202 protein-coding genes and 8 tRNA genes (2 of these 210 cut by a window edge) are annotated in these 229,157 nt (G+C 69.5%); 159 read left to right on the top strand and 51 right to left on the bottom strand.

All coding sequences use genetic code 11. From position 1 onward, the window contains the following. Nucleotides 1-417: the 5' portion of an SDR family oxidoreductase gene (locus ESP57_RS02950; RefSeq protein ID WP_129230493.1), read on the bottom strand. The gene continues 1,068 nt to the left of window position 1, outside the view; 417 of the gene's 1,485 nt are visible here — the first part of the coding sequence; its start codon is at nucleotides 415-417; its stop codon lies off the left edge, out of view. Nucleotides 418-530: 113 nt separating this feature from the next. On the opposite strand from ESP57_RS02950, the gene ESP57_RS02945 reads away from it, so the two are divergent. The 9 genes from ESP57_RS02945 to ESP57_RS02905 all read left to right on the top strand — a co-directional run bounded on the left by ESP57_RS02945 (nucleotide 531) and on the right by ESP57_RS02905 (nucleotide 10,374). Next, a complete protein-coding gene (locus ESP57_RS02945) occupies nucleotides 531-1,538 on the top strand; it encodes a DUF2332 domain-containing protein (RefSeq protein ID WP_243648377.1) in 1,008 nt (335 codons plus the stop codon). A 9-nt stretch (nucleotides 1,539-1,547) separates the two neighbouring features. Continuing rightward, nucleotides 1,548-2,051 carry a ribose-5-phosphate isomerase gene (locus ESP57_RS02940; protein WP_129230491.1) on the top strand — a complete coding sequence of 168 codons (504 nt, stop codon included), beginning with the start codon at nucleotides 1,548-1,550 and terminating at the stop codon, nucleotides 2,049-2,051. Between the two features lie 4 nt (nucleotides 2,052-2,055). Then, nucleotides 2,056-3,066 carry an Fpg/Nei family DNA glycosylase gene (locus ESP57_RS02935; RefSeq protein ID WP_129230490.1) on the top strand — a complete coding sequence of 337 codons (1,011 nt, stop codon included), beginning with the start codon at nucleotides 2,056-2,058 and terminating at the stop codon, nucleotides 3,064-3,066. A gap of 50 nt (nucleotides 3,067-3,116) precedes the next feature. Beyond that, nucleotides 3,117-3,761, top strand: a complete 645-nt coding sequence (locus ESP57_RS02930) for an FMN-binding negative transcriptional regulator (protein WP_129230489.1) — start codon at nucleotides 3,117-3,119, stop codon at nucleotides 3,759-3,761. Continuing rightward, nucleotides 3,758-5,317 carry an amidohydrolase gene (locus tag ESP57_RS02925; protein WP_129230488.1) on the top strand — a complete coding sequence of 520 codons (1,560 nt, stop codon included), beginning with the start codon at nucleotides 3,758-3,760 and terminating at the stop codon, nucleotides 5,315-5,317. Before ESP57_RS02930 ends, ESP57_RS02925 begins: the two co-directional genes overlap by 4 nt. 80 nt (nucleotides 5,318-5,397) lie before the next feature. After that, nucleotides 5,398-6,585: a Fic family protein gene (locus tag ESP57_RS02920; RefSeq protein WP_129230487.1), complete on the top strand. Its 1,188-nt coding sequence runs from the start codon at nucleotides 5,398-5,400 to the stop codon at nucleotides 6,583-6,585. Nucleotides 6,586-6,681: 96 nt separating this feature from the next. Further along, on the top strand, nucleotides 6,682-8,229 hold the full coding sequence (locus ESP57_RS02915; RefSeq protein ID WP_129230486.1) for a multicopper oxidase family protein: 1,548 nt from the start codon (nucleotides 6,682-6,684) through the stop codon (nucleotides 8,227-8,229). Further along, nucleotides 8,219-9,646 carry a sensor histidine kinase gene (locus ESP57_RS02910; RefSeq protein ID WP_129230485.1) on the top strand — a complete coding sequence of 476 codons (1,428 nt, stop codon included), beginning with the start codon at nucleotides 8,219-8,221 and terminating at the stop codon, nucleotides 9,644-9,646. The genes ESP57_RS02915 and ESP57_RS02910 overlap by 11 nt, the downstream gene beginning before the upstream one ends. A gap of 71 nt (nucleotides 9,647-9,717) precedes the next feature. Beyond that, nucleotides 9,718-10,374: a response regulator transcription factor gene (locus ESP57_RS02905; RefSeq protein ID WP_129230484.1), complete on the top strand. Its 657-nt coding sequence runs from the start codon at nucleotides 9,718-9,720 to the stop codon at nucleotides 10,372-10,374. A 10-nt stretch (nucleotides 10,375-10,384) separates the two neighbouring features. Here ESP57_RS02905 and ESP57_RS02900 read toward each other — a convergent pair whose 3' ends face one another. The 4 genes from ESP57_RS02900 to ESP57_RS02885 form a co-directional block, all read right to left on the bottom strand. Beyond that, nucleotides 10,385-11,113, bottom strand: a complete 729-nt coding sequence (locus ESP57_RS02900) for a hypothetical protein (RefSeq protein WP_129230483.1) — start codon at nucleotides 11,111-11,113, stop codon at nucleotides 10,385-10,387. Between the two features lie 42 nt (nucleotides 11,114-11,155). Then, nucleotides 11,156-11,653: a Dps family protein gene (locus ESP57_RS02895; RefSeq protein WP_056009419.1), complete on the bottom strand. Its 498-nt coding sequence runs from the start codon at nucleotides 11,651-11,653 to the stop codon at nucleotides 11,156-11,158. A gap of 213 nt (nucleotides 11,654-11,866) precedes the next feature. After that, a tRNA-Gly gene (locus tag ESP57_RS02890) sits at nucleotides 11,867-11,940 on the bottom strand. A 76-nt stretch (nucleotides 11,941-12,016) separates the two neighbouring features. Next, nucleotides 12,017-15,799 (bottom strand): SCO7613 C-terminal domain-containing membrane protein, encoded by a 3,783-nt coding sequence (locus tag ESP57_RS02885; protein WP_129230482.1) that lies wholly within the window; start codon nucleotides 15,797-15,799, stop codon nucleotides 12,017-12,019. A 181-nt stretch (nucleotides 15,800-15,980) separates the two neighbouring features. Between ESP57_RS02885 and ESP57_RS02880 the strand changes: the two genes are divergently transcribed. From ESP57_RS02880 to ESP57_RS02845, 8 genes are all read left to right on the top strand, one after another. Further along, nucleotides 15,981-16,054, top strand: a tRNA-Pro gene (locus ESP57_RS02880). A 49-nt stretch (nucleotides 16,055-16,103) separates the two neighbouring features. Further along, nucleotides 16,104-17,573, top strand: a complete 1,470-nt coding sequence (gene tig / locus ESP57_RS02875; RefSeq protein ID WP_129230481.1) for a trigger factor — start codon at nucleotides 16,104-16,106, stop codon at nucleotides 17,571-17,573. Nucleotides 17,574-17,729: 156 nt separating this feature from the next. After that, entirely contained in the window at nucleotides 17,730-18,221 is a 492-nt protein-coding gene (locus ESP57_RS02870) for a tetratricopeptide repeat protein (RefSeq protein WP_129230480.1), read from the top strand. A 73-nt stretch (nucleotides 18,222-18,294) separates the two neighbouring features. Further along, entirely contained in the window at nucleotides 18,295-18,879 is a 585-nt protein-coding gene (locus ESP57_RS02865) for an ATP-dependent Clp protease proteolytic subunit (RefSeq protein WP_056009411.1), read from the top strand. Nucleotides 18,880-18,906: 27 nt separating this feature from the next. After that, entirely contained in the window at nucleotides 18,907-19,575 is a 669-nt protein-coding gene (locus ESP57_RS02860; protein ID WP_056009407.1) for an ATP-dependent Clp protease proteolytic subunit, read from the top strand. 11 nt (nucleotides 19,576-19,586) lie between these two features. Next, nucleotides 19,587-20,342: an AAA family ATPase gene (locus tag ESP57_RS02855; RefSeq protein ID WP_115957719.1), complete on the top strand. Its 756-nt coding sequence runs from the start codon at nucleotides 19,587-19,589 to the stop codon at nucleotides 20,340-20,342. A gap of 114 nt (nucleotides 20,343-20,456) precedes the next feature. Continuing rightward, nucleotides 20,457-21,734 (top strand): ATP-dependent Clp protease ATP-binding subunit ClpX, encoded by a 1,278-nt coding sequence (gene clpX, locus ESP57_RS02850; protein WP_056009405.1) that lies wholly within the window; start codon nucleotides 20,457-20,459, stop codon nucleotides 21,732-21,734. A 90-nt stretch (nucleotides 21,735-21,824) separates the two neighbouring features. Further along, the gene (locus tag ESP57_RS02845; protein ID WP_243648376.1) at nucleotides 21,825-23,012 is read left to right on the top strand and encodes a benzoate/H(+) symporter BenE family transporter; all 1,188 of its coding nucleotides are present in this window, start codon (nucleotides 21,825-21,827) and stop codon (nucleotides 23,010-23,012) included. Here the strand turns inward: ESP57_RS02845 and ESP57_RS02840 are convergent, their stop codons facing one another. Both ESP57_RS02840 and sepH read right to left on the bottom strand, forming a co-directional pair. Continuing rightward, complete coding sequence (locus tag ESP57_RS02840) at nucleotides 23,013-23,300, bottom strand: hypothetical protein (RefSeq protein WP_056009403.1); 288 nt, start codon at nucleotides 23,298-23,300, stop codon at nucleotides 23,013-23,015. A 118-nt stretch (nucleotides 23,301-23,418) separates the two neighbouring features. Beyond that, complete coding sequence (gene sepH, locus ESP57_RS02835; RefSeq protein ID WP_056009401.1) at nucleotides 23,419-24,483, bottom strand: septation protein SepH; 1,065 nt, start codon at nucleotides 24,481-24,483, stop codon at nucleotides 23,419-23,421. Nucleotides 24,484-24,678: 195 nt separating this feature from the next. Between sepH and ESP57_RS02830 the strand changes: the two genes are divergently transcribed. After that, nucleotides 24,679-24,972, top strand: coding sequence for a DUF4193 domain-containing protein (locus ESP57_RS02830; RefSeq protein WP_056009399.1), 294 nt, complete (start codon nucleotides 24,679-24,681; stop codon nucleotides 24,970-24,972). On the opposite strand, the gene ESP57_RS02825 is transcribed toward ESP57_RS02830, so the two are convergent. Next, entirely contained in the window at nucleotides 24,969-25,433 is a 465-nt protein-coding gene (locus ESP57_RS02825; protein WP_056009397.1) for a DUF3093 domain-containing protein, read from the bottom strand. The genes ESP57_RS02830 and ESP57_RS02825 overlap by 4 nt on opposite strands. Nucleotides 25,434-25,471: 38 nt before the next feature. Between ESP57_RS02825 and dut the strand changes: the two genes are divergently transcribed. From dut to dxs, 5 genes are all read left to right on the top strand, one after another. Continuing rightward, on the top strand, nucleotides 25,472-25,930 hold the full coding sequence (dut, locus tag ESP57_RS02820; RefSeq protein WP_056009395.1) for a dUTP diphosphatase: 459 nt from the start codon (nucleotides 25,472-25,474) through the stop codon (nucleotides 25,928-25,930). Nucleotides 25,931-25,953: 23 nt separating this feature from the next. Then, the gene (locus ESP57_RS02815) at nucleotides 25,954-26,547 is read left to right on the top strand and encodes a DUF3710 domain-containing protein (RefSeq protein ID WP_056012805.1); all 594 of its coding nucleotides are present in this window, start codon (nucleotides 25,954-25,956) and stop codon (nucleotides 26,545-26,547) included. Between the two features lie 5 nt (nucleotides 26,548-26,552). Further along, nucleotides 26,553-27,392 carry a DUF3159 domain-containing protein gene (locus ESP57_RS02810; protein WP_129230478.1) on the top strand — a complete coding sequence of 280 codons (840 nt, stop codon included), beginning with the start codon at nucleotides 26,553-26,555 and terminating at the stop codon, nucleotides 27,390-27,392. Nucleotides 27,393-27,548: 156 nt separating this feature from the next. Next, entirely contained in the window at nucleotides 27,549-30,359 is a 2,811-nt protein-coding gene (gene acnA, locus ESP57_RS02805) for an aconitate hydratase AcnA (RefSeq protein WP_129230477.1), read from the top strand. Nucleotides 30,360-30,488: 129 nt separating this feature from the next. Continuing rightward, on the top strand, nucleotides 30,489-32,438 hold the full coding sequence (gene dxs, locus ESP57_RS02800) for a 1-deoxy-D-xylulose-5-phosphate synthase (protein WP_129230476.1): 1,950 nt from the start codon (nucleotides 30,489-30,491) through the stop codon (nucleotides 32,436-32,438). 127 nt (nucleotides 32,439-32,565) lie between these two features. Here dxs and ESP57_RS02795 read toward each other — a convergent pair whose 3' ends face one another. From ESP57_RS02795 to ESP57_RS02780, 4 genes are all read right to left on the bottom strand, one after another. Next, a complete protein-coding gene (locus ESP57_RS02795) occupies nucleotides 32,566-34,704 on the bottom strand; it encodes a 3-hydroxyacyl-CoA dehydrogenase NAD-binding domain-containing protein (protein ID WP_129230475.1) in 2,139 nt (712 codons plus the stop codon). After that, a complete protein-coding gene (locus ESP57_RS02790; protein WP_056009388.1) occupies nucleotides 34,704-35,909 on the bottom strand; it encodes a thiolase family protein in 1,206 nt (401 codons plus the stop codon). The genes ESP57_RS02795 and ESP57_RS02790 overlap by 1 nt, the downstream gene beginning before the upstream one ends. Nucleotides 35,910-35,985: 76 nt before the next feature. Further along, complete coding sequence (locus ESP57_RS02785) at nucleotides 35,986-37,182, bottom strand: ribonuclease D (RefSeq protein WP_129230474.1); 1,197 nt, start codon at nucleotides 37,180-37,182, stop codon at nucleotides 35,986-35,988. Then, nucleotides 37,175-37,762 (bottom strand): DUF3000 domain-containing protein, encoded by a 588-nt coding sequence (locus ESP57_RS02780; RefSeq protein WP_056009383.1) that lies wholly within the window; start codon nucleotides 37,760-37,762, stop codon nucleotides 37,175-37,177. The genes ESP57_RS02785 and ESP57_RS02780 overlap by 8 nt, the downstream gene beginning before the upstream one ends. An 84-nt stretch (nucleotides 37,763-37,846) precedes the next feature. Here ESP57_RS02780 and ESP57_RS02775 point away from each other — a divergent pair, with 84 nt between their 5' ends. Then, nucleotides 37,847-39,064 carry an alpha/beta hydrolase family protein gene (locus ESP57_RS02775; RefSeq protein WP_129230473.1) on the top strand — a complete coding sequence of 406 codons (1,218 nt, stop codon included), beginning with the start codon at nucleotides 37,847-37,849 and terminating at the stop codon, nucleotides 39,062-39,064. A 25-nt stretch (nucleotides 39,065-39,089) separates the two neighbouring features. Here ESP57_RS02775 and ESP57_RS02770 read toward each other — a convergent pair whose 3' ends face one another. Both ESP57_RS02770 and ESP57_RS02765 read right to left on the bottom strand, forming a co-directional pair. Next, complete coding sequence (locus tag ESP57_RS02770; protein ID WP_115957738.1) at nucleotides 39,090-39,530, bottom strand: SufE family protein; 441 nt, start codon at nucleotides 39,528-39,530, stop codon at nucleotides 39,090-39,092. Nucleotides 39,531-39,576: 46 nt separating this feature from the next. Continuing rightward, nucleotides 39,577-40,476 carry a sulfurtransferase gene (locus tag ESP57_RS02765; protein ID WP_129230472.1) on the bottom strand — a complete coding sequence of 300 codons (900 nt, stop codon included), beginning with the start codon at nucleotides 40,474-40,476 and terminating at the stop codon, nucleotides 39,577-39,579. Nucleotides 40,477-40,628: 152 nt separating this feature from the next. On the opposite strand from ESP57_RS02765, the gene zapE reads away from it, so the two are divergent. From zapE to ESP57_RS02750, 3 genes are all read left to right on the top strand, one after another. After that, nucleotides 40,629-41,684, top strand: coding sequence for a cell division protein ZapE (zapE, locus tag ESP57_RS02760; RefSeq protein ID WP_056009374.1), 1,056 nt, complete (start codon nucleotides 40,629-40,631; stop codon nucleotides 41,682-41,684). Nucleotides 41,685-41,867: 183 nt separating this feature from the next. Then, nucleotides 41,868-43,130: an ammonium transporter gene (locus ESP57_RS02755; RefSeq protein ID WP_056009372.1), complete on the top strand. Its 1,263-nt coding sequence runs from the start codon at nucleotides 41,868-41,870 to the stop codon at nucleotides 43,128-43,130. Between the two features lie 43 nt (nucleotides 43,131-43,173). Continuing rightward, nucleotides 43,174-43,770, top strand: coding sequence for a type II toxin-antitoxin system PemK/MazF family toxin (locus ESP57_RS02750; protein ID WP_235507687.1), 597 nt, complete (start codon nucleotides 43,174-43,176; stop codon nucleotides 43,768-43,770). 39 nt (nucleotides 43,771-43,809) lie between these two features. On the opposite strand, the gene ESP57_RS02745 is transcribed toward ESP57_RS02750, so the two are convergent. Then, entirely contained in the window at nucleotides 43,810-44,163 is a 354-nt protein-coding gene (locus ESP57_RS02745; protein ID WP_056009370.1) for a VOC family protein, read from the bottom strand. Nucleotides 44,164-44,323: 160 nt separating this feature from the next. Next, nucleotides 44,324-44,396 (bottom strand) — tRNA-Val (locus ESP57_RS02740). A gap of 249 nt (nucleotides 44,397-44,645) precedes the next feature. Between ESP57_RS02740 and ESP57_RS02735 the strand changes: the two genes are divergently transcribed. From ESP57_RS02735 to ESP57_RS02725, 3 genes are all read left to right on the top strand, one after another. After that, nucleotides 44,646-44,717 (top strand) — tRNA-Gly (locus ESP57_RS02735). A 57-nt stretch (nucleotides 44,718-44,774) separates the two neighbouring features. After that, nucleotides 44,775-44,848: transfer RNA gene (locus ESP57_RS02730), tRNA-Cys, on the top strand. A 25-nt stretch (nucleotides 44,849-44,873) separates the two neighbouring features. Then, nucleotides 44,874-44,948 (top strand) — tRNA-Val (locus tag ESP57_RS02725). Between the two features lie 66 nt (nucleotides 44,949-45,014). Here the strand turns inward: ESP57_RS02725 and ESP57_RS02720 are convergent. Then, a complete protein-coding gene (locus ESP57_RS02720; protein WP_129230471.1) occupies nucleotides 45,015-45,608 on the bottom strand; it encodes a hypothetical protein in 594 nt (197 codons plus the stop codon). A 169-nt stretch (nucleotides 45,609-45,777) separates the two neighbouring features. Here ESP57_RS02720 and thrS point away from each other — a divergent pair, with 169 nt between their 5' ends. Together thrS and ESP57_RS02710 are read left to right on the top strand one after the other, a co-directional pair. Then, on the top strand, nucleotides 45,778-47,712 hold the full coding sequence (thrS, locus tag ESP57_RS02715; protein ID WP_243648420.1) for a threonine--tRNA ligase: 1,935 nt from the start codon (nucleotides 45,778-45,780) through the stop codon (nucleotides 47,710-47,712). Continuing rightward, nucleotides 47,709-48,272, top strand: a complete 564-nt coding sequence (locus tag ESP57_RS02710) for an HIT family protein (protein ID WP_056009364.1) — start codon at nucleotides 47,709-47,711, stop codon at nucleotides 48,270-48,272. Before thrS ends, ESP57_RS02710 begins: the two co-directional genes overlap by 4 nt. A 46-nt stretch (nucleotides 48,273-48,318) precedes the next feature. Here ESP57_RS02710 and pdxY read toward each other — a convergent pair whose 3' ends face one another. Together pdxY and ESP57_RS02700 are read right to left on the bottom strand one after the other, a co-directional pair. After that, nucleotides 48,319-49,170 (bottom strand): pyridoxal kinase PdxY, encoded by an 852-nt coding sequence (gene pdxY, locus ESP57_RS02705; RefSeq protein ID WP_129230469.1) that lies wholly within the window; start codon nucleotides 49,168-49,170, stop codon nucleotides 48,319-48,321. 50 nt (nucleotides 49,171-49,220) lie between these two features. Then, entirely contained in the window at nucleotides 49,221-50,570 is a 1,350-nt protein-coding gene (locus tag ESP57_RS02700; RefSeq protein WP_129230468.1) for an aminotransferase class I/II-fold pyridoxal phosphate-dependent enzyme, read from the bottom strand. Nucleotides 50,571-50,653: 83 nt separating this feature from the next. Between ESP57_RS02700 and pdxS the strand changes: the two genes are divergently transcribed. The 12 genes from pdxS to ESP57_RS02640 all read left to right on the top strand — a co-directional run bounded on the left by pdxS (nucleotide 50,654) and on the right by ESP57_RS02640 (nucleotide 62,326). After that, nucleotides 50,654-51,544, top strand: a complete 891-nt coding sequence (pdxS, locus tag ESP57_RS02695) for a pyridoxal 5'-phosphate synthase lyase subunit PdxS (protein ID WP_056009358.1) — start codon at nucleotides 50,654-50,656, stop codon at nucleotides 51,542-51,544. Further along, nucleotides 51,541-52,182, top strand: a complete 642-nt coding sequence (gene pdxT / locus ESP57_RS02690) for a pyridoxal 5'-phosphate synthase glutaminase subunit PdxT (RefSeq protein WP_243648375.1) — start codon at nucleotides 51,541-51,543, stop codon at nucleotides 52,180-52,182. The genes pdxS and pdxT overlap by 4 nt, the downstream gene beginning before the upstream one ends. Before the next feature lie 59 nt (nucleotides 52,183-52,241). Next, on the top strand, nucleotides 52,242-52,772 hold the full coding sequence (locus ESP57_RS02685) for a DUF1697 domain-containing protein (protein ID WP_129230466.1): 531 nt from the start codon (nucleotides 52,242-52,244) through the stop codon (nucleotides 52,770-52,772). A 108-nt stretch (nucleotides 52,773-52,880) separates the two neighbouring features. Further along, on the top strand, nucleotides 52,881-53,612 hold the full coding sequence (locus ESP57_RS02680; protein ID WP_165877357.1) for a hemerythrin domain-containing protein: 732 nt from the start codon (nucleotides 52,881-52,883) through the stop codon (nucleotides 53,610-53,612). A 60-nt stretch (nucleotides 53,613-53,672) separates the two neighbouring features. Continuing rightward, nucleotides 53,673-54,431, top strand: a complete 759-nt coding sequence (locus ESP57_RS02675) for a YebC/PmpR family DNA-binding transcriptional regulator (RefSeq protein ID WP_056009349.1) — start codon at nucleotides 53,673-53,675, stop codon at nucleotides 54,429-54,431. 9 nt (nucleotides 54,432-54,440) lie between these two features. Further along, complete coding sequence (gene ruvC / locus ESP57_RS02670; RefSeq protein WP_207904463.1) at nucleotides 54,441-55,049, top strand: crossover junction endodeoxyribonuclease RuvC; 609 nt, start codon at nucleotides 54,441-54,443, stop codon at nucleotides 55,047-55,049. Beyond that, nucleotides 55,046-55,666 (top strand): Holliday junction branch migration protein RuvA, encoded by a 621-nt coding sequence (ruvA, locus tag ESP57_RS02665; RefSeq protein WP_056009345.1) that lies wholly within the window; start codon nucleotides 55,046-55,048, stop codon nucleotides 55,664-55,666. The genes ruvC and ruvA overlap by 4 nt, the downstream gene beginning before the upstream one ends. After that, the gene (ruvB, locus tag ESP57_RS02660) at nucleotides 55,663-56,703 is read left to right on the top strand and encodes a Holliday junction branch migration DNA helicase RuvB (protein WP_056009343.1); all 1,041 of its coding nucleotides are present in this window, start codon (nucleotides 55,663-55,665) and stop codon (nucleotides 56,701-56,703) included. The genes ruvA and ruvB overlap by 4 nt, the downstream gene beginning before the upstream one ends. Before the next feature lie 71 nt (nucleotides 56,704-56,774). Continuing rightward, entirely contained in the window at nucleotides 56,775-57,173 is a 399-nt protein-coding gene (gene yajC / locus ESP57_RS02655) for a preprotein translocase subunit YajC (RefSeq protein ID WP_115957754.1), read from the top strand. A gap of 102 nt (nucleotides 57,174-57,275) precedes the next feature. Continuing rightward, the gene (gene secD, locus ESP57_RS02650; protein WP_082571312.1) at nucleotides 57,276-58,979 is read left to right on the top strand and encodes a protein translocase subunit SecD; all 1,704 of its coding nucleotides are present in this window, start codon (nucleotides 57,276-57,278) and stop codon (nucleotides 58,977-58,979) included. Continuing rightward, the gene (gene secF, locus ESP57_RS02645) at nucleotides 58,979-59,998 is read left to right on the top strand and encodes a protein translocase subunit SecF (RefSeq protein ID WP_056009337.1); all 1,020 of its coding nucleotides are present in this window, start codon (nucleotides 58,979-58,981) and stop codon (nucleotides 59,996-59,998) included. The genes secD and secF overlap by 1 nt, the downstream gene beginning before the upstream one ends. Nucleotides 59,999-60,073: 75 nt before the next feature. Next, nucleotides 60,074-62,326, top strand: coding sequence for a RelA/SpoT family protein (locus tag ESP57_RS02640; RefSeq protein WP_056009335.1), 2,253 nt, complete (start codon nucleotides 60,074-60,076; stop codon nucleotides 62,324-62,326). Here ESP57_RS02640 and ESP57_RS02635 read toward each other — a convergent pair. From ESP57_RS02635 to ESP57_RS02625, 3 genes are all read right to left on the bottom strand, one after another. Continuing rightward, nucleotides 62,313-62,921 (bottom strand): hypothetical protein, encoded by a 609-nt coding sequence (locus ESP57_RS02635; protein ID WP_056009333.1) that lies wholly within the window; start codon nucleotides 62,919-62,921, stop codon nucleotides 62,313-62,315. The two genes, ESP57_RS02640 and ESP57_RS02635, sit on opposite strands and share 14 nt — an antisense overlap. 111 nt (nucleotides 62,922-63,032) lie before the next feature. Beyond that, entirely contained in the window at nucleotides 63,033-64,265 is a 1,233-nt protein-coding gene (locus ESP57_RS02630) for a DUF349 domain-containing protein (RefSeq protein ID WP_129230463.1), read from the bottom strand. A gap of 88 nt (nucleotides 64,266-64,353) precedes the next feature. Beyond that, nucleotides 64,354-65,133, bottom strand: coding sequence for a peptidylprolyl isomerase (locus tag ESP57_RS02625; protein WP_056009328.1), 780 nt, complete (start codon nucleotides 65,131-65,133; stop codon nucleotides 64,354-64,356). A 229-nt stretch (nucleotides 65,134-65,362) separates the two neighbouring features. On the opposite strand from ESP57_RS02625, the gene ESP57_RS02620 reads away from it, so the two are divergent. The 10 genes from ESP57_RS02620 to aroB all read left to right on the top strand — a co-directional run bounded on the left by ESP57_RS02620 (nucleotide 65,363) and on the right by aroB (nucleotide 76,349). Continuing rightward, nucleotides 65,363-66,799 carry a replication-associated recombination protein A gene (locus ESP57_RS02620; RefSeq protein ID WP_129230462.1) on the top strand — a complete coding sequence of 479 codons (1,437 nt, stop codon included), beginning with the start codon at nucleotides 65,363-65,365 and terminating at the stop codon, nucleotides 66,797-66,799. Nucleotides 66,800-66,990: 191 nt separating this feature from the next. Then, complete coding sequence (gene rpsD, locus ESP57_RS02615) at nucleotides 66,991-67,614, top strand: 30S ribosomal protein S4 (RefSeq protein WP_056009326.1); 624 nt, start codon at nucleotides 66,991-66,993, stop codon at nucleotides 67,612-67,614. Between the two features lie 147 nt (nucleotides 67,615-67,761). Beyond that, on the top strand, nucleotides 67,762-67,965 hold the full coding sequence (locus tag ESP57_RS02610) for a hypothetical protein (RefSeq protein WP_056009324.1): 204 nt from the start codon (nucleotides 67,762-67,764) through the stop codon (nucleotides 67,963-67,965). Nucleotides 67,966-68,062: 97 nt separating this feature from the next. Further along, nucleotides 68,063-70,720 carry an alanine--tRNA ligase gene (gene alaS / locus ESP57_RS02605; RefSeq protein ID WP_129230461.1) on the top strand — a complete coding sequence of 886 codons (2,658 nt, stop codon included), beginning with the start codon at nucleotides 68,063-68,065 and terminating at the stop codon, nucleotides 70,718-70,720. A 5-nt stretch (nucleotides 70,721-70,725) separates the two neighbouring features. Continuing rightward, a complete protein-coding gene (gene ruvX / locus ESP57_RS02600; protein ID WP_129230460.1) occupies nucleotides 70,726-71,202 on the top strand; it encodes a Holliday junction resolvase RuvX in 477 nt (158 codons plus the stop codon). After that, nucleotides 71,199-72,662, top strand: a complete 1,464-nt coding sequence (gene mltG / locus ESP57_RS02595; RefSeq protein WP_056009318.1) for an endolytic transglycosylase MltG — start codon at nucleotides 71,199-71,201, stop codon at nucleotides 72,660-72,662. Before ruvX ends, mltG begins: the two co-directional genes overlap by 4 nt. Next, a complete protein-coding gene (locus ESP57_RS02590; protein WP_129230459.1) occupies nucleotides 72,655-73,485 on the top strand; it encodes a shikimate dehydrogenase in 831 nt (276 codons plus the stop codon). Before mltG ends, ESP57_RS02590 begins: the two co-directional genes overlap by 8 nt. Before the next feature lie 50 nt (nucleotides 73,486-73,535). After that, nucleotides 73,536-74,756: a chorismate synthase gene (aroC, locus tag ESP57_RS02585; RefSeq protein ID WP_056009313.1), complete on the top strand. Its 1,221-nt coding sequence runs from the start codon at nucleotides 73,536-73,538 to the stop codon at nucleotides 74,754-74,756. After that, the gene (locus ESP57_RS02580) at nucleotides 74,749-75,267 is read left to right on the top strand and encodes a shikimate kinase (protein WP_243648374.1); all 519 of its coding nucleotides are present in this window, start codon (nucleotides 74,749-74,751) and stop codon (nucleotides 75,265-75,267) included. The genes aroC and ESP57_RS02580 overlap by 8 nt, the downstream gene beginning before the upstream one ends. After that, nucleotides 75,264-76,349, top strand: a complete 1,086-nt coding sequence (gene aroB, locus ESP57_RS02575; protein ID WP_056009311.1) for a 3-dehydroquinate synthase — start codon at nucleotides 75,264-75,266, stop codon at nucleotides 76,347-76,349. The genes ESP57_RS02580 and aroB overlap by 4 nt, the downstream gene beginning before the upstream one ends. 62 nt (nucleotides 76,350-76,411) lie before the next feature. Here aroB and ESP57_RS02570 read toward each other — a convergent pair whose 3' ends face one another. Then, nucleotides 76,412-78,673 (bottom strand): esterase-like activity of phytase family protein, encoded by a 2,262-nt coding sequence (locus ESP57_RS02570; RefSeq protein ID WP_129230458.1) that lies wholly within the window; start codon nucleotides 78,671-78,673, stop codon nucleotides 76,412-76,414. A 197-nt stretch (nucleotides 78,674-78,870) separates the two neighbouring features. Here ESP57_RS02570 and ESP57_RS02565 point away from each other — a divergent pair, with 197 nt between their 5' ends. The 35 genes from ESP57_RS02565 to ESP57_RS02395 all read left to right on the top strand — a co-directional run bounded on the left by ESP57_RS02565 (nucleotide 78,871) and on the right by ESP57_RS02395 (nucleotide 116,928). Further along, nucleotides 78,871-79,308: a type II 3-dehydroquinate dehydratase gene (locus ESP57_RS02565; RefSeq protein WP_056009307.1), complete on the top strand. Its 438-nt coding sequence runs from the start codon at nucleotides 78,871-78,873 to the stop codon at nucleotides 79,306-79,308. Nucleotides 79,309-79,436: 128 nt separating this feature from the next. After that, a complete protein-coding gene (efp, locus tag ESP57_RS02560) occupies nucleotides 79,437-80,000 on the top strand; it encodes an elongation factor P (RefSeq protein WP_056009305.1) in 564 nt (187 codons plus the stop codon). Continuing rightward, on the top strand, nucleotides 80,000-80,413 hold the full coding sequence (gene nusB, locus ESP57_RS02555) for a transcription antitermination factor NusB (protein ID WP_056009303.1): 414 nt from the start codon (nucleotides 80,000-80,002) through the stop codon (nucleotides 80,411-80,413). Before efp ends, nusB begins: the two co-directional genes overlap by 1 nt. Nucleotides 80,414-80,635: 222 nt before the next feature. Next, a complete protein-coding gene (locus ESP57_RS02550) occupies nucleotides 80,636-81,145 on the top strand; it encodes a DoxX family membrane protein (RefSeq protein ID WP_115957766.1) in 510 nt (169 codons plus the stop codon). 128 nt (nucleotides 81,146-81,273) lie between these two features. Next, nucleotides 81,274-81,837, top strand: coding sequence for a bifunctional pyr operon transcriptional regulator/uracil phosphoribosyltransferase PyrR (pyrR, locus tag ESP57_RS02545; RefSeq protein ID WP_056009299.1), 564 nt, complete (start codon nucleotides 81,274-81,276; stop codon nucleotides 81,835-81,837). Continuing rightward, the gene (locus tag ESP57_RS02540) at nucleotides 81,837-82,787 is read left to right on the top strand and encodes an aspartate carbamoyltransferase catalytic subunit (RefSeq protein ID WP_056009297.1); all 951 of its coding nucleotides are present in this window, start codon (nucleotides 81,837-81,839) and stop codon (nucleotides 82,785-82,787) included. The genes pyrR and ESP57_RS02540 overlap by 1 nt, the downstream gene beginning before the upstream one ends. After that, nucleotides 82,787-84,130, top strand: coding sequence for a dihydroorotase (locus ESP57_RS02535; protein ID WP_115957768.1), 1,344 nt, complete (start codon nucleotides 82,787-82,789; stop codon nucleotides 84,128-84,130). Before ESP57_RS02540 ends, ESP57_RS02535 begins: the two co-directional genes overlap by 1 nt. Beyond that, a complete protein-coding gene (locus tag ESP57_RS02530) occupies nucleotides 84,123-84,752 on the top strand; it encodes a PH-like domain-containing protein (RefSeq protein WP_129230457.1) in 630 nt (209 codons plus the stop codon). Before ESP57_RS02535 ends, ESP57_RS02530 begins: the two co-directional genes overlap by 8 nt. Next, nucleotides 84,745-85,923, top strand: coding sequence for a glutamine-hydrolyzing carbamoyl-phosphate synthase small subunit (gene carA / locus ESP57_RS02525; RefSeq protein ID WP_199470562.1), 1,179 nt, complete (start codon nucleotides 84,745-84,747; stop codon nucleotides 85,921-85,923). The genes ESP57_RS02530 and carA overlap by 8 nt, the downstream gene beginning before the upstream one ends. Beyond that, nucleotides 85,923-89,210 (top strand): carbamoyl-phosphate synthase large subunit, encoded by a 3,288-nt coding sequence (gene carB, locus ESP57_RS02520; protein WP_129230456.1) that lies wholly within the window; start codon nucleotides 85,923-85,925, stop codon nucleotides 89,208-89,210. The genes carA and carB overlap by 1 nt, the downstream gene beginning before the upstream one ends. Next, complete coding sequence (gene pyrF, locus ESP57_RS02515) at nucleotides 89,207-90,085, top strand: orotidine-5'-phosphate decarboxylase (RefSeq protein ID WP_129230455.1); 879 nt, start codon at nucleotides 89,207-89,209, stop codon at nucleotides 90,083-90,085. The genes carB and pyrF overlap by 4 nt, the downstream gene beginning before the upstream one ends. Beyond that, on the top strand, nucleotides 90,078-91,010 hold the full coding sequence (gene gmk / locus ESP57_RS02510; RefSeq protein WP_243648373.1) for a guanylate kinase: 933 nt from the start codon (nucleotides 90,078-90,080) through the stop codon (nucleotides 91,008-91,010). The genes pyrF and gmk overlap by 8 nt, the downstream gene beginning before the upstream one ends. 63 nt (nucleotides 91,011-91,073) lie before the next feature. After that, nucleotides 91,074-91,331, top strand: a complete 258-nt coding sequence (rpoZ, locus tag ESP57_RS02505) for a DNA-directed RNA polymerase subunit omega (RefSeq protein ID WP_056009287.1) — start codon at nucleotides 91,074-91,076, stop codon at nucleotides 91,329-91,331. A gap of 13 nt (nucleotides 91,332-91,344) precedes the next feature. Then, nucleotides 91,345-92,619: a bifunctional phosphopantothenoylcysteine decarboxylase/phosphopantothenate--cysteine ligase CoaBC gene (gene coaBC, locus ESP57_RS02500; protein WP_129230453.1), complete on the top strand. Its 1,275-nt coding sequence runs from the start codon at nucleotides 91,345-91,347 to the stop codon at nucleotides 92,617-92,619. Continuing rightward, nucleotides 92,616-93,809, top strand: coding sequence for a methionine adenosyltransferase (metK, locus tag ESP57_RS02495; RefSeq protein WP_056009284.1), 1,194 nt, complete (start codon nucleotides 92,616-92,618; stop codon nucleotides 93,807-93,809). Before coaBC ends, metK begins: the two co-directional genes overlap by 4 nt. Before the next feature lies 1 nt (nucleotide 93,810). Then, complete coding sequence (locus ESP57_RS02490) at nucleotides 93,811-95,769, top strand: primosomal protein N' family DNA-binding protein (protein WP_129230452.1); 1,959 nt, start codon at nucleotides 93,811-93,813, stop codon at nucleotides 95,767-95,769. 26 nt (nucleotides 95,770-95,795) lie between these two features. Next, nucleotides 95,796-96,728, top strand: a complete 933-nt coding sequence (fmt, locus tag ESP57_RS02485) for a methionyl-tRNA formyltransferase (RefSeq protein ID WP_129230451.1) — start codon at nucleotides 95,796-95,798, stop codon at nucleotides 96,726-96,728. Then, nucleotides 96,725-98,212 (top strand): RsmB/NOP family class I SAM-dependent RNA methyltransferase, encoded by a 1,488-nt coding sequence (locus ESP57_RS02480; RefSeq protein WP_129230450.1) that lies wholly within the window; start codon nucleotides 96,725-96,727, stop codon nucleotides 98,210-98,212. The genes fmt and ESP57_RS02480 overlap by 4 nt, the downstream gene beginning before the upstream one ends. A 32-nt stretch (nucleotides 98,213-98,244) precedes the next feature. Further along, on the top strand, nucleotides 98,245-98,907 hold the full coding sequence (rpe, locus tag ESP57_RS02475; protein ID WP_115957780.1) for a ribulose-phosphate 3-epimerase: 663 nt from the start codon (nucleotides 98,245-98,247) through the stop codon (nucleotides 98,905-98,907). A gap of 29 nt (nucleotides 98,908-98,936) precedes the next feature. Further along, a complete protein-coding gene (locus tag ESP57_RS02470; RefSeq protein WP_056650691.1) occupies nucleotides 98,937-99,200 on the top strand; it encodes a phosphoribosyl-ATP diphosphatase in 264 nt (87 codons plus the stop codon). Between the two features lie 44 nt (nucleotides 99,201-99,244). Next, nucleotides 99,245-100,087, top strand: coding sequence for an ATP phosphoribosyltransferase (gene hisG, locus ESP57_RS02465; protein WP_056009274.1), 843 nt, complete (start codon nucleotides 99,245-99,247; stop codon nucleotides 100,085-100,087). 9 nt (nucleotides 100,088-100,096) lie between these two features. Next, nucleotides 100,097-100,858 carry an imidazole glycerol phosphate synthase subunit HisF gene (gene hisF, locus ESP57_RS02460; RefSeq protein WP_129230449.1) on the top strand — a complete coding sequence of 254 codons (762 nt, stop codon included), beginning with the start codon at nucleotides 100,097-100,099 and terminating at the stop codon, nucleotides 100,856-100,858. Next, complete coding sequence (hisI, locus tag ESP57_RS02455) at nucleotides 100,855-101,226, top strand: phosphoribosyl-AMP cyclohydrolase (protein WP_056009270.1); 372 nt, start codon at nucleotides 100,855-100,857, stop codon at nucleotides 101,224-101,226. Before hisF ends, hisI begins: the two co-directional genes overlap by 4 nt. A 23-nt stretch (nucleotides 101,227-101,249) precedes the next feature. Further along, complete coding sequence (locus ESP57_RS02450; protein ID WP_129230448.1) at nucleotides 101,250-102,776, top strand: anthranilate synthase component I; 1,527 nt, start codon at nucleotides 101,250-101,252, stop codon at nucleotides 102,774-102,776. 11 nt (nucleotides 102,777-102,787) lie between these two features. Next, nucleotides 102,788-103,420, top strand: coding sequence for a Trp biosynthesis-associated membrane protein (locus ESP57_RS02445; protein ID WP_129230447.1), 633 nt, complete (start codon nucleotides 102,788-102,790; stop codon nucleotides 103,418-103,420). 35 nt (nucleotides 103,421-103,455) lie between these two features. Then, on the top strand, nucleotides 103,456-103,686 hold the full coding sequence (locus tag ESP57_RS02440) for a DUF6704 family protein (RefSeq protein ID WP_056009264.1): 231 nt from the start codon (nucleotides 103,456-103,458) through the stop codon (nucleotides 103,684-103,686). After that, nucleotides 103,686-104,459, top strand: a complete 774-nt coding sequence (trpC, locus tag ESP57_RS02435; RefSeq protein WP_129230446.1) for an indole-3-glycerol phosphate synthase TrpC — start codon at nucleotides 103,686-103,688, stop codon at nucleotides 104,457-104,459. Before ESP57_RS02440 ends, trpC begins: the two co-directional genes overlap by 1 nt. A 1-nt stretch (nucleotide 104,460) precedes the next feature. After that, nucleotides 104,461-105,669, top strand: a complete 1,209-nt coding sequence (gene trpB / locus ESP57_RS02430) for a tryptophan synthase subunit beta (RefSeq protein ID WP_129230445.1) — start codon at nucleotides 104,461-104,463, stop codon at nucleotides 105,667-105,669. Further along, on the top strand, nucleotides 105,666-106,448 hold the full coding sequence (trpA, locus tag ESP57_RS02425; protein WP_129230444.1) for a tryptophan synthase subunit alpha: 783 nt from the start codon (nucleotides 105,666-105,668) through the stop codon (nucleotides 106,446-106,448). Before trpB ends, trpA begins: the two co-directional genes overlap by 4 nt. Before the next feature lie 61 nt (nucleotides 106,449-106,509). Further along, nucleotides 106,510-107,523 carry a prolipoprotein diacylglyceryl transferase gene (gene lgt / locus ESP57_RS02420; RefSeq protein ID WP_424219112.1) on the top strand — a complete coding sequence of 338 codons (1,014 nt, stop codon included), beginning with the start codon at nucleotides 106,510-106,512 and terminating at the stop codon, nucleotides 107,521-107,523. A gap of 97 nt (nucleotides 107,524-107,620) precedes the next feature. Then, complete coding sequence (gltB, locus tag ESP57_RS02415; protein WP_129230443.1) at nucleotides 107,621-112,213, top strand: glutamate synthase large subunit; 4,593 nt, start codon at nucleotides 107,621-107,623, stop codon at nucleotides 112,211-112,213. Next, entirely contained in the window at nucleotides 112,206-113,663 is a 1,458-nt protein-coding gene (locus tag ESP57_RS02410; RefSeq protein ID WP_129230442.1) for a glutamate synthase subunit beta, read from the top strand. Before gltB ends, ESP57_RS02410 begins: the two co-directional genes overlap by 8 nt. A 71-nt stretch (nucleotides 113,664-113,734) precedes the next feature. After that, nucleotides 113,735-115,150 (top strand): pyruvate kinase, encoded by a 1,416-nt coding sequence (pyk, locus tag ESP57_RS02405; RefSeq protein WP_056009252.1) that lies wholly within the window; start codon nucleotides 113,735-113,737, stop codon nucleotides 115,148-115,150. Between the two features lie 132 nt (nucleotides 115,151-115,282). Next, entirely contained in the window at nucleotides 115,283-115,744 is a 462-nt protein-coding gene (locus tag ESP57_RS02400) for an SRPBCC family protein (protein ID WP_056009250.1), read from the top strand. An 8-nt stretch (nucleotides 115,745-115,752) separates the two neighbouring features. After that, nucleotides 115,753-116,928: an NAD(P)-dependent oxidoreductase gene (locus ESP57_RS02395; protein ID WP_129230441.1), complete on the top strand. Its 1,176-nt coding sequence runs from the start codon at nucleotides 115,753-115,755 to the stop codon at nucleotides 116,926-116,928. A gap of 21 nt (nucleotides 116,929-116,949) precedes the next feature. Here ESP57_RS02395 and ESP57_RS02390 read toward each other — a convergent pair. Next, nucleotides 116,950-117,035: transfer RNA gene (locus ESP57_RS02390), tRNA-Leu, on the bottom strand. Nucleotides 117,036-117,071: 36 nt separating this feature from the next. On the opposite strand from ESP57_RS02390, the gene ESP57_RS02385 reads away from it, so the two are divergent. From ESP57_RS02385 to ESP57_RS02305, 17 genes are all read left to right on the top strand, one after another. Beyond that, entirely contained in the window at nucleotides 117,072-117,677 is a 606-nt protein-coding gene (locus ESP57_RS02385; protein ID WP_056009246.1) for an ANTAR domain-containing response regulator, read from the top strand. A gap of 140 nt (nucleotides 117,678-117,817) precedes the next feature. Beyond that, nucleotides 117,818-120,556 (top strand): DNA polymerase I, encoded by a 2,739-nt coding sequence (gene polA / locus ESP57_RS02380; protein ID WP_129230440.1) that lies wholly within the window; start codon nucleotides 117,818-117,820, stop codon nucleotides 120,554-120,556. A gap of 55 nt (nucleotides 120,557-120,611) precedes the next feature. Then, nucleotides 120,612-122,288 (top strand): DUF885 domain-containing protein, encoded by a 1,677-nt coding sequence (locus tag ESP57_RS02375; RefSeq protein WP_129230439.1) that lies wholly within the window; start codon nucleotides 120,612-120,614, stop codon nucleotides 122,286-122,288. A 37-nt stretch (nucleotides 122,289-122,325) separates the two neighbouring features. Next, complete coding sequence (locus ESP57_RS02370) at nucleotides 122,326-123,324, top strand: epimerase (RefSeq protein ID WP_129230438.1); 999 nt, start codon at nucleotides 122,326-122,328, stop codon at nucleotides 123,322-123,324. Nucleotides 123,325-123,469: 145 nt separating this feature from the next. Continuing rightward, nucleotides 123,470-124,921 carry a 30S ribosomal protein S1 gene (rpsA, locus tag ESP57_RS02365; protein WP_056009238.1) on the top strand — a complete coding sequence of 484 codons (1,452 nt, stop codon included), beginning with the start codon at nucleotides 123,470-123,472 and terminating at the stop codon, nucleotides 124,919-124,921. Between the two features lie 170 nt (nucleotides 124,922-125,091). Further along, nucleotides 125,092-125,706, top strand: coding sequence for a dephospho-CoA kinase (gene coaE / locus ESP57_RS02360; RefSeq protein WP_129230437.1), 615 nt, complete (start codon nucleotides 125,092-125,094; stop codon nucleotides 125,704-125,706). A gap of 69 nt (nucleotides 125,707-125,775) precedes the next feature. After that, nucleotides 125,776-127,842 (top strand): excinuclease ABC subunit UvrB, encoded by a 2,067-nt coding sequence (gene uvrB / locus ESP57_RS02355; protein ID WP_056009233.1) that lies wholly within the window; start codon nucleotides 125,776-125,778, stop codon nucleotides 127,840-127,842. A gap of 84 nt (nucleotides 127,843-127,926) precedes the next feature. Then, a complete protein-coding gene (gene uvrA, locus ESP57_RS02350) occupies nucleotides 127,927-130,818 on the top strand; it encodes an excinuclease ABC subunit UvrA (RefSeq protein ID WP_115957804.1) in 2,892 nt (963 codons plus the stop codon). 4 nt (nucleotides 130,819-130,822) lie between these two features. After that, nucleotides 130,823-132,778 (top strand): excinuclease ABC subunit UvrC, encoded by a 1,956-nt coding sequence (uvrC, locus tag ESP57_RS02345; protein WP_115957806.1) that lies wholly within the window; start codon nucleotides 130,823-130,825, stop codon nucleotides 132,776-132,778. A gap of 37 nt (nucleotides 132,779-132,815) precedes the next feature. Continuing rightward, complete coding sequence (gene rapZ, locus ESP57_RS02340) at nucleotides 132,816-133,691, top strand: RNase adapter RapZ (RefSeq protein WP_056009227.1); 876 nt, start codon at nucleotides 132,816-132,818, stop codon at nucleotides 133,689-133,691. Between the two features lie 37 nt (nucleotides 133,692-133,728). Beyond that, complete coding sequence (gene whiA, locus ESP57_RS02335) at nucleotides 133,729-134,709, top strand: DNA-binding protein WhiA (protein WP_056009225.1); 981 nt, start codon at nucleotides 133,729-133,731, stop codon at nucleotides 134,707-134,709. 311 nt (nucleotides 134,710-135,020) lie between these two features. Next, nucleotides 135,021-135,647, top strand: coding sequence for a superoxide dismutase (locus ESP57_RS02330; RefSeq protein ID WP_056009223.1), 627 nt, complete (start codon nucleotides 135,021-135,023; stop codon nucleotides 135,645-135,647). Nucleotides 135,648-135,743: 96 nt separating this feature from the next. Next, nucleotides 135,744-136,748, top strand: coding sequence for a type I glyceraldehyde-3-phosphate dehydrogenase (gene gap, locus ESP57_RS02325; RefSeq protein WP_129230436.1), 1,005 nt, complete (start codon nucleotides 135,744-135,746; stop codon nucleotides 136,746-136,748). A gap of 11 nt (nucleotides 136,749-136,759) precedes the next feature. Then, entirely contained in the window at nucleotides 136,760-137,974 is a 1,215-nt protein-coding gene (locus ESP57_RS02320; RefSeq protein ID WP_129230435.1) for a phosphoglycerate kinase, read from the top strand. Further along, on the top strand, nucleotides 137,965-138,753 hold the full coding sequence (gene tpiA, locus ESP57_RS02315; RefSeq protein ID WP_129230434.1) for a triose-phosphate isomerase: 789 nt from the start codon (nucleotides 137,965-137,967) through the stop codon (nucleotides 138,751-138,753). The genes ESP57_RS02320 and tpiA overlap by 10 nt, the downstream gene beginning before the upstream one ends. A gap of 104 nt (nucleotides 138,754-138,857) precedes the next feature. After that, on the top strand, nucleotides 138,858-139,109 hold the full coding sequence (gene secG / locus ESP57_RS02310) for a preprotein translocase subunit SecG (protein ID WP_056009215.1): 252 nt from the start codon (nucleotides 138,858-138,860) through the stop codon (nucleotides 139,107-139,109). Nucleotides 139,110-139,120: 11 nt separating this feature from the next. Continuing rightward, complete coding sequence (locus tag ESP57_RS02305; protein ID WP_056009211.1) at nucleotides 139,121-139,486, top strand: RNA polymerase-binding protein RbpA; 366 nt, start codon at nucleotides 139,121-139,123, stop codon at nucleotides 139,484-139,486. 74 nt (nucleotides 139,487-139,560) lie between these two features. On the opposite strand, the gene pgl is transcribed toward ESP57_RS02305, so the two are convergent. Genes pgl through tkt form a run of 6 tightly spaced genes read right to left on the bottom strand, consistent with a single transcriptional unit; the run spans nucleotide 139,561 to nucleotide 147,670 of the window. After that, nucleotides 139,561-140,331 (bottom strand): 6-phosphogluconolactonase, encoded by a 771-nt coding sequence (gene pgl, locus ESP57_RS02300; RefSeq protein WP_056009210.1) that lies wholly within the window; start codon nucleotides 140,329-140,331, stop codon nucleotides 139,561-139,563. Beyond that, nucleotides 140,328-141,287 (bottom strand): glucose-6-phosphate dehydrogenase assembly protein OpcA, encoded by a 960-nt coding sequence (locus ESP57_RS02295; protein WP_056009208.1) that lies wholly within the window; start codon nucleotides 141,285-141,287, stop codon nucleotides 140,328-140,330. The genes pgl and ESP57_RS02295 overlap by 4 nt, the downstream gene beginning before the upstream one ends. Continuing rightward, on the bottom strand, nucleotides 141,284-142,825 hold the full coding sequence (zwf, locus tag ESP57_RS02290; RefSeq protein WP_115957812.1) for a glucose-6-phosphate dehydrogenase: 1,542 nt from the start codon (nucleotides 142,823-142,825) through the stop codon (nucleotides 141,284-141,286). The genes ESP57_RS02295 and zwf overlap by 4 nt, the downstream gene beginning before the upstream one ends. 14 nt (nucleotides 142,826-142,839) lie before the next feature. Continuing rightward, nucleotides 142,840-144,444 carry a glucose-6-phosphate isomerase gene (locus tag ESP57_RS02285; protein ID WP_129230433.1) on the bottom strand — a complete coding sequence of 535 codons (1,605 nt, stop codon included), beginning with the start codon at nucleotides 144,442-144,444 and terminating at the stop codon, nucleotides 142,840-142,842. Then, complete coding sequence (gene tal / locus ESP57_RS02280) at nucleotides 144,441-145,550, bottom strand: transaldolase (protein ID WP_129230432.1); 1,110 nt, start codon at nucleotides 145,548-145,550, stop codon at nucleotides 144,441-144,443. Before tal ends, ESP57_RS02285 begins: the two co-directional genes overlap by 4 nt. A gap of 26 nt (nucleotides 145,551-145,576) precedes the next feature. After that, the gene (gene tkt, locus ESP57_RS02275) at nucleotides 145,577-147,670 is read right to left on the bottom strand and encodes a transketolase (protein WP_129230431.1); all 2,094 of its coding nucleotides are present in this window, start codon (nucleotides 147,668-147,670) and stop codon (nucleotides 145,577-145,579) included. Nucleotides 147,671-147,998: 328 nt separating this feature from the next. On the opposite strand from tkt, the gene ESP57_RS02270 reads away from it, so the two are divergent. Both ESP57_RS02270 and ESP57_RS02265 read left to right on the top strand, forming a co-directional pair. Further along, nucleotides 147,999-148,919, top strand: a complete 921-nt coding sequence (locus ESP57_RS02270; RefSeq protein ID WP_129230430.1) for a heme o synthase — start codon at nucleotides 147,999-148,001, stop codon at nucleotides 148,917-148,919. A 298-nt stretch (nucleotides 148,920-149,217) separates the two neighbouring features. Beyond that, the gene (locus ESP57_RS02265) at nucleotides 149,218-150,045 is read left to right on the top strand and encodes an endonuclease domain-containing protein (protein ID WP_129230429.1); all 828 of its coding nucleotides are present in this window, start codon (nucleotides 149,218-149,220) and stop codon (nucleotides 150,043-150,045) included. Between the two features lie 79 nt (nucleotides 150,046-150,124). Here ESP57_RS02265 and ESP57_RS02260 read toward each other — a convergent pair whose 3' ends face one another. Further along, nucleotides 150,125-151,030, bottom strand: a complete 906-nt coding sequence (locus tag ESP57_RS02260) for a COX15/CtaA family protein (RefSeq protein WP_243648372.1) — start codon at nucleotides 151,028-151,030, stop codon at nucleotides 150,125-150,127. A gap of 251 nt (nucleotides 151,031-151,281) precedes the next feature. Between ESP57_RS02260 and sufB the strand changes: the two genes are divergently transcribed. Genes sufB through ESP57_RS02235 form a run of 5 tightly spaced genes read left to right on the top strand, consistent with a single transcriptional unit; the run spans nucleotide 151,282 to nucleotide 155,397 of the window. Next, on the top strand, nucleotides 151,282-152,700 hold the full coding sequence (gene sufB, locus ESP57_RS02255) for a Fe-S cluster assembly protein SufB (protein WP_056009191.1): 1,419 nt from the start codon (nucleotides 151,282-151,284) through the stop codon (nucleotides 152,698-152,700). 14 nt (nucleotides 152,701-152,714) lie between these two features. Then, entirely contained in the window at nucleotides 152,715-153,884 is a 1,170-nt protein-coding gene (gene sufD / locus ESP57_RS02250) for a Fe-S cluster assembly protein SufD (protein ID WP_243648371.1), read from the top strand. Nucleotide 153,885: 1 nt separating this feature from the next. Continuing rightward, nucleotides 153,886-154,212 (top strand): non-heme iron oxygenase ferredoxin subunit, encoded by a 327-nt coding sequence (locus tag ESP57_RS02245; RefSeq protein WP_056009190.1) that lies wholly within the window; start codon nucleotides 153,886-153,888, stop codon nucleotides 154,210-154,212. A 52-nt stretch (nucleotides 154,213-154,264) separates the two neighbouring features. Continuing rightward, nucleotides 154,265-155,047 (top strand): Fe-S cluster assembly ATPase SufC, encoded by a 783-nt coding sequence (sufC, locus tag ESP57_RS02240; RefSeq protein ID WP_056009188.1) that lies wholly within the window; start codon nucleotides 154,265-154,267, stop codon nucleotides 155,045-155,047. A gap of 20 nt (nucleotides 155,048-155,067) precedes the next feature. Beyond that, nucleotides 155,068-155,397, top strand: a complete 330-nt coding sequence (locus tag ESP57_RS02235; RefSeq protein WP_056009186.1) for a metal-sulfur cluster assembly factor — start codon at nucleotides 155,068-155,070, stop codon at nucleotides 155,395-155,397. Between the two features lie 74 nt (nucleotides 155,398-155,471). Here the strand turns inward: ESP57_RS02235 and ESP57_RS02230 are convergent, their stop codons facing one another. Then, the gene (locus ESP57_RS02230) at nucleotides 155,472-157,520 is read right to left on the bottom strand and encodes a M3 family metallopeptidase (protein WP_129230427.1); all 2,049 of its coding nucleotides are present in this window, start codon (nucleotides 157,518-157,520) and stop codon (nucleotides 155,472-155,474) included. A 53-nt stretch (nucleotides 157,521-157,573) separates the two neighbouring features. On the opposite strand from ESP57_RS02230, the gene ESP57_RS02225 reads away from it, so the two are divergent. Then, a complete protein-coding gene (locus tag ESP57_RS02225; protein ID WP_129230426.1) occupies nucleotides 157,574-158,401 on the top strand; it encodes a methyltransferase domain-containing protein in 828 nt (275 codons plus the stop codon). 27 nt (nucleotides 158,402-158,428) lie between these two features. Here the strand turns inward: ESP57_RS02225 and ESP57_RS02220 are convergent, their stop codons facing one another. The 7 genes from ESP57_RS02220 to ESP57_RS02190 all read right to left on the bottom strand — a co-directional run bounded on the left by ESP57_RS02220 (nucleotide 158,429) and on the right by ESP57_RS02190 (nucleotide 166,966). After that, nucleotides 158,429-158,653 carry a hypothetical protein gene (locus ESP57_RS02220; RefSeq protein ID WP_056009180.1) on the bottom strand — a complete coding sequence of 75 codons (225 nt, stop codon included), beginning with the start codon at nucleotides 158,651-158,653 and terminating at the stop codon, nucleotides 158,429-158,431. After that, nucleotides 158,653-159,099: a GNAT family N-acetyltransferase gene (locus ESP57_RS02215; RefSeq protein ID WP_129230425.1), complete on the bottom strand. Its 447-nt coding sequence runs from the start codon at nucleotides 159,097-159,099 to the stop codon at nucleotides 158,653-158,655. Before ESP57_RS02215 ends, ESP57_RS02220 begins: the two co-directional genes overlap by 1 nt. 8 nt (nucleotides 159,100-159,107) lie before the next feature. Next, nucleotides 159,108-161,690 carry a valine--tRNA ligase gene (valS, locus tag ESP57_RS02210; RefSeq protein WP_129230424.1) on the bottom strand — a complete coding sequence of 861 codons (2,583 nt, stop codon included), beginning with the start codon at nucleotides 161,688-161,690 and terminating at the stop codon, nucleotides 159,108-159,110. Nucleotides 161,691-161,816: 126 nt separating this feature from the next. Continuing rightward, nucleotides 161,817-163,475, bottom strand: a complete 1,659-nt coding sequence (locus ESP57_RS02205; protein ID WP_129230423.1) for a dipeptide ABC transporter ATP-binding protein — start codon at nucleotides 163,473-163,475, stop codon at nucleotides 161,817-161,819. After that, nucleotides 163,472-164,347 carry an ABC transporter permease gene (locus ESP57_RS02200; protein WP_129230422.1) on the bottom strand — a complete coding sequence of 292 codons (876 nt, stop codon included), beginning with the start codon at nucleotides 164,345-164,347 and terminating at the stop codon, nucleotides 163,472-163,474. The genes ESP57_RS02205 and ESP57_RS02200 overlap by 4 nt, the downstream gene beginning before the upstream one ends. Then, nucleotides 164,344-165,327: an ABC transporter permease gene (locus tag ESP57_RS02195; RefSeq protein WP_129230421.1), complete on the bottom strand. Its 984-nt coding sequence runs from the start codon at nucleotides 165,325-165,327 to the stop codon at nucleotides 164,344-164,346. Before ESP57_RS02195 ends, ESP57_RS02200 begins: the two co-directional genes overlap by 4 nt. Next, a complete protein-coding gene (locus ESP57_RS02190) occupies nucleotides 165,305-166,966 on the bottom strand; it encodes an ABC transporter substrate-binding protein (RefSeq protein ID WP_129230420.1) in 1,662 nt (553 codons plus the stop codon). The genes ESP57_RS02195 and ESP57_RS02190 overlap by 23 nt, the downstream gene beginning before the upstream one ends. 124 nt (nucleotides 166,967-167,090) lie before the next feature. Between ESP57_RS02190 and ESP57_RS02185 the strand changes: the two genes are divergently transcribed. The 5 genes from ESP57_RS02185 (at nucleotide 167,091) to ndk (ending at nucleotide 173,298) form a co-directional block, all read left to right on the top strand. Next, complete coding sequence (locus ESP57_RS02185) at nucleotides 167,091-167,486, top strand: GntR family transcriptional regulator (protein WP_056009166.1); 396 nt, start codon at nucleotides 167,091-167,093, stop codon at nucleotides 167,484-167,486. Nucleotides 167,487-167,763: 277 nt separating this feature from the next. Continuing rightward, nucleotides 167,764-171,081 (top strand): isoleucine--tRNA ligase, encoded by a 3,318-nt coding sequence (ileS, locus tag ESP57_RS02180; protein ID WP_129230419.1) that lies wholly within the window; start codon nucleotides 167,764-167,766, stop codon nucleotides 171,079-171,081. Beyond that, on the top strand, nucleotides 171,078-172,448 hold the full coding sequence (locus tag ESP57_RS02175; RefSeq protein WP_129230418.1) for a bifunctional folylpolyglutamate synthase/dihydrofolate synthase: 1,371 nt from the start codon (nucleotides 171,078-171,080) through the stop codon (nucleotides 172,446-172,448). The genes ileS and ESP57_RS02175 overlap by 4 nt, the downstream gene beginning before the upstream one ends. Next, a complete protein-coding gene (locus ESP57_RS02170) occupies nucleotides 172,445-172,882 on the top strand; it encodes a DUF4233 domain-containing protein (protein ID WP_235507683.1) in 438 nt (145 codons plus the stop codon). Before ESP57_RS02175 ends, ESP57_RS02170 begins: the two co-directional genes overlap by 4 nt. After that, nucleotides 172,879-173,298 (top strand): nucleoside-diphosphate kinase, encoded by a 420-nt coding sequence (ndk, locus tag ESP57_RS02165; RefSeq protein WP_056009153.1) that lies wholly within the window; start codon nucleotides 172,879-172,881, stop codon nucleotides 173,296-173,298. The genes ESP57_RS02170 and ndk overlap by 4 nt, the downstream gene beginning before the upstream one ends. 86 nt (nucleotides 173,299-173,384) lie before the next feature. On the opposite strand, the gene ESP57_RS02160 is transcribed toward ndk, so the two are convergent. After that, on the bottom strand, nucleotides 173,385-174,011 hold the full coding sequence (locus ESP57_RS02160) for a vitamin K epoxide reductase family protein (protein ID WP_129230417.1): 627 nt from the start codon (nucleotides 174,009-174,011) through the stop codon (nucleotides 173,385-173,387). A 274-nt stretch (nucleotides 174,012-174,285) separates the two neighbouring features. Between ESP57_RS02160 and ESP57_RS02155 the strand changes: the two genes are divergently transcribed. Then, the gene (locus tag ESP57_RS02155) at nucleotides 174,286-177,033 is read left to right on the top strand and encodes an Rne/Rng family ribonuclease (protein ID WP_129230416.1); all 2,748 of its coding nucleotides are present in this window, start codon (nucleotides 174,286-174,288) and stop codon (nucleotides 177,031-177,033) included. Here ESP57_RS02155 and ESP57_RS02150 read toward each other — a convergent pair. Beyond that, nucleotides 177,022-177,315: a DUF4031 domain-containing protein gene (locus ESP57_RS02150; RefSeq protein ID WP_056009144.1), complete on the bottom strand. Its 294-nt coding sequence runs from the start codon at nucleotides 177,313-177,315 to the stop codon at nucleotides 177,022-177,024. The genes ESP57_RS02155 and ESP57_RS02150 overlap by 12 nt on opposite strands. Before the next feature lie 267 nt (nucleotides 177,316-177,582). Between ESP57_RS02150 and rplU the strand changes: the two genes are divergently transcribed. The 12 genes from rplU to ESP57_RS18895 all read left to right on the top strand — a co-directional run bounded on the left by rplU (nucleotide 177,583) and on the right by ESP57_RS18895 (nucleotide 185,195). Beyond that, nucleotides 177,583-177,891 carry a 50S ribosomal protein L21 gene (rplU, locus tag ESP57_RS02145; protein WP_074258992.1) on the top strand — a complete coding sequence of 103 codons (309 nt, stop codon included), beginning with the start codon at nucleotides 177,583-177,585 and terminating at the stop codon, nucleotides 177,889-177,891. A 19-nt stretch (nucleotides 177,892-177,910) separates the two neighbouring features. Beyond that, entirely contained in the window at nucleotides 177,911-178,168 is a 258-nt protein-coding gene (rpmA, locus tag ESP57_RS02140; RefSeq protein ID WP_056009138.1) for a 50S ribosomal protein L27, read from the top strand. 72 nt (nucleotides 178,169-178,240) lie between these two features. Next, nucleotides 178,241-179,818, top strand: a complete 1,578-nt coding sequence (gene obgE / locus ESP57_RS02135; protein ID WP_129230415.1) for a GTPase ObgE — start codon at nucleotides 178,241-178,243, stop codon at nucleotides 179,816-179,818. Next, a complete protein-coding gene (gene proB, locus ESP57_RS02130; RefSeq protein ID WP_129230414.1) occupies nucleotides 179,815-180,633 on the top strand; it encodes a glutamate 5-kinase in 819 nt (272 codons plus the stop codon). The genes obgE and proB overlap by 4 nt, the downstream gene beginning before the upstream one ends. Before the next feature lie 10 nt (nucleotides 180,634-180,643). After that, complete coding sequence (locus ESP57_RS02125) at nucleotides 180,644-181,912, top strand: glutamate-5-semialdehyde dehydrogenase (RefSeq protein WP_115957847.1); 1,269 nt, start codon at nucleotides 180,644-180,646, stop codon at nucleotides 181,910-181,912. Nucleotides 181,913-181,963: 51 nt separating this feature from the next. After that, nucleotides 181,964-182,185 (top strand): hypothetical protein, encoded by a 222-nt coding sequence (locus tag ESP57_RS02120; protein ID WP_056009123.1) that lies wholly within the window; start codon nucleotides 181,964-181,966, stop codon nucleotides 182,183-182,185. A gap of 16 nt (nucleotides 182,186-182,201) precedes the next feature. Next, nucleotides 182,202-182,801, top strand: a complete 600-nt coding sequence (gene nadD, locus ESP57_RS02115) for a nicotinate-nucleotide adenylyltransferase (protein WP_056009119.1) — start codon at nucleotides 182,202-182,204, stop codon at nucleotides 182,799-182,801. Next, entirely contained in the window at nucleotides 182,798-183,919 is a 1,122-nt protein-coding gene (locus tag ESP57_RS02110; RefSeq protein WP_129230413.1) for a hypothetical protein, read from the top strand. Before nadD ends, ESP57_RS02110 begins: the two co-directional genes overlap by 4 nt. Nucleotides 183,920-183,953: 34 nt before the next feature. Beyond that, nucleotides 183,954-184,328: a ribosome silencing factor gene (rsfS, locus tag ESP57_RS02105; protein WP_056009113.1), complete on the top strand. Its 375-nt coding sequence runs from the start codon at nucleotides 183,954-183,956 to the stop codon at nucleotides 184,326-184,328. A gap of 93 nt (nucleotides 184,329-184,421) precedes the next feature. Then, nucleotides 184,422-184,497 (top strand) — tRNA-Ala (locus tag ESP57_RS02100). A gap of 165 nt (nucleotides 184,498-184,662) precedes the next feature. Beyond that, entirely contained in the window at nucleotides 184,663-185,037 is a 375-nt protein-coding gene (locus ESP57_RS02095; protein WP_129230412.1) for a helix-turn-helix domain-containing protein, read from the top strand. A 23-nt stretch (nucleotides 185,038-185,060) separates the two neighbouring features. Beyond that, nucleotides 185,061-185,195: a hypothetical protein gene (locus ESP57_RS18895; protein WP_424219088.1), complete on the top strand. Its 135-nt coding sequence runs from the start codon at nucleotides 185,061-185,063 to the stop codon at nucleotides 185,193-185,195. On the opposite strand, the gene ESP57_RS18670 is transcribed toward ESP57_RS18895, so the two are convergent. Together ESP57_RS18670 and ESP57_RS02085 are read right to left on the bottom strand one after the other, a co-directional pair. After that, nucleotides 185,167-185,520, bottom strand: coding sequence for a hypothetical protein (locus tag ESP57_RS18670; protein ID WP_082571308.1), 354 nt, complete (start codon nucleotides 185,518-185,520; stop codon nucleotides 185,167-185,169). The genes ESP57_RS18895 and ESP57_RS18670 overlap by 29 nt on opposite strands. Nucleotides 185,521-185,871: 351 nt before the next feature. Next, complete coding sequence (locus ESP57_RS02085) at nucleotides 185,872-188,115, bottom strand: hypothetical protein (RefSeq protein WP_129230411.1); 2,244 nt, start codon at nucleotides 188,113-188,115, stop codon at nucleotides 185,872-185,874. A 458-nt stretch (nucleotides 188,116-188,573) separates the two neighbouring features. Between ESP57_RS02085 and ESP57_RS02080 the strand changes: the two genes are divergently transcribed. Beyond that, a complete protein-coding gene (locus tag ESP57_RS02080; RefSeq protein ID WP_129230410.1) occupies nucleotides 188,574-188,963 on the top strand; it encodes a phosphoheptose isomerase family protein in 390 nt (129 codons plus the stop codon). A 513-nt stretch (nucleotides 188,964-189,476) separates the two neighbouring features. Here the strand turns inward: ESP57_RS02080 and ESP57_RS02075 are convergent. Further along, nucleotides 189,477-190,397, bottom strand: a complete 921-nt coding sequence (locus tag ESP57_RS02075) for a LysR family transcriptional regulator (RefSeq protein WP_165877356.1) — start codon at nucleotides 190,395-190,397, stop codon at nucleotides 189,477-189,479. An 89-nt stretch (nucleotides 190,398-190,486) separates the two neighbouring features. After that, on the bottom strand, nucleotides 190,487-191,554 hold the full coding sequence (locus ESP57_RS02070; protein ID WP_243648370.1) for a LacI family DNA-binding transcriptional regulator: 1,068 nt from the start codon (nucleotides 191,552-191,554) through the stop codon (nucleotides 190,487-190,489). 190 nt (nucleotides 191,555-191,744) lie between these two features. Between ESP57_RS02070 and ESP57_RS02065 the strand changes: the two genes are divergently transcribed. The 5 genes from ESP57_RS02065 (at nucleotide 191,745) to ESP57_RS02045 (ending at nucleotide 199,798) form a co-directional block, all read left to right on the top strand. Continuing rightward, on the top strand, nucleotides 191,745-193,049 hold the full coding sequence (locus tag ESP57_RS02065) for an ABC transporter substrate-binding protein (protein WP_129230408.1): 1,305 nt from the start codon (nucleotides 191,745-191,747) through the stop codon (nucleotides 193,047-193,049). Between the two features lie 73 nt (nucleotides 193,050-193,122). Further along, complete coding sequence (locus ESP57_RS02060; protein ID WP_056009097.1) at nucleotides 193,123-194,007, top strand: carbohydrate ABC transporter permease; 885 nt, start codon at nucleotides 193,123-193,125, stop codon at nucleotides 194,005-194,007. Nucleotides 194,008-194,010: 3 nt separating this feature from the next. Continuing rightward, nucleotides 194,011-194,877, top strand: coding sequence for a carbohydrate ABC transporter permease (locus ESP57_RS02055; RefSeq protein ID WP_129230407.1), 867 nt, complete (start codon nucleotides 194,011-194,013; stop codon nucleotides 194,875-194,877). Continuing rightward, entirely contained in the window at nucleotides 194,874-197,525 is a 2,652-nt protein-coding gene (locus ESP57_RS02050; RefSeq protein WP_129230406.1) for a family 78 glycoside hydrolase catalytic domain, read from the top strand. Before ESP57_RS02055 ends, ESP57_RS02050 begins: the two co-directional genes overlap by 4 nt. Continuing rightward, a complete protein-coding gene (locus tag ESP57_RS02045) occupies nucleotides 197,522-199,798 on the top strand; it encodes a glycoside hydrolase family 3 C-terminal domain-containing protein (RefSeq protein ID WP_129230405.1) in 2,277 nt (758 codons plus the stop codon). The genes ESP57_RS02050 and ESP57_RS02045 overlap by 4 nt, the downstream gene beginning before the upstream one ends. Here ESP57_RS02045 and ESP57_RS02040 read toward each other — a convergent pair. Next, complete coding sequence (locus tag ESP57_RS02040) at nucleotides 199,710-200,603, bottom strand: IclR family transcriptional regulator (protein WP_129230404.1); 894 nt, start codon at nucleotides 200,601-200,603, stop codon at nucleotides 199,710-199,712. The two genes, ESP57_RS02045 and ESP57_RS02040, sit on opposite strands and share 89 nt — an antisense overlap. 120 nt (nucleotides 200,604-200,723) lie before the next feature. Between ESP57_RS02040 and ESP57_RS02035 the strand changes: the two genes are divergently transcribed. Further along, complete coding sequence (locus ESP57_RS02035) at nucleotides 200,724-201,695, top strand: PDR/VanB family oxidoreductase (protein WP_129230403.1); 972 nt, start codon at nucleotides 200,724-200,726, stop codon at nucleotides 201,693-201,695. A gap of 70 nt (nucleotides 201,696-201,765) precedes the next feature. Next, on the top strand, nucleotides 201,766-202,980 hold the full coding sequence (locus tag ESP57_RS02030; protein WP_129230402.1) for a cytochrome P450: 1,215 nt from the start codon (nucleotides 201,766-201,768) through the stop codon (nucleotides 202,978-202,980). A 159-nt stretch (nucleotides 202,981-203,139) separates the two neighbouring features. On the opposite strand, the gene ESP57_RS02025 is transcribed toward ESP57_RS02030, so the two are convergent. Next, entirely contained in the window at nucleotides 203,140-204,174 is a 1,035-nt protein-coding gene (locus ESP57_RS02025; RefSeq protein ID WP_056009080.1) for a VOC family protein, read from the bottom strand. 263 nt (nucleotides 204,175-204,437) lie between these two features. Between ESP57_RS02025 and ESP57_RS02020 the strand changes: the two genes are divergently transcribed. The 16 genes from ESP57_RS02020 to ESP57_RS01945 all read left to right on the top strand — a co-directional run bounded on the left by ESP57_RS02020 (nucleotide 204,438) and on the right by ESP57_RS01945 (nucleotide 220,759). After that, entirely contained in the window at nucleotides 204,438-205,439 is a 1,002-nt protein-coding gene (locus tag ESP57_RS02020) for a fumarylacetoacetate hydrolase family protein (RefSeq protein ID WP_243648369.1), read from the top strand. Then, the gene (locus ESP57_RS02015; RefSeq protein ID WP_129230400.1) at nucleotides 205,436-206,467 is read left to right on the top strand and encodes a cyclase family protein; all 1,032 of its coding nucleotides are present in this window, start codon (nucleotides 205,436-205,438) and stop codon (nucleotides 206,465-206,467) included. The genes ESP57_RS02020 and ESP57_RS02015 overlap by 4 nt, the downstream gene beginning before the upstream one ends. Nucleotides 206,468-206,541: 74 nt before the next feature. Then, nucleotides 206,542-207,675, top strand: a complete 1,134-nt coding sequence (locus ESP57_RS02010; protein WP_129230399.1) for an FAD-dependent monooxygenase — start codon at nucleotides 206,542-206,544, stop codon at nucleotides 207,673-207,675. Then, nucleotides 207,672-208,712 (top strand): amidohydrolase family protein, encoded by a 1,041-nt coding sequence (locus ESP57_RS02005; RefSeq protein ID WP_115957873.1) that lies wholly within the window; start codon nucleotides 207,672-207,674, stop codon nucleotides 208,710-208,712. The genes ESP57_RS02010 and ESP57_RS02005 overlap by 4 nt, the downstream gene beginning before the upstream one ends. Further along, the gene (locus tag ESP57_RS02000; RefSeq protein ID WP_115957875.1) at nucleotides 208,709-209,746 is read left to right on the top strand and encodes a fumarylacetoacetate hydrolase family protein; all 1,038 of its coding nucleotides are present in this window, start codon (nucleotides 208,709-208,711) and stop codon (nucleotides 209,744-209,746) included. The genes ESP57_RS02005 and ESP57_RS02000 overlap by 4 nt, the downstream gene beginning before the upstream one ends. 83 nt (nucleotides 209,747-209,829) lie before the next feature. Next, entirely contained in the window at nucleotides 209,830-211,074 is a 1,245-nt protein-coding gene (locus ESP57_RS01995; RefSeq protein ID WP_129230398.1) for an MFS transporter, read from the top strand. Nucleotides 211,075-211,240: 166 nt separating this feature from the next. Continuing rightward, nucleotides 211,241-212,197, top strand: coding sequence for a LysR family transcriptional regulator (locus tag ESP57_RS01990; protein ID WP_129230397.1), 957 nt, complete (start codon nucleotides 211,241-211,243; stop codon nucleotides 212,195-212,197). Then, the gene (locus ESP57_RS01985; RefSeq protein WP_056009050.1) at nucleotides 212,184-212,936 is read left to right on the top strand and encodes an IclR family transcriptional regulator; all 753 of its coding nucleotides are present in this window, start codon (nucleotides 212,184-212,186) and stop codon (nucleotides 212,934-212,936) included. Before ESP57_RS01990 ends, ESP57_RS01985 begins: the two co-directional genes overlap by 14 nt. Before the next feature lie 139 nt (nucleotides 212,937-213,075). Next, a complete protein-coding gene (locus ESP57_RS01980; RefSeq protein ID WP_129230396.1) occupies nucleotides 213,076-214,257 on the top strand; it encodes a 4-hydroxybenzoate 3-monooxygenase in 1,182 nt (393 codons plus the stop codon). A 2-nt stretch (nucleotides 214,258-214,259) separates the two neighbouring features. Then, nucleotides 214,260-215,054 (top strand): protocatechuate 3,4-dioxygenase subunit beta, encoded by a 795-nt coding sequence (gene pcaH, locus ESP57_RS01975; protein WP_129230395.1) that lies wholly within the window; start codon nucleotides 214,260-214,262, stop codon nucleotides 215,052-215,054. Beyond that, nucleotides 215,047-215,622, top strand: coding sequence for a protocatechuate 3,4-dioxygenase subunit alpha (pcaG, locus tag ESP57_RS01970; protein WP_129230394.1), 576 nt, complete (start codon nucleotides 215,047-215,049; stop codon nucleotides 215,620-215,622). Before pcaH ends, pcaG begins: the two co-directional genes overlap by 8 nt. Before the next feature lie 13 nt (nucleotides 215,623-215,635). After that, on the top strand, nucleotides 215,636-216,817 hold the full coding sequence (locus ESP57_RS01965) for a lyase family protein (RefSeq protein ID WP_129230393.1): 1,182 nt from the start codon (nucleotides 215,636-215,638) through the stop codon (nucleotides 216,815-216,817). Next, nucleotides 216,814-218,031, top strand: coding sequence for a bifunctional 3-oxoadipate enol-lactonase/4-carboxymuconolactone decarboxylase PcaDC (gene pcaDC / locus ESP57_RS01960; protein WP_129230392.1), 1,218 nt, complete (start codon nucleotides 216,814-216,816; stop codon nucleotides 218,029-218,031). The genes ESP57_RS01965 and pcaDC overlap by 4 nt, the downstream gene beginning before the upstream one ends. Nucleotides 218,032-218,043: 12 nt before the next feature. Then, nucleotides 218,044-218,892, top strand: a complete 849-nt coding sequence (locus ESP57_RS01955; protein ID WP_129230391.1) for a CoA transferase subunit A — start codon at nucleotides 218,044-218,046, stop codon at nucleotides 218,890-218,892. After that, nucleotides 218,892-219,548: a CoA transferase subunit B gene (locus ESP57_RS01950; protein WP_129230390.1), complete on the top strand. Its 657-nt coding sequence runs from the start codon at nucleotides 218,892-218,894 to the stop codon at nucleotides 219,546-219,548. Before ESP57_RS01955 ends, ESP57_RS01950 begins: the two co-directional genes overlap by 1 nt. After that, entirely contained in the window at nucleotides 219,548-220,759 is a 1,212-nt protein-coding gene (locus ESP57_RS01945) for an acetyl-CoA C-acetyltransferase (protein ID WP_207904462.1), read from the top strand. The genes ESP57_RS01950 and ESP57_RS01945 overlap by 1 nt, the downstream gene beginning before the upstream one ends. 63 nt (nucleotides 220,760-220,822) lie before the next feature. On the opposite strand, the gene ESP57_RS01940 is transcribed toward ESP57_RS01945, so the two are convergent. The 3 genes from ESP57_RS01940 to rhaI are packed head-to-tail and all read right to left on the bottom strand — an operon-like array spanning nucleotide 220,823 to nucleotide 225,501. Then, complete coding sequence (locus tag ESP57_RS01940; protein ID WP_129230389.1) at nucleotides 220,823-222,259, bottom strand: rhamnulokinase; 1,437 nt, start codon at nucleotides 222,257-222,259, stop codon at nucleotides 220,823-220,825. Beyond that, on the bottom strand, nucleotides 222,256-224,292 hold the full coding sequence (locus ESP57_RS01935) for a bifunctional aldolase/short-chain dehydrogenase (RefSeq protein WP_129230388.1): 2,037 nt from the start codon (nucleotides 224,290-224,292) through the stop codon (nucleotides 222,256-222,258). The genes ESP57_RS01940 and ESP57_RS01935 overlap by 4 nt, the downstream gene beginning before the upstream one ends. 42 nt (nucleotides 224,293-224,334) lie before the next feature. Beyond that, nucleotides 224,335-225,501 carry an L-rhamnose isomerase gene (gene rhaI / locus ESP57_RS01930; RefSeq protein ID WP_129230387.1) on the bottom strand — a complete coding sequence of 389 codons (1,167 nt, stop codon included), beginning with the start codon at nucleotides 225,499-225,501 and terminating at the stop codon, nucleotides 224,335-224,337. Between the two features lie 103 nt (nucleotides 225,502-225,604). Here rhaI and ESP57_RS01925 point away from each other — a divergent pair, with 103 nt between their 5' ends. After that, nucleotides 225,605-226,612: a LacI family DNA-binding transcriptional regulator gene (locus ESP57_RS01925; protein ID WP_129230386.1), complete on the top strand. Its 1,008-nt coding sequence runs from the start codon at nucleotides 225,605-225,607 to the stop codon at nucleotides 226,610-226,612. 81 nt (nucleotides 226,613-226,693) lie between these two features. Here the strand turns inward: ESP57_RS01925 and ESP57_RS01920 are convergent, their stop codons facing one another. Beyond that, nucleotides 226,694-227,374, bottom strand: a complete 681-nt coding sequence (locus ESP57_RS01920) for a TetR/AcrR family transcriptional regulator (RefSeq protein ID WP_129230385.1) — start codon at nucleotides 227,372-227,374, stop codon at nucleotides 226,694-226,696. 181 nt (nucleotides 227,375-227,555) lie between these two features. Between ESP57_RS01920 and ESP57_RS01915 the strand changes: the two genes are divergently transcribed. Both ESP57_RS01915 and ESP57_RS01910 read left to right on the top strand, forming a co-directional pair. Further along, the gene (locus ESP57_RS01915) at nucleotides 227,556-228,935 is read left to right on the top strand and encodes an MFS transporter (protein ID WP_129230384.1); all 1,380 of its coding nucleotides are present in this window, start codon (nucleotides 227,556-227,558) and stop codon (nucleotides 228,933-228,935) included. A 58-nt stretch (nucleotides 228,936-228,993) separates the two neighbouring features. Then, nucleotides 228,994-229,157, top strand: the 5' portion of a protein-coding gene (locus ESP57_RS01910) for a family 78 glycoside hydrolase catalytic domain (RefSeq protein ID WP_129230383.1). It continues 2,530 nt past the right edge of the window; 164 of the gene's 2,694 nt are visible here — the first part of the coding sequence; it begins with the start codon at nucleotides 228,994-228,996; its stop codon lies off the right edge, out of view.

The following is a 229,157-nucleotide window of genomic DNA, read 5'->3' as shown; positions in this document are numbered from 1 at the left end:
CTTCGCGTGGCTCATGGCTGCGCAAGTCGGGCAGAGCTGGTGGTAGAACGCGTCGACGAGGGTGTAGCGCTGCTTGCAGATGTAGCAGGGGCGGGCGACCTGCAGTTCACCCGCGGTGCGTGCGTCGGTGCCGCTCACGAGGTCGGCGCCCCGGGTCTCGTCGTCGATGCGCGTCGGCGCACCGGTCGCGGTCGCCGCGATGACGGCGCGATCGGCGTCCTGGATGACGCGCCGCTTCGCGAGCCGGCGGGCGACCTTGACGGCCTTGAACATCTTCGCGGTCGCGTGGCGGACGGTCTCGAAGTCGGGGTCGTCCTGGTCGAGCTCGCTGAGCGTGGCGAGCACCCGCAGCGTCGTCTCGAGATCGCGCGCGTCGATCGTGGGCGCGCTGACGGAGGCGGAGTCGTCGGAGGGCATCCCCCGATTCTACGGGCGGGCACCCCGTGATCACCTGTGTGCCGCTTCCGTTCGTCGAGCAGCGATGCCAGGAGCGCGTCGAGACCACCGCGCGCCGGAGTAGCGTGACGGCCATGAGCACCAGCACCGATGCCTCCGCGTCGACCGCCGACCGGTATCGCGCGTTCGCCGAGGTCGAGGCGCGCGCCATGTCCGCCACCTATGAGGCCTGGGCGGCGGGCGTCGCGACGGATGCCGCGGTGCTCGCGCTCATCGACGAGTTGCCGCCGCAGAAGCGCCAGCCGAACCTCGTCTTCTCGGCAGCGCGCCTGCTCGGCGCACCGAGCGGGACGTACGCGGTCTTCGCCGAGTGGCTCTCAGCCCACTGGAGCGAGGTGCGGGGGGTCGCGCTGACCCACGCGACGCAGACCAACGAGGCGGCCCGGTGCGCCCTTCACCTGCCCGTGCTCGGCGGCATCGAGGGGCCGATCGCGCTGCTCGAGGTAGGGGCATCCGCGGGCCTCTGCCTCTACCCCGACCAGTACAGCTACCGGTACTCGGGCCACGCGTATACCGGCACCGCGCAACTGGACCCGGTCACCGGCCCGAGCCCGGTGGTGCTCGACTGCTCCCTGCGCGGCGACGTGCCGGCGCCCGTGCCGACTGCCATGCCAGACGTCGTCTGGCGCGCGGGCATCGACCTGCACCCGCTCGACGTGCGCTCGCAGGCCGACGTCGACTGGCTCGACGCGCTGGTGTGGCCCGAGCACGACGATCGACGGGCCCGGCTGCGTGCCGCCGCCGAGATCGCCGCCCGCACCCCGCCCACGCTCGTCAGCGGCGACCTCAACGAGCGACTCGCCGCGCTCGCCGCATCCGCTCCCTCCGATGCCACGCTCGTCGTCTTCCACACGGCCGTGCTGATGTACCTCGACGAGGCGGGCCGTGACGCCTTCGTGCGGCAGGTCGGCGCGCTGCCCGGGCACTGGCTCTCGGTCGAGGGGCGCAATGTCGTCCGAGGCATCCGCGTGCGCGACGATGTGCCGAACGAGAGCAGCGACCTCGTGCTCGCCGTCGACGGGGTGCAACGGGCCTGGGCGCAGCCGCACGGGCGTGCGCTCACGTGGGCGCCGAATCCCTAGACTTGGCGCATGCGCATCCACATCGCGACCGACCACGCCGGCCTCGAATTCAGCCGCACGCTCGTCGATCACCTGACCAACGGCGGTCACGAGGTCGTCGACCACGGCCCGGCGGAGTACGACGCCCTCGACGACTACCCGGCGTTCTGCATCAACGCGGCGCTCGGCGTCGCCCGCGACCAGGCCGCAGGCGTTCGCGCACTCGGCGTGGTGTTCGGCGGTTCCGGCAACGGCGAGCAGATCGCGGCCAACAAGGTGCGCGGCATCCGCGCCGCCCTCGTGTGGAGCATGGACACCGCGATGCTCGCGCGCGAGCACAACGACGCCAACGTCATCTCGATCGGCGCCCGCCAGCACACCGTGCAGGAGGCGATCCGCTACATCGACGCCTTCATCGCCGAGCCCTTCTCGGGTGACGAGCGCCACGTGCGCCGCATCGCCCAGCTCGCCGAGTACGAGACGACGGGCGACATCGCCGGCAAGGGCGTCGACGTCGAGGCACCGGCGGAGTAGTCGGGTGCCCGAGGGTCATTCCGTCCACCGCATCACCCGGCAGTTCGAGCGCAACTTCGTCGGGCACGTCGTGCGCGCCTCGAGCCCGCAGGGCCGGTTCGCCGCCGGGGCCGCCGAGATCGACGGTCGCCGCATGACCGATGCCCGGGCCGTGGGCAAGCAGATGTTCCTCGGCTTCGAGGGCGACGTCTGGCTGCGCGTGCACCTCGGCATGTACGGCGCGTGGGACTTCGCCGGCGAGATCCTGATGGACGCCACGATCGCCTCGGCGAACGGCCGTATGGGCCACACCAACCAGCGCGGCACCTTCCTCGATGCGCCGAACCCCGACGCCGTGGTCTTCGACTCGGCCGGTGAGAACTCGCTGCAGTCGATCGGCGCGCCGCGCAAGACGCGCCTTCGCATGTCGGAGTCCGAGAAGGAGAAGGACGGCAACGGCCTCGACACCTTCCCGCCCGAGCCCATCGGACAGGTGCGGGTGCGGCTCCTCACCGACACGATCTGCGCCGACCTGCGCGGCCCGACCGCCTGCGAGGTGCTCGACCCCGCCCAGGTCGAGGCCGTCGTCGGCCGCCTCGGCCCCGACCCGCTGCTCGATGTCGGCCCAGAGGCCGAAGAGCGCTTCACCCGCACGATCTTGAAGAAGGCCACCCCGATCGGCCTGCTGCTCATGGACCAGAACGTGGTCGCGGGCATCGGCAACGTGTATCGGGCGGAGCTCCTCTTCCGTGCCAAGCAGAACCCGCACACGCCGGGCAAGCTCGTGCCCGAGGAGCACGTGCGCCACCTGTGGCGCGACTGGGCGAAGCTCCTGCGCATCGGTGTCGAGACCGGGCAGATGGTGACCATGGACGACCTCGACCCCGAGGCCTACCGCGCCGCGATGGCCAGCCGCGACGACCGCCACTGGGTGTACAAGCGCGAGGGCCTGCCCTGCCGGGTCTGCGGCACCAACATCGCGCTTGAGGAGATGGGCGCCCGCAAGCTCTACTGGTGCCCCTACTGCCAGGCATGAACCGTCCGTCGCCGGTCGGGTAGCGGAGCGTATCGAGACCAAGGAGCCGCATGCGTCAGAATCCGAGCTTCACCCTCGCGAGCGAGGACGGCGTGAAGCGCCTCGTGCGAGAGCATCCGTGGATGACCATCGTGAGCATGACGGATGCCTCGGTCCTCGTCGCCTCGCACTACCCCGTGCTGCTCGACGAGACCGCAGACGGCATCGCACTGCTCACCCACGTCGGTCGCCCCGATGAGACGGTGCACGAACTCGGTCGACACGAGGTCATGGTCATCGCGCAGGGTCCGCACGGCTACATCTCGCCCGGCTGGTACGACGCGAAGCCCGCCGTGCCGACCTGGAACTTCGTCTCCGCCCACATGTACGGCACCCCCGAACTGCTCTCGGGCTCCGAGAACCTCCGGGTGCTCGAAGCGCTCGTCGATCACTTCGAAGACGAGATGCCCGAGCCCCGGCGCATGCGCGGCACCGCGGCGAACGCCGAGTACGCCGACCGCATCGCCGCGGGGACCGTCGGCCTCCGCATCCCGATCACGCGATTCGTCGCGAAGAACAAGATGAGTCAGAACAAGCCGGCGGAGACCGTCGAGCGCATCATCGGCGAGCTCGAGGGCGGCGGCCCGTACGCGAGCGCCGCGCTCGCCGCGGAGATGCGCCGTACGCACGACGAGATGCGAGCGGCCACGGCATGAGCGACGCGATCGTCGACGGCGCTTCGACCAGCCCAGTGGATGCCGCTGAGCCCCTCATCCTCGCCGGTGCGCGTCTGCCGGGCGCCGAGGGGCTCGTCGACCTGCACCTCGCCCATGGCCGCGTCGTCGCGGTGGTCCCGCACGGAGAGGCACCGGGAGGGATGCAGGGGGAGACATCGCCCAGCGTCATCCGTCGTCTCGAACTCGATGGCCGCTTCGTCGTGCCGGGGCTGTACGACCGCCATGTGCACTTCTCCCAGTGGGCCATGGTCTCGCGCCGCCTCGATCTCGCCGGTGCGGAATCGGCGGCGGCCGTGGCGTCGCTCGTCGCGGCATCCGTCGACCGCGGCGACCTCGAGGTGATCGGCTTCGGCTATCGCGACGGGCTCTGGGCCGAGGCCCCGACTCGCGCCGTGCTCGACGCCGTCTCCGGCGACGTGCCCGTCGTGCTCGTCGCAGCCGACCTGCATGCCTGCTGGCTGAACTCGGCTGCCCTGCGCCGACACGGCGTGGGCGACCTCGCGGGCACGAGCGGAGTGCTCCGCGAAGACGACTGCTTCCGGCTCGTGCGCGAGATCGACGACGTCGCCGATGACGTGCTCGACGGCTGGGTCGCCGATGCCGCGGGTCAGGCGTCCCGCCGGGGCGTGGTCGGGGTGACCGAGTACGAGATGCGCTGGAACCGCGACGACTGGGTGCGCCGGGTCACCGGGGGACTCGACGCCCTGCGCGTGACGTTCGGCATCTACACGCAGCACCTCGATCGCGCCATCGCCGAGGGGCTCCGCACGGGGGACGAAGTGCCGGGCACCTCGGGACTCCTCACGGTGGGTGGCTACAAGGTCATCACCGACGGTTCGCTCAACACTCGCACGGCGTGGTGCTTCGACCCGTACCCCGGGCTCGGGGCCGAAGAGCACCCCTACGGCCTCGCGACAGTGCCGTACGACGAGCTCGTGCCCCTCATGCGCCGCGCGCACGAGTCGGGCATCACTCCGGCCGTGCACGCCATCGGCGATCAGGCCAACGCCCGCGTGCTCGATGCGTTCGAAGCGGTCGGATGCACCGGCTCGATCGAGCATGCGCAACTCCTGCGCCGTGACGACATCGCCCGCTTCCCACGGCTCGGCATCGTCGCGAGCGTGCAGCCCGAGCATGCCATGGATGACCGCGACGTCGCCGACCGGTACTGGGCCGGGCGCACCGACCGGGCGTTCATGCTCGCCGACCTCGCGGCGGCCGGAGTCGAGCTCGCCCTCGGCTCCGACGCACCCGTGGCGCCGCTCGACCCGTGGGTGGCGATCGCCGCCGCAGTCGGTCGTGCCCGCGACGGGCGAGAGCCGTGGCATCCCGAGCAGGCGCTCGAGGTGCGCGTCGCGCTCACCGCGTCGACGGGCGGGCAGGGAGCCTCCGTGCGCACGGGGATGCGCGCCGACCTCGCCGTGATCGAACTCGACCCGTACGCGGCATCCGTCGACGAATTGCGAACCATGCCGGTCGCAGCGACCCTGCTCGCCGGGAGCTCCACCCACTCGTTCGACGCGGGCAGTTCATAAAACATTCGCTTGCTCTTATGAATTTCACCGTTTTCTCATAAAATGGGCGGAGCGGGTTGTGAAGCCGCTCGAGGAGAGCCATGAGTGCACGTGACGCCTGGCCGGCCATCGGTGCAGAGACGCTCGATTGGGAGAGCCGCTACGCCGAGGCATCCGCGCTCGATCGCTTCGACCCGAGACCACAGACCTACGACGCTGCGGTGCCGCCGCTCATCGCCGAGCGTGCACTGCAGCTGAGCCCTCGAACCGCCGCACTCGCGCGGGCGGCCGAGAACGAGCTGATTCGCTTCGACGCGTCCCTGAACGATGAGATGACGGGGTTCGCGCCGTTGCTGCTGCGCTCCGAAGCCGCTGCGTCGTCGCAGATCGAACACCTCTCCGCCAGCGCCCGTGCCATCCTGACCGCCGAGATCGGCGATACGAGCAAGCGAAATGCGACGGAGATCGTGGGCAACACGCGGGCGATGCAGTCCGCCCTCGCGCTCGCCGACGAGCTCACGCCCGCTTCCGTGCAGAAGATGCACGAAGTGCTCATGGACGGCACGAAGCACACGCCCGGACAGTGGCGCACCGAGCCCGTGTGGATCGGCACGAGTGCGCGCAGCCCCGTCGGCGCCGCGTTCGTCGCCCCACGATACGAACGAGTGAGCGCACTCATGGAGGACGTCATGGCGTTCGCGCGTCGGGACGACCTCCCGGTGCTCGCCCAGGTCGCCGTCGCGCACGCCCAGTTCGAGACCATCCACCCCTTCACCGACGGCAACGGTCGCACGGGCCGCGCGCTCGTGCAGTCCATGCTCCGAGGCAAGGACATCACCCGCTCCGTCACCGTCCCGGTCTCCGCCGGACTCCTCACTGACGTGAGCGCGTACCACGATGCGCTGACCGCCTATCGAGCCGGCGAGGTCCAACCCATCGTCGAGCAGATGGCCATCGCCAGCGACGACGCCATCAGGAACGCCCGAACGCTCATCGCCCAGCTGCGCGACACGACCACGGGGTGGCGAGAGACCGTGAGGCCGCGAACCGGGTCGCAACTCGAGAAGGTGCTCGACTACGCGGCCCGACAGCCGGTCTTCACCGCGGCCTCGGCGTCCGCGGATCTCGGCATCGGCACCACGAACATCTATCCGCATCTGCGACGGCTCACCGAGCTCGGTGTCCTGAAGCAGAAGGCCGAGTACAAGATGGGCCAGGTCTGGCGCGCCGACGAGGTGCTCGTTGCGCTCGACGAGTTCGCGGAGCGCGCAGGGCGCCGGCGGGGCTGACCACGCAGGACCGATGCGACACGGGGGGAAAACCCCCGCCCCGATTCGGCTGCGTACCGGCTGTGTCGGGTTCGCGACCGTCGCGAGGCTTGAACCATGCCAGGAACACGCCTTCGACCTCCACCACTCCGTCGCCCCCGCGCCGTGCTCGGCACCGCGCTCGCCGCGGTCGCCGCGGGCGGACTCGTGGCGATCGCCTTCGCCGGATGCGGCGTCGTCGGACCCGGACCGATCTCGACGGTCGGCAAGGTCGACTTCGAGACGCCGCTCGCGATCCCGCCGCTCGCCGAGTCCTCCGTCGACGCCGACGGCACGCGAGTGTTCGCGCTCGACGCCCAGGCGGGCACGACTGAGTTCACCGCGGGGGAGCCCAGCACCACTTGGGGCTTCAACGGCAGCTACCTCGGCCCGACGCTCGTCGCCGAGCGCGGCGAGCACGTACGTGTCGACGTCGCGAACTCCCTCGAGGAGCCGACGACCGTGCACTGGCACGGCATGCACCTGCCCGCCGAGATGGACGGCGGCCCGCACCAGATGGTGGCACCGGATGCCTCGTGGTCGCCCGAGTGGGACATCGACCAGCCGGCCGCGACCCTCTGGTACCACCCGCACCCGCATGGCGAGACCGAGGACCATGTCGCGAGGGGACTCGCGGGCATGTTCATCCTGCACGACGAGCGAGAGCGCTCCCTCGGCCTGCCGTCGGAGTACGGCGTCGACGACGTGCCCGTCATCGTGCAGGATACGGGCTTCTCGGCAGAAGGCGAGCAGGAGTCGAAGCAACGCGGCTACGCCGGCGGCCTCGGCGACGAACTCATCGTCAACGGCACCCGCGGCCCATACCTCGACGTCTCCGACGAGCTCGTGCGCCTGCGGTTGCTGAACGCCTCGACCGCGCGCACATACGCCTTCACGTGGAGCGATGCGCGCCCTGTGGAACTCATCGCGACCGACGGTGGGCTGCTCGAGGCATCCGTCTCGCTCGACCACGTGCGGCTGTCGCCCGGTGAACGCGCCGAGGTGCTGCTGCGGGTCTCGCCCGGTGAGCGCGTCGTGCTGCAGTCGAAGATGACCCCCGAGATCGCGGCACTCGTCGGGCCGGTCGCCGACACCAACGGCGGCAGCGACGCGTTCGACGTGCTCGAGGTGCGGGCCGCGGAGCAACTCGACCCGGCATCGCCGGTGCCCGCCGCCCTCAACACCATCGACGACTTCGACGTGGCCGACGTCGCGACCACCCGCACGTTCACGCTGAACGACAGCTTCGAGATCAACGGTGAGGCGATGGACATGGGTCGCATCGACGAGACCGTGACCGTCGACACCCTCGAACGATGGATCGTCGACAACGCGACGTCGCTGCCGCACAGCTTCCACGTGCATGACGTGCAGTTCCGCGTCGCGTCGATCGACGGCGCAGCGCCGCCGCCCGAGCTCGCGGGCTGGAAGGACACGATCTTCACCGAGCCCGAGAAGAAGTACGAACTGCTGATGCGCTTCGAGGACTACGCCGACTCCGACACGCCGTACATGTATCACTGCCACCTGCTCTGGCACGAGGATCAGGGGATGATGGGCCAGTTCGCCGTCGTCGAGCCCGGTCAGCATGCCACGATGACTGAAGGAACCCACCATGAGCACTGACACCACCATCGCAGCCACGCCGCCGACATCCGCGTCGGCCGCGAGCGCGGATGCCGCGCCGAAGCGCCGAAGCTACTGGTCGCTCTGGGCCAAGGTGCCTCGCGAGTTCGCCTTCCTCATCCTCACGATGCCGATCGCGATCACCGGTCTCGTCGTGCTCGCGACCACGTTCTTCACCGGTCTCGGCCTGATCGCACTGATCTTCGGCATCTTCATCGTCGTCGCGTCGCTCTTCATCGCCCGCGGCTTCGGCACGCTCGAGCTCGTGCGGCTGCGCTGGGCGGGCCGCCGCGAGATCACCCGCCCGATCTGGAACCGCGACAACCGCGAGCAGGGCTTCTGGCGCACGATGTTCGTGCCGTTCATCGACGGCCACTACTGGCTGTACCTGCTGCACGGCATGGTGATCAACCCGATCGTCAGCATCGTCTCGTGGAGTCTCACGGTCGCGTGGACGTCGGTCGCCCTCGGCGGCACGACCGGCTGGATCTGGCAGCGGTACATTCCCGACGGTCGCGGCGACCAGGACTTCTGGCTCTACGACGTCGTCGTCGACTGGCTGTTCCCGGGCAACACGCTGAGCGTCGACCCCCGCATCGGCGAAGCGGCCTTCGAGTTCGTCGTCGGCCTGATCTTCCTCGCCACCCTGCCGTTCGTGTTCCGGGGCCTCACCCTGCTGCACGACGTCATCGCGCGCGGCGTGCTCGGTTCCTGGCGCTCCGAGGCCCTCGAGCGCGAGGTCGCACAGCTCGACGCGTCACGCGGCGCCGCAGTGCAGGCCGAAGACGCGTCGCTCCGCCGCCTCGAGCGCGACATCCACGACGGCCCGCAGCAGCGGCTCGTGCGCCTGCAGATGGATCTCGCCGCGATCGAGCGCAAGCTCGAACGCGATCCCGATGCGGCACGCGAACTCCTCGGCGAGGCCCGTGAGCAGGCCCGCGAGACCCTCGAGGAGCTGCGCGCGCTCTCGCGCGGATTCGCCCCGCCGATCCTGCAGGACCGCGGTCTCGCCGTCGCCCTGCAGTCGGTCGCGGCGCGCAGCCCGATCCCGGTCACGGTCGAGATCGAACTGCCGGCGGATGCCACGTTGCCCGCCTCGATCGAGCGCAACGCCTACTTCGTCGCCGCCGAACTGCTCACCAACGCCGTGAAGCACGCCGAGGCGAGCGGCATCCGCCTGACGGTCTCGACGCGGGACACGGGCGCGACGGGGCACTGGATCGACCTCTGGGTGACCGACAACGGCCGCGGTGGCGCAGCGCTCACCGCCGGGCACGGCCTCGCCGGCCTCGAGGAGCGCGTGCAGGGCCTGCGCGGCATGCTCGTCGTCGACAGCCCCGTCGGCGGCCCGACGACGATCGGGGCGCATATCCCGTTCGTACCGCTCGCTGCGGGCGAGACGGCGCCCCTGAGCTGACATCGAGCCGCGGATGCCTCGTGGCCCACGCGGCCACGAGGCATCCGCTCGCCCGCCGATAGTGTGGGGGCATGACCGATCGCGCCCCGCTCCGCATCGTGCTCGCCGAAGATTCGGTGCTGCTCCGCGAGGGGCTCGTCCGGCTCTTCGACGAGGCCGGTTTCGAGACGGTCGCCGCCTACGGCGAGGCCGATTCGCTGCTCGCTGCGCTCGACGAGACCCTGCCCGACCTCGCGATCCTCGACGTGCGCATGCCGCCGACCTTCCGCGACGAGGGGGTGCGCGCGGCGATCGAGCTGCGGCGCCGCATGCCGAAGGTCGGGGTGCTCCTGCTCAGCCAGTACGTCGAGGGCACGTACGCCCACGAGCTGCTCTCCTCGGGCGAGGGCGGCATGGGCTACCTGCTGAAAGACCGCGTCGCCTCGCTCGACGAACTCGAAGACGCCGTCGAGCGGGTGAGCCAGGGCGGCACCGTGCTCGACCCGCAGGTCGTTCGCGAACTGCTCGCCCGCCGCAGCGACCCCCTCGAGACGTTGACGCCCCGCGAGCGCGAGGTCATGACGCTCATGGCAGAGGGCCGCACGAACGCCGGCATCGCGAAGGAGCTCTTCATCGGCGTCGGCGCCGTGGAGAAGAACGTCACGTCGATCTTCCAGAAGCTCGGCCTCGAGGACTCGGGCACCGACCACCGACGCGTGCTCGCGGTGCTCACCTGGTTGCAGCGCTGAGGAACCCGCGTCAATTCGTCGGGCTGCGCCGCAGCGGCACGTGTGTGCGCAGCACCTCCAGGTAGCTGCGGTAGCCGCGGAACATCCAGAAGAGGAACGAGACCACCGCGAGGATCGCGCCGGCGGCGACCGACCACCCCACCGACGCGGTGAATGCGTAGACCAGCGCACCGGTGAGGAGGCCGACGAGTGCGGTGTTCACGACGAGCATCACCATCGCCGAACTCGCGAAGACCTGCGTGCGGTCGCGCGCGGCGAACGGGTAGTAGGTCTGGCCGATACCGGCCTCGTCGTCGGTCGTGCCCATGAGGAAGTACCGTTCGATGCCCGGGTCGAGGTCGAGGTAGGCGCCGCGCAGCCGGTTCATCGCGAGCACGTAGGCGAGGTCTTTGGTCGCGGTGTTGAACACGCGGAACTGCGTGATGACCCCGAGCAGCACGAGCAGCACCAGCACGCCGAGCGCGGCGATCCCGAACCATCCGCGGAACTCCGTCGCGTTGCCGAGCACTCCGAGCGTCACGAGCCCCGCAGAGACGAGCGTGAGGAAGATCGCGATGCGGGTGAGCACCTCGCTCTGCGTCGTCGACCGCGACGCGAGCAGGCTCCAGTGCTCGGTGGCCAGCATCTGCGCGCGCAGCGACTTCTGGGCATCGGTCAAGGGCGGGTCGGATGCCGCGGCCGAACTGGCGCCCGCGGCATCCGCCGAAGACGAAACGGGCCCGGGTGCATCCGCCGTCATACCGGCATTCTGCACCCGGGCCCGTCAGCCCGCCATCGCGTGCTACTTCACGGCGACGTGGGAGAAGAGGAACCAGCGGTCCTTGTCGAGGCCGCGGCGGATCTCGATCACGACGTCCTGGCTCACCGGGTCGAGCTCGTCGAGACCCTCGATCGCCTCGGCGACCTTCTCGGCCGCGAGATCGATCTGGGCGACGACGTCGGCGATCGCCTCGTCGTACGGCTGGAACCCGAGCTTGGGGTTCGCGGCGCCGCTCTTGTCGGCGACCGACTTCAGGCGTCCGTCGACGGGCAGGCCCAGTGCGACGACTCGCTCGGCGGCGAGGTCGGCCCACTCCTGCGCGTGCGCCACGACCACGTCGAGCAGTTCGTGCACCGCGATGAAGTTCACGCCGCGCACGTGCCAGTGCGCCTGCTTGCCGTTGACGGCGAGGGCGACGAGCTCCTGCACGACGGGGGTGAGGAACTGGGCGACGCCCGATGCGACATCGGCGTTCGCGCCGGCCTTCGGGGTCTTGGGAGCAGTCTTCGTGTCGGTCATGTGGTCCACCTTCCCTGAACGTATGTCGGGTTCAACGCTACGCGGGTGCTCACATATTTCAAGGAAGGGAAGGCTGGGCTGAACTGGGGTTGACACGTGGCGCCGTGCACGTGTTCGCCGTCGCTGTCGATGGTCATCGGGTCTGTTCCGGAAGAAGTCCGGGCGGTGCGGTGCCGGTGATCGGGGTGCACCGCGGCGGGAGCGGTGGCTCTGTGGAGGGGATGACGGGAATCGAACCCGCGTGATCAGTTTGGAAGACTGAGGCTCTACCATTGAGCTACATCCCCGCGTACCCGCTCGCGGGCACTGGATCATCGTAGTACACGATGACCCCCGTCTTGTGACGCGCGCCGGGTCCTCGGCCTAACGTAGGGCCGCGATCGAGCGGATGGTGCCGCGAGCGAGCCGCAGCTGGCGCTCGTACGTCGCCGCGAGCACGACGAGCAGCACGCCGGCGATGCCGAGCCACAGCCACCACCACACGGCCTCGTAGAGGTCCGTGATCCACGGCCAGAGCTGCACGAGCGCGTGCACGAGCAGGACGGCACCGCCGAGCAGCAGCGGTGCCTGGAGCCGGCGCACGGCGCCGACGACGAGCACGACGACCGCGACGATGCCGAGCGTCACGATTCGCCAGAGCTGGGGATCGGTGAAGTCGGCGAAGAGCGGCGGAACGAGCAGCACGGCGAGGCCGGGGCCGAGCGCCGGCCAGCTGCCGAGCTCGGGGGAGCGGCGCATGCGGAACCACCCGGCGCCGATGAGGGCGATTCCGACGGCGGCGGTGACGAGGTCGAACGGGTCGACCTGGGCCGATGCGAGGGCGATCGTGCCGCCCATGACGAGTACGCCGAGCGTCGTCCATCCGAAGATCGGGCCCGCCGCCGGGCGCGCCGAGGTCGCGGCGGAGGCGATGTGCGCGAGTGCGAGCGCCGTGAAGAGCGCGGCCGCGCGCGCCAGGGCGGCCTCGCCGTCGACGATCTCGAGCAGGGTCGGCACGGCGGCGAGGGTGACGGATGCCGCGAGCAGCGCCTCTGCCAGCCAGAGCGGCCGAGACGTAGTGCGCGCCCACATCACCGCGATCGTCACGCCCGCCGCGAGAGCGATGAGCGGCCAGAACTCGACGATGAGCACGCTGTCGGCGACCTCGGTGGCGACGGCGGCCCCGCGAATGAGACCAGCACCGGTGAAGGCGACCCAGCCCGTGAGCACGCCGAGGAGTCGCACGGGCACCCCGCGTGCGAGTTCGGGGAGGAAGACCGCGGCGATCGCGACGACGATGCCGATCGAGACGAGCAGGAGTGCACGCAGCTCGGCGTCGCCGGCCGTGCCGATGCTCGGGAGCACCGCGATCGCCGCAGCGGTCGCGAACAGGGCGGTGCGTCCCTGCGCGGGGGCGCTCCCGCTGGTGCGCCGCCAGGTGATCAAGGCGCCCGCCAGGGCGAGGGCGGCGGCGAGCGGCAGCGTGTAGGCCTCGACGTCGACCGGGCCGCCGGCACGGTCTTCCGAGAGCCACGCCCAGACCGTCGCGACGCCGAGCGCGAGGCTCAGCCATCCGAGGTGGCGGCTGGGCGATTCGCCGCCGATGGGATCGCCCGCGAGCGCGGCGAGCACGATCGGCACCGGGGTCAGCAGGAGGAGCACGACCCAGACGTCGCCGGCGCCGAAAGAACCGGTGGCGCCGGCGACGAGTGCGAACGCGCCGACGACGCCGGCGGAGACGGCCCAGACGAGACGCGAGCGGCCCGTGCGCAGCGGCACGACATGGGCGAGCGCGGCGGCGAGCAACGCGGAGCCCGCGATGCCGATGCCGACGAACTCCGCGCCGAACGCCTCGTCGATGACGACCGCGGAGATGAATCCGAGTGCGAGCGGGGTCACCGCCGCGAACGCGATCCGCAGCCCCTCGGGCGCCCCGAGCCGCACCCACAGCACCCCGGCGATGACGAGGGCGGTCGCGGGCACCCAGCGCCACGAGGCATCCGTCTCGAAGGCGAGCGCCCAGATCGAGATGACGGATGCCGCGAACAGCGGTGTCACCGTGCACACCCGGTCGATCGTGCTGCCGAAGCGCACGACCGCGGCGAAGACGAGGACCACCGAGGAGACGACGGCGAGCCACATCCACGGCTCGACCAGTCGCACGTCGTCGGGCGCCAGCCAGAACGGGATGGAGAACACGGCGAAGACGAAGAGCGTCGAGGCGATCGCGAGATGCGCCGCGCCCACCACCGGCGCTGCGGCGGCGGGCCAGACCCGCGACGCGAGCATGCGACCGGCGACGGCGAGCACGATGACGAGTGCCGCGACCCACGGCCACACCATGGCGCTGGAGTACCCCACCCACCAGGCGAGCCCGGCGCTGGCGACGCCGCCCACAGCGAGGGTTGGGAGGAGGGCCGGAACTGCGAGGCGATGCCGGACGGCTGCGAGCGCGAGCGCCCCGCCGGCGAGCACGAGGAGCACAGCCACGGCGATCGCGGGGCCCGGTGCGACGCAGGCGAGGGCGATGCCGCTCGCGAACGCGGCGGCGGTCGGGATCGCGGCCAATGCCCGGCCGCGGCGCAGGAGCACGGAGACGACGAGCGCGCCGACGCCGACGACCACCGGCACGAGCACCGTGGTGAGGTCGTGATCGGGGACGGCGGGCGGCAGCGGCTCGCTGACCTCGAGGTTCCACGGCGGTACGCTTCCCGCCAGCCGCGTCCAGACGGTACCGAGGTACAGGACCACGCTGGACAGCACCGCGCACGCGGCGACCGCGAGTGCCGCAATGCACGCGGCGAACGAATCGCGTGCAGCAGCGGCTCCGAGGCGCGTGCCCGCGGCGAACGCGGCGGCCACGACACCCGCCGCCGCCGGCGCGAGCCAGAGTGCGACCTCGCTGTCGAGTTCGCGGAAGATCGCCAGAGTCGGGGCGAGGGCGAGGCTGAGCCCGAACACCGGGGCCGCGATCCGGCCCCAGATGGCCGACACGCCGGGTCGCAGGCGCACCGCGACGAGTGCGACCAGCCACGCGCCCGCCACTGCGAGGTACCACCACAGTTGACTCCACGGCACCTCGGGCAGCGCCCAGTAGGCGGGAAGCAGCGCGAGCGCCCCGGCGATGAAGCCCGCCGTCATCACGATCGTGCGCTCGACCATGGCGGGAAGGAGCACCGCGAGCGAGCCGAGGAGCGAGACGGCGAGGAACGCGACCCAGAACGGGGTGCTGAGTTGGCCGTCGGGTGCCGTGTCACTGGCGAGGAGGAACACGCCGACGGGTGCGAAGGCCGCCGCGGCGAATCCCGTGACGCGGATGCCGCTCGCCGCCCGCACACCCGCGAGCACCGCCGCGACGACGAGCAGGGCGCCGCCGAGGTACGCCGACGTGCTGACGGTCTCGGTGCCGAACAGCATGTTGGCACGCACGATCCACACGTCGAGCAGCAGCAGCACGATGGCGACGGATGCCACGCCCTCTGCCGTGCCCGGAAGGCGGCGGGCCCGGAGCAGCCAGGCGACGCCGAGCACGGCGACGCTCGCGACGGCGATGATGATCGAACGCACCTCGAGGGTCGCGACGAGGTAGGCGACGAAGAGGAAGACGATCGCCGTGATCGAGATGAGCACGACGCCGAGCGTCAGGAGCAGCACCTGCACGCCCGAGCGACCGGAGCGAGGGGCGGCCGCAGGCGCAGATGGGGCTGCAGGCGCACCCGCAGCCGGAGGTGCGGCCGAGGCCGCAGCGGCGGGAGCGGCGACGGGCAACGGCTGGGCGACCGGCGCCGGCACCGGAGCCGATGCGGGCACGGGCACGGAGAGAATCGGTGCGACCGCGACAGGGATCGCAGCGGGCGAGCCCGCCGTCGGGCCGGCCTGTGCCGCGGCATCCGTCGCACTCGACGCCGCCACCTGACGAACGCGTGCCGACTGCGCCGCACGCATAGCGGTGATGAGCGTCTGCCGTTCGATCTCCCGATCGTGCACGGCGCGACCCGCATTCAGCAGGTCGACCGCGGCGGGCACCGAGAGGTCGAGCCCGCAGGTGCCGCACACCGCTCCCTGCAGCGCCGTGAAGCACGAGGGGCAGAGCGTGGTGTCGATCAGTTGCAATGGGCCGGACGGCCAGCGTCGGACGTCGCGGGCATCGGCGGGGCGCTCAGGCATGGCCACACTCTGCCATGGTCGAGGGCGGCTGCGGGGGATCCTCCACAAGTCGTGTTCGGGGGTCGGAACCCGGGATGCACAACGGGCGCCTCACGCTGTGCAGTAGACTTTCCGGGGTCCATCCGTCTGACGCATGCTTTCGCATGCCCGCGCGGTTGAATCGACGAGTTGAGTCGCGACTCGGGGCGTAGCTCAGCTTGGTAGAGCGCCCGCTTTGGGAGCGGGAGGTCGCAGGTTCGAATCCTGTCGCCCCGACGAGTTCCACGACTCGACACGAACTTCCACACAACAGGAGAACTTCCACATGCCGACCACTTCGGTTGAGAAGCTGAGCCCCACTCGCGCCAAGCTCACCATCTCGGTGACGCCCGAGGAGCTGAAGCCCAGCATCGCCCACGCGTACGAGCACATCGCCGAGCAGATCAACGTGCCCGGTTTCCGCAAGGGCAAGGTGCCGCCGCCCATCGTCGACCAGCGCGTCGGCAAGGGCGCCGTGCTCGAGCACGCCGTCAACGAGGGCCTCGACGGCTTCTACCGCGCCGCCGTCGCCGAGCACGAACTGCGCCCCCTCGGCCGGCCCGAGGCCGACATCGTCGAGTGGCCCAGCGACAAGGACTTCACGGGCGACCTGCTGCTCGCGATCGAGGTCGACGTGCGCCCCGAGATCGAGCTGCCCGCCTACGACGGCCTCGAGCTCACGGTCGACTCCGTCGAGGTCGCCGATGACGAGGTCGCCGAAGAGCTCGACCGCCTGCGCAGCCGCTTCGGCACGCTCATCACGGTCGACCGCCCCGCCAAGACCGGCGACTTCGTGACCCTCGACCTCGTCGCCAAGATCGAGGACGCCGAGGTCGACACGGCCAGCGGCATCTCCTACGAGCTCGGCTCGGGCGACCTGATCGAGGGCATCGACGAGGCCCTCGACACGCTCTCCGCGGGCGAGACCACCACCTTCGCGTCGAAGCTCCTGGGCGGCGACCACGAGGGCGAGACCGCCGAGATCACCGTCACCGTCTCCGCGGTCAAGGAGCGCGAGCTCCCCGCAGCCGACGACGACTTCGCGCAGATCGCGAGCGAGTTCGACACGCTCGCCGAGCTGACCGACAGCCTCAATGAGCAGGTCGCTCGCAACAAGTCGTTCGGTCAAGGCAGCCAGGCCCGCGACCTCCTCGTCGACAAGCTCCTCGAGCTCGTCGAGGTTCCCGTCGCGCAGGCCGTCATCGACGACGAGGTGCACCGTCACCTCGAGAACGAGAACCGCCTCGAAGACGACGAGCACCGCGCAGAGGTCGCCGAGTCGAGCGAGAAGGCGTTCAAGACGCAGATCCTGCTCGACACGATCGCCGAGGCCGAGAAGGTGCAGGTCAGCCAGGACGAGTTGACCCAGTACCTCGTGCAGGGCGCAGCCCAGTACGGCATGGACCCCAACGAGTTCGTGCAGATCCTCAGCCAGAACGGCCAGATCCCCGCCATGGTCGGCGAGGTCGCGCGCAACAAGGCGCTCGCGATCGCGCTCGGCAAGGCGAAGGTGTCGGATGCCGCGGGCAAGCCCGTCGACCTCTCCGAGTTCACCGCCGTCGCCGGTGCTGAGGCTGAGGCCGAGGCAGAGGTCGTCGACGAGGCCGAAGAGATCGTCGAAGAGGCCGAAGCCGCCGAGAAGCCCGCGCCGAAGAAGCGCGCGCCGAAGAAGGCCGCCGCCGCCGACGAGGCAGCCGACGCCGCTGAGAAGCCCGCGCCGAAGAAGCGCGCGACCAAGAAGTCCGACGCCGAGTAATCGAGCAGGATTCGACAGGAGGGGCCGGGCGATTTCGCCCGGCCCTTTCCTGTATTGGAAACGTTCCGACGACGGTCTGCGCCGTGGAGGACGCGTGGCGCACGTCCTCCACGCCGCAGAACATCGCGGGACGAGACGGAGGCCAGAGAGATGCGAATGAGCTCGAACGAGGAATGGCAGCAGCGAGTCGACGCCGTCTGGGCGTCGGCCGACGAACTCGGCGACGCAGAGGTGATCCGCCGCATCGACGCCCTCGCGGGCGAGCGGCCGGCTGGGGACCCGCTCGCGCTGTTCGAGCGGGCTGGTGCACGCGACTCGGCAGGTCTCGAGGCCGAAGCGGAGCCGCTGTACCGGCAGGCCATCGCGGGCGGGCTCACGGGCTCCGAACGCGTGCAGGCTCACGTGCAGCTCGCTTCGACGATCCGCAACCTGGGGCGTCCGCTCGAGTCCGTCGCACTGCTCGACGAGATCGAGCCCGAGGCGGGCGAGCTGCGCGACGCCGTGGTCGCGTTCCGCGCCCTCGCGCGGGTCGATGCGGGCGACGCACGGCTCGCGGCATCCGAGGCCCTCGCAGCCCTCGCACCGCACCTGCCGCGGTACCGGGTGTCGCTCGCCGCATACGCTGCGGAGCTCGCGGCATCCGCCTAGGGCGAACAGCCCCGTTCACGCGCGTTGCACCGGATAGATTCGAGTGAACGCGACAACGGAAACGGAGCGACACATGGCCGAACCGACACCAGGCACCGGTGTTTTCGATCGACTGCTGAAGGACCGCATCATCTGGCTTGGCTCCGAGGTGCGCGACGACAACGCGAACGAGATCGCGGCGAAGCTGCTGCTGCTCGCCGCTGAAGATGCCAAGAAAGACATCTACCTCTACGTGAACTCGCCCGGTGGCTCGATCACGGCGGGCATGGCGATCTACGACACCATGCAGTTCGTGCCGAACGACATCGTCACCGTCGGCATCGGCATGGCCGCCTCCATGGGACAGCTGCTCCTGACGGCCGGCACCAAGGGCAAGCGGTACATCACGCCCAACGCCCGCGTGCTGCTGCACCAGCCGCACGGCGGCTTCGGCGGCACCGCGAGCGACATCCAGACGCAGGCGCAGCTCATCCTCGACATGAAGAAGCGGCTCGCCGAGATCACCGCGGCGCAGACCGGCAAGTCCGTCGAGCAGATCAACGCCGACGGAGACCGCGACCGCTGGTTCAACGCGCAGGAGGCCCTCGAGTACGGCTTCGTCGACCACATCCGCGAATCGGCGCTCGACGTCGCCGGTGGCGGCGGAACCCAGGCGTAGGCACTCGAGAGAAGAGAGAACGAGCGAATGAACATCCCTGCTTTCGGTGGCACCGCCTTCAACGGCGTCCAGGCACCGGGCTCGCGCTACATCCTGCCGAGCTTCGAGGAGCGCACGGCCTACGGCTACAAGCGCCAAGACCCCTACGCCAAGCTCTTCGAGGACCGCATCATCTTCCTCGGCGTGCAGGTCGACGACGCATCCGCCGACGACATCATGGCGCAGCTGCTCGTCTTGGAGTCGATGGACCCCGACCGCGACATCATCCTCTACATCAACTCGCCCGGTGGCTCCTTCACGGCCATGACCGCGATCTACGACACGATGCAGTACATCCGTCCGCAGATCCAGACGGTCGTGCTCGGCCAGGCCGCCTCGGCGGCCGCCGTGATCGCCGCCGCCGGCACGCCCGGCAAGCGCCTCGCGCTGCCGAACGCCCGCGTGCTGATCCACCAGCCCGCCATGGGCGAGGCGGGTCACGGCCAGGCGTCCGACATCGAGATCCAGGCCGCCGAGATCATGCGCATGCGCTCGTGGCTCGAAGAGACGCTCTCGCGTCACTCGAACCGCACGCCCGAGCAGGTGCACACCGACATCGACCGCGACAAGATCCTGTCGGCGGCCGAGGCGCTCGAGTACGGTCTCATCGACCAGGTGCTGAGCTCGCGCAAGAGCCTCCCGGCGATCACGCGATAGCTCGCGGCACCGTGAACGCGGCGGATGACCGGCTGAACGACAGCCGCGCCATCCGCCGCGTTTCGCTGTCTCCGGATGCCGCGATAGACCGTGTCGCATGGCCGGCGAGCATTCCCGCGATCGATCAGGTGATCGGCGACGGCGGTCTCGAGTTCGCTCCCGGGCTGACCTTCCTCGTGGGCGAGAACGGCAGCGGCAAGTCGACCCTGCTCGAGGGCATCGCGACGGCCTACGGGCTGCCGCCCGAGGGCGGCAGCACCAACGGCGGCACCACGACCCGACCGAGCGAGTCGCCGCTGGCGGAGTGGTTGCGCATCGAGCGCAGCCCGTCGGCCCCGCGATGGGGGTTCTTCCTCCGTTCCGAGACGATGCACGGCTACTACAGCTACCTCGAGGCGCTGCCCGACAGCCCCGATCGGCACCTGCACTCGCTCAGTCACGGCGAGTCCTTCAACGACCTGCTCGACAACAAGCTGAACCATCCCCGCTACCGCGCCGGACTCGTGTGCCTCGACGAGCCCGAAGCGGCGCTCTCGTTCTCCTCGATCCTCGGATGGATCGCCGGCCTCGACCGGATGGTCGCACGCGGCACCCAGATCATCTGCGCGACGCACTCGCCGGTGCTCGCCTCCGTGCCGGGAGCGACGATCCTCGAACTGGGGGAGTGGGGCATCCGCGAGACCACCTGGGAAGACCTCGAACTCGTCACGCACTGGCGCGGGTACCTCGACGATCCGCGGCGCTACCTTCGACATCTCCTCGACTGAGCGTCCCGGTTCGCGACCCGCGAACGGCCGAGCGTGTCGAATCCCGCGCGCTACCCTCGATCCGCCCGATCTCGGGCTAGGCTCGGAACAGATTCGTCGACAGGGAGGGTTTCGATGGCACGCATCGGAGAGAGCGCCGACCTGCTCAAGTGCTCGTTCTGCGGAAAGAGCCAGAAGCAGGTGCAGCAGCTCATCGCCGGACCCGGCGTCTACATCTGCGACGAGTGCGTGGAGCTCTGCAACGAGATCATCGAGGAACGGCTCGCCGAGGCCGGCGAGACCGAGGCCGGCGAGTTCGAACTGCCGAAGCCGAAGGAGATCTTCGGCTACCTCGAGGAGTACGTCATCGGCCAGGAGGCCGCGAAGAAGGCACTCGCCGTCGCGGTCTACAACCACTACAAGCGCGTGCGCGCCCGCACCGCCCTGACTTCGGCCGACGCCAGAGACGACGTCGAGCTCTCCAAGTCCAACATCCTGCTCATCGGCCCCACGGGTTGCGGCAAGACCTACCTCGCGCAGACGCTCGCGAAGCAGCTCAACGTGCCGTTCGCCGTCGCTGACGCGACTGCGCTGACCGAGGCCGGCTACGTCGGTGAAGACGTCGAGAACATCCTGCTGAAGCTCATCCAGGCTGCCGACTTCGACGTCAAGCGCGCCGAGACGGGCATCATCTACATCGACGAGATCGACAAGATCGCCCGCAAAGCGGAGAACCCCTCGATCACGAGGGACGTCTCGGGCGAGGGTGTGCAGCAGGCGCTGCTCAAGATCCTCGAGGGCACGGTCGCCTCGGTGCCGCCGCAGGGGGGCCGCAAGCACCCGCATCAGGAGTTCATCCAGATCGACACGACGAACGTGCTGTTCATCGTGGCCGGCGCGTTCGCCGGCCTCGAAGACATCATCTCCTCGCGTGCCGGCAAGCGTGGGATCGGGTTCGGCGCACCACTCCACAACAAGGAGGAGGAAGCCGACATCTTCAGCGAGGTGCTCCCCGAGGACCTCCACAAGTACGGTCTCATCCCCGAGTTCATCGGTCGTCTGCCGGTCGTCGCGACGGTCATGCCGCTCGACCGGGATGCCCTCATGGAGATCCTCACGGTGCCGCGCAACGCGCTCGTGCGCCAGTACCAGCGCATGTTCGAGCTCGACGGCGTCGAGCTCGACTTCGAAGAGGAGGCGCTGCAGGCGATCGCCGATCTCGCGGTGCTGCGTCAGACGGGCGCCCGTGGGCTCCGAGCCATCATGGAGGAGGTGCTCGGGCCGATCATGTTCGAGGTGCCGTCCTCCACCGGCGTCGCCCGCGTCGTCGTCACGAAGGCGGCGGTGCTCGACAACGCCGCGCCGACGATCGTGCCGCACGCCAAGCAGCGCCGCACCGAGAAGTCGGCGTAGCCCGGCCGAGAGCGAGCGCCGCCCATCTTCCACACCGTCGTCGCGGGCGTCATCGCGGCCATCACCGGATTCGCGAGCTCCTTCGCCCTGGTGATCGCGGGCCTCATCGCAGTGGGCGCCTCCGAGACGCAGGCGGCATCCGGTCTCTTCGCGCTCTGCATCGCGACGGGTCTGCTCTGCATCGTGCTGCCGCTCGCGACGCGCATGCCCGTCTCGTTCGCCTGGTCGACGCCCGGCGCGGCGCTCCTCGTCGCCGCGGCGGCGACGACGCAGCAGTTCGCCGCCGCGATCGGCGCGTTCATCGTCTGCGGCGTGCTCATCGTGCTCGCCGGGCTCTGGCCCGCCCTCGGACGAGCGATCACCAGTATCCCGAAGCCCATTGCGAGCGCGATGCTCGCAGGCATCCTCTTCCCGATCTGCGTGGCCCCCGTGTTCGCCGCCGTCGAGCAGCCGGCGATCGCCGTGCCGATGGTGCTCGTCTGGCTGCTCCTCGCACGCCTCGCACCGCGCTGGGCCGTGCCGGCCGCGATGCTCGTCGCGGTGATCGGCATCGCCGTGTTGGCGGGCCCCGCCGTGCTCGCGAGCGAGGCGGTCCGGCCGCAGCTCCAGTTCGTCGCTCCGGTCTTCGACCCGTTCGTGATCGTGAGCCTCGGCCTCCCGCTCTTCATCGTGACGATGGCCGGGCAGAACGTGCCCGGGTTCGCCGTGATGTCGACGTTCGGCTACCGGCTCGCGCCGAGGCCGGTGCTGGTCGCCTCGGGCGTGGCCTCGGTGGGCGCGGCGTTCGCCGGCGGACACGCGTTGAACCTCGCAGCGATCACGGCGGCGATCATGGCGAGCCCCGAGTCGAACCCCGATCCGCGTCGGCGCTGGGTGGCGACCTTCACCTCGGGCATCGTCTACCTCGTGCTGGGCGCCGGCGCCGGGCTCGCCGCCGCCGTCGTGCAGGCCTCGCCCCCGATCATCATCACGGCGGTCGCCGGGCTCGCCCTGCTCGGGGCGATGGTCACCGCGCTGACCGGCGCGCTCGAGGACCCGCGCCAACGCATCACCGCGATCGGCACCTTCCTCGTCACCGCGTCGGGCGTCGCCGTCGTCGGCATCGGCTCCGCATTCTGGGGTCTCGTCGTCGGCGGGGTGCTCATGCTGTGGCTCGGCAGGGGAGCGGCGGGTCCCGCTGCGCCGGCACAGTCGCCAGCTGCCGCAGCACCCTCTGCGGGGGCCGCAGCGACCGGCTCAGGCGACGACGAGCTGGATCGCGACCCAGAGCACGCCTGATCAGTCGAAGACGCGCACGAGCTCCCAGCGATCTTCGTCGCGTCGGCGGACATCGAAGACACGGGTCTCGCCGTCGTCGGCACTCGCCTGGAAGCGCCATCCGGTGATCTGCAACGGCGGACGCCCGGGAGACACATCGTGCCGGGCCACCGGCGCCCACCAGTCGCACGGGCCGACGAGGGTGGTCGGTGTATCGCTCACCCGGAACCGTCGGGCGCGCCAGACGAGTCGCACGGGGCGCCCGTCGTCGCTGGTCCACAGCTCGACGTACTCCTGGACGAGCGACATGGGCACCTCACCGATTCGAAGATATGTTCGAATGGTATCACCGGGTGCCGGCATGCGGAACGCCGCCGTGCAGAAGCACGACGGCGTTCGACGAGTGCGCTCGGTGGTGCCCCCGGTGTCAGGCCAGGTCGTCGTCGGTGCGAGCGCCGAAGACGATCTCGTCCCAGCTCGGCATGGAGGCGCGGCCCTTCTTGGAGCCTCCGCGGGCGCCGGGGCTTGCCGAGACGCCCTTGCCGCCCCAGATGCTGCGTGCGGCGGTGCCGGGCTTCTCCTCGGGCTGCTCGAGCTCGGGGGTCTCCTGCGCGGGTGCCGGGGCGGGAGCGGCCTGCGGGCGCTCGGGCTCGCTGCCTGCTGCCTCGCGTTCGCCGCGCCGCCGGCGCAGCGCCTCGAGCAGGTCGGCGGTCTCGCCGAGCGTCTGCTTCGGCTCATCCGCTCGCTTGATCGCGGCGCGGGCGACTGCGGGGCTCGATGTCTGTGGCGTACGTGCGTACGGAAGCGGCTCGAGGTGCGGCGCCGTGTCGAAGTCGCCGTGCTCGGGCTCCTCGAAGGTGAACGCACCGCTGTCGAAGCGCGACTCCTCGGACTCGGGGCCGACGGCGCGGAGCCGGGGGATGAGCCCGCCCTTCATCTCGCCCTGCTGCGAGAGCGTGACCGCCTCGGAGTTCAGCGGCTGCAGCGCCTGCTTGCGGGGCTCGAAACTCCAGCGGGCGTCGTGGTCGATGGTCTCGGCGGTGAACTCGAGCTTGATGATCCAGCCGCGCTCCTCGTCCTTCCAGCTCGCCCAGCGTTCACCGTGGGCTCCGAGCTGCGCGAGGCGTTCGCGGATGACGCCGCCGAACGACGGCGGCTCGTCGGCCGGGTCGGACTCGGTGGTGACGTGCACGGGCACGGCGAGGGCGGAGGTGACCATGTGCTCGCGCTCAGCGAGCACCGGCCCCTCGAATCGTCGGATGTAGTCGATGGCCGCGCCGGTGACCTGGGCGACCTCCTCGGCCGACATGCCGGCTCGGATGTGGGCCTGCACCTCGCGGGGCGAGGGTTTGGGTCCGACGTGCTGCTCGGGTTGCGCCTGACGGATGCGTGATTGCAGCACCTCGTCGATCTCGATTCGGAAGCGCGCTCCATCGTCGGAAGCGGCGAGCAACGCGCCGTTCTCGACTCCGATTACCTTGAGTTCTTGCATCGCGACAAGCCCTTCCGTGCTTTCGTCTCCGCCCAAGGATGCCACGTCCGGATGGGTGCTCGTGGGAATAGGGCGGGCGCGCCGGAAGTTGAGCACGTAGCAGCTGTGGAAACGCTGCGAAAGTGGTTTGCTAACGCCACCGATTTGATGCAGACTATGGCCGCCGAATCATCGGCGATGAAGAAATGGATGGGAATGGCAACGGATTACGACGCACCGAGGAAGACCGAAGACGACTCCGAGTCGATCGAGGCCCTCAAGGAGCGCGTCCCCGACAAGATGTCGGGCGTAGTGGATGTCGACGATGCCGATAACCCCGGTGGGTTCGACCTCGCTGGTGCCGATCTCTCCGACGTCGAACTCGACGTCGTGGTGCTTCCACCGCAAGCCGACGAGTTCACCTGCGTGAACTGCTTCCTCGTGAAGCACCGTTCGCAGATGGACCACGAGACGAAGCTCGGACCGATCTGCTTGGAGTGCGCGTCCTAGACGCCAGGCTCGGTACCTTCAGGCCGTCGCGATCCATTGATCGCGGCGGCCAGTTCTTTGGGATGACGCGTCGAGACCAGCCAGTAGGGCGTGGGGTCCGACGGGTCGGTGATCGGCACCCGCACGACGGGTTGCACCCAGCCGCGGATCACGAGGAACGCCCGTGCGTCGAGACCCGTTCCGCGTTCGACGCGAGCCGCGGCATCCGTCGCCCCGGTCGCGACGCCCGTGTCCGCCAGCGCGATCGACGCGCGCCCCGCGCGGAGTCGACCGTCGGCCACCTCGACGACGGGCGCGGTCACGCTGAGCGCTGCGACCGTCGCGCCGTAGAGGATCAGCCCGGTGGCGATGCCCGCGGGCATCGAGACGGGCGCCAGGACCAGGATGCTGGACGGGATCAGCAGCAGGCTGACGACGTAGATCCAGGGCGTCGGCCAGAGTTTCTCGCGGTAGTCGGGCATGGCTCTATTCGACCAGACTTCTGCACTACCCTCGAACAGTGACCGATTCCGTCGATGTGCTGATCACTGCAGACCGCGTGCCGAACTACGCCCATCCGGGCGACGCGGGCGCAGATCTCCACGCTTCCGAGTCCGTCGTGCTCGGCCCCGGCGAACGCGCCACGGTCGGCACCGGCGTCGCGATCGCCCTGCCCGACGGCTACGTCGCCTTCGTCGTGCCGCGCTCGGGCCTGGCCTTCAAGCACGGCATCACGATCGTCAACGCTCCCGGCACGGTCGATGCCGGCTACCGCGGCGAGATCAAGGTCGCACTGTTGAACACCGACGCCCGCGAGGCGCACACGATCGAGGTCGGCGACCGCATCGCCCAGATCGTCGTGATGCCGGTGAGCCGCGCTCGATTCGTCGAGGTCGAGCGGCTGCCCGGCAGTCTGCGCGGGGAAGCAGGATTCGGCTCCACCGGTTTCGGGGAGCACAAGTCAGGAGTGAACGCGTGAGCGACATCGAAACCGGCGGCGACATGCCTGCCGAACAGCCCAAGTCCGCACCCGAGGACCGCGCGGAAGCGGGCCCGTTCGACGAGGCCGAGGCGAACCCCGTTCGCCCGTACGTCGATCTCGGCGGAGTGAAGGTGCTGCCGCGCGACGGGCTCCACCTCCGCCTCGAGGTCGAGGAGGGCACGAAGCGCGTCGTCGCGATCGGCCTCGACTATGCGAACTCGACCCTGCAGGTGCAGCCGTTCGCGGCGCCGCGCTCGAGCGGACTGTGGCACGAGATCCGTGCGCAGATCGCCGACCAGATCGCGCGCCAGGGCGGTTCGACCACCGTGCGCGAGGGCTCGTTCGGGCCTGAGTTGCTCGCGCAGATCCCCGTCGCCGCAGGCGAGGGCCAGCAGGGTCAGATGCGCCTCGCCCGTTTCATCGGTGTCGACGGGCCCCGCTGGTTCCTCCGCGGCGTCATCGCCGGCGAGGCGGCCGTCGACCCCACGGCGGCCGCGAAGGTCGAAGACCTCTTCCGCTCGATCGTCGTGGTGCGCGGCAGCACGCCGATGCCGCCGCGCGACCTCATCCCGCTGCGCATGCCCGCGTCCTCCGCGGGTGCGCCCACGGTGTGACCACGATGGCGAACGCCGACGGGTCGCCGCGCCCCGACGAGGGCGAGCGAGCGGATGCCCCGGCGGAACGTCCGGCCGAGGCCGAGGCCGAGGCCGAAGCCGAAGCCGACGTCGATGCCGGAACCGGCAGTGCGGCCGGCGAGTTCGGCCGGCAGTTCGCCGCAGCCGCCGAGAAGAGCGGCCTCGGTGCGCTCGCGCGCGACGAGAAGCTGAGCGGGCGCGATCTCCTCACCGCAGTCGGCGGCGTGCGCGGCATCCTCGAGGCCCTGCTGCCCGGGCTCGTGTTCCTCATCGTCTACAGCGGGCTCACGAGCTTCGCCGGCCAAGACCCGCAGGCGGCGCTCGTGCCCGCCCTCGCAGCATCCGTCGGCCTCGCCGTCGTGTTCACCGTCGCGCGTCTCGTGACCAAGGGGCAGCCGACCCAGGCCATCGCCGGCCTCATCGGCGTGCTCGCCTCCGCAGCGCTCGCGCTCTGGTCGGGCGACGCCCGCGACAACTACGTGATCGGCTTCTACACGAACGCCGCCTACGCGCTCGCGCTGACCGTGTCCCTCTTCGTGGGCTGGCCCGCGATCGGCCTGATCGTCGGTTTCCTCATGGGCGACGGCGTCGCCTGGAAGCAGGACAAGCGCAAGTACCGCGCCGCCCAGTTCCTCACGCTCGTCTGGATCGGGCTGTTCGTCGCGCGTCTCGCGGTGCAGGTGCCCTTCTACCTCGTCGACAACGTGGAGGCCCTCGGGGCCACGCGACTGCTCATGGGCGTACCTCTCTACGCCTTGGTGCTGGTCTTCTCGTGGCTCGTCGTGCGGGCGATCTACCCGTCATCCGCCCGCTCCGCCGAGTGATAGAGTTATCTCGACGTCAAGATAAATCCGCACACCGTGCGAGGCCTGTCGGCGGGCGAGTGGCTTAGGTTACCCTTGCTGGAACAGCCCCATGTCTGACGGAGAAGATGGAGTGCCGCCTGCATGTCCGGCGGCATCCGCGAAGGAGAGGACATCGTGTCTGCAGTGAACAGTTTCGGGGCGAAGGACACGCTCCGCGTCGGTGATGAGTCCTACGAGATCTTCCGGCTCGACACCGTGCCAGGGCATGAGAAGCTTCCGTTCAGCCTGAAGGTGCTGCTCGAGAACCTCCTGCGCACCGAAGACGGTAAGAACGTCACCAAGGAGCAGATCGAGGCGCTCGGTTCGTGGGTCCCCACCGCCGAGCCCGACACCGAGATCCAGTTCACGCCGGCGCGCGTGGTCATGCAGGACTTCACCGGTGTTCCCTGCATCGTCGACCTCGCCACGATGCGCGAGGCGGTCGTCGCCCTCGGCGGCGACCCCAACAAGATCAACCCCCTCGCTCCCGCCGAGATGGTCATCGACCACTCCGTGATCGCCGACCTCTTCGGCACCGAGAACGCACTCGAGCGCAACGTCGAGATCGAGTACGAGCGCAACGGCGAGCGCTACCAGTTCCTCCGTTGGGGCCAGACGGCGTTCGACGACTTCAAGGTCGTGCCGCCCGGCACCGGCATCGTGCACCAGGTCAACATCGAGCACCTCGCGAAGGTCACCTTCACGCGCACCGTCGACGGCGTGCTCCGGGCCTACCCCGACACCTGCGTCGGCACCGACTCGCACACCACCATGGTCAACGGCCTCGGCGTGCTCGGCTGGGGCGTCGGCGGCATCGAGGCAGAGGCCGCGATGCTCGGCCAGCCCGTCTCGATGCTCATCCCCAAGGTCGTCGGCTTCAAGCTCTCGGGCGCGATCCCCACGGGCGTCACCGCGACCGACGTCGTGCTCACGATCACCGACATGCTCCGCAAGCACGGCGTGGTCGGCAAGTTCGTCGAGTTCTACGGTTCGGGCGTGGCATCCGTGCCGCTCGCCAACCGCGCCACCATCGGCAACATGAGCCCCGAGTTCGGCTCGACCGCCGCGATGTTCCCCATCGACGACGTCACCCTCGACTACCTGCGCCTCACGGGACGCAGCGACGAGCAGATCGCCCTGGTCGAGGCCTACTCCAAGACGCAGAAGCTCTGGCACGACGCCGACAGCGAGCCCGAGTTCAGCGAGTACATGGAGCTCGACCTCTCGACCGTCGTTCCGTCGATCGCCGGCCCGAAGCGTCCGCAGGACCGCATCGAGCTCTCCGAGTCCAAGAGCGCCTTCGAGAAGGACCTCCTGAACTACGCGACCGTCGACCACGACCTCGTCGACCTCGAGGGCGCCGAGTCGTTCCCGGCCTCCGACCCGCCCGGCAACTCGCCCGAAGACGAGTACAGCCAGCACGAGCACCACCACAAGAGCCACGCTCCGACGACGGCCTCGAAGCCGACGGATGTCACGCTCGGCACCGGTGAGCAGTTCGTGCTCGACCACGGTGCCGTCGCGATCGCGGCGATCACCTCGTGCACGAACACCTCGAACCCGTCGGTCATGCTCGCCGCGGGCCTTCTCGCCCGGAATGCGGCGAAGAAGGGCCTGAAGGCCAAGCCGTGGGTGAAGACCACCCTGGCTCCCGGCTCGAAGGTCGTCACCGACTACTACGAGAAGGCCGGCCTCACCGACGACCTCGAGGCCCTCGGCTTCTACACGGTCGGCTACGGCTGCACGACCTGCATCGGCAACTCGGGCCCGTTGCTCGACGAGATCTCGGCGGCGGTCAACGACTCCGACCTCGCCGTGACCGCGGTGCTCTCGGGCAACCGCAACTTCGAGGGTCGCATCAACCCCGACGTGAAGATGAACTACCTCGCGAGCCCGCCGCTCGTGATCGCGTACGCTCTCGCCGGTTCGATGAACTTCGACTTCGAGGTCGACTCGCTCGGCACGGACACCGACGGCAATGACGTCTTCCTGAAGGACATCTGGCCCGACGCCGCCGAGGTGCAGCACACGATCGACACCTCGATCAACAAGGACATGTTCGTCACGCAGTACGCAGGCGTGTTCGACGGCGACGAGCGGTGGCGTTCGCTCGAGACGCCGACCGGCGCGACGTTCGAATGGGACGCCGAGTCGACGTACGTGCGTAAGCCCCCGTACTTCGACGGCATGACCATGGAGACGACGCCCGTCAGCGACATCGCCGGCGCCCGCGTGCTCGCCAAGCTCGGTGACTCGGTCACGACCGACCACATCAGCCCGGCCGGTTCGATCAAGGCCGACAGCCCCGCCGGTCGATACCTGACCGAGCACGGCGTCGACCGTAAGGACTTCAACTCCTACGGCTCCCGTCGCGGCAACCACGAGATCATGATCCGCGGTACGTTCGCGAACATCCGCCTGAAGAACCAGCTCCTCGACGGCGTCGAGGGCGGCTACACGCGTGACTTCACGCAGGCCGACGCGCCGCAGTCGTTCATCTACGACGCGAGCCAGAACTACCAGGCGCAGGGCACCCCGCTCGTCATCTTCGGCGGCAAGGAGTACGGCTCCGGCTCGTCGCGCGACTGGGCGGCCAAGGGCACGAGCCTCCTCGGCGTGAAGGCCGTCATCACCGAGAGCTTCGAGCGCATCCACCGCTCGAACCTGATCGGTATGGGCGTCGTTCCGCTCCAGTTCCCCGTGGGCGAGAGCTGGGCGTCGCTCGGCCTCGACGGCACCGAGATCGTCTCGATCTCGGGGCTCGAGCAGCTGAACGAGGGCGTGACCCCGAAGACGGTGCACGTCGTCGCGGCGCCGAGCGAGCACTCGCCGGCCGGCAAGCAGACGGTCGAGTTCGACGCGGTCGTGCGCATCGACACTCCGGGTGAGGCCGACTACTACCGCAACGGCGGCATTCTGCAGTACGTGCTGCGTTCGCTCGTCTAGCACGCGCACAGAGATTCGGGGCGGTCGGCATCTTGCCGATCGCCCCCTTCTCTGCCCGGCTTCGCAGCCAGCCCGGCGTAGACTCGTCCCGTCCAGCGGCACCGCCCGCAACCCTTCGGAGGCAATTGCATGACCCTGCTCGAGACCATTTCGGGACCTCGTGATCTCGACGCGCTGAGTCCCGAACAGGTCGATCAGTTGGCGCGCGAGATCCGCGAGTACCTCGTCGAGTCCGTCTCGAAGACGGGTGGCCATCTCGGACCGAACCTCGGGGTCGTCGAGCTCACGATCGCGATCCACCGGGTGTTCGAGTCGCCGCGCGACGCCGTCGTCTTCGACACCGGGCACCAGTCGTACGTGCACAAGCTGCTGACGGGGCGGCGCGACCTCTCCACGATCCGCAAGACGGGCGGCCTCGCGGGCTACCCTCAGCGCTCCGAGTCCGAGCACGACATCGTCGAGAGCTCTCATGCTTCGAGCTCGCTGTCGTGGGCCGACGGCATCTCCAAGGCCTTCGAGATGACCGGCCAGCATGACCGGCACGTCATCGCGGTCGTCGGCGACGGCGCGCTCACGGGCGGCATGACGTGGGAGGCGCTCAACAACATCTCCGACGACAACACGCGCAAGCTCATCGTCGTCGTCAACGACAACGGTCGCTCCTACGCCCCGACGATCGGCGGCATGGCGCGCTTCCTGAACACCGTGCGCACGAAGCAGACCTACCGCAACCTGCACCTCTCGAGTCGCCGCGCGTTCGACCGCATGGGTGCACCGGCCAGGGCGCTCTATCGCGGTGTTCGCGGCGGTCTGCACGGGTTCCTGGCCCGCTTCACCAACAACGAGGCACTGTATTCGAACCTCGACATCAAGTACATCGGGCCCATCGACGGGCACGACGAACACGCCATGGAGGAGGCGCTCCGACAGGCGAGAGACTACGGGGCGCCGGTCATCGTGCACGCGATCACCGACAAGGGCCGTGGTTACGAACCGGCCCTGCGCGACGCGGCCGACCAGTTCCACGCCGTCGGCCAGATCGACCCCGAGACCGGGGAGTCCCTCGAGACGGCGTCGGCGCCGTCGTGGACGAGCGTCTTCGCCGACGAGCTCGTGCACCTCGCCGAGAGCAACGATCGCCTCGTGGGCATCACCGCGGCGATGCTGCGCCCGACCGGCCTGCACCGTATGGCCGAGCGGTTCCCGAGCCGCGTGTTCGACGTCGGCATCGCCGAACAGCACGCCGCGACATCCGCTGCGGGTCTCGCATTCGGTGGGCTGCACCCGGTCGTCGCCGTCTACGCGACCTTCATCAATCGGGCCTTCGACCAGGTGCTGATGGACGTCGCGCTGCACAAGGCGGGCGTCACCTTCGTGCTCGACCGCGCCGGCGTGACCGGTCCCGACGGGCCCAGCCACCACGGCGTCTGGGATCTCTCGATCCTGCAGGTGGTCCCCGGCATCCGCATCGCGGCGCCCCGTGATTCGGTCCGTCTCGTCGAAGAGCTCGGCGAGGCCGTCGCCGTCGACGACGCGCCCACCGTCATCCGCTTCCCGAAGGGCACCGTCGGCGTCGACTTCGACGCGGTGCGGCGCACCGACGACGGCGTCGACGTGCTCGCCGAGTCGGAGCGCAAGGACGTGCTCATCGTCACCGTCGGCCCGATGGCAGAGACCGGTCTCCAGGTCGCCGAGCGTCTCGAGGCGCAGGGCATCAGCGCCACCGTGGTCGACCCCCGCTGGGTCGTGCCGGTGCCCCGCAGCATCATGGAGCTCGCAGCGGAGCACCGCCTCGTCGTCAGCATCGAAGACGGCATCCGCGTCGGCGGCATCGGAACACGCATCCGCCAAGACCTGCGGGAGGCCGGAGTCGACACCGCGGTGACCGAGCTCGGCCTGCCCGACGAGTTCCTCGATCACGGCTCGCGCGGCGACATCCTCGAGCGCGTCGGCCTCACGCCGCAGCACATCGCGCGCGACGTCACCGCGATGGTGCTCGGCTCGAAGCTGCCGCATGCGCGCGGTGCCGGCGTCGATACGGGCGTCTCGACCGACACGCGCCCGCAGCCGCGCGTCTGACGCGAGCGCCCCTGTTCGCGCTCGCGCGACGCGAGCCGCAGTGAGCGGATGCCCCGGCGTGTGCAGCGCCCGGAACGAGGAACGGCCCCTGGCTCTCGCCAGGGGCCGTTCCTCGTCGAGCTGGTGGCTACGCGCCCACGCCCGTGATCGTCGGGTGGTGGAACGTGTCGCCGAAGACCCGCTCGGACGCGCCGACCCGGTCGAGGTACGGCGTCAGGCCGCCCATCTGGAACGGGAAGCCGGCGCCGAGCACCATGCAGAGGTCGATGTCCTCGGCAGCTGCCACGACCCCGCCGTCGAGCATGAGGCGAACCTCGCGGGCGAGACCGTCTTGCAGGGCCACGAGGATCTCGTCGGCCGAGCGCGGGTTCTTGCCGCCGGCGACGAGCTTCAGGGCGCCCTTGTCGAAGCCCTTGACCTTGCCCTTGTCGTCCTTGTCGAGCAGCTTGCCGTAGTCGGCGAGCTTGTGCAGGTTCTCGCTGCGGTAGAACCGCTCGGGGAACGCGGCGTGGTGGGTGTCGAGCACGTGCGCGCCGACCTTCAGGCCCACGAGGTCGAGCAGCGCCGACGGGGCCATTGGCAGGCCGAGCGGTGCGATCGCCTCGTCGACGGTCTGGAACGAGGTGCCCTCGTCGACCGCGCGCATCGCCTCGCCGAGCAGCACGGCCAGGAGCCGGTTGACGACGAAGCCGGGCGTGTCAGCCGTGATCACGGCGTTCTTCCGCAGGTTCTTCGCGGTCACCATGGCGGTCGACAGCGTCGCCTCATCGGTGTGCGGCGTCTTCACGACCTCGATCAGCGGCATGACCGCGACCGGGGTGAAGAAGTGGAAGCCCACGAGGCGCTCGGGGTGCGCGAGCTTCGCGCCGATCTGCTCGACCGACAGCGACGAGGTGTTCGTGGCGAGCACGGCCTCGGGCGAGATGAACTGCTCCACCTCGGCGAAGACGTTCTGCTTGATCTCGAGCTCTTCGAAGACGGCCTCGATGACCCAGTCGCAGTCGGCGAAGTCGGCCTTGTCGGTGGTGCCCGTGACGAGCGCCTTCAGGCGGTTGGCCTCGTCGGGGGAGATGCGGCCCTTCTCGAGGAGCTTGTCGATCTCTTCCGCGATGTAGGCCACGCCCTTGTCGACGCGTGCCTGGTCGATGTCGGTGATGACGACCGGCACGCGCAGGCGGCGCACGAAGAGCAGGGCGAGCTGGCTCGCCATGTAGCCGGCACCGAGCACGCCGACCTTCGTGACCTTCTTGGCGATCGCCTTGTCGGGCGCGCCCGCGGGGCGCTTGGCCCGCTTCTGCACGAGGTTGAAGGCGTAGATCGAGGCCTGGAGCTGGTCGCCGACGATGAGCTCGGAGAGCACCTCGTCTTCGCGTTCGAAGCCCTCGGCCTTCGTGCCGCTCTTGGCGGCCTTCATGAGCTCGAGCGCCGCGTACGGCGACTTCGGAACCGAGCCGATGCGGCTCTTCAGCATCTTCGTGGCGATCGCGATCGCGGCATCCCACTTGACGAGGCGCTCGACCTTGCCGGGCTCGTTCGGGCGCTTCACCTTGATGCGGCCGGAGACGACGCCGTCGGCCCACTTGATCGAGTCCTCGAGGAAGGCGACCGAGTCGAACTTCGCGTCGGCGATGCCGAGCTCCATCACGTCGTCGGCCTTCATCGTGCGGTTCTGCTTCAGCGGGTTCTCGATGACGACCTTGAGGGCGTTCTCGATGCCGATGAGGTTCGGCAGCAGGTACGCGCCGCCCCAACCGGGGATGAGGCCGAGGAACACCTCGGGGAGGGCCACGGCGGGCACCGAGGCATCCACAGTGCGGTAGTCGGCGTTCAGCGCGATCTCGAGGCCGCCGCCGAGAGCGAGGCCGTTGATGAACACGAACGACGGGACGCCGAGTTCCGATGCCTTGCCGAGCGCGAAGTGGCCGAGCTGGCCCATCTTCCGCGCGGTGTCGCGGTCGGGGATCTCGGCGACCTTCGACAGGTCGGCGCCCGCGGCGAGGATGAACGGCTTGCCCGTGATCGCCACGGCGTGGATCTCGCCGGCTGCGGCGCGCGCCTTCAGCTCGTCGAGGGTCTTCGCGTACTCGAGCAGCGAGACCGGGCCGAGGGTGTTCGGACGGGTGTGGTCACGGCCGTTGTCGAGCGTGACGAGGGCGAGCGTCTTGCCGCCCGAGATCGGCACGTCGCGCACGAAGGAGTGCGTGACGACCTCGTCGTCGGAGAGGGCGGCGAGCGAGTCGAAGTCGATCTTCGTGTAGTCGGTCATCAGGCCTTCTTCGCCTTCTTGTCGTAGTTCGGGTTCTCCCAGACCATGGTGCCGCCCTGGCCGAGGCCGACGCACATGCTGGTGATGCCGTAGCGGACGTCGGGACGCTCGGTGAACTGGCTCGCGAGCTGGTTCATGAGGCGCACGCCCGAGGAGGCGAGGGGGTGGCCGACCGCGATCGCGCCGCCCCACGGGTTGACGCGGGCGTCGTCGTCGGCGATGCCGTAGTGGTCCATGAAGGAGAGCACCTGCACCGCGAACGCCTCGTTCATCTCGAAGATGCCGATGTCCTCGATCGAGAGGCCCGCCTTGCGGAGCGCCTTCTCGGTGGCGGGGATCGGGCCGATGCCCATGATCTCGGGGTCGACGCCGGCGAAGGCGTAGCTGACGAGCTTCATCTTCGGCGAGAGGCCGAACTCCTTCGCTGCGGCGCCCGAGGCGAGGATCGCAGCGGTGGCACCGTCGTTCAGGCCCGAGGCGTTGCCGGCTGTGATGCGGCCGTGCGGGCGGAACGGCGTCTTCAGGGCTGCGAGGCCCTCGAGCGTCGTCTCGGGACGCATGACCTCGTCGCGCGTGGCGAGTCCCCAGCCCTCTTCGGTGCGGATCGCGACCGGCACGAGGTCCTGCTGGATCTTGCCCGCGGCGTAGGCCGCCGCCGTCTTCTGCTGGCTCGCGAGGGCGAAGCGGTCGCTGCGCTCCTTCGTGAGCTGCGGGAAGCGGTCGTGGATTCGCTCAGCCGTGGCCCCCATCACGAGGGCGTCCTCGCCGACGAGGCGCTCGCTGAGGAAACGGGGGTTCGGGTCGACACCTGAGCCCATGGGGTGGTGGCCCATGTGCTCGACGCCGCCGGCGATGGCGATGTCGTACATGCCGAAGCCGATCGAGCCCGACATCATGGCGGCGGCCGTCATGGCGCCTGCACACATGCGGTCGATGGAGAAGCCCGGCACGGTCTTGGGCAGGCCGGCGAGGATCGCGGCCGTGCGGCCGAGGGTGAGGCCCTGGTCGCCGGTCTGGGTCGTCGCGGCGATGGCGACGTCGTCGATGCGGTCCTTCGGGATGTTCGGGTTGCGCTCGAGGAGTCCGACGATCGCCTTCACGACGAGGTCATCGGCCCGGGTGTTCCAGTACATGCCCTTGTCGCCGGCCTTGCCGAACGGGGTGCGGACCCCGTCGACGAATACGACTTCAGCTTGATCAGCCACGCTGCAGCTCACTTTCGGTCAGGATGCTTCGATCCTACGAACGCCGCTGAGGAGGCGCTGAATCGCTTGACGGAACCTACGAACCCTCAGACGTGGCGTCCTCGACGGATTGTGCCGCCTCGACAAATGCATCGGCGATTCTCTGTGAGGTTGCGGCAACCTGCCAGTGGCGTGCGCCGAGGGCCAGCAAGGCCTCGCTCACGGCATCGGCGGTCGCGTCGGCGGGTGGCGTCCACGCCACCCTGCGCAGGTGGTCGGGGGTGAGCAGGTTCTCGACCGGCATGTTCATCTGCTCGGCGACCTCGGTCACGGCGGCCTTCGCGAGCCTCAGGCGCGCATCCGCTTCGGGATGCCGCGCGGCCCATGCGCGCGGCGGGGGAGGAGCGTCGCTCGGCACCCGCACCTGCGGCAGCTCGGTGGTCGCGAGTCCGCGCTCCACGGCGGCCCACCACCGATCGAGCTCGGTGCGGCTCGCGCGGCCGTTGAACTCGCGGAGATCGGCGAGGGCGCGCCGCGTCGACGGCAGGGTTCGGGCGACGGCGAGGAGCGAGGCATCCGGAACCAGGCGGCCGGGCGCGACGTCGAGCTCGGTCGCGAGCGCGTCGCGGGAGAGCCAGAGCTCGCGGGCCACCGCGAGGTTGCGTGGGCTGCGCATGGCGTGGATGCCGGAGAGGCGTCGCCAGGGCTCGGCGGCCGGCGGCTTCGCGGCTCGGTGCAGCACGGCATCGAACTCCTCGGCCGCGAGCTCCGCCTTGCCGTCCTCTTCGAGTCGGGCGCCGAGCCGTTCGCGCACGTCGACGAGGAGTTCGACGTCGAGCGCCGCGTACTTCAGCCACGACTGGGGCAGGGGGCGTGTCGACCAATCGGACGCCGAATGCTCCTTCGCGAGCTTGATGTCGAGCAGCTCCTCGACGACTGACGCAAGGCCGACGCGCGGCATGCCGAGCAGGCGCGCGCCGAGTTCGGTGTCGAAGATGCGCTCAGGGTCGAGGCCGACCTCACGGAGGCAGGCCAGGTCTTGGCTGGCGGCGTGCAGCACCCACTCCTCGGAGCGGATCGCGTCCTGGAGTGCCGAGAAGTCGGGGATCTGCGGAGGGTCGAAGAGGAAGGTGCCCGACCCCCGCCGGAACATCTGGATCAGGTAGGCCCGCTGCGAGTAGCGGAATCCGCTCGCCCGTTCGGCGTCGACCGCGATCGGCCCCTCGCCGTCGAGGAGCCGCTCCACCGCCTCATCGAAGGCGGCGGGGGTCTCGATCACCTGGAATTCATCCACGGTTCGTCCTCCGACGGGGCAGGGGCGTCACCCCTTCTGATCGGGGCGGCAGTCCTGCGAGCATGCACAACAACTCAGCCCAGCCTTCCACATGCGGGCCGATGGCCGAGTCGAGGGGCGTCCACGAAGCACGCAGCTCGATCTGCGCGCCGTCGCCCTGACGCGCGAGTTCGCCGAAGCCGGTGGAGAGGATCTTCGTCGCCGTGCCGGACGCGGCGATGTATCTGGCGCCCCTCGCATCGAGGGCGTCGACGAGCCACGACCACGCGACGTCGGCGAGGAACGGGTCGAGACCGATGTCGGTCTCGAGCGGGGCCTGTGCGAAGCAGACGATGCGGAAGCGCCCGCCCCAGGCCTCGGGCTCGCTCTCGTCGTAGAGCAGCACGAACCGGCCGGTGCCGAGCTCGGAGTCGTCGTGACGGCTCGGCGTGACGTCGGCCGAGAGGGCCACGGCGTTCGGCGCCAGCGAGCCCGGCGCCGGGATCTCAGAGATGCGCAGCTCGCTCCTGGGAGAGGCAGCCCTGAGCGACTCGAGGGCGGCCTCGAACTCGGGTGGAAGCGGAGGCGCTGAGTCGGGCACGAGTGCAGACTAGAGTCTCGGATACGGGGGGCGTCGGCGGCACGCCGCGCCACCGGCACACGGTTCTGCTTCGGGAGGAAACGAATGCCACGAAGGCGCGGTGCAGCGTCAGCGATCGGGATCGCGGCAGGCGCCGTCGGGCTCATCGCCCTGACGATCGGCGCCGCGACCGCCGCCACCGCGGTGTTCTTCGCCCGCAAGGTGGTGACGCCGCCCGAGAGGCGGGAAGAGGACGTCCGCATCGCGCGCGTCGACCTCGCGGCGGGCGAGATCACCCTGCTCGCCTCCGACGAGACGCGGATGCGCGGACGATACGGCCTCTGGTTCGATCGTGACACCGGGCACGCGCGCCTCGGTGACGTCATCGACGACGGCGAGCGCGAAGTGCGCCGCCCGATCGAGTCCGTCGACTTCGGCCGGCTCGATCGGGCCACACGCGGCCGCATGGACGGGTACTACCACCTCGGTCCGTGGGAACTCGATGCGCCGTACGAGAACGTCGTCGTCGACACCGAGCTCGGCCCGGCTCCCGCATGGCTCATCCCTGCAGCGGATGCCTCGGCGCGATGGGTGATCCAGGTGCACGGTCGCGGCGCGACACGACCCGAGACGCTTCGTGCGGTGCAGCCGGCCCGCGACGCGGGGTGGAACTCGCTGCTCATCACGTACCGCAACGACGGTGAGGCGCCCGAGAGCGAAGACCGCAAGTACGGTCTCGGCGGCACCGAGTGGGTCGATGTGGTCGCGGCGACGAGGTTCGCCGTCGAGCACGGCGCCGAGGAGATCGTGCTCATGGGCTGGTCGATGGGCGGCGCGATCGCGCTGCAGGCGGTGCTGCGATCGGCGGAGGTGCGAGAGCGGCTCGTGGGGGTCATGCTCGACTCGCCCGCGATCGACTGGACCGACATCCTGCGATTCCAGGGCACGCTGAACCGCATGCCGCCGGAACTCGGCGACCTCGTCGTCCGTGTGCTCGGCGGACCGCTCGGCGCCGGCCTCACCGGCATCGCGGCCCCGATCGACGTCCTGGAGCTCGACCCCGTTGCGCGAGCCGACGAGTTCGACGTGCCCATGCTCCTCATGCACAGCGTCGACGACGGGTTCGTGCCGATCGACGGGTCTCGCCGGTTCGCCGCGGCCCGGCCCGACCTGATCGAGTTCGAGGTGTTCGAGGGACCGCGGCACACGAAACTGTGGAACGCCGAGCCCGAGCGTTGGACGGGGCTCATCCGGTCCTGGCTGGAACGCCGCGATTCGCTCGCGCCGGCGACGTTCGGCGACGAGGCCGAGATCGTCGGCTGAGGCCGACGCGAGCGCGTGGCCGGGCCTATGCGGCGGCGACGCGCTCCCGCACCTGCCGCTTGATGCGGCCGAGCATGCCGGTCATGCCGCGCACGCGCAGCGGGGACACCGCCTCGCCGAGGCCGAGCGACTGCGGGTAGTCGGCGGGCACGTCGAGCACCTCGTCGGCCGTGAGCCCGTCGAGTCCCTGCACGAGGATCGAGGCGAACCCGCGTGTGGTCGGCGACTCGGCCGGCGCCGTGGCGAAGAGGTGCACGCGATCGTCGAGGACCTCGACGAAGATGAACACGGGCGACTGGCACTCCTCGACCCGCTCGAACAGGTCGGGGTGGTCGGCGTAGCGCTCGGGCAGCTCGGGCAGCTCGTTCGAGAACTCGAGCAGCAGTTGCAGGCGGTCGCGCACGCCGAGGGCGAGGAAGTCGTCGCGGGTCTCGGCGAGTCGTGCGGGCAGGGTCGTCGCGTTCATCGGGATCCATTCTCCCATGTCGTGCAGCGACCCGGCCCGCCGGGCGTCAGCGCTTCGGCGCCTCGCCGCGTGCGTCGCCGGTGACGATCGGCACGCGTACGGCGCTGCCCCACTCGGTCCACGAGCCGTCGTAGTTGCGCACCTTCTCGAAGCCGAGCAGGTGGTTCAGCACGAACCACGTGTGGCTCGAGCGTTCGCCGATGCGGCAGTAGGCGATGATGTCGTCGCCGTCGGCGAGACCGACCTCGTCGCGGTAGATCGCGTCGAGTTCGGCCCGCGACTTGAACGTGCCGTCGGATGCCGCGGCGCGCGCCCACGGCACGGATGCCGCAGTCGGGATGTGCCCGGCGCGAAGCGCGCCCTCTTCGGGGTAGGCGGGGGCGGTCGTGCGCTCACCGTTGTACTCCTCGGGGGAGCGCACGTCGATGAGCGGGTTGCCGAAGTGCGCGAGCACGTCGTCCTTGTAGGCGCGTACGGCGCTGTCGTCGCGCTCGACCACGGGGTACTCGACCGGAGTCACCTCGGGAGCCGCCGTCGTGATCTCGCGGCCCTCGGCGATCCAGAGGTCGCGGCCGCCGTCGAGGAGGCGCACGTCTTCGTGCCCGAAGAGGGTGAACACCCAGAGCGCGTAGGCGGCCCACCAGTTGTTCTTGTCGCCGTAGATGACGACGGTCGTGTCGCGGGCGATGCCCTTCGAACCGGCGAGGGCGGCGAACTGCTCGCCGTTCACGTAGTCGCGCACCACCGGGTCGTTGAGGTCGAGGTGCCAGTCGATCTTCACGGCGCCGGGGATGTGCCCGGTTTCGTAGAGCAGCACGTCTTCATCGGATTCGACGACGACCAACCCGGGTTCGCCGAAGTGCTCTGCGAGCCATTCGGTGGTGACGAGACGCTCGGGGTGCGCGTACTCGGCGAGCTTGCCTGCGGCATCGAACTCGGCGGACATGGGGTACCTCCTGGGATCGCCTGGTCGGCGGGGTGTTCGAGGGGAGCGGACTAGGCTGATCACCTGTCCACCACGAATCTACGCGGCGCACGGGGTGAAGTCACAGGCCCTGTCATCCGATGCAATAGATGCACACCGGGAGCTCCTCCAGTATGACCACGGCATCGAGCCAGTCACTCATCCGTCTCGTCGAGAGGAACCCGTCGATCTCGGGCGCCGAGATCGCCGCCGAACTCTCACCGCCGCCGCAGTTCGAGCACGCGTCGTTCGAGTCGTACCGGCCCGACCCCGATTTCCCGTCGCAGCAGGCCGCGCTCGATCGGCTGAAGGAGTTCGCCGGTGCGTGGCGCGCAGCGCAGCGACCGGGCGGGTTCTTCTCGCGCAAGCGCCCTGCGCGCATCGAGCTGCCGGGTGTCTACCTCGACGGCGGGTTCGGCGTCGGCAAGACGCACCTGCTCGCGGCGCTCTGGCACGTGGCGCACGGCCCGAAGTACTTCGGCACCTTCATCGAGTACACGGCGCTCGTCGGCGCGCTGGGCTACCAGCCGGCGGTCGAACTGCTGAGGGGCGCGAAACTCGTCTGCATCGACGAATTCGAGCTCGACGACCCGGGCGACACGATGCTCATGACGCGATTCCTCGGCGAGCTCATGGCCGGCGGCACGCGCGTCGCCGCGACGTCGAACACGCCGCCGAACGCGCTCGGCGAGGGACGATTCGCCGCCTCCGACTTCCTCCGCGAGATCCACGCCCTCTCATCGAACTTCGAGACGCTGCGCATCGACGGCCTCGACTACCGTCGCCGCGACACCGAGGGCCACGCCGAGTCGCTCTCGGGCGACGCCGACGTGGCACGCACGGCCGCAGCACTCGCCGAGCGGGGGCACCGCGTCTCGCTCGACGGGTTCGACGACCTCATCGCCCACCTCGCCACCGTGCACCCCTCCAAGTACGTCAAGCTCGTCACCGGGCTCGAGTTCATCGCCCTCGAGGGGGTGCACGAGCTCACCGACCAGAACGCGGCGCTGCGCCTCGTCGCCTTCATCGACCGCGTCTACGACGCCGAGGTGCCGATCATCGCGAGCGGACTGCCGCTCGACGAGGTCTTCGCCGCCGACATGATGGCGGGCGGCTACCGCAAGAAGTACCTCCGGGCGATGTCGCGCATGATCGCACTCACCACCGGCGAGCTGCCCCCGCACGACTGAATCCGGCTCGTGTTCCCGCTCGTGCTTGATTCACATGCCTTGAGCGGCGTCGCGAAACGTGCTGTTTACCTGCGGGCACCGCACGTAACAGACGCGAAACAGTAGACGGTCCCGCTCGAAACGTCCTCTCGTGAAACTTGGCGACACAGGTTCCCCCGCCTGTATTCCTGAGAGAGGTTCGAGATGGATCAAGGCAACACCGCGTTCCTGTTGATCATGGCGGCCCTGGTGCTGCTCATGACCCCCGGACTCGCATTCTTCTACGGCGGACTCGTCAAGGCGAAGAGCGTCATCAGCATGATGATGATGAGCTTCGGTGCGATCGGCCTCATCGGCGTCCTCTGGGTGCTGTACGGCTACGCGATCGCCTTCCCCGGTTCCGAGGGACTCGTCGCCCCGTGGTCCATCGACTGGTCGGCCATCGGCCTGACGAGCCTGCTCGAGACGCCGGAGGGCGCCGCCTACCCGCCGCTCGCCTTCGTGGCCTTCCAGGCGACGTTCGCGATCATCACGGTCGCGCTCATCTCGGGTGCCATCGCCGACCGCGCGAAGTTCGGCGCCTGGATGATCTTCGCCGCGGTCTGGGCCACGATCGTCTACTTCCCGGTCGCGAGCTGGGTGTTCAACTTCGGCCTCGCCGACGACGGATCGTTCGCCTACGGCGGCTGGACCACGTTCGGCATGCAGGAGGCGTTCGGCACGGGCGTCATCGACTTCGCCGGCGGCACCGCGGTGCACATCAACGCCGGTGCCGCAGCCCTCGCCCTGGCGCTCGTGCTCGGCAAGCGCGTCGGCTTCTCGAAGGGCGCCCACGTTCCCCACAACCCGCCCTTCGTGCTCCTCGGCGCCGGTCTCCTGTGGTTCGGCTGGTTCGGCTTCAACGCGGGCTCCGAGCTCGCCGCTGACGGCACCGCCGCCCTCGCCTGGATCAACACGCTGGCCGCACCGGCCGCGGCATTGCTCGCCTGGCTCCTCGTCGAGAAGATCAAGGACGGCAAGCCCACGTCGGTCGGCGCGGCATCCGGTGCCGTCGCAGGTCTCGTCGCGATCACCCCGGCATGCGCGTCGCTCACGCCTGGATGGGCGATCGTGCTCGGTCTCATCGCAGGTGCGGTCTGCGCCCTCGCGATCGACCTGAAGTTCAAGTTCGGCTTCGACGACTCGCTCGACGTCGTGGGCATCCACCTCGTCGGCGGCCTCATCGGCACGCTGTACCTCGGCTTCTTCGCGACCGACAAGGGCCTGTTCACCGGCGGCGACGGCACCCAGCTCATGGTGCAGGCGATCGCGGCGTTCACTGTTCTCATCTACTCGTTCGTGCTGGCGTACGTCATCGGCTTCATCATCCAGAAGACCATCGGCTTCCGAGTGACGAACGAAGACGAGATCGCAGGCGTCGACACCGTCGTCCACGGCGAGGACGCGTACAAGCTCGAGACCGTCTGAACCTGACGGAATCACCGCGAGGGCGGTGGGGTAGTGTGCCGGTGTGTCAGACACCAGCCGCTTCCTCACCGCCCTCGTCCGCGTCGTCGGGGCGCTCTTCGGCAGCGGGTCGTCTCGATCGTCGGTCGGCCAGGCGCAGGCGCCGTCACGCCCGCAGACGGCCGGCACGATGCGAACAGCGGATGCCCCTGAGCGGTCGTCATCGACCGACTCGCCGTCTCCGGGGCAGGCGGGGGACTCCGCCACGATCGAGATCGACCCGCGGCGTCTCCGCGGCGTGCAGCTGAGCTATGCGCCGTCGCGTGATGGCGAGCCCGATCCGGGCGAGGTCGTGTGGACGTGGGTGCCGTACGAGGAGAACGACGGGCGCGGCAAGGACCGGCCGGTCGTCGTCGTCGCGGCATCCGGCGCAGGCGATTACCTGGCGGTGCAACTGACCAGCAAGGCGCACGACGGCGATCGCGACTTCGTGTCCCTCGGCACCGGCGCATGGGACGGCGAGGGGCGCCCGAGCTGGGCGCGCATCGACCGGGTCTTCCGCGTGCGCGCCGGTGGCATGCGTCGTGAGGCGGCCTCGCTCGACGCCGAGCGCTACGGCCGCGTGGCTGCCGAGCTCGATGCGCGGTACGGCTGGCGCTGACGCCTCCGTGTCGTGGACGTCGGATGCTGCGTGGGCCGATCAGGCTCGTGGCGGTCGATGCAGCCCGAACGGCGATCCCTGGTCGTCACGGCACAGGCGGAACTCGCCGAACAGCGCCGTCGACGCATCGTCGCCTGGGAGGGCCTCGACCGTGCCGCCGAGACGTTCGACTGCCGCCGCGGCGGCATCGAGGTCGTCGACCCTGAAGAAGACGTACGGCGCGGCGCCCGGGTCGCTGCCGTGGACGCCCGCGGGCACGCCGGCCCCGGTCACCGCGTAACCGTCGCCGCCTGGCCCCGACTCGAACGTCCAGCCGAAGAGCTTGCCGTAGAAGGTGCGGGCCGTCATGGCATCCGCAGCCCCGAACTCGATGAATGAGACCTCGCCGGACATGGTTCCCCCTCGCTTCGACGCGTGGACAGGGCACACGGTAGTCGGCGGCGGGAGCGGCCACAACGGGTGGCGGCGGGCAGCGGTCGGTGGGCCGGGAGAGGCCCGGAGCCGGTGCACGCCCTGGAAATGAAGAAAGCCCCCTGTGGAGAGGGGGCTTTCGTGGGCGATGCCGGGCTCGAACCGACGACCTCTTCCGTGTGAAGGAAGCGCGCTACCAGCTGCGCCAATCGCCCATGTGGGATTCGCGAGTCACGCGAATGACCGCGGACTCGATACTAGCCGACCGTACGGGGTGAATGCACATCGAGCGGACGGTGCATCTTCGGAGCACGCCTGAACAGGTGCCGAACCCCCTCGACACGCCCGGGATGCGGGGTCGGATTCGTCGTGTGACCAGCGCGAATCCGCCGCTCGACCCCGTCAGTTTGTGAATCGTTCAGGGAATCAGTTAGAGTCTTCCTGCACGCAGAAATGCGAGCAACGCGGATGTGGCGCAGTGGTAGCGCATCACCTTGCCAAGGTGAGGGTCGCGAGTTCGAATCTCGTCATCCGCTCTGATCAGGATGGGGCGAAAGCCCCATTCCTGTTCTTTTGGTGGTGAACCCAGACACGGTGGATTGGCCGAGAGGCGAGGCAGCGGCCTGCAAAGCCGTATACACGGGTTCGAATCCCGTATCCACCTCCAAGCTGAGAACTTCCATTCTCGACTTGGGCGATTGGCGCAGCGGTAGCGCGCTTCCCTGACACGGAAGAGGTCACTGGTTCGATCCCAGTATCGCCCACCATGAGAAAGCCCCGGCATCGCCGGGGCTTTCGTCGTTTCCGACCGTTCGCCTCGCCGACCGGTTCGATCACCCGACCTGCTCGAACACGAGCGGGGGATAGCTGATGCGCGTCGTGTACCACGCCCACGACGCACCTGCGGTCTGCTCGATGGCGGCCCAGCCTCCGTATGCGGGCAGGTTCTTCAGGGTGAGGCTCACGGTCTGCTTGCCGTTCACGCTCCTGGGCCCGGCGCCGACGACGGTTCCGGATGCCGCGTAGCCGCTCGCGTTCAGCGTCACGGGGGCGCCGGACTCCACCGAGAAGGTGCAGACATAGGTGCCCACCCCCGTGATGCCGTAGGCGGCCGGTTCGAAGTGGATGGAGACTGCGGGGTTGCGGGTCGGCGATTCGCGGCGGTCGAAGCCGGCGTAGGGCGTCACGGCATCGGTCTGCATGATGGTCGGGCGGATGAGGGTGAGGTTCGTGCGTCCCTTGCCGATGGTGTGCACGGGGGAGAGGAAGTCGATCGGCGCCCAGAAGATCGGGCCGAGCACGAGCTCGCCGATCCGGTACTTCTCGGCCCATTCCTCGAGGCGGACATCCGGCTCGAAGTCGGCGAATTCGACGACGCGCTCGTCGAACTCGCTGCGGGAGCCCAGTTCTTTCGATGTGTCATACATGAGGGAAACTCTAAAACCGTGATGCGCGCACCGGGTCAGGGGCAGCACCGAGGTGCCGGGCGGCCACCCCTGCGGCGACTACAGTTGAAGGGTTCTGTAGACCGATTTCAAGGAGTGGATCCAGGTGGCCGACGGCTTCGAGCTCTTCACCGACCGTTCCGTTGTCGCAATGCGCGTCAACGGCGAGCTCAAGGACCTCGCCACGACGGTCACGGACTCCGACGTGGTCGAACCCGTCACGATCGACTCGCCCGACGGACTGAACATCCTCCGCCACTCCGCCGCGCACGTGCTCGCGCAGGCCGTGCAGTCGATCAACCCCGAGGCGAAGCTCGGCATCGGCCCGCCCGTCACCGACGGCTTCTACTACGACTTCGACGTCGCCGAGCCGTTCAACCCCGAAGACCTCAAGGCGCTCGACAAGGAGATGTCTCGAATCATCCGTGCCGGCCAGCGCTTCATGCGCCGCGTCGTCACCGACGACGAGGCGCGCGCGGAACTCGCGAACGAGCCGTACAAGCTCGAGCTGATCGGCCTCAAGGGTTCGGCGTCGACGGGCGGCGACAACGAGAACGTCGAGGTGGGGGCCGGTGAGCTCACGATCTACGACAACGTCGACCCGAAGACCGGCGAGACCGTCTGGAAGGACCTCTGCCGCGGTCCGCACCTGCCGAACACCCGCATGATCGGCAACGGCTGGGCGCTCACCCGCATCGCCGCGGCGTACTGGCGCGGTTCCGAGAAGAACCCCCAGCTCCAGCGCATCTACGGCACCGCGTGGCCGACGAAGGACGAGCTGCGCGCCTACCAGCACCGACTCGAAGAGGCCGCGCGTCGCGATCACCGCAAGCTCGGGCGCGACCTCGACCTCTTCAGCTTCCCCGAGGAGATCGGTTCGGGGCTCTCGGTCTGGCACCCGCGCGGCGGAGTCGTCCGCATGGAGATGGAGCAGCACGCCCGTCGCCGGCACATCGAGGGCGGGTACACCTACGTGTACACGCCGCACATCTCGAAGGAGGATCTCTTCCTCACCTCGAACCACCTCGTCACCTACAAAGACGGGATGTTCCCGCCGATCGTCATGGACGAGGAGCGCGACGCCGAGGGCAACATCACCAAGCAGGGCCAGGACTACTACCTGAAGCCCATGAACTGCCCGATGCACATCCTCATCTACAAGGAGCGCGGGCGCAGCTACCGCGACCTGCCGATGCGGCTCGCCGAGAACGGCACCGTCTACCGCAACGAGCTCTCCGGAGCCTTGCACGGGCTGACCCGTGTGCGCGGCTTCACCCAAGACGACTCGCACCTCTTCGTCACGCCCGACCAGCTCGAGGAGGAGGCGACCAAGGTCATCGAGTTCGTCATCTCGATGCTGCGCGACTTCGGCCTCGACGACTTCGAGCTCGAGCTGTCGATGCGCGACGACGAGAAGGAGAAGTGGATCGGCTCCGACGAGTTCTGGGAGTACTCGACGAACGCGCTCCGCAACGTCGCGCGCTCGAGCGGGCTGAAGCTCACCGAGATGCCCGGCGAGGCCGCGTTCTACGGCCCGAAGATCGACCTCAAGACCCGTGACGCCATCGGCCGCACCTGGCAGCTCTCGACCGTGCAGGTCGACCCGAACCTGCCCGAGCGCTTCGGCCTCGAGTTCACCGACAGCGACGGTCAGAAGAAGCGCCCCATCATGATCCACCGGGCGCTGTTCGGTTCGATCGAACGCTTCTTCGCGATCCTGCTCGAGCACTACGCGGGCGCGTTCCCGGTGTGGCTCGCTCCCGTGCAGGTCGTCGGCATCCCCGTGGCTGAAGACTTCGCACCGTATCTGGGTGCGATCATCGAGCAGCTGAAGGGCGCCGGTGTACGCGCCGAGCTCGACGTGAGCGACGACCGCATGCAGAAGAAGATCCGCACGCACACCACCCAGAAGGTGCCGATCCAGCTCATCGCGGGCGACAACGACCGCTCGGGTGAGACGGTCAGCTTCCGCTTCCGCGACGGCACTCAAGAGAACGGCGTCGCGATCGCCGAGGCGGTCGAGCGCATCAAACAGGTCATCGAGGAGCGTCGCCAGGTCGTCACTCGCGACGACCTGTTCTCATGAGCGCGTACCAGCCCGACGAGTTCGAGGGCGTGCCGACGGATGCCGCGGCCGACCTCGCCGGCGTACCCGACGCCTTCCAGCGCCTGTGGACGCCGCACCGACTGGTGTACATCCAGCACGGCCAGCAGCCCGACGAGCACTCGTGCCCGTTCTGCCGTGCACCCGAGATGAGCGATGAGCAGTCGCTCATCGTTGCGCGTGGCGAACACGCCTTCGTGCTCCTGAACCTCTACCCCTACAACAGTGGGCACCTGCTCGTCTGCCCGTACCGCCACGTCGCGACCTACGACGAGGCGACGCCCGAAGAGGTCGCCGAGATCGGCGAGCTCACGCAGATCGCGATGCGGGTCGTGAAGCAGGTCTCGAGGTGCGACGGGTTCAACATCGGCATGAACCAGGGCCGCATCGCGGGGGCGGGCATCGCCGAGCACCTGCACCAGCACATCGTGCCGCGCTGGGCGCTCGACTCGAACTTCTTCCCGATCATCGCCGGCACGAAGGCGCTGCCGCGCCTGCTCGGCGAAGTGCGTCAGGAGATCGCCGACGCGTGGCCCGCCTGAGCGTGGGCTCTCGACGCTCCTGCTTCGCTCCTCGACCGGCGTTCGCTCAGCGCACCTGGCGCACGGTGAACTGCAGGCTCGGGAACGCATAGAACTCCTGCGCCTCGACGAGCTGCAGCTCGCGCTCACCCGAGCTGTGCGTGAGCGAGAGCAGGTCGAAGACGCTCGACGCGGCGCGAGCGAGGGCGTCGGCCGCGTCGCCCGTGCGCCGGTAGTGCGCCGTGAAGAGCGCCGCGGTGACGTCGCCCGAACCGTTCGCCTTCATCGGCAGCAGCGGGGTCTGCACGATCCAGGCGCCCGAGTCGTCGACGGCGAGCATCTCGATGGTGCCGGCTTCGCGGTCGGGGCGCTCGACGCTCGTCACGAGGACGGTGCGCGGGCCGGTGGCGCGAACGAGGTCGACCGAGGCGAGCGTCGACTCGAGCGTGTCGGGCTCGGTCTCGGTGAGGAAGCCGAGCTCGAACTGGTTCGGCGTGATGATGTCGGCCGCCGGCACCACGCGGTCGCGCAGCAGGATCGGGATGGCGGGGGCCACGAAGCATCCGGACTTCGCATTGCCCATGACCGGATCGCAGGCGTAGACGGCGTCGGGGTTCGCGGCCTTCACCCGCGAGACGGCATCGAGGATGACGTCGGCGATGCCCTCGCCGCCCTGGTACCCCGAGAGCACGACATCGATCTGCGGGAACACGCCGCGATCCTCGATGCCCGTGATGACGTCGCGCACGTCGTCGGGGCTGATCATCGGCCCGCGCCACGCGCCGTAGCCGGTGTGGTTCGAGAAGTTGACGGTGTAGACCGGCAACACCTCGACGCCGATGCGCTGCAGGGGGAAGACGGCGGCCGAGTTGCCGACATGGCCGTAAGCGACCGCGGACTGGATCGAGAGAATCTTCACCGCTCGATCATCGCATCTCCGGCGTCGGCGCTCCGTCCGCGGTTCGGACGTCAGCGGCGAACGGCCCTGACGGAGGCGCCGAGATCGGCAGCGAGCTTCTGCAGGTCGTCGTCGTCGAGGTCGTGCACCGTCAGTCGCAGGTGATCGGATGCCTCGCCGCCGCCGAGCGCGAACTCGTCACCGGGCCTCGCGAGCCACCCGCGACGCATGAGCTGCTCCGAGACGGCACGGGCCGGCGCCGTGAGAGGCACCCAGACGTTCAGGCCGTCGCCGGCGCTGGTCGGAATGCCCTCGGTCGTGAGGAGCTCGGCGAACGCGGCGTTCCGGGCAGCGTAGTGCTGACCCGCCGCGCGGATGCCGGCCGTGATCTCGGGGTCGGTCGCGAGCGCACGGACGAGCCGCTGCAGCAGATGGCTCACCCAGGTGGTTCCCGGCGTCAGCCGCATCGCGAGGCGGTCGGCGGTCTCGGGGTCGGACGCCGTGACGGCGAGGCACATGTCAGGGCCGAGGAACTTCGACACCGAGCGCACGAGCGCCCAGCGCCGGTGCTCGGGGCCGATGAGCGAGTGGTACGGCAGCTGCGAGAGCAGTGAGTAGTGGTCGTCTTCGATGACGAGCACGTAGGGATGGTCGCGGAGCACCGCCCGAAGTTCGGCGGCGCGCCGCTCGGAGAGGCTCGCGCCCGTCGGATTCTGCGCGCGCGGCGTGCAGATGACGGCACGCACGCCGTGGTCGAGCGCGGCTCGAAGGCCTTCGACCGTCATGCCCTCGTCGTCGATGGGCACCGGGACCGGGCGGTAGCCGGCGACGCGCACCGTGTGGATGCTCGTGAGGAAGCAAGGGTCCTCGAGCGCGACGGCGTCGTCGCGGGTGAGTGCCTGCGCGAGGAGCCGCTCGACGGCGTCGCCGGCGCCGCTCGTCACGGTGAGGTGCATCGGGATCTCGGGCGGCAGGTCCGCGCTCATCCAATCCTGCGCCCAGCGAGCCAAGTCGGGGTCGATGACGGGTTCGCCGTACAGCACAGGGCGCCGGGCGATGCTCGCGAGCGCGTGAGACGGGTCGGGGATGCGCGCCGGATCGGGGTTGCCGGTGCCGATGTCGCGGAGCGCCGTGTCCGCGGCGAACCCCTCCTGCGCCACGGCGGCACCGCCGGCGACCCGCGTGCCGCCGCGGCCGAGCGTGATCACGACTCCGGCGTTCATCAGCTGCCGATAGGCCGAGACGGCGGTGTTCCGGTTCACGCCGAGATGCTCGGCCAGGGTGCGGACCGGGGGGAGCGCGTCGCCCGGGCGGAGGGCGCCGCGCTCGATGAGCGTGCGCAGGCTGTCGGCGATCTCGGCCGCTGAGCGGCCCTCGATGTCGATGATGTGCACCGCCCCCTTCTTCGTGTCTGCGCCCATGATATCTTTTGGCCTAGGACAATAGTTCTGTTCGTCTGTTCTGATGTGCGACAGGGCGTCGCGCACCGCCGAGAGGATCCCTTGTGACCGTATCCGAAACGGGTTCGAGCCGCGTGAAGCGCGGCCTCGCCGAGATGCTGAAGGGCGGCGTCATCATGGACGTCGTCACTCCCGAGCAGGCGCGCATCGCCGAGGACGCCGGCGCCGTCGCCGTCATGGCCCTCGAGCGTGTGCCCGCCGACATCCGCTCGCAGGGCGGCGTCGCCCGCATGAGCGACCCCGACCTCATCGACGCGATCATCGCCGAGGTGTCGATCCCCGTCATGGCGAAGGCCCGCATCGGCCACTTCGTCGAGGCGCAGGTGCTGCAGGCCCTCGACGTCGACTACATCGACGAGTCCGAGGTGCTCTCGCCGGCCGACTACGTGAACCACATCGACAAGTGGGCGTTCAACACCCCCTTCGTCTGCGGTGCCACCAACCTCGGCGAGGCGCTCCGCCGCATCAACGAGGGTGCCGCGATGATCCGCTCGAAGGGCGAGGCCGGCACCGGCGACGTCTCCGAGGCGACGAAGCACATCCGCAAGATCTCCTCCGAGATCAACGTGCTCCGCTCGATGACGAAGGACGAGCTCTACGTCGCGGCGAAGGAGCTGCAGGCTCCCTACGAGCTCGTGCTCGAGGTCGCCGAGACCGGCAAGCTCCCGGTCGTGCTCTTCGTCGCCGGTGGCGTCGCCACTCCGGCGGATGCCGCGATGATGATGCAGCTCGGCGCCGACGGCGTTTTCGTGGGCTCGGGCATCTTCAAGTCGGGCAACCCCGAGGCTCGCGCGGCCGCCGTCGTCAAGGCGACCACGTTCTACGACGACCCCTCGGTCGTCGCCGCCGTCTCGCGGGGCCTCGGTGAGGCCATGGTCGGCATCAACGTCGCCGACCTCGCCGCACCGCACCGCCTCGCAGAGCGCGGCTGGTGACCACGAGCCTCAGGAGTGCGTCACTCGACGCGGGGCGGCCGGCTTCTGCCGGGCCCCGCGTCGGGGTGCTCGCACTGCAGGGAGACTTCCGCGAGCACGCCCACGTGCTCGCGACGCTCGGCGCCGAGGTCTCGCTCGTGCGCCGGCCCGAGGAGCTCGAGACGATCGACGGTCTCGTGATCCCCGGCGGCGAGTCGAGCGTCATGGACAAGCTCTCGCGGATGTTCGGGCTGCAGGCCCCGCTGAAGACCGCGATCGCCGGTGGCATGCCCGTCTACGGCACCTGCGCGGGGCTCATCATGCTCGCCGACACGGTGCTCGACGCGATCGCGGGCCAGGAGTCGCTCGGCGGCCTCGACGTCGTCGTGCGACGCAACGCCTTCGGTTCGCAGAACCAGTCGTTCGAGACCGACCTCGACATCCCCGCCCTCGGCGAGGTGCCGGTGCACGCGGTGTTCATCCGCGGGCCGGTCGTCGAGTCGGTCGGGCCGGATGCCTCGGTGCTGGCCTCGCTCGCCGATGGTCGGGTCGTGGCCGTCGAGCAGGGCAACCTGCTCGGCACGAGCTTCCACCCCGAGATCACGGGGGAGCACCGCTTCCACGAGTACTTCCTCGCCAAGGTCCGCGCTCGGGCGTAGTTGCACGGCCGGCGACGCCGACGATGCGCGTGGTCGGCGGTGCTCGGTAGGGTCGCAGCATGGCCGACTTCATCGCTCTGCTCCGCGGCGTCAACGTCGGGGGCATCACCGTGAGATCCGCAGATCTGCGCGAACTGTTCGAGGGCCTCGGCTTCGGCTCGGTCCGCACGGTGCTCGCGAGCGGCAACGTCGTGTTCGAGCATTCGGCGAAGGAGTCGCATTCGGCGCTGAAGGCCCGCATCGAGCAGGCGCTCCGCGACCGGTTCGACTACGACGCCTGGATCGTGCTCGTCACGCGCGCCGAACTGCAGCGCGCGATCGACGGCTTCCCCTTCGATGCCGATGACGAGCACCGGCAGCCGTGGGTGATCTTCGCCTCCGAAGACGACGTCCTCGACGAGCTCGCCGCGTTCGCGGGCGACGCCGATGCCGAGGTCGACCCGATCGCGCGCGGCGATGGTGTCGTCTACTGGAACCCCGTGAAGGGCACGACGGTCGACACGCCGTTCGCGAAGCTGCTCGCGAAGGCCAGGTTCAAGCCGACGACCACCAATCGCAACCTGAGGACGCTCCGCAAGATGGTCGGCTGAGCCCGAGGCCGGCGTTCTCTCCGGCGACGGAGTTCAGGGGAGGCACCGAGCCGAGAGCCGGGTCGGCACCGGGGCGGGACGCCGATGCATCCGCTTCGCTGTCTTCCCATGACCACTCGACTTCCCAGTTCCGGCGCGCCCGCGATGAGCGGCGCGCCCGCGACCACCTGCCGCAGCGACGAGATCGTGCTCATCCACCGGCTGTTCCGACGCCTCTTCGGTGAGGCTCCCGCGCTCGTGCGGGAGGTCGTGCCCGGCGACGCTCCGCGCGCCGCCTTCCTCTCGAAGCACCTGCACGGCCTCACGAAGCTCCTCCACGTGCACCACCACGCCGAAGACGACTTCTTCTGGGACCGGATGACCGAGCGGGCGCCGGCGTGCGGACTCCACGTCGCGCTCATGCGGAAGCAGCACCAGTCGGTCTCCGACCAGTTGGACGAGATCGACACCCGGATCGACGACTGGACGGCGAGCGGTGCGGATGCCGCGGCGGCCGAGCACCTCGCGACGGCGCTCGACGAGGTCGACCGGAGCCTCGCCGAACATCTCGCCGACGAGGAGCGCGAGGCGTTCCCGGTGCTCGACGCGGTGCTCTCGGAGGCCGAGTGGGACGAGATCTCCGCGCATGCCCAGCGAGAGAAGCCGCCGCTGCCGCTGTTCCTGCTGCTGGGACTCATGATGGACGCCGTTCCCGAATCCGAGCGCGCCGCGTGGATGGCCCGCGAACTGCCCGCCCCGATGCGCACGGCGTACCGCCTGTTCGGTCACCGCAGTTACGAGCGAGCCATGCGCCGGCTGCATCCCGTGCCGCAGAAGAGCGTGGAGGGCGGGCGTCGCTGACTTAGAATGGTGGCGCGCGAGCCGCGACCCGGCCGCGCGAGGATTCGATTCAGGAGACGCATGTCCGGGCATTCCAAGTGGGCGACGACCAAGCACAAGAAGGCGATCATCGATTCGCGCCGTGCGAAGTCGTTCGCGAAGCTCATCAAGAACATCGAGGTCGCCGCGAAGATGGGCGGCGCCGACCTCTCCGGCAACCCGACCCTGGTCGACGCCGTGCAGAAGGCGAAGAAGACCTCCGTCCCGAACGACAACATCGATCGCGCCATCAAGCGCGGCGCCGGCCTGACCGGTGAGTCGATCGAGTACACGACGATCATGTACGAGGGCTACGGCCCCAACGGCGTCGCGCTCCTCATCGAGTGCCTCACCGACAACAAGAACCGCGCCGCCGCCGAGGTGCGCACGCTCATGAGCCGCAACGGCGGCACCATGGCCGACCCGGGTTCCGTCGCCTACAACTTCGCGCGCAAGGGCGTCATCGTGGTCGCCAAGACCGACGGCCTCAGCGAAGACGACGTGCTCGGCGCGGTGCTCGACGCCGGCGCAGAAGAGGTCACCGACGAGGGAGAGACCTTCGAGGTCATCACCGAGGCATCCGACATGGTCGCCGCGCGCACCGCGCTGCAGGAGGCCGGCATCGACTACGACTCGGCGGATGCCGCGTTCGTGCCGTCGCTCAAGGTCGAGATCGATGCCGAGACCGCACGCAAGGTCTTCCGTCTCATCGACGCGCTCGAAGACAGCGACGACGTGCAGAACATCTACAGCAACTTCGACCTCACCCCCGAGGTGCAGGCCGAGCTCGAAGCGGACTAGCCGATCGCCGTGCGAGTGCTCGGCATCGACCCCGGACTCACGCGCTGCGGCGTGGGCGTCGTCGATGTCGAGCCGAACCGCACGGCGCGGCTCGTCGACGTCGTCGTGCTGCGATCGCCCGCGGAGCTCGACACCCCGCGCCGGCTCGTGCGCATCGCCGAGGGGCTCGAGGCGATCATCGAGGAACACCGGCCGCAAGCCGTCGCCCTCGAGCGCGTGTTCGCCCGCAGCGACGTGTCGACCATCATGGGCACCGCCCAGATCTCGGGCGTCGCCATGCTGATCGCCGCGCGCCGTGCGCTTCCCGTCGCGCTGCACACGCCGAGCGAGGTGAAGGCCGCCATCACGGGCTACGGCCGCGCCGACAAGAAGCAGGTGGGCGCCATGGTCGCGCGCATCCTCGGGCTCGACGAGGTGCCGAAGCCGGCGGATGCCGCCGACGCCCTCGCCCTCGCGATCTGCCACGCGTGGCGCACCGGGGGAGTCGCGGGCGATGCCGTCCGCGACAGCGCCGACGGATCCGCCGGTGACTCGGCACTCACACCGGCCCAACGGGCGTGGCTCGCCGCGGAGCGCTCCGCCTCCGTGTCGGGGGCGGCCCGTAGGCTGAAGCGGTGATCTCCTCTCTTCGTGGCCGTGTGCTCGCAGCTGCCGGTGGCTCGGTCGTGATCGAGGTCGGCGGGGTGGGGTTCCACGTCAACACGACCCCGGCGCTGGCCCTGTCGATGCGCGAGGGGCACGAGGCATCCGTGCACACGACGCTCGTCGTCCGCGAAGATTCGCTGACGCTCTTCGGCTTCGCGACGCGCGACGAGCTCGACGTCTTCGACCTCCTCATCGGCGTCACCGGCGTCGGGCCGAAGTCCGCGCTCGGCGTGCTCTCGGTGCTCTCGCCCGGGCAGATCGCCGAGGCGGTGCAGCGCGACGACGATGCCGTCTTCCGCAAGGTGAGCGGCATCGGCCCGAAGACCGCGAAGCTCATCACCGTCTCGCTGGCCGGCAAGCTCATCGCACCCGTCTCATCGACTCCGCACGCGCCCGTCGTCGTCGGTGGTGCCGCCGACAGCGTGCTCGCCGCGCTCACCGGGCTCGGCTGGTCGGAGCGGGTGGCTGCAGAGGCCGTCGACGAGACGATCGCCGCGGCATCCGACATCGAGGCCGCTTCGGTACCGACGCTGCTGCGGCTCACGCTCGCTCGGCTCGGGCCCGCGCAGCAGACAGGGCGCACGCGATGAGCGACGACCTCGACCTGACCGACCCGGTGCTCGCCTCCGAGGCGGAGCTCGCCTTCGAGGGCGCGCTCCGGCCGAAGAGCCTCGGCGAGTTCGTCGGCCAGACCCGGGTGCGCGGCCAGTTGCAGCTGCTGCTCACCGCGGCGACGCTGCAACAGCGCACGCCCGACCACATCCTGCTCGCGGGTCCGCCCGGGCTCGGCAAGACGACGCTCGCGATGATCGTCGCCCACGAGGGCGGCCGACCGCTGCGCATGTCGAGCGGCCCGGCCATCCAGCACGCCGGAGACCTCGCGGCGATCCTGAGCTCGCTCGTCCCCGGCGAGGTGCTCTTCATCGACGAGATCCACCGCATGGCGCGCTCGGCAGAAGAGATGCTCTACCTCGCCATGGAGGACTTCCGCATCGACATCATGGTCGGCAAGGGGGCGGGAGCCACCTCCGTGCCGCTCGACCTGTCGCCCTTCACCCTCGTCGGCGCGACCACGCGGGCCGGGCTTCTGCCGAACCCCCTGCGCGACCGGTTCGGCTTCACGGCGCACCTCGAGTTCTACGACGAGGCGGAGCTCGAGCAGGTGCTCGCGCGCGCCGGCACGATGCTCGGCCTCGACGCCGATAAAGAGGCCCTCGCCGAGATCGCCGGGCGCTGCCGCGGCACACCTCGCATCGCCAACCGACTGCTCCGCCGGGTTCGCGACTATGCGCTCGTGCACGGCGAACGCGCCGACCTCGCAGCCGTCCGCGCAGCGCTCGAACTCTACGACGTCGACCCGCTCGGGCTCGACCGTCTCGACCGCGCGGTGATGGAGATGATCCTGACCCGCTTCGGCGGAGGGCCGGTGGGCCTCAACACGCTCGCCGTCTCCGTCGGAGAAGAGGCCGAGACGATCGAGGCCGTGGTCGAGCCGTTCCTCGTGCGCATCGGGCTCATCACGCGAACCCCGAGAGGCCGCATGGCGACCCCGGCGGCCTGGCGGCACTTCGGTCTCGCAGCGCATGCACCCGATACGGCAGCGGCGCTTCCGATCGATGACCTATAATCCTTGAAGCTGACCCCTCAGCACCGATGACTTCGTGCGCGCGCCGCACTCCGGAAGGTACTTCTCCTCTCATGACGTTCGATCCGTTCACCATCATCATGCTCGCCGTCCTGGCGGTGCTCATCTTCTTCATGTTCCGCAACTCGCGCAAGCGTCAGGCCGACGCCCGCGAACTGCAGTCGAAGGTGCAGGCTGGCGCGAAGGTGATGACCAACTTCGGCGTTTTCGGCACCATCCTCTCGATCGACGAAGACGAGAACCAGGTGCTCCTCGAGACCTCGCCCGGCACCGTCCTCACCGTGCACCGTCAGACCGTCGCTCGCGTCGTCGAGCCCAAGGCCGACGTCGTCGAAGAGACCGTCGCGGTCGAGGGCGAGCCCGAGTTCGGCGAGCGTCTCGATGCCGAGACCGACGTGACGTCCACGGACGCGACCGACGAGAAGCCCGACACCAAGAAGTCGGACGACTAAGACTCAACCCCAGGTTGGGCCCGTGCGCTGACGCGCGGGCTCTCTGCAGAGAAAGCGGAACACGTGGCTGCACCATCGAAGCGGTCATCTCGGCCGACCCCCGTGCGCAAGGCATGGAGATCACTCATCTGGCTGGGTGTCATCATCGCGCTGCTGTTCGGCATCAATGCCGCCGGCGTCATCTGGGGCGGCGGGTCGTGGACTCCGAAGCTCGCGCTCGACCTCGAGGGCGGCACGCAGATCATCCTCGAGCCCAAGGTCGAGACGGGCGCCAACGTCTCGCAGGAGCAGCTCGACCAGGCGGTCTCGATCATCCGCCAGCGCGTCGACGCCTCCGGCGTCTCGGAAGCGGAGATCAACACCGAGGGTGAGAACGTGGTCGTTCGCATCCCGGGCGAGCTCGACGACCAGACCCGCGCTCGCATCCAGCAGTCCGCGAAGCTCGAGCTCCGGGCCGTGCTGCTCGCGGACGCGGCGACGAACACCGCGATCGACCCGAGCGCGAGCCCCGAGCCGACCGAAGCACCTGCTGAGGAACTCGAGTCGACGCCGACCACCGAACCGACCGACGGCAGCGACCCGGCCTGGGTCACGCCCGCGCTGCAGCAGGAGTTCGACGACTTCGACTGCTCGCAGATCGATGAGAACTCGGCGAACGTGGCACCCGCCGACGAGCCGCTCGTCACGTGCGACGTCACCCGTACCGCGAAGTACCTCCTCGGACCGGTCGAGGCCAGCGGCGAGAACATCGTCGACGCCACCAACGGCATGGTGCAGACCCAGACGGGCGCGTCGACGGGTCAGTGGGCCGTCAACATCGTCTTCGACGCCGAAGGCACCGAAGACTTCGCCAACGTGAGCACTCGTCTGTACGGCCTGCAGGGCCAGACCCCTCGCGACCAGTTCGCCTTCGTGCTCGACGGTCAGGTGCTCACGGCACCGTCGATGAACGGCGCGATCACCGACGGCAAGCCGCAGATCACCGGCAGCTTCGACCAGGCCTCGTCGAAGGCGCTCGCCGACCAGCTGAAGTTCGGCGCGCTGCCCCTCAGCTTCACGGTGCAGTCCTCCGACACGATCTCGCCGACGCTCGGTACCTCGCAGCTGCAGTCCGGCCTGATCGCCGGCCTCATCGGCCTGATCCTCGTCGTGATCTACACGATCTTCCAGTACCGCGCCCTCGCGTCGGTCACCATCGCCTCGCTCGTGATCGTGGGCATCATCACCTACCTGATGATCACGATCCTGTCGTGGCGAGAGGGCTACCGCCTGTCGCTCGCCGGCATCGCGGGACTCATCGTCTCGATCGGTTTCACCGCCGACTCGTTCATCATCTACTTCGAACGCGTTCGAGACGAGCTCCGAGACGGCAGGCCACTCGTCGGCGCGGTCGAGGCCGGCTGGAAGCGCGCGTTCCGAACAGTGCTCGCGTCGAAGGCCACCAACCTGCTCGCCGCGATCGTGCTGTTCGTGCTCGCCGTCGGCAGCGTCAAGGGCTTCGCGTACACGCTCGGTCTCACCACGATCATCGACGTCGTCGTGGTCATCCTGTTCACGCACCCGATGCTGCAGCTGCTCGCGCAGACCCGCTTCTTCTCGAGCGGCAACCCATGGTCGGGCCTCGACCCGAACGCACTCGGCGCCGTGTACCGCGGTCGTGCCGAGTTCCGCAAGCCCGTCGGAGCGCCGGCGAAGAAGACCGCGGCCAGCGCGAAAGAAGCGCAGCGCCGCCAGACCATCGCCGAACGGAAGGCAGCTGCAGCAGTGGGCGCCTCCGATTCGTCCGACGAAGGGAAGGAGTCCTGATGGCGAACCGTCTCACGACCTTCGGCAATGACCTCTACACCGGCAAGCGGTCCTTCAACTTCGTCGGAGGCCGCAAGAAGTGGTACGCGATCGCCGGGGTCCTGATCCTGCTGTCGATCGTCGTTCCGCTCCTCACCGGAATCAACTTCAGCATCGAGTTCCGCGGCGGATCGCAGTTCCAGATCGCCGAGGTCGAGAACGCGACACCCGAGCCGGCGATCGAGGCGGTCCACTCCGTCGTGCCCGACGCCGAGGTGCGGGTGGCGATCGTCGGAGGATCCGGTGTGCGCGTGCAGACCGACCAGCTCGAGCAGGCGGATTCGGAAGACGTGAGCGGTGCTCTCGCCGAAGCGTACGACGTACCGGAGTCGGAGGTCACCTCCTCGTTCATCGGTCCCAGCTGGGGCGCGGATGTCACTCGGCAGGCCCTCGTCGGCCTCGTCGCATTCCTCCTGCTCGCGGGCATCATCATGGCGCTGTACTTCCGCACCTGGAAGATGTCCCTCGCGGCGATCCTCGCGCTCATCGGCGACCTCGTGGTGACCGTGGGCATCTATGCTGCGGTCGGCTTCGAGATCAGTCCCGCAGCGACCATCGGTATCCTCACGATCCTCAGTTACTCGCTGTACGACACCGTCGTGGTCTTCGACAAGATCCGTGAGAACACCGCGGAAGACGGTCAGGAGTCGAGGCGCACCTTCGCCGAATCGGTGAACCTCGCGGTGAACCAGACCCTCGTGCGTTCGATCAACACGAGCGTAGTGGCCGCTCTTCCCGTCGCGGCGATCCTCTTCATCGGAGCCGGCGTGCTCGGAGCCGACACGCTCCGCGACATCTCGCTGGCGCTCCTCATCGGCATCCTCGTCGGCACCTGGTCGACGGTGTTCGTCGCCGCTCCGCTCTACTCGCAGTTGCGTGAAGGGGAGCCGGCGATCCACCGCCACGACCAGAAGGTCCTGAAGGAGCGCGAGCGCGCGGCATCCGTCTCGACGGGGGCCGAGGCGCTGCCCACCGCATGATGTTCGCGGCCGGCGTGAGCCGTGTGGCGCGTCGAAGCCTCCGGAGCGGCGATAATTGAGTTCCGGAGGTGAGCGATGACGGAGACGGGTGTCAACTCGACGGCATCGCTGCGCCGTCTGGTACCGCGCATCTTCTCCAAGGCACAGCCCTCTGGCGCGGTCGACACCCTCATGCGCACGGTGCGGATGCACCATCCGAAAGCCGATCTCTCGCTCATCGAGCGGGCGTACACGGTCGCGGAGCGCGCGCACGAGGGGCAGAAGCGCAAGAGCGGTGAGCCGTACATCACGCACCCGATCGCGGTCGCGCAGATCCTCGCCGATCTCGGCATCGGATCGAAGACGGTCGCCGCGGCGCTGCTGCACGACACCGTCGAGGACACCGCGTACACGCTCGACCAGGTGCGGGCCGACTTCGGCGACGAGATCGCCATGCTCGTCGACGGCGTCACGAAGCTCGACAAGGTCAAGTACGGCGACTCGACGCAGGCGGAGACCGTTCGCAAGATGATCGTCGCGATGTCGAAAGACATCCGGGTGCTCATCATCAAGCTCGCCGACCGGTTGCACAACGCGCGCACGTGGGGTTTCGTGCCGGCGGCGTCGGCTGCGCGCAAGGCGACCGAGACCCTCGAGATCTATGCACCGCTCGCGCATCGCCTCGGCATCCAGACGATCAAGTGGGAGCTCGAAGACCTCTCGTTCGCCGTGCTCTACCCGAAGCTCTACGCCGAGATCGAGAGCCTCGTCAAGCAGCGCACTCCGCAGCGCGAAGAGTTCGTGCAGAACGTCATCGACCTCATCGCAGACGACCTGAAGGCTGCGAAGATCCGGGGCAAGGTCGTCGGTCGGCCCAAGCAGTACTACTCGATCTACCAGAAGATGATCGTGCGAGGCCGTGACTTCGACGAGATCTACGACCTCGTCGGCATCCGGGTGCTCGTGAACTCGGTGCGCGACTGCTACGCGGTGCTCGGCGCGATCCATGCCAGGTGGACCCCGCTTCCCGGCCGCTTCAAGGACTACATCGCGACGCCGAAGTTCAACCTGTACCAGTCGCTGCACACGACCGTGATCGGCCCGAAGGGGCGCGCGGTCGAGATCCAGATCCGCACGCACGACATGCACCAGCGCGCCGAGTACGGTGTCGCGGCGCACTGGAAGTACAAGGAACGGATGGCCGGCGGTCGCACCGCCGACAAGTCGGGTCAGAACGAGACCGACATGGCGTGGCTCGCTCACATCTCCGACTGGCAGGCCGAGACGGCCGACCCGGGGGAGTTCCTCGATTCGCTGCGCTTCGAGATCGGCGCCAAGGAGGTGTACGTCTTCACCCCGAAGGGTCGGGTGATCGGCCTGCCGGCCGGCGCGACCCCGGTCGACTTCGCTTACGCCGTGCACACCGAGGTCGGTCATCGCACGATGGGAGCGAAGGTCAACGGCCGTCTCGTCCCACTCGAGAGCGAATTGCTGAGCGGCGACGTCGTCGAGGTGTTCACCTCGAAGAACCCCGACTCGGGGCCGAGCAAGGATTGGCTCAGCTTCGTCAAGAGCCCGCGTGCCCGCAACAAGATCCGGCAGTGGTTCACCAAGGAGCGGCGCGACGAGGCGATCGAGCAGGGTCGCGACGCGATCGCCCGCGCCATGCGCAAGCAGAACCTGCCCCTGCAGAAGCTCATGAACCAGGAGTCCTTCGCCGAGGTGGCAGCCCAGCTGCGCTACGACGACGTCTCCTCGCTGTACGCCGCCGTAGGCGAAGGCCACGTGTCGACGCAGTCGGTGCTCGAGAAGGTCGTCGCGCTCGTGCGCGACGTCGACGAGGGCGACGAGCCCGACCTGCCGATCCCGGTGCGTTCGCGGCCCCTGCCGCGGCACTCGGACTCCGGAGTCCTCGTGCGCGGTGCGCCCGACATCCTCGTCAAGCTCGCCCGTTGCTGCACTCCCGTGCCCGGCGACGAGATCGTCGGCTTCGTCACGCGCGGCGCCGGCGTCTCGGTGCACCAGGCGAGCTGCCACAACGTGCAGAGCCTCATGCAGGAACCCGAACGCATGATCGACGTGGAGTGGGCGCCGAGCTCGAAGAGCGTCTTCCTCGTGCAGATCCAGATCGAGGCACTCGACCGCGCGGGGCTCCTCTCCGATGTCACGCGCGTGCTCTCGGAGCACCACGTCAACATCCTCTCCGCCAACGTCTCGACGTCGACCGACCGCCTCGCGCTCAGCCGCTTCGTCTTCGAGATGGGCGACACCACGCATCTCGATCGTGTGCTGAATGCGGTTCGACGCATCGACGCCGTCTACGACGTGTATCGCGTCAGCGACGGCTGACGGCGGCCGGCCGAGCCCGATCGAATTCCGTCGGATCGAATTCGACGAGCCTCGCATCGACGTGATCGAGCCGATCGAGGGCGAGGCTCCGGTGCGGCATGCGGATCGCCTCGTCGAACCGCCGACGCAACCGGGCAGCGAGCTTCGCGTCGGCCCTGCAGAGCGCGGTGACGATCGACTCGACCTCCCCGTCGTCTTCGGCGTGCTCGCGCAGCAGGTCGAAGCCCGTGCGCACGACGTTGGTGCATCGCGCGAACGGGAACTCGATGATCTCGTCGGGCTCGATCGCGACCTCGCGCACGACGACGCGCGGCACCGAGACGAGCGCGACCCGTGCGGTGCGGGACACGCAGAACTGCGCGAGCATCGGGGGAGCGTCGAGCGCGCCGTGCACCCAGGCTGCCGATCGTCGTTCGACCACGAGCGCACGCGGCGCGCGGAGCGCAACGGCCGCCGCTCGCAGTGACGGCAGATCGGGCTCATCGACGGGTGCCCACCCGTCGCCGATGGGCATCAGTTCGCCGTCGATGCGGGCGGCGCAGAGTTCCGCGAGCGAGAGGTCGTCGATGCTGAGCACGTTCGGGAGCTTGGCCATACGGACATGCTCCGGCACTGGTGCCCTTCAGGGCGCAGTCAGGCGCGATCTGTGGACAACGGCGCGCTCACGACAGTAGCGCGGCCGAGACCGCGACATCGCGAGGGGGAATCAGCCGCCGACGGCCTTGAGCCAGGCCTTGCGCGCATCGAGGGCTTCGCGAGCGGATGCCGCGGCCTTCGCGTCGCCGGATGCCTCAGCAGCCGCGAGCTCGGCCTCGAGCTTGTCGATCGCGTCGTGGAGCTGACCGAGCATGCCCTCGGACCGCGCCTTCTTCTCGGGGTCCTCGCGCTGCCAGCGCTCCTCCTCGAGCGACTTGACGTGGTTCTCGATCTTGCGCAGGCGGTCTTCGACGACGCGCACCTGATCGCGCGGAACCTTGCCGATCTCGTCCCACTTGCGCTGGATCTTGTTGAGCCCGGCACGAGCCTGCTTCGGGTCCTGCTCGGTGAGCAGGGGCTCGGCCTCGGTGAGCAGCGCGAGCTTCTCCTCGAGGTTCGCGCGGTAGCTCTCGTCCTCCTGCGCGTCGATCTCGGCCTTCGCGCCGAAGAGCACGTCGCCGGCGGCCTTGAACTTCGCCCAGAGGGCGTCGTCGAGCTTCTTGCCGGCACGGCCCGCGAGCTTCCACTCGTCGAGCAGGTGACGGTAGTCGCCCACCGCGTCGGCACCGCGCGGGGCGAGCGCCTCGGCCCGCTCGATCAGCGCCTGCTTGCGCGAACGCACGTCGCGGTGCGCTGCGTCGAGCTCGGCGAAGAACGCCTTGCGGTGCGTCTCGATCGTCGAGCGGGCGGCGCGGAAGCGCTTCCAGAGCTCATTGGCCTCGTTCTTCGGCAGGCGCGGTCCGTCTTGCTGGTGGCGCTGCCAGCGCGCGAAGAGCTCATCGAGCTCTGCGGTGGCCTGCTTCCACTGCGTCTTCGCGGGGTCGCCGGCCGCGAGGGCCTCGGCTGCCTCCACGATCGCGGTGCGCTCGGCGACGGCCTCGGCGACCGCGGCCTTCGACTCGGCCTGCTGCTGTTCGGTCAGCTCCTTGGTCGTGCCCGAGAGCGCCTCGAGACGACGCCCGAGCGATTCGAGGTCGCCGACCGCGTTGGCCGTGGAGACGGAGGACTGGAGCGAGGCCACGGCCTTCGAGACATCCGCTGCGGGCGCACCTCGGCGCACGCGCTGTTCGAGCAGGCCCACCTGGCCCGCCAGATCGGCGTACTTGCGCTCGAAGTAGGCGAGTGCCTCTTCAGCCGAGCCGTCGGGGTACTGCCCGACCGCTCGTTCGCCGTCGCTCGTGCGCACGAAGACGGTGCCCGTCTCGTCGACGCGGCCCCACGGTTGCTGATCTGAATCGGTCACGGCCTCACCCTGTCGTATGTCGGATGCCGCCCGTGGGCGACGTTGACGGCATCAAGCCTATTGCACCGCCGAGGGGCGGTGCGGGCGCTCACTCGATCGTGAACGCCGTGATCGTGGTCGGCACGGCGGGGGCACCGTCGCCGGCACCGTCGCTGGTGCCCGCGTCGATGACGCCGGCTCGGAGCGCGTCGAGACCGCTCGTCACCTTGCCGATGACGGTGTAGCCGCCGGTGTCGCCCGGCAGCGTCGTGTCTTCATAGACGATGAAGAACTGGCTGCCCTGGCTGTACTGCGATGCTGCACGGGCCATCGCGATCGTGCCGGCGGGGTAGACGCCGTCGGACGGAACGTTCTCGACGGGCCCGTAGCTGTAGCCCGGGCCACCCGTGCCGTCGCCGCTCGGGTCGCCGCACTGCAGCACCCAGATGCCCTCGGTCGTGAGACGGTGGCAGCTCGTGCCGGTGTAGAAGCCCGACTGGGCGAGACTGATCTCGCTCGAGACGGCCTGCGGGGCGGCCGCGCCGTCGAGCTCGACGCCGAGCGGGATGTCGTTGAGCGTCAGCGTGCCGGTCCAGGTGCGGTCCTCGGCGATGTCCGCGGAGGGCACGTCGCCCTGGTTCTCCTCTTCGGCCGCCGGAGTCGGAGTCGGGGTCGCCGTGTCGGTGGCAACGGGCTCGGCGCCCGGTCCGCCGCTGAAGTAGAAGATCTGCGCGGCCGTGGCGAGGGCGAGTACGACGACGAGCGCGAGCACCGCGATCACGTTGTCGCGGGTGCGCCGGCGCTGCTTCCGGGTGTGGACTTCCTGGCGTGCCTGGTAGGTGCGAAGGCGCGCTCGTTCTTCACGCGCCTGTCGGTCGTTCGATGCCACGCATGCTCCTTCTCGGGACTCCTGCGTGCCGACTCTACGCAAGGCGGGGTGCCCAGACCAATCGCCGCACCGAACTCCGCGCCGAGATCCTCAGTCGGAAGCCGCGACTCGCGTGGCGTCGTGGTCGATTCGGGCCGGAGATCCGGTGTCGGATGCCGCGACTCGTGTGGCGTCGTGGTCGATTCGGGCCGGAGATCCCGTGTCGGATGCCGCGACTACGCTTGAAGACATGGTTGATTCCGGCCCGGGGCTGCGCTCAGGCGCGACCCCGCTCGCGGTGCGCATGCGCCCGACGAGCCTCGACGAGGTGGCCGGCCAACGGCATCTGCTGACCCCGGGGTCGCCGCTCGTCGCCCTCGCGGGCGATCGCTCGGGGGAGTCGGGCTCCGTCTCCGTGATCCTCTGGGGGCCGCCCGGCACCGGCAAGACGACGCTCGCCCAGGCGATCGCGCGCTCGTCGGGCCGCAAGTTCGTCGAGCTGTCGGCGGTGTCGGCCGGTGTGCGCGACGTGCGCCAGGTCATGGAGGAGGCGCGGGCGAGCCGTGATCTCTACGGGCTCTCGACGGTGCTCTTCCTCGACGAGATCCACCGCTTCACGAAGGCCCAGCAAGACGCGTTGCTGCCCGGCGTCGAGAACGGGTGGGTCATCCTCGTGGCGGCGACGACCGAGAACCCCTCGTTCTCCGTGATCTCGCCGCTCCTGTCCCGATCCCTCCTGCTGACCCTCGAGCTCCTCACTGACGACGACCTCGGAGTCCTCGTCGACCGCGCGGTGACCGATCCGCGCGGTCTCGCCGGCAAGGTCGCTCTCGACCCCGAGGCGCGGGCCGCCATCATCCGGCTCGCGTCGGGCGACGCACGCCGAGCGCTCACGGCGCTCGAGGCAGCCGCGGTGGCCGCCGTGCAGTCCGTTCCGGCGGCGGATACCGCTGAAGCCGATGACGAGGCCGAAGACGGAGACACGGCAGACCGCCCGGCCGACGACACGGCGGCAGGCGACGACGCGGATGCCGCGGCATCCGCTCCGCCGATGATCACGACCGAGATCGTGGCTCGCGCGGTCGACCGCGCCCTGCTGCGCTACGACCGCAACGGCGACGAGCACTACGACGTCATCAGCGCGTTCATCAAGTCGGTGCGCGGCAGTGACGTCGACGCCTCGCTGCACTACCTCGCTCGCATGATCGAGGCGGGCGAAGATCCGCGGTTCATCGCGCGGCGCATCATCGTGCTCGCCTCCGAAGACATCGGGCTCGCCGACCCGAGCGCGCTCGGCGTGGCCGTGGCCGCCGCCGATGCCGTGCAGTACATCGGCATGCCGGAGGGTCGCATTCCGCTCGCGCAGGCGGTCGTGCACCTGGCCACCGCCCCGAAGTCGAACGCCGCCTACCTCGGCATCAACCAGGCGATCGCCGACGTGCGTGAAGGCAAAGCGGGCCGGGTGCCGAAGCACCTGCGCGACGCGCACTACCCCGGGGCGAAGCGGCTCGGGCACGGCAAGGGCTACAAGTACCCGCACAACGACGAGATCGGCGTGGTCGAGCAGCAGTACCTTCCCGACTCGTTGCGAGGCGCCGTGTACTACGAGCCGACCGAGCACGGCAACGAGCGCGAGGTCTCGGCTCGGCTCGCGAAGCTGCGGCGCATCGTGCGCGGCGAGCGGTGACGTCGAAGCGCACATCGTCGTGATATCATTTTCGTTGGCCTGAAGCCTGATTCCCGAGCGCGGCTGCGAGGGAGTCACCGGCGAACGGGTGCGATCTGTAGCCGATCCACCCTTGGCGAATCCCTCTGACACAGATTCCCGGCGCACGTTCGCGCCGTGATTTCACTTGAGATTCTTCCGAAAGGACATTCGTGTCGAACCAGTCACGTAGCAAGACCCGCCTCTCCCGTGCGCTCGGCGTCGCCCTCACCCCGAAGGCCGCCCGCTACATGGAGAAGCGCCCGTACGCTCCCGGTGAGCACGGCCGCACCAAGCGCAAGCAGGACAGTGACTACGCCGTCCGTCTGCGCGAGAAGCAGCGCCTGCGCGCCCAGTACGGCATCCGCGAGAAGCAGCTGAAGATCGCCTACGTCGAGGCCAAGCGCACCGACGGCCTGACCGGTGAGAACCTGGTCGAGCTGCTCGAGATGCGTCTCGACGCCATCGTGCTGCGTGCCGGCTTCGCCCGCACCATCTCGCAGGCTCGCCAGTTCGTCGTGCACCGTCACATCCTCGTCGACGGCCAGCTCGTCGACCGCCCGTCGTTCCGCGTGAAGCCGGGCCAGCTCGTGCACGTCAAGGCGCGCAGCGAGGGCACCGAGCCGTTCCAGGTCGCCGCTGCCGGCGGTCACGTCGACGTGCTGCCCAAGCTCCCCGCGTACCTCGAGGTCGAGCTCGACAAGCTCCAGGTGAAGCTCGTCCGTCGCCCGAAGCGCGCCGAGGTCCCCGTGACCTGTGACGTGCAGCTGGTCGTCGAGTACTACGCAGGTCGCTGACGCAGAGCAGTTGAGACAGGGGTCGCGGGGTTTCCCGCGGCCCCTGTGTCGTACCCGGCGAGTGCCTGCGACACGGCCACTAGACTGATGCGAGGCGTGCCGAGCGCACCGCCAGGCGACACATCGATCAGGGAGCAGGAGCACCTCGTGAAGAGCATTCTGTGGTTCACCGTCGGCGTCGCGGCCGGATTCGCGGTCGCACACCAGGTCAACCAGACCAAGCAGGGGCGAGACTTCTTCTCCGCGGTGGACGCGAAGGCCCGCGCCTTCGGCCACGCGATCGCCGAGGGCTACCACGCCCGCGACGCCGAGCTCCGCGCCGAGCAGGGCGAGACGCACGCGGCGCTCTGAGCCGACGCGAGCCGGGTCGACGAGAACCACGTCGGCGCGACCTCGCCGCCACGAATGCGAAGGCCCGGATGCCCCGGGCACGACCGAGAACGGAACCATGCAGACTGCCGACATCCGCCAGCGTTGGCTGGACTTCTTCGCCGAGCGCGGACACACCGTCGTCCCGTCGGCGTCACTCGTCTCCGACGACCCCACGCTGCTCTTCACCGTCGCCGGCATGGTGCCGTTCGTGCCGTACCTGACGGGTCTCGTGCCCGCTCCGTACCCCCGCGCGACGAGCGTGCAGAAGTGCATCCGGACGAACGACATCGAAGAGGTCGGCAAGACTCCGCGCCACGGCACGTTCTTCCAGATGAGCGGCAACTTCTCGTTCGGCGACTACTTCAAGGAGGGCGCCATCTCGATGGCGTGGGAGCTCCTGACGACGCCCGAGGCCGACGGCGGCTACGGCTTCGACCGAAACGACCTCTGGGTCACCGTCTACGAAGACGACGACGAGGCGATCGAGCTCTGGAAGAAGGTCGCCGACCTGCCCGACGAGCGCATCCAGCGACTCGGCAAGGACACGAACTACTGGCACACCGGCCAGCCGGGCCCTGCGGGTCCCTGCTCCGAGATCTTCTTCGACCGCGGCCCCGAGTACGGCATCGACGGCGGCCCGGCCACCGACGACGATCGCTACGTCGAGATCTGGAACCTCGTGTTCATGCAGTACCTCATCGACGACGTCGTGTCGAAGACCGACTTCCGCATCGTGAAGGAACTGCCGAAGAAGAACATCGACACCGGCATGGGTCTCGAGCGCGTCGCCTTCATCAAGCAGGGCGTCGACAACATGTACGAGATCGACCAGGTGCGCCCGGTGCTCGACCGCGCCGCCGAGCTCTCGGGTCGCCGCTACGGCGCGAACCATGACGACGACGTGCGCATGCGCGTCATCGCCGACCACGTGCGCTCCGCGCTCATGCTCATGAGCGACGGCGTGAGCCCGTCGAACGAGGGGCGCGGCTACATCCTGCGCCGACTGCTGCGCCGCAGCATCCGTGCCATGCGCCTTCTCGGCGTCGAGGGCCCGACCTTCCGCGAGCTCTTCGCAGCGTCGCGCGACGCGATGAAGACCGCCTACCCCGAGGTCGCGAAGGACTACGCGCACATCGAGCAGCTCGCCCTCGGCGAGGAGGAGACCTTCCTCCGCACGCTTACCGCAGGAACGTCGATCCTCGACCTCGCGGTCTCCAAGACCAAGGACTCCGGTCGCGGCGAGCTCGCCGGCGACACGGCGTTCCTCCTGCATGACACGTACGGCTTCCCGATCGAGCTCACCCTCGAGATGGCCGATGAGGCCGGCCTCGCGGTCGACCGCGCCGCATTCGACACGCTCATGACCGAGCAGCGGTCGCGGGCGAAGGCCGATGCGAAGTCGAAGAAGAAGGTGCTCGCCGACCTCTCGGTGTACGCGGAGTTCCGCGCAAAGGGCGAGACGATCTTCACGGGCTACACCGAGCTGACGACGGCGTCGAGCGTGCTGGGCCTCCTCGTCGACGGCCGACCGGTGCCGTTCGCGACCGCGGGCCAGACCGCAGAGGTCATCCTCGCGGAGACCTCGCTCTACGCCGAGTCCGGCGGACAGGCGCCCGACCAGGGGCGCATCGTCGGTGACGGCTTCGAGCTCGAGGTGCTCGACGTGCAGAAACCCATCAAGGGCCTCATCAGCCACACCGTGAAGGTGACGAAGGGCGAGGTCGGAGTCGGGGTGCCCGCGACGACGCTCGTCGACGAGCAGTACCGACGCGGGGCGACGCAGGCGCACTCGGGCACGCACCTCGTGCACGCTGCGCTGCGCCAGGTGCTCGGCCCGAACGCCCACCAGTCCGGCTCCTTCAACAAGGCCGGATACCTGCGTCTCGACTACGGCTGGAACTCCGCCCTCTCGACCGAGACCCGCAGCGAGATCGAGGAGATCTCGAACGCCGCGATCCGTGACAACCTCGAGGTCGTCACGCGTGAGATGCCCCTCGACGAGGCGAAGTCGCTCGGTGCGATGGCGCTCTTCGGCGAGAAGTACGGCGACGTCGTTCGCGTCGTCGACATCGGCGGCCCATGGTCGCGTGAGCTCTGCGCCGGCACGCACGTGTCGACGAGTGCCGAGGTCGGCATGATCAACATCGTGGGGGAGTCCTCGGTCGGTGCGTCCAACCGCCGCGTGGAGTCGCTCGTCGGCCTCGACGCCTTCCGCCGATTCGCCTCGGAGCGCGCGCTCGTCTCCGAGCTGACGTCGTCGCTGAAGACGCGGCCCGAGCAGCTCGTCGACCGCGTCGGCGAACTCATCTCGAGCCTGAAGGCCGCCGAGAAGCGCATCCAGCAGTTCGAGGCCCGCGCACTGAACGACCGCGTGCCCGCCCTCGCCGCGAAGGCCGTGCGTACTGGTGACGTGCTGCTCGTCGCCGAGACGGTCGGCTCGCTCGGCACCGGTGACGAGTTGCGGGCACTCGCGCTCTCCGTGCGATCGCAGCTCGGCGACGCGGCATCCGTCGTGGCACTGGCCGCCGAGGTCGGCGGCAAGCCGGTCGCGATCGTCGCGACCGCGCCTGCCGCTCGAGATGCCGGCGCGAACGCCGGTGCCCTCGCGAAGACGATGGCCGGAGTGCTCGGCGGCGGCGGCGGTGGCAAGCCCGATCTCGCCCAGGGCGGCGGCAGCGACCTCTCGGCCATCCCGGCCGCGCTCGACGCGGTGCGCTCGGCGCTCCGCGGGTAGTCGGCGTGCGTACCGGGGCGAGGCTCGGCGTCGACGTCGGGCGCGCCCGAATCGGCGTCGCCCGTTGCGATGCCGGGGGTCTCATCGCGACCCCGATCGAAACGGTCGCGCGTGCCGCTGACGGGGATGCCGATGTCACGCGCATCCTCGAGCTCGCGCGCGAGTACGAGGTGATCGAGATCGTCGTCGGCAATCCGCTGTCGCTCTCGGGCGCCTCGACGCCGTCGACCGACGACGCGGTCGCGTTCGCGGAGCGGTTGACGCGTGCGGGGATCCCGGTGCGGCTCGTCGACGAACGGCTCTCGACCGTGAGCGCCCAGCAGGCGCTTCGTGCGACAGGGAAGTCGACGCGCAAGCAGCGTCCCATCGTCGATCAGGTTGCAGCCGTTATCATTTTGCAACACGCCATCGACGCCGAGCGGGACTTCAACCGCCCGCCCGGCCGGACGATCGAGATCCCCGAAGGGCCATCCCCCCTGTGACCCAGCCCCATTCCGAGCGCGACGCAGACCGTGCAACCGCCGACTGGCACGCGATGCTCGCCGGCAACGAGCCGGTGCGAGCACCGAGATCATCGGATGCCGCGCCCCGCACCTCACCGGTCGCCGCGACACCGACCGGGCCGGCCCAGCCGCAGCCGCCGTCGGAAGGGCGACCGCTGACCCGTCGCGAGGCGAGGGAGGCCGAGCAGCGTCAGGCTGCCGAGGCGGAAGCGGCGGCAGTGCTCGCCGAGGCGGGCCCGCCGGCCGAGCCGGCATCGAGCCTGCCGCTCTTCGAGCCGATCGTGGCGGATCCGGTCGCTCCGGACCCGGCCCGGCCCTCGCGAGCCGAACGGCGTGCGGTCAACGCCGACCCCTACGAGCCCGAGAAGCCGAAGCGACGTGGAGCATGGGGCTGCCTCGTCGGTCTGCTCATCGTCGCCGCGCTCGGCGCGGGGGCGTACTTCTTCCTGCAGGGGCCCATCAACGCCGTCATCGAGCGATTCACGCCGGCAGCGGACTTCGAGGGCACCGGCACCGGTGAGGTCGTCTTCATGATCCACGACGGCGAGAACGGTTCCGACATCGCGACGAACCTCGTCGACGAAGGCGTCACCGCTTCCTATGACGCCTTCTACGACCTGCTGCTCGAGCAGAGCCCCGAACCGGAGTTCCACCCCGGGGCCTATCAGCTGGCCGAGGAGATGAGCGCGCAGGCAGCGCTGGATGCGCTGCAGGATCCGGCGAACAAGCTCGAGCAGACCTTCGTGATCCCCGAGGGCACCTCGCTGCCCGATGCGCTCGTCGCCATCTCCGAGGGCACCGACGTGCCACTCGAGAACCTGCAGGCCGCGGCCGTCGAACCGCCGGCGAGCTATGGACTGCCCGCCGAGGCGACGACGCTCGAGGGCTTCCTCTTCCCGGCGACCTACACGCTGGAGCCGGGCCTCGACGCGCACGCCGTGCTGCAGACGCTCGTGAACCGGCAGTTCGAGGCGCTCGACGCCGCGGGAGTGCCGGCCGATCAGCGGTGGCGCACGATCGTGCTCGCGTCGATCGTGCAACGTGAAGCGGGTTCGAACCTCGACGACTTCCCGAAGGTCGCGCGAGTCTTCCAGAACCGCCTCGACCAGGGCATCAACCTCGAGTCCGACGCGACGGTCGCCTACGGCACGGGCAACACGCACACCGTCTGGACGACCGACGAGGAGCGCGCCGATGCGTCGAACCTCTACAACACGTACGCCAACCCCGGCCTCCCGATCGGTCCGATCGGCAACCCGGGCGACGTGGCGATCAACGCCGCCATCCACCCGGCCGACGGCTCATGGCTGTTCTTCGTGCCGGTGAACCTCGCGACCGGTGAGACGGTCTTCTCGACCACGGTCGAGGAGCACGAGGCGGCCGTGGAGCGCCTGCAGGAATGGTGCGCGCTCGACGAGAACGCCGCGTACTGTGAGTGACCTCCGACGGCTCGCGGTGCTGGGCTCGCCCATCTCGCACTCCAAGAGCCCGGCCCTGCACCGGGCGGCGTACGACCTGCTGGGCCTGTCGTGGCAGTACTCGGCCGTCGAGATCGACGGCGACCGGCTCGGTGAGTTCATCGGCAGCCTGGATGCCTCGTGGCGAGGGCTCTCGCTCACGATGCCCCTCAAGCAGGACGTGCTCCCGCTCCTCGACTCGATCGACGAGGTAGCTGCGATCACCGGCGCCGCGAACACGGTGCTCTTCGACGCCGGTAGCCGGCGAGGCTTCAACACCGACGTCGGCGGCATCGTGCGCACGCTCCGCGAGGCCGGCGTTCACGAGGTGTCGCGCGGGGTGCTGCTCGGCGGCGGGGCGACGGCCGCCTCCGCGCTCGTCGCGATGTCGGAACTCGGTTCGCGCGAGGTGCGGGTGCTCGTGCGTCGACCCGGCGCAGCCGTGGCGCTCATCGAGCTCGGGTCCCGCCTCGGGGTGCGGGTCGACGAGGGCCGCATGGAGGAGCTCGACACGATCGGCCGTGCCGAACTCGTGGTGAGCACCGTTCCCGGCGGCACGGACCTCGGCGTCGCGGCATCCGCTGGGTTGATCGCCTCGGCCACGCTGCTCGACGTCGCCTACGATCCGTGGCCCACCCCGCTCGCGGCCGGCTGGATCGCCGGCGGCGGCACGGTCGTGCACGGACTCGGGATGCTGCTGCACCAGGCACTGCTCCAGGTGCGGATCTTCGTGAACGGCGACCCGAACGAGCCGCTCGTCGACGAAGACGCCGTGCTCGGCGTCATGCGCGCCGCGATCTCCTGACCCGGCGTCACGCGCGCGGCAGTCGCCTGAGCCTGTGGAAGGATAGGACCATGCTCCGTTGGCTCACTGCCGGAGAGTCGCACGGCCCTGAGCTCGTCGCGATCCTCGAGGGTCTTCCCGCCGGTATCCCCGTTTCGCTCGACGATATTCGTGCTGACCTCGCACGCCGCAAGCTCGGCTACGGCCGAGGTGCGCGCATGAAGTTCGAGCAGGACGAACTCGCGATCTCGGGCGGTGTGCGGCACGGCCTGAGCCTCGGCAGCCCCGTGGCACTGCGCATCGGCAACACCGAATGGCCGAAGTGGCAGGAGGTGATGAGCCCCGAGCCCATCGACCCCGCCAAGCTCGGCCGCGGTCGCGGCGCCGCGCTCACGCGCCCGCGTCCCGGTCACGCCGACCTCGTCGGCATGCAGAAGTACGGATTCGACGAGGCCCGCCCGGTGCTCGAGCGGGCGAGCGCCCGCGAGACGGCCGCCCGTGTCGCGCTCGGGGCGGTCGCCCGTTCCTTCCTCGCCGAGCTCGGCATCCGGCTCGTCGCGCACACGCTCGCGATCGGTCCGGTCCGCGTGCCCGACGGCCGCCCGTTGCCGACGCCCGACGACGTCGACGTGCTCGATGCCGATCCGCTGCGCTGCTTCGACCCCGAGACGTCCGCGGCGATGGTCGCCGAGGTCGACCTCGCGCACAAGGAGGGCGACACGCTCGGCGGCGTCGTCGAGGTGCTCGCCTACGGCGTGCCGCCCGGCCTCGGCTCGCACGTGCACTGGGATCGGCGGCTCGACGCGCAGCTCGCTGCAGCGCTCATGGGCATCCAGGCGATCAAGGGCGTGGAGGTCGGCGACGGCTTCGAGACCACTCGTCGCCGCGGCTCGGCCGCACACGACGAACTGCACGTCGAGGACGGTCGCATCGCCCGTGCGAGCGATCGCGCCGGCGGCACCGAGGGCGGCATGTCCACCGGCACCGTGCTGCGCGTCCGCGCCGGCATGAAGCCCATCGCGACCGTGCCGCACGCGCTGCCGACGGTCGACGTCGCGACCGGCGAGGCTGCCGCGGCGCACCACCAGCGTTCCGACGTCGTCGCCGTGCCCGCAGCGGGTGTCGTGGCCGAGGCGATGGTCGCCCTCACCCTCGCGAACGCCGTGCTCGAGAAGTTCGGCGGCGACTCGGTCGACGAGACCCGGCGCAACCTCGAGTCCTACCTCGCGGCGATCCCCGACACCCTCCGCACGGCCGGCGCTGCTGCGGACACCGCGGCAGATCGTGTCTGACACGCCGCGGATCGCCCTGCCGGTCGTGCTCGTCGGCCCGATGGGCGCGGGCAAGTCCCGGGTCGGGCAGCGGCTCGCGGCATCCGTCGGCGCACCGTTCGTCGACACCGACCTGCGCATCGTCGAGCGCTACGGGCCGATCGAGGAGATCTTCGACCGCGAGGGCGAGGAGTACTTCCGCATCGTCGAACGCGAGGTCGTGGGCGAAGCGCTGCGCGAAGAGGCCGTGATCTCGCTCGGCGGCGGCGCCGTGCTGCACGACGACACCCGCGACGACCTCGCAGGCCTGCCCGTCGTCTGGCTGCAGGTCTCCGCATCGGCGGTGGCGCCGCGACTCACGGGCGGCAACCGTCCGCTCCTCGCCGATGGCGGCGTCGAACGGTGGAGTGCCATCCTCGACGCGAGGCGTCCCCTGTACGAATCGGTCGCCGACTTCAGCATCGACACCTCGCGTCGCTCGGTCGCGCGGATCGTCGACGACATCACCGCGCACTTCGGAGGAACACGATGACCGCAGACGAGACCCGCACGAGCATCCGCGTCGGTGGCGAGTCGGGCTACGACGTGGTCGTCGGCCGAGGCGTGCTCGCCGAGCTCGGCGATGCGATCGGCTCCGCGGCGACGAAGGTGCTCATCGTGCACCCGGCGACGCTCGGCGCGCGTGCAGCAGAGTTGCGCGAAGCGCTCTCCGATCGCTACCAGGTGCTCCTCGCCGAGGTGCCCGATGCCGAGGCGGGCAAGCGCGTCGAGGTCGCCGCGTTCTGCTGGCAGGTGCTCGGGCAGGCCGACTTCACCCGCACCGACGCGGTCGTCGGCTTCGGCGGGGGAGCGATCACCGACCTCGCCGGCTTCGTCGCCGCGACGTGGCTCCGCGGCGTGAAGGTCGTGCAGGTGCCGACCACGGTGCTCGGCATGGTCGATGCCGCAGTGGGCGGCAAGACCGGCATCAACACGAACGAGGGCAAGAACCTCGTCGGTGCGTTCCACGCGCCGGCCGCGGTGATCTGCGACCTCGACACGCTCGACACGCTCCCGAAGAACGAGATCCTCGCGGGCTTCGCCGAGATCGTGAAGGCGGGCTTCATCCGCTACCCCGAGATCCTCGACATCATCGAGGCCGACCCCGAGGCGGCGACCGACCCCTCGACTCCGCAGTTCCGTCGCGTGATCGAGCTCGCGATCCAGATGAAGGCCGACGTCGTCTCCGAGGACTTCACCGAGCAGGGGCTCCGCGAGATCCTGAACTACGGCCACACGCTCGGCCACGCCGTCGAGCACGCCGAGCGATACCAGTGGCGTCACGGCGCTGCGGTCGCCGTGGGCATGGCGTTCGCGGCCGAGCTCGGCCGGCTGTCGGGTCGGCTCCCCGACGAGGTCGCCGACCGTCACAAGCGCGTGCTCGACCTGCTGAGCCTGCCGACGTCGTACCCCGCGGGCCGGTGGAACACGCTGCTCGCCACGATGCAGCGCGACAAGAAGGCTCGCGCGGGCCAGCTCCGCTTCATCGTGCTCGACGACCTGGCCAAGCCCACGGTCATGCTCGCACCCGACCAGTCGCTGCTCTTCGCCGCGTACCAGGAGATCGCGTCCTGAGCGGTGTACGCGAGAGCGAGCGGATGCCTCGGGCATCCGCTCGCTCTCGTGGATGAGCCCGATCAGCCCGTGGTCGCCGCGCCGAGGCCGGGGTTGTCGCTGAAGAATCCGTCGAGCCCCTCGTCGAGGAACACGCGCAGTTCACCGGCGAGGTCGCCGATGCCCGCGGGGTCGGCGCTCGACCGGAACTCTGCCGGGAGGAACGCGTTCTCGCGGCGGAACGTCCAGCCGTGCACCTCGAGCCCGGCCGCGTGAGCGTCGGCGATGAGCGTCGTGGGCGCGCCGAGCGTGCCGGTCGCCGTGCGGGGGATCACGAGGCTCTTCTCGACGCCGACGCCGTCGGCGTACGTCGCGATCTCGGCGAGCCCCGCAGGGGTCGCGAGGTCGGCGTACGTCCGGGCGTCACCCGCGAGCGCGAAGTGGTACGGACGACCGCTCGAGTTGACGAGCTGGGCGAGCGCGACGTCGGTGGCGCCGTCGAGCTCGCGCAGGTTGGCGGTCTCGAAGCTCTGGACGATGACCGGTGCATCGGCATCGTCGAGCCCGTTGCGCGAGAGCTCGGCGACGAGCGGCTCCTCGAGTGAGAGGCCGATGGAGTCGAAGTAGCTCGGGTGCTTCGTCTCGGGGTAGACGCCGACGGGCAGGCCGTCGCAGCTCACCGAATGCCGGGCGAGGTCGAGCACCTCGTCGAGGGTCGGCACCTGGTAGAGCCCGTTGAACGTCGTGTTCCCGGGGCGGATCTGCGGGAGTCGCTCGACCGCTCGCAGGGTCTTCAGCTCGGCGAGCGTGAAGTCCTCGGTGAACCAGCCCGTGACCGAGACGCCGTCGATGAGCTTCGTGGTCCTGCGGTCGGCGAACGCCGAGCGGGTGCCGACGTCCGTCGTGCCGCTGATCTCGTTCTCATGGCGGGCGACGAGCACGCTGTCCTTCGTCGAGACCACGTCGGGCTCGATGAAGTCGGCGCACTCGTTGATCGCGGTCTCGTAGGCGGCGAGCGTGTGCTCGGGGCGAGAGCCGCTCGCGCCGCGATGCGCGACGACGGTGACGTCGGAGGGCTGCACTCGCGTGCGATCGAGGGCGATGACGTCGATCTCGGTGTCGTCTGGGACGCCGGGGATGCGCGCGTCGTTGCCGGGGTAGTTGTTGTCGTTCGCGATCAGGAGATCGCCGTTCTTCAACTGCACGACCGTTTCGAACGACTGCACCGGCAGCGAGAACGGGTCGCCGGTGCCGTAGCCGTCGCCTGCGCCGAGCAGATCGGGGTTCGCGATGCGCAGCGCATCGAGCACGAGGGTCTTCTCCAGCTTGCCCTCGGCGTCGGATCGCGTGAGATCGACCTCGTAGATGCGCTTCGTCACCGACTGGTCGCCTTCGAAGTCGTCGCGTTCGACGAGCAGCAGCACGCCGTTCCGCACGGCGAAGGCGTCGCCCACCACGTTCGCGTCCTGGTCGGTCTGGTAGTTCCAGGTGCGATCCGTGTATGCGCCCGCCTTGGTGTCGAACTCGAGGATCTCGCGACGGCGGAGGTCCGCGTCATCCGCGTAGGACCCTTCGACGATCGGGTAGAGGTAGCGTCCGTTCACCGACGACGCGAGCGCCTCGAACCCGCGGCTCGCCCGCACGCGAGGGGTCTCCCCGGCCTGCAGGTAGGGATTCTGCGGCGACTTCGCGTTGCCCGGCATCGGGTGCGGCTTCTCCAGCAGGGTGCCGTCGGCGGCGAAGTGGAGCAGGAACGGGCCGAATTCCTCGCCGACCCAGAAGCTGCCGTCCTTCGCGCGGACGACCGACTCGACATCGAAATCGGCACCGGTGAGGAGGCGATCCTGTGTGGTCTCGTTCGTGATGGGAAAGTCGAGCACGTGGTTCGCGTCGTTGTACGAGACGAACCGCTCGACCTGGATCTCGCCGCTCCCGCCCTCCGCCGTCTGCCACGCCGGCCGGACGAGATAGGTGCGGAGCAGGAAGTCGGCCGAGTTGCCCTTGGCGCCGAAGCCGTTGTCGGGCTGGGCCCAGAAGGTGCCGTCGCCGTTGTCGATCATCGCCGAGAAGCCCGGGATGACTTGGCCGGCGAAGGGTCCCGTACGCCCGTTCACCGGAGTGGTGAGCGCCGCTCCGCTCGCGGGGCCCGACTCGAGGTGATCGGCCGAAAGGGTCGCCCGGGCGACGAGGGCCGGTTCCGTCTTCTTGACGGACGGACCGTTCGGTCCGTCGCCGCCGTTCCCGGCGGCGACGGCGGCCGAGGGGGCGAGCAGCGCGGCCGCCGTGACGGTGGTGACCGCAGCGACCAGGAGGCGCGTGCGTGTTCGTACAGTGTCTGTTGGCATACGGCGAGCCAATCGGGCGCAGGGCACGTCGCGGTGGCCGTGTGCGGAATGCGGTGCGACCGGCAGGTGAACCCGAGCCCTCTCGGCCACCCGACCCGCCACCCGCCGTCATCGCACCGTTCACCGAGTACGTGCCGTCGCCCGAGGTCCGCTTCGGTCGACCGGCCGGAGGACCACCTCTCGGTAGGCTTGCGGGCATGACGACGATCCTCGTGCTCAATGGCCCGAACCTCGGCCGACTCGGCACCCGCGAACCCGAGGTCTACGGCAGCGAGAGCCTCGCCGACATCCGCGACTCGATCGCAGGGGCGGTGCCCGACGACGTCGAGATCGACCTGCGCCAGAGCGACGACGAGGCGGAACTGATCGGCTGGATCCACGAGGCCGTCGACCGGAAGCTCCCGGTCGTGCTGAATCCGGCCGCGTTCACCCATTACAGCTACGCGCTGCGCGATGCGGCGGCCCAGTTGAAGCAGGCCGGGGTGCCGCTCGTCGAGGTGCACCTCTCGAACCCGCACACTCGTGAGACATTCCGGCACACGAGCGTGATCTCCGGTGTCGCCACCGGGGTGATCGCGGGCTTCGGCAGCGACTCGTACCGCATGGCCGTCGAATGGGTCGTCAGGAACCGCTGAATACGACGCCGGGTGCGCGGCATCCGGGTGCATTGGCGCAGTCTCGACCGAGCGACTAAACTCGACCGACTGAACTTCTGCGGCCGATTCCGGCCGAGCCTCTTCGCAACTGAACGGAACACACACGCATGGCAAGCACCGCTGACATCAAGAACGGCGTCGTCCTCTCCATCGACGGTCAGCTCTGGAGCGTCATCGAGTTCCAGCACGTCAAGCCCGGCAAGGGCGGTGCGTTCGTGCGCACCAAGCTGAAGAACGTCGTCTCGGGCAAGACCGTCGACCGCACGTACAACGCGGGCGCGAAGATCGAGATCGAGAACGTCGACCGTCGTGACTTCACCTACCTCTACAGCGACGGCGACGGCTTCGTCTTCATGGACCAGACCGACTTCGACCAGCTCACGGTGCCCGGCACCGTCGTCGGCGACGCCGCGAACTTCATGCTCGAGAACCAGTCGGTGACCGTCGCGCTGAACAACGGCAACCCGCTCTACGTCGAGCTGCCCGCCTCGGTCGTGCTCGAGATCACCTACACGGAGCCGGGCCTGCAGGGCGACCGCTCCACCGGCGGCACGAAGCCCGCGACGGTCGAGACCGGCTACGAGATCCAGGTGCCGCTCTTCCTCGAGACCGGCACGAAGGTCAAGGTCGACACCCGCACGGGCGACTACCTCGGCCGCGTGAACGACTAGTGAGCGCTCGTACGAAGGCGCGCAAGCGCGCGCTCGACCTGTTGTACTCGGCCGACATGCGTCAGGTGCCGGTCGAGCAGATGCTCGTCGTCGAGGCCGAGAAGGCGGCGAGCGAACCCGAGCGGGCCGCCTCGTGGCTCTACGCACGCGAGATCGTCGACGGCATCGTCGACAATCGCGACGAGATCGACGAACTCATCGAGACGCACTCGCACGGCTGGACCCTCGAGCGGATGCCGGCGGTCGACCGTGCGATCCTGCGCATCGGCGTGTGGGAGATCATCCACAACGACGCCGTGCCCGACCCCGTCGCGATCTCCGAGGCGGTCGAAGCGGCCACGGTGCTCTCGACCGACGACTCGGCCGGCTTCGTGAACGGCCTGCTCGCAGCGATCTCGCACTCGAAGGCCTGACGCCCGAGCTCCTTCCGGCTTCCGCTCGATCCGCGTGGATGAGCCCGCTTCAGCGCCCCCGCACTCGGGGGGTTCTGCGGCCATGTCCCTGAGCCCGCGCTCGGTGGAACCACCGAGCGCGGTTCAGCGACACTCCCGACGACGCGCGCCCGCCGTGGCGATGTGATGAGTGTGCCGCCGATTCCGGCCGGCATCTCCCGCATTGCCCTCGGAAGGAGCACCATGTCCAGCACCACCATCGGAACCGGCCGCGTCGCGACCGGAACCGGGCTCGACTCGATCCTCGAACGCGCGAACTCCGCCCAGGCGGTCGTCCAGCGCTTCCTCGCTCGCGCAGGCGTGCCCGCGCTCCGCGTCGCCCTCGGCCTCGTCTTCCTCGTCTTCGGCGCGTTGAAGTTCTTCCCGGGCATGAGCCCCGTCGAAGCGCTCGTGACCCGAACCTGGAACGTGTTGTCGTTCGGCGTGATCGACGGATACGCGGCGCTCGCGCTGACCGCGGCGCTCGAGGTGTTCGTCGGCGTCACGCTCGTGACGGGCGTGCTGCTCCGGATCGGCCTGCTCGCCCTCGCGGTGACCTTCGTGGGCGTGTTCTCGCCGCTCGTGTTCTTCGCCGGCGAACTCTTCACCGCGGCCGGGCCCTCGCTCACCGCGCAGTACATCCTGAAGGACGTCGTGCTCGTGGCCGCAGCCATGGTGATCGCGGCGAAGGCATTCACGCGTCCGATCCGGTGACGCCGTGCATTCGGCCCGTCTCGCTCACGACCCCCCGCCGTTCGCGGCGGGGGGTCGTTCGCGGATCCGATAGGATGGGGGAGTTGACAACCTTTAAGGCCGTCCTGTGAGGCGGAGAAGGGAGTCGTTTGATGGCACGTGCCGTGCTCAGTCAAGCTGACATCTCGCGGGCGCTGACCCGCATCTCGCACGAGATCCTCGAGTCCAATCGTGGAAGCTCCGATCTCGTCATCCTCGGCATCCCGACCAGGGGCGTGATCCTCGCCCGTCGCATCGCCGAGACCATCGCCCGCATCGAACCGGATGCCGCACCCCCGCAGGCCGGTGCGCTCGACGTCACGATGTACCGCGACGACCTCACCCGCACGCGCACCCGCACGCCGCAGCCGACCGAGCTGCCGCCGGGCGGCATCGACGGCAAGACCGTCGTGCTCGTCGACGACGTGCTGTACTCGGGCCGCACGATCCGGGCGGCGTTCGATGCGCTCAGCGATCTCGGCCGGGCCCGGGCGGTGCGACTCGCCGTCCTCGTCGACCGAGGCCACCGCGAGTTCCCGATCCGGGCGGACTTCGTGGGCAAGAACCTGCCGAGCTCGACGCGCGAGCGCATCAACGTGCGACTGACCGAGATCGACGGGGACGACGGCGTCGCGATCGACGACACGGCCGCGACCGAAGGAGGCGAGGCCTGATGCGTCACCTCCTGAGCACCCGAGAACTCTCCCGTGAACAGGCCGTCGAACTCCTCGACATCGCCGAGGACATGGCCGCCGTGCAGGAACGCGAGGTCAAGAAGCTGCCGACGCTGCGAGGCAAGACGGTCGTGAACCTCTTCTTCGAGGATTCGACCCGCACCCGCATCTCGTTCGAGGCTGCGGCGAAGCGGCTCTCGGCCGACGTCATCAACTTCAGCGCCAAGGGCTCGAGCGTCTCGAAGGGCGAGAGCCTCAAGGACACGGCGCAGACCCTGCAGGCGATGGGCGCCGACGGCGTGGTGATCCGCCACCACGCCTCGGGCGCGCCGTACACGCTCGCGACGAGCGGATGGATCGACGCCGGTGTCGTCAACGCCGGTGACGGCACGCACGAGCACCCAACCCAGGCGCTGCTCGACGCCTTCACGATGCGCCGGCGCCTGCACGGCGCCGCGTCGCGAGGGCGAGCCCTCGACGGCGTGCACGTCGTCATCGTCGGAGACGTGCTGCACTCGCGCGTCGCGCGGTCGAACGTCTGGCTGCTCGCGACCCTCGGCGCTGAGGTCGAACTCGTCGCCCCGCCGACGCTCGTACCGGTCGACACGAGTTCGTGGCCCGCACGCGTCGGCTACGACCTCGACGCCGCCCTCGCCGGCACCCCCGACGTCGTCATGATGCTGCGCATCCAGGCGGAGCGCATGCACGCGGCGTTCTTCCCGAACAGCCGCGAATACGCGCGCACCTGGGGTCTGGACGATGCCAGGTTCGACGCACTGCCCCCCAGTACGATGGTGATGCACCCCGGCCCGATGAATCGCGGGCTCGAGATCGCCGCCCGCGCAGCCGACTCCCAGCAGTCGACGGTGCGCGAGCAGGTTGCGAACGGAGTTTCAGTGAGAATGGCCGCCCTCTACCTGTTGATGTCCGGCGATCGGGGGGACGCCTGATGAGCGAGCGTTTCCTGATCACCGGCGCGACCCTCGCGAGTGGCGAGCGCGCCGACATCCTGCTCGACGGCGGCGTGATCGCCGGCGTCGGCAGCATCGCGGATGCCTCGGGCGCGACGGTCGTCGACGCCGACGGGCTCATCGCCCTCCCCGGCCTCGTCGACCTGCACACCCACCTCCGCGAGCCCGGCTACGAGCAGAGCGAGACCGTGCTGACCGGCACGCAGGCAGCGGCTGCCGGCGGCTTCACCGCGGTGTTCGCGATGGCGAACACCTTCCCCGTCGCCGACACGGCCGGCGTCGTCGAGCAGGAGGCGAGCCTCGGGCGCGCCGCCGGGTACGCGACCGTGCAGCCCATCGGCGCCGTCACGGTCGGCCTCAAGGGCGAACAGCTCGCAGAGCTCGGCGCCATGGCCCGCTCCCGCGCGAACGTGCGCGTCTTCTCCGACGACGGCTTCTGCGTCTCCGACCCGCTGCTCATGCGCAGGGCCCTCGAGTACGTGAAGGCCTTCGACGGCGTCATCGCCCAGCACGCGCAGGAGCCCCGGCTCACCGAGGGTGCGCAGATGAACGAGGGCGCCCTCTCGGGCGAACTCGGCCTGACCGGCTGGCCGGCCGTCGCCGAGGAGTCGATCATCGCGCGTGACGTGCTCCTCGCCGAGCACGTCGGATCCCGTCTGCACGTGTGCCACGTCTCCACCGCCGGTTCCGTCGAGGTGATCCGCTGGGCGAAGGCCCGCGGCATCGACGTGACCGCCGAGGTGACCCCTCATCACCTGCTCCTGACCGAAGACCTCATCGCCGGCTACGACCCCCGGTTCAAGGTGAACCCGCCCCTCCGCCGCGCCGAAGACGTCGAGGCGCTGCGCGCCGCCCTCGCCGACGGCACGATCGACATCGTCGCGACCGACCACGCTCCGCACCCGGTCGAGGCGAAGGAGAGCGAGTGGCAGGCCGCCGCCAACGGCATGGTTGGACTCGAGTCCGCCCTCGCGGTCGTGCACGCCGCCGTCGTCGAGACGGGCCTCATGAACTGGGCGGATGTCGCACGCGTCATGTCGTCCACGCCGGCGCGCATCGGCCGGCTGCACGGCCACGGCGAGGCGATCGAGGTCGGGGCAGCGCCAGAGCTGACGCTCTACGACCCCGCCGCGGCATCCGAGTTCGACCTCGACCGGCTCGCCGGCCGCAGCACGAACTCGCCCTATCTCGGCCGTCGCCTGCCCGGGCGCGTCGTCGCGACGTTCCACGGGGGCTACCCGACCTTCCTCGACGGTGCCGTGCGCCCGCGCGACGAGGTCGCGCGCAACGCGACATCCGCTCAGGGGGTCGTGCATGGATAAGGTGATCGGCACCGTCGTCGCCATCGCGGTCGTCGCGTTCGTCGGCTGGCTCATGTACCGCTCGTGGAAGCGCCGGACCGTGCGCGACGAGTCGCTCGGGTCCTATCCCGTGCCAGCCGAGCACGGCGCGCCGGTCGTCGACGCCGAGGTGCTCTACGTCGCGACCACGCCGTTCGGGGAGCCCCTCGAGCGACTCGCGGTGCACGGGCTCGCGTTCCGCGGCTCCGGTCACGTCGAGGTGATTCCCGAGGGCGTGATCCTCCGCATCGCGGGGGAGTCGCTGACCTTCATCCCCGCCGATCGCCTCGTCGGCGCGCAGCTCGCGAGCTACGCCATCGACCGGGGGGTCGAGCCCGAGGGCCTCGTCGCCCTCACCTGGATCGCCCGGGAGCAGGGGACGCTCGAACCGACCGAACCCCGGGTCGACAGCTACGTGCGCGCCCGGTACCCGGGCGACCCCGCCAGGATCATCCAGGCGGTCAACGACATCGCCGCGGCGCCAGCGCCGCGGTCGGAACAGGACATCGCCGCAGCGCCAGCAGCGCCGCGGCCGGAACACGACATCGCCGCAGCGCCAGCAGCGCCGCGGCCAGAGCAGGAGAGTGAGGCCTCGCATGACTGAGACCCCCGCCGGCACGAGCGATTCCGCCGTGCTCGTCCTCGAAGACGGACGCCGCTACGACGGACGCGCCTACGGTGCGCGCGGCCGCACGCTCGGCGAAGCCGTCTTCGCCACCGGCATGACCGGCTACCAGGAGACCCTGACCGATCCGTCGTACGCCGGCCAGATCGTCATGATGACCGCGCCGCACATCGGCAACACGGGCATGAACGATGAAGACATGGAGTCGGCCCGCATCTGGGTGGCCGGGTTCATCGTGCGCGACCCCTCACGGGTCGTCTCGAACTTCCGCTCGCAGCGGAGCCTCGACGACGACCTCGACTCGTCGGGAGTCGTCGGCATCAGCGGCATCGACACGCGAGCGCTCACGCGGCACCTCCGCTCGGCCGGCGCCATGCGGGCCGGCATCTTCTCGGGCGACGACGCGCTGCTCACCCCCGGCGAGCAGCTCGACCTCGTGCAGAGCGGTGCGGCGATGACCGGCGCGAACCTGTCGGGTGCCGTCTCGACCAGCGAGCCCTACTCGCTGCCGGCCGAGGGCGAGCGCGTCGGATCCGTCGCGGTCCTCGACCTCGGCGTGAAGACCTCGACCCTGAAGTACCTGGCGGAGCGCGGCTTCGACGTGCACGTGGTGCCGCAGTCGGTCACCGCGGAAGAGGTGCTCGCCCTCGCGCCCGACGCGCTGTTCTTCTCGAACGGGCCCGGCGACCCCGCGGCATCCGACCGCCATGTCGAGCTGCTGCGTACCACGCTCCGCGAGGGGCTGCCGTACTTCGGCATCTGCTTCGGCAACCAGCTGCTCGGACGCGCACTCGGCTTCGGCACCTACAAGCTCCCCTTCGGCCACCGCGGCATCAACCAGCCGGTGCTCGACAAGTCCACCGGCCGAGTCGAGATCACGGCCCACAACCACGGCTTCGCCGTGGACGCCCCGATCGATCGCGTCAGCGAGTCGAGCGAGGGCTTCGGCCGCGTCGAGGTCAGCCACTACGGCCTCAACGACAACGTCGTCGAGGGACTCAACTGCCTCGACATCCCGGCGTTCAGCGTGCAGTACCACCCCGAGTCGGCGGCAGGCCCGCACGACGCGAACTACCTCTTCGACCGATTCCGCGACATGGTGATCGCGAACACGACGACGAGCACCGCGACCGAAGGAAGCAACGAGTAATGCCCAAGCGCGACGACATCAACAGCGTCCTCGTCATCGGATCCGGTCCGATCGTCATCGGACAGGCCGCCGAGTTCGACTACTCGGGCACCCAGGCGTGCCGCGTGCTCCGCGAGGAGGGCGTGCGGGTCATCCTCGTGAACCCGAACCCCGCGACGATCATGACCGACCCCGACTTCGCCGACGCGACGTACATCGAGCCGATCACGCCCGAGATCATCGAATCGATCATCATCAAGGAGCGCCCGGATGCGGTGCTCCCGACCCTCGGCGGCCAGACGGCCCTGAACGCGGCCATCGCGCTGCACGACGCGGGCATCCTCGAGAAGCACGGCGTCGAGCTCATCGGCGCGAAGGTCGACGCCATCCGCAAGGGCGAGGACCGCCAGCTCTTCAAGGACCTCGTGATCGAGGCGGGTGCCGGCGTCGCCCGCTCGCACGTCGCGAAGACGCTCGAGCAGGCGAAGGAGTTCGCCCTCGACCTCGGCTACCCGCTCGTGGTGCGCCCGTCGTTCACGATGGGCGGCCTCGGCTCGGGCTTCGCGTACACCGAGGAAGACCTCGTTCGCATCGTCACCCAGGGCCTGCACGACTCGCCCACCACCGAGGTGCTCCTCGAGGAGTCGATCCTCGGCTGGAAGGAGTACGAGCTCGAGCTCATGCGCGACACGGCCGACAACACGGTCGTCGTCTGCTCGATCGAGAACGTCGACCCGGTCGGCGTCCACACCGGCGACTCGATCACGGTGGCACCCGCCCTCACGCTGACCGACCGCGAATACCAGCACCTGCGCGACATCGGCATCGACATCATCCGCGCCGTCGGCGTCGACACCGGCGGCTGCAACATCCAGTTCGCGATCGACCCGGCCGACGGCCGCGTCATCGTCATCGAGATGAACCCGCGCGTCTCCCGTTCGAGCGCCCTCGCATCGAAGGCCACCGGCTTCCCGATCGCGAAGATCGCCGCGAAGCTCGCCATCGGCTACCGCCTCGACGAGATCCCGAACGACATCACGCGGGTCACCCCGGCGTCGTTCGAGCCGACGCTCGACTACGTCGTCGTCAAGGTGCCCCGGTTCGCGTTCGAGAAGTTCCCGGCCGCCGACCCCACTCTCACGACGACCATGAAGTCCGTCGGCGAGGCGATGGCGATCGGCCGCAACTACGCGACCGCGCTGCAGAAGGCGCTCCGCTCGCTCGAGAAGCGCGGCTCCTCGTTCCACTGGGGTGAAGAGGAGCGCTCGATCGAGGAGCTCCTCGAGGTGGCATCCGTGCCGACCGACGGCCGCATCGTCGTCGTGCAGCAGGCGCTCCGCAAGGGCGCCACGATCGAGCAGCTCTTCGAGTCGACCAAGATCGACCCGTGGTTCCTCGACCAGATCGTGCTGATCAACGAGGTCGCCGAGACCATCGCCTCGGCCGAGAACCTCGATACCGAACTGCTGCTGCTCGCGAAGGACCACGGCTTCTCCGACGCGCAGATCGGCCAGCTCCGCGGATTCGGCGAGGCCGACGCCCGCGAGGTGCGCCACATCCTCGGCATCCGCCCGGTCTACAAGACCGTCGACACGTGCGCGGGGGAGTTCCCGGCGCTCACGCCGTACCACTACTCGAGCTACGACCGCGAGACCGAGGTGGAGCCGAGCGACCGCCGCAAGGTCGTCATCCTCGGCTCGGGGCCGAACCGCATCGGCCAGGGCGTCGAGTTCGACTACTCGTGCGTGCACGCCTCCTTCGCCCTCTCGGCGGCGGGCTTCGAGACGATCATGATCAACTGCAACCCCGAGACGGTCTCGACCGACTACGACACGAGCGACCGGCTCTACTTCGAGCCGCTCACGCTCGAAGACGTGCTCGAGGTCATCCACGCCGAGTCCCAGTCGGGCGAGCTCGTCGGCGTCGTCGTGCAGCTCGGCGGCCAGACGGCGCTCGGGCTCGCGAAGGGCCTCGAGGCCGCGGGCATCCCGATCCTCGGCACGACGCCCGATGCGATCGACCTGGCCGAAGAGCGCGGTCTCTTCTCCGGCATCCTCGACGCCGCGGGCCTCCTCGCGCCGAAGAACGGCACGGCGATCGACCTCGCCGGCGCGGTGCACGTCGCGGAGGGCATCGGCTACCCGGTGCTCGTGCGTCCGAGTTACGTGCTCGGCGGCCGCGGTATGGAGATCGTCTACGACTCGCCCTCGCTGGCCGACTACTTCGCACGCATCGAGGGTCAGGGCATCGTCGGCCCCACGCATCCGCTGCTCGTCGACCGGTTCCTCGACGACGCGATCGAGATCGACGTCGACGCGCTGTACGACGGCACCGACCTCTACATCGGCGGCGTCATGGAGCACATCGAGGAGGCCGGCATCCACTCCGGCGACTCGAGCTGCACCCTGCCTCCCGTGACGCTCGGCCGCGCCGAGGTCGACCGGGTCCGCGAGGCCACCCGCGCCATCGCCGAGGGCATCGGCGTGCGTGGCCTGCTGAACGTGCAGTTCGCGATCGGCGCCGGCGTGCTCTACGTGCTCGAGGCCAACCCCCGTGCGAGCCGCACCGTGCCCTTCGTCTCGAAGGCGCTCGGCATCCCGCTCGCGAAGGCCGCATCGCGCATCATGGTCGGTGCGACCGTCGCCGAACTCATCGCCGAGGGCATGCTCCCCGCGTCCGACGGCTCGCGAGTGCCGCTCGACGCGCCGGTCGCCGTGAAGGAGGCCGTGCTGCCCTTCAGCCGGTTCCGCACCCGCGAGGGGATCATCGTCGACTCCGTGCTCGGCCCCGAGATGCGCTCGACCGGCGAGGTCATGGGCATCGACAAGGACTTCCCGACCGCGTTCGCGAAGAGCCAGCTCGCAGCCTACGGCGGCATGCCCACCTCGGGCACGGTGTTCGTGTCGGTCTCCGACCGCGACAAGCGTGCGATCATCCTGCCGGTGCTGCGACTGCAGCAGCTCGGGTACGACGTCGCAGCGACCGAGGGCACCGCAGAGGTGCTGCGTCGGAACGGCATCCGGGCGAAGGAGGTGCTGAAGTTCAGCGAGAAGACGAGCGAGGACGCGGCATCCGTGGTCGAGCTCATCCACCGCGGTGAGATCGACGTCGTCGTGAACACGCCCAGCGGGCGTTCTTCGCGCGCCGACGGCTACGAGATCCGTGCAGCGGCTGTGGCGTCCGACATCCCGCTGTTCACGACCATCGCCGAGCTCTCGGCGGCGGTCGCCTCGCTCGACGTGCAGCGCGACGGCTTCGAGGTCACGAGCCTGCAGGAGTACGCCCGCCGTCGGGAGGCGAACGCATGAGCGACGTCACGCCCTTCGGCGACCGGCTCGAAGCCGTCTTCGCCGCGTACGGCCGGCTCTGCGTGGGCATCGACCCGCACGCCTCGCTCCTCGACCAGTGGGGGCTTCCCGACTCGGCAGAGGGTCTGCGCGAGTTCGGCCTTCGCACGATCGACGCCGCCGCAGGGCGCGTCGGCATCGTGAAGCCGCAGGTCGCCTTCTTCGAGCGGCACGGGGCGGCGGGCTACGCGGCGCTCGAGCGCGTGCTCGCCGAGGCCCGCGACGCCGGCCTGATCGTGATCGCCGACGTGAAGCGCGGGGACATCGGCTCGAGCGTCGAGGCCTACGGGCAGGCCTGGCTGACGCCCGGATCGAGCCTCGAGGCCGACGCGATGACGATCAGCGCGTACCAGGGCCTCGGCTCGATCGCCGGAGTGCTCGAGGCCGCCGAGTCGACCGGCAAGGGCGCCTTCGTGCTCGCCGCGACCTCGAACCCCGAGGCCGCCGCGATCCAGCGCGCCGTGCTGCAACAGTCGAGCCGTGCCGGCTCCACGGTCGCCCAGGCCGTCACGAGCGGAGTCGTCGCCTGGAACCAGGGTCGGGCGGATGCCGCGACGCGCGGGCTCGGCTCGGTCGGCGTCGTGCTCGGCGCGACGATCGACCTGCGCAGTTCGGGCATCGACCTCGACGTCGATCCGCCGCGACCGGGGCTCCCGGTGCTGGCACCCGGCTTCGGACATCAGGGCGCCGAACTCCGCGACCTCCGCGCGATCTTCGGGTCGCTCGCCGCCGGCGTCATCGTGAGCGAGTCGCGATCGATCCTCGGTGCAGGGCCCGACGGCCTCGCCGAGGCGATCACGCGCCGCGTCGGCGATGTGGGGGCGACGAGTGTCTGAGCAGACGACCGTCTCGGGGGCTGCGCGCCCCACACCCCCCGACGTCGATCGGGTGGCGGCATCCCGTGCCGCAGTCGCAGCGCGTCGCGCACGCGCGACCGTCAAGTCCGCGATCGCCGCCGGCTCGCGAAGCCCGCTCGACGTGCTGCGCGAGGCGTTCGAATCGCCTGAAGGCGTCGAGGGGCGCCTTCGCGTCACCGAGTTCCTCACCTCGATCCCCGCGATCGGGCAGACGAAGTCGGCGCGCATCATGGAGGAGCTCGAGATTTCGCCGTCCAAGCGTCTCGGTGGCCTCGGTCGCCTGCAGCGGCGGCGCCTCCGCGAGTTCCTCGCGGACTGGGTCGCCGCGCACGGTGGCACGGGCGACCGTCTCGTCGTCCTCGCCGGACCGACCGCGGTGGGCAAGGGCACCGTCGCCGAGTACATCCGCCGCAACCACCCCGATGTGCGTCTCTCCGTCTCGGCGACGACGCGTCAGCCGCGACCCGGCGAGGTCGAGGGCGAGAGCTACTTCTTCGTCGACGACGCCGAGTTCGAACGCATGGTCGAGGCCGGCGAACTGCTCGAATGGGCGACCGTGCACAACGCGTCGCGATACGGCACGCCCCGCAAGGCGGTCGAAGAGGCGATCGCGGCGGGCAACAGCGTGCTGCTCGAGATCGACATCCAGGGCGCCCGATCGGTTCGGCGCGCCGCACCCGAGGCGACGCTCGTCTTCCTCCTGCCGCCGAGCTGGGACGAACTCGTGCGCCGACTCGTCGGTCGGGGCACTGAGAGCCCGGCCGAACAGCAGCGCCGTCTCGAGACTGCGAAGGTCGAATTGGCGGCCGTCGAGGAGTTCGACCACCAGGTCGTGAACCACGACGTCGCCGAAGCGGCGCAGGAGGTCGTAGACTTGATGAGATCTCGCAAGGGTCGGCGTTGAGCTGCCCTCGTCACGACTTTCCGCGCACCGAGGGTGCGCATCCACGATCTAAGGAGTCATTCCATGGCTGAGAAGCTGTCCGGCATCATCGACCCGCCCATCGACGACCTGCTCTCCAAGGTCGACTCGAAGTACCAGCTGGTCATCTTCGCGTCCAAGCGCGCGCGCCAGATCAACGACTACTACGCCGACCTGCACGAAGGCAGCCTCTTCGACAACGTCGGCCCGCTCGTGGACTCCTCGATCGACGACAAGCCGTTGTCGGTCGCGATGCACGAGATCAACGAAGACAAGCTCCGGCTCCGCCCGATCGCCGAGTGATCCGGAGGGCCGGATGACTCGGCTCAACATCGTCGTCGGCATCACGGGCGGCATCGCGGCGTACAAGGCCGTCGGGGTCGTGCGCGCGCTCGTGCTCGCCGGCCACGACGTCCACGTCGTGCCGACCGAGGGCGCGCTGCGCTTCGTCGGCAGGCCGACACTCGAGGCGATCTCGCGCAATCCGGTGCACACCGAGTTGTACGAGGGTGTCGCCGAGGTGCGGCACGTCGCCATCGGCCAGGCCGCCGACCTGATCGTCATCGCGCCGGCCACCGCGAACTCCATCGCGAAGCTCGCGACGGGCCTCGCCGACGACCTCCTCGGCAACACGCTGCTCGCGAGCGAGGCGCCCGTCGTGATCGCTCCGGCCATGCACACCGAGATGTGGCGTCATCCCGCCACCCGGGCGAACGTCGAGACGCTCCGTTCGCGCGGGGTCACGATCGTGGGTCCCGCGGTCGGCCAGCTCACCGGCTCCGACAGCGGCCCGGGTCGCATGGAGGAGCCCGACGAGATCGTGCGCATCGCCCTCGAGCGCGTGCTCGGGCGCGGCGCCGGCGCCGAGGCATCCGCTCGCCGTGGTGATCTCGCAGGCCGCCATGTCGTGGTGAGCGCCGGCGGTACGCGCGAGCCGCTCGATCCCGTGCGCTTCCTCGGCAACCGTTCGAGCGGCAAGCAGGGCATCGCGATCGCCGAGGCGGCGCGTGAACGCGGAGCGAAGGTCACCCTCATCGCCGCGAATCTCGAGGTCGCCGAGCCCGACGGCTGCGACATCCGCCGCGTCTCGACCGCCCTCGAACTGCAGGCCGCGGTGACCGAGGCCGCGAGCGGCGCCGACGTCGTCGTGATGGCCGCAGCCGTGGCCGACTACCGGCCCGCGAGCGTCAGCGAGGGCAAGATCAAGAAGGACCAGAGCGACGACGGGCTGACGCTCGAACTGGTGCGCAACCCCGACATCCTCTCGGGCCTCGGCCATGCGCCGCATGCGGGAACGCTGCTCGTCGGCTTCGCGGCCGAGACCGAGCCCGACGACGACCGCCTCATCGCGCTCGGCCGCGGCAAGCGCGAGGCGAAGGGCGCCGACCTGCTCGTCGTCAACCGCGTCGGCTGGAACGAGGGCTTCGCGAGCGACGAGAACCGGGTCGTCGTGATCGGCCGTGACGGCGACGTCGTCACACGAGCACACGGAACGAAACAGTCGGTGGCGCATGACATCCTCGATGTGGTGGTCACGGAAGTGACCACAGCCACCGCCGCGACGAACTCGAAGGAATCAGAAACCGCATGAGCGCACTCCGCCGCTTCACCTCCGAGTCCGTCACCGAAGGCCACCCCGACAAGCTCTGCGACCAGATCTCCGACTCCATCCTCGATGCGTTGCTCCGCGAAGACCCGCACAGCCGGGTCGCGGTCGAGACGCTCGTGACCACGGGTCTCGTGCACGTCGCGGGCGAGGTCACCACGAGCGGGTACGTCGAGATCCCGGCCATCGTGCGCGAGCGCGTCACCTCGATCGGCTACGACTCCGCCGACGCCTGGTTCGACGGGCGTTCGTGCGGCGTCTCGGTCTCGATCGGCGGGCAGTCGCCCGATATCGCGCAGGGCGTCGACCATGCGTTCGAGGCTCGCGAGGGATCGAGCGAAGACGCCCTCGACATGCAGGGCGCCGGCGACCAGGGCATCATGTTCGGCTACGCCACGCGCGAGACCCCCGAGCTCATGCCGGTGCCGATCTGGCTCGCGCACCGCCTCGCCGAGCGCCTCTCCGCCGTGCGCAAGAGCGGCGAGCTCGACTACCTCCGCCCCGACGGCAAGACGCAGGTCACGATCGGCTACGACGGACAGGTGCCGAAGACGGTCGAGACCGTCGTGCTCTCGACGCAGCACACCCTCGCGGTGTCGACCGAGCAACTGCGCGCCGAGGTCGAAGAGCTCGTGATCCGCCCCGTGCTCGACACCGTCGAGCTCGCGCGCCCCGACCTCGCCGTGCTCATCAACCCGACCGGTCGCTTCGAGATCGGCGGCCCGCAGGGCGACGCGGGTCTCACCGGCCGCAAGATCATCATCGACACCTACGGCGGCGCGAGCCGGCACGGCGGCGGCGCCTTCAGCGGCAAGGATCCGTCGAAGGTCGACCGCTCGGCGGCATACGCGATGCGCTGGGTCGCGAAGAACGCCGTCGCGGCAGGCCTCGCCGACCGTCTCGAACTGCAGGTGGCGTACGCCATCGGCAAGGCGGCGCCCGTCGGGCTCTACGTCGAGAGCTTCGGCACCGGTGCCCTGCCCGACGAGCAGATCACCGCGGCGATCCGCGAGGTGTTCGACCTGCGACCGGCGGCGATCATCCGCGACCTCGACCTGCTGCGCCCCATCTACGCGCAGACCGCGAGCTACGGCCACTTCGGCCGCGAGCTGCCCGACTTCACGTGGGAGCGCCTCGACCGCGTCGACGATCTCCGCTCCGCTGCCGGACTCTGACGTGGCCGGCGGCTCCGTCGCCCGCGTGCTCGTCGACTCGCCGCTCCCGCAGCTCGACCAGCTCTTCGACTATGCGGTGCCCGAGCGGCTCCGCGACGCCGCGGTCGCCGGTGTGCGCGTGCGCGTTCCGCTGCGTTCCGGCGGGCGCATCGCCAACGGATGGCTCGTCGAGCTCGCGTCCTCGAGCGAGTACGACGGGCGTCTCAGCGAGCTCGAAGACGTGGTCTCCGAAGTGCCGCTCCTGACGCCGGAGGTGTGGGCGCTCGCACGTGCCGCGGCCGACCGCGCGGCCGGCAACGCCGGCGACATCCTGCGGGTGGCCATTCCGAGCCGCTATGTGCGGGCCGAGCGGGCGTGGCGGGCGGCCGAGCCGGACGCGGGCGAGCTGCCGGGTCCGGCCGCGCCGATTCCGGGCTACGAGCCGGGCCGCATCGAGACGGGTATCGACGCGGGCGAGCGGATGGCGCTGGCCGCCGATCCCCGCCCAGTACTGCTCTCCTCGGGCGAGTGGGTCGGTGCGTGGGCGGCGACGCTCGCTGCGGCGGCCGCGCACACGCTCGCGGCCGACCGTTCGAGTCTCATCGTCGTGCCCGACTATCGCGACCAGGAGCAGCTGCAGGCGGCCCTCGCCGATCGCATCGACCCTCGCCGGGTGCTCCGCACCGATGCGCGGCAGACGGGCGGTGAGCGGTTCCGCGCGTTCCTCGACGCGACGGGCACCCAAGCCCGCGTCGTCATCGGCAACCGCTCGACGGTCTACGCGCCGGCGTCGCGTCTCGGCCTCATCGCCATCTGGGACGACGGGGACTCGCTCCAGAACGAGCAGCTCTCGCCGGGCGTGCACCCGCGGGATGCCGCGCTCATCCGGCAGGAGCAGTCGGGTGCGGCACTGCTCTTCCTCGGGCACAGCCGCAGCGTCGAGGTCGAACGCCTCGTCGAGATCGGATGGGTGCACGAGGTGCCGGCCGTCAGGCACGTTCGACCGAAGGTCATCCCGACCGAGCAGCAGGCCTCGCCCGAGCCGGGCTCGGCCAGGATCCCGTCGAGCGCGTGGCGCGCGGCGCAGCAGGCGATCGCCGAGGGGCCCGTGCTCGTGCAGGTCGCGCGGCCGGGGAACGCGCCGCTGCTCGCCTGCGATCGCTGCCGCGAGCCGGCCCGATGCGCAGCGTGCGGCGGTGCGCTCGTCGTGCCACGCAGCGGCGGCGACCCGCGATGCGTGCTGTGCGGCACGAGCGCGAGCGCCTGGAGGTGTCCGGTCTGCGAGGCCACGAAGCTGCGCGCGGTCACGGTCGGCGCGAGCCGCACGGCCGAGGAGCTCGGTCGCGCCTTCCCGAAGGCCCGCGTGATCCTCTCCGACGGCGAACGGCCGGTGCTGAAGGTCGGTGCCGAGCCCGCGCTCGTCGTCGCGACTCGAGGCGCAGAACCCATCGCCGAGGGCGGCTACCGTGCCGTGCTCCTCCTCGACGGCGAGCGGATGCTGCTGCGCGAGTCGCTTCGCGTCGCGGAAGACTGCCTGCGCTGGTGGGCGAACGCCGCGGCGCTCGCTGCGCCCGGCTCACCGGTCTACCTGGTCGGGGTGGCGGGCGCGCTCGCGCAGTCGCTCACATCATGGCGGCTCTCCGAGTGGGCGAGCGGCGAACTCGCGAGCCGCCGGGCGTTGCGGTTCCCGCCTGCGGTGCGGGTCGCGAGCGTCACGGCGGCGCCCGCCCTGGTCGCCAGGGCGCTCGACGCTGCACGGGACGCGGCCGCCGGCGTCGACTCGCTCGGCCCGGTGCCGGCCGACGAGGGACTCGAGCGCGGCATCGTGCGGTTCGACTACGCCGCAGGTGCAGCGGTCGCGAAGGCGCTCCGAGCCGAGATGATCCGGGTCGCGACCGAGCGACGGCGCCCGGTCGCCGGGCAGCCGCCCAAGCGGCCCGCGGTGCTCCGGGTGCGTTTCGACGACCCCGAGGTCCCGTAGTCCGCCTTCGTCGGTGACAATGGAGTGTGCAGAAGCTCCGCCTCGTCTTCGCCGGCACTCCTGCCGTCGCCGTTCCATCACTCGACCGTCTCGCAGCGAGCGGCCATCACCTCGTCGGCGTCGTCACCCGGCAGCCGGCTCCGCTCGGACGCAAGCGCGTGCTGACCCCGTCGCCCGTCGCGCAGGCGGCGACCGCGCTCGACGTGCCGCTCATCGAGGCGAACCGGCTCGATGCCGACGTGACGGCGCGGGTCGCCGCACTCGAGCCCGATCTCGGCGTCATCGTCGCCTACGGCGGCCTCGTGAGAGAACCCCTGCTCTCGACCCCCGTGCACGGCTGGATCAACCTGCACTTCTCGCTGCTTCCCGCCTGGCGCGGGGCGGCGCCCGTGCAGCACTCCCTCATCGCGGGCGACACCGTCGCCGGGGCATCCGTGTTCCAGCTCGTGCCCGAGCTCGACGCCGGCGAGGTCTTCGCCGAGCTGCGGCATCCGCTGCAGGGTCACGAGACGGCCGGTGAGCTGCTCGACGCCCTCGCGGACTCGGGCGCGGGCCTGCTCGCCGACGTGGTCGACGCCATCGCCGACGACTCGGCGCGATCGGTGCCCCAGCTCGGTGAGCCGAGTTTCGCTCCCAAGCTGTCGATCGACGACGCGCGGCTCGACTGGACGCTGCCCGCACACGAGGTGCACTCCCGATTCCGCGGCGTCACGCCCGAACCCGGCGCCTGGACGACGATCGACGAGCAGCGGGTGAAGCTCCTCGACCTCGGCGCTCCCATCGGCGACGACATCCCCGCACTCGCCCCGGGCGAGCTCGTCCCCTCGGCGCGCCGGGTGCTCATCGGCACCGGTACCACGCCGCTCGAGCTGCGCCGGGTGCAGCCGGCGGGCAGACCGGCGATGGATGCCGGAGACTGGTTGCGCGGGTCCGGACGCAGCACGGCGGTGGCTCGATGAGCGGCGGGAACGGTGGACGCGGGGGGAGCACCGGCCGTGGCGGCGCCGGCGGCTCCGGCGGCCAGCGTCGTGGTGGTGGCGGCGGGGGAGTCTCCGCTCGCTCGACGCCAGCGCGCATCGCCCCCGCGCGCATCGTCGCCGTCGAGGTGCTCGAGGCCGTGCGCGCCGACGAGGCCTATGCGAACCTGCTCCTGCCCATCCGCATCCGCCGAGCAGGCCTCGACCGCGCCGACGCCGCCTTCGCGACCGAACTCACCTACGGCACGCTCCGCATGCAGGGCTTCTACGATCGGGTGATCGAGCTCGCGGCGAACCGGCCCGCCTCCGCGATCGACCCCGCGGTGCTCGACGTCCTCCGGCTCGGGGCGCACCAGCTCCTCGCCACCCGGGTCGCCACGCACGCGGCCGTCAACGAGCAGGTCGAACTCGCCCGCCGCGTCGCCCCGAAGGCTGCCGGGTTCGCCAACGCCGTGCTCCGCACGATCTCACGCACCTCGCCCGAGGAGTGGCGCGAGCTCGTCGCCGAGGGCGCGCGCAGTGAAGACGCGCGCCTCGCGGCCGTCACGAGCCACCCCGAGTGGATCGTGCGGGCGCTTCGCACCGCCCTCGACCACGAGGGCCGCGCCGATGAGCTCGAGCAGCTGCTCCAGGCCGACAACGCCTCGCCCCGGGTGAATCTTGCGGTGCTGCCGGGCCTCGACCTCGACACCGACGCCATCGAAGGCTTCGAGCCCGACCGGTTCTCGCCGATCGGTGCCGTCGCCGCCGACCCGATCGCCACGGCCGAGCGTTCGGGCGGTCGCATCCGCGTGCAAGACGAAGGATCCCAGCTCGCCGCCCTCGCACTCAGTCGTGCCGAGCCGGTCCGCGCGGGGGAGCGCTGGCTCGACCTGTGCGCGGGTCCGGGCGGTAAAACAGCGGTGCTCGCGGCCGAGGCGCTCGCGACCGGCGCGGTGCTCACGGCGAACGAGACCGTGCCGGTTCGTGCCGAACTCGTGCGCAATGCGATCGTCGGCGTGCCGCTCGACGTCGAGGTGCACGTCGGCGACGGACGCGAGCTCGACCTCGAGGCGCTCGGTGCGCCCAGCGGGTTCGACCGCATCCTGCTCGACGCCCCGTGCACCGGACTCGGTGCGCTCCGCCGCCGGCCCGAGGCGCGCTGGCGCAAGGCCCCATCGGATGTCGCCGAGCTCACGAAGCTCCAGGGCCAGCTGTTCGACAGCGCCTTCGCGGCCCTCGCGCCCGGCGGCATCCTCGCGTACGTGACGTGCTCGCCCCACACCGGGGAGACCCACGGCACGCTCGCGGCCGCACTCCGTCGCGCGGGCGATTCGGCCGAGCAGCTCGACACGCGCTCCGTGATCGAGGCGATCTCGCGGCATCCGCTCGATCTCGCGGGTGCGCCCGCGACCGTGCAGCTCTGGCCGCACCGGCACGGCACCGACGCCATGTTCATCGCGCTCGTGCGCAAGCGGCCGGCGTGAACGGCCGCCTCGACCCTCGATAGGGTGGCTGCATGACGACGCGGATCAACCCGAGCATCCTCGCTGCCGACTTCGCGAACCTCGAGCACGAGCTCGGGCGCATCGCGAGCGCCGACCTCGTGCACGTCGACGTGATGGACAACCACTTCGTGCCGAACCTGACGTTCGGGCCGCAGATGGTGGGCCGCCTGCAAGAGGTCAGCCCGATCCCGCTCGACGTGCACCTCATGATCTCCGACGTCGATCGCTGGGCGCCCGGCTATGCCGAACTCGGCGCGTTCTCGGTCACCTTCCACGCCGAGGCCACCGACGAGCCCGTGGCGCTCGCGCGCCGGCTCCGCGAGATCGGCGCGCGCGCCGGCATCGCGCTGAAGCCCGGCACCGACGTCGAGCCGTACCTCGAGCTGCTGCCCGAGTTCGACCAGGTGCTCGTGATGACCGTCGAGCCCGGCTTCGGCGGCCAGTCGTTCATGGCCGAGACGATGCCGAAGCTCGAGCGCCTCTCGCGCGTGGTGCGAGAGACGGACCTTGACGTCTGGCTGCAGGTCGACGGCGGCATCTCGCTCGACACGATCGGCATCGCAGCAGATGCCGGGGCCGACACCTTCGTCGCCGGCTCAGCGGTCTTCGGGGCCGACGTGCCCGCCGAGCGCATCATCGCGCTTCGTGACGCCGCGATCGCGCACCGGCATTGAGCCGGGCCGGGCACCGGTAGTCTTGACGGGTGAAGACCTTCGACGAGCTGTTCATCGAGCTCGCTGACAGAGCCGCCACCCGCCCCGAGGGCTCAGGCACCGTACGCGAGCTCGACGCCGGCGTGCACGCCATCGGCAAGAAGATCGTCGAGGAGGCCGCCGAGGTGTGGATGGCCGCCGAGTACCAGAGCGACGACGAGACGGCCGAAGAGATCTCCCAGCTGCTCTACCACCTGCAGGTGCTGATGCTGGCGAAGGGGCTCTCGCCCGCCGACGTGTACCGACATCTCTGATCCCGCCCATGGCCGATCAGAACCGTCGACACGAAAGTACCGAAATGCTCCGAATCGCCGTGCCCAACAAGGGCTCGCTCGCCGAAACCGCCGCGCAGATGCTGTGGGAGGCCGGGTACACCGGTCGCCGCGACCCGCGCGACCTGCACACCGCCGACCCGCGCAACGGGGTCGAGTTCTTCTACCTCCGCCCGCGCGACATCGCGACGTACGTCGGCTCCGGCGCGCTCGACGTCGGCATCACGGGTCGCGACCTCCTGCTCGATTCCGGCTCGGATGCCTCCGAGATCGCGCCGCTCGGATTCGGCGACTCGACGTTCCGCTTCGCGGGGCCGGCGGGCGCCTTCACCGACCTCACGGGCCTCGAGGGCGTTCGGGTGGCCACGAGCTACCCGGGCCTCGTCGGCGACTTCCTCGCCGGCCACGGCGTCACTCCGGCCAAGCTCGTGAAGCTCGACGGCGCCGTCGAGTCCGCGGTACGGCTCGGCGTGGCCGACGCGGTCGCCGACGTCGTCTCGACGGGTTCGACGCTCCGCCAGGCGGGTCTCGAGATCTTCGGCCCGGTCATCCTCGACTCGACGGCCGTCCTCATCGGGTCCGGCATCGACAAGCCGGGCGCCGCGACACTGCTCCGCCGCCTCCAGGGCGTGCTCGTGGCACGCCAGTACGTGCTGCTCGACTACGACGTGCCGGTCGAGCACCTCGAGCGGGCGACGGCCGCCGCGCCCGGATTCGAGTCGCCCACGGTCTCGCCGCTGCACGATCCCGAATGGGTCGCCGTGCGCGTCATGATCCCGCGCGCCGACATGAACCACGTCATGGACGAGCTGTACGAGCTCGGCGCGAGGGCGATCCTCGTGAGCGCGATCCACGCAGCTCGGTTGTGAGGCGCGCGCATGTCTCTCGCCGTCCGTGTGATCCCGTGTCTCGACGTGGCAGCAGGCCGCGTCGTGAAGGGCGTGAACTTCCAGAACCTGCGTGACGCGGGCGATCCCGTCGAACTCGCGGCCCGCTATGCGGAGCAGGGTGCCGACGAGCTCACCTTCCTCGACGTCACCGCCACCGTCGACGACCGCTCCACGACGTACGACATGGTGCAGCGGGTCGCCGAGCAGGTCTTCATCCCGCTGACCGTGGGCGGCGGCATCCGATCGGCCGACGACGTCGCGCGCCTGCAGGGCCATGGCGCCGACAAGATCGGCGTCAACAGCGCCGCGATCGCACGCCCCGCGCTCATCGGCGAGATCGCCGACCGGTTCGGTGCGCAGGTGCTCGTACTCTCGCTCGACGTCAAGCGATCCGACCGCACGCCGTCGGGATTCGTCGTGACGACCCACGGCGGCCGAACCGAGACCGACCTCGACGCGCTCGACTGGGCACGCCGCGGCATCGAGCTCGGGGCCGGCGAGCTGCTCGTGAACTCGATCGACGCCGACGGTACGAAGGCCGGCTTCGACCTCGAGCTCACGGCGCTCATGCACGAGCTGTCGACCGTGCCGGTCATCGCCTCCGGCGGCGCCGGTGCGGTGGCCGACTTCCCGCCGGCGATCGCAGCCGGAGCCGATGCGGTGCTCGCGGCATCCGTCTTCCACAACGGCGAGCTGACCATCGGCGAGGTGAAGGCCGCGCTGGCGGCCGACGGAAGGATCGTCCGATGACCACGGAATCGACCGTCGAAGCTGCGCTCGAGCGCGCCGCCTTCAACGCCGACGGGCTGCTGCCCGCCGTCATCCAGCAGTGGGACACCGGCGAGATGCTGATGCTCGGCTGGATGGACCGCGAGGCGCTCCGGCGCACGCTGACCGAGGGGCGCGTCACGTTCTGGTCGCGGTCGCGCCAGGAGTACTGGCGCAAGGGCGACACCTCGGGGCACGCGCAGTACGTGCGCTCCGCGGCGCTCGACTGCGACGCCGACACCCTCCTCGTGCGCGTCGAGCAGATCGGCGTGGCCTGCCACACCGGCACCCGCACCTGCTTCGACGGCGACCCGATCGCCGTGACCCCCGGATTCCCGCCCGCCGACTGACGACTGACGACGAGGAGCACACGTTGGCCGACGCCACGACCACCTTCGAGGAGTTCTCCGCCCTGCTCTCGGGGCGCCGGGTCGTGCCCGTCGTGCGCGAGCTCTTCGCCGACGGCGAGACGCCGGTGGGCATCTACCGCAAGCTCGCCGGCGGACGCCCCGGCACGTTCCTGCTGGAGTCGGCCGAGCAGGGCGGCATCTGGTCGCGCTACTCGTTCGTGGGCGTCTCGTCGTACGGCGTGCTCACCGAGGCATCCGACCGCGTCGAGTGGCAGGACTACGGGCTGAGCGCCGAGCGCGCACTCGGCGACGCTGCCGAACTCGCGCCCCTCGCCGCACTCGAGGCGCTCTTCGAACGCTGGCGCACCGAAGACGTTCCGGGCGCGCCGCCCCTCACCGGCGGGCTCGTCGGGTTCATCGGCTGGGAGGCGATCCGTCAGATCGAGCGCCTGCCGAACCGCCCGCCGTCGGAGTTCCCGATGCCGGGCCAGGCGTTCGCGTTCGTCTCCGAGCTCGTCGTGATCGATCACCGCACGGGCACCGTGCAGCTCATCGCCTCGGCGCTGAACGACCGGGGCGACGCACCGGAGCAGCTCTGGCAGGGCGCGCAGGCGAGCCTCGACCGCATGCAGCAGGGCCTCGCCCAGCCGACCGAGGCGTGGCTCGCCGAGATCGACCTTGCGCGCGCCGCCGACCCGGTGCACCGCACCGAGAAGTCCGACTTCCTCGCGGCGGTCGACCGGTCGAAGGAGTACATCCGTGAGGGCGACATCTTCCAGGTCGTCATCTCGCAGCGCTTCGAGCAGGAGGCGACGGCGCATCCGATCGATGTGTACCGGGTGCTCCGCAGCCTCAACCCGAGTCCGTACATGTACCTCCTGCACCTCGAGGACACGGCGGGGGAGCCGTACTGGATCGTCGGCTCCTCGCCCGAGGCGCTCGTGAAGGTGCAGCACGGCCGCGTGTTCACGCACCCGATCGCCGGATCGAAGCCGCGTGGGGCGACCCCCGAGGCCGACGCCGACCTCGAGGCCGAGCTCATCGCCGACCCGAAGGAACAGGCCGAGCACCTCATGCTCGTCGACCTCGCCCGCAACGACCTCGCGAAGGTCTGCACCGCCGGCACGGTCGAGGTGACCGAGTTCATGCGGGTCGAGCGGTTCAGCCACATCATGCACCTCGTCTCCTCGGTCGAGGGCGACCTCGTCGGCGACGCGAACGCGATCGACGTCTTCCGCGCGACCTTCCCGGCGGGCACGTTGTCGGGCGCGCCGAAGCCGCGAGCGCTCGAGATCATCGACGAGTTGGAGCCCGCGCAGCGAGGCCTCTACGGGGGCGTCGTCGGCTACTTCGGGTTCGGCGGCGACGCCGACCTCGCGATCGCGATCCGCACCGCGACGATCTCTCGAGGCGTCGCCCGCGTGCAGGCGGGCGGCGGCCTCGTGGCTGACTCCGACCCCGAGTCCGAATACCAGGAGTCCCGCAACAAGGCCGCGGCGCCCCTGCGTGCGGTCGCCGTGGCGAACGCGATGCGCCGGGTGGAGTCGTGAATCCGGCCCGCATGAAGCTGCCCGTGATCGTCGCCACGGTCGTGGGGGCCGGCCTCGTGCTGCTCTCGTGGAGCCAGACCTGGTTCGAGCTCCTCATCGAGGCGAGCACGACCGGCGGCACCGGCGAACCGATCGACGTCACGGGCAGCGTCGCGTCCCCGGCCCTCGCAGCCCTCGGCCTCGCCGGCCTCGCGCTCGTGGCCGCCCTCGCGATCGCAGGTCCCGGCATCCGCGTCGTGCTCGGCGTGCTCGAGGTGCTCCTCGGCGGCTGCGTGCTGCTCGCAGCCGTCCTGTCGCTGGCCGACCCCATTGCTTCGGTGTCACCTGCCGTGACGGATGCCACGGGCGTCGCCGGCGCCGCACCGACCGCCGAGCTCGTGGCATCCGTCTCCGCGACGGTCTGGCCGGTGCTGGCGATCGTCGGCGGGGCCCTGCTCGTGCTGGCAGGCATCGCCGTGCTCGTGACCGGCACCCGCTGGCCCGCCTCCTCGCGGCGGTACAGCGATTCCCGCATGGCCGCCGACGACGCTGCCGTGACGCCCGTCGAACGCCCGGCCTCCGACCGCGCCATCGACGACTGGGACGGCCTCAGCCGGGGCGACGACCCGACCGACGAAACAACCGAACGTCACGACGACCGCTAGACTGGCCGACGAAAACCCCAGCACGAAGGAGCATCATGAGCATTGAGACCGCAGATCCCGGCCACGGACACTCGCCCGCGGCATGGACCGCCGTCACGATCATGCTCATCGCATTCACGATCGGCACGGTCGCCTTCTTCTTCGACGCGCAGTGGCTGGTCTGGGCGTCGGCAGGTCTCCTCGTCGTCGGCATGATCGTCGGCTGGGTGCTCGCGCGCGCCGGCTACGGTGTCGGCGGCTCGAAGGTCGCCGAAAAGGCGCACTAGTGCTCGCCGAGCTGACGGCGAACGCGGTCGCCGACGCTGTGGCGCGCCGCGAGAGCGCACCGCTCGCAGCCGTCGAAGCCGCGGCGCTCGCGCGCCCGGCGGCACTCGACGCACTCGAGGCGCTCCGCCCTGCCGCCCACGTCAAGGTCATCGCCGAGATCAAGCGCTCGAGCCCTTCACGGGGTTCGCTCGCGACGATCAGCGATCCGGCCGCCCTCGCTCGTCAGTACGAGCTCGGCGGCGCGAGTGCCATCAGCGTGCTCACCGAGGGCCGCAAGTTCGGCGGGTCGCTCGCCGACCTCGAGACCGTGCGTGCGGCCGTCTCGTTGCCCGTGCTGCGCAAGGACTTCATCGCGACGCCCTACCAGGTGTTCGAAGCACGCGCGGCAGGCGCCGACCTCGTGCTGCTCATCGTGGCCGCGCTCGACGACCAGACGCTCCGCGAGCTCCACGACCTCATCATCGAGCTCGGCATGACGCCACTCGTCGAGACGCACTCGGCCGACGAACTCGAGCGCGCGGCCGCGCTCGGCGCGCGCCTCATCGGCGTGAACGCCCGCGACCTCTCGACCTTCGAACTCGACCGCGACCTCTTCGGTCGTCTCGCGCCGCGATTCCCCGAGGGCGCGATCCGCGTCGCGGAGTCCGCCGTGCTGTCGGCGACGGATGTCGCGCACTACCGCTCCTCGGGCGCCGACGTCGTCCTCGTCGGCGAGGCGCTCGTCACGGGCGGCGACCCGATTGCCAACCTCTCAGCTTTCCTGGCGGTGTGACATGGCGCTCAGAGCGCAGACCGGTCCCTACTTCGGCGACTTCGGCGGGCGCTTCGTGCCCGAGTCCCTCGTCGCCGCCCTCGACGAGCTCGGCGAGGCCTACGATCTCGCGAAGCTCGATCCGGCGTTCGGCGAAGAGCTCGCGGAACTCGGCCGCAGCTACACGGGCCGACCGTCGATCATCACCGAGGTGCCGCGATTCGCCGCGCACGCCGGCGGTGCACGGGTCATCCTGAAGCGCGAAGACCTGAACCACACGGGCTCGCACAAGATCAACAACGTGCTCGGCCAGGCGCTGCTGACGAAGCGCATCGGCAAGACCCGCGTGATTGCCGAGACCGGCGCCGGCCAGCACGGCGTCGCCACGGCGACGGCGGCTGCGCTCTTCGGGCTCGACTGCGTGATCTACATGGGTGAGGTCGACACCGAGCGTCAGGCGCTGAACGTCGCGCGCATGCGGCTCCTCGGTGCAGAGGTCATCGCCGTGACGGCGGGCTCGCGCACGCTGAAAGACGCGATCAACGAGGCCATGCGCGACTGGGTCACCAACGTCGAGACCACGAACTACATCTTCGGCACGGTCGCGGGTCCGCACCCGTTCCCCGAGATGGTGCGCGACTTCCAGAAGATCATCGGCGAAGAGGCCCGCCAGCAGGTCATCGACCTCACGGGCGGGCTGCCGACCGCGGTCGCGGCCTGCGTCGGCGGCGGATCCAACGCGATCGGCATCTTCCACGCCTTCCTCGACGACGAGGGCGTCGCCCTCTACGGGTTCGAGGCCGGCGGCGAGGGAGCCGAGACCGAACGGCATGCCGCGACCATCACCAAGGGGCGCCCCGGCGTGCTCCACGGGGCGCGCAGCTACCTGCTGCAGGACGAGGACGGCCAGACCATCGAGTCGCACTCGATCTCGGCCGGGCTCGACTACCCGGGCGTCGGCCCCGAGCACTCGTGGCTCGCCGCGCTCGGCCGCGCGAACTACCGACCCGTGACCGATGACGCGGCGATGCAGGCGCTCCGCCTCCTCACCCGAACCGAGGGCATCATCCCGGCGATCGAGTCGGCGCACGCCCTCGCGGGTGCGCTGGAGCTCGGCCGCGAACTCGGGCCAGAGGCCACGATCCTCGTGAACCTCTCGGGTCGCGGCGACAAGGACATGGACACGGCTGCTCACTACTTCGAGCTCTACGACCGGGAGAACGCCCGATGAACACGGTCGGTTCCGTCATCCGCCGTCGCAACGACGAAGCGTCCGGCGCGCTCATCGGCTACCTGCCGGTCGGCTTCCCGACGTTCGACGAGAGCGTCGAGGCTGCGGTGGCGATGGTCGAGAACGGCGTCGACATCCTCGAGCTCGGCCTGCCGTACTCCGACCCCGTCATGGACGGCCCGGTCATCCAGGCGGCCACGCAGCAGGCGCTCGCGAACGGCTTCCGTCTCTCCGACGGTTTCGAGGCCGTGCGACGCATCACCGAACGGGTGGATGCCCCGGTGCTGATCATGACCTATTGGAATCCCGTCGTGCAGTACGGCGTCGACCGGTTCGCCGACGACCTCGTGGCGGCCGGGGGAGCGGGCCTCATCACGCCCGACCTCATCCCCGACGAGGGCGCCGCGTGGATCGCGGCATCCGAGCGCACCGGTCTCGACCGGGTCTTCCTCGCCGCGCCGACCTCGACGGACGCCCGAATCCGGCAGGTCATCGACGCGAGCCGCGGCTTCGTCTACGCCGTCTCGACCATGGGCATCACGGGCGCCCGCAGCGACGTCGACCGGGCCGCTCGCACACTCGTCGAGCGGTTGAGCGCTGCAGGGGCCCCGGCCAGCTGCGTCGGCGTCGGCATCTCGACGGCCGCCCAGGTCGCCGAGGTGCTCGCGTACGCCGAGGGCGCGATCGTCGGGTCGGCGCTCGTGAATGCACTCGCCACCGGCGGCGTTGCCGCGGTGGGCGAGCTCGCGGCCGAACTCGCGCGCGGCACGCGCGCCTGAGTGAAGTACGCTCATTGAGGCCGTCAGCGGCCGAAGAAACTGAGGAAAGGCAGCAGCCGGCGTGATCGCACCGTTCAGCATTCCGAGCCCCGACCCCGCGTGGCGCGCCCTCGAGATCCCGCTTCCGTGGGGTGGCGAGCTGACGATCCAGACGTACGCGCTCTGCATCCTCGTCGGCATCGTCCTCGCCGTCATCATCACTTCGCGCCGGCTCACGAAGCGAGGCGCCGAGCCCGGCATCGTGCTCGACATCGCCCTGTGGGCGGTGCCGCTCGGCATCATCGGCGCTCGGTTCTACCACGTGTTCACGCACCCCGACGACTACTTCTACGCGGGCGCCAACGTCTGGAACCCGTTCCAGCCGGGTGCGATCTGGAACATCTGGGAGGGCGGCAACGCGATCTACGGCGCTCTCCTCGGCGGCGCCGTCGGTGTGATCATCGGCTGCCGGTTCACGGGCATCCGCTTCTGGTCGTTCGCCGACGCCCTCGCGCCCGGACTCCTCGTCGCGCAGGCGGTCGGCCGCCTCGGCAACTGGTTCAACCACGAGCTCTTCGGCTCGCCCACCGACCTGCCGTGGGGTCTCGAGATCTCCTCCGACAACCCGGCCTTCCCGGCCGGCCTCGTCGACGGCACACTCTTCCACCCGACGTTCCTCTACGAGCTCGTCTGGAACCTCCTCGGAGCCGCCGCGATCGTCCTGCTCGAGCGTCGCTTCAACCTGCGCTGGGGCAAGGCGTTCGGCGTCTACCTCATCTGGTACGGCGCCGGCCGTGCATTCTTCGAGTCGATCCGACTCGACCCGAGCGAGATGTTCTTCGGCATCCGGGTCAACGTCTGGGCCTCGCTCGCGGCGGTCGTGCTGGGAATCGTGCTGATCCTCGTGCAGCGTCGCCGGCACACCGGCGACGAGGCGAGCCCGTACGTGCCGGGACGTGAATGGAGTGCGCCCAATGCTGAGGTAGACTCCGAAGACATCGAGTCCGACTCCGACTCTCTCGACGATGATGTCGAGGGTGAGAGCGAAACGGGCGTGACGGCGGCCACAAGCCCGAGCCGATCCACCTCAGCGTAAAGCGCCCACGTAGAACGCTTCTCCGAACCGACGCCGCACCACGCGTCGCGACATCTCCCTGATGGGCCGACGACGTCCCCCGCTGCACACTTAGTTGATGAGGACGGTTCACGTGTCGCTCACCCCACCCTTCTCGAGGTTCGGTACCGTACCGGCTGCCCAGGGCATGTACGACCCTGCCGCCGAGAAAGACGCCTGCGGCCTCGCGATGGTCGCCACGCTCCGTGGCACCGCCGGACACGACATCATCACGGCGGCGCTCGATGCGCTCCGCAACCTCGAGCACCGAGGCGCGGTCGGCTCCGATGCCGGCACCGGTGACGGCGCGGGCATCGTCACGCAGGTTCCCGACGCCTTCCTCCGCGCCGTGACCGCGTTCGGGCTTCCCGACGCCGGCGCCTACGCGGTCGGCAACGCCTTCCTCCCGGTCGACCCCACCGCGCGCAGCCGGATCAAGCAGGCACTCGTCGGGCTCGCGGCATCCGAAGGCCTGTCCGTCATCGGATGGCGCGAGGTGCCGGTCCGTCCCGACGAACTCGGCTCGCTCGCTCGTGCGGCCATGCCGGTGGTGCAGCAGCTCTTCGTGCAGGCGGTCGCCACCTCGTCGACCGGCGCGACCGTGTCGGGCATCGACCTCGACCGGCTGACGTTCCGGCTGCGCAAGCGCGCCGAGCGCGAGCTCGAGCTGTACTTCGCCTCGCTGTCGAGTCGCACCATCGTCTACAAGGGCATGGTCACGACGCTGCAGCTCGAGCCGTTCTACCCCGACCTCTCCGACGAGCGCTTCGCGTCGAAGCTCGCGCTCGTGCACTCGCGGTACTCGACGAACACGTTCCCGTCGTGGCCGCTCGCCCAGCCGTTCCGCATGATCGCCCACAACGGCGAGATCAACACGATCCAGGGCAACCGCAACTGGATGCGTGCGCGCCAGTCGCAGCTCGAGTCCGAGGTGCTCGGCGACCTCGCGCCGCTCCGGCCGATCGTGACCCCCGGCGCGAGCGACTCCGCCTCGTTCGACGAGGTCGTCGAGCTGCTGACGCTCGCGGGCCGCAGCCTCCCGCACGCCGTCATGATGATGGTGCCCGAGGCCTGGGAGAACCAGACCGAGATCGCACCCGAGCGCCGCGCGTTCTACGAGTACCACTCGATGCTCATGGAGCCGTGGGACGGCCCGGCGGCCATCGTCTTCACCGACGGCTCGCTCGTCGGCGCGACGCTCGACCGCAACGGGCTGCGCCCCGGCCGCTACGTCGTGACCGACGACGGCCTCGTCGTGCTCGCGAGCGAGATCGGCGTGCTCGACATCGAGCAGAGCCGGATCGTGCGCAAGGGCCGGCTGCAGCCGGGTCGCATGTTCCTCGTCGACACCGAGGCGGGTCGCCTCATCGAAGACGACGAGATCAAGGCCGAACTCGCCGCTGCCGAGCCGTGGGGCGACTGGCTCGAGCAGGGTCGCATCCAGCTCGCCGAGCTGCCCGAACGCGAGCACATCGTGCACCCGCCGGCATCTGTGAACCGTCGTCAGCGCACCTTCGGCTACACCGAGGAAGAGGTGAAGATCCTGCTCGCGCCGATGGCGCGCACCGGGCAGGAGCCGCTCGGCGCCATGGGCTCCGACACGCCGATCGCGGTGCTGTCGAAGCGTCCGCGCCTGCTCTTCGACTACTTCACACAGCAGTTCGCGCAGGTGACGAACCCGCCGCTCGACTCGATCCGCGAAGCGGTCGTGACCTCGCTCGGCACCTCGCTCGGCCCCGAGCGCAACCTCCTCGACGCGGGGCCCGAGCACGCACGTCAGGTCGCGCTGACCTTCCCGGTGATCGACAACGACGAGCTCGCGAAGATCGTGCACATCGACCCGGCGCCGGGTGCGCGCACGACGGTCACGATCCGCGGCCTCTACCGCTTCGACGAGGGCCCCGAGGCACTCCGCAACCGCATCGCCGCCATCTGCGGCGAGGTCGACCAGGCCATCGCCGACGGCGCGGCATTCATCGTGCTGAGCGACCGCGACTCGAACAAAGACCTGGCGCCCATCCCGTCGCTCCTCATGCTCTCCGCGGTGCACCACCACCTCATCCGCTCCGAGAACCGCATGAAGGTCGGGCTCGTGGTCGAGGCCGGCGACGTGCGCGAGGTGCACCAGGTCGCCCTGCTCATCGGCTACGGGGCATCCGCTGTGAACCCGTACCTCGCCATGGAGACGTGCGAAGACCTCGTACGGTCCGGTGTCATCACGGGCGTCACGCCCGAAGACGCGGTGCACAACGTCATCAAGGCGCTCGGCAAGGGCGTGCTGAAGATCATGTCGAAGATGGGCATCTCGACGATCTCGTCGTACGCGGGGGCCCAGGCCTTCGAGGCGATCGGGCTCGACCAGGGCTTCATCGACGAGTTCTTCACCGGCACGACCTCGAAGCTCGGCGGTGTCGGCATCGACACGATCGCGTCCGAGAACCTCGACCGGCACACGCAGGCCTACCCGCAGGATGTCGCGGTGCGCGCCCACGAGCGCCTCGCGACCGGCGGCGAGTACCAGTGGCGCCGCGACGGCTCGCCGCACCTCTTCAACCCCGAGACGGTGTTCCGTCTGCAGCACGCGACGCGCAATCGCCGCTACGACGTCTTCCGCGAGTACACCTCGCTCGTCGACTCGCAGGCTGAAGACCTCATGACCCTGCGGGGAATGTTCGCGCTCCGCACGGGCACGCGCCCAGCGGTGCCGATCGACGAGGTCGAGTCCGTCGAGTCGATCGTCAAGCGATTCTCGACCGGGGCGATGAGCTACGGCTCGATCTCGAAGGAGGCGCACGAGTCGCTCGCGATCGCGATGAACCGCCTCGGCGCGAAGTCCAACACGGGCGAGGGCGGCGAAGATCTCGACCGCCTGCTCGACCCAGAGCGGCGCAGCGCGATCAAGCAGGTCGCCTCGGGCCGCTTCGGCGTCACGAGCATGTACCTGACCCACGCCGAAGACATCCAGATCAAGCTCGCCCAGGGTGCCAAGCCCGGCGAGGGCGGCCAGCTGCCGCCCACGAAGGTGTACCCGTGGGTCGCCCGCACTCGGCATGCCACCGCCGGCGTCGGCCTCATCTCGCCGCCGCCGCACCACGACATCTACTCGATCGAAGACCTGAAGCAGCTCATCTTCGACCTGAAGCGCGCGAACCCGAAGGCACGGGTGCACGTGAAGCTCGTGAGCCAGTCGGGTATCGGCGCGGTCGCCGCCGGCACCGCCAAGGCCCTCGCCGACGTCATCCTCGTCTCGGGTCACGACGGCGGCACCGGCGCGAGCCCGCTCAACTCGCTGAAGCACGCGGGCACGCCCTGGGAGCTCGGCCTGGCCGAGACCCAGCAGACGCTCATGCTGAACGGCATGCGCGACCGCGTCGTCGTGCAGGTCGACGGCCAGCTGAAGACCGGCCGTGACGTCGTGATCGGCGCGCTGCTCGGCGCAGAGGAGTTCGGTTTCGCCACGGCGCCGCTCGTCGTGCAGGGCTGCGTCATGATGCGGGTCTGCCACCTCGACACGTGCCCTGTCGGCGTCGCGACGCAGAACCCCGAGCTCCGCAAGCGCTTCACCGGCAAGCCAGAGTTCGTCGTCAACTTCTTCGAGTTCATCGCCCAAGAGGTGCGCGAGTACCTCGCCGAGCTCGGCTACCGCTCGATCGACGAGATCGTCGGCCGTCGCGAACTGCTCGACATCGACCGCGCGCTCGACCACTGGAAGGCGTCGGGCCTCGACCTCACGCCGATGCTCGTCGGACCCGACTTCTCCGAATCCGAAGCGCGTCGCAACATCCGCGGCCAGGACCACGAGCTCGACGAGCACTTCGACAACGAGCTCATCCGGCGCAGCCGGCTCGTGCTCGAGCAGGGCGGCAACGTCGAGATCGCGCTGCCGATCCGCAACACCGAGCGGGCCGTCGGCACCATGCTCGGCCACGAGGTCACCGTGCGGCGGGGCGAGCACGGCCTGCCGAACGGCTCGATCGACATCACGCTCACGGGCTCGGCCGGCCAGTCCCTCGGCGCGTTCCTCCCCGCGGGCATCACGCTCCGTCTCGAGGGCGACTCGAACGACTACGTGGGCAAGGGACTCTCGGGCGGACAGATCGTGGTCCGTCCGTCGCGCGACAGCGGCTTCGTCGCCGAGCGCAACGTGATCGCCGGCAACGTCATCGGCTACGGCGCCACGCAGGGCAGCATGTTCATCCGCGGCATCGTGGGCGAACGCTTCCTGGTGCGCAACTCCGGAGCCACCGCGGTCGTCGAGGGCGTGGGCGACCACGCGCTCGAGTACATGACCGGCGGCCTCGCGCTCATCCTCGGCGAGACCGGCCGAAACCTCGGTGCAGGCATGTCGGGCGGCACCGCCTATGTGCTGGGCCTCCGCGAAGAACGTGTGAACCGCGAATCGTTGACGACCGGAGAGCTCGAGCTGCACCCGCTCGGCAGCGCCGATCGCGAGATCGTGCGCGACCTGCTCGAACAGCACGTCGCGAACACCGACTCCGCGGTCGCCGCCTCGCTCCTCGCCGCCGGCGACGAGGCGTTCGACCGCTTCACCAAGGTGCTGCCGCGCGACTACGCCGCAGTGCTCCGAACCCGCCAGAGCGCGGTCGACGAAGGGCTCGACCCCGACGGCGACGTGGTCTGGACGCGAATCCTGGAAGTGACCAATGGCTGACCCGAAGGGCTTTCTGAAGGTCACCGAGCGAGAGCTGCCCAAGCGGCGGCCCGTTCCGGTGCGGATCATGGACTTCAAAGAGGTCTACGAGCAGGGCGACCCGGCGCAGCTCCGGCGACAGGCCGGCCGCTGCATGGACTGCGGCGTGCCGTTCTGCCATCAGGGCTGCCCCCTCGGCAACCTGATCCCCGAGTGGAACGACCTCATGTACCGCGGCGAGGGCCGCGCAGCGTCCGAGCGCCTCCACGCCACGAACAACTTCCCCGAGTTCACGGGTCGGCTCTGCCCGGCACCGTGCGAGTCGGCCTGCGTGCTCGGCATCAACCAGCCCGCCGTGACGATCAAGCAGGTCGAGGTCTCGATCATCGACGAGGCGTTCGGCAACGGCTGGGTCCAGCCGCAGCCGCCGGGTCGCCTGACCGGCAAGACGGTCGCCGTCGTCGGTTCCGGCCCCGCCGGCCTCGCGGCAGCGCAGCAGCTCACGCGCGCCGGGCACACGGTCGCCGTCTTCGAGCGCGACGACCGCATCGGCGGTCTCCTGCGGTACGGGATCCCCGACTTCAAGATGGAGAAGAAGCACCTCGACCTGCGGCTCGCGCAGATGACCGCCGAGGGCACCCGGTTCCGTGCCGGCGTGAACATCGGCGTCGACATCACGTGGGCGCAGTTGCGCGAGCGCTACGACGCCGTCGTGGTGGCCACCGGAGCGATCGTTCCGCGCGACCTGCCGATTCCCGGCCGCGACCTGCCCGGTGTGCACTTCGCCATGGACTACCTCGTGCAGTCGAACCGCCACCTCGCCGGCGACCAGGTCTTCGACCAGATCACGGCCGAGGGCAAGCACGTCGTCGTCCTCGGCGGCGGTGACACCGGTGCCGACTGCATCGGCACGGCGCACCGCCAGGGCGCGCTGTCGGTCACGAACCTCGCGATCGGCAAGGAGCCGAGCGCGAGCCGGCCCGAGCACCAGCCGTGGCCGATGCACCCGACCCTGTTCGAGGTGCAGAGCGCCCACGAAGAGGGCGGCAACCGCCAGTTCCTCGCCTCGACGGTCGAGTTCCTCTCGAACGACGTCGGCGAGGTGCGCGCCATCCGCGTCGCCGAGACCGAGTACCTCGACGGCCGCCGCGTGCCGAAGGCTGGCACCGAACGGGAGATCCCGGCCGACCTCGTGCTCCTCGCACTCGGGTTCACCGGACCCGAGACCGCCGCGCTCGACGACCAGCTTCAGCTGTCCGTCACCGATCGCGGCAACCTGGCACGCGAGGCCGACTACGCGACCGCGCAGCCGGGCGTCTTCGTCGCCGGCGACGCCGGCCGCGGGCAGTCGCTCATCGTCTGGGCGATCGCAGAGGGGCGAGCTGCGGCATCCGCCGTCGACCGCTACCTTGAAGGCGAGACCCTGCTGCCGTCGCCGATCGCCTCGACGGCACGCGCCTTCTCCATCTGACCACTGCGCGCCGCATGGCGCGCTTCGACCAACACCCGGCGCTTCGGCGCGGAACATGGGAGCACAAAATAATGAGACGAGCGAAGATCGTCGCCACCCTCGGGCCGGCGACATCGAGCTATGAGCAGATCCGGGCGATTCTCGATGCAGGCGTCGACGTCGCGCGGATGAATCTCAGCCACGGCAGCTACGACGTCCACGAGGGCGTCTACCAGAACGTGCGGAAGGCGGCGAGCGACTCGGGTCGTGCCGTCGCAGTGCTCGTCGACCTCCAGGGGCCGAAGATCCGTCTCGGCAAGTTCGCCGACGGACCCCACGAGCTCGCCGAGGGCGACATCTTCAAGATCACGACCGAAGACGTCGTCGGCACGAAGGAACTCGTCGGAACGACCTTCAAGGGGCTGCCCCACGACGTCAAGCCGGGCGACTTCCTGCTGATCGACGACGGCAAGGTGCGCGTCGAGGTCGTCGAGACCGACGGCGTCGTCGTCACCACCAAGGTCATCGTGGCCGGACCGGTGTCGAACAACAAGGGCATCAACCTGCCCGGCGTCGCCGTCAACGTGCCGGCACTCTCCGACAAGGACGAGGCCGACCTCCGCTGGGGACTCGAACTCGGCGCGGACCTCATCGCGCTCTCGTTCGTGCGCAACGCGTCCGACATCACCCGCGTGCACGAGATCATGGACGAGGTGGGCCGCCGCGTGCCCGTCGTCGCGAAGATCGAGAAGCCGCAGGCCGTCGACGCCCTCGAGGAGATCACCGAGGCGTTCGACGCCATCATGGTCGCCCGCGGCGACCTCGGCGTCGAGCTGCCCCTCGAGGCCGTGCCGATCGTGCAGAAGCGCGCGGTCGAGATCGCTCGCCGTCTCGCGAAGCCCGTCATCGTGGCGACGCAGATGCTCGAGTCGATGATCCACAGCCCCGTGCCGACGCGCGCTGAGACCTCCGACGTCGCGAACGCGGTGCTCGACGGGGCCGACGCGGTCATGCTCTCGGGCGAGACGAGCGTGGGGGAGTACCCCGTCATCACGGTGCAGACCATGGCGCGCATCGTCGAGTCGACCGAGCAGCACGGGCTCGACCGCATCGCGCCCCTCGGCACGAAGCCGCGCACCCAGTCGGGCGCGATCACGGCCGCCGCGGTCGAGGTCGCCGACTTCGTCGAGGCCAAGTACCTCTGCGTCTTCACCGAGTCGGGCGAGACAGTGCGTCGCATGACGCGCCTGCGCTCGAAGATCCCCATCCTGGCGTTCACGCCCGACCCCGCGATCCGCCGCCGCATGGCGCTCAACTGGGGTGTCGAGTCGTTCGTCGTGTCCCGGGTGACCCACACCGACCAGATGGTCGGCCAGGTCGACGAGGCGCTCGCGAAGACGGGCAAGGCGGTGAACGGCGAGAAGGTCGTCATCATCTCGGGTTCCCCTCCCGGAATCCCCGGCACCACGAACGACGTGCGCGTGCACGTCGTCGGCGAGGTGCTCTAGCCCGTACGACGAGAGGAGCCGGTCCGCGAGGGCCGGCTCCTTTCGCGTGTCCGCGGTGACGAGCAGCGGATGTCGCAGCCACCGCTCGACCGCCGGCCGTCGTCGTGCTGCTCGAGGTGCCAGACTCGGAGCATGGTCGAGTTCGAGTGCAGCACCCGTCTGCCGATGACGGTGCAGCAGGCCTTCGACCGTTCCCGGAACATCGACGTGCACGTGGCATCCATGTCCGATTCGCGAGAGCGCGCGATCGCCGGTGTCACGACGGGCCTCATCGGCGCGGGCGAAGAGGTGACGTGGCGGGCCCGGCACTTCGGCGTGCCGTTCCGGATGACGAGCCGGATCAGCGAGTTCGACCCGCCGTCGTCGTTCGTCGACGAGCAGGTCGCCGGGCCGTTCCGTTCCTTCCGCCACGAGCACGAGTTCTCGGATGATGCCGCGGGCGGCACGCTCATGGTCGATCGGGTGCGGTTCGCCGCGCCGTTCGGGCCACTGGGTCGCGCCGCGGAGCTCGTGCTCGGACCCTACCTGCGGCGTCTCATCGAGCACCGGAATGCAATCCTCGCCTCAGACGAGGCTCCTCCGTCCACGAAATGAGGTCGACCATGCCGACATCCGTTCTCCCTGCAAGCGGATCGCCCGCCCTCGACTGGGCCGCGCGTTCGATGCCGCTCCTCGCGGCGACCATGGCGACTCACGCCGACGACTTCGCCGGGCGGCACGTCGGCATCTGCCTGCACATCGAGCCGAAGACCGGGGTGCTCGTGCACTGGCTGCTCAGGGTGGGGGCGAGGGTCACCATCACCGGCAATCTCGGCACGACCGACCAGGCGACCGTCGACACGCTGCGTGCGCTCGGCGCGACGGTGCTCGGCGGCCATGACGACGATGCCGCCCAGCACGCGCGCAACCTCGACGCCCTCGTCGCCGCCCAGCCCGACCTCCTCCTCGACAACGGGGCGGAGACGATCGAGCGGATCCTCCGCGGCGGGCCCCGCGGCGCGGGCTTCCTCGGCGCCACCGAGGAGACGACGACGGGCGGGCGACGGCTCCGCGAGCTCGACGTCGCTGCGGACTTCCCGGTCGTCGTCATCAACGACAGCCCGCTGAAGCTCCTGATCGAGAACGAGTTCGGCGTCGGCCAGAGCATCGTGCAGGGGTTCATGAACGCCACGAACGCGATGCTGCCGGGGACCCGGTCTACCGTCATCGGGTACGGTCCGTGCGGCAAGGGCGTCGCGGAGACGCTCGCACGGCTCGGGGCGCGGGTGAGCGTGGCCGACACCAATCCCTACCGGGCGCTCGAGGCGATCATGCACGGCCACCGCGTCGCTCCGGTCGACACGCTGCTTCCGGACTCGCAGCTCGTGTTCCTCGCCACCGGTCATCCGGGCGTGATCTCGGGCGACCGGCTCGACCTCCTCGGCAACGGTGCCATGCTCGTCGGCGTCGGGCACGAGGCCGACGAGATCGATCTGCCCGCGCTGCGGTCGCGCGCCCTCCGGACCTCGTCGCTCTCGACGCCGTCGGGCGATGCCGACGCCCGGATCCTCTACGAGATGGCCGACGGACGCGAGATCGTGGTGCTGCACGGCACCAAGATGATCAACCTCGTGGCAGCCGGCGGCAATCCCATCCAGGCGATGGACCTCGGACTCTCGTTGCAGGCGGCGAGCCTCGCCGCCATCGCACGCGGCGGGGTCGGATTCACCGGACCGTTCGGAGTGCCGGCCGACATCGACCGCGAGCTCGCGACCGCACTGGTCGGTCTCTGGAGCTAGTGCCTCGCCCGATTCGGGACGTGGTGCCGGTGGTGGGGGTCGAACCCACACGCCCTTTCGGGCAAAGCATTTTGAGTGCTCCGCGTCTGCCATTCCGCCACACCGGCCAAAGGCCTCGCTCAGAATACCGTAGGCTTTCCTCCGTGACAGACACCGAACCAACTCAGTCGGCACCGCGCCGCGTGGTCGTGGCGGAAGATGAGTCGCTCATCCGCCTCGATATCGTCGAGATCCTGCGCGACAACGGCTTCGAGGTCGTCGGCGAGGCCGGTGACGGCGAAACGGCAGTGGCGCTCGCCACCGAGCTGCGACCCGACCTCGTCATCATGGACGTCAAGATGCCCCAGCTCGACGGCATCTCCGCGGCGGAGCGGCTCTCGAAGGGCCACATCGCCCCGGTCGTGCTCCTCACGGCGTTCAGCCAGAAGGAGCTCGTGGAGCGCGCCAGCGAAGCCGGCGCCCTGGCCTACGTCGTGAAGCCGTTCACGCCCAACGACCTCCTGCCCGCGATCGAGATCGCCCTGGCCCGCTACGCGCAGATCATCGCGCTCGAGGCCGAGGTCGGCGACCTCGTCGAGCGCTTCGAGACCCGAAAGCTCGTCGATCGGGCGAAGGGCCTCCTCAACGAGAAGATGGGACTCTCGGAGCCCGAGGCGTTCCGTTGGATCCAGAAGGCCTCGATGGACCGCCGCCTGACGATGAAAGACGTCTCGCAGGCCATCATCGAGCAGCTCGCGGCCAAGAAGTAGCACCCACAGGCTTCCAGAACAGCGGATGCCGCGGCGACACGTGTCGCCGCGGCATCCGCTGTTCTCGTTGCCTCTCAGGCGGCCACGCGGTCCTCGATGACGCGTCGGGCGGTGTCGTCGGCCGCTTGTAGTCTTGGGGGGTGTCGGACGCAGAAAAGCCCACCCTCCTCGTCGTCGACGGCCATTCGCTGGCCTTCCGGGCGTTCTACGCCCTCCCAGTCGACAGCTTCACCACCCGCGACGGTCAGCACACGAATGCCATCCACGGCTTCCTGTCGATGCTGCTCCTGCTGCTCGCGAACGAGAAGCCGACGCACATCGCCGTCGCCTTCGACATCTCGCGCGCCTCGTTCCGCACGCGCGAGTACCCCGAGTACAAGGGCACTCGGGGTGAGACGCCGGTCGAGTTCAAGGGCCAGGTGCCCCTGCTGCAAGACGCCCTGAAGGCGATGGGCGTGCGCACCCTCGAAAAAGAGGACTACGAGGCCGACGACATCCTCGCGACGCTCGCGGCCCGCGGCCGCGCCGAGGGCTACCGTGTCCTCCTCGTCTCCGGCGACCGCGACACCATCCAGCTCGTCAACGACGACGTCACGCTGCTCTACCCGAACACGCAGGGCGTCTCGCAGCTGAAGCGCTACGACACCGACGCGGTCGTCGAGCGCTACGGCATCCGCCCCGAGCAGTACCCAGACATCGCCGCACTCGTCGGTGAGACGAGCGACAACCTCATCGGCATCACGAAGGTGGGCGAGAAGACCGCCGTCAAGTGGCTCGGCCTGTACGGCTCGCTCGACGGCATCCTCGAGCACGCCGAAGAGATCAAGGGCGTCGTCGGGCAGAACCTGCGCGACGAGAAGGAGAACGCGATCCGCAACCGCCGGCTCAACCGGCTCGTCACCGACGTCGAGCTCGACGTCGCGATCGACGAGCTCGTGGCGAAGCCGATCGACATCGAGGCGGTGCAGCCGATCTTCGAGCGGCTCGAGTTCCGCACGCTGTTCGAGCGCATGAAGAAGATCGTGGCCGGCAACGGCAACGGCAACGGCAACGGCAACGGCAACGGCAATGGCAACGGCAACGGCAACGGTGCTGCCGCGGCATCCGCTGCGCCCGTGGCCCCGGTCGCAGACGCTCCCGCCGCTCCCGCGGCGCCGACTCCGCGGCGGCTCCTCGACGAGGAACTCGCCGCCTGGATCGAGCGCGCCGTCGCTGCAGAGCCTGCCGGCCTCGGCCTCAGCATCGAGGTGCTCGACGGCGCCGTGATCGGCGCCGGCATCGCGACGGCGACGGAGTCCGTGCACCTGCCGTGGCAGCAGGGGCGCACCGACTACGCGCCGTTCGAGGCGTGGCTCGCGAGCGACGCCCCGAAGATCATGACCGACGCGAAGCCCCAGCTGAAGGCGCTCATGCGGTCGGGCCTCGCCTTCGACGGGCTCGTCGTCGACACCCTCGTCGCCGGATGGCTCGTGCGACCGATCCTCGCCGAGAAGACGCTCGCCGACCTCGTCGAGCGCTACCTCGGCGAGACCGTGCCCCAGGGCGACCCCGCTCAGCTCGTGCCCGAGGAGGGCACCGACGCGGGCGCTCCGGAGTACGCGTGGTATTCGCTGCGCGTCGCGCCCGTCGTGCTCCGGGCCCTGCCCGAGAGCTCGCGGCAACTGCTCGCCGATGTCGAGATGCCGCTCGTGCCGGTGCTCGCCGCCATGGAGGTGCGCGGCGTCACGGTCGACCACGCCGAGCTCAGCGCGCTCTCGGCCGAGCTGGGCGCTCGCGCAGCCGGCCTGGCCGAATCCGCGTTCGCGGAGATCGGGCGCGAGGTCAACCTCGGTTCGCCGAAGCAGCTGCAAGAGGTGCTCTTCGACCAGCTCGGCATGCCGAAGACGCGCGCGACGAAGACCGGGTACACGACCGACGCGAGCGCGCTGGCCGACCTGCAGGAGTCGAACCCGCACCCCTTCCTCGGGTATCTGCTCGAGCACCGCGACGCCACGAAGCTGCGCCAGATCGTCGAGTCGCTCGACAAGTCGATCGCGGGCGACGGTCGCATCCACACGAGCTACGGCCAGATCGGCGCCGCCACGGGCCGCATGTCGTCGAACGACCCGAACCTCCAGAACATCCCGATCCGCACCGAAGACGGCCGCCGCATCCGCAAGGCCTTCCGTCACGGACCCGAGTACACCGAGCTGCTCACGGCCGACTACTCGCAGATCGAGATGCGCATCATGGCGCACCTATCGGGCGACCCCGGCCTCATCGAGGCGTTCAACGCCGGTGAAGACCTCCACCGCTTCGTCGGCGCCCGCGTCTTCTCGGTGGATCCCGCCGATGTCACTCCCGTGATGCGCACGAAGGTGAAGGCCATGTCGTACGGCCTCGCGTACGGTCTCAGCGCGTTCGGCCTCTCGAAGCAGCTCCGCATCGACCGCGCCGAGGCGACGCAGCTCATGAAGGAGTACTTCGAGCGCTTCGGCGCGGTGCGCGACTACCTGCGCATGGTCGTCGAGCAGGCGAAGATCGACGGCTACACCGAGACGATCTTCGGTCGCCGTCGTCCGTTCCCCGACCTCAACAGTCCGAACCGGGTGCTTCGCGAGAACGCCGAGCGCGCCGCCTTGAACTCGCCGATCCAGGGTTCGGCGGCCGACATCATCAAGATCGCGATGTCGCGGGTCGAGCACGACCTCGCAGCGCAGGGCATGGCGAGTCGCATGCTGCTCACCGTGCACGACGAGCTCATCTTCGAGGTCGCCGATGGCGAGTCCGGCACGCTCGAGACGCTCGTTCGCGAGCGCATGGCGAGTGCGGCCGAGCTGCTCGTGCCGCTCGACGTGCAGATCGGTCGCGGGGCCAACTGGGAGGACGCGGCGCACTGATCAGTGCGCCGCCGCCGGGATGCGTGACGTCGGTCGGCTGCCATAGGCTCGCTCCATGGCATCGAGTGAACGCACCCCGACCGACGTCGATCGCATCGCAGAGTGGTGGGTCGACACGCTCGTCGAATTGAACCCCGGCGTCGGCACCTACATCGGCCGCACGACGTTCGACGAACAGCTCGCCGACTACTCTCCCGAGGGCCACGAGCGCTCGATCGCCGCCACCCGGGAGGCGCTCGCCGCGCTCCGTGGCGCGACGCCGGTCGACGACGTCGATCGCATCACCGTCGCCGACCTCGGCAGCGAACTCGAGCTCGAACTCGAGCGCCACGATGCCGGGCTCCACCTGCGCGACCTCAACGTGATCGCGAGCCCCGCTCAAGACATCCGCGAGGTCTTCGACCTCATGCCGACCGACGCCCCCGAGGAATGGGACCGCGTGGCGACTCGTCTGGCGGCGGTTCCGGGCGCGATCGACGGGTACATCGAGACCCTGCGCGAGGGCATCGCCCGTGGCACGGTGCCCGCGGTTCGCCAGGTGCGCGAGGTTGCAGCGCAGGCCCGGCGGATCGCGAAGCCCGACGGCTTCTTCGGCACCTTCGCCGGTTCGGCCAAGGCCACCGGTGGCGCCGACCTCCCCGTCTCCATCATGAGCCGCCTCGGCACCGGTGCCGAGGCTGCCGCAGCCTCGTACGGCCGGCTCGCCGAATTCCTCGAGGCCGAGCTGCACCCCGTGGCGGGAGAGCGCGACGGCGTCGGGCGTGAGATCTACGCCCTGCAGTCGCGCCACTTCCTCGGCGCGGTGATCGACCTCGACGAGACCTACGAGTGGGGCATCGAGGAACTCGCCCGCATGGTGGCCGAGCAGGAGTCCATCGCGAACGAGATCCTGCCAGGGGCATCCGTCCATGAGGCGATCGCCTTCCTCGACGGCGACCCGTCCCGGAAGCTGCACGGCACGGATGCGCTGCAGCACTGGATGCAGGAGACGAGCGACCGCGCCGTCGCCGAGCTTGCGGGAACGCAGTTCGACATCCCCGCCGAGATCCGCACGCTTGAGTGCATGATCGCGCCGACGCAAGAGGGCGGCATCTACTACACCGGGCCGAGCGACGACTTCTCGCGCCCGGGCCGCATGTGGTGGTCGGTGCCCGAGGGCGTCACCGAGTTCGACACCTGGCGCGAACTCACGACCGTCTACCACGAGGGCGTTCCCGGTCATCACCTGCAGATCGGCCAGGCCGTCGTGAACCGCGGCCAGCTGAACACCTGGCGGCGCCAGCTCGCCGGCACGTCGGGCCACGCCGAGGGCTGGGCGCTGTACGCGGAGCGGCTCATGCAAGGCCTCGGCTACCTCGACGACCCCGCCGACCGACTCGGCATGCTCGACGGCCAGCGCATGCGCGCCGCGCGCGTCGTGCTCGACATCGGCGTGCACCTCGGCAAGCAGCGGCCAGACGGCCAGGGCGTGTGGACGGGCGAGTATGCCTTCGAGTTCCTCGGGCAGAACGTCAACATGAACGCGGGCTTCGTGCGCTTCGAGGTCAACCGGTACCTCGGCTGGCCCGGCCAGGCGCCATCGTACAAGGTCGGCCAGCGCATCTGGGAGCAGCTGCGCGATGAGGTCGCGCGCCGAGAGGGCGCGTCGTTCGACATCCGCGAGTTCCACCGCAACGCGCTCTCGCTCGGCGGCGTCGGGCTCGACACCCTGCGCTCGGCGCTTCTCGGCTGATCGCGACCGTGTCGACACCGCACCGGGCAAGGCGAGCATGACGCGCGTCGTCATCGCCGGGGCATCCGGCTTCATCGGCGCGCACCTCGTCGCGAGGTATCGGGCGGCGGGCATCGAGGTGCGCACGATCGGGCGCGGTGCTTCGGCGGATGCCGGGTGGGGCGACCCTGCGGCGATCGCGCGTGCGGTCGACGGCTGCGACCTGCTCGTCAACCTCGCAGGCAAGAGCGTGAACTGCAGGTACACGCCGGGCAACCGCGCCGAGATCATCAGGTCGCGGGTCGAGACCACCGCGGCGCTGCGGGCGGCAGTGGCATCCGCAGCGGCGCCACCGCGCGTCTGGGTCAACTCGTCGACGGCGACGATCTACCGGCATGCCGAAGACCGACCCATGACCGAACGCGACGGCGAACTCGGTCGCGGGTTCTCGGTCGAGGTCGCCAAGGCCTGGGAGTCGGAGTTCTTCGCGGGTGAACTGCCGGCGACGCGACGGGTCGCCCTCCGAATCGCGATCGTGCTGGGCGACGGCGGCGTCATGCGGCCGCTCGTCCGGCTCGCACGACTCGGCCTCGGTGGGCCGCAGCTCGACGGTCGGTGGCCGTCGACGCGCGCTCGCAGGCACGCCGGCACCCAGCACGAGTTCGGGGCCCGCGGCGGCCGGCAGCGCTTCAGCTGGGTGCACCTCGACGACGTAGCCGGCATCATCGACTTCCTCGCTGCGCGATCCGAGCTCGACGGCGTCGTCAACGTGAGCGCTCCGCACCCCACCGACAATCGCACGCTCATGCGCACCATCAGACGGTTGCTCGGGGTGCCGTTCGGCATGCCGGCATGGCGTTGGATGCTCGAGCCCGGATCCGCGGTGATCCGCACCGAGACCGAACTGGTGCTGAAGAGCCGGTGGGTCGTCCCCGAGCGACTGCTCGACGCGGGCTACGAGTTCGTGCATCCCGATCTCGAACCGGCGCTCCGCAGCATCCTGAGGCCCGAATCGGTGCGTTCCGAGGCCGTACCGGCGTCGGCGCCGGGGGAGTGACGCGGCCGTTTGCCAACACGGGAGCGATTCCGTTAGGATTGAGCGTCACTCGTGTGACATCCCTGTCCGCATGCCCATCGCGGAATCAACATATCGCTCTCCCTCGCGATGGGCTCGATTTTGTCCTTTACGGAGCATTCACTACATGACAACCGCAACGACCAAGGCACCCAAGCAGGTCGCGATCAACGACATCGGATCTGCTGACGATTTCCTCGCCGCGGTCGAGAAGACTTTGAAGTTCTTCAACGACGGCGACCTCATCGAGGGCACCGTCGTGAAGATCGACCGCGACGAGGTTCTCCTCGACGTCGGCTACAAGACCGAGGGTGTCATCCCCTCGCGTGAGCTTTCGATCAAGCACGATGTCGACCCCAGCGAGGTCGTCGGCGTCGGCGACACCGTCGAGGCCCTCGTCCTCCAGAAGGAAGACAAAGAAGGCCGCCTCATCCTGTCCAAGAAGCGCGCTCAGTACGAGCGTGCGTGGGGCGACGTGGAGAAGATCAAGGAAGCCGATGGCGTCGTGACCGGTTCGGTCATCGAGGTCGTCAAGGGCGGCCTGATCGTCGACATCGGCCTGCGCGGCTTCCTCCCGGCGTCGCTCATCGAGCTCCGCCGTGTGCGCGACCTCACGCCGTACCTCGGTCAGGAGATCGAGGCGAAGATCCTCGAGCTCGACAAGAACCGCAACAACGTCGTGCTCTCGCGCCGCGCGCTCCTCGAGCAGACGCAGTCCGAGTCGCGTTCGACGTTCCTCGCGAACCTCCACCCGGGACAGATCCGCAAGGGTGTCATCTCGTCGATCGTCAACTTCGGTGCGTTCGTCGACCTGGGTGGCGTCGACGGTCTCGTCCACGTCTCCGAGCTCTCGTGGAAGCACATCGAGCACGCCTCCGAGGTCGTCGAGGTCGGTCAGGAAGTCACCGTCGAGGTGCTCTCCGTCGAGCTCGACCGCGAGCGCGTCTCGCTGTCGCTCAAGGCGACGCAGGAGGACCCGTGGCAGGTCTTCGCCCGTACCCACGCGATCGGTCAGGTCGCCCCGGGTAAGGTCACGAAGCTCGTTCCGTTCGGTGCGTTCGTTCGCGTCGCAGACGGGATCGAGGGCCTCGTCCACATCTCCGAGCTGTCGGGCAAGCACGTCGAGCTCGCAGAGCAGGTCGTGTCGGTCGGCGAAGAGGTCTTCGTCAAGGTCATCGACATCGACCTCGAGCGTCGCCGCATCTCGCTCTCGCTGAAGCAGGCGAACGAGGGCGTCGACCCCGAGGGCACCGAGTTCGACCCGGCGCTCTACGGCATGCTCACCGAGTACGACGAGCAGGGCAACTACAAGTACCCCGAGGGCTTCGACCCCGAGACCAACGAGTGGCGCGAGGGCTTCGAGGCCCAGCGCGAGAAGTGGGAGCAGGACTACGCTGCTGCCCAGGCTCGCTGGGAGGCTCACAAGAAGCAGGTCGCCGCGGCGAACGCTGCTGCTGTGGCCGACGACTCGTTCGCCTCGGCTGGTGCTTCGTACTCGAGCGACACCGCCGGCGCGGGCACCCTCGCCGACGACGCGTCGCTCGCGGCGCTGCGCGAGAAGCTCTCGAGCAACAACTAGTCGCTCCCGCGATTCGTCGCGGTTCGACACGGAAGGCCGGTCCCCTCGGGGGCCGGCCTTCCGGCGTCTCACCCGCGATCGGCACGTGGCCGAACCGCCGACCGAGACGCCGAGGGCATCATCGTCGCCGCTGGCCGTCGCGTCCGGCGTCGCGCCGTTAGAGTGGAGGCGTGTATCTGATCGGTCTCACGGGCGGCATCGCCTCTGGCAAGTCCACGGTCGCGCGTCGACTCTACGAACACGGCGCCGTGCACATCGACGCCGACCAGCTCGCGCGTCGTGTTGTGGAGCCGGGCACGCCGGCGCTGGCGGCGATCGTCGAGGAGTTCGGCACCGACGTGCTGCGCCGCGACGGCTCGCTCGACCGCGCGAAGCTCGGCGAGCGCGTCTTCGGCGATGCCGAACAGCTCGCGAAGCTCAATGCGATCGTGCACCCCGCGGTTCGCGAGCTGTCGGGCCGACTGATCGCGAAGGCCGAACAGGAGGACCCCGACGCCGTCGTGGTCTACGACGTGCCGCTGCTCGTCGAGGCATCCGTCGATCATCCGTTCGACCTGATCGTCGTGACCAACGCGCCCCGGCGCGCCCAGGTCGAGCGGCTCGTCGAGAACCGCGGTCTCGACCGGGGTCAGGCGGAGGCCCGCGTCGATGCCCAGGTCGACAACACGGCCCGCCTCGCGATCGCCGACGTCGTGATCGACACGGATGGCTCGCTGGCTCATACGATGAGCCAGACCGACGAGCTCTGGCACCGCATCGTCGAAGAGCGTCGCGCACGAGCCTGACCGGCCCTGTCATGAGCTGACAGCCGGCACACAGGGGGAGTGTCGGCGGGCGCTCCTAGACTGGAGAGCATGCAGGCCACCCGTTCAGTCCGGCCGTTCGAGGTCATCAGCGACTACACGCCGAGCGGCGATCAGCCGGCGGCGATCGCCGAGCTCGCGGCACGCATCAACGCCGGTGAGACCGACGTCGTGCTGCTCGGCGCGACCGGCACCGGCAAGTCCGCCACGACCGCCTGGCTCATCGAGCAGGTACAGCGGCCGACCCTCGTGCTCGCGCACAACAAGACCCTCGCGGCGCAGCTCGCCAACGAGTTCCGCGAGCTGCTGCCGAACAACGCCGTCGAGTACTTCGTGTCGTACTACGACTACTACCAGCCCGAAGCGTATGTCCCGCAGACCGACACCTTCATCGAGAAAGACAGCTCGATCAACGCCGAGGTCGAGCGACTTCGCCACTCGACGACGAACTCGCTGCTCAGCCGTCGCGACGTCGTGGTCGTGTCGTCGGTCTCGTGCATCTACGGCCTCGGCACGCCCGAAGAGTACCTCGGCGCGATGATGCCGTTGCAGGTCGGCCAGAAGGTCGATCGCGACTGGCTCATCCGCAAGTTCGTCTCGATGCAGTACCAGCGCAACGACGTCGACTTCTCCCGCGGCAACTTCCGCGTGCGCGGCGACACGATCGAGATCATCCCGATCTACGAAGAGCTCGCGATCCGCATCGAGATGTTCGGCGACGAGATCGAGGCGCTCTACAGCCTGCATCCGCTGACCGGCCAGGTCGTGGCGAAGCTCGACTCTGTACCCGTCTTCCCCGGCTCGCACTACGTCGCGAGCACCGAGGTGATGCAGCGCGCCATCGGCACGATCCGCATCGAACTCGAGGAGCGGCTCGCCGAGCTCGAACGCGAGGGCAAGCTGCTCGAGGCGCAGCGGCTGCGCATGCGCACCACCTTCGACCTCGAGATGATGGAGCAGATCGGGTTCTGCTCGGGCATCGAGAACTACTCGCGCCACATCGACGGACGACAGGCGGGTGAGGCTCCGCACTGCCTCCTCGACTACTTCGCCGACGACTTCCTCGTCGTGATCGACGAGTCGCACGTCACGGTGCCGCAGATCGGTGCGATGTACGAGGGTGACTCCTCGCGCAAGCGCACCCTCGTCGAGCACGGCTTCCGCCTGCCGAGCGCGCTCGACAACCGGCCGCTCAAGTGGGATGAGTTCAAGGCGCGCGTCGGCCAGACCGTCTACCTCTCGGCGACCCCCGGACGTTACGAGATGGGCATCGCCGACGGCGTCGTGCAGCAGATCATCCGCCCCACCGGCCTCGTCGACCCGCAGATCGTCGTGAAGCCCTCCAAGGGCCAGATCGACGACCTGCTCGAAGAGATCCGCACCCGCGCCGGCCGCGACGAGCGCGTGCTCGTCACGACGCTCACGAAGAAGATGGCCGAAGAGCTGACCGACTTCCTCACTGAGGCGGGCGTGCGGGTGCGATACCTCCACTCCGACGTCGACACGCTCCGCCGCGTCGAGCTCCTCACCGAGCTGCGCGCCGGCGTCTACGACGTGCTCGTCGGCATCAACCTCCTCCGTGAGGGCCTCGACCTGCCCGAGGTCTCGCTCGTCGCGATCCTCGACGCCGACAAAGAGGGGTTCCTCCGCTCGTCGACCTCGCTCATCCAGACCATCGGTCGAGCCGCTCGAAACGTCTCGGGCGAGGTGCACATGTACGCCGACGTGCTCACCGACTCGATGAAGTCGGCGATCGACGAGACGACACGTCGCCGCGACATGCAGCTCGAGTACAACCGGGTCAACGGCATCGATCCGCAGCCGCTGCGCAAGCGCATCGCCGACATCACCGACGTGCTCGCCCGAGAAGAGGCCGACACTGCTGCCCTCCTCGCGGGTCGCGATGCGAAGAAGAAGACCTCGGTGCCGAATCTCCGTCGAGAAGGCATCGCGGCCGCAGGCGCGAACGACCTCGAAGACATCATCCGCGACCTCAACGACCAGATGCTGGTCGCGGCCGGGGAGCTGAAGTTCGAGCTCGCGGCGCGCCTGCGCGACGAGGTCTCCGACCTCAAGCGCGAGCTCCGCCAGATGGAGAAGGCCGGCCACCTCGGCTGACCGCCCGCCCGATTCGAACGTATGTTCGCTCAGAGCACGCGTGCTCGAGGCATCCGTGTCGGTGGGTCTCCTTAGACTCGTAGGGTGCCAGTTTCACGTCTCGATGCCCATTCGCACCTGAGTGTCCGCGGTGCTCGCGTGCACAACCTGCAGAACGTCGACGTCGAGATCCCTCGCGACGCGATGGTGGTCTTCACGGGGCTCTCGGGCTCCGGCAAGTCGTCCCTCGCGTTCGACACGATCTTCGCCGAGGGACAGCGTCGGTACGTCGAGTCGCTCTCGGCCTATGCGCGGCAGTTCCTCGGGCAGGTCGACCGGCCCGACGTGGACTTCATCGAGGGGCTCAGCCCCGCGGTGTCGATCGACCAGAAGTCGACCAACCGCAACCCGCGCTCGACCGTCGGCACGATCACCGAGATCTACGACTACATGCGACTGCTCTGGGCGCGCATCGGCGTGCCGCACTGTCCGGTGTGCGGTGAGCGCATCCAGCGCCAGACGGTGCAGCAGATCGCCGACCAGCTCATGGAGCTGCCCGAGGGCACGCGCTACCAGGTCGTCAGCCCCGTCGTGTCGAAGAAGAAGGGCGAGTTCGTCGACCTCTTCCGCGACCTCGCGGCGCAGGGCTACTCCCGCGCCGTCGTCGACGGCGACGTCATCCGCCTCGACGACCCGCCGAAGCTCAAGAAGCAGATCAAGCACGACATCTCGGTGGTCATCGACCGCCTCGTCGCCGCCCCCGAGTTGCTCGGCCGGCTCACCGACTCGCTCGAGACCGCATTGCGCCTGACCGACGGGCTCGTGCAAGTGAACTACGTCGACGAGACCGGCCCTGCCGCGTGGGTCACGTTCTCCGAGAAGCTCTCGTGCCCGAACCAGCACCCCATCCAGCTCACCGAGATCGAGCCGCGCACCTTCTCGTTCAACGCCCCGTTCGGCGCCTGCCCCGAGTGCTCGGGCCTCGGCACGCGCATGTCGGTCGACGACGCGCTGCTGCTCGGCGACCAGAGCCTCAGCATCGCCGACGGCGTCATCATCCCGTGGACCTCGCAGGGCAAGAGCCTCTACAACTACTACGAGAAGCTCCTCGGCGGCCTGGCACGAGACCTCGACTTCTCGCTCGACACCCCGTGGGAGGAGCTCGACGAGGTCGCCCGCCAGGCGGTGCTCCGCGGAGACAACTTCGAGGTCAAGGTCAAATGGCGCAACCGCTACGGCCGTGAGATGAGCTACACCTCGGGCTTCGAGGGCGTCGTGCCCTACATCGAGCGCCAGTACCTGCAGGCCGAGACCGACGTGCAGCGCGCCCGGTGGTCCGAGTACCTCCGCGAGGTGCCGTGCCCGGTCTGCGACGGCAAGCGGCTGAAGCCCGAAGTCCTCTCGGTGCTCATCCACGACCACAGCATCGCCGACGTCGGGCTGCTCAGCCTCACCGACGCGCGTTCCTTCATGGACCGTCTCGCACTCACCGACCGCGAGCAGGCGATCGCCGCACAGGTGCTGCGCGAGATCAAGCTGCGACTCGACTTCCTCATCCGCGTCGGGCTCAGTTACCTCGACCTCTCGCGGGCCGCGGCGACCCTCTCCGGTGGTGAGGCGCAGCGCATCCGTCTCGCGACGCAGATCGGTTCCGGGCTCACCGGCGTGCTCTACGTGCTCGACGAGCCGAGCATCGGGTTGCACCAGCGCGACAACCGTCGCCTCATCGACACGCTGATCGCGCTCCGCGACCTCGGCAACACGCTGATCGTCGTCGAGCACGACGAAGACACGATCCGCACCGCCGACTGGATCGTCGACATCGGACCCGGCGCCGGAGTCAACGGCGGCACCGTCGTGCACTCGGGCAGCTACGCCGACCTCGTGAAGAACACGCGCTCGCTCACCGGCGACTACCTCTCGGGGCGCCGCGAGATCCCGATTCCCGAGCAGCGTCGCACGATCGACTCCGAGCGCATCATCACCGTGCAGGGGGCCGAGGCCAACAACCTGCGCGGCGTCGACGTCGAGTTCCCGCTCGGCGTGCTGACCGCGGTCACCGGTGTGAGCGGCTCGGGCAAGTCGTCGCTCGTCAACGACATCCTCTATCGGGTGCTCGCCAACCGTCTGAACGGGGCCCGCAAGGTTCCCGGCAAGCACCGCCGGGTCACCGGCCTCGACCAGCTCGACAAGGTCGTGCACGTGGACCAGGCGCCGATCGGGCGCACGCCGCGGTCGAACCCCGCGACGTATACGGGCGTCTTCGACCGCATCCGCACCCTGTTCTCCGAGACGACCGAGGCGAAGGCGCGCGGCTACCTGCCGGGCCGGTTCAGCTTCAACGTCAAGGGCGGCCGCTGCGAGGCGTGCTCGGGTGACGGCACGATCAAGATCGAGATGAACTTCCTGCCCGACGTCTACGTCGCGTGCGAGGTGTGCGGCGGCCAGCGCTACAACCGCGAGACGCTGCAGGTGCACTACAAGGGCAAGAACATCGCCGAGGTGCTCGAGATGCCGATCAGCGAGGCGGCCGAGTTCTTCGAGCCGATCTCGGCGATCCACCGCTACCTGAAGACCCTCGTCGACGTCGGCCTCGGCTACGTGCAGCTGGGCCAGAGCGCCACGACGCTCTCGGGCGGCGAGGCGCAGCGTGTGAAGCTCGCGACCGAGCTGCAGCGCCGGTCGAACGGCCGCAGCGTCTACGTGCTCGACGAACCGACCACCGGACTCCACTTCGAAGACGTGCAGAAGCTCCTCAAGGTGCTCGGCAAGCTCGTCGACAAGGGCAACACCGTCATCGTCATCGAGCACAGCCTCGACGTGATCAAGTCGGCCGACTGGATCATCGACCTCGGCCCCGAGGGCGGTTCGGGCGGCGGTCAGATCGTCGCGACCGGCACGCCCGAACAGGTCGCCGCAGTACCCGACAGCCACACCGGGTACTTCCTGCGCGAGATCCTCGACGCGGCGTCGGTGCGAGCCGCGGTCGCCAGCTGAGGCGATGAACACCTCCGTGTCGCGACGGGACGACACCGTCCCGTACCGCCCGAAGAAGGGCGAGATCCCCACTCAACCCGGGGTGTACCGGTTCCGCGATGCCGATCGACGCGTGCTCTACGTCGGCAAGGCGAAGAACCTCCGGGCCAGGCTCTCGAACTACTTCGCGCCGCTGCGCACACTGCACGAGCGCACACGGCGCATGGTCACGACGGCGGCCTCGGTGGAGTGGACTGTCGTCGCGAACGAGGTCGAGGCGCTCCAGCTCGAGTTCACCTGGATCAACGAGTTCGATCCGCCGTTCAACGTGCAGTTCAAGGACGACAAGTCGTACCCGTACCTCGCGGTCACACTCGCCGACGAGGCGCCCCGAGCCGTCGTGACGCGCAACCGCAACATCCGCGGCGCGAAGTACTTCGGGCCCTACCCCAAGGTGTGGGCGGTCAACGAGACGCTCGAGATCCTGCTCAAGCTCTTCCCGATCCGCACCTGCAAGGACTCCGACTACCGGCGGGCGATGGCGAGTGGCAAGCCGTGCTTCGCCGGGCAGATCGGCCGTTGCTTCGGCCCGTGCTCCGGACTCGTGACGATCGAGGAGCATCGCGAGAGCGTCGACCGCTTCGTCTCGTTCATGCAGAACCAAGACCGTCGCATCCTCGGCGAGCTCACCCAGCGCATGCGCTCGGCCGCCGCCGTGCAGGACTACGAGTCCGCCGCACGGCTGCGCGACCGGCTCCAGGCGGCGACGTCGTTCTTCGAGAAGAGCGCCGTGGTGCTCGGCGAGAAGGTCGACATCGACGTGTTCGGCATCGACCACGACGAACTCGCGGCCGCGGTGCAGCTCTTCATCGTGCGCGGTGGCCGCATCCGAGGCGTGCGCTCGTGGACCGTCGACAAGGAGCTCGACGTTCCGCTCGGCGAACTCGTCGACTCCGTCGTGCAGAACGCCTACGGCGACGGGGGAGTCCCGGCGGCCGAGGTCGTGATCCCCGAGCTGCCCGACGACGCCGAGGCGCTCGAGACCTGGCTCGGCACGATCGCAGGCCGCAAGGTGCGGCTTCGGGCTGCGCAGCGCGGCGACAAGGCGGCGCTGCTCGCAACAGCGACGCAGAACGCCAAGCAGACCCTGATGCTCTACAAGACACGACGCAGCGCCGACTTCACGACGCGCTCGCGCGCCCTCGAAGACATCCAGGAGGCGCTCGGCATGGCCGACGCCCCGCTCCGCATCGAGTGCTACGACGTCTCGCACCTGAGTGGCACGAACATCGTCGCCTCGATGGTCGTGTTCGAAGACGGGCTGCCCCGCAAAGACGAGTACCGCCGGTTCACGATCCCGAACTCGACCGACGACACCGATTCGCTCCACCAGGTGCTCACGCGTCGGCTCGCCTACCTGAAGACACCCGACTCGATCGGCTCGCCCATCGAACCGAGCGTCACCGACGGCGCCGACGTCCCCGAGGGCGAGACGGATGCCGCGGCATCCGAGCGCCGCAAGAAGTTCGCCTACCGGCCGAACCTGCTCATCGTCGACGGCGGACAGCCGCAGGTGGCGGCGGCGGCGCAAGCACTCGAGGAGTCCGGCGTCGAGGGCATCTACCTCTGCGGCATCGCGAAGCGTCTCGAGGAGATCTGGACGCCCGACGGCGACTATCCGGTGATCCTGCCGCGCAACAGCGATGCGCTCTTCCTCTTCCAGCGGGTGCGCGACGAGGCGCACCGCTTCGCGATCACCCACCAGCGGCAGCGCCGCAAGCGCGACATGGGCAGTGTGCTCTCCGAGATCCCCGGTCTCGGGCCGTCGCGTGTGAAGGAGCTGCTTCGGCACTTCGGCTCCGTCAAACAGCTGCGCGCGGCATCCGAGACCGATATCGCCGAGGTGAAGGGCATCGGTCCGGCCCTCGCCTCCACCGTGCACCGCTCCCTGCACGCCGATGGGGCCCCCGCACCCAGATAGGCTTGGGTGTCGACACGCGGAAGGGGGCCTCGACACGATGACCGCAGATTCCGAGCAGCAGGAGATGCTGATCGTCACCGGCATGTCCGGTGCAGGGCGCTCGACGGTCGGCAACGCGCTCGAAGACCTCGGCTGGTACGTCGTCGACAACCTTCCGCCGCAGATGCTGCGTCCGCTCGTCGAGCTCGTCGAGCGCGCCGGCACCTCGCTTCCGCGGATCGCGGCGATCGTCGACATCCGCGGCCGCGACTTCTTCTCCGAGCTCCGCGAGATCATCCAGGCCCTCCGCACTGGTGTGAGCGTGCGCGTCGTCTTCCTCGACGCCACCGACGCCGTGCTCGTGCGCCGGTTCGAGTCGGTCCGCCGTCCGCACCCGCTGCAGGGCAACGGCACGCTGCTCGACGGCATCGGTGCAGAACGCGCCCGCCTGGCCGAGCTGCGCGAGGCGAGCGACATCGTCGTCGACACGTCCGACCTGAACATCCACCAGCTCGCGACCCTCATCACCGAGACCTTCGCCGAGGCCGGCCACGCGGGTCTCCGCGTCACCATGCAGAGCTTCGGGTTCAAGTACGGCGTGCCCTCCGACGCCGATCTCGTGGCCGACGCGAGATTCCTCCCGAATCCGTTCTGGATCCCCGAGCTCCGCCACCTCACGGGCGACGACGCCGTCGTCTCGGAGTACGTGCTGAGCCAGCCCGGGGCGATGGAATTCGTCGACGCCTACGTGAAGGCGCTCGAACCCGTGCTCGCCGGCTACCAGCGCGAGAACAAGCGGCACGCGACGATCGCGATCGGATGCACCGGCGGCAAGCACCGCTCGGTCGCCCTCGTACGCGAGCTCGCGAAGCGCATCGCCGCGCTGCCCGGCGTCGCAGTGAGCGTGAAAGACCGGGACCTCGGCCGCGAGTGATCGCCGGCCCTGCAACACATGAGAGATGGGACGACAAGTGGCACTGACCGCTGACGTGAAAGAAGAACTGGCGCGCGTCGAGGTGTCGAAGACCGGGGTCAGGGTCGCCGAGCTGGCGTCGATCCTCCGGTTCGCCGGGGGCCTGCACATCATCTCCAACCGCATCGCGATCGAAGCCGAACTCGACTCCCCGACGCTCGTGCGCCGCGTGACGCGAGACCTGGGGGAGATCTACGGCGTGCGCCCCGACGTCTCCGTGATCTCGCCGACGGGCATGCGACGCTCGAACCAGTACCTCGTGCGCGTGCTCGAGGGCGGCGAGACGCTCGCCCGTCAGACGGGCCTCCTCGATGCGCGTCGCCGCCCGGTGCGCGGCCTGCCGAACAAGCTCACCACTGGATCGCGCGACGAGGTCGCGGCGATCTGGCGCGGCGCATTCCTGGCGAAGGGCAGCCTGACCGACCCCGGTCGTTCGGCCGCGCTCGAGGTCACCTGCCCGGGCAACGAGACCGCGATGGCCCTCGTCGGCGCGGCGGGCCGTCTCGGCGTCTCGGCGAAGGCGCGAGAGGTGCGCGGGGTTCATCGCGTCGTCATCCGCGACGGCGAGGCCATCAGCGCGATGCTCGCCGTGATGGGTGCCACCGACACGGTGCGCAACTGGGAGGAGCTGCGTCAGCGCCGCGAGGTGCGTGCGACGGCGAATCGCCTCGTGAACTTCGACGACGCGAACCTCCGGCGATCCGCACAGGCCGCGGTCGCGGCGTGCGCCCGCGTGGAGCGCGCGATGGAACTCCTCGGTGAGGGCATCCCCGATCACCTGAAGTACGCGGGCGAGCTGCGTCTGGCCCATCGCGAGGCGAGCCTCGACGAGCTCGGCCACTACGCCGACCCGCCCATGACGAAGGACGCGGTCGCCGGACGCATCCGTCGACTCCTCGCGATGGCCGACAAGAAGGCCGCCGACCTCGGCGTGCCGGGCACCGAGGCGAGCCTTCCCGCCGATCTCGACGAGGTCTGAGCGGATGCTCCGGCGGCACTGACGCTCGGAGCGCGCACTTCGATCTCGACGAGGTCTGAGCGGATGCTCCGGCGGCACTGACGCTCGGAGCGCGCCTTTCGATCTCGACGAGGTCTGAGCGGATGCTCCGGCGGCCGTGCCGCTCGGAGCATGCACGACCGGTCGGGCAGGTCACCGCGGCATCCGTCACAGTGTGTCAAGCCTGCATGGCACCACGGGTGCCGAAGCGGCGACGGGCATAGACTCGAAGGGCAGCCGCGGAATCCCGGGGATACGCCCGGAGGACCCGGCGCATCTGACAAGGAGAAGCAATGGCCGACTACACCCTCCCCGATCTGCCCTACGACTACTCGGCGCTCGAGCCGGCGATCAGCGGCACGATCATGGAGCTGCACCACTCGAAGCACCACCAGGCGTACGTGACGGGTGCCAACACCGCGCTCGCACAGCTCGCAGAGGCCCGCGACTCGGGCAATCTCGCGAACGTCAACAAGCTCGAGAAGGACCTCGCCTTCAACCTCGGCGGCCACGTCAACCACTCGATCTTCTGGACCAACCTCTCGCCCGAAGGCGGCGACAAGCCGACCGGCGACCTCGCCGCGGCGATCGACGACCAGTTCGGCTCGTTCGACAAGTTCCAGGCGCACTTCACGGCGACGGCGCTCGGCGTGCAGGGCTCCGGCTGGGCCGTGCTCGCGTGGGATTCGCTCGGAGAACGCCTGATCATCGTGCAGTTCTTCGATCAGCAGGGCAACCTCCCCGCGGGGATCGTGCCCCTGCTCATGCTGGATGTCTGGGAGCACGCGTACTACCTCGACTACAAGAACGTGCGCGCCGATTACGTCAAGGCGTTCTGGAACATCGCGAACTGGGAGAACGTCCAGAAGCGCTTCACGACCGCTGGTGAGAAGACCTCAGGGCTGCTGCTACTGTCGTAAACGGATGGTGTCCCCGGACCTGTCCGGGGACACCGCCGTCCGACCAGTTCACCCGTGAAAGTGCGCGTTCGCGCCATCGTCAATCAGGAGACTTCTGTGTCTGTAAAGATCGGCATCAACGGCTTCGGCCGCATCGGCCGCAACTACCTCCGTGCCGCCCTCGCTCAGGGCGCCGACCTCGAGATCGTCGCCGTGAACGACCTCACCGACAACAAGACGCTCGCACACCTCCTGAAGTACGACTCCATCACCGGTCGTCTGGACGCAACGGTCGACTACGACGAGAACAGCATCATCGTCGACGGCAAGGCCATCAAGGCGTTCTCGGAGCGCGACCCCGCGAACCTCCCGTGGGGCGAGCTCGGCGTCGACATCGTCATCGAGTCGACGGGCTTCTTCACCAAGGCCGCCGACGCGCGCAAGCACATCGAGGCCGGCGCGAAGAAGGTCCTGATCTCGGCCCCCGCGACCGATGAGGACGCGACCTTCGTCATGGGCGTCAACGAGCACGAGTACGACCCCGCGAAGCACCACATCATCTCGAACGCATCGTGCACGACGAACTGCCTGGCGCCCCTCGCGAAGGTCTTCAACGACGCGTTCGGCATCGAGCGAGGCCTCATGACGACGGTGCACGCCTACACGGCCGACCAGAACCTCCAGGACGGCCCCCACAAGGATCTGCGTCGTGCGCGTGCCGCCGCGATCAACATCGTCCCGACCTCGACGGGTGCGGCAAAGGCCATCGGCCTCGTGCTCCCCGAGCTCGTCGGCAAGCTCGACGGCTTCGCACTGCGCGTTCCGGTCCCGACCGGCTCGATCACCGACCTCACCGTCACCTCGTCGCGCCCCGTGACCGTCGACGAGGTCAAGGCCGCGTACAAGGCTGCAGCTGAGGGCCCCATGAAGGGCATCCTCAAGTACACCGAAGACGAGATCGTCTCGAGCGACATCGTCTCCGACCCGCACTCGTCGATCTTCGACGCCGGACTGCTCCGCGTCCTCGGCGACCAGGTCAAGCTCTCGAGCTGGTACGACAACGAGTGGGGCTACTCCAACCGTCTCGTCGACCTCACCGAGTACGTCGCCGACCGACTCTGAATCGAGCCCCTGTGACCCTGCGAACGATCGATTCCCTCGGTCCGCTCGCCGGCAAGCGCGTCGTCGTCCGTTGTGACCTGAACGTCCCCCTCCGGGACGGGGTCATCACGGACGACGGCCGCGTGCGGGCATCGGTCCCCACCCTGGCGGCGCTCGTCGCCCAGGGCGCCCGCGTGATCGTGGTCTCCCACCTCGGTCGACCCGACGGCGCACCCGACCCCCAGTACAGCCTCGGCCCCGTCGCGAGACGCCTCGGCGAACTCCTCGACGCACCGGTCGCCTTCGCGACCGACACGGTCGGCGAGGATGCCACGGCGAAGGTCGCTGCTCTCGCCGACGGCGAGGTGCTCGTGCTCGAGAACCTGCGCTTCAACGCGGGGGAGACCTCGAAGAACGAGGCTGAGCGCACGGCGTTCGCCGGCGAGCTCGCCGAGTTCGCCGACGCCGTCGTCTCCGACGGCTTCGGCGTCGTGCACCGCAAGCAGGCGAGCGTGTACGAGCTCGAGCAGCTCCGTCCGAGTGCCGCGGGCCTCCTCATCGCGGCCGAGCTCGACGTGCTCGACCGGCTCACCGAGAAGCCCGAGCGCCCGTACACGGTCGTGCTCGGCGGCTCGAAGGTCTCCGACAAGCTGGGAGTCATCGCGCACCTGCTGCCGCGCGTCGACGCGCTCCTCATCGGCGGCGGCATGCTGTTCACGTTCCTCGCCGCGCAGGGCCACAAGGTCGGCTCGAGCCTCCTGGAGGCAGACCAGATCGACACCGTCAAGGGCTACCTCGCCGAGGCCGCCGAGCGCGGCGTCGACATCGTGCTGCCGACGGATGTGGTCGTGGCCGCGTCGTTCTCGGGTGAAGCCGAGCACGTGGTCGCTCCGGCCGACGCGATCGAGCAGACCCCGTTCGGGGCATCCGGCCTGGGCCTCGACATCGGCCCCGACACCGCCGCCGAATTCGCCAACCGCATCCGCGGCTCGAAGACGGTGTTCTGGAACGGCCCGATGGGCGTGTTCGAGCTCGCTCCGTTCGCGGCCGGCACGCGGGTGGTCGCGGCAGCCCTGACCCAGGTCGACGGCCTCAGCGTCGTCGGCGGCGGCGATTCGGCGGCCGCCGTACGTCAACTCGGCTTCGAAGACGCTCAGTTCGGTCACATCTCGACCGGCGGAGGCGCGAGCCTCGAGTTCCTCGAAGGTAAGAAACTTCCCGGACTGGAGGTCCTCGGATGGCAGTGAAGCGCACCCCGTTCATCGCAGGCAACTGGAAGATGAACCTCGATCACCTGCAGTCGATCGCGTTCGTGCAGAAGCTCGCATGGGCTCTCGCCGACGCGAAGCACGACTTCGCCGACGCGGAGGTCGCGGTCTTCCCGCCGTTCACCGACCTGCGTTCGGTGCAGACGCTCGTCGCGGCCGACTCGCTGCCGATCGGCTACGGCGCGCAGGATGTCTCGGCCCACGACTCGGGCGCCTACACGGGCGAGATCTCCGGCGCGTTCCTCAAGCAGCTCGACTGCCGCTACGTGATCATCGGCCACTCCGAGCGACGCACGCTGCACGCGGAGTCCGACGCCGAGGTCAACGCGAAGGTCAAGGCCGCGCACCGGCACGGTCTCGTGCCGGTCGTCTGCGTCGGCGAGACGGCGGAAGACCTGGAGGCGCACGGTCCGAGCGCCGTTCCGGTCGCGCAGCTGCGTGCCGCCCTCGACGGCGTCGACGGCTCGAAGGGCCTCGTCGTCGCGTACGAGCCCGTCTGGGCGATCGGCTCGGGTCAGGCGGCGACGCCTGCACAGGCCGAACAGGTCGCGGCGGCGCTGCGTGCACTCCTGGTCGACCTCGTCGGCGAAGAGGTCGCGCAGTCGACTCGCGTCCTGTACGGCGGTTCGGTGAAGGCGGCGAACATCGCCTCGTTCCTGCGGGAACCGAACGTCGACGGGGCTCTCGTCGGCGGCGCGAGCCTCGACATCCCCGAATTCGCGAGCATCGTGCGGTTCAAGAAGCACGTCGGAGCCTGATTTCCCGTACCCGGGAGCGCGAGCGCTCCCGGGTACGGTCATGCTTCCGGCTATACTCGAGTGTCGGCATCGACCCATCTGTCGTGCCCGGAAAGGTTCACCCCGTGGAGATTCTCCAGGTCGTCCTGCAGGTGCTGCTCGGTCTCACGAGCCTGCTGCTGACGTTGCTCATCCTGCTGCACAAGGGTCGTGGCGGCGGTCTGTCCGACATGTTCGGCGGCGGTGTCACCTCCAGCCTCGGAGCATCCGGTGTCGCCGAGCGCAACCTGAACCGGATCACGATCATCCTCGCGCTCGTGTGGATCACCTGCATCGTCGTGCTCGGCCTCATCACCAAGTTCGACTCCGGAATCTGACGGGAAGCATCATGGCATCAGGAAACAGCGCCATTCGCGGGTCGCGCGTCGGCGCGGGCCCCATGGGCGAACAGGATCGCGGATTCCACGCCGATCGTGTCGCCATCAGCTACTGGGACGCGCACGGCAACGAGACCGTGCGCTACTTCTCGGCGACGCTCCCTGAAGAGGAGATCCCCGAGACGATCGACAGTCCGTCGACCGGCCTGCCGGCCGGCCGCGACCGCGAGAACCCGCCGTCGGTGTCGAAGCTCGAGCCGTACAAGACGCACCTCGCGTACGTGAAGGAGCGCCGCACCGATGAAGAGGCCGCGGCCCTGCTCGACGACGCACTCACGCAGCTGCGCACGCGCCGCGGTCAGGCTCCCAAGGCCTGATCAGCGACGACGTACGCAGAAAGGGGGCGGCCTGTGGCCGCCCCCTTTCTGCGTACGTCGCGATGTCGAGCGCGTCAGTAGTCGCGCGCGATGAGCGATTCGGGCACCTCGGATGCCGCGTCGGCATCGACGAAGAACACGGTGCGTCGCCGGCCCTTGATGCCCGCGACGGGGACCTCGTCACGGCTCGCGCCGGCGAGGGCCAGACCGAGTGCCGATGCCTTGTCGGCGCCGGCGAGCACCATCCAGACACGCTGGGACGCGTTGATGACGGGTCGGGTGAGGCTGAGTCGCTCGGGCGGGGGCTTCGGCGAGTTGCGCACCGCGATGACAGTGCGATCGGTCACCTGGATGCCGGAGCGGTGCGGGAAGAGTGAGGCGATGTGCCCGTCGGGCCCGACGCCGAGGAAGGTGATGTCGAAGATCGGGTGCGGCAGCCCGTCGACGCCATGTGCCGCGAGTTCGGCCGCGTAGACCTCTGCAGCCGTGTCGAGGTCGAGCTCGCCGTCGGCGGCGGGGAACGGGTGCAGGTTCCCGGCCGGCAGGTCGAGCGCGTCGAGCAACGCGACACGTGCCTGCTCGTCGTTGCGCTCGGCGTCACCGGCGGGCAGCCATCGCTCGTCGCCCCACCAGAAGTGCACGCGCGACCAGTCGATCGAGGTGTGCGCGGGCGAGGCTCCCACCGACTGCAGCACCGTGGCGCCCATCGAACCCCCGGTGAGCACGACGTGCGCCACGGCCTGGGTGTCGAGGATGTCGAGGAGCTTCGTGATGAAGCGCGCCGCGACCGACCCCGCGAGCGAGGCCTTGTCGGGGTGCACGAGCACGCGTCGTTCGTTGGTCATGCAGTTCCTCCTTCGCCGCCGGCGTCGAGGAGCTCGAGCCCGCGGGTGATGACCTCACCGTACAACTCATCGGGGTCGAGGCGGCGGAGCTCGTCGGCGAGACAGTCGCGGAGATTGCGACGCGCGAGCGCGAGGTCGTGCCGCGGCTGGCCCGGTTGACGGAGAGTCGCGATGCCCGGGACGTCGCGGATGAGCTCGATCGCCCCGCCGTCGCGCTCGAGGCGCACGCCGTGGATGCCGTGGTACCCGGCCTCTGGCCCGGCGAGCTCGTACTCGGTCGGTGCGTTGAGCTGCAGTCGGAGCCATGCCGCGAGGAGCGTGGTCGAGGGCGAGTCGACCGCCCCGCTGACCTGCACCCTGGTCACGGGTTCGAACGGGGGCTGGTCGAGCACCGCGGCGAGCTGCGCACGCCAGAGGGTGAGCCGGGTCCACGCGAAGTCGGCGTCGCCGGGCGTGTAATTGCCGGCGAGTGCGCGCAGCGCGGCCTGCGGGTCGGGCTGCGCCGAGGCATCCGTGATCCTGCGATGCGCGATGCGACCGAGCGGTGAGCGTCCGGGAACCTCGGGTGCTGCGCCGGGCCACCACGTGACGACCGGGGCATCGGGGAGGAGGAGCGCCATGATGAGGCTCTCCTCGTCGCGCGCGGCATCGCCGCACGCGCGGAGCACGATGACCTCGCTCGCACCGGCGTCGCCGCCGACGCGGATCTCGGCGTCGAGCCGCGGCGCGACCGCCGAGGTCTCGGTGCCGGGCTCGGTCGAGACGACGATGACGCGCATCGGGTGCTCGCGAGAGGCGTCGTTGGCCGCTTCGATCGCTTCTTCCTCGACCCCGGGCGAGGTGGCGATGACGAGCGTGAGGACGCGGCCGAGGGCGACGACGCCGCCCTCTTCGCGGATCTTCACGAGGGTCTTCGAGACCTGACTGGTCGTCGTGTCGGGCAGATCGACGATCATGGGCGTCTCCAGCTTCGTCCGTCGCGTTCGAGGAGTTCATCGGCGGAGGCAGGCCCCCAGGTGCCGGGGCGGTACTGCTCGGGCTGTCCCTGCGTCGCCCAGAACTCCTCGATCGGATCGAGGATCTTCCAGGAGAGCTCGACCTCCTCCTGGCGGGGGAAGAGGGGCGGGTCGCCGAGCAGCACGTCGAGGATCAGGCGCTCGTAGGCCTCGGGGCTCGCCTCGGTGAAGGCGTGGCCGTAGCCGAAGTCCATCGTCACGTCGCGGACCTGCATGCCGGCGCCCGGCACCTTCGAGCCGAAGCGGATCGTGACGCCCTCGTCGGGCTGCACGCGTATCACGAGCGCGTTCTGCCCGAGCTGCGAGGTCTGGCTGTCGGCGAACACCTGCTGGGGTGCGCGCTTGAACACGACCGCGATCTCGGTGACGCGTCGGCCGAGGCGCTTGCCCGCGCGCAGGTAGAACGGCACGCCCGCCCATCGGCGCGTGCCGATGGTCAGCTTCATGGCGGCGTAGGTCTCGGTCGTCGACTCGGGGTTCATGCCGTCTTCGTCGAGGAATCCGATGACCTTCTCGCCGCCCTGCCAGCCGCCGGCGTACTGCCCGCGGGCGGTGCCCGTCGCGAGGTCCTCGGGCAGACGCACGGCCGCGAGGATCTTCTCCTTCTCGGCCCGCAGGTCGCCGGCCTCGAACGAGATCGGCTCCTCCATCGCGGTGAGGGCGAGGAGCTGCAACAGGTGGTTCTGGATCACGTCGCGCGCTGCGCCGATGCCGTCGTAGTACCCGGCACGGCCGCCCACGCCGATGTCCTCGGCCATCGTGATCTGCACGTGATCGACGTGGTTCGCGTTCCAGATGGGCTCGTAGAGCTGGTTCGCGAACCGGAGCGCCAGGATGTTCTGGACCGTCTCCTTGCCGAGGTAGTGGTCGATGCGGAACACCGAGTCGGGCGGGAAGACCGAGGCCACGACGTCGTTCAGCTCGCGCGCCGTCTTCAAATCGCTGCCGAACGGCTTCTCGATGACGACGCGGCGCCACTGGTCGTCACGCTGCTCGGTGAGCCCGGAACGCTTCAGCTGCTCGGTGACGAGCGGGAACGACTTCGGCGGGATCGAGAGGTAGAACGCGTGGTTGCCCATCGTCCCGCGCTCGCGATCGAGGTCGGCGACCACCTGTCGAAGCCGGTCGAACGCCGCGTCGTCGTCGAAGTCGCCGGGCACGAAGCGGATGCCTCTGGCCAGCTGCTTCCAGACGTCTTCACGGAACTCGGTGCGTGCGTACTGCTTCACCGAGTCGTGCACGACCTTCTCGAAGTCCTGGTCGGCCCATTCGCGCCGAGCGAAGCCGACGAGCGCGAAGCCGGGAGGCAGGAGCCCGCGGTTCGCGAGGTCGTAGACCGCGGGCATCAGCTTCTTGCGCGACAGGTCGCCGGTGACTCCGAAGATGATCAGACTCGACGGCCCCGCGATGCGGTTGAGCCGGTAGTCCTTGGGGGAGCGGAGCGGATTGTGCTTCGCGGTGATCTCGGCCGGTTGCATCGTTCCTCCGGTTCTCAGGCGACGACGTCGAACAGCGTCGCCGCGCCGGCCGAGGGGTCGGCGAGGGTGAGGGTGAGCACCGGTCGACCGTGTTCGGCGAGAACGCTCGCGTCACCGGAGGCCTGAGCGGCGATCAGCTGGCCGAAGGTGAACGGGCGATCGGGGATCGCGAGGTCTTCGGCCGGCTTCTGCGTGATCTGGAGGAACGCGCCGACGGCTGGACCGCCCTTGTGGAACTGGCCGGTCGAGTGGAGGAAGCGCGGGCCCCAGCCGAACGTGACCGGGCGACCGGCACGCGCCGCGAGCAGGCCGCGGAGCCGCTCGAGCTCGGGGTGGGCGACCCGGTCGACGTAGGCCTGGATCGAGAGGTAGCCGTCGGCCGGCAGCTCTTCGAGCAGCACGTCGATCGCCGAGGCGAGATCGCTCGAGGCGCCGATGACCTCGGGAGTGCCGCGCACCTCGATACCCTGCTCGACGAAGGCGGCGGGCGTGGGCTCGGGGCGTGCATCGAGGAGGCCGCGCGCAGCGATCTTCGCCGACTCGACATCGGGCTGGTCGAACGGGTTGATGCCCAGGAGGCGTCCGGCCACGACCGTCGCGTACTCCCAGACGAGGAGCTGCGCGCCGAGCGTGCCCGACACGCGGATCTCCCCGGAGTGGTCGCGGCCGAAGATCTCGTCGCCCGCGTCGTCGACGATGCGCACGATCTGCAGGTCGGCGAGGTCCTCGCCGAGCTCGGGTGCATCGACGTCGAGCACCACGGGGAGGAGGCCGGTGCCGTTCTTGCCCGTGGACTCCGCGATCAGCTGCTCGGCCCAGTCGGGGAGCCCCACGATGTGCGTGCCGTCGGCGATGATGCCGAGCTTGTCGCGGAGGGGGACCGTCGCCGCGATCGCCGCGCCGAGGACGAGGCCCGGATTCTCGGGGCTGTCGATGGCGAGCGAGAGCTCGATGGTCTCGGCCTCGTCGAGCACCTCGGAGATGTCGACGCCGGCGAGGCCGGACGGCACGAGGCCGAAGGCGGTGAGCGCCGAGTAGCGGCCGCCGACCTCGGGGTCGGCGTTGAAGACGCGGTAGCCCGCGGCACGGGCCGACTCGTCGAGCGGCGAACCGGGGTCGGTCACGACGATGATGCGGGTCGCGGGATCGATGCCGGCGTCGCGGAAGGCCTGCTCGTACGCGCGGCGCTGGCTGTCGGTCTCGACGGTCGAGCCCGACTTCGACGAGACGACGAGTGCCGAGGTCTCGAGCCGGTCGGCGAGAGCGGCGCGAACCTGCCCCGGCTCGGTCGAGTCGAGCACGGTGAGGTCGACGCCCGTCGTGCGCGTGATGACCTCGGGAGCGAGCGAGGAACCGCCCATGCCCGCGAGCACGATGTGGTCGACGCCCGCCGCCTCGAGCTCTTCGCGCAGGGCTTCGATCTGCGGGACGAGCGGTCGGGAGATCGCGACGGCCTCGGTCCAGCCGAGGCGCTTGGCGGCCTCCGCCTCGGCCTCGGGACCCCAGAGTGATGCGTCCTGGGCAGTGATGCCGCTCGCGACGAGGTCGGCGACGAGCGCGGGAACCGTGCTGCGCACCGCCTCGGCCGCGGCTCCGCTCACCGAGATGCGGAAGCTCATCGTGCGGCCTCCAGCGCGCCGCGAACGGTGTCGAGCAGTTCGTTCCACGAGACGATGAACTTGTCGACGCCCTCCTTCTCGAGCAGCAGGGTCACGTCGTCGTAGTCGACACCGACGCCCGCGAGCGCGTCGAGCACCGTGCCGGCCTGCGCGTACGCGCCGGTGACGGTGTCGCCGACGATGACGCCGTGGTCGAAGGTGGCCTCGAGCGTCTTCTCGGGCATCGTGTTCACGACGCCAGGTGCGACGAGCTCGGTCACGTACAACGTGTCGGGCAGCGAGGGGTCCTTGACACCGGTCGACGCCCAGAGCGGGCGCTGGCGGTTCGCACCCGATGCCAGGAGCGCCGCGGCACGCTCGCCGCCGAACTCCTGCTCGAAGAGCTCGTAGGCGAGGCGAGCGTTCGCGATGCCGGCCTTGCTCTTCAGCGCGAGCGCTTCGTCGGTGCCGATGGACTCGAGTCGCTTGTCAATCTCGGTGTCGACGCGCGAGACGAAGAACGAGGCGACCGAGTGAATGGTCGACAGGTCGATGCCGGCGGCCTTCGCCTGCTCGAGCCCGGCGAGGTAGGCGGCGATGACCTGTCGGTAGCGGTCGAGGCTGAAGATCAGCGTGACGTTGACGCTGATGCCCGAGCCGATGGCCTCGGTGATCGCGTCGAGGCCCTCGGCGGTCGCGGGGATCTTGATCATGGCGTTCGGGCGGTCGACCTTGGCCCAGAGCGTCTTGGCCTCGGCGATCGTGCCGGCGGTGTCGCGAGCGAGCGCGGGGGAGACCTCGATCGAGACGCGCCCGTCGAAGCCGTTCGACCGGTCGTACACGGGACGGAAGACGTCGGCCGCGTCGCGCACGTCGTCGGTCGTGATCTCGAAGACCGCGGTGTCGACGTCGGCGCCGGCGGCGGCGAGCTCGTGCACCTGCGCGGCGTAGCGCTCGCCCTTGGCGAGGGCGCCGGCGAAGATCGTCGGGTTGGTGGTCACGCCGACGACGTCGCGTTCGGCGATGAGTCGGGCGAGGTCGCCGGAAGCGATGCGCTCACGTGAGAGGTCGTCGAGCCAGATGCTGACGCCCGCCTCCGACAGTGCTGCAGTGGGGGAGCTGGTCATGGGAGTATCTCCTCTTCTGGCGCGCGTCAGGCCGACGCGAGCGATTCCTTGGCGGCGGCGACGACGGCTTCAGCCGTGATGCCGAACTCGCGGAACAGGGTCTTGTAGTCGGCGGAGGCGCCGAAGTGCTCGATCGACACCGCACGGCCGCGCGAACCGAGGTAGCGGTGCCACGACAGCGCGAGGCCGGCCTCGACCGAGACGCGGGCCGTGACGCCGGCGGGCAGCACCTGCCCGCGGTACTCGGCCGGCTGCTCCTCGAACCACTCGAGCGACGGAGCCGAGACGACGCGAGCGCCGATGCCCTCCGCCGCGAGCGTCTCGCGGGCCGCGAGCGCGAGCTGCACCTCGGAGCCGGTCGCGATGATGATCACGTCGGGCGTGCCCGATGCGGCCTCGGCGAGCACGTAGGCGCCCTTCGAGACGTTCGATGCGGCAGCGAGAGTGTCGCCGGATGCCTCGGCCGCGCCCCGCACGAACACGGGGATGTTCTGGCGGGTGAGGGCGATGCCCGCCGGGGCATCCGTGCGCTTCAGGACCTCGAGCCAGGCGTGCGCGACCTCGTTGGCGTCGGCGGGCCGCACGACCGTGAGGCCCGGGATCGCCCGGAGCGTCGCGAGCTGCTCGATCGGCTGGTGGGTCGGGCCGTCTTCGCCGAGGGCGACGGAGTCGTGGGTCCAGACGAAGATCGACGGCACCTGCATGAGCGCCGCGAGGCGCACGGCGGGCCGCATGTAGTCGCTGAAGATGAGGAAGGTGCCGCCGAAGGCGCGCGTCTTCCCGTGCAGCACGATGCCGTTGACGATGGCGCCCATGGCGTGCTCGCGGATGCCGAAGTGCAGCACGCGGCCGTAGGGGTTGCCCGAGAACTCGTGCGTGGACCACTCGGCCGGGATGAACGACGCCGCCCCGTTGATCGTGGTCAGGTTCGACTCGGCGAGATCGGCCGAACCGCCCCAGAGCTCGGGCAGCACGCCGGCGAGGGCGTTGATGACCTTGCCCGACGCGGCGCGCGTGGAGACCTCGGTGCCGCCCTCGAAGACGGGGAGGACGGATTCGACGTCGGCGGGGAGCTCGCCGGCCTCGAGGCGGTCGAGGAGCGCCTTGCGGTCGGGGTTCGCCGCCGCCCATGCGTCGAAGGCGAGCTGCCACTCGGCGTGCTCGGCTGCTCCGCGCTCGACGGCGCCACGCGTGTGGGAGAGCACCTCTTCGGCGACGACGAAGCTCTGCTCGGGGTCGAAGCCGAGCACCTCCTTCGTCGCGGCGAGCTCGGCGGCGCCGAGGGCCGAGCCGTGGATCTTGCCGGAGTTCTGCTTGCCGGGCGAGGGCCAGCCGATGATCGTCTTCAGGATGATGATCGACGGCTTGTCGGACTCGCCCTTGGCGGCCTCGATCGCGGCGTGCAGCTCGGCGACGTCTTCGACGTACTCGCCCGTCTTCTTCCAGTCGACGGTCTGCACGTGCCATCCGTAGGACTCGTAGCGCTTCGCGACGTCTTCGGTGAAGGCGATGTTGGTGTCGTCTTCGATCGAGATCTGGTTGGAGTCGTAGATCACGACGAGGTTGCCGAGTTGCTGGTGGCCGGCGAGCGAGGACGCCTCGCTTGTGATGCCTTCCTGCAGGTCGCCGTCGCCCGCGACGACGTAGACGAAGTGGTCGAACGGGCTCGTGCCCGCTGCGGCATCCGGATCGAAGAGGCCGCGCTCGAAGCGAGCGGCGTACGCGAAGCCCACGGCCGAGGCGAGGCCCTGGCCGAGCGGGCCGGTCGTGATCTCGACGCCCGCGGTGTGGCCGTACTCGGGGTGACCGGGGGTCTTCGAACCCCAGGTGCGCAGCGACTCGAGGTCGGAGAGCTCGAGGCCGTCGCCGGCGAGGAAGAGCTGCACGTACTGCGTCAGCGAGGAGTGACCCGCGGAGAGGATGAAGCGGTCGCGGCCGAGCCACGCGTGATCGGACGGATCGCGGCGCATGACCTTCTGGAAGAGGAGATAGGCGGCGGGCGCGAGGCTCATCGCGGTGCCGGGATGCCCGTTACCGACCTTCTCGACGGCGTCGGCCGCGAGGACGCGGGCCGTGTCGACCGCCTGGTCGTCGAGAGATTCCCACTGCAGAGTTGCCACGATGTGCTGTTCCTTCCGGTCATGGACGGCGCCGGGAACCGATGTTCCCCGTCACCGCCGGAGTCGCTACGGCGCGATGTGCCCGGCGGATGACCCGTTGGTCGTCGGCACCGGACGGCAGTTCGAATTCGCGCCGTCGGGCGCGCAATGCCAAGTATATGGACTCCTCACGTTTCGTGACCGTGACGGGAAGTTCACGAGACCCGTCGGGGGGAGTGAGGCGCGGGGCATGGCGGGAAAACGCTTACCTGCACCATCGACACATGATGTCATAGAATCGAACGCGGGCGTGGCGGCACATGCGCGCCCGCGCGCCGGAAGAGGAACGATGCAGGCAGCCGTAGAGACCCGACACGACCGACCGGCGATGACCGTACGGCGAAAGCTCGCCGCCTACCTCGCGCTCACCAAGCCGCGCGTGATCGAGCTGCTGCTCGTCGTGACCGCACCGACGATGATCCTCGCCCAGCAAGGGCTGCCGAGCCTCTGGCTGCTCATCGCGACCCTCATCGGCGGGGCCATGAGCGCCGGTTCGGCCGGAGCGTTCAACTGCTACATCGACCGCGACATCGACCGCGTCATGAAGCGCACGCAGGGGCGCCCGCTCGTCACCGGCGAACTGAGCGACCGAGAGGCCCTCGTGTTCGCCTACGGACTCGGCATCGCGTCGATCGTCTGGCTCGGCCTCTTCACGAACTGGCTCGCCGCGGCGCTCTCGCTCGGGGCGATCCTGCTCTACGTCGTCTTCTACAGCCTGATCCTGAAGCGCCGCACGGCGCAGAACATCGTGTGGGGCGGCGTCGCTGGATGCATGCCAGTGCTCATCGGCTGGGCCGCGGTCACCGGCGACCTCAGCTGGCCGCCGTTCATCCTCTTCCTCATCATCTTCCTCTGGACGCCGCCGCACTACTGGCCGCTCTCGATGAAGTACAAAGACGACTACGCGGCTGCAGGCGTGCCCATGCTCGCCGTCGTCCGCGGTCGCGCGCAGGTGGGGCTGCAGGTCATCCTCTATGCGTGGGCGACCGTGGCGTGCTCCCTGCTGCTCATCCCGATCGCCGGCATGGGGCTCGTCTACTCGACGGTCGCCGTCGTCACCGGGGTCTGGTTCATCTACGAGACCCACCGCCTGTACAACCTCGCGATCCGCCACCAGCAGGTCTCCCCGATGCGGGTCTTCCACGGCTCGATCGCCTACCTGTCGCTGCTGTTCCTCGCGGTCGGCATCGACCCGCTGCTGCCGTTCTAGCCGCACCGCCCGCGTAGCCTCTGCCTACCGGCAGTCGGCAGCAGGCAGCCGGCGGCCGGCCGCCGGTTCGGCCCGCGCCCGCCGACCGGCCCGTCGTCCTGCCGTCAATTCGGCGGCCGCCACTGCCTCGGAGATCTGCGCAGAATCGGAGCCATCCGGCATCCGGGTCCGATCCGGCGCGGATCACCGTTTTTGCGGTGCAGGCGACTCCTCCTCCTCTGCCCCGTTCCTTGGCCGATCCGCCACCGATCGCCTCGCGCCGCGTCTCGTCGGTCGCCGCCGCGGCATCGTCGTCGACATGAGAGACCTCGAACACGCGATGCGACGTGCAGGTGGAGTCGCCAGGGCGACGAGCCTCCAGGCGGTCGGGTACTCACGCCATCACCTCCGGACCGCGGTCGACCAGGGCATCGTCATTCGAGTGCGCCGCAACTGGCTGGCACTGCCCGACGCCGATCGCGACCTCCGCGCGGCAGCGACGGCGGGAGTGGTGCTCTCGTGCATCACCCAGGCGCGTCGCCTCGGGCTCTGGGTGCTCGCGCATCCGAGGCTGCACGTCGCCGCCGCTCCGCACGCTGCCGTGCCCGAGCACCACGGCACTGTGCACTGGGCGCGACCGGTGCTGCCGCGGCATCCGGACTCGCTCGTGGATCCGATCGAGAACGTGCTCGCGCTGGTCGCTGCGTGCCAGCCGTTCGAGGCGGCGCTCACCGTGTGGGAGTCGGCCCTCCGGAAGGGTCTCGTCGATCTCGAGGGGCTCTCGCGGCTCGCACTGCGCGGTCGGGCGCGCGATCTGCTCGTCGCCGCGAACCCGTTCGCCGATTCCGGGCTCGAATCGATCGTGCTGCCGCGACTTCGATGGCTCGGCATCCGAATCGTTCCGCAGGCGTGGATCGAGGGTCACAGGGTCGACTTCCTGCTGGGCGATCGCCTGGTGCTGCAGATCGACGGCGGGCATCACATCGGCGAACAGCGTGTCGCGGACAACGCCCATGACGCGGCGTTGCTGCTGAGCGGTTACCGTGTCATCCGTGTCGGGTACCGACAGGTGGTCGACGACTGGCCGGGTGTGCAGCACGTCATCGTCCGTGCAGTCGGCCAGGGTCTGCACCTTCGCGCGGCATGAGGCAGGTGGCCTGCACGAGATCGGATGAGATCAGCGAACGGAGCCCGGGCGGATGCAGATCTCCGAAGCTGCGGCGGCGTCAGTGAGCGGATGCCTCGACGGGCGACGCTTCGGCCGCGGCATCGGCCGCCACGGGGCGTTTGAGTCGCATGATCACGATCGTCATCGCGGCCGCCGTGAGCGCTGCGAGCACCATGTGCACGCCGACCGCGAACGCCGGTAGGCCGTTCCGCGCCTGGTAGAGGCCGACGCCGACCTGCACGAGCTCGACCGCGAGCAGTGCGATCGACCAGCGGAGCGTCGGCAGCTTCAGCCGCCACGCCGCGACGACGAGCACGAGGGTGAGCACGAGCAGCGCGTAGCCGGGCCACGCGTGCACGTGCTCGAGGATCTCGGAGTCGAAGCCCGTGCGACCGGCTTCGGCATCGCCCGAGTGCGGCCCAGAGCCGGTGGTCAGCACGCCGAAGACGATCGAGACGAGCAGCACCGCGCTCGTGAGGTGGGTGAGGCCGGCGTACCACCCGGGAACCGCGGGTTCGCGCGGACCGGCGGGGGAGTCCATGCGGGCGAGGAACGCCGCGGTGACGCAGACGAGCGCGAGGGACGAGACGTAGTGGAACCCGACGATGAACGGGTTCAGCCCGGTCCACACAGTGATGCCGCCCACGATCGCCTGCGCGACGATGCCGACGCCGACGATGAACGACAGGGTGAAGAGGTCGCGCCGCTCGCGACGGATGCGCCAGACGAGCACGAACACGACGAGCGCGATGATGCCGACCACGCCCGTCATCATGCGATTGCCGAACTCGATGAGCGAGTGGTACGTCAGCTCGTCGGTCGGCACCAGGGACTCGGCCGTGCAGGTGGGCCAGGTCGGGCAGCCGAGGCCGGACCCGGTCAGCCGCACCGCGCCGCCCGTCGCGATGATCGTGACCTGCGCGACGAACGAGGCCCAGGCGAAGAAGCGGAGAGAGCGGGTCACGCGGGTCGTTCCTGATCCGGATCGCGCTGTGACGGCACTGGGAGTCCTGCCCGGCGCCTGCCGCGACCCTATAGACTTGAGGGGTTGGTAGGCCCGCCGACCGCGCGAGATCGCGCGCCACGGGCCGCATACCATCTTAGGTTGGCACTAGCGCCACCGGGCACATCATCACCCACTCAACGAGCACCTCGACTCACGAGGGGAATGAGCCGGCCTGATAGCCGGTTGCACGGGAGGAGAAGAGGGAGAGCATGACGGACGTACTGATCGACCGACCGGAACTCGAAGGACTCGGCACCTACGAGTTCGGCTGGGCCGACTCCGACGCCGCGGGGGCATCAGCCCGACGCGGCATCTCGCCGGAGGTCGTCGCCGACATCTCCGCGCTGAAATCGGAGCCCGAATGGATGCTCCAGCGTCGCCAGCGCGCCCTGCAGCTCTTCGAGCGCAAGCCGATGCCCACGTGGGGCGCCGACCTGTCGGAGATCGACTTCGACAACATCAAGTACTTCGTGCGCTCGACCGAGAAGCAGGCCCAGACCTGGGAAGACCTGCCCGACGACATCAAGAACACGTACGAGAAGCTCGGCATCCCCGAGGCCGAGCGCCAACGCCTCGTCGCCGGCGTCGCCGCGCAGTACGAGTCCGAGGTGGTCTACCACCAGATCAACGAAGAGCTCGAGCGCCAGGGTGTCATCTTCATGGACACCGACACCGCCCTGAAGGAGCACCCCGAGTTCTTCGAGGAGTACTTCGGCACCGTCATCCCCGCCGGCGACAACAAGTTCGCGGCGCTCAACACGGCCGTGTGGTCGGGCGGTTCGTTCGTCTACGTGCCGAAGGGCGTGCACGTCGAGATCCCGCTGCAGGCCTACTTCCGCATCAACACCGAGAACATGGGCCAGTTCGAGCGCACGTTGATCATCGCCGACGAGGGCAGCTACGTGCACTACATCGAGGGCTGCACGGCGCCGATCTACAAGAGCGACTCGCTGCACTCGGCCGTCGTCGAGATCATCGTGAAGAAAGACGCACGCGTGCGCTACACGACGATCCAGAACTGGTCGAACAACGTCTACAACCTCGTGACCAAGCGCGCGACCGCTGCCGAAGGCGCCACCATGGAGTGGGTCGACGGCAACATCGGCTCGAAGGTCACGATGAAGTACCCGTCGATCTTCCTCATGGGCGAGCACGCCAAGGGCGAGACCCTCTCGGTCGCCTTCGCGGGCCCGGGCCAGCACCAGGACGCGGGCGCGAAGATGATCCACATGGCGCCGTACACGCAGTCGTCGATCGTCTCGAAGTCGATCGCGCGCGGCGGTGGCCGGGCCGGCTACCGCGGCGAGGTGCGCATCGACGCGAACGCGCACCACTCGGCGAACAGCGTCGTCTGCGACGCCCTGCTCGTCGACACGATCTCCCGTTCCGACACCTACCCGGCGATCGACATCCGCGTCGACGACGTGAAGCTCGGACACGAGGCGACCGTCTCCAAGGTCAGCGAGGAGCAGCTCTTCTACCTGATGAGCCGTGGCATCGACGAGACCGAGGCCATGTCGATGATCGTGCGCGGCTTCATCGAGCCGATCGCGCGCGAGCTCCCCATGGAATACGCGATGGAACTCAACAAGCTCATCGAAATGGGCATGGAAGGATCGGTGGGCTAGTAGTGACCGCCCAGATGACCAGCACAGCCATGCCCACCGCGGAGCAGCACGGCCTCGTCGCGCACTCCGACGGCGCCTTCGTGCCCGTGCAGACCCGCTCCGAGCGCTTCCGCTCGGTGAACGTCGACGAGTTCGCACCCGTCACCGGTCGCGAGCACGAGTGGAAGTTCTCCCCGATCGCGACCTTCGCCGACCTGATCGGCGGCGAGCTCGACGGGTCGCGCCTGCCGATCGAGACGACGGATGCCTCGGGCATCGCCTTCTCGTACATCCCGCGGGGCGACTCGCGCATCGGCACGGCGGGCACGCCCGAAGAGCGGGCGAGCGCCAACGCGTGGTCGACGTTCGGCGAGGCCCTGCTCGTCTCCGTCACCGGTGAAGACGAGAAGATCGCATTCGTGACCCGCACGGGCCTCGGCGACGCGCCGCGTGCCGCGCACACCGTCATCGAGGCCGCACCGAACAGCCGCGGCTTCGTCGTGCTCGCCGGCACGGGCACTGCCCGCCTCAGCGAGAACGTCGAGATCCTCGTCGGCGCCGGGGCATCCCTCACGGTGGTCTCCCTGCAGGAGTGGGACGACGAGGCCGTGCACCTCTCGAGCCAGTTCGCCCGCCTCGGCCGCGACGCGTTCCTGAAGCACATCGTGGTCTCCCTCGGCGGCAACGTCGTCCGGGTGAACCCCTCGACCCACCTCGCCGAGCAGGGCGCCGACATCGAGGCCCTCGGCCTGTACTTCGCCGATGCCGGCCAGCACCTCGAGCAGCAGGTCTTCGTGCACCACGACGCCCCGCACACCAAGAGCCGCGTGACCTACAAGGGCGCCCTGCAGGGCGCCGGTGCGCGCACCGTGTGGATCGGCGACGTGCTCATCGGCAACGCCGCGGTCGGCACCGACAGCTACGAGCAGAACCGCAACCTCGTGCTCACCGAGGGCACGCGGGCCGACTCCGTGCCGAACCTCGAGATCGAGACCGGCGACATCGAAGGCGCCGGACACGCGAGTGCCACGGGTCGTTTCGACGACGAGCAGCTGTTCTACCTCATGGCACGCGGCATCCGCGAAGACGAGGCGCGTCGTCTCGTCGTGCGCGGCTTCCTCACCGACATCGTGCAGAAGATCGGCTCGGCCGACCTCGAAGCCCGCCTCACGGCGGCGATCGAGGCTGAACTGGAAGGTCGCTGACGTGACATCCGTGCGTGTGTGCGCCATCGACGACCTCGCTGTCAACGAAGCTTCGCGCTTCGTGCTCGAGGGCGTTCCCATCGCGGTCGTGAAAGACGCTGCGGGTGATGTCTTCGCGATCGGAGACACCTGCACGCACGGCGACATCTCGCTCGCCGAGGGCTTCGTCGAAGACGACACCCTCGAGTGCTGGGCCCACGGCTCCATGTTCTCCCTCAAGACGGGCAAGCCGCTGACGCTGCCCGCGTACGAGCCCGTCCCGGTCTACCAGGTCGAGCTCAAGGACGGCGACGTCCACATCGATCCCGCGGTCACCCTGGCCGTCTGACACACCTTCTCCGGCCCGGAACGGCCGGCAACCGAAAGAGATCATTACGAACATGTCCGTTCTCGAGATCAAGAACCTCCACGTCAACGTCGAGACCGAGCAGGGCACGCGCGAGATCCTGCGCGGCGTCGACCTCGTCATCAACGAGGGCGAGATCCACGCGATCATGGGCCCCAACGGCTCGGGCAAGTCGACGCTCGCGTACACGATCGCCGGCCACCCCAAGTACCAGGTCGTCGAGGGCGAGATCCTCCTCGACGGCGAGAACGTGCTCGAGATGTCGGTCGACGAGCGCGCACGCGCCGGCGTCTTCCTCGCGATGCAGTACCCCGTCGAGATCCCCGGCGTGACCGTGACGAACTTCCTCCGCACCGCCAAGACGGCGATCGACGGCGAGGCGCCTGCGATCCGCGGCTGGATCAAGGACGTCCGCGAATCGATGTCGAACCTCAAGATGGACTCGGCGTTCGCCGAGCGCAACGTCAACGAGGGCTTCTCGGGCGGCGAGAAGAAGCGCAACGAGATCCTCCAGCTCGAGCTGCTGAAGCCGAAGTTCGCCGTGCTCGACGAGACCGATTCCGGCCTCGACGTCGACGCACTGAAGATCGTCTCCGAGGGCGTCAACCGCGCGCACTCGAACACGGGCCTCGGCGTGCTGCTCATCACGCACTACACGCGTATCCTCCGCTACATCAAGCCCGACTTCGTGCACGTCTTCGTCGCGGGCAAGATCGCCGAGCAGGGCGGCGCAGAGCTCGCCGACCGCCTCGAAGAAGAGGGCTACGACCGTTACCAGGTCGCGGAGTCGGCGGCCGAAGCGGTGACGGCGGAATAGGCCGAGAGTAGAATCCCAGCATGGTCACCTCCCTCGCACCAGAGCGCTACGACCAGGTCGAAGAAGCGCTGAAAGACGTCATGGACCCCGAGCTCGGGGTCAACATCGTCGACCTCGGCCTCATCTACGACCTCGGTTGGGATGAGGAGAACGACGCGCTGGTCATCCACATGACGCTCACGAGCGCCGGATGCCCGCTCACCGACGTCATCGAGGAGCAGACCGCCGAAGCACTCGACGGCACCGTGGATGCGTTCCGCATCAACTGGGTGTGGATGCCGCCGTGGGGCCCCGAGCGCATCACCGACGACGGCCGCGACATGATGCGGGCTCTCGGCTTCGCGATCTGAGTCCCGCGACGCGAGCCACCCGCTCGATACCTTCGGATGCCCCGTGCAGCACGCTGCACGGGGCATCCGCCGTCTCAGGCGAGGCCGCGGCGCTCGAGGAGCGCGCCGATCTCGGGTTCGCGCCCGAGGAGGCGCCGGATCGACTCCCGCGGATCGCGTGATCCGCCCGGGGCCAGGATCTCGGCCCGATAGCGTTCGCCGTTCTCCCTGGTCGCGCCGCCGTTCGACTCGAACCACGCCATGATGTCGGCGCCCGGCACCTCGCTCCAGATGTACGAGTAGTACCCGGCGTCGTAGCCGCCCGCGAAGACATGCGCGAAGTAAGTGCTCGAGTAGCGCGGCGGCACGAGGGGATCGTCGAGTCCGGCCGCGGCGAGCGCGTCCCGCTCGAATTGTGCGACGTCGGCAACCGCGTCGGCTTCGGCGGGGGAGAGTCGGTGCCACGCCTGGTCGAGCACCGCCGCGGCGAGGTACTCGGTCGTCGAGAACCCCTCGTTGAACGTGCGCGACGCCAGCAGTCGGTCGACGAGCTGTTGCGGCATCCGCTCGCCCGTCTCGTGATGCACCGCGTACTCGCCGAGCACCTCGGGCCGCAGCACCCACAGCTCGTTGACCTGGCTCGGCAGCTCGACGAAGTCGCGGTACACGTTCGTGCCCGACATCGAGGGATGCACGACGTCGGAGAGCAGCCCGTGCAGCGCATGGCCGAACTCGTGGAAGAGCGTCTCGGTCTCGTCGAGCGTGAGCAGGGTCGGCTCGCCCGCGGCAGGCCGGGCGACGTTCATGTTGTTCACCACGACCGGCAGGGTGCCCTCGAGCTTCGACTGCTCGACGAGGGAGCTCATCCATGCGCCGCCCCGCTTCGAGTCCCGCGTGTACAGGTCCAGCAGGTAGAGGCCGACGGGCGTTCCGTCCTCCTCGAACACCTCGAACACGCGGGTCTCGGGGTGGTAGCCGACGAGGTCGGTGCGTTCGGCGAACGTGAGCCCGTAGAGCAGGTGCGCAGCGTGGAACACGCCCCGCGTCAGCACCCGATCGAACTCCAGGTATGGACGCATCTCGTCGAGGTCGACGGCGTAGCGTTCGCGGCGCACCGATTCGCTCAGCAGCGCCCAGTCGGATGCCTCGATCGGGCGCCGGCCGGTGGCTGCGGCCCGCTCGGCGAGGGCGAGCGCTTCGCGTCGGGCGTTCGCCGTCGCCGCGGGCGTGAGTCGGTCGAGCAGTTCGGCCACGGCGTCGGGCGTGCCCGCGGTCTCGTCGACGGTGACGGCAGCGGCGTGGCTGGTGAAGCCGAGGAGCGCAGCACGCTCGGCGCGGAGCCGCACGATCTCGAGCAGCGTCTCGCGGGTGTCGTGGGCGCCGCCGCGGCATCCGCGTGCCCGTGATGCGGCGAGCAGGCGATCGCGCACGGCGTCGCGCTCGAGGGCCGCGAGCGTCGGCTGGCCCGTCGGCAGCACGAGCGTGATGAGCCAGCCGTCGAGGCCTCGGGAGATCGCGGCCTCGCGCGCGGCTGAGCGCCGCCCCTCGTCGAGTCCTGCGAGGTCGTCGGGGTCGGTGAAGTGCAGCGCGAGATCGTTCGCGTCGGCGAGGAGATGCTGCTGGAATGCCGTCGTGAGCTCGGAGATCCGGGTGTTGAGTGCCGTGAGCTCGCCGCGCTCCGCTTCACCGAGCGCGGCGCCCGCGAGCGTCGCGGTGCGGTGATACTTGTCGAGCAGCTCGACCGACTCGGCATCGAGCTCGAGACCGTCGCGTGCAGCCTGCAGCTCGGAGAGTCGGGCGTAGAGCCGAGGATCGAGCCTGATCGCGTCGCGATGGGCCGAGAGGAGCGGTGCGAGCTCCACCTCGATGGCGTCGATCGCGGCATCGCTGTCGGCTGAGCTCGCGTTCTCGAAGACCGGGAGCACTCGGCGCAGCACCTCTCCCGAGCGTTCGAGGGCGACGACCGTGTTCTCGAACGTCGGCGCCGCGGCATCCGTGGCGATCGACTCGATGGCCCGGCGCTGCTCGCGCATGCCGGCATCGATCGCCTCGCGATAGTGCTCGGGCCGGATGAGGGCGAAGAGCGGGAGGCGATACGGCAACGGACTGGGCTCGAGGAAGGGATTGGAGTGCTCGGTCGTCATCCGTCCACCGTAGTTCGCTGTCACGCCGGCGGACATGAGCCTAGGCTCGGAACATGAGCACCGAACGCCCTGCATCCGGTCTTCGAGACGCCTACACGCACGGCCACCACGCCAGTGTGCTGCGCACGCACTCGTGGCGCACGGTGGAGAACTCGGCCGCCTACCTCGTGCCGCATCTGCGCGAGGGAGCACGCGTGCTCGACGTGGGGAGCGGACCGGGCACCATCACGATCGACCTGGCCCGTCGTGTGCGACCGGGAACGGTCGTCGGCATCGACGCCTCGGCCGAAGTGGTCGCCGCAGCGACCGGACTCGCGGAGAGCGAGGGCGTGGAGAACGTCGGTTTCGCCGTCGGCGACGCCTATGCGCTCGACTTCGACGACGACACCTTCGATGTCGCACATGCCCACCAGGTGCTGCAGCACCTCGCACGACCCGTCGACGCGCTGCGCGAGCTCCGCCGCGTCGTGAAGCCCGGCGGCATCGTCGCCGTGCGCGACGTCGACTACGGCGGCGTCATCTGGAATCCCGCATCACCCGGTCTCGCTCGCTGGCTGGAGCTCTATCACGCGGTGCACGAATGGAACGGGGGCGAGCCCGATGCCGGCCGCCACCTGAAGGGCTGGGCGCGCGACGCCGGCTTCGTCGACGTCGCCACGACCGGCGCCGTGTGGGTCTTCTCCACCGCTCTCGAACGCGAATGGTGGGGCGGCGCCTGGGCCGAGCGCGCGACGGAGTCGCAGTTCGCGGCGCACGCGATCGAATCCGGGCACTCGAGCCCCGATGAGCTCCGGCGCATCGCCGACGCGTGGCGGAGCTGGGCCGCCGATGACGACGGCTGGCTGCTCATGCCGCACGGCGAGATCATCGCGCGGGTGTAGAGCGCAGAGCGGGTGCGCTGGTGCCCGCTACCAGTCCTCGTCGGCGTCGTGCGCGTCGACGATGGTGTCGCGCACGACCGTGCCGTCGTCGAGCTCGGCGATCGGTCGGCCCTCGAGCCACGTGAGAGTCCAGTGACGGTCCGCCCCGTCGCCGGTGAACGCCGTCTCGGCCGCGGCGATGCGCTCGCGCAGCTCCACGGGCACGGATGCCGGCGGCTCGGCGCCGAACGCCCAGCGGGTGCCGAGCCGCATCAGGCGTCCATCTCGTACGTCACCCAGCTCGTACGCTTGGCGAGCTGGTCGTAGACCTGCTGCGCGGGCGCGTTGTCCTCAGCCGTGATCCAGCTGACGCCGCCCTGGCCGATCTCGGCCGCACGGGCGTGCACGTACTCGATGAGCGCTCGACCGATCCCGGACCCGCGAGCGCCCTCGTCGACGTAGAGGTCGTCGAGATACATGCCCCGCGTCGCCGTGAGCGAGTTCGGCACCGCCCGGTAGTGGGCGAGCCCCACAGGGCGACCCTCGTCGTCGACGGCGAGTGCGGCGTGCACCGGCTCGGACTCGTCGCGGATCCAGTTCCAGACGATCAGCGCCTTGGCGTCGTCGAGTTCGGTCTCGTAGAAGCGGCAATACGCCTCGAACAGCGGCAGCCAACCGAAGAAGTCGTCGTCACCGGCCGATCGGATCTCGTAGTTCATGGTTCCCCCTATTCCGACGGCGCCTCGAAGACGACGTCGCGGACTTCGAACGACTCGGCTTCGACGAAGCCGAGCTCGGCGATGCGCCCCACCGCACGCAGATCTGATGCGACCGACTCCAGCAACGCGATCGTCGCGGCCGGCGCTGCGATCACGGCACTCGCGACGGGCGTCTTCTGCGACGCCTTCGCGTCGGTCTTGGCCCGTCGGATGCCCGTCAGCGCGAGGCCGGCGATCTCGAGGAGCTCGACACCGGCTTCACCGCGCGCGGCCAGTTCGTCGACGCTCGGCCACGACGCCACGTGCACCGAGCCCTCGTGCGACCAGCGCCACGCCTCTTCGGTCGCGAACGGGATGACGGGAGCGAACAGACGGAGCAGCACGTCGAGTGCGGTCTTCAGTGCCGCCACGGCCGACGCCTGCTCGGGGCTCGGCTCGCCGTAGGCGCGCTCCTTCACGAGCTCGAGGTAGTCGTCGCAGAACGTCCAGAAGAACGTCTCGGCGAGTTCGAGCGCACGTGCGTGGTCGTAGGCCTCGAGCGATCGCGTGGCGCGCTCGACGACACCGGTGAGCTCGGCGAGCATGCTGCGATCGACGGGCATGGTGACCGGGGCATCCGCTCGGCCGTCGAAGCCGAGGATGAACTTCGCCGCGTTCAGCACCTTGATGGCGAGGCGGCGGCCGATCTTGACCTGCGTCGGGTTCTGCGGGTCGAAGGCCGCGTCGGTGCCGAGACGCGAGGATGCCGCCCAGTAGCGCACCGCGTCGGAGCCGTGCTGGTCGAGGAGCCCGGCCGGCGTGACGACGTTGCCCTTCGACTTCGACATCTTCTTGCGGTCGGGGTCGACGATGAAGCCCGAGATCGACGCGTTCGCCCACGGCGCGACGCCGTGCTCGAGCTCGGCGCGGAGCGTGGTCGAGAACAGCCAGGTCCGGATGATGTCCTGGCCCTGGGGCCGGAGCGAATACGGGAAGACCAGGTCGAAGAGCTCGGGGTCGCGTTCCCAGCCGCCGGCGAGCTGCGGAGTCAGCGACGACGTCGCCCAGGTGTCCATGACGTCGTGCTCGCCGATGAAGCCGCCGGCCTCGCCGCGCTGCGACTCGTCGAAGCCGGGTGCGGCGGCCGACGACGGGTCGACCGGCAGCATCTCGCGGGTCGCGACGATCGGCTCGTCGAACTTGGGGTCGCCGGCGGCGTCGAGCGGGTACCAGACGGGGATCGGCACGCCGAAGAACCGCTGCCGCGAGACGAGCCAGTCGCCTGAGAGGCCGCCGACCCAGTTCTCGTAGCGCACGCGCATGAAGTCGGGGTGCCAGTCGATCTCGCGGCCGTGCGAGAGGAGTCGCTCACGCAGTGCCTCGTCGCGAGCGCCGTTGCGGATGTACCACTGGCGCGTCGAAACGATCTCGAGCGGCTTGTCGCCCTTCTCGAAGAACTTCACCGGGTGGGTGATCGACTTCGGGTCGGCGAGGAGGTCGCCCGAGTCGCGGAGCTGCTGCACCACGGCCTGCTTCGCCGAGAAGGTGGTCTTGCCGGCCAGCTCGGCGAACGCCGCCTTGCCCGCGTCTGAGGTGATGACGTCGGGGGCGTCGGCGATGACGCGGCCGTCGAAGCCGATGATCGCGCGGTTCGGCAGGTCGAGCTCGCGCCACCACACGACGTCGGTGATGTCGCCGAAGGTGCAGATCATGGCGATGCCGGTGCCCTTGTCCTTCTGGGCGAGGTGGTGGGCGAGGACGGGCACCTCGACGCCGAAGACGGGCGAGGTGACGGTCGTGCCGAAGAGCGGCTGGTAGCGCTCGTCGTCGGGGTGGGCCACGAGGGCCACGCACGCGGGGATGAGCTCGGGACGGCTCGTCTCGATCTCGATGATGCCGCCGTCGGGGCGGTGGAACGAGACGCGGTGGTAGTGGCCCGGCTGCTCGCGGTCCTCGAGCTCGGCCTGCGCGACGGCCGTGCGGAACGTGACGTCCCACAGGGTCGGGGCGAGCGCCTGATACGCCTCTCCGCGCTCGACGTTGCGCACGAAGGCGAGCTGCGACGCGAAGAGCGACTCGTCGCCGATCGTGCGATAGGTCTGGGTCCAGTCGACCGACAGGCCGAGCTGGCGCCAGAGCGCCTCGAACTGCTGCTCGTCTTCGACCGTCAGCCGCTCGCAGAGCTCGATGAAGTTGCGCCGGCTGATCGGCACCTGGTCGGCGGCCTTCGTCGACTTGCCGTCGCCGCCCTCGAACGGCGGCACGAAGCCCTCGATGTAGGCGAGTGTTGGGTCGCAGCGCACGCCGTAGTAGTTCTGCACGCGGCGTTCCGTCGGCAGGCCGTTGTCGTCCCAGCCCATCGGGTAGAAGACGCTCTTGCCGCGCATGCGCTGGAATCGTGCGACGACGTCGGTGTGCGTGTAGGAGAAGACGTGGCCGATGTGGAGCGATCCCGAGGCCGTCGGCGGCGGGGTGTCGATCGAGTAGATGCACTCGCGCGTCGCCGACGTCCGGTCGAACCGGTACGTGCCCTCGCGCTCCCAGGCGCCGCCCCAAACCGATTCGAGGCCTTCGAGAGCGGGCTTGTCGGGAATGCGCGCGGTGTCGGTCATGATGCTCCGGTTCGATATCGGCGGCACCGTGTCGGTGGTGAGGTGCCTGAATGTGCGACGATCCAGCCTACCGGAGAGCGCGCCGCGAGACGGCTGGACGGCATCGGTGTGCCTCGCCCGACCGGTTCAGCGGGGGAGGCGAGGCGAATCGGCGACGAGTCGGGCGGTGTACGGATGCTCCGGGCGTGCGAACACCTCGTCGGCGGCGCCGCTCTCGACCACGCGGCCGGCCTGCATGACGGCGACCCGGTCGGCCATGTGCGCCACGACTCCGAGGTCGTGCGAGATGAACAGCAGGGCGAGGCCGCGCTGCCGCTGCAGCTCGTCGAGCAGGTCGAGGATCTGCGCCTGGATCGTCACGTCGAGCGCCGACACGGGTTCGTCGCAGATGAGCAGCTCGGGCGAGGCCGCCAGCGCTCTCGCGATCGCGACGCGCTGGCGTTGGCCGCCCGACAGGGTCAGCGGCCGCCGGTCGGCGACGGATGCCGCGAGCCCCACCTGCTCGAGCAGCTCCGCCACGACGGGCCGAGCAGCATCAGGGCGGGCGGCGCCGTTCGTCGCGGCGCCGTTCGCGGCATCCGCGATGAGGCGCCCGACCTTCCACCTCGGGTCGAACGAGGCGAGCGGGTCCTGGTAGATCGCTCCGATGCGGTGGCGCTTGGGGCGCCGGTCCCGTTCGGCCAGCTCCGACCACTGCCCGCCGTCGAAGCGCACCGTGCCGCGGTCGGGCGCCGTGAGGGCGAGGGCCAGCCGCGCCACCGTGGTCTTGCCCGAGCCGGATTCGCCGACGAGCCCGAGCGTCTCGCCGCGCCGGAGCGAGAGCGACACGTCGTCGACGGCGGTGAAGCGGCCGCCGGGCACGGCGAACGTCTTGGTGAGGTGCGCCAGTTCGAGGAGCGGAGCCGCCTCGGCCGCGGAAGCCGCGGCCGGCGGCGTCGGGACGGCCGTCGTCGCGATGATCGCCGGTTGCTCCGGTGTCATCGACAGCCGTGCGCCGCGCGGGCTCTGCGCCGGGACCGCCGCGATGAGGGCCTTCGTGTAGTCCTCCTGCGGCGACTCCAGCACGGTGCGCGTGGGGCCCTGCTCGATGATCCGCCCCTCGCGCATGACGAGGATGCGGTCGGCCATGCGCGACACCACGGCGAGGTCGTGGCTGATGAGCAGCACCCCGGTGCCTCGCCCGCGGATCTCGTCGAGCAGCGCCAGGATGCGGGCCTGCACCGTGACGTCGAGTGCGGTCGTCGGCTCGTCCGCGATGAGGAGCGGGGGATCGAGCGCGATCGCGGCGGCGATGAGCGCGCGCTGTCGCAGCCCGCCCGACAGCTCGCCCGAACGGCGCCCGACGGCGAACGCCGGGTCGGGCATGCCGACGTCGGCGAGGAGTTCGAGCACTCGGGCCGATCGCTCGGCCGCCGACAGTCGTAGGTGGATCCTGAGCGGGTCGTCGATTTCGCGGCCGACGGTCCTGAGCGGATCGAGGGAGCCGAGCGCGTCCTGCAGGATGAGCCCCGCCCGACGCCCGCGAACCGCCCGCCACTCGCGTTCACCCGCCGCTCGCAGATCGAGGCCGTCGATGTGCAGTCGCTCCGCCGTGGCCTGCGAATGGGCACCGGCGAGGCCGAGCAGTGCGCGAGCCGTCACCGACTTGCCCGAGCCGGACTCGCCGACGATGGCGACGCATTCGCCGGGGGAGATCGTGAGATCGACGCCGTGCACGACCTCGATCCCGTCGAACGCGACCCGCAGTCGCGAGACGTCGAGCACCGGAGCCTCTTCCGTGTTCATCGCTCACCCCGTCCGCGACGTGTGAGTGCGCGACCGAGCACGGTCGTGGCGATGGTCGTGCCGACGATCATGAGACCCGGGAACACCGTCATCCACCAGGCCGTCGCGAGGTACGTGCGCCCGGCGGCGAGCATGGCACCCCACTCGGCGGCGGGCGGCTGGGCGCCGAGCCCGAGATAGCTGAGGGCGGCCGCCCAGACGATCGCCTGGCCGATGCCGAGCGTCGCCAGCACGAAGATCGGGAGGAGCGCGTTCGGCAGGACGTGCCTCGAGATGATGCGGGCCGGCGAGCGGCCGAGCACCCTCGCAGCCTCGACGTACTGCGATGAGCGGATCGCGACGAGTTGGCCGCGGATGATCCGGGCGTAGCCCGGCGCCGTGGAGAGTCCGACCGCGACCGTCGCGGTGACGGGCCCGGGGCCGTACACGACGATGACGAGCAGCGCGAGGAGCAGGCCGGGGAAGGCGAACAGCACCTCCACGAGCCGGTTGACGCTGAAATCGGCGATGCGCCCGCCGAAGCTCGCCAGCACGCCGAGCCCGAGCCCGAGCGCGAGTCCGATCGCGGTCGCCGTGACCCCGATCAGCAAGGAGGTCGCCGTGCCCGCGACGACGCGGCTGTAGACGTCACGACCCGACTCGTCGGTGCCGAACCAGTGCGCGAGGGACGGCGACTGGAAGGCATCGCCGGGGGCGATCTCGTTCGGGTCCTGCGTGGCGACGAGTTCGGGGGCGACGGTGGCCGCGAGGAGGAAGACGACGAACGCCGCTGCGAGGACGGTGCCGATCCGCGGCATCCGACCTCGGCGCCGTGCCGGCGCATGCGACGCCGCCGAGACGGCCGTCGCCTGCTGCAGCTCGAGATCGCTCATCGGCCGGCCTCCTGACGCAGTCGGGGGTCGGCGATGCGAGCGGCGAGGTCGGTGAGGACGGTCATGAGCACGTAGACGAGCGCGACCAGCAGCACCACGCCGGTGACGACCGGGATGTCGCGGAGTGTCACCGCCTGCAGCAGCGTGCGACCGAGGCCCGGCATCGCGAAGATCGTCTCGACCACCACTGCCCCGGAGAGGAGCCAGCCGAGCGCCCAGCCCGACAGGCTGATTGCCGGCAGTGACGCGTGCCGGATCGTGTGGCGCGCGCGCACGCCGAGCGCGCTCTCGCCGCGAGCGCGGGCGGAGACGACGAACGGCTGCTGCATCGCGTCGAGGAGGCTCTCGCGCATGACCTGGGCGAGGAAGCCCGCGAGCGGGACCGCGAGCGTCACGACCGGCAGCACGAATCCGGCGAGGGTGCCGGTGGCGACCGGCGGCAGCCAGCCCAGTCCGACGCTGAAGACCGCGATGAGCACGGCAGCGAGCCAGAAATGGGGGAGCGCGGCGGCCGTGATCTCGACGCCCTCGCCGAGGGCACTCGCGACCCGCCCGCGTCCGGTCGACCAGATCGCGAGGCCGAGCGCCAGGATCCAGGCCAGCATCAGGGCGAGTGCCGCGAGGAGCAGCGTGCCGCCGAGCTGGGCTCCGAGCAGGTCGGCGACGGGCAGCTTCAGGGCGTACGACACGCCGAGGTCGCCCGTGAGGAGCCGGCCGAGCATCGCGAAGTACTGCGCGATGAGCGGCTGGTCGAGCCCGTAGTCGCGGCGGACCTGGTCGAGCGCCTCCTGGGAGGCCTGCGAGCCCGGGCCTCCGAGGATCGCCTGCGCCGGGTCGCCGGGGATCAGGCGGATCGCGAAGAAGGTGAGCGTGGCGACCGCCCACAGCACGAACACCGCGCCGGCCACGAGCAGGCCGGCGCGGCGAAGGGTCGCGCCGCGGATCGAGCGGCGCTCGTCAGTCGGCGAGCCAGGCGTCATAGAAGGTCGGCGTCGAGACCGTGGGCATCGCTCGCGCGCCCTGCACCGAGGTGCTGAGGAGGAAGCTGTTCTGCTGGTCGTAGAGCGGTAGCAGGTAGTACCCCTCGAGGATGAGCTGCTGCGCGCGTTCGTAGAGGTCGGCGCGGGTGTCGGCGTCGCTCGTCGACGCGGCGTCGGTCAGGAGCGAGTCGACCTCGGGGTCGTCGAGCTGTGCGAGGTTCGCGAAGTAGCCGCTGGGCGCCGGAGTGATGCTGTCGGAGTGGTACAGGATGCGCAGCACGTCGGGACCGACCTTCGTGTACGGCGCGCTCACGATCTCGTACTCGTGCTCGGCGAGTGCTCCGTACCAGCTCGAGAGGTCGAGGAGCTCGATCACCACGTCGAAGCCCGCGGCCTTCGCCGTCGCCTGCACCTGCTCGAACAGGGACTGCTCGGCCGGGATCGACTGGTTCGTGCTGACCGGGAACCGCAGCGTGAGCCGGGCGCCGTCCTTCACGCGGTATCCGTCGGCGTCGCGTTCGGTCCAACCGGCCTCGTCGAGCAGCGCGTTCGCCCGGTCGAGGTCGGGCTCGAAGAGCGCCTCGTCGGAGTACGCGAGCGCCTCGACCGAGGAGAGCGGCGAGAAGGAGCGCTCCGCCGTGCCGAAGAAGAGCGCGTCGATGCCCTCGTCGACCTCGACCGCGCGGATGAACGCCTCGCGCACGCGCTCGTCGTCGAACGGCGCCTGGCCCGAGTTGAGTTCGATGCGGTTCGCCGCACCGGGGCGGGGCGCATCGAGCCAGGCGAGCGAGTCGTTCGACTTCGCCGCCGAGATGGTGTCGGGCTGCGGGTTGTCGATCACGTCGACCTGGCCCGCCTGCAGCGCGGCGTATCGCGACGCGGAGTCGGGCACGAAGCGCCAGTCGATGGCCTCGAGATAGGCGGGCCCGTCGTGCGCGGCATCGGCCGGCGGAGACGTGTAGTCGTCGTTGCGCACGAGCGACACGTGATCCTGCTTGACCCACTCGTCGACGATGAACGGCCCGGTGCCGATCGGCGCCTGGCAGTTCTCGTCCATGCCTCGGGCGAGCCCGGCGGGCGATTCGATGGCGACCCACGGCTGCGTGAGGGACTCGAGCAGCGCGCTGTCGGGCGAGCTCATGACGAACCGCGCGACCTGCTCGTCGACGACCTCGACGCGGTCGACCTTGCCGAGCGCGAGGTAGCCGGTGGAGGACTGCGTGGCCGGGTCCTTCAGGTGCTCGACGTTGGCCTTCACGGCCTCGGCGTCGAGCGGCGTGCCGTCGGTGAAGGCGACGTCGTCGCGCAGCGTGAACTCCCACGAGAGCCCGTCGTCGGCCGCCGTCCACGACTCGGCGAGCCAGGGGATGATCTCGCCCGAGTCGTCGCGCGAGACGAGGGACTCGAGGAACTGCCCGGCGAGGAGGGCCTGCGGGTAGTTGCCGCCCACGTGCGGGTCGAGGCAGGTGGGCTCCGCGTCACCGCTCGCGTAGGCGAGCGTGCCGCCGGAGACCGGTTCGCCGGATGCCTCGGGCGCGGGTGCCTGGCATGCGGTGAGGGCGATCGTCGAGACGACGGCGACGGCGGCGATGCCGATCCGTCGCGGAGTCGGGGAGGTGGTCACGGGTGCAGCACGCATCGGGGTCCTTGCGGTGGGGATCTGGGCGGGCTCGCGTCGGCGTGGGCCCGCACTCATCCTGACAGCGCAGTGCGGCCACGACAAGCAACTTGTTCGCATTTCACTAGAACAATAGACTTTGAGGATGCTGATCCGTCTCGACCCCACCCTCGATGCGCCGCTCTTCGAGCAGCTCGCCTCGGGCGTGCGCGCATCGATCATCGACGGTCGGCTCTCGGGCGGCGAGCGCCTGCCCGCAGCCCGCGAGCTCGCCGATTCGCTCGGCGTCAACGTGCATACCGTGCTTCGCGCCTATCACCGGCTGCGCGACGAGCGCCTCATCGAGCTCCATCGCGGCAGGGGTGCGGTCGTCGCCGTCCGCGTCGGCGGGCACGTCGCGCTCGCGGGCGCGGTGTACGACCTCGTCGACGAGGCGAAGAACCACGAGCTGCCCGAGGCCGCGCTCCTGGCCCTCGTCAGTGAGGCGTATCGCTCGGCGCCGCGCGCCTCCGGCGTGCTCCGTCCCTTGCCGACGCGGTAGTCTTGAGGGCGACGATGTCGATCCGGCTGCTGGCCGGAGAAGCCGTCGTCAGCAGTTCGGCGTCGATCCGGCCATCACCGGGGAGCCTTCGGAAGAACCCAGGCGGGCGCCACGCGGCATCCGCTCGGCAGTAGAACCGAACGGGGCGGCCCGTCACAGCCGGCAATGAGGGGCGAGTCGGTCGCAAGGCGCGACTCGCAAGCGAGGTGGTACCGCGGCGGCGCTCGATCGAGCACCGGCGTCCTCGTGAGAGCATCCGTCCCCGCAAGGAGCGAGCGTGTACCCCCGTACCCCAGACGACCACGGTGTCGCCGCCTCACCCGAGTTCCCCGCCGTCGAGCGCGACGTGCTGGCCTTCTGGAAGGCCGACGGCACGTTTCAGGCCTCGATCGACCAGCGCGAGGGCGCTCCCGAGTGGGTCTTCTACGACGGCCCGCCGTTCGCCAACGGCCTGCCCCACTACGGGCACCTGCTGACCGGCTACGCGAAGGACCTGTTCCCGCGGTTCCAGACCATGCGCGGCAAGCAGGTGCACCGCCGCTTCGGCTGGGACACCCACGGCCTGCCCGCCGAGCTCGAGGCCGAGCGCCAGCTCGGCATCACCGACAAGAGCGAGATCGAGGAGATGGGCATCGCGGCCTTCAACCAGGCCGCCCGCGACGCCGTGCTCCGCTACACCAAGGAGTGGCAGGAGTACGTCACCCGCCAGGCGCGCTGGGTCGACTTCGAGCACGACTACAAGACGCTCGACGTGACGTTCATGGAGAGCGTCATCTGGGCGTTCAAGACGCTGCACGAGAAGGGCCTCGCCTACGAGGGCTACCGCGTGCTGCCGTACTGCTGGCGCGACCAGACGCCGCTCTCGAACCACGAGCTGCGCATGGACGACGACGTGTACAAGATGCGCCAGGACCAGACGGTGACGGTCACGTTCCCGCTCGTCGGCGCGAAGGCCGAGACCCTCGGGCTCACGGCGGTGCGCGCGCTCGCGTGGACGACGACCCCTTGGACCCTGCCGACCAACTTCGCCCTCGCGGTCGGTCCCGACATCGAGTACGCGGTCGTGCCCGCCGGGCCGAACGGCACGCCCGACGCGACCGTGCTGCGTGAAGAGGCCGGCACGGCCGAGACGGGCGCCGCGGCATCCGACACCGAGGTGCTCGGCGGCGAGTACCTGCTCGCGATCGACCTCGTCGGCAACTACGCGAAGGAGCTCGGCTACGACTCCGCCGACGACGCGCGCGCCGCGGTGTCGCGCACCGTGCGCGGTCGCGAGCTCGAGGGCGTGGCCTACGACCGGCTCTTCGACTACTACGCCGACGTCGAGGAGCACGGCCTGCAGAACGCCTGGCGCATCCTCGTCGCCGACTACGTCACGACGGAGGACGGCACCGGCATCGTGCACCAGGCTCCGGCCTACGGTGAAGAGGACCAGAAGATCTCCGAGGCCGCCGGCATCCCGGTCATCATCTCGCTCGACGAGGGCGGCCGCTTCCTGCCGGCGGTGACGGATGTCGCGGGGCTTCTGTGGAGCGACGCGAACAAGCCGCTCACCCAGCTCCTGAAGGCCGAGGGGCGCCTGCTCCGCCAGGCGAGCTACGAGCACTCGTATCCGCACTGCTGGCGCTGCCGGAACCCCCTCATCTACAAGGCCGTCTCGAGCTGGTTCATCCGCGTGCCCGAGTTCAAGGGCCGCATGGGCGAGCTCAACCAGGACATCAACTGGGTGCCCGACAACGTCAAGGACGGCCAGTTCGGCAAGTGGGTCGCGGGCGCCCGCGACTGGTCGATCAGCCGCAACCGCTACTGGGGCTCGCCGATCCCGGTGTGGAAGAGCGACGACCCCGAGTACCCGCGCATCGACGTCTACGGCTCGCTCGAGGAGCTCCAGCGCGACTTCGGCCGCCTGCCGGTGAACCCCGACGGCGAGCCCGACCTGCACCGCCCCTACATCGACGATCTCGTGCGCCCGAACCCCGACGACCCCACCGGTCGCTCGATGATGCGGCGCATCCCCGACATCTTCGACGTGTGGTTCGACTCGGGTTCGATGCCGTTCGCGCAGGTGCACTACCCGTTCGAGAACCAGGAGTGGTTCGACAGCCACAACCCCGCCGACTTCATCGTCGAGTACATCGGGCAGACGCGCGGCTGGTTCTACGTCATGCACGTGCTCTCGACCGCGCTGTTCGACCGGCGCGCCTTCTCGAACGTCGTGAGCCACGGCATCGTGCTCGGCAGCGACGGGCAGAAGATGTCGAAGTCGCTGCGCAACTACCCCGACGTCTCGGAGGTCTTCGAGCGCGACGGCTCCGACGCGATGCGCTGGTTCCTCATGTCGAGCTCGGTGCTCCGCGGCGGCAACCTCATCGTCACAGAAGAGGGCATCCGCGAGGGCGTGCGCCAGTTCATGCTGCCCCTCTGGAGCACGTGGTACTTCTTCTCGCTCTACGCCAACTCGGCGCGCGAGGGCGGCTACGAGGCATCCGCTCGCACTGATTCGACCGACGTGCTCGACCGCTACCTGCTCGCGAAGCTCGGTGCGCTCGTCACCGAGGTGACCGCCGACTTCGAGGCGTTCGACTCGCCGCTGGCGGCGGCGAAGCTGCGCGACTTCGGCGACGTGCTGACGAACTGGTACGTGCGCCGCTCGCGCGACCGCTTCTGGGCGGGCGTCGGCGAAGACGGCTCCGGCAGCGAGGCGTTCGACACGCTCTACACGGTGCTCGAGACGCTCACACGGCTCTCGGCGCCGCTGCTGCCGCTCGTCTCCGAGCAGGTCTGGCGCGGTCTCACCGGCGGGCGCAGCGTGCACCTGGCCGACTGGCCCGACGCGGCGGCCTTCCCGGTCGACCACGACCTCGTCGCCGCGATGGACTCCGTGCGCGAGATCAGTTCGGCCGCCCTCTCGCTGCGCAAGCAGTCGGGTCGTCGGGTCCGGCTCCCGCTCGCGCGCCTCACGGTCGTCGCGACGGATGCCGCGGCGCTCGCGCCCTTCGAGGCGATCCTGCGCGACGAACTGAACGTCAAGGCCGTCGACCTCGTCACGCTCGACGCCTCGAGCGCTGAGCGCTTCGGGGTCACGAAGCGGCTCACCGTCAACGCCCGCGCCGCGGGCCCGCGTCTCGGCAAGACCGTGCAGCAGGCGATCCAAGCAGCCCGTTCGGGCGACTGGACCGTCGACGGCGACGCGGTCGTCGCCGGCGGCATCGCGCTCGAGACGGGGGAGTACGACCTCGTGCTCGAAGCCGGCGGCTCGGGCGACGGATCGAGTGCCCTCGCGCTGCTCGCCGACGGGGGATTCGTGATCCTCGACACGGCGACGACAGCCGAACTCGAGGCAGAGGGTCTCGCTCGTGACGTCGTGCGCGCCGTGCAGGAGTCGCGCAAGGCGGCGGGCCTCGAAGTGGGCGACCGCATCAACCTGACGCTCCGGCTCGACGAGACCGGAGCCGCGGCGGCCGAGCGTCACCGCGAGCTCATCGCGGGCGAGACGCTCGCGACCGAACTGTCCGTGATCGCCGGAGACCCCGGCGACGACGCGAAGTCCGTCGGCGAGTCCTCCCGGCTGACCGTGGAGGTGGCGAAGGCATGACCGACGAACTCGACTTCACCGACGCCGCCGACGCGGTGTACCGCAGCCTCCTCGAACGGGTCGGCGAAGCCGCTCCCGAACGACGGCTCGACGCCACGCGACGCGCGGTGGAGATCCTCGGCGACCCGCATCGCGCAGCACCCGTGATCCACATCACCGGCACGAACGGCAAGACCTCCACCAGCCGCATGATCGAGTCGATCCTGCGTGCCGGCGGCCTGCGCACGGGCCTCATGACGAGCCCGCACCTCGAGCGGTTCACCGAGCGCATCCTGATCGACGGCGCGCCGGTCGCCGATGAGGCGGTCGCCCGCAACTGGGAGGAGATCGAGCCGTTCGTCGCCATCGTCGACGCCGAACTCGAGGCCGCAGGCACGCCCCGGGTGACCTTCTTCGAAGCGCTCACGGTGCTCGCGTTCGCGTGCTTCGCGGACGCGCCCGTCGATGTCGTCGTGCTCGAGGTCGGCATGGGCGGCGAGTGGGACTCGACGAACGTGGCCGACGGCCAGGTCGCGGTGTTCACGCCGATCGCGCTCGATCACGAGTCCGCGCTCGGCACCACGATCGCGCAGATCGCACGCACGAAGGCGGGCATCATCAAGCCCGAGTCGGCGGTCGTCACTGCCTTCCAGGCGCCCGAGGCGCTGACCGTGCTGCGCGACGCGACCGCCGCTCAGGGCGGCACGTTCGCCGTCGAGGGTGGAGCCTTCGCGGTGCTCGACTCCCGGGTCGCCGTCGGCGGTCAGCTCATCTCGGTCAAGGGTCTCGCGGGGGAGTACCGCGACCTCGCGCTGCCGCTCTTCGGCCGCCACCAGGCCGAGAACGCCGCCGTCGCGATCGCCGCGGTCGAGTCGTTCCTCGGCGCCGGCACGATGCGCATGGCCGACGAGGTGCTGCAGCAGGGGCTCGGCGCCGTGACGTCGCCCGGCCGGCTGCAGATGGTCGGCACCGAGCCGCCCGTGCTCGTCGACGCGGCCCACAACCCGCATGGGGCCGCATCGCTCGCGGCCGCGCTCGAGGAGTACTTCGACTTCGACGAGGTGGCGTTCGTGCTCGGCGTGCTCGCCGGCAAGGACGTCGCCGGCATCACGGCTGCGCTCGCACCGCACGCGACCCGGTTCATCGTCACCGCGCCCGACTCCGACCGCGCGATCGGGGCCGAGGAGCTCGCGGCATCCGTCGCCCGAGCCGTCGGGCCGGAGCTTGCAGCGAACGTCGAGGCCGTCGAGCGACTCGACGACGCGCTCGACGAGGCTCGCGCCTGGGCCGAGGCCGCTCCGAAGCGAGCGGTCGTGGTCGCCGGGTCCATCGTGCTCGTCGGCGAGGCCATCGCCGTGGCCGCCGACCGCGAATGGGGGCGCTCGTGAGCGACTCGACGTCCGTACCCGAACCCGACGAGACGGCAGCCGACGCGCCCGTCCGACCGCTTCGCTCCATCCGTCAGAGCCTCGCCGCCATCGTGCTCGGCTTCGAGGTCATCGTGGTGTTCCTCGCAGCGCTCGTCATCTGGGGCCTCTCCCAGGGCGGCGTCGAGGGCTCGCTGCCGTCATGGGTCGCGCTCGCAGCCGGCGGCGTCATCATCCTCGCCCTGATCGTGACGATCGGGCTCCTGCGGTTCAGCTGGGCGTACCCGCTCGGCTGGGTCATCCAGGTGCTCATCCTCGCGTCGGGCTTCCTCAACCCCGCGATGTTCGTCGTGGGCGCGCTCTTCGGCGGCATGTGGTGGTACTGCATGGTGACCGGCGCACGTATCGACCGAGACCGAGCGGCCGCGGCCGCGCAATGGAAGGAACAGCAATGACCAGCCCCATCGAAGAGACCCTCGTGCTCGTCAAGCCCGACGGCGTCGCACGCAACCTCACCGGCGAGATCCTCCGCCGCATCGAGGCGAAGGGGTACTCGCTCGTCGACATCCGCCTCGTGCAGCCCGACCGCGAACTGCTCGCCCGCCACTACGCCGAGCACGAGGGCAAGCCCTTCTACGAGCCGCTCATCGAGTTCATGGAGTCGGGCGCGATCGTCGCCATGCGGGTCGCCGGCAACCGCGTGATCGAGGGCTTCCGCGTGCTCGCGGGCACCACCGACCCCACGACGGCGGCACCCGGCACGATCCGCGGCGACTTCGGCCGCGACTGGGGCCTCAAGGTGCAGCAGAACCTCGTGCACGGCTCCGACTCGGTCGAGTCGGCCGAGCGAGAGCTCGCCCTCTGGTTCTGAGGCTCCGCGCCTCGAGGCGGCTTCCCGCCTCGTACTGCTGAACGACGTCGCGGCGCCCGGGTCACCGGGCGCCGCGACATCCGGAATCAGCTGAACGCGTTCTGCAGGTCGAGGATCACCCGCGGGATCGCGTCCATCTGCGCCTGCGCGAGCAGCACGACCACGGCGAAGCAGATCACCGTGATGAGCGGCACCCATGAGAGCCAGCTGCCCGCGAGGCGGCGGATGCGTGCCGATGCCGGAATATGCCCCTCGCGGAGGTTGTAGAGCGTCAGCGCCCAGAACGTCGGGATCGTGACGGCCCACGTGAGCATGCACCAGGGGCACAGCACGTCGAGCACGTAGATGCTCTGGTAGATGAGCCAGCCCACGAAGACGAGCGCGCCGGCGACGCCGACGTCGAACGCGGCCCAGAACCAGCGCGCGAACGTCGCTCCTGCGAGGATCGCCACGGCGATCGTGATGACCACGGGCCAGGCCATCAGGCCGAGGAACGGGTTCGGGAAGCCGAAGACCCCTCCCTGCCATGACGCCAGGTTGGTGCTGCAGCCGACGAGCACTCCGACATTGCACGAGGGGATGTGCGACGGATCGCTGAGCGAGAGCACCTTCTCGATCGAGAGCTCGAACGCGGCGAGGAGGCCGAGGCCCCCGGCGATCAGCAGGAAGACGGCGAGGCCGACGGGTCTGGAGCGACTGGGGGAGTCCGGCATGCTCGGATTATGGCATGCCGATTCCGCCCTCAGCTGCGAGAGCATGCGATAATCGAAGGAGTCGTCCGGGCCGCGCCCGGCACGACGCCAATGAGGGCTTTGAGGATGCAGCGCATCCGAGTAGGCGGTGAAGGCACCGCAAGACGTGGCGACACAGGCAACCTGCCGGTCGCAGTAATGAAGGATTCGGCGGCTCGGCGCACGCGCGGAGCTGCTCCAGACGAGTACGGGACGACGGCGCGGCTGTCGGAACCGGCGTAGGAGTGCACCAGAGATGGTGGAAGGCAACGAGAAGAACACGAACGAACCCGAGGCCGGCAGCGGCGGGGCACGGCGACGCGGAGGCCTCTTCGGCGCGCGGCGCGCGAGTCGCGCGAAGACGGTCGAACCCCGCGTGACGCCCGAGGTCGAGGTGCCGGCGGTGCCGGTGGCCCAGACTGCGGATGCCGCGGCGCCGGTCGCTCCCGAGCCGGCCGACGCCACGAGCGTCGACGCGGCTGCGGCGACCCCGCCCGCGACGAACCCGACCGCGACGTCCGACGTCGTGCCGGCCGCCGCGGAGGGTCCCGACGCATCGGCTGCGACCGTCGAGGTCGACGTCGAAGCCGTGGTCGAGGCCGTCGAGGTCTCGCCGATCCCCGCGACGCTCACGACGACGTCGCTGATCTTCCACGCACCGCCGGTGCTCGTGGGCTTCGATCGCGACGACCGCGACGAGCGCACCGGTCGTGACGACCGCGGCGGCCGTGACGAGCGGGGCGGCGACCGGGGCGCTCGCGAGTCGGCCCGTGACGAGCGAGCGGGCAGCCGCGAGCGAGACGACGACGAATCGTCGACCGTTCGTCGGCGTACGCGCCGTCGCAGCGGCGAAGAGGGCCGCGCCAACACCGACGAGCCCGCCAACACCGTCGTCAAGGTGCGCCGGCCGCGCGAGGTCGAGCTCATCACCGAGCCCCAGAAGGTCAAGGGCTCGACGCGACTCGAGGCGAAGAAGCAGCGTCGTCGCGACGGTCGCGATGCCGGCCGTCGCCGCGCGGTGATCACCGAGGCCGAGTTCCTGGCACGTCGCGAGTCCGTCGACCGGTCGATGGTCGTACGCGAGAAGGGCGGCCGGATCCAAATCGGCGTGCTCGAAGACGGCGTGCTCGTCGAGCACTACGTCGCGCGCAACCAGGAAGCATCGCTCATCGGCAACGTCTACCTCGGCCGCGTGCAGAACGTGCTGCCGAGCATGGAGGCCGCATTCGTCGACATCGGCCGCGGCCGCAACGCCGTGCTGTACTCGGGCGAGGTCGACTGGGATGCCGCCGCCGAGAACGGCGAGAAGAACCAGCCCCGCCGCATCGAGCTCGCGCTCAAGCCCGGCGACCGCGTGCTCGTGCAGGTCACGAAGGACCCGGTCGGCCACAAGGGCGCCCGACTGACGAGCCAGGTCTCGCTGCCCGGCCGCTACCTCGTGTACGTGCCCAACGGCTCGATGAACGGCATCAGCCGCAAGCTGCCCGACACCGAGCGCGCGCGCCTCAAGAAGATCCTCAAAGAGGTGCTGCCCGACAACCAGGGCGTCATCGTGCGCACCGCGGCCGAGGGCGCGACCGAAGAGCAGCTCACCCTCGACGTGAACCGCCTCATCGCGCAGTGGGCCGACATCTCGACCCAGCTCGAGAAGGTCCAGGCGCCGGCGCTCCTGCACTCCGAGCCCGACCTGCTCATCAAGATCGTCCGCGACGTCTTCAACGAGGACTTCCAGAAGATGGTCATCGAGGGCGACGAGGCTCGCCAGACGATCGAGCGGTACCTTCGCGCGGTCGCCCCCGACCTGCTCGAGCGCGTCGAGGCGTATGCCGGTGAGCGCGACTCCTTCGACGAGTTCCGCATCAGCGAGCAGATCGAGAAGGCGCTCGACCGCAAGGTCTGGCTGCCCTCCGGCGGTTCGCTCGTCATCGACCGCACCGAGGCGATGACGGTCGTCGACGTCAACACGGGCAAGTTCGTCGGCTCCGGCGGCAACCTCGAAGAGACCGTCACGAAGAACAACCTCGAAGCGGCTGAAGAGATCGTGCGCCAGCTCCGCCTGCGCGACATCGGCGGCATCATCGTCGTCGACTTCATCGACATGGTGCTCGAGTCCAACCGCGACCTCGTGCTGCGTCGTCTGGTCGAGTGCCTCTCTCGCGACCGCACGAAGCACCAGGTCGCCGAGGTCACCTCGCTCGGCCTCGTGCAGATGACCCGCAAGAAGCTGGGGCTCGGCCTCCTCGAGTCGTTCAGCGAGCCGTGCGACATCTGCGCCGGTCGCGGCATCATCGTGCACCACGAGCCCGTCGTGAAGCACCGCAGCGCCCAGCAGTCGCAGCAGCCCGAGCGCCGCGGTCGCGGTCGTGGCGGCAACCAGCAGCAGCCCGCGCAGGCTCCCGCCGAGCCGAAGGCCCACACCGGAACCCATGCGATCACCGACGACGTGAAGAACGCGCTCGCGCAGATCGCCGCGTCGACGATTCCGCACACCGAGCACAAGGCCGAAGAGCCTGCAGCGGATGTCGCGGGCGAGCAGCCCGCTGCCACGGCCGACGCCGGTCGCGCACCGAAGGCCGACGCCGACGAGAAGCCGGCCGAGACCTCGGGAGGTGGCCGCCGTCGCGGTCGTCACCGCAGGGTGTCGCAGGATCAGGCGGCAGCGACTGCAGCTCCCGAGTCCGACGCCGAGCCGGCCGCCGCCGCATCGGCTGACGTTGCTCCGCCGGTCGAGGCGCCGGCGGCACCGCCGTCGGCAGAGATCCCGCCGATCCTCGACCTGCCGGTTCCCCCGGTCTCGCGCAAGCGCCCGGTACGGGTCGCCGAGACCGAGGTGCTCCTCGACTCGGTGCTCGACGCGCTGCCCGCTCCGAAGAAGGCGGGAGAGGGGCGCACGCGCAGTCGTCGCGTCTCCACCGCTGCGCTCAGCACGACGGCCGGCGGCCAGCCCGTGATCACCAGGGCCGACGGCTCCGGCGACTCCGCGGCATCCGACTCAGCCGAGTGATGTCCGGGCTGCGCGCTCACGCCGTTCACGCGGCGTGACGCGCAGTCCGCTTCGCCGAAGGCGCTCGACGAGCTCCCTCGGCGAGACCGGCTCGGCGCCTGCGGCGACGAGGTCGTCGTAGCGTTCGATTGGGACGTCGTAGTGGTCGAGGTCGAACGATCTCGGCGGCAGTCCCGTCCTCTCAGCGAACTCCCGGAGTTCGCTGATCGACTCGTCGCTGACGAGGTGCGCCCAGACGGTGCCGTGCTTCGGCCAGAGCGGCGTGTCGATGAGCACGGTCATGCGCCGATCCTACGCGTGACGAGTGCGACTCGCCGGTGGAGTGCGTTTGACCGGCCCCCCGAGATCCGGTAAACTCGACCGTTGGTGCCGCCGCTTATCACGGTGCGCCCACCCGTAGGTCTCCGGTGTTCGGTTCTCCGAGCTCCAGAATCGCCTGCACATCAGTTTTCTGCCAGTCACCACCCTTCTTCCCGCTGGGGCGACCGCGCAGTGACACCCCATCAGACAGTCGGAGCCCCTCGGGTTCCCCAGAGATAGGTACGAGTAGTGGTTTACGCAGTAGTGCGCGCCGGCGGTCGGCAGGAGAAGGTCGAAGTCGGCACCATCGTGACGATGGACCGCATCAAGGCAGACAAGGACGGAAACGTCAAGCTCGCCGCGGTGCTCCTCGTCGACGGCGACAAGATCACCTCCGACGCCAAGGCGCTCGAGAAGGTCACGGTCACGGCCGAGGTCCTCAACGACCTCCGCGGTCCGAAGATCGTGATCCAGAAGTTCAAGAACAAGACCGGATACAAGAAGCGCCAGGGGCACCGTCAGGACCTCACGCGCGTCAAGGTCACCGGAATCAAGTAGAGCCTGAGGAGAGCAGCTAATGGCACACAAAAAGGGAGCTAGCTCCACTCGCAACGGTCGTGACTCCAACGCGCAGCGCCTCGGCGTGAAGCGCTTCGGTGGCCAGGTCGTCGGCGCAGGCGAGATCATCGTCCGCCAGCGCGGCACGCACTTCCACCCGGGCGCAGGCGTCGGTCGCGGTGGCGACGACACCCTGTTCGCGCTCGAGGCCGGTGCAGTGCAGTTCGGCAACAAGGGCGGCCGCAAGGTCGTCAACATCGTGGCGGTCGGCGAATAGTCGATCGACCTTCATCGTGAGGGCGGGCTTCGGCCCGCCCTCACGTGTTTTACTGGGTTTGGAGAGTGCAGCATGGTCAGCTTCGTCGACGAGGTGACGCTGTTCCTGCGTGCAGGTCACGGCGGGAACGGATGCGTCTCCGTCCGCCGTGAGAAGTTCAAGCCGCTCGCCGGTCCCGACGGCGGCAACGGCGGCAACGGCGGCGACATCGTGCTCATCGCCGACCCCCAGGTGACGACGCTGCTCGGCTACCACGGGCGACCGCACCGCTCCTCCGCGAACGGCCAGCCCGGCATGGGCGACCACCGCGCCGGCGCCGTCGGCGAGACCCTCGAACTGCCCGTGCCCGTGGGCACCGTCGTCAAGAGCACCGACGGCGTCGAACTCGCCGACCTCACCGAGCCCGGCGCCCGCTTCGTCGCGGCGGCCGGAGGCCTCGGAGGCCTCGGCAACGCCGCCCTCGCGACCACGAAGCGCAAGGCCCCGGGCTTCGCGCTGCTCGGCACCCTCGGCGACGAGGTCGACATCACGCTCGAGCTCAAGTCCATCGCCGACGTCGCGCTCGTCGGCTACCCGTCGGCCGGCAAGTCGAGCCTGATCGCCGCCATGTCCGCCGCGCGGCCGAAGATCGCCGACTACCCCTTCACGACGCTGCACCCGAACCTCGGCGTCGTCCAGGCCGGCGACCACCGGTTCACGGTCGCCGACGTTCCCGGGCTCATCGAGGGCGCCAGCGAGGGCAAGGGCCTCGGCCTCGAGTTCCTCCGGCACGTGGAGCGATGCTCCGCCCTGCTGCACGTGCTGGACTGCGCCACGCTCGAACCGGGCCGCGACCCGATTTCCGACCTCGAGGTCATCCTCGCGGAGCTCGCCGCCTACCCGGTGCCCGACGGGCAGCTGCCGCTCCTCGAGCGCCCGCAGATCATCGCGCTCAACAAGATCGACGTACCCGAGGCACGGGAGCTGGCCGAGTTCGTGCGCCCCGACCTCGAGTCGCGCGGCTACCGCGTGTTCGAGATCTCGACCGTCAGCCACGAGGGCCTGCGCCAGCTCGGGTTCGCCCTGGGCGAGCTCGTCGGCACCGCCCGTGCAGAGGCCGAAGCCGCGACACCGCCGGCACCCGAGCGCATCGTCATGCGGCCGAAGGCCTCCAACGACCCCGGCTTCACCGTGCGCGCAGAGGGCGGCAGCTACGGCACCATGTACCGCGTGCTCGGCCACAAGCCCGAACGCTGGGTCCAGCAGACCGACTTCACGAACGACGAGGCCGTCGGGTTCCTCGCCGACCGCCTGGCGAAGCTCGGTGTCGAAGATGCCCTCGTTCGCGCCGGCGCTGACGCCGGTTCGACCGTCGTGATCGGCAAGGGCTCGGGTGTCGTCTTCGACTGGGAGCCCACGCTCACCTCGACGGCCGAGCTCATCACGGCACCGCGCGGCACCGACGTCCGCCTCGACGAGAACCGTCGCGCCACGCGTGCCCAGCGACGCAGCGAGTACTACGAGCGCATGGACGCCAAGGCGGAGGCCCGGGCCGAACTCGAGCGCGAGCGCACCGCGGGCATGTGGACCGAGCTCGACGAGCAGACCGACGCCGAGGCCGCTGCAGGTGCCGAGGCCGGGAAGGACTCGAACGGCGAGGATCGGGAATGACCCCCGCCAGCCGAGCAGAGGTCCCCGCATCGTCGCGCATCGTCGTCAAGGTCGGCTCCTCGTCGATCAGCGGTGAGAACTCCGATCAGATCGGGCCACTCGTCGATGCGCTCGCGGCTGCGCACGCGAGGGGCGCAGAGATCGTGCTCGTCTCATCCGGAGCGATCGCGACGGCCATCCCGTTCCTGAGCCTCGACGGGCGACCGACCGACCTCGCGACCCAGCAGGCCGCGGCGGCGGTCGGTCAGAACGTGCTCATGTGGCGCTACCAGACGAGCCTCGACCGCTACGGCGTGCTCGCCGGCCAGGTGCTGCTCACGGCGGGCGACCTCGAGAACTCCACCCCCCGATCGAATGCCCAGCGTGCGATGGACCGGCTGCTCGCCCTCCGCATCCTCCCGATCGTCAACGAGAACGACACCGTCGCAACGCACGAGATCCGCTTCGGCGACAACGACCGCCTCGCAGCCCTCGTCGCCGAGCTCATCGGCGCCGACCTCCTCGTGCTCCTCTCCGACGTCGACGCGCTCTACACGAAGCCGCCGCACCTCGAGGGCGCGCGTCGTATCGAACACGTGCCGTACGGCGACGAACTGGCCGGCGTCGAAATCGGTTCCGCGGGTCGCGCCGGCGTCGGCACCGGGGGAGCGGAGACGAAGGTCTCGGCGGCTCGCATCGCGGCCGAAGCGGGCACCGCCGTGCTGATCACGGCGACGCCGCTCGTGGCGGAGGCACTCGCGGGGCACGACATCGGCACCTGGTTCGATCCCGTGCCGCCGCGTCACACGGCGGAGCGCGACACGCCGCTCGCCTAGGCTTGGGGGCATGGAGCAGCCCGACCTCGACGTCTCGGTGATCGACGCCCGTCTCGCCGCGGCGAAGGACGCCTCACGGCGCCTCGCCCGCGCCTCGACCGCCGAGAAGGACGCCGCGCTCGAGCAGGTGGCGGTGCTCCTCGCCGCGCGCTCGGCCGAGATCATCGCGGCGAACGCACTCGACCTCGAAGCCGGTCGCTTGGGCGGTCTCGGCTCCGGGCTGCTCGATCGACTCGCACTCGACGAACGGCGCGTGGCCGCACTCTCCGACGCGGTGCGCGAGGTCATCGGACTCACCGACCCGGTGGGCGACACGGTGAGCGGTCGCTCCCTGCCCAACGGCGTGCGCATCGACCAGATCCGGGTGCCCCTCGGCGTCATCGGCGCCATCTACGAGGCACGACCCAACGTCACGATCGACATCGCCGTGCTCGCACTGAAGAGCGGCAACGCCGTGGTCCTCCGCGGCGGCACGGCCGCCGAGCAGACAAACCGGGTGCTGCTCGGCGTGCTCCGCGACGCACTCGATGCGGCCCGACTGCCGTCAGACGCGGTGCAGACCGTCGACGACTTCGGCCGAGCCGGTGCCAGGCACCTCATGCAGGCCCGCGACTACGTCGACGTGCTGATCCCTCGCGGCAGTGCCGGACTCATCCGCGCCGTCGTCGACGAGGCGAAGGTGCCCGTCATCGAGACGGGCGCCGGCGTGGTGCACATGTTCCTCGACGAGAGCGCTCGTGAAGACTGGGCGGTCGACCTCGTGCACAACGCCAAGACCCAGCGGCCGAGCGTGTGCAATGCGCTCGAGACGCTGCTCGTGCACGTCGGCTCGGCCGAACGGCTGCTGCCGCCGGTGATCGAGCGCCTCGAGGCATCCGGCGTCACCGTGCACGGCGACGAGCGCGTTCGGGCGATCCGGCCGGAGGTTGCGCCGGTGACCGACGAGGACTGGGCGACAGAGCACATGTCGCTCGACATCTCCGTGGGCGTCGTGGACTCGATCGACGATGCGATGGCGCACATCCGCCGGTATTCGACGAAGCACACCGAGTCGATCGTGACGAACGACCTCGGCAACGCCGAGCGATTCCTCAACGAGGTCGATGCCGCCGCCGTCATGGTGAACGCGTCGACGAGGTTCACCGACGGCGCCGAGTTCGGATTCGGTGCCGAGGTCGGCATCTCCACGCAGAAGTTGCACGCGCGCGGCCCGATGGGACTGCCCGAACTGACCAGCACCAAGTGGATCGTGCGCGGTGCCGGACATGTGCGCGGCTGACCTCGCTAGACTGTCTGGAGCACGACCCGCAGGATTCGAAAGGAACGGCGAATGAGCCTTGTCACCGCAGTGCAGACCGCGACGGTGTTGACCGAGACGGTGCACGCGAGGGAGCTGCCGATGGAGTCCTGGGTCTACGGTCTCATCGCCCTCGCCATCTTCGCCGCCCTCGGGTTCGTCGTCGCCTCGTACCGCGACGTGGCCAACCGCCACGCCGCCAAGGCCGCGGCGTACGCCGCGCGCCACGCCGGAGACGAGCACGGCGGCCACTGAGGCTGGCGAGCGCGCGATGACGGTCGCGGAGCGCCGGCCTCGCATCGGAGTCATGGGCGGAACGTTCGATCCCATCCACCACGGTCACCTGGTCGCGGCGAGTGAGGTCGCGCAGTCGCTCGACCTCGACGAGGTCGTCTTCGTGCCGACCGGCCAGCCGGGCTACAAGTCGAACGTCACGCAGGCGGAGCATCGGTATCTGATGACCGTCATCGCCACGGCGTCGAACCCGAGGTTCACGGTGAGCCGCGTCGACATCGATCGCGAGAAGCCGACGTTCACGATCGACACCCTCCGCGACATCCGCCGCGAACGCCCCGATGCCGATCTCTACTTCATCACCGGCGCCGACGCGATCGCGCAGATCCTCTCCTGGAAAGACGTGCAGGAGCTCTGGGATCTCGCGCACTTCGTTGCTGTGAGTCGTCCGGGACATGTGCTTTCTGTTTCTGGATTGCCGGAGCAAGACGTAAGCTTGCTGGAAGTTCCGGCTCTGGCGATTTCGTCGACCGATTGCCGGAGCAGGGTGCGCCGGGGTTTCCCGGTGTGGTACTTGGTGCCCGATGGGGTCGTCCAGTACATCTCCAAGCACCATCTCTACCGGAGTGTCGAATGACGTCGTCGCAGGATCCGCCGCTGACGCGCCGCGAAATGCGCGAACGCGAGCGACTGCTGGAGCAGCAGGAGCCTTCGGCGACCCCGGATGCCGCCGGCCAGACGCGACCCGTTGCCGACGCCCTTCCTCCGGCCCCGCCGCAGCAACCCCTCCCGCCCGCGCCGGCGCAGTCCGTGCCCGCGCCCTCGTTGCCCGTTGCCGCGACGAGTCCCGCGTACGCGGCACCCCGCCCGGCCGGCACCTTCGGCGAGTCCGCGGTGTCGTTCCCATCGGCTCCGCCCGCAGCGGTGCCTCAGCAGAGTCCGTTCGCGCCGCGTCCGGTAGCTCCTGCTCCCGCTCCTGCGGTACCGATCCAGCCGCCCGCGGCCGCCGCGGCATACGCGCGGCCGGCCGTCGAGCAGCCGCAACCGCCGCAGTTCGGCCTCGGCGAGTCGACGACGCCCGAGCGAACGCTCACCCGTCGTGAACTCCGAGCGATGCTCGACGCGAACCAGCTCGACGAGTTCGATCTCGAAGACGACGAGATCGACGACCCGGCGCCGCATCAGCAGCTGCCCGGGGGAGTCGCCCCCTTCCCGGCGGCCGCGAGCCCGGTGCATCCGGTTCGCCCTGACGAGGAGATCTCGTCGCCGTCGCCGGCTGTCGGCCACTGGACCTCGCAGCTGAACGCCCCGATCGAGACGGCCGAGCCGTTCGACCAGATGCTGTCTCGCGGTGGTGTCAGCCATGGAGTGCCGACGACGACCAACGCCCTGATCCTGCCGACGCTGCCCGACCACGGTTCGCTCAGCGGCGCTCCGCTCGCATCGAGCGGCGAGATCATCGCCACGGGTTCGATCGACCTGCCGCGCTCGTACGGCGCGACGGGCGTCCATCCCAACCGCATCGATTCCTCAGACGTCGACCGCCTCTTCGATCAGATCGAAGAGGTCGGCACCGGTGCGGCGCCCGTCGCGGCGACGCGCGCCATCAGCACCCAGGGCGCAGCCCGCGCCATGATCGCCCCGCCGAAGAAGGAGGGCATGAACGTTCCGCTCGTGCTCGCCGTGACCGCCGGAGTGCTCGCACTCGGTGTCGTCGCCACCCTCGTCATCGGTGCCGTCGCAGGGCTGTTCTGATCCGAGACAACCACAACGCACCGGAAGTGAGCGCATGACTGCATCCGACCAGGCCCTCGAGACGCTCGCGCTGGCAGCGCGTGCGGCTGATTCGAAGGGCGGCGACGACCTCGTCGCCCTCGACGTGTCGCGCCAGATCCCGTTCGCCGACGTGTTCCTCATCGTCACCGGCAACTCCGAGCGCAACGTCATCGCGATCGCCGATGAGATCGAAGACGTGCTGGGCCGCGCCGGCACGCCGACGAAGCGCCGTGAAGGGCACCAGGTCGGGCGCTGGATCCTGCTCGACTTCGGCGACCTCGTCGTGCACGTCTTCCACCAGGAGGAACGGTTGTACTACGGCCTCGAGCGGCTCTGGGCGGACTGCCCGGCGCTTCCCGTGGCGCCGTTGCTCGCCGCGAGCAGCTGATCGGATCGAGCTTCACCGGTCGAGGGTCCCTCGATTTCGTCTGCGGGCGGAGGCTGGTGTAAGCTCAATTCGTTGCCTCGAACGAGGCAGAACGGGTCTGTGGCGCAGCTGGTAGCGCACCTGCATGGCATGCAGGGGGTCAGGGGTTCGAGTCCCCTCAGATCCACCAAAAACCCCTGATGAATCGCAAGATTCGTCGGGGGTTCTTTCGTTGAAAATTGCGGAAAATGGGCCGTTGGGGCCTTTTTCGAAGCGATGACGGGTCGCCACAGGCATCCACATGCGAAGTCCTGAGACGGCAAGTATTTCGGCGTGATGCGCACTCCTGAGGAGTATGAGCACATCAACCCAACCCACCGTTCCGGCATCCCGCTTCGTCGACAAGCTCGGGGACTATCTGAGCGTCGACGAACTGGCGCAGTACCTGCAGCTGTCCAAAGAGACGATCTACCACTGGCGTCTCGAAGGAACCAGCATCTTTCGTCGCATCGACGGGAGCTACGGCACGCTCCGCATCCGCGCGACCTCCAAGGCGCGCGCACGGCGGACGCTCATCGAAGCTGTTGGTGAGGAGTACGAAGCCGCCCACGCGACGGGTGACGGTCTGACGCCGGACTCGTTCTTCGTCGAGCTCGCCCATGAGTACATGGAACAAACGGCGTTCACCGGCGATCAACGCGTACAACGCGGCACGAGAACCGGCGACTGATCCAGAAGAAGATCGCGCCGCTGATGGGAGCCCTTTCACTTCGGGACATCAAGGCGAGCGCGATCCTGCGGGTCTACAAGTCCATCCACAGGGAGATGCACAGACAGGCGGATACATACAAGGCGCTGATCAGTCAGATCCGTTCGTATGCGTCATGAACGATCTCATGATCGCCAATCCAGCTCGAGAGGTGAGGAGCGTCAAGAAACGGCCGAAGCCGATCACGCGCCCGATGCGATTGATTTGGAGCACTTTCGGGCGATCATTCGCGACTACCAGAATCGCGAGGACCGGATGGGGCCGCGGCCGTCGGATCTTCTTGGCGATGTGCACCGACTTCGCCCGTACGCCCGGCGTGCGTTGGCCGGACAAGTAGGCCCGGATCGTTCTACGGTCATGGATGGTGCGACGGGCGATTTCGCTGATCGTCATCGCCTGTCGTTTGAGCGCGTGGATGTCCACGTCGGCCTCTTCCGAGAGCATGAGAGCGGGCCCTTCTCGTGCTGGTGTGTGGTCGAAGACCATCAGCATCGAGAAGGGCCCGCCCTCATGAGCGGAAGCGACCCGGAGTTGGGAATTTCGATGAGCGAAACTGAGGAATTCACTGAGCGCCGTCAAGCATCAACGACACTCGTGGTGAGCGGCGCAATCGAGGCGCGCGCGGATAGGTGCGCCCTAGTCGATGCCGGCGAGTTCGAGTAGTGCGTCAACCACGCGCGCGCGGGTTCGGACTCGCTTCGCGATCGCAGGACCGAGACTCATTCAACGAACGCGATCGAACACGAGCCGAGGGCGCGACACCGATGTCGCAGCCGGGCCCTGGGGAGGGGCTAGCTATTGGCGGATGTCGACGTGATCGATCTGGAAGTAGCTGCCTCCTGTCTTTTTCAGTTCCAGTGTGTGGGGGCCGGCCGACAATCCAGTTGCCGAGTAAGTCAGCACCCGCGCCCTGTACCCGCCTGAGTTGCTGGCAGTGAAGGTGCCTGGTTGGCTCACGCCGTCGACCTTCACCGTGAAGGTTCCATACGACGGGTTGGTCGGCATGTACACGTATGCCGCCGCGCCCGAGAACGTGATGGTTGCGGTGTCGTTGTTGGTCATCGTGTACCGGACATCGTCGTTCCAGTCGCCAGCGTTTCGGTTGCTTGCCGTGGTCCACGATCCGCTGTACGCGATGGAGGCGTTGTCGTTGTTCATACGGGTGCACGCCGACGTGCCGCAATCGTCGTACTGGATTGAGTCGACTTGGAAGTAGCTGCCTCCGGTCTTGGTGATCGTGAGCGTGTGCGGGCCGTATGCCAACCCGTCGATGTCGACCGTCTTCTGCTTCGGGTTGTATCCGCTCGCGGCGTATGCGGTGAATGTGCCCGGTTTGGCGACCCCGTCGACTGTGACTGTGAATGCTCCGTAGGAACTGTGGGTCGGCATGAAGACGCGCGCTCCCGTTCCAGTGAACGTCACCGTCGCCGCGTCGCCATTCGTGGTCGTGTACTGCACATCGTTCTGATAGTCGCCCGCGTTGCGGTTCGCGGAGTGGGCCCACGAGCCCGTGTAGGTGATCGACGACGCGGTGTTGTTGAGCTCGAAGCAGCGCGTTCCACATGTCGCGGCTCGATACCTCTGGCCAACCTCACGGAGCAGCGCGAGGGTTTCCGGATCCCAGACGCCCCCCTCCCACATCATCGGCACGAAACTGATTGTCTTGTGATCCGATCGCGCGGTCTGCAGGTCGTTCAGTACCCTGTCGGTGGTGAGCCCGCTGCTCAGCGAAATGGGTGTGTTTGGCTGGTAGACCCCCCAGCCGCCATTGAGAAGATAGTTGCAGTGCGCGCGCAGCGTTGCAAAGGGTCCACTCGTGTAAACCCCTGTCGAACCCACCGGCGAGCCGGCGCGGGGACCGAGTGGTCCGCAGCTGTCGACGTTCAGCCAGTCCGAGAACGGGGTGTATGCCGCAGCCTCCCAATTGTTCCAGGAAACCAGCCGATCCGGGTTTCCTACCCGGGCCGTCTCCTGCAGCTCCTCGAACTTCGCCGGGTAGTAGTACGAGGCGTCGTCAAAGAACCAGCCGTCAAGATCGGTTCCAAATTGATTTCCGATCGCCGTGATCACGTTCTTCCAGTTGGTGAAAAACGTCGCGCGATCACCAACACCCGTGAGCCGGAACGACGAGGGGAAGTCCTGGCGGTCCCACCAGTTCGCGTCCTGATCATGACCGTTGTGGTAATAGAGCATGAACCGGATCCCCTGCGCAGTGAGTGCGGCCCCGATCTTGCGGTTCAGATCGGCTGAGCTTCCGTCCGAACACGTCTGACCCGTGAGGGTGTTGCTGTTCGGCGCCCCCCCGAGAATCGTGTCGATTGCAGAGTTCCCTCCACTGATTTGATAGGTCCACCAGGTGTACGACCAGACGACGTAGGCCGCCCCCGTGGACTTCACGTTGTTCACGAACGCTGGCACATCGAAGTCGCAAGCTTGGTCGAGCATTGACTTCTTTGCGCCGGACTGCGGATACCCCCACGCTCCGTACTGGAAGAACAAGCCATACCCGGCGTCGCTGAACCACTGATTGGCAGGGCGCTTGGAATCGGCAACGGCAGCATCGAAAGTCGACTGCTGCGAGGTCGCCAAGAACTCGAGAGACTTGATGTCCATGGCCGAGCTGCCCACGGAGGTCCGCTTCAACTCCAGGGTGCTGGTTCCCTCGGGGATCGTGATCGATCCCATACTGAGCCGATCCCATCCGAAGGAGTGCGTCGCAACGTCGAGAGTCCTCGTCGGCTGCCCGCTCTTGGTGCTGGTCAGCCGAAGGGCTACGGATGAGGAAGACGACAACAGAGCGACGATGTTGTACGAGACAGCCGCATCCGAGGTGACCGTCCACGTCAGCGTGGCGCCCGAGTCGTTGAAGCCCTCAACCCAGTAGTGGGCGTCGGCTTGATGGACCTCGACTGCCCCGTCGGTGCGAGCCGCAGCACCGGCCATCAGCATCGCTGGAGACGCCGCAGTACTACTTAGCGAACCATGAGCATCAGGTTCGCCATCGCTGGCATACGCCGCACCCGGCGAGCCAGTGATCATCGCGACAGCGAGTGCGGCCGTGACCGCGACCGCAACGGTCGGGGCCAAGCGCCTGCGCGCCCGGTCCCTCTGAAGTGACAGAGACGTCATTGAACTGCGCCCTTCATTCGAATGGAAAGTCGACCGCAGACCCGTCACCGTCGACGAGGGCAAATATCCAATGGAATGCCCGTAGCCGCATGGTACGCGTATCATGACTTGACCCGCAAGGATTCTAGCCGCTGCAACTCGCCGACAATCAAGGCGAATTGCGCTAGATCGGGATTGCCCCCATGGACCGGCGCGCTCGCCGTGCCGTGGCTCGACAACCGGCAGATATCACGCATCACAGGTCTCGCTGCGCCAGTTGGGCTGCGCCGCTTCGATTGGATCACGCATGCCAACGAACTCACTACCCCGACCCTTATCCTCCACGGATCTGCTGATATGTCGGCGCCGATCGGTGGCGGCGCATCTCGATGGCTACCGCAAAGGAAGGCGCCCTCAAACTCATGGAGACGAATGCGATCGCCGCCTCTGGCTGGAGCGCGGCCGATGCGACGCATGGACCGCTCGGGCAAGTCGTGCGAGGGACAGGTGTGGTTGCGTTGACCAGCGGCGAAGCAGGTCGCGATTCGGTCATCTCGTTCGCCGATGCAGCGCGCCGACTGGGCGGCGTGATTGCCGAAGTCGGTGGCTGCGTCATCGATGTCGCGCAGGTGCAGGTGCCGACGGCAATGGTCGCATCTGAACTCTCGCCGCTCGTCGATATTTTCCCGCTGCAACGGCTGGCTCTCGAGCTTGCCTTGCGCCGTGGACTCGACCCGGATCGCCCCGCCGGACTAGCCAAAGTAACGAAGACTACCTGAGTATGCGTCTACCCACCGGTGAACAATACGAGCTCTCATTCAGCACGCCTAATCATGAGCTGAGCGCGACGATCACACAGGTCGGGGCCGGAATCCGTGGGCTGCAGATCGACGGTATCGACATCGTCACCGGGATGCGTCTGCCATGTCTCGGGTACGAACTGTCTGGTCGGGCGTGGGACTGCTCGATGTGGATCCGGTCGCACGAGTCGGCATGAGGTCGGCGCGGATTGCGTGGGACGCTTTTGGGTCCCTTTTCATCCGCAGGCAACGGCAATTGACCGCAGCCAACGGACACCACGGCATCTCTCGCGCGGCCGCCTGGGGCTGATGATTACTGGCATCCACAACCACACACGTGCGCTTAGGTGATGTGCAGCACTGTCAGGGGGTCAGGGGTTCGAGTCCCCTCAGATCCACCAATTACCCCCGAAGAACTCAGGTTCTTCGGGGGTTTTCGTGTATTGAGAGCGGCATCTGCTGACGGGCCCGCCGGATTCGGAGCGGGTCCTGTCAGGAGCCCGCGCGCATCTCAGCGGCCACCGCGGCGACCTGTGTCCGGAGCCATCGGTGCCCCGCGTCCTCATCGTGCGAGGCGCTCCACCAGAACGCGTGGCGGATCTCCGGCAGTCGCAGCGGCGACTCGACGACGACCACGTCCGCCCTGGTGGCGAAGCGGGTCGCGAGCGATCCGGGAACGAACGCCACGCGATCGGTGCCCGCGACCATGTCGGGCAGGGTCAGGAAGTTTCGCGTGACGACTTCCGTGCGCGGCGAGAGTCCGAGGGTGAGCAACTGGCGCGTGGCGCTCGTCACGGCGGTGCGCCCGCTGTAGGTCACGGCCCATGGACGCTCGCCGAGTGCGTCGACCGTCAGCGCCGGGGCATCCGCACCGTCTTGGGGTGCTGCCACGATGCACGTCCACGCATCGATGAAGAGGTCGAGGTGCTCGGCGTGTTCGAAGTACCCGTGCGGCAGGACGAGCCCGTCGATGTCTCGGAGCGACTCGGGTGCGTTGTCGACCACCTGGTCCTGCATGTGCTCGAATCGCAATTGCGTGTGGGGCGCAGCGCGGGCGACCGCGCGGGCGAGCGGTGCACCGAAGATCGCGGCGATGTAGTCGGAGCAGACCAGGCGGAACTCGCGGTGGCTCTCGGACGGGCGGAACTCGGCCTGTGTTCCGAACAGCCGGCTGAGAACGCCAGTCGCACTGTGCACCTCGTCGAGCAGTTCGGCCCCGAGAGAGCTCAGCACGTATGCGTTGCCCGAGCGGATGAGCAGCTCGTCATTGAAATGCCGGCGGAGCCTCGAGAGCGCGGCGGAGAGCGCGGGCTGGCTCATGAACATGCGCTCGGCAGCCCGGCTGACGCTGCGCTCCTCGAGCAGTGCCTGCAGCGGCACGAGCAGGTTGAGGTCGATGGATCCAAGCTGCATCGGGGCGCGGTGCCGGTCGCCTGGCTCCGTTGCGCCTGATCGCTGCGTTCCCTCTGTCGCCATCGACACGGTCCCTTCACCTCGGCGGGCTAGCGCCCCGTGCTCTGTCGTATCACGAGCGAAGGTTCCAGTCGAACGGCGCGATGCTCGTGTTCGCCCGAATCGAGGTCGTCGAGGAGCAGGCCCACGCCCGCATACCCCAGCTCGGCACCCGGCTGGCTGATGGTCGAGATCTGGATCGGCGAATCCCAGGCTGCTTGGTTGTTGTCGTACCCGATGACCCCGACGATGTCTGGGACGCCGATGCCGCTCGATTCGGTGAAGGCCTGCACGATGCCGGCGGCGAGCAGGTCGGATGCCGCGACCACGCCGTCGATCTCCCCGGTGACGACGCGGGCCGCAAGGGCGTGGCCGACCTTCCACCCGTCAGCCCGATTGATGCCGTCGGGCGAGAGCTCGTCGACGGGGCGGATGCCGCTCGCCGCGAGCGTTCTCCGGAAACCCTCGCGGCGATCGGCCACGGGCTGGAGCGCGCTGGGACCGCCCACGAACACGAGCCGGGAGCGGCCCGTGTCGAGCAAGTGCTGCGTCGCCAATCGGCCGCCGGCCTCGTTGTCGAAGTAGGCGCTGCAGAACGCCGCGGCATCCGCGTGGAAGTTGAGCAGGGTCAGCACCGTGCCGCGCGCCCGGCGCGTGGAGAGCGCCCTGTAGTGCGTTTCGTCGTTCAGCGTGAGCAGCGTGCCGAGCACGCGCGACTCGGTGAACAGGTCGACGTACCGGTCCTCGCGCTCGAGGCGGCCGTCGGCATTGGCCACGAGCAGCGACAGCCCGTGCTCCTCAGCTGCGCGTTCAGCGCCGCGGGCGATGTCGACGAACAGTGAGTTGCCGAGGTCGGAGAGCACGAGCCCGATGGACCTGGAGCGCCCGGCGGCGAGGGATCGAGCGGCTCCGTTCGGCACGTAACCCAGCATCGAAATGGCACGTTCGACGCGGTCGATCGTCTCGGCGGCGACCCGTTCGCGGTGGTTCAGGACGTTCGACACGGTCGACTGGGAGACGCCGGCGAGAGAGGCGACATCGGCGATGCCCGCGGTTCCGGTGCTCGACGCACCGGGTGCTCTCTGGTCGCCGGAACTCATCGTCGAGGTGATCGTCATGAGCACAGCGTACGCGATCGTTGCAGCGTTCCAAGCCACGCAACGACGCGGGTATTCGTAGGTTCGATAGCGGGTATCAGGATACGGATGCCCGAAAACACGGCTGGGCCGCGGCGGCGCACGGTGCATCCGCCTAGCATCCTCTTGCAGCGCTACAACTCGAGAGCGCGGCCGCATTCAAGGAGGAACTGTGACCACAGCACGTATCCGAGCGCGACGACTCGCGCCGCTCATCGCGGGAGTCGGGGCCACCGCGCTCCTGCTGACCGCCTGTTCGGGCGACAGCGGCGGCGAGACCGCGGCGCCGACGGACTTCACGTACCTGTCGTTCGCTGAGAACACGAGCATCCAGGACACGCTGACCTCGCTCAGCACCGGCAGCTGCTCTGCTGAGAACGAGGCGCTCCCGCTCGACATCACCACCCAGCCGCAGGCCAGCTACGACCAGCAGCTCCAACTGCTCGCCGGTCAGAACGCGCTGCCGGTGCTCTTCGCCAGCGGCAATTCGCCGCAGGTCGCCAAGGACCTCAATGACGGCGGCAAGCTCGTCGATGTCGATGCGGCACTCGAGGAGCTCGACCAGAGCAACGCGATCATCCCCGCAGCTCGCTCCACCATCGAGGCACTCTACGGCGGGGACGTCTACGTGCTCCCGACCGAGTTCAACGTCGAGGGCATCTGGTACAACAAGCAGCTCTTCGCCGAGAACGGCATCGAGGAGCCGACCACTTGGGACGAGTTGACGGATGCTGCGGCGAAGCTGAGCGCGGCGGGCGTCACGGCGTTCTCCGCCGACGGTCAGGATGGCTGGCCGCTCACGCGTCTCGTCGGCAACTACCTGTTCCGCACCATCGGCCCGGATGCCCTGCAGAAGGTCATCGATGGCGAGGCCTCACTCACCGACCCTGAATACGTCGAAGCGGCGGCAGCTGTCGCCGACCTCGGCAAGGAAGGGTACTTCGGCCCGTCGGTCGGCTCGATCGACTACATGACCGCCGTCAACCAGTTCCTCACGGGCGAAGCCGGCATGTTCTACATGGGCAGTTGGATCCTCGCGAACTTCAACGACCCCGAGCAGAACAAGATCGGCGCGGAGAACATCGGCTTCATGCCGTTCCCCCACGTCGAAGGCGGCGAAGGCAGCCGTGACCAGCTCGCGGCAAACGTCGGCGTGCCGCTCGCGCTCTCCGAGGCGAGCTACGGCGGCGACGTCTCGGCGTGGCTCGGCTGCTTCGCCGAGAACTTCGGCTCGACCTCGCTCGGCGAGCAGGGCGTCATCACCGGCTTCGCCGTCAACGAACCGGTCGAGGACCTGCCGCCGCTCACGCAGGCGGTGCAGGAGAAGATCGACGCGACCACGCAGAGCGTGCTCTGGTTCGAGGCCCTGTTCAACGCGAAGGCGGCCACCACGAGCCAGACCAACGCGTCGCAGCTCGTGACCGGTGCGATCTCGCCCGAGGAGTTCATGGAGATGGTCCAGGCGGACCTCGAGTAGCTCCCCACCCGAACAGGCCGGAGGTCGCGCCCGCACGCGACCTCCGGCCCACATCCCGATCGAAAGCAACCCTGTGAACCGCGTCCTCGGCGACCCGCGCGCCATCCTCATCCTCCTGGGCCCCGCCCTGCTCGTCTACACGCTCGTCATGCTCGTGCCGATCTTCTGGTCGCTCGGCTACACGGTGTTCGAAGGCAACCCGATCACGGGCTTCGAGTTCGTCGGAATCGACAACTTCGTCGAGCTCTTCAACGATCCGAAGATCGCCGACGCGCTGGTGTTCACCCTGAAGTACGCGGTGGTGCTGACCGTCGCCCAGGTCGGCTTCGGCTACCTGCTCGCGCTCATCTACGTGTTCTGGCTCCGCAAGGCGTCGAGCCTCATTCGAACCTTGGCGTTCTTCCCCGTCGTGCTGCCCACGGTCGCCGTCGCCCTGCTCTTCCAGGAGCTGTTCAAGATCGCGCCGGTCAACGGCCTGGTGAACGACCTGCTGAACCTCGTCGGCATCCCGTCAGTCGACTGGTTCGCCTCGCCCGACACCGCGTTCCTCGTGCTCATCCTCATGGACCTCTGGCGCTCGATGGGCTTCTACGCGGTGCTGCTCTACGCCGGCCTCGTCGACATCCCCGACGACCTGTTCGAGTCCGCACGGCTGGACGGGGCATCCGGATGGCGGCTCGTGCGCCACATCGTGATCCCGCTCTCACTCCCCGTGCTGCTCTCCTCGATCATCTTCAGCGTCAACGGCACGCTCAAGGTCTTCGACTCGGTGCTTGCGCTCACGGGCGGCGGGCCGGGCAACACGACCACCCCGCTGACCCTGTACATGTACCAGACCTCCTTCACCTACGGCGAGTACGGGTACGGAAGCTCGATCGCACTGCTGCTGACGATCATCTGCCTGCTCGTCACGATCTTCATCTTCCGTTCCTCGCGCCGCGATCTGACCAAGGGCTGAACCATGACCGCAACCTTCACCGATCGCTCGCCACGCCTCATCAGCTTCGTTCGACGCATCCCCGTCTGGATCATCGTCGGGATTCTGCTCGTCGTCGTGGTCTATCCGCTGTTCTGGCTCCTCACCGGGTCGCTGAAGACGCAGGAGGAGTTCCTCAACAACCCGACGTGGGCGCTGCCTGAGGACTGGACGAACTTCAGCAATTACGTCGAGGCGTGGACCACCGGCAACCTCGGGGTCTACATCCGCAACAGCGTGCTCGCGGTCGTCCCCGCGCTCTTCTTCACCATCGTGTTCGGCGTGGCCGCAGGCTTCGCCCTCGAGGTGATGGTGTGGAAGGGTCGCGGGCCCGTGCTCCTGGCGTTCCTCGCGGGCATCATGATCCCGGGCCAGATGATCCTGCTGCCGCTGTTCACGATCTACTTCCGTGCCGGCCTCACCGGTTCGCTCTGGCCGCTCATCATCACGTACACCGCGATCGGCCTGCCGCTCACGGTGTTCATGATGGCGACCTACTTCCGCTCCGTGCCGCGCGAGATCTTCGAGGCCGCGACCCTCGACGGGGCGAACATCTTCCGGATGTTCTGGACGATCGGCTTCCCGCTCGTGCGCAACGCGATCTTCACCGTCGCGCTCGTGCAGTTCTTCTTCATCTGGAACGACCTGCTCATCGCCCTGACGTTCACGACCCGCGACGACCTCCGAACCATCCAGGTGGGCCTCCTGAACTTCACCGGGCAGTTCGGGCAGATCCAGTACGGCCCGACGTTCGCGGCCATCGCGGTCAACGTCATCGGCACGCTCGCGATCTACCTCTTCCTGAACCAGCGCGTGATGAAGGGCCTCACGGCGGGCTCGGTGAAGGGATGACCGGCATCGAGGGCCTCCGGCTCGAGCACGCTGCCGCCACACTCGGGATCGGCGTCGCCGCCCCTCGCCTGAGCTGGGCCCTGAGCGGCGAGCGTTCGCAGCGCGCGTACGAGGTCGAGGTGAGCTTCATCGGCGCTGATGAATCGACGACGGTCGTCGTGGATTCCACCGACACGCTCTACCAGCCCTGGCCTGCACGGCCGCTCCGGTCCCGCGAAGCGGCACACGTGAGCGTTCGCTCCCATCTCGTCGGCGACGAGGCGCCCACCGCCTGGAGCGCACCGGTCCGGGTCGAAGCCGGACTCCTCGACGTCGCAGACTGGGTCGTGGACTGGGTCTCCCCATCCCTGCATGCGCCGCACGACGGCGCGCGAGCCGCAACCCTCCTGCGTGCGGAGTTCGACGTCGAGGGACGCGTGCGCCGGGCACGGGTCTACGCGACGGCGCACGGCGTCTACGATCTCGAGGTGAACGGCGCCGCGGCATCCGACGAGGTGCTCGCGCCCGGATGGTCGAGCTACCTCCATCGCCTCCGCTATCGCACGCTCGACCTCACCGAGACGCTGGCCGAGGGGCGGAATGCGATCGGCGCCTGGCTCGCCGACGGCTGGTACCGCGGCAGGCTCGGGTTCAACGGCGGGCTGTGGGACAACTACGGCACGGATGTCTCGCTCCTGCTGCAGCTCGAGATCGAAGACGACCGCGGCGTGCGCGTCGTTCCGCTGCACTGGACGCACGCACCAGCGCCCATCGTCGCCACCGGGCTGTACGAGGGGGAACGCCACGATGCCCGCCTCGAGCCCGACGGCTGGTCCGCGCCGGGATTCGCCGCCGACGACTGGGAGGCCGCGAACACGCTTCCGCGTCGGCAGTTCTCCGCCGTGCTCGAGGCACCGACCGGACCACCCGTGCGGGTGATCGAGTCGATCCGTCCCGTCACCGCGGAACGGCGAGACGACGGCCGCCTCCTGCTCGACTTCGGCCAGAACATCGCGGGCAAACTGCGATTCACCGTGGCCGGAACGCCGGGGGAGACCGTGACCCTTCGGCACGCCGAGGTACTCGAGGCCGGGGAGCTGGCGCTCCGCCCGCTCCGTTCGGCCACGTCCGAGGACGCCTATACGTTCGCCACCGCCGAGCCCGTCACCTGGACCCCGAGGTTCACACTGCACGGCTTCCGGTACGCCGAGATCATCGGATGGCCGGCCGATGCCGGCACCGACGGCATCGAGGCCCTCGTCGTCCACTCCGACATGCGCCGGACCGGCTGGTTCGAGGCAGACCACCCATTGCTCGACCGCTTCCACGAGAACGTCGTCTGGAGCATGCGAGACAACTTCGTCGACCTGCCGACCGACTGCCCCCAGCGCGACGAACGGCTCGGCTGGAGCGGTGACATCCAGGTCTTCGCGCCGACTGCGTCGTACCTGTTCGATGCCACGGGCGTGCTCGAGAACTGGCTTCGGGACCTCGCCGCCGAGCAGCAGGTAACGGGATCGGTGCTGAACTTCCACCCGTGGATCGACTGCGGCTTCCCCGTGGACCCCGCCGCGGCCTGGGGTGATGCGGCCGTGATCGTGCCGTGGACCCTCTACCGCCGCACCGGGGATCTCGAGCTCCTGCGCACCCATTTCGACAGCATGCGCGCGTGGGTGGAGCAGGTCTTCGCGCTCACGCACGAGACGGGGCATTGGAACGAGGGCTTCCAACTCGGGGACTGGCTCGATCCCGCGGCACCGCCCGAACGCCCAGGCGACTCTCGAACAGATGCCAGCCTCGTCGCGACGGCGTACCACGCGCGCACCGCGCGGTTGGTGCTGGCTGCCGCGGAACTCCTCGGCGACACGGCCGCGGTGGCGCGCTACGCGCACATCGCCGACCTCGCAGCGACGGCTTTCCGCACGAACTACGTCGCGCCCTCGGGCAGGGTCGTCAGCGACACGGTGACCGCCCTTTCGGTGGCGATCGCCTTCGAACTGCTCGAGGGCGACCAGTATCGCGAGGCAGGTGAGCGCCTCGCGGTTCTCGTTGCCGAGGGCGATCACCTGATCGCCACGGGATTCGTCGGGACGCCGATCGTGTGCGATGCACTCACCTCGACCGGCCACCTCGACGACGCCTATCACCTGCTCCTCCGCACCGAAGCGCCATCGTGGCTGTACGCCGTGACGATGGGAGCGACCACGGTCTGGGAGCGCTGGGACAGCATGTTGCCCGACGGCCGCATCAACCCCGGCGAGATGACGTCCTTCAACCACTACGCCCTCGGAGCGGTGGCGGACTTCCTCCACCGGATCGTCGGCGGGCTCGAGGAGTTGGAACCCGGCTACCGGCGGGTGCGCATCGCGCCGCGGCCCGGCGGGGGACTCGGACGCGCGTCGGTGCGTCACGACAGCCCATTCGGCACGATCTCGTGCGAATGGGTCCGCGCGGGCGGCCGCATGACGGTCGAACTTCGTATCCCGGTCGGGGTCACCGCCGAGGTGGTCGTGCCGGATGGAACCGACCACGTGGAGACCGTGGGGGCCGGTGCCCACCGGTTCGAGTTCGCCCATCGGACACCCGACGAGGATGCTGCTCGACCGCGAAGATGGAACATCCACAATCCCGAGGAACGCGCGCAGATGATGCTGGAGGGTTCACGATGAGCGCGAACGCGAGCGCGAGCGCCGAGGCGCTCTCTGCCGAGCTCCCACTCGAAGATGCGGCGAGCCTGCTGTCGGGCGCCGACTTCGCCTCGACGAAGGCGTTGCCGGAGCGCGGCATCCGCGCCGTGATGATGACCGACGGATCCAACGGCGTCGCCATGAACCTGCCCGACTGGTCGGGAAAGATACCCGCGACCTGTTTCCCGACGTCGTCCGCGTTGGCGTCGAGCTGGGATCCGGAGCTCGTCGAACGCGTCGCCCGTGCGATCGGTGACGAGGCACGCGCTGCGGGCGCCGACGTGCTGCTGAGCCCCGGCATGAACCTCAAGCGCTCGCCGCTCGGCGGCCGCAACTTCGAGTACTACTCCGAAGACCCCCTGCTCACCGCTCGCCTCGCAACGGCCTTCGTCCGCGGCGTGCAGGATGCGGGCGTCGGCGCCTGCGTCAAGCACTTCGTCGCGAACAACCAGGAGACCGACCGCATGCGCGTGAGCGCCGAGGTCTCCGAACGCGCCTTGCGGGAGCTCTACCTCGCGGCCTTCGAGGCCGTCGTCACCGAGGCGAAGCCCTGGCTCGTGATGGCGTCCTACAACCGGGTGAACGGCTCCTACGTGAGCGAAGACCGACGCCTGCTCACCGGCGTCCTGCGCGAGGAGTGGGGTTTCGACGGGGTCGTGGTCTCCGACTGGGGTGCGGTCGAGGACCGCGTCCGCGCCGTCAGCGCCGGTCTCGACCTCGAGATGCCGTCGACCTCGGGGGCATCCGACGCGCAGATCGTCGAGGCGGTGCGAGCGGGCGTGCTCGACGAGTCCGTCGTGCGTCGGTCCGCCGAGCGGATCATCGCACTCGGCGAACGGGTCGTGGCACGAGCTGACGCGCGCCCGGTCGACCGCGAACGTGCGGCCGCGCTCGCCGTCGAGGCGGCTCGGAAGGCAGCCGTGCTCGTCAGGAACGAGCACGAGACGCTGCCCTTGGGCGGTGCCGCTCGGGTCGGCGTCATCGGCGCCCTCGCCGACGAGCCGCGGATCCAAGGCGCCGGAAGCGCCGGCGTCAACGCTCCCGCGGCCGGTTCGATCGTCGAGGCGCTCCGCCCGCTCGTCGGCACCGTGGATCACGCGCCCGGGTACCTGCCAGATGCCGTCACGACGAGCGATGAACTGCTCGCCGAGGCGGTCCGCGTCGCCGCTGCATCCGATGTCGCCGTCGTCATCGTCGGACTTCCCGAGACCGCTGAATCTGAGGGCTACGACCGCACCACGATGGACCTGCCGGAGGCGCAGGTCCGACTCATCAGCAGGGTCGCCCTCGCCGCTCCCAGCACGGTGGTAGTCGTGATCGCCGGCGGCGTGGTCTCGCTCGAGCCCTGGCGCCCGTACGTCGATGCGATCCTCCTGGCCGGACTGGCCGGACAGGGCGTCTCCGACGCCCTCGCCGGACTGCTCGTAGGCGCGGTGGCGCCCTCCGGTCGGCTCGCCGAGACGGTGCCGCTCGCGCTCTCGGATTCGCCGAGCTACCTGAGCTTCCCGGGTGAGGCCGGCCGCAGCGTCTACGGCGAGGGCGTGTTCGTTGGATACCGCGGGCACGACAGCGCCGGGTCGCCGGTCGCGTATCCCTTCGGCCACGGACTGACCTACACGACGTTCGAGTTCGACGACGCGGATGTCACGCCCGACGGCTCCGGCTGGGTCGCAAGCACGACCGTCCGGAACACCGGTACACGGGCCGCTCGTGCGGTCGTGCAGGTGTACGTGTCCCCGCCCGAGTCCCAGGTCCGCCGGCCCGTGCGAACGCTCGCCGGGTTCGCGGCCATCGAGCTCGAGCCGGGCGCGTCCGGATCGGTCTCGGTACGCGTCGACCGCCGCTCGATCGAGCGTTGGGATGAGGCCGCGGGGCAGTGGGTCGCCGACGGCGGAACGCACGTGTTCGCCTTCGGGGCGTCATCCCGCGACCTCCGCCAGAGCGTCGCCGTCGAGATCGACGCAACGGAACCAGACCTGCCGCTGACCCCGCATTCGACCCTGGTCGAATGGCTGGACCACCCGATCGCCGGCGCGATGCTGCTCGACGAGCTTCGCGCCGCGGATCCGACCGGCGCGACGGTCGGGATGCTGACGAATCCGACCGCAGTGCTCATGATCGGCGGGCTTCCCATCCACCGGCTCGCGGTGGATGCCGGCAATGCCCTCAGCGAGGAGTTGCTCCTGCGGGTGAGTGCGGCTGCCGCCGGTTCGCAGGACCGGCCAGGTACTGCATCGACTCGTCCGACGAGCTGACGAGCGCGCGGTAGCGTCCGCCGGGGCTCGCCTCTGGATGGGCCTGAGGCAGCGCTGCCGCGCGGAGTGCTGCCGAGATGTGCTCGGCGGCCGACTGCAGCGAGTCGACGAGCGGGATCCATGGTGCGTCGTCGTTCGGCACGACCGCGCCGACGGACGCGACGGTCTCGCCGGCCGCGCCCGTGACCGGCACCGCGATGCCGCGGGCGCTCGGGTGGATGTACCCGTCGGCGACGGCGAAGCGCTGGGTGCGAACGCGGTGGAGGACACGGCGCAGCTCCGCGGCATCCGCGATGGTGGCGTCGGTGAGGGAGCGCAGGGGGCCGGCCAGCACCTCGTCGCGGGTGGCGGCATCGGCGTCGGCCATCAGCACGAGGCCCGCGGCCGAGGCATGCAGGGGGAGGCGTCCGCCGATGATCGTCGCGTTCACGACGGCGTCGCGGCTCGAGAGCCGTTCGAGGAAGAGCACGTCGCCGCCGCTCAGGATGCCGAGCTGGACGTGCTGGCCGATCGAGCCATGCACCTCCTGGAGGTGCGGCATGGCGATCTCGCGCAGCCCGAGTGCACCGGGGGTGCGGCAGGCCAACTCCCAGAGACGGATGCCGAGACGGTAGGTGCGATCGGCGCCGCGCTCGACGAGCCGCTGTTCCTCGAGGTCGGCGAGCAGGGCGTGCGTCGTGCCGACCGGCAGCCCGCTGCGCCTCGAGAGCTCGGAGAGGCTGAGGAACGGCGAGTCGATGCTGAACGCGTCGAGCAGCTGCAGTTGGCGACTCAGCGTCGATCGGCCTGCGGATGCGCGTGCCATCATGTCTCCTTCGCACGTCGAGCCTATTCGGTTTTCGATTGATTCGAAAACGCCCACCATCGTGGTCTCGCCCGACCTACCGTGTCCCTACCGATCGTCGACGAAGACAGGGAGGCAGCGATGGCGCTGATCGAGACCGGGGACGACGTCCTGGTGGTCGCCGCGAAGACGAAGGTCGCCGACGATGTCGTCTCCCTCGTGCTGCAACGCCGCGATGGGGGTCGCCTCCCCGATTGGACGCCCGGCGCGCACCTCGACCTGGTGCTGCCCGATGGCACCACGCGCCAGTACTCCCTGCACGGCGACCCCCGAGAGGCCGCCGCCTATCGCATCGCCGTCCTTCGCGAAGCCGAGGGGAGCGGTGGCTCGCGCTACGTCCACGACGAGCTGCGTGAGGGCGATCTGGTGAGGTTCGGCGGCCCGCGCAACAACTTCCGCCTGACCCCTGCGCCCGCGTTCGCGTTCGTCGCCGGTGGCATCGGCATCACGCCGATGCTCCCGATGCTGCGCGCGGCGAGCCTGCTCGGCTCCGACTGGCGGCTGCTCTACCTCGGCCGCTCGCGCTCGCGCATGGCGTTCGTCGACGAGCTCGCCGGGTACGGCGACCGGGTCACGGTCCGGGCGTCCGACGAGGTGGGTCCCACCGACATCCGCTCGTGGCTCGAGTCGGGGCCGGATGCCGCGGCGCCCGCCGAGACGAAGTTCTACGCGTGCGGTCCGACGCGCCTCATCGAGGCGATCTCCGAACTCGCCGCCGAGCGCAGGCCCGGTTGGACGAGGGTCGAGCGGTTCGCGGCGGCCGACCGCGGCGAGCCTGCTCGCACCACGGCGTTCGACGTCGACGTCATCGGCACCGGGCGGAGCATCCGCGTCGTGCCGGGAGTGCCGGTCGCCGACGCGCTCCGAAGCGCGGGCTTCGACCTGCTCACCTCGTGCTCGCGCGGCGTCTGCGGCACGTGCGAGACCAGGGTCGTCGCCGGTGTGCCCGACCACCGCGACTCGATCCTCGACGACGCGGAGCGCGTCGACGGCACCTGCTTCTTCCCCTGCGTCTCGAGGGCGAAGAGCGACCGCCTCGTGATCTCCCTCTGAGGCGGCGCCCTCCGCGGACCGCCTGCACGACCGACCCACCACGACACCCGCCTCGACGAAGAGAGCCCAGATGACCACCCGTACGCCACCATTCGCCACGGCGATTCCCACCACGGACGAGGACCCGTTCAGCCAGGAGGTCCTCGCAGACCCGCTTCCCTTCCAGCATCGGCTCCGCGAAGCGGGGGAGGTCGTCCTCCTCGAACGCTACGGCGTCTTCGCCATGGGACGCTACGAGACCGTGCGAGCAGCGCTGCTCGACTGGCAGGGGTTCGAGTCCTCGGTCGGCGTCGGGATCACCGACTTCCGGAGCGAGGCGCCGTGGCGACCGCCGAGCCTGCTGTTGGAGGCCGACCCCCCGCATCACGATGCGCCGCGTTCGGTACTCGAGAAGATCCTGGGCCCGCGTGAACTCCGCGAACTGGCGCCTCGCTGGCAGGCCGATGCGGAGGGCCTCGTCGACGAGGTGCTCGGGCAGGGGCTGGAGTTCGATGCCGTCGAGGCGTTCGCGGAGGCCTTTCCGCTTCGCGTGTTCCCCGATGCGGTAGGGATCCCGGCCGAGGGTCGAGAACATCTGTTGCCGTACGGCGACCACCTGTTCAACAGCTTCGGGCCCGAGAACTTCCTCGTGCAGCACGGAGCGCCGCACATCGGCGAGCACTCGGCCTGGGTGAACGCGCAGTGCCTGCGGGATCGCCTCAGCCCCGGCGGCTTCGGGTCTGGGATCTGGGCCGCCGCCGACCGCGGCGACCTGACCGCCGCCCAGGCACCGCTCGTCGTGCGGTCGCTGCTCTCGGCGGGCGTGGACACCACGGTGCACGCGATCGGGGCGGTCCTGCACGCGTTCGCGACGCATCCGGAGGCGTGGGCGCAGCTTCGGTCCCAGCCGGGGCTGGCCCGCGTGGCCTTCGATGAGGCGATCCGGCTCGAGGCGCCAGTGCAGACGTTCTTCCGGACCACCACGCGGGACATCGAACTCGGCGGCGTGCGCATCCCCGCCCGCAGCAAGATCCTGATGTTCCTCGGTTCGGCCAACTCCGACCCGAGACGTTGGACCGATCCCGAGCGCTTCGACCTGTCCCGTGACCCCTCCGGCCACGTCGGGTTCGGCATGGGCATCCACCAGTGCGTCGGCCAGCATGTCGCGCGCCTCGAGGCGACGTCGCTCATCACGGCGCTGGCGCGCCGGGTCGCGTCGGTCCAGCTCATCGGAACCCCGGAGCGCCACCTGAACAACACGCTCCGGGCGTGGAAGCGCATGCCGATGCGCGTGGAGCTCGCGTGATCCCGGGCCGTGACGCCGCCGCCGAGCCGGCCGGGCACGGCGCGACGGAGAACGCGGGCCGTACCTGTGTGATCGCATGACCGCGTTCCGCATTGGAGCATGAACGAGGCAGCCCGTCCCGGTCTCCCGGGGCGAGCGGCCCGACTCTGCTGGGAACGATCAGCCGCGACCCTGCTTCGCGTACGGGTTCGCGAGAGCGTCGGCGATGATCACCTCGGCCGTGTCGGGGTGCAGTCCCTCCTCGGTGGCCGACGGTGCGGCATCCGGCGGGAACGACTCGGTCATCGACATCGGCATCGCGCCGTTGCGGTAGAGGTTGTTCGAGCCCTGTGACGGCTTCCAGTCGTTCGGCTCCCAGTCGGGCACGTAGTTCCGGTAGCCGCCTGTGTTGACCTCGACGCGCATGCCGCTCGGGTCACGGAAGTAGAGGAAGTTCTGCTCGCCGATGCCATGGATCGAGGGGCCGTATTCCATTGCGACGCCGTTCTCCATGAGCACGTCGGCAGCCTGGAGGAGGTCTTCGCGGGTGTCGACCCAGTAGGCGTAGTGGTTCACCCGGCCGGCGCGCTGCGAGGTGTCGAGCACCACCCCGAGGTCGTGCGACTTCTCGTTCGTCGTGATGACGCCGAAGACGGTGACCGGTGCCTCGTCGAGCACGGTGTACGCCATGATGCGGAAGCCGAGCACGTCGCGGTACCACTCGGCGAAGCCGCGCACGTCGCGGGCGGCGACGGTCACGTGGTCGAGTGAGCGCGGCCCCACCGCGTGCCGGCTGCGACGCTCGGGACGGTCGGGGAAGACCGAGGCGAACTCGCCCTCGCCCCGGTATTTGTCGACGTCCCAGAAGAGCTTCATGGTGTGGCCGAAGGGCCCGGTGAACGTGTACGAGCGACCGTGGCCGAAGCCGGAGTCGTGCCAGACGCCGGTCACGCCGGCGGCCTCGATGCGGCGAGCCGCCTCGTCGAGCGCCTCGTCGCTCGTGGTGCGCCAGGCCATCTCCACGAGCGCCGGCTCGGCGCCGTGCGAGATCACGAGGCTGTAGTCGTAGTAGTCGCCCCACGAGCGCAGGTACGTCTTGCCGCCTTCGCTGGCGATCGCACGGACTCCGACGAGACGCTCGTAGAAGGCGACGGATGCCGCGGGGTCGGGCGCCGCGATCTCGACGTGCGCGAGGTGGGAGAGGAGTTTGATCATCGTTGATCCTTCGGTCGTTCCGGTTGGGCTGTGCGCACGTGGCGCCACAGAACCACCCTGAGCGCCGCAGTGGTATCCGGGAAGGTGAATCTACGGATACCGCGCATCGATGGCGGTGATACTCGTGAGTTCACTGCCGACGGGGCGAGTATCACTCAGGCTGATGTGTCACATCAGCGATCTCCGCTTTCCTGATGCGCACGGACGCACTTGGATCGAGCACACCGGATGCACCGAAGCATCCGGCGAACGGAGATCCACACGTGACGACGTCGTCAGGCCCGACCGTCCCCTTCGCCCTCGCGCGATTCGCATCCGATGCCGGCCCCGTCCCCGGACTGGTCGTCGGCGATCGCATCCGCCCATTGTCCGCGGCGGAACTCGGCGCGGACACGCTCAACGAGTTCCTCGCGGAGGGTGAGTCCGGATGGGATCGCCTCGAACCGCTCGCAGCCGAGTCCGCCGACGACGCCGACCCGTCGGCTGCCGTCTGGCTGCCGCTCGCGTCGGTCACCCTGCTCGCGCCCGTCGAGCCGCGCCAGGTGCTGCAGACGGGCGCCAACTACCGCACGCACGTCATCGACCTCGTCGTCGCCGGCCGTGCGAAGCAGGACCCCCGCCCGGTCGAGGAATTGCGCGAATGGGCCGCCGAACTCATGGATCGGCGCGCCCGCGAGGGCATCCCGTACTTCTTCATCGGCCTGCCCGCGTGCGTCGTCGGTACCGAGGAGATCCTCGAGCTGCCCGCCTACAGCGACCAGCACGATTGGGAGCTGGAGCTCGCGGTCGTCATCGGCGCGCCGGCCTTCCGGGTGAGCCGGGAGGACGCGCTCGCGCACGTCGCCGGCTACACCATCGTCAACGACGTCACGACGCGCGACCTCGTGTTCCGCCAGGACATGAAGGAGATCGGCACCGACTGGTACCGGGCGAAGAACGCGCCCGGGTTCCTGCCCACCGGGCCGTTCCTCGTGCCCGCACGGCACATCGCGGACGCGGGAGACCTCCGCCTCACGCTCTCCGTCAACGGCGAGACGATGCAGGATGCCACGACGGACGACCTGCTCTTCGACATCCCCGCCCTGATCGCCGCAGCCTCCGAGACGATGCCGCTCCTGCCCGGCGACCTCCTGCTGACCGGAAGTCCAGCCGGCAACGGGGTCGTGCACGGACGGATGCTGCGCGACGGCGACGTCATGGTCGGCACCATCGAGGGCCTCGGCTCGCAGGTCGTGCACGCCGCGGCTGCACGGGTGCCGGCATGAGGACCACGAGCGAACACCCGAGCGCCCTCACCGAGGACCCACGCGAACTGGACCGCACCGACCCGCTGAGCCACATCGCCGCCGCCGCCGAGGCGTACCGCAACTGGGGCCGCTGGGGCGAGGACGACCGGCTCGGCACGCTCAACCTCATCGACGACGACGCCCGGGCCAGGGCAGCGGCGCTCGTACGACGCGGTGCATCCTTCTCGCTCTCGCAGCCGTTCGACATGAACGGCCCCCAGCAGGGCTGGCGCCGCCGCACGAACCCCGTGCACACCATGCTCGACACGGGCACCGACGCCGAATTCATCGGCCAGGGGTTCCCGCACGGCCTCGGCGGCGCCGATGACGTCATCGCGATGCCCCTGCAGTGTTCGACGCAGTGGGACGGCCTCGGCCACATCTTCGATCGCGGCATGGCCTGGAACGGCCGGCCGGCCGGCCGCGTCGTCACGAGCGAGGGCGACCTCGTCACGGGCATCGAGCACGCGGCATCCGCCATCGTGGGCCGTGGTGTGCTGCTGGACCTCGGCCGACTCCTCGGGCCCCGGCTCGACGAAGCCGGCCGCGACGAGCTGCCCGACGGCTACGCGATCACCGTCGACGACCTCGAGGCCTGCATCGAAGCGCAGGGTCCGACCTCGCGCGTCGGACGCGGCGACCTCGTCCTCGTGCGCACCGGCCGCTACACGCGCGCCAGGCGCGAGGGATGGAACGGGTACGCGGGCGGCCCCAGCGCCGGTCTCTCGTTCACCACGGCGGGATGGATCCACCGCACCGGGGTCGCCGCGATCGCGACCGACACGTGGGGCTTCGAGGTGCGGCCCAACGAGTTCGACGACGCGTTCCAGCCGCTGCACCAGGTCGTCATCCCGAACATCGGGCTGACCGTGGGGGAGATGTGGGACCTCGACGCACTCGCCGAGGACTGCGCCGCCGATGGTCGCTACGAGTTCCTCCTCACCGCACCGCCGCTGCCGATCACCGGCGCTGTCGGGTCACCCGTGAACCCCATCGCCCTCAAGTAGCCAGCTCAACGACGGCGCGCGACAGCGCCGAGAATCACCACGACGCACCACCGCAGAACCACAAGGAGTCAACGATGACCGCAGTCTCTCGAGTCGCCATCGCCGGGGGTGGGGTCGCCGGCATGGCCGCCGCGATCCTCCTGGCAGAGGGCGGCGTGCACGTCGACGTGTTCGAGCAGAAGCCCGACCCCGGCGCGCTCGGCTCCGGCATCACCCTGCAGGGCAACGCGCTCCGCGTCTTCGGACGGCTCGGCATCTGGCCGGCCGTGCAGGAGGAGTCCTACTCCTTCGACGTGCTCGGTATCCGTGCGCCCGGCCCGGAAGCACCGGTGCTCGCGCAGATCCCCGACCAGCGCACCGGCGGGGACGAGTACCCGGCCACCGCGGGCATGTACCGGCCCGACCTCGCCCGCATCCTCACCGAGCGCGCTCGGGAGGTCGGGGCGAACATCCACCTCGCCGCGACGGTCACGTCGTTCGCGCAGGACGACGCCGGCGTCGACGTGACGCGCTCCGACGGGCGCACCGACCGCTACGACCTCCTCATCGGCGCCGATGGCCTGCATTCCGGCATCCGCTCGATGCTCGGCATCGACGTGGCTCCGCACCGCACCGGCATGGGCATCTGGAGGGCGTTCGTGCCCCGACCCGAGTCGGTCACGCACACCGACCTCTACTACGGGGGCCCGGCATTCATCGCGGGATACTGCCCGACCGGCGAGGACTCCATGTACGCGTACCTCGTCGAGGCTGCGCAGGACCACGGGGACCTCGGGGAGACCGAGCGCATCGACCTCATGCGCGAGTTGTCGCAGGGCTACGGCGGACCGTGGGACGAGATCCGCACCTCGCTCACGGCATCGGCCCGCGTCAACTACACCTGGTTCACCGCTCACCTGGTGCCCGATGCCTGGAACCGCGGCCGCGTGGTGATCATCGGCGACGCCGCCCACAGCTGCCCGCCCACGATCGCCCAGGGCGCCGCGCAGGCCGCCGAGGACGCCCTCGTCCTCGCCGAGCTGCTGTTGGCCCGTCATGCCGTTGACGCTGCGCTATGGGAAGAGTTCCATGCTCGGCGTCTCCCGCGCGCGAAGGCCGTCGTCGAGGCATCCGTGCAGGTCGGGCAGTGGATGCTCGACCACGATCGCGACGCCGACGTGCCCGGCCTCATGTACCGAGTCGGCTCCTTGGTGAGCGAGCCGGCATGAGCGCGAACGATCCCGTCGTCGACGTGCACGCGCACGTCCTGCTGCCGGCGCTGCAGGGCGTCGTGCAGGCCGCCGATCCGGAGGGGTTCGCGGCCGCTGCGGACCTCGAGGCCCGGCGCAACGGACCCGAGTCGCAGGCTGCGTCCGGGGCGATGATCCGCGAGCGATTCGCGAAGCTGACCGATCTCGGGGCACGCCTCGCGGCCATGGACGACGCGGGCATCGACATCCAGGTCGTCTCCCCGTCGCCGTCGCACTACTACCCGTGGGCGGATGCCGTGCTCGCCGACCGCATCGCACGGGCGGCATCCCTCGCGACCGCGGAGCTCGTGGCTGCGGCCCCCGCCCGACTCCTCGGCCTCGGCCTCGTGCCGCTTCAGCATCCGGCGCTCCTCGTTCCCGCACTCGAGTACGCCGTGCTCGAGCTCGGGCTCGCCGGGGTCGAGATCTCCTCGAGCGCCGGCGACGTCGAGCTCTCCGACGAGCGCCTCGAACCGTTCTGGGCACGGGCCGAGAAGCTCGAGGCCGTCGTCTTCCTGCACCCGTTCGGCTGCACGCTCGACGAGCGGCTCGACCGCTTCTACCTCGCCAACACGGTCGGCCAGCCGACGGAGAACGCCGTCGCGCTCTCGCACCTGATCTTCTCGGGAGTGCTCGACCGGCATCCCGGTCTGCGCGTCGTCGCGGCCCACGGCGGGGGCTACCTGCCCGGGTACCTCGGCCGCAGCGACCATGCGTGGCGCGTGCGGCCGGAGGCTCACGGATGCATCGAGCCGCCGTCGAGCTACCTGCGACGTCTCTGGTTCGACTCGCTCGTGCACGACGCCGCGGGCCTCCGCACGCTCGTCGGCGCAGCCGGTGCCGACCGGGTCGTGCTCGGCAGCGACTTCCCCTTCGACATGGGCGTGGAGGATCCCGTCGCACTGGTGCGCGAGGCAGGGCTGGGCGAGGTCGCCGAGCGCGCGATCCTGTCGGGCAGTATCCGGTCGTTGATCCCGGCGCTGTCTCCCGCGCTCGATCGGGTGGTGTCGCCATGAGGATCGCGCGATGGGAGCACCTCGGTGTCCTCGGCGAGGGCTTCGTCGTCGATGCGCACGTCGAGCGGTTCCCCGATGAGCTCACCGTGCTCGATGTGCTGCGCATGGGGCTGGCCGAACTGCCCGGGATCGCGGATGCTGCGGCCGCCGCCGCCGCCGCCGACTCCGAGCCGGCCCGGCGGACGCCTCTCGCCGACGTGCGGTTGCTGCCGCCCATCGTGCCGCCGAGCGTGCGCGACTTCGTCGCGTTCGAGGAGCATGTCGAGGGCGTCGTGCGCTCGGTCTCGGGCGGGCAGGGCGTGGACGCCGAGTGGTACGAGTTCCCGACGTTCTACTTCACGAACCCGCACTCCGTGATCGCGACCGGCGCGACCGTGCACCCGCCCGTGACGGAGCGGCTCGACTTCGAACTCGAGGTCGCGGCGGTGATCGGGGGAGTCGAGGGTAGCGACGGCTCGAACCTCGACCCGGTCGAAGCCGGCGACCACATCTTCGGCTACACGATCTTCAACGACTGGTCGGCACGAGACCTCCAGGCCCGCGAGATGAAGGTGCGGCTCGGGCCCTGCAAGGGCAAGGACTTCGCCACGACCCTCGGCCCGTGGATCGTGACGGCCGACGAGTTCGCGGGACGCCACGACGCCGACGGGTTCCTCCAGGTCGGCATGGAGGTGCTCGTGAACGGCGACCGCATCGGCATCGACCTGCTCTCGAACATGGGCTGGCCCTTCGCCGAGCTCGTCGCCTACGCCTCGCGCAACTCGCGGGTCGTGCCCGGCGACGTGCTGGGCTCCGGCACGGCCGGAAACGGCGGATGCCTCGGTGAGCTCTGGGGGCGGGCCGGAACGCTCGTGCCGGCGCCCCTCGTCGAGGGCGATCAGGTCGTCATGCGCGTGGAGGGGATCGGCGAGATCCGCAACGTCGTCGGGGCGGCGATCGCCGCTCCGCGGATCGGCCCTGCGCGAACCCGCTCGCGCGCGAGACCCGGGGCACCCGTCGACCCGTCGTACGTCTCGCCTGCGGCCGCGCACTGACCGGGACGTGCCGAGGCCACCGCCACCCGCCACCCGCCACCACGAACGCACCACCCATCCCCACCACCGATCGAGGAGATTCAATGACGAATACCCGCCCGGCGACGCAGCCCGTCGCCGCCCGCACCGCCGGCTTCTGGCAGGCGGTCCTCCTGCTCGCGGGCAGCTGCATGCCCGTGCTCGGATCGGTGCTCATCACGCCGATCCTTCCCCAGCTCTCCGAGGTGTTCGGCGACCAACCCGGCTCAGAGGTGCTCGTGCCGATGATCGTCGCGATCCCCGCGCTCATCATCGCGATCTTCGCACCGTTCGCCGGCCAGATCGTCGACCGTCTGGGGCGCAAGAACCTGCTGCTCGTCACGATGTTCGCGTACGCGCTCGTCGGCACCGCGCCGGCCTGGCTCGAGGACCTGCAGCTCATCCTCTTCAGTCGCGTGCTCGTCGGCGTCTGCGAGGCGGCCATCATGACGGTCTGCACGACGCTGATCGTCGACTATTTCCATGAGGAGAAGCGGCGCACCCGGTACCTGGGACTCCAGACTGTCGTGACGACGCTCGCGGCGACGGTCTTCATCGCCGTCGGCGGCGCGCTGGGCGTCGCCGGCTGGCACACGCCGTTCTGGGTGTACGCGATCAGCATCCTCATCGCGGTCCCGATGATCTTCCTGCTGTGGGAGCCTCGCCGCGACGACCGCACCGACGCGCACGTGGCGGGCATCGCCGCAGGTGAGAAGGTGCGCGTGCCCTGGAAGCTGCTCGCGGCTCCGCTCGTGGTGACGCTCTTCGGCGGGTTCACGTTCTACGTGCTCATCATCGAGACGAGCTACCTCGTCGTCGGCACGGGCGTGGCGGCGACCGACACGGGCGTCATCGGACTCGCCGCAGCGCTTGCCTCGCTCGCCACCGCGGCCGGAGCGTTCACGTTCGCGCGGATCGCCAAGCTCGCGCCGCGGGTGCAGCTGCCGATCGCGTTCGGCCTGCAGGCGATCGGCATGCTCGTGATCTGGCTGGGCGGGGGGCTCCCGGCAGTGATCGTCGGCGCGATCATCGCCTCGGCGGGTTCGGGCCTGCTGCTGCCGACGCTCCTCACCTGGGCGCTGTCGAAGATCGCGTTCGAGCAGCGCGGTCGTTCGACCGGATGGTGGCAGACCTCGTTCTACCTCGGCCAGTTCCTCACGCCGATCCTCATGGGCGCGCTCGGGGCCGCGGTCGGCGGCCTGTCGGTGGCGGTCGGCGTCGTCGGCATCGCGGCCGCCGTCGTCGCGATCGTCCTCGGAGTGCTGCTGCGACGGCCCGCCGTGGTGGACTCCGAGACGGTCTCGGCCTGAGCCGGCCACGCCCGGCGTTCGCCACCAGCGCGGCGCCGGGCGTGCGGGCCTGCTGTGCGGGCCGAGCCGTCGATCTCTCATCGACGGCTTCGATACTCAACCAATGGCCCATCGCGGGGATTGATAAGCTCGGATTCCGCTCCACCTGATCCGAAAGCACGATGCCGTGTCCGATCGCTCCCTCTCGCGCCTCGACCTGAACCTCCTCATCTCGCTCGACGCCCTGCTGACCGAACGCAGCGTGACGCGCGCCGCCGAGCGCCTACGGCTCAGCCAGCCGGCACTGAGCGCCTCGCTCTCACGGTTGCGCGCGCACTTCAACGACCCGATCCTCGCAAGGCAGGGCAACACCTACGAGTTGACGCCGCTCGCGTCGCGCCTCGCCGAGCACACCGCCTCGGCCCTCGACGCCGCCCGTCGCGTCTTCGAGTCGCAGGCCGAGTGGGACCCGCGCGAGTCGACCCGCGAGTTCGCCGTGTACGGGTCCGACTACGCGTTCGCCACCATCGGGCGTCGTGTCTCCATGCTCGCCGCCGAGCGAGCGCCGGGCGTGCGATTCCGCTTCCTGCTGCACACTCCGCAGATCGTCGACGATGCGGCCACTCGGCTCCGGAGCGCCGACGGCATGCTGATGCCGCACGGATTCCTCGACGGCCTTCCCTACACCGACCTCTGGACCGACGGCTGGGTCATCGTGGCCGCCGACGACAATCCCGACGTCGGCGAGGCGCTCAGCATGGAGGACCTCGCCGCTCTGCCGTGGGTCTTCACGTACCAGTCGCGATCGGCGTTCACGTCGGCGACCCGGCAGATACAGCAGTTGGGCATCGAACCGCGCGTCGAGGTCGTCGTCGAGAGCTTCCTCAGCCTGCCCGGATTCGTTGCCGGCACTCGGCGCCTCGGACTCGTGCAGGCCGGCCTCGCCGGCATCGTGCGCGCAATGCCCGGGCTCCGCGTGCTGGCGCCCCCGTTCGAGGCGACCGAGATCCACAACGCCCTCTGGTGGCATCCCGTGCATCGACGTGATCCCGAGCACGAGTGGATGCGCGGTCTGTTCGCCGAGGCGGGCACCGGACTCGCCGCCGCGCCCGCCCCCGACGGGCCGGCCCATGCCCCGCGGTGACGACGACCGCCGGGTCGCCGAGAAGCTCTTCGCGATCGCCGACGCGTTCGAGCGCGGCGACGAACTGACGCTCAGCGAGATCGCCGAGCGGGCGGGGCTTCCGATGTCGACCGCGCACCGACTGCTCGGGGAGTGGGTCGCCTGGGGCGGCATCACGCGCTCCGGCGACGGCCGGTATCGCGTGGGCATCAAGCTGTGGCGGCTCGCGGTGCGCCAGCCCTCGTCGAGGCGACTCCGCATCGCGGCGAAGCCCTACCTCGAGGACCTCTTCCAGTCGACGGGCGAGCATGTGCACCTCGCGGTTCGCGAGGGCCTCGGCGCGGTCTACCTCGAGCGGATGTCGGGAGCTCACGCCGTGCCGTCCATCACCGACATCGGTTCCCGGCTGCCATTGCACGCGACCGGAGTCGGCCAGGCGCTGCTGGCGTTCGCGCCGCCCGGGGTCTTCGAGGATGTCATCGCCGCGGGTCCGCGGAGATTCCTTCCCGGCACGATCATCGACGAAGATGCGCTTCGCGAACGGATGGCCCGGATCCGCGCATCGGGCATCGCGACGTCCGTCGAGGCGCTGACGCGGGGCGCCTTCTCGGTCGCCGCCCCGGTGCGCGACGCCACCGGCGACGTGGTCGCGGCGGTGTCGATCATCGCGCACGTCGAGCGCCTGGACGAGCCGCAGTTCGCCCTCGGAGTGCGCATCGCGGGCCGGGGCATCTCCGCGGCGCTCGGACACCGACCGTAGGCGCACGTCCGTCGTTCCGCCTGGTGTGCAGGGCTCACGCGACGTCGCACGATTCCATCGGATGGAATCGGGGATGCGGTGCGACCCTCGTGCGACGCACGATGGCAGCACCTTCCCACAGACGCGAGAGGATGCAGCGTTGCGATCCCAGGTGGTCATCATCGGAGCCGGCCCAGCCGGACTCCTGCTCGGGCACGTCCTGCACCGAGCAGGCATCGGGTTCACGATCCTCGAGGCCCGGTCGCGCGAGTACGTGCTCGGCCGCGTCCGTGCCGGCGTGCTCGAGCAGGGCTCGGTCGATGCGCTGGCCGAACTCGGCCTCGACGCGGATCTCCGCGAGCGCGGGCTGACGCACCACGGCATCCACCTGCAGTTCGAGGGCGGCCGCCACCTCGTCGACTTCGTCGAACTCGTGGGCCGCACGGTCACGATCTACGGCCAGCAGGCCCTCGTTCGGCACCTGCTCGCCGAGCACGACCGGCTCGGCAGCGACATCCGGTTCGAGGTCGCCGACGTCACCCCGACCGGGCTCGAGGGCTCGAGCCCGAGCGTGAGCTTCACGGATGCCGGTGCCACGACCTCGATCGACGCTGAGGTCATCGTCGGCGCCGACGGGTTCCACGGCGTCTGCCGACCGGCGATCCCCGGCATCAGGGCGTTCGAGCGTTCGTTCCCGTTCGGGTGGCTCGGCATCCTCGCCGACGTCCCGCCATCGACCGACGACCTCATCTACGCGCTGCACCCCGACGGCTTCGCGATGCACTCGATGCGCTCGCTCGAGGTCTCGCGCCTCTACCTGCAGGTCCGTCACGACGAATCCATCGACGACTGGTCCGACGCCCGCATCTGGGACGCGCTGCAGACCCGGCTCGGCGTCGACGGCTGGACCCTGCACGAGGGCGCGGTGCTCGAGAAGTCGATCACGCCGATGCGCTCGTTCGTCGCCTCCACCATGGCGCACGGCCGGCTCCTCCTCGTCGGCGATGCCGCGCACATCGTGCCGCCGACCGGTGCGAAGGGCCTCAACTCGGCCATCGCCGACGTCGTGCTCCTCGGGCGCGCGCTCATCGCCGCCCTGCAGCTCGGCGACGAGCGCGGACTCCTGGCTTACAGCGACGCGGCCCTCGCCCGCCAGTGGAAGGTGCAGCAGTTCTCCGAGTGGATGACCGACCTCCTCCACGTCCACGAGGGGGCGGATGCCGCGGCGCGGGCCTTCTCGTACCGCAGCCAGGTCGGCCGGCTCGAGTACGTCACCGGGTCGCGCGCCGCGCGGCAGAGCCTCGCCGAGCAGTATGCCGGCCTTCCCTTCACGACGGAGTGACCATGCATCCGACCGTCTCCCACCCCGACCCGTCGCAGCAGGTCATCAGCGACGGGATCGCCGACCGGCATGACCGCGAACGTCGGCTGGCGACATCCGACCGCGGACTTCGCGCGCACCCGCGCCGCGACTTCGCGCCGTACCGCTCGACCCTCCTGCGGCATCCGACGCACGAGCTCGTGCGCACCGATCCCGAGGACATCGAACTCGTGTCGCCAGCGTTCGGACACACGGACGTCGCGCCCGAGGAGGCCGATCTCACCATCCAGCATGCGGGCGAACCGCTCGGCGAGCGCATCATCATCACGGGGCGCGTGCTCGACGGCGACGGACGCCCGGTTCGCAATCAGCTCGTGGAGATCTGGCAGGCCAACGCCTCGGGGCGCTACGTGCACAAGCGCGACCAGCACCCTGCTCCGCTCGACCCGAACTTCACGGGCGTGGGCCGCATCGTCACGGGCGACGACGGCTCGTACCGCCTGACCACGATCAAGCCGGGCGCCTACCCCTGGAAGAACCACCGCAACGCCTGGCGGCCGGCGCACATCCACTTCTCGTTCTTCGGTTCGGCGTTCACGCAGCGCCTGGTCACGCAGATGTACTTCCCGGGCGACCCGCTCTTCGCGCTCGACCCGATCTACCAGTCGATCGTCGACCCGGCCGCTCGGGAGCGACTCGTCGCCGGGTACGACCACGAGGTGAGCGAGCCCGAGTGGGCGATCGGCTACCGCTGGGACGTCGTGCTCACCGGCCCGCGCTCGACCTGGATGGAACCGGAGGACGCCGACCATGTCTGAGCAGCACCGACCGCTCGGGCAGACCCCGTCGCAGACGGTCGGCCCGTTCTTCGGCTACGCACTGCCGTATCCGGGCGGGCCCGAGGTGCGAGCGCCCTGGCAGCCTGACGCGGTGCGCGTCCACGGCACGGTCCTCGACGGTGCAGGTGAGCCGATTCCCGACGCGATCGTCGAGATCTGGGGTGCGGATGCCGCGGGGCTGGCCTCGACCGAACGCGGATCCCTCGACCGCGACCAGCACGCCTTCACCGGTTTCGGGCGTGCCGCGGTCGACCGCGACGGGCACTACTCCTTCACGACGATCAAGCCCGGTGCCATGCGCGACGGGTCGGCCCCGTACCTGCTCGTGACGGTGTTCGCCCGCGGTGTGCTGCATCACCTCTTCACGCGGGCGTACTTCGGTGACGAGCCGGAGGCGAACGCCGCCGACCCGCTCCTCACGCGCATCGACCCCGATCGTCGCGGCACGCTCGTGGCCGAGCCCGACGCGGCGTCGTCGTACCGGTTCGACGTGCGCCTGCAGGGCGAGGGCGAGACCGTGTTCCTCGACTACGGCACCGAACGATGATGGAGGCACGGCGATGACGGACTGGGGACTGCTGGATCCCGGAGGAGCCGACGCCGTCGGGACCGACGACGATGCCGTGCTCGCGGCGATGGTCGAGGTCGAGCGCGCGCTGCTGCGAGCGTGGGGGAGCGAGCTCGCCGAAGCCCTCGACGCGCAGGCCGACGCGCTCGATGCGGCCGCGCTCGATCGCGCGGCGCTCGTCGCAGGCGTGTCCCGCGACGCGGTTCCGGTCGTGGCTCTGGTACCGTCGCTCCGGGCGCAGCTCGACGCGGCCGGCCTCGCGAGCGACCGACTGCACCTCGGCGCCACGAGTCAGGACGTGCTCGACACCGCGCTCGTGCTCGTCGCCCGGGACGCGCTCCGCGCAACTCGAGCGTCGCTCGTCGAGGCGGGTGAGCGCCTCGCCGAGCTGGCCGATGCCGAGCGGCAGGGCCTCCGCATCGCCCGATCGGTCGCACGGCACGCCGAGACGAGCACGATCGGGGTGCTGGCGGCGGGCTGGCTCGACGGCGTCTCCTCGTCCATCGAGGCGATCGCCGCCCTCGGGTTCCCGGTGCAGTTCGGCGGTGCGGTCGGCACCGGAAGCGCCGCGGATGCCGCGTCAGGGCGGCCCGGCGCCGTCGAGGCCGTGCGAGCGGAGCTCGCCGCCCGGCTCGGGCTCGGCGATCCGCATCGCTCGTGGCACGCGGAGCGGACCCCCGTCCTCGCGATCGCCGCCGCGAGCGCGAGCGTCGTCGGGGCGCTCGGGCGCATCGCAGGCGATGCAACCTTCCTTTCGCGAGAGGAGCTCGGCGAGGTGCGCCTCGCCGGGGGCGGCGGCTCGTCGGCGATGCCGCACAAGCGGAACCCGGTCGACGCGGTCGCCGTCACCGCAGCCGCGGTCGAGGCTCCCGGCCTGCTGCAGGTCGTCGCCTCAGCAATGATCTCGGGCGACGAGCGGTCGTCGGGCCGCTGGCATGCGGAGTGGGTGCCGCTCCGCCGCCTCGTGCGCCTCGCGCGCTCCGCCTCGGTCGCCGCTGCACGACTCATCAGGGGTCTCGAGTTCGACGGCGACCGTGCCGGGCGCATCCTTGCCGGGTCCGGCCCAGCCGGCGAACGTCCGGATCGCCGCGTGCTCGCAGCCTCATCCGACCGCATCGTCGACCGGGCCGTCGCCCGGTTCTCCGCCGTCTCCGAAGAGAGCCCTCGCCCATGACCGTCCCACGTCTGCTCGGCTCCTTCGCTCCTGGCACCGCGCCGGCCGCCTCGAACCCGCTCCTCGTGCTGCTGCCGTCGCTCGGCACGACGACGGCCATCTGGGACGGGGTCGTCGGTGCGCTGCGCGCCGACCCGCGCACCGCTGCCCTCCGGATCCTGCGCGTCGACCTCCCCGGTCACGGGGCGAGTCCGTCGGCAGCAACCCCGTTCACGATCGCCGACCTCGCCGCGGCCGTCCTGGCCGTCGTCGACGAGGCGGGCGGGGGCGCCTTCCACGTCGCGGGCGTCTCGCTCGGCGGCACGGTCGCCCTCGAGCTGGCCGTCACGCGACCCGATCGCGTGCAGGGCCTCGTCATGAGTTGCAGCGGCGCCCGCATCGGCACGCCCGACAGCTGGGCATCCCGGGCGGCCACGGTCCGGTCGAGCGGCACCGTGTCGCTCGTGACCGGGAGCGCGTCGCGATGGTTCGCACCCGGATTCCTCGACCGAGAGTCGGGCGGACCGGGTGCACGCACGCTCGCCGCGCTCGTCGACGTCGACGACGAGTCGTACGCCCGCTGCGCCGAGGCGCTCGGCGGCTTCGATCGAACGCACGACCTCGCCGCACTCGGCGTGCCCGCCCTCGCGCTCAGCGGCGAGCACGATGCCGTGACGACGCCGGCCTCGATGCAGGACCTCGCCGACGACATCCCCGGCGCCCGGCACGTCGTGCTCGACGGCGCCTCGCACCTCGCCGTGCTCGAGGAGCCGCAGGCGGTGGCCGAGCTCATCGCGGAGCACCTCGTCACGATCGAGCGGTCCGCCGAGGCATCCGTCGCCCTCGACCGCGGCATGCGGGTGCGTCGAGCCGTGCTCGGCGATGCGCATGTCGACCGTGCGGTGGCCGCCACCACGCCCGAGACGGCCGCGTTCCAGGACTTCCTCACGCGCTACGCCTGGGGCGAGGTCTGGGATCGGCCCGGCCTCGCTCGCCGCGAGCGCTCGATCGCGACCCTCGCGAGCCTGACGACCGGCGGGCACGAGCACGAGATCGCCATGCACGTGCGCGCTGGCCTCCGCAACGGCCTCACGCGAGAGGAGATCTCGGAGGTGCTGCTGCACACCGCGCTCTACGCGGGCCTCCCGGCGGCGAACGCGGCCTTCGCGATCGCTCGCACGGTCTTCGCCGAAACGGATGCCGCATCCGAACCCTCACCCGACTCGAACGACTGAACCCGGAGCACCATGGACAAGACCTTCGCGACCGCTGCCGACGCGGTCGCCGACATCCCCGCCGGCGCGTCCCTCGCGGTCGGCGGCTTCGGCCTGTCGGGCGTGCCGATCGTGACGATCCGCGCGTTGCTCGCGCGAGGCGTCGGCGACCTCGAGGTCGTCTCGAACAACTGCGGCGTCGACGGCTGGGGCCTCGGCGAGCTGCTCGCCGCCGGCCGGATCCGTCGGGTCATCGCGAGCTACATCGGCGAGAACAAGGAGTTCGCGCGGCAGTACCTGGGCGGTGAGGTCGAGGTCGAACTGACCCCGCAGGGCACGCTCGCCGAGCGGCTCCGGGCCGGAGGAGTCGGCATCCCGGCGTTCTACACCGCGACAGGCGCCGGCACGGCCGTGTCGGAGGGCGGGATGCCGCTTCGGTACGCCGTCGACGGGTCGGTCGCGCTCGCCTCCGAGCCGAAGGAGCTGCGCCCGTTCGACGCGTTCGGCCGCACTCGCGAGTACGTGCTGGAGCGGGCGATCAGCACCGACTACGGTCTGGTGCGCGCCGCGGTCGGCGATCGGCACGGCAACCTCCGGTTCGAGAAGTCGACCCGCAACTTCAACCCGCTCGCCGGTATGGCCGGCCGGGTCACGATCGCCGAGGTCGACGAACTCGTCGAACCGGGCGTGCTCGGCCCCGACGACATCCACCTGCCGGGCATCTACGTCGATCGGCTGGTCGTGCTCACCCCGGAGGAAGCGGCCGAGCTGCCGATCGAGAAGACGACCGTGCGGGCCCGACCGGGGGCATCCGCCGAGCCCGCGACACCCGGATTCAGCGCCGCGGAAGCCGGCCGAGACGAGATCGAAGGAGCCCGCTGATGCCGTTGACGCGTGACGAGATGGCCGCCCGCGCCGCCCGTGAGCTCGTGGACGGCACGTACGTGAACCTCGGCATCGGGCTGCCGACGCTGATCCCGAACCACTTGCCCGACGGCGTCGAGGTCGTGCTGCACTCCGAGAACGGGATCCTGGGGGTGGGCCCGTACCCGTGGGAGGGCGAGGCGGATCCGAAGCTCATCAATGCGGGCAAGGAGACGGTGACCGTGCTTCCGGGCGCCGCGTACTTCGACTCCGCTGCGAGCTTCGGGATGATCCGCGGCGGTCGCATCGGCACCGCGGTGCTCGGCGCGATGCAGGTCGCCCAGTCCGGCGACATCGCCAACTGGGCCGTTCCGGGCAAGATGGTCAAGGGCATGGGCGGGGCGATGGACCTCGTCAACGGCGCCGAACGAGTGATCGTCGTCATGGAGCACGTCGCGAAGGACGGCACCGCGAAGCTCGTCGATCAGTGCACCCTGCCCCTCACCGGCAGGGCGTGCGTCGACCGGGTCATCACCGACCTGGCCGTCTTCGATGTCACGGAGCACGGGTTCGTGCTCGTCGAACTCGCACCCGGCGTCAGCATCGACGAGGTCGCGGATGCCACGGGGGCGCCGTTCACCGTCGCCGACCCACTCGTCACCTCGGCCGCCTGATGACCGAGCTGCGCGACGTCGTCATCTGCGCACCGCTGCGCACGCCCGTCGGGCGAATGGGCGGCGCACTCGCACCCGTCACCGCCCTCGAGCTGGCGACCACCGTGCTCCGTGCGCTCGTCGAGCGCACGGGCATCGACCCGGCCGGGGTCGACGGCGTGATCGGCGCCCAGGGCTACGCGACCATGGAGGCGCCCGCGTTCGGACGCGTCGCCGCACTGGACGCCGGATTCCCCGTCGAGACGACGGGCTACCAGCTCGACCGCCGCTGCGGATCCGGACTCCAGGCCGTGCTGAACGCCGCGATGGAGGTGCAGACCGGTGTCGCCGACGCGGTGATCGCGCTCGGCGTGGAGTCGATGTCGAACGCGCCCCTGTACACCGTCGAGGGGCGCCGAGGCGTGACCGGCGCCGGCCTGCTGCTCCGGGACGCACTCTCGCGCGGTCGCGAGACCGTCGGTGGCGACCGGTTCCCGACGCCGGAGGGGAACGTCGGCTCCGCGGAACTCCTCCGAGCCGAGTACGGCATCTCCCGTGATGCCCAGGACGCCCTCGCGCTCCGCTCCCACCGTCGGGCGGTCGCCGCGCAGGAGTCGGGTGCCTTCGCCGCCGAGCTCGTGAACGTGCCGGTGCCGGGCCGACGCGGCACGGTGCTCGTCGACCGCGACGAGCATCCGCGAGCCGACACCGGTCTCGAGGCGCTCGGTGCGCTGCGTCCGATCCTGCGCCGCGATCCCGACGCGACCGTCACCGCGGGCAACTCGAGCGGCCAGAACGACGCCGCGGCCGCATGCATCGTCACGACTCCCGGCCGTGCCGCCGAGCTCGGCCTCGAGCCCATGCTGCGCCTCGTCTCATGGGCTGTGGCGGGCAACGATCCACTGCGCTTCGGAGTGGCCCCCGTGCCGGCGACGAACCTCGCGCTCGCGCGCGCCGGCATCCGCTTCGACGACCTCGACGTGATCGAACTCAACGAGGCCTTCGCGGTGCAGGTGCTCGCCTGCCTCGCCGACTGGGGCGTCGACGCCGAGGACCCGCGCCTCAACCCGCGGGGGAGCGGCATCTCGATCGGCCACCCGATCGGCGCCACCGGCCTCCGCATGCTCGCGACACTCGCGCACGAGATGGTCGACCTGGACCGCGAACTCGCCGTCGAGACGATGTGCATCGGCGGAGGTCAGGCGCTCGCGGCCGTGTTCGAACGGGTCTGAGTCCTCGACGAGCTGTGGTCTCCCGGTCGGGACCCGGGCACCGACGGGGCCGACCGGCCGAGATCAGGTGCGGGGTTCGTAGCGCAGGGGCGGGAACGCGCGCGCGACCAGGCCGCGCAGCGACTCGAGGTCGCCCTTCGCGAATCCCTGCGCTCGCGCCTGCACGAGGACGTTGCCGATCGCGGTGGCCTCGACGGGCCCGGCGAGCACGGGGAGTCCGGAGCGGTCGGCGGTGCGCTGGCAGAGCAGCTCGTTGAGCGCTCCGCCGCCGACGACGTGGATCGTCAGGACGTCGACGCCCGAGAGGATCGATGCCGTGCGCACGGTCGTCGCGAACGCCTCGGCGAGGCTCTCGACGATCGAGCGGGCGAACTCGGCACGGCTCGCGGGGGCGGTGACGCCCCGTTCCGCGCACCACTCGGCGATCCTGCCGGGCAGATCGCCCGGTGCCAGGAAGCGAGGGTCGTCGGCGTCGAACACCGCGACGGGCACGGTGACGGACGCCGCGGCGGCGAGCAGCTCCGACAGGTCGATGCGATCGCCGTCCCGCTCCCACCAGCGCACCGACTCCGAGAGCAGCCACAGGCCCATGACGTTGTGCAGGAACCGCACGCGCCCGTCGACGCCTCCCTCGTTCGTGAAGTTCGCCTCGCGTGCGGCATCCGTGGTCACCGGGTGTTCGAGCTCGACGCCGACGAGTCCCCACGTGCCGCACGAGATGTAGGCGGCCGACTCGGCGTGCATGGGTACCGCGACGACCGCCGAGGCCGTGTCGTGCGACCCGACGGCGACGACCTCGATGCCCGAGGGCGCGCCGAGATCGGAGGCGACGGCGGCCCGCAGCGGGCCGAACGACTCGCCGGGGCTCACGAGCGGTGCGAACACGGATGCCGGGAGCCCGAGCCGCTCGATGAGCTCGTCGTCCCACTCGCCCGACGACACGCCGACGAGGCCGGTGGTCGAGGCGTTCGTGCGTTCGGCCAGGCGGGCCCCGGTGAGCTGGAACCCGACGAGGTCGGGTACGAGGAGGAGCGAGTCGGCGACGCCGAGCCATCCGCTCTCCCGCTCGGCGGCGAGCTGGTACAGGGTGTTGAACGGCAGGAACTGCAGGCCGTTGCTGCGGTAGAGGTCCTCGAAGGGCACGAGCCCGTGCACAGCCGTGACGCCCCGATCGTTGCGGTCGTCGCGATAGTGGAACGGCTCGCCGAGCATTCGGTCGCCGCGCAGGAGTCCGTAGTCGACGGCCCATGAGTCGACGCCGATCGACGAGACGCCCGGTTCGCGCCGGAACGCGTCGGCGAGGCCCGCGTTCAGGTCGCGGGTGAGGCCCGTGAAGTCCCAGTGCAGTCCCGACGCCAGCCGCACCGGCCCGTTCGGGAACCGGGCGACGTGGTCGAGCGCGAGCGTGCCCGCGCGGCCGTCGACGTGGCCGAGGATGACGCGTCCGCTCGTCGCCCCGAGGTCGACGGCCGCGACGGTGCCCGCGCTCGTGCCGCTCATCGCAGGAAGGCTGCCGCGACGCCCGCGTCGACGGGGATGTGCAGGCCCGTGGTGTGGCTGAGCTCGGGCCCGGTCAGCACGATCACCGCGTTCGCCACGTGCTCGGGCAGCACCTCGCGCTTGAGGATCGTGCGCTGGGCGTAGAACGTGCCGAGGTCCTCCTCCTCGATGCCGTAGGTCTTGGCGCGGTTCGCGCCCCAGCCGCTCGCGAAGATGCCGGAGCCGCGCACCACGCCGTCGGGGTTGATGCCGTTCACCTTGATGCCGTACTCGCCGAGCTCGACCGCGAGCAGCCGCACCTGGTGCGCCTGGTCGGCCTTCGTCGCCGAGTAGGCGATGTTGTTCGGGCCGGCGAACACCGAGTTCTTCGACGAGATGTAGATGATGTCGCCGCCGAGGCCCTGGTCGATGAGCACGCGCGCGGCGGCCTTCGACACGAGGAAGGAGCCCTTGGCCATGACGTCGTGCTGCAGGTCCCAGTCGGCCTCGGTCGTCTCGAGGAGCGGCTTCGACAGCGACAGGCCCGCGTTGTTCACCACGAGGTCGAGGCCGCCGAAGGCGAGCACGGCGTCGTCGATCGCGCGCTGGATCGCCGCGGCATCCGTCACGTTCGCCTGCACGCCGATCGCGACATCCGTGGTGCCGAGCTCGGCGGCGGCGGCCTGCGCCTTCTCGAGGTCGAGGTCGGCGATGACGACGCACGCGCCCTCCGCCGCGAGGCGGGTCGCGATCGCCTTGCCGATGCCGGATGCCGCGCCCGTGACGAGGGCGATGCGGCCCGCGTGCGGCTTCGGCTTCGGCATGCGCTGCAGCTTGGCCTCCTCGAGCGCCCAGTACTCGATCGCGAACTTCTCGGCGTCGCTGATGGGGGAATAGGTCGAGAGCGCCTCGGCGCCGCGCATCACGTTGATCGCGTTGATGTAGAACTCGCCGGCCACTCGGGCGGTCTGCTTGTTCGCGCCGTAGCTGAACATGCCGACACCCGGGATGAGCACGATGAGCGGGTCCGCGCCGCGGATCGCGGGGCTCTCGGACGTCGCGTGGGCGTCGTAGTACGCCTGGTAGTCGGCGCGGTACGCCTCGTGCAGCTCCTGCAGGCGGGCGACGGATGCCTCGACGTCGGCGTCGGCCGGAAGATCGAGCACCATCGGCTTGACCTTCGTGCGCAGGAAGTGGTCGGGGCAGCTCGTGCCGAGCGCCGCGAGACGCGGGTGCTCGGCACGCGCGAGGAAGTCGAGCACCTCGGGCGCATCGGTGAAGTGGCCCACCATCGGCTTGTCGTGGCTCGCGAGACCGCGGATCGTCGCGGCGAGGGCGGCGGCCTTCGCGCGGCGTTCGGATGCCTCGAGCGGCTCGAAGCCCTCGACGACGGGGCCGAACGGCTCGGCGGCGCCGTGCTCGGCGATGTACGCGGCGGCGGTGTCGATGATCCAGAGCGAGTTCGCCTCGGTCTCCTCCGACGTGTCGCCCCAGGCGGTGATGCCGTGCCCGCCGAGGATGCAGCCGATCGCGGCGGGGTTCGCCGCCTTGATCGCCGCGATGTCGAGGCCCAGCTGGAAGCCGGGGCGACGCCACGGCACCCACACGACCCTGTCGCCGAAGATCTTCGCCGTCAGTTCCTCGCCGTCGGCCGCGGTCGCGATCGCGATGCCCGAATCGGGGTGCAGGTGGTCGACGTGCGCGGCGTCGACGAGCCCGTGCATGGCCGTGTCGATCGACGGGGCCGCGCCGCCCTTGCCGTGCAGCGTGTAGTCGAACGCGGCGACCATCTCGTCCTCGCGCTCGAGGCCCGGGTACACGTCGACGAGCGCGCGCAGGCGGTCGAGGCGCAGCACCGCGAGGCCCTGCTCGGTGAGCGTGCCGAGGTCGCCGCCCGAGCCCTTGACCCACATGAGCTCGACGGGCGCACCCGTGACCGGGTCGGTCTCGGTGCCCTTGGCCGAGGTGTTGCCGCCGGCGTAGTTCGTGTTCTTCGGGTCGGCGCCGAGGCGGTTCGACCGCGCGATGAGGTCTGCTGCTGCCTGGTTCGTCATGAGAAGGTTCCTTCGGTGGTGCGGAGGGTGGTCGGGGGAGGCTCAGGCGCCCCAGCCGGCCTGCACGCCACCGACGCGGTCGGCCGCGATCCGCTGCAGGTAGCCGGATGCCGCGAAGGCGGCCATGGGGTCGGCGGGCAGGCCTCGCGACTCGCGCCACTCGGCGAGGGCCGGGCGCACGTCGGTGTAGAAGGCGTCCATGAAGATGCGGTTCGCCTCGAGCACGTCGCCCGAGACCTGCGCCGCGCGGAGCGCCTCGGTGTCGACGAGCAGGGCGCGAGCCGTCATCTCCTGCACGTTCAGCACGGAGCGGATCTGGCCGGGCACCTTGTCCTCGACGTTGTGGCACTGGTCGAGCATGAACGCCACGTCGGGGTTGTTGAGGCCGCCGCCGCGGATCACCTCGAAGAGGATGCGGAACAGCTGGTACGGGTCGGCGGCGCCCACGATGAGGTCGTCGTCGGCGTAGAAGCGCGAGTTGAAGTCGAAGGAGCCGAGCTTGCCGAGGCGCAGCAGCTGCATGACGATGAACTCGATGTTCGTTCCCGGTGCGTGGTGGCCGGTGTCGAGGCAGACCATCGCCTTGTCGCCGAGTGCGGCGACCTGGGCGTAGCTCGTGCCCCAGTCGGGAACGTCGGTGTGATAGAACGCCGGCTCGAAGAACTTGTATTCGAGCACCAGGCGGTGCTCGTCGCCGAGGCGCGCGTAGATCTCCTCGAGCGAATCCTGCAGGCGGTCCTGGCGGCCGCGCAGATCAGCCTGGCCCGGGTAGTTCGAACCCTCGGCGAGCCAGATCTTGAGGTCGCGCGATCCGGTCGCGTGCATGATGTCGATGCACTCGAGGTGGTGGTCGATCGCCTTGCGGCGCACGGCGGCATCTTCGTGGGTGAGGGCGCCGAACTTGTAGTCGTCGTCCTGGAAGGTGTTCGAGTTGATCGTGCCGAGCTCGACGCCGAGGCCCTCGGCGTGCGTCCGGAGCGCGGAGTAGTCGTCGACCTTGTCCCACGGGATGTGCAATGCGACCTTCGGCGCGAGCGCGGTGAACTTCTGCACCTGCGCGGCATCCGCGATCTTCTCGAAGGGGTCGCGGGGCGTACCCGGCGTCGCGAACACCTTGAAGCGGGTGCCCGAGTTGCCGAATGCCCAGCTCGGGAGTTCGATCGCCTGCTGTTCCAGGGCGAATCGGGTTGTCGAATGGAAGGTGACCATGTGTTGGCTCGTCTGACTGGCTCGAAGGTGGAATGAAACGATTCAATGGAAGTATGATCATGCGTGCCGGTTGTGTCAAACGAGCCGGGACCCGGGGGTGGCGATGGCAGTCAGTGTGCGAGAGGTCGCTGCAGCGGCGTCCGTCTCGGTCGGAACCGTCTCGAACGTGCTCAACCGCCCCGACAAGGTCGCACCCGCGACCGTCGAACGAGTCCTCTCGGCGATCGACGACCTCGGCTTCGTCCGCAACGACGCAGCACGTCAGCTCCGCGCCGGCCGCAGCCGCTCGATCGGACTCGTCGTGCTCGACGTGCGCAACCCGTTCTTCACCGAGGTCGCCCGCGGCGCCGAGGACCGTGCCGACGCCGACGGACTGACCGTGCTGCTCGGCAACAGCGATGAAGACGCAGCCCGCGAGAGCGCCTACGTCGCCTCCTTCGAGGAGCAGCGCGTGCACGGCGTGCTCGTCTCACCGATCGGCGACGATCTGGCCCGGCTCCGGCGTCTCCGCGAGCGAGGCGTGCCGGTCGTGCTCGTCGACCGCGTCGCTCCCGACGGCGTCCTGTCCTCCGTCTCGGTCGATGACGTCGCGGGCGGACGACTGGCCGCAGCCCACCTGCTCGGCCTCGGGCGGCGGAAGCTCGCCTTCGTCGGAGGCCCTTCGGGAATCCGGCAGGTCGCCGATCGAATCGAGGGTGCCGGGCTCTCCGTCGGCGACGTGCCTGGTGCGTCGCTCGAAGTGATCTCGACCGAAGCGCTCACCGTGCTCGAAGGGCGTGCCGCGGGGATGGCCGTGTTGGAGCGCGCGGCAGGCGACCGACCCGACGCGGTCTTCGCTGCGAACGACCTGCTCGCCGTGGGGCTGCTGCAGGCGCTCGTGATGCACGGCGAGTTGCGAGTGCCCCAGGACATCGCGCTCATCGGATACGACGACATCGACTTCGCGGCTGCGGCGGTCGTGCCGCTGAGCTCGATCCGCCAGCCTGCTGCGCTCATCGGTCACACGGCCGTCGACCTGCTCCTCCGGGAGGCCGCTGATGGCGAAAGGTTCTCGGCGGAGCAGATCGTGTTCCAACCGGAACTCATCGTGCGGGCGTCGACCGTCGGCTGAGGTGGATCTCGGAGGAGAGCACCGTCATCGACCAGTCGGCATCTCGGCTCCAGCACGTCGGCACGACGAACGCCGACGGATTCACGTCTGGTCGTCGTCGGTGACGAGCAGTCGCATGAAGGTCTCGAGGAGCGGAAGGGTCGGCCGGCTCGGGTCGAGGAGCGCCTGGATTCGCAGGCCGTCCATCATGGCCATCATCATCGTGACCTTCTCGTCGGCGGTGACCTCTTCGCCGGTCGAAGCCGTCGGCAGTCGTCCGCTCGAGAGGTGCGAGCGCATCCGTTCGCGTCGAGCGATGAAGAACTCGTGCGCGGGGTGTTCCGGATTCGTCGCCGCGACGGTGATCGCGAGCCAGTTGCGCTGATGTTCGGGGTGGGCGAACTCGTCGGCGAGCACGGTCGAGAGCACGCGTTCGGCCGGAACCTGCGACTGCATGATGCGGTGCGCGAGTTCTTCGTCGTCGGCATCGCGTTGGGCGAGGGCGGCGAGCAGGAGTTCGTCCTTGCTCGCGAAGTGACGGAGCAGCGCAGCGTGCGTCACCTCGGCCCGAGCGGCGATGTCGCGGAGGGACGCTCGCTCGTAGCCGTGCTCCGCGAAGCTCGCGAGCGCGGCGCGAACGATCTCGGCGCGCCGGGCGGGCGTCTTGGAGTACGGGCCGCGTCGCGAAGGGCGGGACGACCCGGGTGTCGTCGGGGTGTCGGCCACGGGGCTCGCGGCGCCCGATGGTCGATCCGTCGGCGCGACGGCCGTCGATCCCTGCATCGCTTCTCCTGTTCCCGGTTCCACCGTCCCAGTCTGGCAGTCTCGCCAGCACTGTCGACTTGCCAATTGTAACCGCCATGGTTACAGTTGCCGTCAAGTAACCACGGTGGTTACTTTTGGGTGGTTACCCAGCCGAGTGCGCGTACGATCGCGTGGTCGGATTCACCCCGATAAGGAGTCAATGGTGACGAAGAACGAGCCCGACGCAGAGCAGCTCAGCGCCGTCGGCATCGCCGCGAGCGTGCCGATCGGCGTCGCGGCACAGTCCGATCTGGATGCCACGACGCGCGACGTCGCCGATGGCGCGGTCGGCACCGGACTCGAGCCGACGCAGCCCATGAGCAAGGGGTACATCTTCTGGCTCATGCTGGCGAGCTTCGGCGCGTCGATGGCGATGATGGTGCCGCTGTCGTACGGCATCGCGGTGCGGATCACCGAACTCGCCCCCGGCCACGAGGAAGTGCTCGGATACATCACGGGCATCGCCCAGGTCGCGTACCTGGTGATCAGCCCGCTCGTCGGGATCTGGAGCGATCGAACCCGGTCGCGGTTCGGCCGACGGTCGCCGTTCCTCTTCCTCGGCACCGCGATCGGTCTCGTCGGTCTCCTCATCATCGGTGTCGCTCCGAACCTCCTCCTCGTCGGCGCCGGCTGGATCTTCGGCATGGTGGGCTGGTCGATCGCCGGAGCGGCCCTGCAGACGTTGCAGGCCGACAAGCTGCCGGAACAACAGCGCGGTCGCGTCTCGGCGCTGACCGGACTGATGACGCAGATCGCGCCTGTGCTCGGTATCGGGGTCGCCTATGCGGTCTCGTCGAACACGCTCCTCGTGTTCCTGGTTCCTGGCCTGATCGGCGCGGTGCTGATCGTCCTGTTCCCCCTCGTGAAGCCGGAGGGCAGCTCGAAGGCCCTCGCGCCGTCCACCCAGGTCACCGCCAAGTCGGTGTTCATGAGCTACGGCTTCAGCATCCGCAAGTACCCGGACTTCGCATGGAACTGGCTCGGCCGTTTCGTCTTCTTCATCGGCCTCTACTTCAACACGACGTTCGGCACCTTCTTCTACGCCCAGCGACTCGACATGCCGGTTCGCGAGGTCGCCGGGGTGGTCGCCACGGTCGGCATGGTCGGCGTGCTGGCCGCCACGATCGGTGCACTCGTCGGCGGCTTCCTCTCCGACAAGCTGCAGCGCCGTCGCCTGTTCGTGATGATCGCCGCCGTGCTCTTCGTGATCGGCGCGGTGCTCGAGGCGACGGCCTGGTCGCTCCCGCAGATCATCGCCGGTGCCGTGACCATGCAGCTCTCGATCGCCGTCTTCGCCACCGTCGACCAGGCGATCGTGTTCGCGATCATCCCGGAGCGCAACGAGGCTGGCCGCTACATGGCCGTCATCCAGTTCGCGCAGAAGATCCCGAGTGCGATCGCTCCGATGCTCGCCGGCCTGGCGATTACGATCGGCGCGGTCGGCGGCGAGAAGAACTACACCCTGCTGTACCTCGTGGGCGGCGTCTTCGCCCTCATCGGCGGCCTCATCATCCTGCTGAAGGTGAAGTCGATCCGCTAGCGACCGACTCGCCGAAGAACGACGAACGACGAACACCTCCGAACGGAATCGATCGACCATGCGCAGCGCACCCTACGACCTCGGCGTCGACAGCGGCGGCGACGGGTTCACCGTCACCGGGCCGGCACCACGGCTCTCGTGGAAGGACCCGGTGGATCGCGACATCCGCTCGGCCTATCTCGTGGAATCGATGATCGGTCGTGCAGAGCCGATCGCCGCCGA

Origin of the sequence: Agromyces fucosus, assembly GCF_004134865.1 — a bacterium.
GTDB lineage: Bacteria > Actinomycetota > Actinomycetes > Actinomycetales > Microbacteriaceae > Agromyces > Agromyces fucosus.
This window is presented reverse-complemented; position numbering and strand designations above follow the sequence as displayed.

What these genes read in the sequence shown, in the direction of transcription:
- ESP57_RS02945 (WP_243648377.1), top strand. Translation starts at nt 531, where the DNA reads ATGAGCACCAGCACCGATGCCTCCGCGTCGACCGCCGACCGGTATCGC.
- ESP57_RS02940 (WP_129230491.1), top strand. Translation starts at nt 1,548, where the DNA reads ATGCGCATCCACATCGCGACCGACCACGCCGGCCTCGAATTCAGCCGC.
- ESP57_RS02930 (WP_129230489.1), top strand. Translation starts at nt 3,117, where the DNA reads ATGCGTCAGAATCCGAGCTTCACCCTCGCGAGCGAGGACGGCGTGAAG.
- ESP57_RS02925 (WP_129230488.1), top strand. Translation starts at nt 3,758, where the DNA reads ATGAGCGACGCGATCGTCGACGGCGCTTCGACCAGCCCAGTGGATGCC.
- ESP57_RS02920 (WP_129230487.1), top strand. Translation starts at nt 5,398, where the DNA reads ATGAGTGCACGTGACGCCTGGCCGGCCATCGGTGCAGAGACGCTCGAT.
- ESP57_RS02915 (WP_129230486.1), top strand. Translation starts at nt 6,682, where the DNA reads ATGCCAGGAACACGCCTTCGACCTCCACCACTCCGTCGCCCCCGCGCC.
- ESP57_RS02910 (WP_129230485.1), top strand. Translation starts at nt 8,219, where the DNA reads ATGAGCACTGACACCACCATCGCAGCCACGCCGCCGACATCCGCGTCG.
- ESP57_RS02905 (WP_129230484.1), top strand. Translation starts at nt 9,718, where the DNA reads ATGACCGATCGCGCCCCGCTCCGCATCGTGCTCGCCGAAGATTCGGTG.
- ESP57_RS02900 (WP_129230483.1), bottom strand. Translation starts at nt 11,113, where the DNA reads ATGACGGCGGATGCACCCGGGCCCGTTTCGTCTTCGGCGGATGCCGCG.
- ESP57_RS02895 (WP_056009419.1), bottom strand. Translation starts at nt 11,653, where the DNA reads ATGACCGACACGAAGACTGCTCCCAAGACCCCGAAGGCCGGCGCGAAC.
- ESP57_RS02885 (WP_129230482.1), bottom strand. Translation starts at nt 15,799, where the DNA reads ATGCCTGAGCGCCCCGCCGATGCCCGCGACGTCCGACGCTGGCCGTCC.
- tig (WP_129230481.1), top strand. Translation starts at nt 16,104, where the DNA reads ATGCCGACCACTTCGGTTGAGAAGCTGAGCCCCACTCGCGCCAAGCTC.
- ESP57_RS02870 (WP_129230480.1), top strand. Translation starts at nt 17,730, where the DNA reads ATGAGCTCGAACGAGGAATGGCAGCAGCGAGTCGACGCCGTCTGGGCG.
- ESP57_RS02865 (WP_056009411.1), top strand. Translation starts at nt 18,295, where the DNA reads ATGGCCGAACCGACACCAGGCACCGGTGTTTTCGATCGACTGCTGAAG.
- ESP57_RS02860 (WP_056009407.1), top strand. Translation starts at nt 18,907, where the DNA reads ATGAACATCCCTGCTTTCGGTGGCACCGCCTTCAACGGCGTCCAGGCA.
- clpX (WP_056009405.1), top strand. Translation starts at nt 20,457, where the DNA reads ATGGCACGCATCGGAGAGAGCGCCGACCTGCTCAAGTGCTCGTTCTGC.
- ESP57_RS02840 (WP_056009403.1), bottom strand. Translation starts at nt 23,300, where the DNA reads ATGTCGCTCGTCCAGGAGTACGTCGAGCTGTGGACCAGCGACGACGGG.
- sepH (WP_056009401.1), bottom strand. Translation starts at nt 24,483, where the DNA reads ATGCAAGAACTCAAGGTAATCGGAGTCGAGAACGGCGCGTTGCTCGCC.
- ESP57_RS02830 (WP_056009399.1), top strand. Translation starts at nt 24,679, where the DNA reads ATGGCAACGGATTACGACGCACCGAGGAAGACCGAAGACGACTCCGAG.
- ESP57_RS02825 (WP_056009397.1), bottom strand. Translation starts at nt 25,433, where the DNA reads ATGCCCGACTACCGCGAGAAACTCTGGCCGACGCCCTGGATCTACGTC.
- ESP57_RS02815 (WP_056012805.1), top strand. Translation starts at nt 25,954, where the DNA reads ATGCCTGCCGAACAGCCCAAGTCCGCACCCGAGGACCGCGCGGAAGCG.
- ESP57_RS02810 (WP_129230478.1), top strand. Translation starts at nt 26,553, where the DNA reads ATGGCGAACGCCGACGGGTCGCCGCGCCCCGACGAGGGCGAGCGAGCG.
- dxs (WP_129230476.1), top strand. Translation starts at nt 30,489, where the DNA reads ATGACCCTGCTCGAGACCATTTCGGGACCTCGTGATCTCGACGCGCTG.
- ESP57_RS02795 (WP_129230475.1), bottom strand. Translation starts at nt 34,704, where the DNA reads ATGACCGACTACACGAAGATCGACTTCGACTCGCTCGCCGCCCTCTCC.
- ESP57_RS02775 (WP_129230473.1), top strand. Translation starts at nt 37,847, where the DNA reads ATGCCACGAAGGCGCGGTGCAGCGTCAGCGATCGGGATCGCGGCAGGC.
- ESP57_RS02770 (WP_115957738.1), bottom strand. Translation starts at nt 39,530, where the DNA reads ATGAACGCGACGACCCTGCCCGCACGACTCGCCGAGACCCGCGACGAC.
- ESP57_RS02765 (WP_129230472.1), bottom strand. Translation starts at nt 40,476, where the DNA reads ATGTCCGCCGAGTTCGATGCCGCAGGCAAGCTCGCCGAGTACGCGCAC.
- zapE (WP_056009374.1), top strand. Translation starts at nt 40,629, where the DNA reads ATGACCACGGCATCGAGCCAGTCACTCATCCGTCTCGTCGAGAGGAAC.
- ESP57_RS02755 (WP_056009372.1), top strand. Translation starts at nt 41,868, where the DNA reads ATGGATCAAGGCAACACCGCGTTCCTGTTGATCATGGCGGCCCTGGTG.
- ESP57_RS02745 (WP_056009370.1), bottom strand. Translation starts at nt 44,163, where the DNA reads ATGTCCGGCGAGGTCTCATTCATCGAGTTCGGGGCTGCGGATGCCATG.
- ESP57_RS02720 (WP_129230471.1), bottom strand. Translation starts at nt 45,608, where the DNA reads ATGTATGACACATCGAAAGAACTGGGCTCCCGCAGCGAGTTCGACGAG.
- thrS (WP_243648420.1), top strand. Translation starts at nt 45,778, where the DNA reads ATGCGCGTCAACGGCGAGCTCAAGGACCTCGCCACGACGGTCACGGAC.
- ESP57_RS02710 (WP_056009364.1), top strand. Translation starts at nt 47,709, where the DNA reads ATGAGCGCGTACCAGCCCGACGAGTTCGAGGGCGTGCCGACGGATGCC.
- ESP57_RS02700 (WP_129230468.1), bottom strand. Translation starts at nt 50,570, where the DNA reads ATGGGCGCAGACACGAAGAAGGGGGCGGTGCACATCATCGACATCGAG.
- ESP57_RS02685 (WP_129230466.1), top strand. Translation starts at nt 52,242, where the DNA reads ATGGCCGACTTCATCGCTCTGCTCCGCGGCGTCAACGTCGGGGGCATC.
- ESP57_RS02680 (WP_165877357.1), top strand. Translation starts at nt 52,881, where the DNA reads ATGACCACTCGACTTCCCAGTTCCGGCGCGCCCGCGATGAGCGGCGCG.
- ESP57_RS02675 (WP_056009349.1), top strand. Translation starts at nt 53,673, where the DNA reads ATGTCCGGGCATTCCAAGTGGGCGACGACCAAGCACAAGAAGGCGATC.
- ruvB (WP_056009343.1), top strand. Translation starts at nt 55,663, where the DNA reads ATGAGCGACGACCTCGACCTGACCGACCCGGTGCTCGCCTCCGAGGCG.
- yajC (WP_115957754.1), top strand. Translation starts at nt 56,775, where the DNA reads ATGACGTTCGATCCGTTCACCATCATCATGCTCGCCGTCCTGGCGGTG.
- secF (WP_056009337.1), top strand. Translation starts at nt 58,979, where the DNA reads ATGGCGAACCGTCTCACGACCTTCGGCAATGACCTCTACACCGGCAAG.
- ESP57_RS02640 (WP_056009335.1), top strand. Translation starts at nt 60,074, where the DNA reads ATGACGGAGACGGGTGTCAACTCGACGGCATCGCTGCGCCGTCTGGTA.
- ESP57_RS02635 (WP_056009333.1), bottom strand. Translation starts at nt 62,921, where the DNA reads ATGGCCAAGCTCCCGAACGTGCTCAGCATCGACGACCTCTCGCTCGCG.
- ESP57_RS02620 (WP_129230462.1), top strand. Translation starts at nt 65,363, where the DNA reads ATGGTTGATTCCGGCCCGGGGCTGCGCTCAGGCGCGACCCCGCTCGCG.
- alaS (WP_129230461.1), top strand. Translation starts at nt 68,063, where the DNA reads ATGCAGACTGCCGACATCCGCCAGCGTTGGCTGGACTTCTTCGCCGAG.
- aroC (WP_056009313.1), top strand. Translation starts at nt 73,536, where the DNA reads ATGCTCCGTTGGCTCACTGCCGGAGAGTCGCACGGCCCTGAGCTCGTC.
- aroB (WP_056009311.1), top strand. Translation starts at nt 75,264, where the DNA reads ATGACCGCAGACGAGACCCGCACGAGCATCCGCGTCGGTGGCGAGTCG.
- ESP57_RS02570 (WP_129230458.1), bottom strand. Translation starts at nt 78,673, where the DNA reads ATGCCAACAGACACTGTACGAACACGCACGCGCCTCCTGGTCGCTGCG.
- ESP57_RS02565 (WP_056009307.1), top strand. Translation starts at nt 78,871, where the DNA reads ATGACGACGATCCTCGTGCTCAATGGCCCGAACCTCGGCCGACTCGGC.
- efp (WP_056009305.1), top strand. Translation starts at nt 79,437, where the DNA reads ATGGCAAGCACCGCTGACATCAAGAACGGCGTCGTCCTCTCCATCGAC.
- ESP57_RS02550 (WP_115957766.1), top strand. Translation starts at nt 80,636, where the DNA reads ATGTCCAGCACCACCATCGGAACCGGCCGCGTCGCGACCGGAACCGGG.
- ESP57_RS02540 (WP_056009297.1), top strand. Translation starts at nt 81,837, where the DNA reads ATGCGTCACCTCCTGAGCACCCGAGAACTCTCCCGTGAACAGGCCGTC.
- ESP57_RS02535 (WP_115957768.1), top strand. Translation starts at nt 82,787, where the DNA reads ATGAGCGAGCGTTTCCTGATCACCGGCGCGACCCTCGCGAGTGGCGAG.
- ESP57_RS02530 (WP_129230457.1), top strand. Translation starts at nt 84,123, where the DNA reads ATGGATAAGGTGATCGGCACCGTCGTCGCCATCGCGGTCGTCGCGTTC.
- carA (WP_199470562.1), top strand. Translation starts at nt 84,745, where the DNA reads ATGACTGAGACCCCCGCCGGCACGAGCGATTCCGCCGTGCTCGTCCTC.
- carB (WP_129230456.1), top strand. Translation starts at nt 85,923, where the DNA reads ATGCCCAAGCGCGACGACATCAACAGCGTCCTCGTCATCGGATCCGGT.
- pyrF (WP_129230455.1), top strand. Translation starts at nt 89,207, where the DNA reads ATGAGCGACGTCACGCCCTTCGGCGACCGGCTCGAAGCCGTCTTCGCC.
- rpoZ (WP_056009287.1), top strand. Translation starts at nt 91,074, where the DNA reads ATGGCTGAGAAGCTGTCCGGCATCATCGACCCGCCCATCGACGACCTG.
- coaBC (WP_129230453.1), top strand. Translation starts at nt 91,345, where the DNA reads ATGACTCGGCTCAACATCGTCGTCGGCATCACGGGCGGCATCGCGGCG.
- metK (WP_056009284.1), top strand. Translation starts at nt 92,616, where the DNA reads ATGAGCGCACTCCGCCGCTTCACCTCCGAGTCCGTCACCGAAGGCCAC.
- ESP57_RS02480 (WP_129230450.1), top strand. Translation starts at nt 96,725, where the DNA reads ATGAGCGGCGGGAACGGTGGACGCGGGGGGAGCACCGGCCGTGGCGGC.
- rpe (WP_115957780.1), top strand. Translation starts at nt 98,245, where the DNA reads ATGACGACGCGGATCAACCCGAGCATCCTCGCTGCCGACTTCGCGAAC.
- hisG (WP_056009274.1), top strand. Translation starts at nt 99,245, where the DNA reads ATGCTCCGAATCGCCGTGCCCAACAAGGGCTCGCTCGCCGAAACCGCC.
- hisF (WP_129230449.1), top strand. Translation starts at nt 100,097, where the DNA reads ATGTCTCTCGCCGTCCGTGTGATCCCGTGTCTCGACGTGGCAGCAGGC.
- hisI (WP_056009270.1), top strand. Translation starts at nt 100,855, where the DNA reads ATGACCACGGAATCGACCGTCGAAGCTGCGCTCGAGCGCGCCGCCTTC.
- ESP57_RS02445 (WP_129230447.1), top strand. Translation starts at nt 102,788, where the DNA reads ATGAAGCTGCCCGTGATCGTCGCCACGGTCGTGGGGGCCGGCCTCGTG.
- ESP57_RS02440 (WP_056009264.1), top strand. Translation starts at nt 103,456, where the DNA reads ATGAGCATTGAGACCGCAGATCCCGGCCACGGACACTCGCCCGCGGCA.
- trpB (WP_129230445.1), top strand. Translation starts at nt 104,461, where the DNA reads ATGGCGCTCAGAGCGCAGACCGGTCCCTACTTCGGCGACTTCGGCGGG.
- trpA (WP_129230444.1), top strand. Translation starts at nt 105,666, where the DNA reads ATGAACACGGTCGGTTCCGTCATCCGCCGTCGCAACGACGAAGCGTCC.
- gltB (WP_129230443.1), top strand. Translation starts at nt 107,621, where the DNA reads ATGAGGACGGTTCACGTGTCGCTCACCCCACCCTTCTCGAGGTTCGGT.
- ESP57_RS02410 (WP_129230442.1), top strand. Translation starts at nt 112,206, where the DNA reads ATGGCTGACCCGAAGGGCTTTCTGAAGGTCACCGAGCGAGAGCTGCCC.
- pyk (WP_056009252.1), top strand. Translation starts at nt 113,735, where the DNA reads ATGAGACGAGCGAAGATCGTCGCCACCCTCGGGCCGGCGACATCGAGC.
- ESP57_RS02400 (WP_056009250.1), top strand. Translation starts at nt 115,283, where the DNA reads ATGGTCGAGTTCGAGTGCAGCACCCGTCTGCCGATGACGGTGCAGCAG.
- ESP57_RS02395 (WP_129230441.1), top strand. Translation starts at nt 115,753, where the DNA reads ATGCCGACATCCGTTCTCCCTGCAAGCGGATCGCCCGCCCTCGACTGG.
- ESP57_RS02375 (WP_129230439.1), top strand. Translation starts at nt 120,612, where the DNA reads ATGGCATCGAGTGAACGCACCCCGACCGACGTCGATCGCATCGCAGAG.
- ESP57_RS02370 (WP_129230438.1), top strand. Translation starts at nt 122,326, where the DNA reads ATGACGCGCGTCGTCATCGCCGGGGCATCCGGCTTCATCGGCGCGCAC.
- rpsA (WP_056009238.1), top strand. Translation starts at nt 123,470, where the DNA reads ATGACAACCGCAACGACCAAGGCACCCAAGCAGGTCGCGATCAACGAC.
- uvrB (WP_056009233.1), top strand. Translation starts at nt 125,776, where the DNA reads ATGCAGGCCACCCGTTCAGTCCGGCCGTTCGAGGTCATCAGCGACTAC.
- uvrC (WP_115957806.1), top strand. Translation starts at nt 130,823, where the DNA reads ATGAACACCTCCGTGTCGCGACGGGACGACACCGTCCCGTACCGCCCG.
- rapZ (WP_056009227.1), top strand. Translation starts at nt 132,816, where the DNA reads ATGACCGCAGATTCCGAGCAGCAGGAGATGCTGATCGTCACCGGCATG.
- ESP57_RS02330 (WP_056009223.1), top strand. Translation starts at nt 135,021, where the DNA reads ATGGCCGACTACACCCTCCCCGATCTGCCCTACGACTACTCGGCGCTC.
- tpiA (WP_129230434.1), top strand. Translation starts at nt 137,965, where the DNA reads ATGGCAGTGAAGCGCACCCCGTTCATCGCAGGCAACTGGAAGATGAAC.
- ESP57_RS02305 (WP_056009211.1), top strand. Translation starts at nt 139,121, where the DNA reads ATGGCATCAGGAAACAGCGCCATTCGCGGGTCGCGCGTCGGCGCGGGC.
- pgl (WP_056009210.1), bottom strand. Translation starts at nt 140,331, where the DNA reads ATGACCAACGAACGACGCGTGCTCGTGCACCCCGACAAGGCCTCGCTC.
- ESP57_RS02295 (WP_056009208.1), bottom strand. Translation starts at nt 141,287, where the DNA reads ATGATCGTCGATCTGCCCGACACGACGACCAGTCAGGTCTCGAAGACC.
- zwf (WP_115957812.1), bottom strand. Translation starts at nt 142,825, where the DNA reads ATGCAACCGGCCGAGATCACCGCGAAGCACAATCCGCTCCGCTCCCCC.
- ESP57_RS02285 (WP_129230433.1), bottom strand. Translation starts at nt 144,444, where the DNA reads ATGAGCTTCCGCATCTCGGTGAGCGGAGCCGCGGCCGAGGCGGTGCGC.
- tal (WP_129230432.1), bottom strand. Translation starts at nt 145,550, where the DNA reads ATGACCAGCTCCCCCACTGCAGCACTGTCGGAGGCGGGCGTCAGCATC.
- ESP57_RS02270 (WP_129230430.1), top strand. Translation starts at nt 147,999, where the DNA reads ATGCAGGCAGCCGTAGAGACCCGACACGACCGACCGGCGATGACCGTA.
- ESP57_RS02265 (WP_129230429.1), top strand. Translation starts at nt 149,218, where the DNA reads ATGAGAGACCTCGAACACGCGATGCGACGTGCAGGTGGAGTCGCCAGG.
- sufB (WP_056009191.1), top strand. Translation starts at nt 151,282, where the DNA reads ATGACGGACGTACTGATCGACCGACCGGAACTCGAAGGACTCGGCACC.
- sufD (WP_243648371.1), top strand. Translation starts at nt 152,715, where the DNA reads ATGACCAGCACAGCCATGCCCACCGCGGAGCAGCACGGCCTCGTCGCG.
- sufC (WP_056009188.1), top strand. Translation starts at nt 154,265, where the DNA reads ATGTCCGTTCTCGAGATCAAGAACCTCCACGTCAACGTCGAGACCGAG.
- ESP57_RS02235 (WP_056009186.1), top strand. Translation starts at nt 155,068, where the DNA reads ATGGTCACCTCCCTCGCACCAGAGCGCTACGACCAGGTCGAAGAAGCG.
- ESP57_RS02230 (WP_129230427.1), bottom strand. Translation starts at nt 157,520, where the DNA reads ATGACGACCGAGCACTCCAATCCCTTCCTCGAGCCCAGTCCGTTGCCG.
- ESP57_RS02225 (WP_129230426.1), top strand. Translation starts at nt 157,574, where the DNA reads ATGAGCACCGAACGCCCTGCATCCGGTCTTCGAGACGCCTACACGCAC.
- ESP57_RS02220 (WP_056009180.1), bottom strand. Translation starts at nt 158,653, where the DNA reads ATGCGGCTCGGCACCCGCTGGGCGTTCGGCGCCGAGCCGCCGGCATCC.
- ESP57_RS02215 (WP_129230425.1), bottom strand. Translation starts at nt 159,099, where the DNA reads ATGAACTACGAGATCCGATCGGCCGGTGACGACGACTTCTTCGGTTGG.
- valS (WP_129230424.1), bottom strand. Translation starts at nt 161,690, where the DNA reads ATGACCGACACCGCGCGCATTCCCGACAAGCCCGCTCTCGAAGGCCTC.
- ESP57_RS02205 (WP_129230423.1), bottom strand. Translation starts at nt 163,475, where the DNA reads ATGAACACGGAAGAGGCTCCGGTGCTCGACGTCTCGCGACTGCGGGTC.
- ESP57_RS02200 (WP_129230422.1), bottom strand. Translation starts at nt 164,347, where the DNA reads ATGAGCGATCTCGAGCTGCAGCAGGCGACGGCCGTCTCGGCGGCGTCG.
- ESP57_RS02195 (WP_129230421.1), bottom strand. Translation starts at nt 165,327, where the DNA reads ATGACGCCTGGCTCGCCGACTGACGAGCGCCGCTCGATCCGCGGCGCG.
- ESP57_RS02190 (WP_129230420.1), bottom strand. Translation starts at nt 166,966, where the DNA reads ATGCGTGCTGCACCCGTGACCACCTCCCCGACTCCGCGACGGATCGGC.
- ESP57_RS02185 (WP_056009166.1), top strand. Translation starts at nt 167,091, where the DNA reads ATGCTGATCCGTCTCGACCCCACCCTCGATGCGCCGCTCTTCGAGCAG.
- ESP57_RS02175 (WP_129230418.1), top strand. Translation starts at nt 171,078, where the DNA reads ATGACCGACGAACTCGACTTCACCGACGCCGCCGACGCGGTGTACCGC.
- ndk (WP_056009153.1), top strand. Translation starts at nt 172,879, where the DNA reads ATGACCAGCCCCATCGAAGAGACCCTCGTGCTCGTCAAGCCCGACGGC.
- ESP57_RS02160 (WP_129230417.1), bottom strand. Translation starts at nt 174,011, where the DNA reads ATGCCGGACTCCCCCAGTCGCTCCAGACCCGTCGGCCTCGCCGTCTTC.
- ESP57_RS02155 (WP_129230416.1), top strand. Translation starts at nt 174,286, where the DNA reads ATGGTGGAAGGCAACGAGAAGAACACGAACGAACCCGAGGCCGGCAGC.
- ESP57_RS02150 (WP_056009144.1), bottom strand. Translation starts at nt 177,315, where the DNA reads ATGACCGTGCTCATCGACACGCCGCTCTGGCCGAAGCACGGCACCGTC.
- rpmA (WP_056009138.1), top strand. Translation starts at nt 177,911, where the DNA reads ATGGCACACAAAAAGGGAGCTAGCTCCACTCGCAACGGTCGTGACTCC.
- obgE (WP_129230415.1), top strand. Translation starts at nt 178,241, where the DNA reads ATGGTCAGCTTCGTCGACGAGGTGACGCTGTTCCTGCGTGCAGGTCAC.
- proB (WP_129230414.1), top strand. Translation starts at nt 179,815, where the DNA reads ATGACCCCCGCCAGCCGAGCAGAGGTCCCCGCATCGTCGCGCATCGTC.
- ESP57_RS02125 (WP_115957847.1), top strand. Translation starts at nt 180,644, where the DNA reads ATGGAGCAGCCCGACCTCGACGTCTCGGTGATCGACGCCCGTCTCGCC.
- ESP57_RS02120 (WP_056009123.1), top strand. Translation starts at nt 181,964, where the DNA reads ATGAGCCTTGTCACCGCAGTGCAGACCGCGACGGTGTTGACCGAGACG.
- nadD (WP_056009119.1), top strand. Translation starts at nt 182,202, where the DNA reads ATGACGGTCGCGGAGCGCCGGCCTCGCATCGGAGTCATGGGCGGAACG.
- ESP57_RS02110 (WP_129230413.1), top strand. Translation starts at nt 182,798, where the DNA reads ATGACGTCGTCGCAGGATCCGCCGCTGACGCGCCGCGAAATGCGCGAA.
- rsfS (WP_056009113.1), top strand. Translation starts at nt 183,954, where the DNA reads ATGACTGCATCCGACCAGGCCCTCGAGACGCTCGCGCTGGCAGCGCGT.
- ESP57_RS02095 (WP_129230412.1), top strand. Translation starts at nt 184,663, where the DNA reads ATGAGCACATCAACCCAACCCACCGTTCCGGCATCCCGCTTCGTCGAC.
- ESP57_RS18895 (WP_424219088.1), top strand. Translation starts at nt 185,061, where the DNA reads ATGGGAGCCCTTTCACTTCGGGACATCAAGGCGAGCGCGATCCTGCGG.
- ESP57_RS18670 (WP_082571308.1), bottom strand. Translation starts at nt 185,520, where the DNA reads ATGCTCTCGGAAGAGGCCGACGTGGACATCCACGCGCTCAAACGACAG.
- ESP57_RS02085 (WP_129230411.1), bottom strand. Translation starts at nt 188,115, where the DNA reads ATGATCACTGGCTCGCCGGGTGCGGCGTATGCCAGCGATGGCGAACCT.
- ESP57_RS02080 (WP_129230410.1), top strand. Translation starts at nt 188,574, where the DNA reads ATGGCTACCGCAAAGGAAGGCGCCCTCAAACTCATGGAGACGAATGCG.
- ESP57_RS02075 (WP_165877356.1), bottom strand. Translation starts at nt 190,397, where the DNA reads ATGCAGCTTGGATCCATCGACCTCAACCTGCTCGTGCCGCTGCAGGCA.
- ESP57_RS02070 (WP_243648370.1), bottom strand. Translation starts at nt 191,554, where the DNA reads ATGACGATCACCTCGACGATGAGTTCCGGCGACCAGAGAGCACCCGGT.
- ESP57_RS02055 (WP_129230407.1), top strand. Translation starts at nt 194,011, where the DNA reads ATGACCGCAACCTTCACCGATCGCTCGCCACGCCTCATCAGCTTCGTT.
- ESP57_RS02050 (WP_129230406.1), top strand. Translation starts at nt 194,874, where the DNA reads ATGACCGGCATCGAGGGCCTCCGGCTCGAGCACGCTGCCGCCACACTC.
- ESP57_RS02045 (WP_129230405.1), top strand. Translation starts at nt 197,522, where the DNA reads ATGAGCGCGAACGCGAGCGCGAGCGCCGAGGCGCTCTCTGCCGAGCTC.
- ESP57_RS02040 (WP_129230404.1), bottom strand. Translation starts at nt 200,603, where the DNA reads ATGGCACGCGCATCCGCAGGCCGATCGACGCTGAGTCGCCAACTGCAG.
- ESP57_RS02035 (WP_129230403.1), top strand. Translation starts at nt 200,724, where the DNA reads ATGGCGCTGATCGAGACCGGGGACGACGTCCTGGTGGTCGCCGCGAAG.
- ESP57_RS02030 (WP_129230402.1), top strand. Translation starts at nt 201,766, where the DNA reads ATGACCACCCGTACGCCACCATTCGCCACGGCGATTCCCACCACGGAC.
- ESP57_RS02025 (WP_056009080.1), bottom strand. Translation starts at nt 204,174, where the DNA reads ATGATCAAACTCCTCTCCCACCTCGCGCACGTCGAGATCGCGGCGCCC.
- ESP57_RS02015 (WP_129230400.1), top strand. Translation starts at nt 205,436, where the DNA reads ATGAGGACCACGAGCGAACACCCGAGCGCCCTCACCGAGGACCCACGC.
- ESP57_RS02010 (WP_129230399.1), top strand. Translation starts at nt 206,542, where the DNA reads ATGACCGCAGTCTCTCGAGTCGCCATCGCCGGGGGTGGGGTCGCCGGC.
- ESP57_RS02005 (WP_115957873.1), top strand. Translation starts at nt 207,672, where the DNA reads ATGAGCGCGAACGATCCCGTCGTCGACGTGCACGCGCACGTCCTGCTG.
- ESP57_RS02000 (WP_115957875.1), top strand. Translation starts at nt 208,709, where the DNA reads ATGAGGATCGCGCGATGGGAGCACCTCGGTGTCCTCGGCGAGGGCTTC.
- ESP57_RS01995 (WP_129230398.1), top strand. Translation starts at nt 209,830, where the DNA reads ATGACGAATACCCGCCCGGCGACGCAGCCCGTCGCCGCCCGCACCGCC.
- ESP57_RS01985 (WP_056009050.1), top strand. Translation starts at nt 212,184, where the DNA reads ATGCCCCGCGGTGACGACGACCGCCGGGTCGCCGAGAAGCTCTTCGCG.
- pcaH (WP_129230395.1), top strand. Translation starts at nt 214,260, where the DNA reads ATGCATCCGACCGTCTCCCACCCCGACCCGTCGCAGCAGGTCATCAGC.
- pcaG (WP_129230394.1), top strand. Translation starts at nt 215,047, where the DNA reads ATGTCTGAGCAGCACCGACCGCTCGGGCAGACCCCGTCGCAGACGGTC.
- ESP57_RS01965 (WP_129230393.1), top strand. Translation starts at nt 215,636, where the DNA reads ATGACGGACTGGGGACTGCTGGATCCCGGAGGAGCCGACGCCGTCGGG.
- pcaDC (WP_129230392.1), top strand. Translation starts at nt 216,814, where the DNA reads ATGACCGTCCCACGTCTGCTCGGCTCCTTCGCTCCTGGCACCGCGCCG.
- ESP57_RS01955 (WP_129230391.1), top strand. Translation starts at nt 218,044, where the DNA reads ATGGACAAGACCTTCGCGACCGCTGCCGACGCGGTCGCCGACATCCCC.
- ESP57_RS01950 (WP_129230390.1), top strand. Translation starts at nt 218,892, where the DNA reads ATGCCGTTGACGCGTGACGAGATGGCCGCCCGCGCCGCCCGTGAGCTC.
- ESP57_RS01945 (WP_207904462.1), top strand. Translation starts at nt 219,548, where the DNA reads ATGACCGAGCTGCGCGACGTCGTCATCTGCGCACCGCTGCGCACGCCC.
- ESP57_RS01940 (WP_129230389.1), bottom strand. Translation starts at nt 222,259, where the DNA reads ATGAGCGGCACGAGCGCGGGCACCGTCGCGGCCGTCGACCTCGGGGCG.
- ESP57_RS01935 (WP_129230388.1), bottom strand. Translation starts at nt 224,292, where the DNA reads ATGACGAACCAGGCAGCAGCAGACCTCATCGCGCGGTCGAACCGCCTC.
- rhaI (WP_129230387.1), bottom strand. Translation starts at nt 225,501, where the DNA reads ATGGTCACCTTCCATTCGACAACCCGATTCGCCCTGGAACAGCAGGCG.
- ESP57_RS01925 (WP_129230386.1), top strand. Translation starts at nt 225,605, where the DNA reads ATGGCAGTCAGTGTGCGAGAGGTCGCTGCAGCGGCGTCCGTCTCGGTC.
- ESP57_RS01920 (WP_129230385.1), bottom strand. Translation starts at nt 227,374, where the DNA reads ATGCAGGGATCGACGGCCGTCGCGCCGACGGATCGACCATCGGGCGCC.
- ESP57_RS01915 (WP_129230384.1), top strand. Translation starts at nt 227,556, where the DNA reads ATGGTGACGAAGAACGAGCCCGACGCAGAGCAGCTCAGCGCCGTCGGC.